This is a genomic window from Pseudomonas viridiflava, assembly GCF_900602065.1.
In the GTDB taxonomy this organism is placed as follows: Bacteria; Pseudomonadota; Gammaproteobacteria; order Pseudomonadales; family Pseudomonadaceae; genus Aquipseudomonas.
In genome coordinates, this window is the sequence record NZ_UWFN01000310.1 from 1 (window position 1) to 230,686 (window position 230,686).

197 protein-coding genes, 3 tRNA genes and 3 pseudogenes (1 of these 203 cut by a window edge) are annotated in these 230,686 nt (G+C 57.5%); 94 read left to right on the forward strand and 109 right to left on the reverse strand.

The window, feature by feature from the left end; translation table 11 throughout:
• Positions 1-233, reverse strand: a 233-nt coding sequence (locus EE949_RS29675; protein ID WP_206335715.1) for a hypothetical protein, incomplete at its 3' end; no start/stop codon positions are given.
• A 12-nt stretch (positions 234-245) separates the two neighbouring features.
• On the opposite strand from EE949_RS29675, the gene EE949_RS22475 reads away from it, so the two are divergent.
• On the forward strand, positions 246-1,280 hold the full coding sequence (locus tag EE949_RS22475; RefSeq protein ID WP_122666307.1) for an NADP-dependent oxidoreductase: 1,035 nt from the start codon (positions 246-248) through the stop codon (positions 1,278-1,280).
• A 74-nt stretch (positions 1,281-1,354) separates the two neighbouring features.
• The gene (gene recR / locus EE949_RS22480) at positions 1,355-1,957 is read left to right on the forward strand and encodes a recombination mediator RecR (RefSeq protein WP_122666308.1); all 603 of its coding nucleotides are present in this window, start codon (positions 1,355-1,357) and stop codon (positions 1,955-1,957) included.
• 270 nt (positions 1,958-2,227) lie between these two features.
• Here recR and EE949_RS22485 read toward each other — a convergent pair whose 3' ends face one another.
• The 16 genes from EE949_RS22485 to ccoN (EE949_RS22560) form a co-directional block, all read right to left on the reverse strand.
• Entirely contained in the window at positions 2,228-2,773 is a 546-nt protein-coding gene (locus EE949_RS22485; RefSeq protein ID WP_027900957.1) for an adenine phosphoribosyltransferase, read from the reverse strand.
• Positions 2,774-2,840: 67 nt separating this feature from the next.
• Positions 2,841-3,575 carry a fumarate/nitrate reduction transcriptional regulator Fnr gene (gene fnr, locus EE949_RS22490; protein WP_122666309.1) on the reverse strand — a complete coding sequence of 245 codons (735 nt, stop codon included), beginning with the start codon at positions 3,573-3,575 and terminating at the stop codon, positions 2,841-2,843.
• 184 nt (positions 3,576-3,759) lie between these two features.
• The gene (hemN, locus tag EE949_RS22495) at positions 3,760-5,142 is read right to left on the reverse strand and encodes an oxygen-independent coproporphyrinogen III oxidase (RefSeq protein ID WP_122666310.1); all 1,383 of its coding nucleotides are present in this window, start codon (positions 5,140-5,142) and stop codon (positions 3,760-3,762) included.
• A gap of 73 nt (positions 5,143-5,215) precedes the next feature.
• Positions 5,216-5,899 carry a sulfite exporter TauE/SafE family protein gene (locus EE949_RS22500; protein ID WP_122666311.1) on the reverse strand — a complete coding sequence of 228 codons (684 nt, stop codon included), beginning with the start codon at positions 5,897-5,899 and terminating at the stop codon, positions 5,216-5,218.
• A 41-nt stretch (positions 5,900-5,940) separates the two neighbouring features.
• Positions 5,941-6,138 (reverse strand): cbb3-type cytochrome oxidase assembly protein CcoS, encoded by a 198-nt coding sequence (ccoS, locus tag EE949_RS22505; RefSeq protein WP_122666312.1) that lies wholly within the window; start codon positions 6,136-6,138, stop codon positions 5,941-5,943.
• Positions 6,117-8,579, reverse strand: coding sequence for a heavy metal translocating P-type ATPase (locus EE949_RS22510; RefSeq protein WP_122666313.1), 2,463 nt, complete (start codon positions 8,577-8,579; stop codon positions 6,117-6,119). The genes ccoS and EE949_RS22510 overlap by 22 nt, the downstream gene beginning before the upstream one ends.
• A gap of 334 nt (positions 8,580-8,913) precedes the next feature.
• A complete protein-coding gene (locus tag EE949_RS22515) occupies positions 8,914-9,453 on the reverse strand; it encodes a FixH family protein (RefSeq protein WP_122666314.1) in 540 nt (179 codons plus the stop codon).
• Between the two features lie 12 nt (positions 9,454-9,465).
• A complete protein-coding gene (gene ccoG, locus EE949_RS22520; protein ID WP_122666315.1) occupies positions 9,466-10,878 on the reverse strand; it encodes a cytochrome c oxidase accessory protein CcoG in 1,413 nt (470 codons plus the stop codon).
• A 347-nt stretch (positions 10,879-11,225) separates the two neighbouring features.
• The gene (gene ccoP / locus EE949_RS22525; protein WP_122666316.1) at positions 11,226-12,194 is read right to left on the reverse strand and encodes a cytochrome-c oxidase, cbb3-type subunit III; all 969 of its coding nucleotides are present in this window, start codon (positions 12,192-12,194) and stop codon (positions 11,226-11,228) included.
• A complete protein-coding gene (locus EE949_RS22530) occupies positions 12,191-12,379 on the reverse strand; it encodes a cbb3-type cytochrome oxidase subunit 3 (protein ID WP_122666317.1) in 189 nt (62 codons plus the stop codon). The genes ccoP (EE949_RS22525) and EE949_RS22530 overlap by 4 nt, the downstream gene beginning before the upstream one ends.
• A gap of 5 nt (positions 12,380-12,384) precedes the next feature.
• Positions 12,385-12,993: a cytochrome-c oxidase, cbb3-type subunit II gene (ccoO, locus tag EE949_RS22535; RefSeq protein WP_122666318.1), complete on the reverse strand. Its 609-nt coding sequence runs from the start codon at positions 12,991-12,993 to the stop codon at positions 12,385-12,387.
• On the reverse strand, positions 12,993-14,435 hold the full coding sequence (gene ccoN / locus EE949_RS22540) for a cytochrome-c oxidase, cbb3-type subunit I (protein WP_122666319.1): 1,443 nt from the start codon (positions 14,433-14,435) through the stop codon (positions 12,993-12,995). Before ccoN (EE949_RS22540) ends, ccoO (EE949_RS22535) begins: the two co-directional genes overlap by 1 nt.
• A 593-nt stretch (positions 14,436-15,028) precedes the next feature.
• On the reverse strand, positions 15,029-15,979 hold the full coding sequence (ccoP, locus tag EE949_RS22545) for a cytochrome-c oxidase, cbb3-type subunit III (protein WP_122666320.1): 951 nt from the start codon (positions 15,977-15,979) through the stop codon (positions 15,029-15,031).
• Positions 15,976-16,179: a cbb3-type cytochrome oxidase subunit 3 gene (locus tag EE949_RS22550; RefSeq protein WP_122666321.1), complete on the reverse strand. Its 204-nt coding sequence runs from the start codon at positions 16,177-16,179 to the stop codon at positions 15,976-15,978. The genes ccoP (EE949_RS22545) and EE949_RS22550 overlap by 4 nt, the downstream gene beginning before the upstream one ends.
• Positions 16,180-16,182: 3 nt before the next feature.
• Positions 16,183-16,791 (reverse strand): cytochrome-c oxidase, cbb3-type subunit II, encoded by a 609-nt coding sequence (gene ccoO, locus EE949_RS22555; RefSeq protein WP_122666322.1) that lies wholly within the window; start codon positions 16,789-16,791, stop codon positions 16,183-16,185.
• A 10-nt stretch (positions 16,792-16,801) separates the two neighbouring features.
• Complete coding sequence (ccoN, locus tag EE949_RS22560) at positions 16,802-18,226, reverse strand: cytochrome-c oxidase, cbb3-type subunit I (RefSeq protein ID WP_122666323.1); 1,425 nt, start codon at positions 18,224-18,226, stop codon at positions 16,802-16,804.
• An 89-nt stretch (positions 18,227-18,315) separates the two neighbouring features.
• On the opposite strand from ccoN (EE949_RS22560), the gene EE949_RS22565 reads away from it, so the two are divergent.
• Entirely contained in the window at positions 18,316-19,005 is a 690-nt protein-coding gene (locus EE949_RS22565) for an alpha/beta family hydrolase (RefSeq protein ID WP_122666324.1), read from the forward strand.
• Here the strand turns inward: EE949_RS22565 and EE949_RS22570 are convergent.
• The 3 genes from EE949_RS22570 to EE949_RS22580 all read right to left on the reverse strand — a co-directional run bounded on the left by EE949_RS22570 (position 19,002) and on the right by EE949_RS22580 (position 23,438).
• Positions 19,002-19,466, reverse strand: coding sequence for a hypothetical protein (locus EE949_RS22570; RefSeq protein ID WP_122666325.1), 465 nt, complete (start codon positions 19,464-19,466; stop codon positions 19,002-19,004). The genes EE949_RS22565 and EE949_RS22570 overlap by 4 nt on opposite strands.
• A 108-nt stretch (positions 19,467-19,574) precedes the next feature.
• Entirely contained in the window at positions 19,575-21,503 is a 1,929-nt protein-coding gene (locus EE949_RS22575; protein WP_122666610.1) for an Ig-like domain-containing protein, read from the reverse strand.
• A gap of 69 nt (positions 21,504-21,572) precedes the next feature.
• Positions 21,573-23,438 (reverse strand): hypothetical protein, encoded by a 1,866-nt coding sequence (locus EE949_RS22580; protein WP_206335716.1) that lies wholly within the window; start codon positions 23,436-23,438, stop codon positions 21,573-21,575.
• A 783-nt stretch (positions 23,439-24,221) separates the two neighbouring features.
• Between EE949_RS22580 and EE949_RS22585 the strand changes: the two genes are divergently transcribed.
• Complete coding sequence (locus EE949_RS22585) at positions 24,222-26,120, forward strand: autotransporter outer membrane beta-barrel domain-containing protein (RefSeq protein WP_122666612.1); 1,899 nt, start codon at positions 24,222-24,224, stop codon at positions 26,118-26,120.
• Positions 26,121-26,226: 106 nt separating this feature from the next.
• Here EE949_RS22585 and EE949_RS22590 read toward each other — a convergent pair whose 3' ends face one another.
• The 5 genes from EE949_RS22590 to EE949_RS22610 form a co-directional block, all read right to left on the reverse strand.
• Positions 26,227-26,649, reverse strand: a complete 423-nt coding sequence (locus tag EE949_RS22590; RefSeq protein WP_240350422.1) for a hypothetical protein — start codon at positions 26,647-26,649, stop codon at positions 26,227-26,229.
• A 430-nt stretch (positions 26,650-27,079) separates the two neighbouring features.
• A complete protein-coding gene (locus EE949_RS22595; protein ID WP_206335717.1) occupies positions 27,080-27,745 on the reverse strand; it encodes a hypothetical protein in 666 nt (221 codons plus the stop codon).
• A gap of 322 nt (positions 27,746-28,067) precedes the next feature.
• Positions 28,068-29,633 carry a methyl-accepting chemotaxis protein gene (locus EE949_RS22600; RefSeq protein WP_122666615.1) on the reverse strand — a complete coding sequence of 522 codons (1,566 nt, stop codon included), beginning with the start codon at positions 29,631-29,633 and terminating at the stop codon, positions 28,068-28,070.
• A gap of 104 nt (positions 29,634-29,737) precedes the next feature.
• The gene (locus EE949_RS22605; protein ID WP_122666326.1) at positions 29,738-30,529 is read right to left on the reverse strand and encodes a CPBP family intramembrane glutamic endopeptidase; all 792 of its coding nucleotides are present in this window, start codon (positions 30,527-30,529) and stop codon (positions 29,738-29,740) included.
• A gap of 199 nt (positions 30,530-30,728) precedes the next feature.
• Positions 30,729-32,066 carry an MFS transporter gene (locus EE949_RS22610; protein ID WP_162873873.1) on the reverse strand — a complete coding sequence of 446 codons (1,338 nt, stop codon included), beginning with the start codon at positions 32,064-32,066 and terminating at the stop codon, positions 30,729-30,731.
• Positions 32,067-32,642: 576 nt separating this feature from the next.
• On the opposite strand from EE949_RS22610, the gene quiC reads away from it, so the two are divergent.
• Positions 32,643-34,550 (forward strand): 3-dehydroshikimate dehydratase QuiC, encoded by a 1,908-nt coding sequence (gene quiC / locus EE949_RS22615; RefSeq protein ID WP_122666327.1) that lies wholly within the window; start codon positions 32,643-32,645, stop codon positions 34,548-34,550.
• Positions 34,551-34,644: 94 nt separating this feature from the next.
• Positions 34,645-35,316, forward strand: a complete 672-nt coding sequence (locus tag EE949_RS22620; RefSeq protein ID WP_122666328.1) for a TetR/AcrR family transcriptional regulator — start codon at positions 34,645-34,647, stop codon at positions 35,314-35,316.
• A 106-nt stretch (positions 35,317-35,422) separates the two neighbouring features.
• Here EE949_RS22620 and EE949_RS22625 read toward each other — a convergent pair whose 3' ends face one another.
• On the reverse strand, positions 35,423-36,283 hold the full coding sequence (locus EE949_RS22625) for a shikimate dehydrogenase (RefSeq protein ID WP_122666329.1): 861 nt from the start codon (positions 36,281-36,283) through the stop codon (positions 35,423-35,425).
• A gap of 288 nt (positions 36,284-36,571) precedes the next feature.
• Entirely contained in the window at positions 36,572-39,316 is a 2,745-nt protein-coding gene (gene acnA, locus EE949_RS22630; RefSeq protein ID WP_122666330.1) for an aconitate hydratase AcnA, read from the reverse strand.
• Positions 39,317-39,534: 218 nt separating this feature from the next.
• Here acnA and rlmM point away from each other — a divergent pair, with 218 nt between their 5' ends.
• Positions 39,535-40,602 (forward strand): 23S rRNA (cytidine(2498)-2'-O)-methyltransferase RlmM, encoded by a 1,068-nt coding sequence (gene rlmM, locus EE949_RS22635; protein ID WP_122666331.1) that lies wholly within the window; start codon positions 39,535-39,537, stop codon positions 40,600-40,602.
• Between the two features lie 115 nt (positions 40,603-40,717).
• Here the strand turns inward: rlmM and EE949_RS22640 are convergent, their stop codons facing one another.
• On the reverse strand, positions 40,718-41,578 hold the full coding sequence (locus tag EE949_RS22640; protein WP_122666332.1) for a universal stress protein: 861 nt from the start codon (positions 41,576-41,578) through the stop codon (positions 40,718-40,720).
• A gap of 156 nt (positions 41,579-41,734) precedes the next feature.
• Between EE949_RS22640 and EE949_RS22645 the strand changes: the two genes are divergently transcribed.
• The 5 genes from EE949_RS22645 (at position 41,735) to EE949_RS22665 (ending at position 47,392) form a co-directional block, all read left to right on the forward strand.
• Complete coding sequence (locus tag EE949_RS22645; RefSeq protein WP_122666333.1) at positions 41,735-42,346, forward strand: tRNA-(ms[2]io[6]A)-hydroxylase; 612 nt, start codon at positions 41,735-41,737, stop codon at positions 42,344-42,346.
• A 262-nt stretch (positions 42,347-42,608) separates the two neighbouring features.
• The gene (locus tag EE949_RS22650; RefSeq protein WP_122666334.1) at positions 42,609-43,097 is read left to right on the forward strand and encodes a MarR family winged helix-turn-helix transcriptional regulator; all 489 of its coding nucleotides are present in this window, start codon (positions 42,609-42,611) and stop codon (positions 43,095-43,097) included.
• Positions 43,094-44,569: an efflux transporter outer membrane subunit gene (locus tag EE949_RS22655; protein ID WP_122666335.1), complete on the forward strand. Its 1,476-nt coding sequence runs from the start codon at positions 43,094-43,096 to the stop codon at positions 44,567-44,569. Before EE949_RS22650 ends, EE949_RS22655 begins: the two co-directional genes overlap by 4 nt.
• 5 nt (positions 44,570-44,574) lie before the next feature.
• Positions 44,575-45,789, forward strand: coding sequence for an HlyD family efflux transporter periplasmic adaptor subunit (locus EE949_RS22660; RefSeq protein ID WP_122666336.1), 1,215 nt, complete (start codon positions 44,575-44,577; stop codon positions 45,787-45,789).
• 64 nt (positions 45,790-45,853) lie between these two features.
• Positions 45,854-47,392, forward strand: coding sequence for a DHA2 family efflux MFS transporter permease subunit (locus EE949_RS22665; protein WP_122666337.1), 1,539 nt, complete (start codon positions 45,854-45,856; stop codon positions 47,390-47,392).
• Positions 47,393-47,474: 82 nt separating this feature from the next.
• Here EE949_RS22665 and lpxH read toward each other — a convergent pair whose 3' ends face one another.
• The gene (gene lpxH / locus EE949_RS22670; RefSeq protein WP_122666338.1) at positions 47,475-48,230 is read right to left on the reverse strand and encodes a UDP-2,3-diacylglucosamine diphosphatase; all 756 of its coding nucleotides are present in this window, start codon (positions 48,228-48,230) and stop codon (positions 47,475-47,477) included.
• On the reverse strand, positions 48,227-48,730 hold the full coding sequence (locus EE949_RS22675; RefSeq protein WP_099269824.1) for a peptidylprolyl isomerase: 504 nt from the start codon (positions 48,728-48,730) through the stop codon (positions 48,227-48,229). Before EE949_RS22675 ends, lpxH begins: the two co-directional genes overlap by 4 nt.
• 208 nt (positions 48,731-48,938) lie before the next feature.
• Here EE949_RS22675 and EE949_RS22680 point away from each other — a divergent pair, with 208 nt between their 5' ends.
• Positions 48,939-50,633 (forward strand): glutamine--tRNA ligase/YqeY domain fusion protein, encoded by a 1,695-nt coding sequence (locus tag EE949_RS22680; protein ID WP_122666339.1) that lies wholly within the window; start codon positions 48,939-48,941, stop codon positions 50,631-50,633.
• A gap of 9 nt (positions 50,634-50,642) precedes the next feature.
• Positions 50,643-52,025, forward strand: a complete 1,383-nt coding sequence (cysS, locus tag EE949_RS22685; RefSeq protein WP_122666340.1) for a cysteine--tRNA ligase — start codon at positions 50,643-50,645, stop codon at positions 52,023-52,025.
• Positions 52,026-52,175: 150 nt separating this feature from the next.
• Here cysS and EE949_RS22695 read toward each other — a convergent pair whose 3' ends face one another.
• Entirely contained in the window at positions 52,176-54,020 is a 1,845-nt protein-coding gene (locus tag EE949_RS22695; protein WP_122666341.1) for a sigma-54-dependent Fis family transcriptional regulator, read from the reverse strand.
• Positions 54,021-54,315: 295 nt separating this feature from the next.
• Between EE949_RS22695 and EE949_RS22700 the strand changes: the two genes are divergently transcribed.
• The 6 genes from EE949_RS22700 to EE949_RS22725 all read left to right on the forward strand — a co-directional run bounded on the left by EE949_RS22700 (position 54,316) and on the right by EE949_RS22725 (position 60,323).
• Positions 54,316-55,410: an ABC transporter ATP-binding protein gene (locus EE949_RS22700; protein WP_027898459.1), complete on the forward strand. Its 1,095-nt coding sequence runs from the start codon at positions 54,316-54,318 to the stop codon at positions 55,408-55,410.
• Positions 55,410-56,510 carry an ABC transporter ATP-binding protein gene (locus tag EE949_RS22705; RefSeq protein ID WP_027898460.1) on the forward strand — a complete coding sequence of 367 codons (1,101 nt, stop codon included), beginning with the start codon at positions 55,410-55,412 and terminating at the stop codon, positions 56,508-56,510. The genes EE949_RS22700 and EE949_RS22705 overlap by 1 nt, the downstream gene beginning before the upstream one ends.
• Positions 56,503-57,372: a carbohydrate ABC transporter permease gene (locus EE949_RS22710; protein ID WP_027898461.1), complete on the forward strand. Its 870-nt coding sequence runs from the start codon at positions 56,503-56,505 to the stop codon at positions 57,370-57,372. Before EE949_RS22705 ends, EE949_RS22710 begins: the two co-directional genes overlap by 8 nt.
• Positions 57,373-57,382: 10 nt before the next feature.
• Positions 57,383-58,183 (forward strand): carbohydrate ABC transporter permease, encoded by an 801-nt coding sequence (locus EE949_RS22715; RefSeq protein WP_122666342.1) that lies wholly within the window; start codon positions 57,383-57,385, stop codon positions 58,181-58,183.
• 11 nt (positions 58,184-58,194) lie between these two features.
• Positions 58,195-58,467, forward strand: coding sequence for a DUF2160 domain-containing protein (locus EE949_RS22720; RefSeq protein ID WP_122666343.1), 273 nt, complete (start codon positions 58,195-58,197; stop codon positions 58,465-58,467).
• Positions 58,468-58,550: 83 nt separating this feature from the next.
• Complete coding sequence (locus tag EE949_RS22725) at positions 58,551-60,323, forward strand: ABC transporter substrate-binding protein (protein ID WP_122666344.1); 1,773 nt, start codon at positions 58,551-58,553, stop codon at positions 60,321-60,323.
• Positions 60,324-60,385: 62 nt separating this feature from the next.
• Here EE949_RS22725 and folD read toward each other — a convergent pair whose 3' ends face one another.
• Positions 60,386-61,240 carry a bifunctional methylenetetrahydrofolate dehydrogenase/methenyltetrahydrofolate cyclohydrolase FolD gene (gene folD, locus EE949_RS22730; RefSeq protein ID WP_122666345.1) on the reverse strand — a complete coding sequence of 285 codons (855 nt, stop codon included), beginning with the start codon at positions 61,238-61,240 and terminating at the stop codon, positions 60,386-60,388.
• A 325-nt stretch (positions 61,241-61,565) separates the two neighbouring features.
• Here folD and EE949_RS22735 point away from each other — a divergent pair.
• The 9 genes from EE949_RS22735 (at position 61,566) to EE949_RS22780 (ending at position 70,784) form a co-directional block, all read left to right on the forward strand.
• Positions 61,566-61,642 (forward strand) — tRNA-Arg (locus EE949_RS22735).
• Positions 61,643-61,695: 53 nt separating this feature from the next.
• Positions 61,696-61,771: transfer RNA gene (locus tag EE949_RS22740), tRNA-His, on the forward strand.
• Positions 61,772-61,826: 55 nt separating this feature from the next.
• A tRNA-Leu gene (locus EE949_RS22745) sits at positions 61,827-61,911 on the forward strand.
• A 375-nt stretch (positions 61,912-62,286) separates the two neighbouring features.
• The gene (gene tig / locus EE949_RS22750) at positions 62,287-63,597 is read left to right on the forward strand and encodes a trigger factor (protein ID WP_122666346.1); all 1,311 of its coding nucleotides are present in this window, start codon (positions 62,287-62,289) and stop codon (positions 63,595-63,597) included.
• Positions 63,598-63,688: 91 nt separating this feature from the next.
• Positions 63,689-64,324 (forward strand): ATP-dependent Clp endopeptidase proteolytic subunit ClpP, encoded by a 636-nt coding sequence (clpP, locus tag EE949_RS22755; RefSeq protein WP_027897813.1) that lies wholly within the window; start codon positions 63,689-63,691, stop codon positions 64,322-64,324.
• A gap of 110 nt (positions 64,325-64,434) precedes the next feature.
• Entirely contained in the window at positions 64,435-65,718 is a 1,284-nt protein-coding gene (gene clpX, locus EE949_RS22760; RefSeq protein WP_027897814.1) for an ATP-dependent Clp protease ATP-binding subunit ClpX, read from the forward strand.
• 162 nt (positions 65,719-65,880) lie between these two features.
• Positions 65,881-68,277, forward strand: coding sequence for an endopeptidase La (lon, locus tag EE949_RS22765; protein ID WP_122666347.1), 2,397 nt, complete (start codon positions 65,881-65,883; stop codon positions 68,275-68,277).
• A 140-nt stretch (positions 68,278-68,417) separates the two neighbouring features.
• Complete coding sequence (locus EE949_RS22770; RefSeq protein ID WP_002552737.1) at positions 68,418-68,690, forward strand: HU family DNA-binding protein; 273 nt, start codon at positions 68,418-68,420, stop codon at positions 68,688-68,690.
• A 222-nt stretch (positions 68,691-68,912) separates the two neighbouring features.
• Complete coding sequence (locus tag EE949_RS22780) at positions 68,913-70,784, forward strand: SurA N-terminal domain-containing protein (RefSeq protein WP_122666348.1); 1,872 nt, start codon at positions 68,913-68,915, stop codon at positions 70,782-70,784.
• A 267-nt stretch (positions 70,785-71,051) separates the two neighbouring features.
• Here the strand turns inward: EE949_RS22780 and EE949_RS30360 are convergent, their stop codons facing one another.
• Both EE949_RS30360 and EE949_RS30365 read right to left on the reverse strand, forming a co-directional pair.
• The gene (locus EE949_RS30360) at positions 71,052-71,543 is read right to left on the reverse strand and encodes a methyl-accepting chemotaxis protein (RefSeq protein WP_430735897.1); all 492 of its coding nucleotides are present in this window, start codon (positions 71,541-71,543) and stop codon (positions 71,052-71,054) included.
• Between the two features lie 51 nt (positions 71,544-71,594).
• A pseudogene (locus EE949_RS30365) lies at positions 71,595-72,368 on the reverse strand (PAS domain-containing protein); the annotation flags it as partial.
• A 227-nt stretch (positions 72,369-72,595) separates the two neighbouring features.
• Between EE949_RS30365 and EE949_RS22790 the strand changes: the two are divergent.
• The 4 genes and pseudogenes from EE949_RS22790 to EE949_RS22805 all read left to right on the forward strand — a co-directional run bounded on the left by EE949_RS22790 (position 72,596) and on the right by EE949_RS22805 (position 78,058).
• A complete protein-coding gene (locus EE949_RS22790) occupies positions 72,596-73,627 on the forward strand; it encodes a Gfo/Idh/MocA family protein (RefSeq protein ID WP_122666350.1) in 1,032 nt (343 codons plus the stop codon).
• Between the two features lie 376 nt (positions 73,628-74,003).
• Complete coding sequence (locus EE949_RS22795) at positions 74,004-74,408, forward strand: TraR/DksA family transcriptional regulator (RefSeq protein WP_122666351.1); 405 nt, start codon at positions 74,004-74,006, stop codon at positions 74,406-74,408.
• A gap of 902 nt (positions 74,409-75,310) precedes the next feature.
• A pseudogene (locus tag EE949_RS30370) lies at positions 75,311-76,348 on the forward strand (methyl-accepting chemotaxis protein); the annotation flags it as partial.
• A gap of 237 nt (positions 76,349-76,585) precedes the next feature.
• Complete coding sequence (locus tag EE949_RS22805; protein WP_122666353.1) at positions 76,586-78,058, forward strand: T6SS phospholipase effector Tle1-like catalytic domain-containing protein; 1,473 nt, start codon at positions 76,586-76,588, stop codon at positions 78,056-78,058.
• A gap of 67 nt (positions 78,059-78,125) precedes the next feature.
• On the opposite strand, the gene EE949_RS22810 is transcribed toward EE949_RS22805, so the two are convergent.
• On the reverse strand, positions 78,126-78,362 hold the full coding sequence (locus EE949_RS22810) for a DUF2789 family protein (protein ID WP_122666354.1): 237 nt from the start codon (positions 78,360-78,362) through the stop codon (positions 78,126-78,128).
• A gap of 100 nt (positions 78,363-78,462) precedes the next feature.
• Entirely contained in the window at positions 78,463-78,693 is a 231-nt protein-coding gene (locus EE949_RS22815) for a hypothetical protein (protein ID WP_122666355.1), read from the reverse strand.
• A gap of 486 nt (positions 78,694-79,179) precedes the next feature.
• On the opposite strand from EE949_RS22815, the gene EE949_RS22820 reads away from it, so the two are divergent.
• The gene (locus EE949_RS22820; RefSeq protein WP_122666617.1) at positions 79,180-79,647 is read left to right on the forward strand and encodes a hypothetical protein; all 468 of its coding nucleotides are present in this window, start codon (positions 79,180-79,182) and stop codon (positions 79,645-79,647) included.
• Between the two features lie 15 nt (positions 79,648-79,662).
• Here EE949_RS22820 and EE949_RS22825 read toward each other — a convergent pair whose 3' ends face one another.
• The 7 genes from EE949_RS22825 to EE949_RS22855 all read right to left on the reverse strand — a co-directional run bounded on the left by EE949_RS22825 (position 79,663) and on the right by EE949_RS22855 (position 86,829).
• Positions 79,663-80,040 carry a Na+/H+ antiporter subunit G gene (locus tag EE949_RS22825; protein WP_122666356.1) on the reverse strand — a complete coding sequence of 126 codons (378 nt, stop codon included), beginning with the start codon at positions 80,038-80,040 and terminating at the stop codon, positions 79,663-79,665.
• Entirely contained in the window at positions 80,037-80,315 is a 279-nt protein-coding gene (locus EE949_RS22830) for a K+/H+ antiporter subunit F (RefSeq protein WP_122666357.1), read from the reverse strand. Before EE949_RS22830 ends, EE949_RS22825 begins: the two co-directional genes overlap by 4 nt.
• A complete protein-coding gene (locus tag EE949_RS22835) occupies positions 80,312-80,800 on the reverse strand; it encodes a Na+/H+ antiporter subunit E (protein WP_122666358.1) in 489 nt (162 codons plus the stop codon). Before EE949_RS22835 ends, EE949_RS22830 begins: the two co-directional genes overlap by 4 nt.
• The gene (locus tag EE949_RS22840; RefSeq protein WP_122666359.1) at positions 80,797-82,482 is read right to left on the reverse strand and encodes a monovalent cation/H+ antiporter subunit D; all 1,686 of its coding nucleotides are present in this window, start codon (positions 82,480-82,482) and stop codon (positions 80,797-80,799) included. Before EE949_RS22840 ends, EE949_RS22835 begins: the two co-directional genes overlap by 4 nt.
• Positions 82,479-82,823, reverse strand: coding sequence for a Na+/H+ antiporter subunit C (locus tag EE949_RS22845; RefSeq protein WP_032628821.1), 345 nt, complete (start codon positions 82,821-82,823; stop codon positions 82,479-82,481). The genes EE949_RS22840 and EE949_RS22845 overlap by 4 nt, the downstream gene beginning before the upstream one ends.
• The gene (locus EE949_RS22850) at positions 82,823-85,765 is read right to left on the reverse strand and encodes a monovalent cation/H+ antiporter subunit A (protein WP_122666360.1); all 2,943 of its coding nucleotides are present in this window, start codon (positions 85,763-85,765) and stop codon (positions 82,823-82,825) included. Before EE949_RS22850 ends, EE949_RS22845 begins: the two co-directional genes overlap by 1 nt.
• 140 nt (positions 85,766-85,905) lie before the next feature.
• Positions 85,906-86,829, reverse strand: a complete 924-nt coding sequence (locus tag EE949_RS22855) for a DMT family transporter (RefSeq protein ID WP_122666361.1) — start codon at positions 86,827-86,829, stop codon at positions 85,906-85,908.
• Between the two features lie 94 nt (positions 86,830-86,923).
• Between EE949_RS22855 and EE949_RS22860 the strand changes: the two genes are divergently transcribed.
• Positions 86,924-87,487: a helix-turn-helix domain-containing protein gene (locus EE949_RS22860; RefSeq protein WP_122666362.1), complete on the forward strand. Its 564-nt coding sequence runs from the start codon at positions 86,924-86,926 to the stop codon at positions 87,485-87,487.
• Between the two features lie 175 nt (positions 87,488-87,662).
• Positions 87,663-89,081: an FAD/NAD(P)-binding protein gene (locus EE949_RS22870; RefSeq protein ID WP_122666364.1), complete on the forward strand. Its 1,419-nt coding sequence runs from the start codon at positions 87,663-87,665 to the stop codon at positions 89,079-89,081.
• 209 nt (positions 89,082-89,290) lie between these two features.
• On the opposite strand, the gene soxR is transcribed toward EE949_RS22870, so the two are convergent.
• A complete protein-coding gene (soxR, locus tag EE949_RS22875; protein WP_122666365.1) occupies positions 89,291-89,755 on the reverse strand; it encodes a redox-sensitive transcriptional activator SoxR in 465 nt (154 codons plus the stop codon).
• Between the two features lie 365 nt (positions 89,756-90,120).
• On the opposite strand from soxR, the gene EE949_RS22880 reads away from it, so the two are divergent.
• Entirely contained in the window at positions 90,121-90,456 is a 336-nt protein-coding gene (locus EE949_RS22880; protein WP_122666366.1) for an antibiotic biosynthesis monooxygenase, read from the forward strand.
• A 27-nt stretch (positions 90,457-90,483) separates the two neighbouring features.
• Here the strand turns inward: EE949_RS22880 and EE949_RS22885 are convergent, their stop codons facing one another.
• Entirely contained in the window at positions 90,484-91,584 is a 1,101-nt protein-coding gene (locus tag EE949_RS22885; protein ID WP_122666367.1) for a sigma-54 interaction domain-containing protein, read from the reverse strand.
• A 127-nt stretch (positions 91,585-91,711) separates the two neighbouring features.
• The gene (ssuD, locus tag EE949_RS22890; protein ID WP_087266249.1) at positions 91,712-92,848 is read right to left on the reverse strand and encodes an FMNH2-dependent alkanesulfonate monooxygenase; all 1,137 of its coding nucleotides are present in this window, start codon (positions 92,846-92,848) and stop codon (positions 91,712-91,714) included.
• Positions 92,849-93,171: 323 nt separating this feature from the next.
• Between ssuD and EE949_RS22895 the strand changes: the two genes are divergently transcribed.
• From EE949_RS22895 to ligD, 3 genes are all read left to right on the forward strand, one after another.
• Positions 93,172-93,630: an REP-associated tyrosine transposase gene (locus EE949_RS22895; protein WP_122666368.1), complete on the forward strand. Its 459-nt coding sequence runs from the start codon at positions 93,172-93,174 to the stop codon at positions 93,628-93,630.
• 89 nt (positions 93,631-93,719) lie between these two features.
• Entirely contained in the window at positions 93,720-94,622 is a 903-nt protein-coding gene (locus EE949_RS22900) for a Ku protein (RefSeq protein WP_122666369.1), read from the forward strand.
• A 32-nt stretch (positions 94,623-94,654) separates the two neighbouring features.
• The gene (gene ligD, locus EE949_RS22905) at positions 94,655-97,222 is read left to right on the forward strand and encodes a DNA ligase D (RefSeq protein ID WP_122666370.1); all 2,568 of its coding nucleotides are present in this window, start codon (positions 94,655-94,657) and stop codon (positions 97,220-97,222) included.
• A gap of 193 nt (positions 97,223-97,415) precedes the next feature.
• Here ligD and EE949_RS22910 read toward each other — a convergent pair whose 3' ends face one another.
• Positions 97,416-97,712, reverse strand: a complete 297-nt coding sequence (locus EE949_RS22910; protein WP_122666371.1) for a hypothetical protein — start codon at positions 97,710-97,712, stop codon at positions 97,416-97,418.
• Positions 97,713-97,855: 143 nt separating this feature from the next.
• On the opposite strand from EE949_RS22910, the gene EE949_RS22915 reads away from it, so the two are divergent.
• On the forward strand, positions 97,856-98,827 hold the full coding sequence (locus tag EE949_RS22915; protein WP_122666372.1) for an aldo/keto reductase: 972 nt from the start codon (positions 97,856-97,858) through the stop codon (positions 98,825-98,827).
• A 224-nt stretch (positions 98,828-99,051) separates the two neighbouring features.
• On the opposite strand, the gene EE949_RS22920 is transcribed toward EE949_RS22915, so the two are convergent.
• The 6 genes from EE949_RS22920 to glcD form a co-directional block, all read right to left on the reverse strand.
• Positions 99,052-100,365, reverse strand: coding sequence for an MFS transporter (locus tag EE949_RS22920; protein ID WP_205504738.1), 1,314 nt, complete (start codon positions 100,363-100,365; stop codon positions 99,052-99,054).
• A gap of 81 nt (positions 100,366-100,446) precedes the next feature.
• Positions 100,447-101,790: a CDP-diacylglycerol--serine O-phosphatidyltransferase gene (gene pssA / locus EE949_RS22925; protein WP_122666373.1), complete on the reverse strand. Its 1,344-nt coding sequence runs from the start codon at positions 101,788-101,790 to the stop codon at positions 100,447-100,449.
• Between the two features lie 191 nt (positions 101,791-101,981).
• Positions 101,982-102,389: a heme-binding protein gene (locus tag EE949_RS22930; RefSeq protein WP_122666374.1), complete on the reverse strand. Its 408-nt coding sequence runs from the start codon at positions 102,387-102,389 to the stop codon at positions 101,982-101,984.
• 34 nt (positions 102,390-102,423) lie between these two features.
• Positions 102,424-103,650, reverse strand: a complete 1,227-nt coding sequence (gene glcF, locus EE949_RS22935; protein WP_122666375.1) for a glycolate oxidase subunit GlcF — start codon at positions 103,648-103,650, stop codon at positions 102,424-102,426.
• A gap of 2 nt (positions 103,651-103,652) precedes the next feature.
• A complete protein-coding gene (glcE, locus tag EE949_RS22940) occupies positions 103,653-104,729 on the reverse strand; it encodes a glycolate oxidase subunit GlcE (RefSeq protein WP_122666376.1) in 1,077 nt (358 codons plus the stop codon).
• Complete coding sequence (gene glcD / locus EE949_RS22945) at positions 104,729-106,228, reverse strand: glycolate oxidase subunit GlcD (RefSeq protein WP_122666377.1); 1,500 nt, start codon at positions 106,226-106,228, stop codon at positions 104,729-104,731. The genes glcE and glcD overlap by 1 nt, the downstream gene beginning before the upstream one ends.
• Before the next feature lie 200 nt (positions 106,229-106,428).
• On the opposite strand from glcD, the gene maiA reads away from it, so the two are divergent.
• Both maiA and hppD read left to right on the forward strand, forming a co-directional pair.
• Positions 106,429-107,067, forward strand: a complete 639-nt coding sequence (maiA, locus tag EE949_RS22950) for a maleylacetoacetate isomerase (protein ID WP_122666619.1) — start codon at positions 106,429-106,431, stop codon at positions 107,065-107,067.
• 142 nt (positions 107,068-107,209) lie between these two features.
• Positions 107,210-108,286 (forward strand): 4-hydroxyphenylpyruvate dioxygenase, encoded by a 1,077-nt coding sequence (gene hppD, locus EE949_RS22955; RefSeq protein WP_122666378.1) that lies wholly within the window; start codon positions 107,210-107,212, stop codon positions 108,284-108,286.
• Positions 108,287-108,521: 235 nt separating this feature from the next.
• On the opposite strand, the gene EE949_RS22960 is transcribed toward hppD, so the two are convergent.
• Positions 108,522-109,319, reverse strand: coding sequence for an IclR family transcriptional regulator (locus EE949_RS22960; RefSeq protein WP_122666379.1), 798 nt, complete (start codon positions 109,317-109,319; stop codon positions 108,522-108,524).
• A gap of 267 nt (positions 109,320-109,586) precedes the next feature.
• On the opposite strand from EE949_RS22960, the gene hmgA reads away from it, so the two are divergent.
• Positions 109,587-110,894, forward strand: a complete 1,308-nt coding sequence (hmgA, locus tag EE949_RS22965; RefSeq protein ID WP_122666380.1) for a homogentisate 1,2-dioxygenase — start codon at positions 109,587-109,589, stop codon at positions 110,892-110,894.
• Positions 110,891-112,189: a fumarylacetoacetase gene (gene fahA / locus EE949_RS22970; protein ID WP_122666381.1), complete on the forward strand. Its 1,299-nt coding sequence runs from the start codon at positions 110,891-110,893 to the stop codon at positions 112,187-112,189. The genes hmgA and fahA overlap by 4 nt, the downstream gene beginning before the upstream one ends.
• 91 nt (positions 112,190-112,280) lie before the next feature.
• Here fahA and EE949_RS22975 read toward each other — a convergent pair whose 3' ends face one another.
• The 4 genes from EE949_RS22975 to EE949_RS22990 all read right to left on the reverse strand — a co-directional run bounded on the left by EE949_RS22975 (position 112,281) and on the right by EE949_RS22990 (position 117,488).
• Positions 112,281-113,750 carry an N-acyl-D-amino-acid deacylase family protein gene (locus tag EE949_RS22975; protein ID WP_122666382.1) on the reverse strand — a complete coding sequence of 490 codons (1,470 nt, stop codon included), beginning with the start codon at positions 113,748-113,750 and terminating at the stop codon, positions 112,281-112,283.
• Positions 113,751-113,753: 3 nt separating this feature from the next.
• A complete protein-coding gene (locus EE949_RS22980; RefSeq protein ID WP_122666383.1) occupies positions 113,754-114,614 on the reverse strand; it encodes a MurR/RpiR family transcriptional regulator in 861 nt (286 codons plus the stop codon).
• Positions 114,615-115,964 carry a GntP family permease gene (locus EE949_RS22985; protein WP_122666384.1) on the reverse strand — a complete coding sequence of 450 codons (1,350 nt, stop codon included), beginning with the start codon at positions 115,962-115,964 and terminating at the stop codon, positions 114,615-114,617.
• A 540-nt stretch (positions 115,965-116,504) separates the two neighbouring features.
• On the reverse strand, positions 116,505-117,488 hold the full coding sequence (locus EE949_RS22990; RefSeq protein ID WP_122666620.1) for a GlxA family transcriptional regulator: 984 nt from the start codon (positions 117,486-117,488) through the stop codon (positions 116,505-116,507).
• A gap of 108 nt (positions 117,489-117,596) precedes the next feature.
• Here EE949_RS22990 and EE949_RS22995 point away from each other — a divergent pair, with 108 nt between their 5' ends.
• Positions 117,597-118,274 (forward strand): DJ-1/PfpI family protein, encoded by a 678-nt coding sequence (locus EE949_RS22995; RefSeq protein ID WP_122666385.1) that lies wholly within the window; start codon positions 117,597-117,599, stop codon positions 118,272-118,274.
• A 5-nt stretch (positions 118,275-118,279) separates the two neighbouring features.
• On the opposite strand, the gene EE949_RS23000 is transcribed toward EE949_RS22995, so the two are convergent.
• On the reverse strand, positions 118,280-118,894 hold the full coding sequence (locus EE949_RS23000) for a TetR/AcrR family transcriptional regulator (RefSeq protein WP_122666386.1): 615 nt from the start codon (positions 118,892-118,894) through the stop codon (positions 118,280-118,282).
• 186 nt (positions 118,895-119,080) lie between these two features.
• Here EE949_RS23000 and EE949_RS23005 point away from each other — a divergent pair, with 186 nt between their 5' ends.
• Positions 119,081-120,163 (forward strand): MBL fold metallo-hydrolase, encoded by a 1,083-nt coding sequence (locus tag EE949_RS23005; protein WP_122666621.1) that lies wholly within the window; start codon positions 119,081-119,083, stop codon positions 120,161-120,163.
• 411 nt (positions 120,164-120,574) lie between these two features.
• Here the strand turns inward: EE949_RS23005 and EE949_RS23010 are convergent, their stop codons facing one another.
• From EE949_RS23010 to EE949_RS23020, 3 genes are all read right to left on the reverse strand, one after another.
• The gene (locus EE949_RS23010) at positions 120,575-120,727 is read right to left on the reverse strand and encodes a hypothetical protein (RefSeq protein ID WP_122666387.1); all 153 of its coding nucleotides are present in this window, start codon (positions 120,725-120,727) and stop codon (positions 120,575-120,577) included.
• A 78-nt stretch (positions 120,728-120,805) separates the two neighbouring features.
• Complete coding sequence (locus tag EE949_RS23015; RefSeq protein ID WP_122666388.1) at positions 120,806-121,483, reverse strand: response regulator; 678 nt, start codon at positions 121,481-121,483, stop codon at positions 120,806-120,808.
• Positions 121,458-124,859 carry an ATP-binding protein gene (locus tag EE949_RS23020; protein ID WP_122666389.1) on the reverse strand — a complete coding sequence of 1,134 codons (3,402 nt, stop codon included), beginning with the start codon at positions 124,857-124,859 and terminating at the stop codon, positions 121,458-121,460. The genes EE949_RS23015 and EE949_RS23020 overlap by 26 nt, the downstream gene beginning before the upstream one ends.
• A gap of 341 nt (positions 124,860-125,200) precedes the next feature.
• Between EE949_RS23020 and urtA the strand changes: the two genes are divergently transcribed.
• From urtA to EE949_RS23055, 7 genes are all read left to right on the forward strand, one after another.
• Entirely contained in the window at positions 125,201-126,445 is a 1,245-nt protein-coding gene (urtA, locus tag EE949_RS23025; RefSeq protein WP_122666390.1) for an urea ABC transporter substrate-binding protein, read from the forward strand.
• Between the two features lie 183 nt (positions 126,446-126,628).
• On the forward strand, positions 126,629-127,546 hold the full coding sequence (gene urtB / locus EE949_RS23030) for an urea ABC transporter permease subunit UrtB (RefSeq protein WP_162873874.1): 918 nt from the start codon (positions 126,629-126,631) through the stop codon (positions 127,544-127,546).
• A 25-nt stretch (positions 127,547-127,571) separates the two neighbouring features.
• Positions 127,572-128,744 (forward strand): urea ABC transporter permease subunit UrtC, encoded by a 1,173-nt coding sequence (urtC, locus tag EE949_RS23035; protein WP_122666391.1) that lies wholly within the window; start codon positions 127,572-127,574, stop codon positions 128,742-128,744.
• Positions 128,741-129,502, forward strand: coding sequence for an urea ABC transporter ATP-binding protein UrtD (urtD, locus tag EE949_RS23040; protein WP_122666392.1), 762 nt, complete (start codon positions 128,741-128,743; stop codon positions 129,500-129,502). Before urtC ends, urtD begins: the two co-directional genes overlap by 4 nt.
• Positions 129,503-129,515: 13 nt before the next feature.
• On the forward strand, positions 129,516-130,205 hold the full coding sequence (gene urtE / locus EE949_RS23045; protein WP_122666393.1) for an urea ABC transporter ATP-binding subunit UrtE: 690 nt from the start codon (positions 129,516-129,518) through the stop codon (positions 130,203-130,205).
• Positions 130,206-130,329: 124 nt separating this feature from the next.
• Positions 130,330-131,559 (forward strand): formamidase, encoded by a 1,230-nt coding sequence (gene fmdA / locus EE949_RS23050; protein WP_122666394.1) that lies wholly within the window; start codon positions 130,330-130,332, stop codon positions 131,557-131,559.
• A gap of 113 nt (positions 131,560-131,672) precedes the next feature.
• Complete coding sequence (locus EE949_RS23055; protein ID WP_122666395.1) at positions 131,673-132,020, forward strand: FmdB family zinc ribbon protein; 348 nt, start codon at positions 131,673-131,675, stop codon at positions 132,018-132,020.
• Between the two features lie 135 nt (positions 132,021-132,155).
• On the opposite strand, the gene EE949_RS23060 is transcribed toward EE949_RS23055, so the two are convergent.
• From EE949_RS23060 to EE949_RS23110, 11 genes are all read right to left on the reverse strand, one after another.
• Entirely contained in the window at positions 132,156-133,562 is a 1,407-nt protein-coding gene (locus EE949_RS23060; protein ID WP_122666396.1) for a lipid II flippase MurJ, read from the reverse strand.
• Positions 133,563-133,571: 9 nt separating this feature from the next.
• Positions 133,572-134,393 (reverse strand): acyltransferase, encoded by an 822-nt coding sequence (locus tag EE949_RS23065; RefSeq protein WP_122666397.1) that lies wholly within the window; start codon positions 134,391-134,393, stop codon positions 133,572-133,574.
• Positions 134,390-135,796, reverse strand: a complete 1,407-nt coding sequence (locus tag EE949_RS23070; protein WP_122666398.1) for an O-antigen ligase family protein — start codon at positions 135,794-135,796, stop codon at positions 134,390-134,392. Before EE949_RS23070 ends, EE949_RS23065 begins: the two co-directional genes overlap by 4 nt.
• A complete protein-coding gene (locus EE949_RS23075; RefSeq protein ID WP_122666399.1) occupies positions 135,796-136,896 on the reverse strand; it encodes a glycosyltransferase family 4 protein in 1,101 nt (366 codons plus the stop codon). Before EE949_RS23075 ends, EE949_RS23070 begins: the two co-directional genes overlap by 1 nt.
• A complete protein-coding gene (locus EE949_RS23080; protein ID WP_122666400.1) occupies positions 136,887-138,110 on the reverse strand; it encodes a glycosyltransferase family 4 protein in 1,224 nt (407 codons plus the stop codon). The genes EE949_RS23075 and EE949_RS23080 overlap by 10 nt, the downstream gene beginning before the upstream one ends.
• Before the next feature lie 3 nt (positions 138,111-138,113).
• Complete coding sequence (locus EE949_RS23085; RefSeq protein ID WP_122666401.1) at positions 138,114-139,442, reverse strand: cellulase family glycosylhydrolase; 1,329 nt, start codon at positions 139,440-139,442, stop codon at positions 138,114-138,116.
• A gap of 1 nt (position 139,443) precedes the next feature.
• Positions 139,444-140,622: a glycosyltransferase gene (locus tag EE949_RS23090; RefSeq protein WP_122666402.1), complete on the reverse strand. Its 1,179-nt coding sequence runs from the start codon at positions 140,620-140,622 to the stop codon at positions 139,444-139,446.
• A 1-nt stretch (position 140,623) separates the two neighbouring features.
• A complete protein-coding gene (locus EE949_RS23095) occupies positions 140,624-142,618 on the reverse strand; it encodes an exopolysaccharide transport family protein (RefSeq protein ID WP_122666403.1) in 1,995 nt (664 codons plus the stop codon).
• A 14-nt stretch (positions 142,619-142,632) separates the two neighbouring features.
• Positions 142,633-143,433, reverse strand: a complete 801-nt coding sequence (locus EE949_RS23100) for a polysaccharide biosynthesis/export family protein (protein WP_122666404.1) — start codon at positions 143,431-143,433, stop codon at positions 142,633-142,635.
• A gap of 115 nt (positions 143,434-143,548) precedes the next feature.
• Positions 143,549-145,003 (reverse strand): mannose-1-phosphate guanylyltransferase/mannose-6-phosphate isomerase, encoded by a 1,455-nt coding sequence (locus EE949_RS23105; RefSeq protein WP_122666405.1) that lies wholly within the window; start codon positions 145,001-145,003, stop codon positions 143,549-143,551.
• Positions 145,003-146,439 carry an undecaprenyl-phosphate glucose phosphotransferase gene (locus EE949_RS23110; protein WP_122666406.1) on the reverse strand — a complete coding sequence of 479 codons (1,437 nt, stop codon included), beginning with the start codon at positions 146,437-146,439 and terminating at the stop codon, positions 145,003-145,005. The genes EE949_RS23105 and EE949_RS23110 overlap by 1 nt, the downstream gene beginning before the upstream one ends.
• Positions 146,440-146,923: 484 nt before the next feature.
• Between EE949_RS23110 and yegS the strand changes: the two genes are divergently transcribed.
• On the forward strand, positions 146,924-147,838 hold the full coding sequence (gene yegS, locus EE949_RS23115) for a lipid kinase YegS (protein ID WP_122666407.1): 915 nt from the start codon (positions 146,924-146,926) through the stop codon (positions 147,836-147,838).
• On the opposite strand, the gene EE949_RS23120 is transcribed toward yegS, so the two are convergent.
• The 3 genes from EE949_RS23120 to EE949_RS23130 form a co-directional block, all read right to left on the reverse strand.
• Positions 147,822-148,481 carry a response regulator gene (locus EE949_RS23120; RefSeq protein WP_122666408.1) on the reverse strand — a complete coding sequence of 220 codons (660 nt, stop codon included), beginning with the start codon at positions 148,479-148,481 and terminating at the stop codon, positions 147,822-147,824. The genes yegS and EE949_RS23120 overlap by 17 nt on opposite strands.
• Positions 148,478-149,371 carry a sensor histidine kinase gene (locus EE949_RS23125; RefSeq protein ID WP_122666409.1) on the reverse strand — a complete coding sequence of 298 codons (894 nt, stop codon included), beginning with the start codon at positions 149,369-149,371 and terminating at the stop codon, positions 148,478-148,480. Before EE949_RS23125 ends, EE949_RS23120 begins: the two co-directional genes overlap by 4 nt.
• 387 nt (positions 149,372-149,758) lie before the next feature.
• Entirely contained in the window at positions 149,759-150,250 is a 492-nt protein-coding gene (locus EE949_RS23130) for a hypothetical protein (RefSeq protein ID WP_240350424.1), read from the reverse strand.
• A gap of 566 nt (positions 150,251-150,816) precedes the next feature.
• Here EE949_RS23130 and EE949_RS23135 point away from each other — a divergent pair.
• The 5 genes from EE949_RS23135 to EE949_RS23155 all read left to right on the forward strand — a co-directional run bounded on the left by EE949_RS23135 (position 150,817) and on the right by EE949_RS23155 (position 155,042).
• Complete coding sequence (locus EE949_RS23135; protein ID WP_122666410.1) at positions 150,817-151,746, forward strand: chemotaxis protein CheV; 930 nt, start codon at positions 150,817-150,819, stop codon at positions 151,744-151,746.
• Between the two features lie 148 nt (positions 151,747-151,894).
• Complete coding sequence (locus EE949_RS23140; RefSeq protein ID WP_122666411.1) at positions 151,895-152,704, forward strand: MOSC domain-containing protein; 810 nt, start codon at positions 151,895-151,897, stop codon at positions 152,702-152,704.
• A 52-nt stretch (positions 152,705-152,756) separates the two neighbouring features.
• Positions 152,757-153,692 carry a 2-hydroxyacid dehydrogenase gene (locus EE949_RS23145; RefSeq protein ID WP_122666412.1) on the forward strand — a complete coding sequence of 312 codons (936 nt, stop codon included), beginning with the start codon at positions 152,757-152,759 and terminating at the stop codon, positions 153,690-153,692.
• 144 nt (positions 153,693-153,836) lie between these two features.
• Entirely contained in the window at positions 153,837-154,403 is a 567-nt protein-coding gene (locus EE949_RS23150; protein ID WP_122666413.1) for a YbhB/YbcL family Raf kinase inhibitor-like protein, read from the forward strand.
• A 96-nt stretch (positions 154,404-154,499) separates the two neighbouring features.
• Positions 154,500-155,042: a MarR family winged helix-turn-helix transcriptional regulator gene (locus EE949_RS23155; protein ID WP_122666414.1), complete on the forward strand. Its 543-nt coding sequence runs from the start codon at positions 154,500-154,502 to the stop codon at positions 155,040-155,042.
• 50 nt (positions 155,043-155,092) lie between these two features.
• On the opposite strand, the gene EE949_RS23160 is transcribed toward EE949_RS23155, so the two are convergent.
• The 3 genes from EE949_RS23160 to EE949_RS23170 form a co-directional block, all read right to left on the reverse strand.
• Positions 155,093-156,511 (reverse strand): short-chain fatty acid transporter, encoded by a 1,419-nt coding sequence (locus tag EE949_RS23160; RefSeq protein WP_122666415.1) that lies wholly within the window; start codon positions 156,509-156,511, stop codon positions 155,093-155,095.
• A gap of 158 nt (positions 156,512-156,669) precedes the next feature.
• On the reverse strand, positions 156,670-157,326 hold the full coding sequence (locus tag EE949_RS23165) for a CoA transferase subunit B (protein WP_122666416.1): 657 nt from the start codon (positions 157,324-157,326) through the stop codon (positions 156,670-156,672).
• A 67-nt stretch (positions 157,327-157,393) separates the two neighbouring features.
• Complete coding sequence (locus EE949_RS23170; protein ID WP_122666417.1) at positions 157,394-158,095, reverse strand: CoA transferase subunit A; 702 nt, start codon at positions 158,093-158,095, stop codon at positions 157,394-157,396.
• Positions 158,096-158,221: 126 nt separating this feature from the next.
• On the opposite strand from EE949_RS23170, the gene EE949_RS23175 reads away from it, so the two are divergent.
• The 5 genes from EE949_RS23175 to EE949_RS23190 all read left to right on the forward strand — a co-directional run bounded on the left by EE949_RS23175 (position 158,222) and on the right by EE949_RS23190 (position 162,006).
• Positions 158,222-159,130: a LysR family transcriptional regulator gene (locus EE949_RS23175; RefSeq protein ID WP_122666418.1), complete on the forward strand. Its 909-nt coding sequence runs from the start codon at positions 158,222-158,224 to the stop codon at positions 159,128-159,130.
• Between the two features lie 146 nt (positions 159,131-159,276).
• Positions 159,277-160,647 carry a gluconate:H+ symporter gene (locus EE949_RS23180; RefSeq protein ID WP_122666419.1) on the forward strand — a complete coding sequence of 457 codons (1,371 nt, stop codon included), beginning with the start codon at positions 159,277-159,279 and terminating at the stop codon, positions 160,645-160,647.
• A gap of 262 nt (positions 160,648-160,909) precedes the next feature.
• Positions 160,910-161,314: a RidA family protein gene (locus EE949_RS23185; protein ID WP_122666420.1), complete on the forward strand. Its 405-nt coding sequence runs from the start codon at positions 160,910-160,912 to the stop codon at positions 161,312-161,314.
• A gap of 76 nt (positions 161,315-161,390) precedes the next feature.
• Complete coding sequence (locus EE949_RS29550) at positions 161,391-161,564, forward strand: hypothetical protein (RefSeq protein WP_162873875.1); 174 nt, start codon at positions 161,391-161,393, stop codon at positions 161,562-161,564.
• Between the two features lie 10 nt (positions 161,565-161,574).
• The gene (locus tag EE949_RS23190; RefSeq protein WP_122666421.1) at positions 161,575-162,006 is read left to right on the forward strand and encodes a DNA methylase; all 432 of its coding nucleotides are present in this window, start codon (positions 161,575-161,577) and stop codon (positions 162,004-162,006) included.
• A 41-nt stretch (positions 162,007-162,047) separates the two neighbouring features.
• On the opposite strand, the gene EE949_RS23195 is transcribed toward EE949_RS23190, so the two are convergent.
• Positions 162,048-163,040 carry an alpha/beta hydrolase gene (locus EE949_RS23195; protein WP_162873876.1) on the reverse strand — a complete coding sequence of 331 codons (993 nt, stop codon included), beginning with the start codon at positions 163,038-163,040 and terminating at the stop codon, positions 162,048-162,050.
• 106 nt (positions 163,041-163,146) lie between these two features.
• Positions 163,147-164,013 carry a LysR substrate-binding domain-containing protein gene (locus tag EE949_RS23200; RefSeq protein ID WP_122666422.1) on the reverse strand — a complete coding sequence of 289 codons (867 nt, stop codon included), beginning with the start codon at positions 164,011-164,013 and terminating at the stop codon, positions 163,147-163,149.
• A 100-nt stretch (positions 164,014-164,113) separates the two neighbouring features.
• Between EE949_RS23200 and EE949_RS23205 the strand changes: the two genes are divergently transcribed.
• Positions 164,114-165,037 (forward strand): DMT family transporter, encoded by a 924-nt coding sequence (locus EE949_RS23205; RefSeq protein WP_241152864.1) that lies wholly within the window; start codon positions 164,114-164,116, stop codon positions 165,035-165,037.
• 145 nt (positions 165,038-165,182) lie between these two features.
• On the opposite strand, the gene EE949_RS23210 is transcribed toward EE949_RS23205, so the two are convergent.
• Entirely contained in the window at positions 165,183-166,124 is a 942-nt protein-coding gene (locus EE949_RS23210; RefSeq protein ID WP_122666423.1) for a hypothetical protein, read from the reverse strand.
• A gap of 402 nt (positions 166,125-166,526) precedes the next feature.
• Between EE949_RS23210 and EE949_RS23215 the strand changes: the two genes are divergently transcribed.
• Positions 166,527-167,009: a GNAT family N-acetyltransferase gene (locus EE949_RS23215; protein WP_122666424.1), complete on the forward strand. Its 483-nt coding sequence runs from the start codon at positions 166,527-166,529 to the stop codon at positions 167,007-167,009.
• Positions 167,010-167,339: 330 nt separating this feature from the next.
• Positions 167,340-167,609 carry a DUF1652 domain-containing protein gene (locus EE949_RS23220; RefSeq protein WP_122666625.1) on the forward strand — a complete coding sequence of 90 codons (270 nt, stop codon included), beginning with the start codon at positions 167,340-167,342 and terminating at the stop codon, positions 167,607-167,609.
• Positions 167,610-167,890: 281 nt separating this feature from the next.
• Here the strand turns inward: EE949_RS23220 and EE949_RS23225 are convergent, their stop codons facing one another.
• Positions 167,891-168,205 (reverse strand): hypothetical protein, encoded by a 315-nt coding sequence (locus tag EE949_RS23225; protein ID WP_122666425.1) that lies wholly within the window; start codon positions 168,203-168,205, stop codon positions 167,891-167,893.
• 652 nt (positions 168,206-168,857) lie between these two features.
• Between EE949_RS23225 and EE949_RS23230 the strand changes: the two genes are divergently transcribed.
• Entirely contained in the window at positions 168,858-170,273 is a 1,416-nt protein-coding gene (locus tag EE949_RS23230) for a pyridine nucleotide-disulfide oxidoreductase (protein ID WP_122666426.1), read from the forward strand.
• A 19-nt stretch (positions 170,274-170,292) separates the two neighbouring features.
• Here EE949_RS23230 and EE949_RS23235 read toward each other — a convergent pair whose 3' ends face one another.
• From EE949_RS23235 to EE949_RS23245, 3 genes are all read right to left on the reverse strand, one after another.
• Complete coding sequence (locus tag EE949_RS23235; protein WP_122666427.1) at positions 170,293-172,695, reverse strand: TonB-dependent siderophore receptor; 2,403 nt, start codon at positions 172,693-172,695, stop codon at positions 170,293-170,295.
• An 82-nt stretch (positions 172,696-172,777) separates the two neighbouring features.
• Positions 172,778-173,716, reverse strand: a complete 939-nt coding sequence (locus EE949_RS23240; RefSeq protein ID WP_122666428.1) for a FecR domain-containing protein — start codon at positions 173,714-173,716, stop codon at positions 172,778-172,780.
• Positions 173,713-174,243 (reverse strand): sigma-70 family RNA polymerase sigma factor, encoded by a 531-nt coding sequence (locus EE949_RS23245; RefSeq protein WP_122666429.1) that lies wholly within the window; start codon positions 174,241-174,243, stop codon positions 173,713-173,715. Before EE949_RS23245 ends, EE949_RS23240 begins: the two co-directional genes overlap by 4 nt.
• A 201-nt stretch (positions 174,244-174,444) precedes the next feature.
• Here EE949_RS23245 and EE949_RS23250 point away from each other — a divergent pair, with 201 nt between their 5' ends.
• Together EE949_RS23250 and EE949_RS23255 are read left to right on the forward strand one after the other, a co-directional pair.
• Positions 174,445-175,380, forward strand: a complete 936-nt coding sequence (locus EE949_RS23250) for a ketopantoate reductase family protein (protein ID WP_122666430.1) — start codon at positions 174,445-174,447, stop codon at positions 175,378-175,380.
• Between the two features lie 80 nt (positions 175,381-175,460).
• A complete protein-coding gene (locus EE949_RS23255) occupies positions 175,461-175,697 on the forward strand; it encodes a DUF465 domain-containing protein (RefSeq protein ID WP_122666431.1) in 237 nt (78 codons plus the stop codon).
• A gap of 332 nt (positions 175,698-176,029) precedes the next feature.
• Here the strand turns inward: EE949_RS23255 and EE949_RS23260 are convergent, their stop codons facing one another.
• The 6 genes from EE949_RS23260 to EE949_RS23285 all read right to left on the reverse strand — a co-directional run bounded on the left by EE949_RS23260 (position 176,030) and on the right by EE949_RS23285 (position 181,032).
• Positions 176,030-176,875 (reverse strand): DUF3618 domain-containing protein, encoded by an 846-nt coding sequence (locus EE949_RS23260; RefSeq protein ID WP_122666432.1) that lies wholly within the window; start codon positions 176,873-176,875, stop codon positions 176,030-176,032.
• A complete protein-coding gene (locus EE949_RS23265; protein WP_122666433.1) occupies positions 176,872-177,279 on the reverse strand; it encodes a phage holin family protein in 408 nt (135 codons plus the stop codon). Before EE949_RS23265 ends, EE949_RS23260 begins: the two co-directional genes overlap by 4 nt.
• On the reverse strand, positions 177,280-178,023 hold the full coding sequence (locus EE949_RS23270; protein WP_122666434.1) for a hypothetical protein: 744 nt from the start codon (positions 178,021-178,023) through the stop codon (positions 177,280-177,282).
• A 284-nt stretch (positions 178,024-178,307) separates the two neighbouring features.
• Positions 178,308-178,496 carry a carbon storage regulator CsrA gene (gene csrA, locus EE949_RS23275; protein ID WP_002554157.1) on the reverse strand — a complete coding sequence of 63 codons (189 nt, stop codon included), beginning with the start codon at positions 178,494-178,496 and terminating at the stop codon, positions 178,308-178,310.
• A gap of 576 nt (positions 178,497-179,072) precedes the next feature.
• Positions 179,073-180,425, reverse strand: coding sequence for a GntP family permease (locus EE949_RS23280; RefSeq protein WP_122666435.1), 1,353 nt, complete (start codon positions 180,423-180,425; stop codon positions 179,073-179,075).
• Positions 180,426-180,537: 112 nt separating this feature from the next.
• Positions 180,538-181,032, reverse strand: coding sequence for a gluconokinase (locus EE949_RS23285; RefSeq protein WP_122666626.1), 495 nt, complete (start codon positions 181,030-181,032; stop codon positions 180,538-180,540).
• Positions 181,033-181,304: 272 nt separating this feature from the next.
• Here EE949_RS23285 and EE949_RS23290 point away from each other — a divergent pair, with 272 nt between their 5' ends.
• Positions 181,305-182,321: a LacI family DNA-binding transcriptional regulator gene (locus EE949_RS23290; protein ID WP_122666436.1), complete on the forward strand. Its 1,017-nt coding sequence runs from the start codon at positions 181,305-181,307 to the stop codon at positions 182,319-182,321.
• 18 nt (positions 182,322-182,339) lie between these two features.
• Here EE949_RS23290 and EE949_RS23295 read toward each other — a convergent pair whose 3' ends face one another.
• Positions 182,340-183,494, reverse strand: a complete 1,155-nt coding sequence (locus EE949_RS23295; RefSeq protein WP_162873883.1) for a glycerophosphodiester phosphodiesterase — start codon at positions 183,492-183,494, stop codon at positions 182,340-182,342.
• 472 nt (positions 183,495-183,966) lie between these two features.
• Positions 183,967-185,895 (reverse strand): transglycosylase SLT domain-containing protein, encoded by a 1,929-nt coding sequence (locus EE949_RS23300; protein WP_122666438.1) that lies wholly within the window; start codon positions 185,893-185,895, stop codon positions 183,967-183,969.
• A gap of 215 nt (positions 185,896-186,110) precedes the next feature.
• On the opposite strand from EE949_RS23300, the gene EE949_RS23305 reads away from it, so the two are divergent.
• Positions 186,111-188,027 (forward strand): ATP-binding cassette domain-containing protein, encoded by a 1,917-nt coding sequence (locus EE949_RS23305; RefSeq protein WP_122666439.1) that lies wholly within the window; start codon positions 186,111-186,113, stop codon positions 188,025-188,027.
• 223 nt (positions 188,028-188,250) lie between these two features.
• Here the strand turns inward: EE949_RS23305 and EE949_RS23310 are convergent, their stop codons facing one another.
• The gene (locus EE949_RS23310) at positions 188,251-188,691 is read right to left on the reverse strand and encodes a universal stress protein (RefSeq protein WP_122666440.1); all 441 of its coding nucleotides are present in this window, start codon (positions 188,689-188,691) and stop codon (positions 188,251-188,253) included.
• A 110-nt stretch (positions 188,692-188,801) separates the two neighbouring features.
• Between EE949_RS23310 and EE949_RS23315 the strand changes: the two genes are divergently transcribed.
• From EE949_RS23315 to EE949_RS23345, 7 genes are all read left to right on the forward strand, one after another.
• Complete coding sequence (locus EE949_RS23315) at positions 188,802-189,239, forward strand: hypothetical protein (protein ID WP_122666441.1); 438 nt, start codon at positions 188,802-188,804, stop codon at positions 189,237-189,239.
• 587 nt (positions 189,240-189,826) lie between these two features.
• Positions 189,827-191,974, forward strand: coding sequence for a fatty acid oxidation complex subunit alpha FadB (gene fadB / locus EE949_RS23320; RefSeq protein ID WP_122666442.1), 2,148 nt, complete (start codon positions 189,827-189,829; stop codon positions 191,972-191,974).
• A 34-nt stretch (positions 191,975-192,008) separates the two neighbouring features.
• Positions 192,009-193,184 (forward strand): acetyl-CoA C-acyltransferase FadA, encoded by a 1,176-nt coding sequence (fadA, locus tag EE949_RS23325; RefSeq protein ID WP_122666443.1) that lies wholly within the window; start codon positions 192,009-192,011, stop codon positions 193,182-193,184.
• 103 nt (positions 193,185-193,287) lie between these two features.
• Positions 193,288-193,524: a DUF1653 domain-containing protein gene (locus EE949_RS23330; protein ID WP_122666444.1), complete on the forward strand. Its 237-nt coding sequence runs from the start codon at positions 193,288-193,290 to the stop codon at positions 193,522-193,524.
• 114 nt (positions 193,525-193,638) lie between these two features.
• Positions 193,639-196,248, forward strand: a complete 2,610-nt coding sequence (gene topA, locus EE949_RS23335; protein WP_122666445.1) for a type I DNA topoisomerase — start codon at positions 193,639-193,641, stop codon at positions 196,246-196,248.
• A 311-nt stretch (positions 196,249-196,559) separates the two neighbouring features.
• Positions 196,560-197,081, forward strand: a complete 522-nt coding sequence (locus tag EE949_RS23340; protein ID WP_122666627.1) for a DUF6586 family protein — start codon at positions 196,560-196,562, stop codon at positions 197,079-197,081.
• A 78-nt stretch (positions 197,082-197,159) separates the two neighbouring features.
• Positions 197,160-197,393, forward strand: coding sequence for a hypothetical protein (locus EE949_RS23345; protein ID WP_122666446.1), 234 nt, complete (start codon positions 197,160-197,162; stop codon positions 197,391-197,393).
• 18 nt (positions 197,394-197,411) lie between these two features.
• Here the strand turns inward: EE949_RS23345 and sulA are convergent, their stop codons facing one another.
• Both sulA and lexA read right to left on the reverse strand, forming a co-directional pair.
• A complete protein-coding gene (gene sulA, locus EE949_RS23350; RefSeq protein ID WP_122666447.1) occupies positions 197,412-197,882 on the reverse strand; it encodes an SOS-induced cell division inhibitor SulA in 471 nt (156 codons plus the stop codon).
• A gap of 9 nt (positions 197,883-197,891) precedes the next feature.
• Positions 197,892-198,500: a transcriptional repressor LexA gene (gene lexA, locus EE949_RS23355; RefSeq protein WP_122666448.1), complete on the reverse strand. Its 609-nt coding sequence runs from the start codon at positions 198,498-198,500 to the stop codon at positions 197,892-197,894.
• A 247-nt stretch (positions 198,501-198,747) separates the two neighbouring features.
• Here lexA and EE949_RS23360 point away from each other — a divergent pair, with 247 nt between their 5' ends.
• The 3 genes from EE949_RS23360 to EE949_RS23370 all read left to right on the forward strand — a co-directional run bounded on the left by EE949_RS23360 (position 198,748) and on the right by EE949_RS23370 (position 201,298).
• The gene (locus EE949_RS23360; RefSeq protein ID WP_122666449.1) at positions 198,748-199,464 is read left to right on the forward strand and encodes a TetR/AcrR family transcriptional regulator; all 717 of its coding nucleotides are present in this window, start codon (positions 198,748-198,750) and stop codon (positions 199,462-199,464) included.
• 86 nt (positions 199,465-199,550) lie between these two features.
• Entirely contained in the window at positions 199,551-200,549 is a 999-nt protein-coding gene (gene nagZ, locus EE949_RS23365; protein WP_205504742.1) for a beta-N-acetylhexosaminidase, read from the forward strand.
• Between the two features lie 8 nt (positions 200,550-200,557).
• Complete coding sequence (locus tag EE949_RS23370) at positions 200,558-201,298, forward strand: S-methyl-5'-thioinosine phosphorylase (RefSeq protein WP_122666451.1); 741 nt, start codon at positions 200,558-200,560, stop codon at positions 201,296-201,298.
• A gap of 188 nt (positions 201,299-201,486) precedes the next feature.
• Here the strand turns inward: EE949_RS23370 and EE949_RS23375 are convergent, their stop codons facing one another.
• The 3 genes from EE949_RS23375 to mfd form a co-directional block, all read right to left on the reverse strand.
• Positions 201,487-204,228: a DEAD/DEAH box helicase gene (locus EE949_RS23375; protein ID WP_122666452.1), complete on the reverse strand. Its 2,742-nt coding sequence runs from the start codon at positions 204,226-204,228 to the stop codon at positions 201,487-201,489.
• 71 nt (positions 204,229-204,299) lie between these two features.
• Entirely contained in the window at positions 204,300-204,824 is a 525-nt protein-coding gene (locus EE949_RS23380; protein ID WP_122666453.1) for a CsiV family protein, read from the reverse strand.
• Between the two features lie 11 nt (positions 204,825-204,835).
• A complete protein-coding gene (gene mfd / locus EE949_RS23385) occupies positions 204,836-208,285 on the reverse strand; it encodes a transcription-repair coupling factor (protein ID WP_122666454.1) in 3,450 nt (1,149 codons plus the stop codon).
• Positions 208,286-208,501: 216 nt separating this feature from the next.
• Between mfd and EE949_RS23390 the strand changes: the two genes are divergently transcribed.
• Positions 208,502-209,965, forward strand: coding sequence for a glyceraldehyde-3-phosphate dehydrogenase (locus tag EE949_RS23390; RefSeq protein WP_122666455.1), 1,464 nt, complete (start codon positions 208,502-208,504; stop codon positions 209,963-209,965).
• A gap of 210 nt (positions 209,966-210,175) precedes the next feature.
• Here EE949_RS23390 and EE949_RS23395 read toward each other — a convergent pair whose 3' ends face one another.
• The gene (locus EE949_RS23395) at positions 210,176-211,468 is read right to left on the reverse strand and encodes an MFS transporter (protein ID WP_122666456.1); all 1,293 of its coding nucleotides are present in this window, start codon (positions 211,466-211,468) and stop codon (positions 210,176-210,178) included.
• A 548-nt stretch (positions 211,469-212,016) separates the two neighbouring features.
• Here EE949_RS23395 and sthA point away from each other — a divergent pair.
• On the forward strand, positions 212,017-213,411 hold the full coding sequence (sthA, locus tag EE949_RS23400) for a Si-specific NAD(P)(+) transhydrogenase (protein WP_122666457.1): 1,395 nt from the start codon (positions 212,017-212,019) through the stop codon (positions 213,409-213,411).
• A 42-nt stretch (positions 213,412-213,453) separates the two neighbouring features.
• Here sthA and EE949_RS23405 read toward each other — a convergent pair whose 3' ends face one another.
• Together EE949_RS23405 and EE949_RS23410 are read right to left on the reverse strand one after the other, a co-directional pair.
• Positions 213,454-214,176: a glycerophosphodiester phosphodiesterase gene (locus tag EE949_RS23405; RefSeq protein WP_122666458.1), complete on the reverse strand. Its 723-nt coding sequence runs from the start codon at positions 214,174-214,176 to the stop codon at positions 213,454-213,456.
• A gap of 324 nt (positions 214,177-214,500) precedes the next feature.
• Positions 214,501-215,082 (reverse strand): PilZ domain-containing protein, encoded by a 582-nt coding sequence (locus EE949_RS23410; RefSeq protein WP_122666459.1) that lies wholly within the window; start codon positions 215,080-215,082, stop codon positions 214,501-214,503.
• Between the two features lie 125 nt (positions 215,083-215,207).
• Here EE949_RS23410 and EE949_RS23415 point away from each other — a divergent pair, with 125 nt between their 5' ends.
• The 5 genes from EE949_RS23415 to queF all read left to right on the forward strand — a co-directional run bounded on the left by EE949_RS23415 (position 215,208) and on the right by queF (position 219,976).
• On the forward strand, positions 215,208-216,458 hold the full coding sequence (locus EE949_RS23415) for a lipoprotein-releasing ABC transporter permease subunit (protein ID WP_122666460.1): 1,251 nt from the start codon (positions 215,208-215,210) through the stop codon (positions 216,456-216,458).
• Between the two features lie 7 nt (positions 216,459-216,465).
• On the forward strand, positions 216,466-217,149 hold the full coding sequence (gene lolD, locus EE949_RS23420) for a lipoprotein-releasing ABC transporter ATP-binding protein LolD (RefSeq protein ID WP_205504740.1): 684 nt from the start codon (positions 216,466-216,468) through the stop codon (positions 217,147-217,149).
• 72 nt (positions 217,150-217,221) lie between these two features.
• Positions 217,222-218,466 (forward strand): lipoprotein-releasing ABC transporter permease subunit, encoded by a 1,245-nt coding sequence (locus tag EE949_RS23425; protein WP_122666462.1) that lies wholly within the window; start codon positions 217,222-217,224, stop codon positions 218,464-218,466.
• Between the two features lie 92 nt (positions 218,467-218,558).
• Positions 218,559-219,071 (forward strand): cupredoxin domain-containing protein, encoded by a 513-nt coding sequence (locus EE949_RS23430; protein WP_122666463.1) that lies wholly within the window; start codon positions 218,559-218,561, stop codon positions 219,069-219,071.
• 74 nt (positions 219,072-219,145) lie between these two features.
• Complete coding sequence (queF, locus tag EE949_RS23435) at positions 219,146-219,976, forward strand: NADPH-dependent 7-cyano-7-deazaguanine reductase QueF (RefSeq protein ID WP_122666464.1); 831 nt, start codon at positions 219,146-219,148, stop codon at positions 219,974-219,976.
• Between the two features lie 60 nt (positions 219,977-220,036).
• On the opposite strand, the gene EE949_RS23440 is transcribed toward queF, so the two are convergent.
• Positions 220,037-220,300, reverse strand: a complete 264-nt coding sequence (locus tag EE949_RS23440; protein ID WP_122666465.1) for a DUF4404 family protein — start codon at positions 220,298-220,300, stop codon at positions 220,037-220,039.
• 196 nt (positions 220,301-220,496) lie between these two features.
• A complete protein-coding gene (locus EE949_RS23445) occupies positions 220,497-221,105 on the reverse strand; it encodes an HAD family phosphatase (RefSeq protein WP_122666466.1) in 609 nt (202 codons plus the stop codon).
• A 208-nt stretch (positions 221,106-221,313) separates the two neighbouring features.
• On the opposite strand from EE949_RS23445, the gene EE949_RS23450 reads away from it, so the two are divergent.
• Positions 221,314-222,015 carry an MlaA family lipoprotein gene (locus tag EE949_RS23450; protein WP_122666467.1) on the forward strand — a complete coding sequence of 234 codons (702 nt, stop codon included), beginning with the start codon at positions 221,314-221,316 and terminating at the stop codon, positions 222,013-222,015.
• Between the two features lie 78 nt (positions 222,016-222,093).
• On the opposite strand, the pseudogene EE949_RS23455 reads toward EE949_RS23450, so the two are convergent.
• A pseudogene (locus EE949_RS23455) lies at positions 222,094-222,389 on the reverse strand (PilZ domain-containing protein).
• Positions 222,390-222,653: 264 nt separating this feature from the next.
• On the opposite strand from EE949_RS23455, the gene rssB reads away from it, so the two are divergent.
• Together rssB and rssC are read left to right on the forward strand one after the other, a co-directional pair.
• Positions 222,654-223,838, forward strand: coding sequence for a two-component system response regulator RssB (rssB, locus tag EE949_RS23460; protein ID WP_122666468.1), 1,185 nt, complete (start codon positions 222,654-222,656; stop codon positions 223,836-223,838).
• Positions 223,835-224,317: an anti-sigma factor antagonist RssC gene (gene rssC, locus EE949_RS23465; protein ID WP_122666469.1), complete on the forward strand. Its 483-nt coding sequence runs from the start codon at positions 223,835-223,837 to the stop codon at positions 224,315-224,317. Before rssB ends, rssC begins: the two co-directional genes overlap by 4 nt.
• A gap of 106 nt (positions 224,318-224,423) precedes the next feature.
• On the opposite strand, the gene tal is transcribed toward rssC, so the two are convergent.
• The 3 genes from tal to EE949_RS29895 all read right to left on the reverse strand — a co-directional run bounded on the left by tal (position 224,424) and on the right by EE949_RS29895 (position 230,228).
• On the reverse strand, positions 224,424-225,350 hold the full coding sequence (gene tal, locus EE949_RS23470; RefSeq protein ID WP_122666470.1) for a transaldolase: 927 nt from the start codon (positions 225,348-225,350) through the stop codon (positions 224,424-224,426).
• 180 nt (positions 225,351-225,530) lie between these two features.
• Positions 225,531-226,541, reverse strand: a complete 1,011-nt coding sequence (gene dusA / locus EE949_RS23475; RefSeq protein WP_122666471.1) for a tRNA dihydrouridine(20/20a) synthase DusA — start codon at positions 226,539-226,541, stop codon at positions 225,531-225,533.
• A 324-nt stretch (positions 226,542-226,865) separates the two neighbouring features.
• Positions 226,866-230,228, reverse strand: coding sequence for an autotransporter outer membrane beta-barrel domain-containing protein (locus EE949_RS29895; RefSeq protein WP_240350426.1), 3,363 nt, complete (start codon positions 230,226-230,228; stop codon positions 226,866-226,868).
• Between the two features lie 240 nt (positions 230,229-230,468).
• Between EE949_RS29895 and EE949_RS23485 the strand changes: the two genes are divergently transcribed.
• Positions 230,469-230,686, forward strand: the 5' portion of a protein-coding gene (locus EE949_RS23485) for a TM2 domain-containing protein (protein ID WP_122666472.1). 94 nt of this gene lie beyond the right edge of the window; only the first 218 of its 312 coding nucleotides appear in the window; it begins with the start codon at positions 230,469-230,471; its stop codon lies beyond the right edge, outside the window.

Here is a 230,686-nt window from a genome sequence, read left to right on the forward strand (position 1 = left end):
TGCAGATGAACCGGGTTGCTTTCTTCGCGGGCAAGCCTCGCTCCAACAGGGAGGCGAGCTTTTGTGGGAGCGGTGCTTGCCCGCGATGCAGGCGCTGCGATCGTGCAGATGAACCCGGTTGCTTTCATCCCGAGCAAGCTAGGCTCCCTCAGGTAATGCTCATCAGCATCCAAACCGAACGCCCCTGCCTCAAGATGGTCTGCTTCTGCATACCCCATAGAATTCATTTCCAAGGAGCCGCTTTGATGACCCAAGAATTGATTCTTAACCAGCGAATTGTCCTGGCCTCTCGTCCGGCAGGTGCACCGACTCCCGAAAATTTCCGCCTGGAACGTGAAGCCTTGCCGGACCTTCAGGAAGGGCAAGTGCAATTGCGCACTCTGTATCTGTCCCTTGACCCCTACATGCGCGGGCGTATGAGTGACGCGCCGTCTTATGCCGATCCAGTCGAGATAGACGGTGTGATGGAAGGCGGCGCGGTCAGCATCGTTGAGCAGTCGCGCAACCCAAAGTACAAGGTCGGTGACCGCGTGGTTGGCCAGACCGGCTGGCAGACTCACAGCATCAGTGATGGTGCGGCGCTGCAGCTTATCCCGAAAGACTTGCCAAGCGATTCCATGGCCGTTGGTGTGCTCGGTATGCCGGGTATGACGGCCTACATGGGCTTGATGGACATCGGCAAGCCGCAGGAAGGCGAAACGCTGGTAGTTGCGGCGGCCTCGGGTGCGGTGGGCTCAGTGGTGGGGCAAGTGGCCAAATTGAACGGCTTGCGAGTTGTCGGCGTAGCGGGTGGTGCAGACAAGTGCCGTTATGTGGTTGATGAGCTGGGCTTCGACGCGTGTATTGATCACAAAGGCGAGAACTTCGCCGAAGAACTGGCGCAGGCTTGTGGCAAAGGCATCGATATCTACTTCGAGCTGGTTGGCGGCAAAGTCTTCGATGCGGTGTTGCCGCTACTCAATCCCAGAGCGCGGATTCCGGTGTGTGGCGTGATTGCGCAGTACAACGCTCAGGGCGTGCCTGAAGGTCCGAACGACTTGCCACTGCTGTTGCGCACGATACTGACCAAGCGCGCCCGTATGCAGGGTTTTATCGTGTTCGAAGAGTACGGCCATCGCCATGAAGAGTTCTTCCGCGAAATGACGCCACTGGTCACCGAAGGCAAGATCAAATTCCGTGAAGACGTGGTGCAAGGCCTTGAGCAAGCGCCAGAAGCCTTTATTGGGCTGCTGGAAGGCCGCAACTTTGGCAAGCTGGTGGTTCACGTCTCTGACGCATGACGTAACCCTTGATTGACGCTGCAGGCAGGGCGCGGGTATAAACCGCGTCTTGTGTTTTTGTCGGACCTTTCTCCATGAGCTTCAGCCCACTGATTCGCCAACTGATCGATGCCCTGCGTACCCTGCCAGGCGTAGGTCAAAAAACTGCGCAACGCATGGCGCTGCAACTGCTTGAGCGTGACCGCAGTGGTGGTTCGCGGCTGGCGCTGGCGTTGAGCCAGGCGATGGAAGGGGTAGGGCATTGTCGGCAGTGCCGGACCCTGACCGAAGACGATCTGTGTCCGCAGTGTTCGGACACGCGTCGGGATGACACCCTGCTGTGCGTGGTGGAGGGGCCGATGGATGTCTACGCGGTAGAACAGACTGGTTATCGGGGTCGCTACTTCGTACTCAAGGGGCACTTGTCGCCGCTGGACGGGCTTGGGCCGGATGCGATCGGCATTCCGCAACTGCTGGCGCGTATCAACGAACAGGGGACTTTCACTGAAGTCATTCTGGCAACCAATCCGACTGTCGAAGGCGAAGCCACCGCGCACTACATCGCACAACTGCTGACCAACAAAGGCCTGATCACTTCACGTATCGCCCACGGCGTACCGCTGGGTGGCGAACTGGAGCTGGTAGATGGCGGCACGTTGGCGCACTCGTTCGCGGGGCGTAAGCCGATTGCGTTGTAAACGCCTGATGCTTAATCAGGCCGCGCTGTCTCGTGGCAAACACAGGACCTGTAGGAGCTGCCGAAGGCTGCGATCGCGGTATGTCAGGATAAATGCTTCGCAGCCTTTGGCAGCTCCTACAGAAAATGCATTTCAATCCAGTAGTTTGTATGTTGTTTGATGAGCGAATTCATTCACGAATGGGGCGGCCCTTAACAATTTGGGGCTGACACACCGCATTCGCGAATAAAGTGGAGCGCCACCCGGTCGCTCCCACAGAGGGCGGTGGGCTTACTCCGTCAAACCAAAGCTGGTCAGGCAAAACGTCGGGATCTGCAGGTCTTGCAGGCGCTTTGAGCCGCCCAGTTCCGGCAGATCGATGATCGCAGCAGCTTCGTGGATCTTCGCGCCCATGCGGCGGATCAGGTTGGCGGCGGCGATCAGCGTTCCGCCTGTGGCGATCAGATCGTCGAACATCACCACCGAGTCGCCGTCGCACAGGCTGTCGGCGTGCACTTCAAGAAATGCCTCGCCGTATTCCGTCTGATACCCCTCTGACAGCACGTCCGCAGGCAGTTTGCCCTGCTTGCGAAACAGGATCAGCGGCTTGTTCAGTTCATAAGCCACAATCGAACCGATCAGAAAGCCCCGTGCGTCCATCACACCGATGTGGCTGAAATCAGCCTCGATGTAACGCTGCACGAAGCTGTCCATCACCAGCCGAGTGGCTTTAGGGGATTGGAACAGTGGGGTGATATCGCGAAAGATAACGCCCGGTTTGGGAAAGTCCACGACCGGGCGAATCAGGGATTTGAAGCTGGCTTCGTCGAAAATCATCAGGTGGTCCAGGGCTGGAGTTTAAATCGATGGCCTAGTCTAAAGGCGCCAGCTCCGGATCGCACCCTCAGCTTTCGATAGCACCGCCCGCCAGTGCGCATAGCTGGATCGGATCAAGGATCCTGATCTCTTTGCCTTCCGCAGCAATCAGTTCGTTCTGCTGGAAGCGGGTGAATACCCGGGACACTGTTTCCACCGCGAGGCCCAGGTGATTGCCAATCTCGTTGCGCGACATGCTCAGGCGGAACTGGTTGGCCGAAAAGCCCCGTGCACGGAAACGTGCCGACAGGTTGACCAGAAACGTAGCGATGCGCTCGTCTGCGGTTTTCTTCGACAGCAGCAACATCATTTGCTGATCGTCACGGATTTCCCGACTCATGACCCGCATCAACTGACGGCGCAGCTGCGGCAGTTGCACGGAAAGTTCGTCCAGACGCTCAAACGGGATTTCACAAACCGAGGTTGTTTCCAGTGCCTGAGCCGAAACCGGATACGCTTCAGCGTCCATGCCCGACAGGCCCACCAGTTCGCTGGGCAGGTGGAAACCGGTCAATTGCTCTTCGCCACCGTCACTGATGTTGAAGGTCTTCAGTGCGCCCGAACGTACCGCGTATACCGAGCCGAAAGTGTCACCCTGACGGAACAGGAACTCGCCCTTTTTCAGCGGGCGACCGCGTTTGACGATCTGGTCCAGAGCGTCCATGTCTTCAAGATTCAAGGAAAGTGGCAAGCACAGCGGAGCCAGACTGCAATCCTTGCAATGGGCCTGGGTATGAGCGCGTGCTTTGACTGGCTCGGACATCACTTTATTCCTTGTGGTAATCACACATAAGTCATAAGGGTAACTCACCAGTGACTATTCAAGCCAGCGCCGAACCGCCGCAGGGCTTTCCGGGTCGTGAAGCCTAGGCCAGCATGCTGATGCTGGCCAGGGTGTTGGCCCCCACGCGGCCTCCTAAGGTATCGGGGTTTCCCACAAAAAACGTTTAGATCACCCGGGAAAAACGCTGGCGATTCTGTTCGGTCAGGTACGCGTCGAAGATCATGCAGACCGAGCGCACCAGCAGCCGACCGGCGGGCAGTATTTCGATACCCGTCGCCTCCAGGGTGATCAGCCCGTCGCTGGCCATGGTCGTGAGCTGCGGCCATAACTCGCGGAAATAAGCCCGGAAGTCGATCTCGAACTCCGTTTCGATGTCGGCAAACCGCAACGTGAAATGACAGACCAGTTGTTGAATCACCGCTCGGCGAATGCGGTCGTCCTGATTGCACACCAGGCCGCGTTTGGTCGCCAGTTGGTCGCTGGCCAGCAGGCTTTGATAGTCAGCCAGATCGTTACTGTTCTGGCTGTACAGGTCGCCGATCTGGCTGATCGCTGAAACGCCCAGACCAATCAGGTCGCAGTGCCCATGAGTGGTGTAGCCCTGGAAGTTGCGGCGCAGGGTCAGCTCTTCCTGAGCGATCGCCAGTTCATCATCAGGCAGGGCAAAGTGATCCATACCGATGTAGCGATACCCGGCGGTGGTCAATTGCTCGATCGTGTGTTCGAGCATCTGCAGTTTGTTTTCGGGTGAGGGCAGGTCATTGCTGTTGATACGCCGCTGCGGCATGAAGCGCTCCGGCAGGTGTGCGTAGTTGAACACTGACAGCCGGTCGGGTTGCAGGGCGATGATTTCTTCCACTGTCCGCGCAAAAGCCTGGGCTGTCTGTTTGGGCAGCCCGTAAATCAGGTCGATGTTGACCGAACGGAACTGCAGGGTACGTGCGGCATCGATGATTGCCTGGGTTTCTTCCAGACTTTGCAGGCGATTCACCGCGCGCTGAACTTCAGGGTCCAGATCCTGCACGCCGAGGCTGACCCGGTTGAAGCCCAGTTCGCGCAACAGCCCCATGGTCGACCAGTCAGCTTCGCGCGGATCAATCTCGATGCCATAGTCACCGGAGTCATCGTCCAGCAGGTTGAAGTGCTGGCGCAGAAAACCCATCAGTTGGCGTAATTCATCGTGGCTCAGAAAGGTCGGCGTGCCGCCACCAAAGTGCAGTTGCTCGACTATTTGGCCCGGATCGAGGTGGCAGGCAATCATCTGGATTTCATGTTCAAGCCGTTGCAGATAGCTCTGGGCGCGACCGCGATCCTTGGTGATGACTTTGTTGCAGGCGCAGTAGTAGCAAATGTTGGCGCAGAACGGGATATGCACGTAAATCGATAGCGGGCGGACGGCTTTGCGGCTGTCGCGCAGTGCATGCAGCAGGTCGAAAGCGCCGACCTGTGTGTGGAATTGCACCGCTGTGGGGTAGGAGGTGTAACGTGGTCCCGCCAGATCGTAGCGGCGAATCAGATCAGAATCCCAACGGATGGCGTCGAGCATGTTGGCGTTCCCTGGGGCGGCTGGCAGTAACGGTCAGTCTAAGGAAACGCGCTTGCAGTTCTTTTGATATGGGTCAATGGCCCATCAACCAGTGCTGATGCGGGCCAGGCAGCGTCCAGAGTCCGAACACGATCACCAGCAGGCCGCCTGCCATCCGGACGCCGCGCTTGCGCAACAACGCGGTAGTCCGTTGCGCGGCAAGGCCGGTTGCCAGTAATACCGGGCAGGTGCCGATGCCGAAGGCCAGCATCAACAAAGCGCTGTTGATGGCATTACCCTGGCTCGCCGCCCAGAGCAGGGTGCTGTACACCAGCCCGCAAGGCAACCAGCCCCACAGTCCGCCCAGCAGCAACGCGCGCGGCAGGCTCGACACCGGCAGCAGTCGATTGGCGACCGGTTGAATGTAACGCCACAACCAGCGGCCCAGGCCTTCGATTCGGGTCAGACCGCTCCACCACCCGGCGAGATAAAGGCCCATGGCGATCAGCAGCAACGCGGCTACCACGCGCAACGCCAATGCGCCAGGGCTATTGGCTACTGCCCAGCCCGCCAGACCGGTTAATAACCCGGCGCACGCGTAGCTGAAAATTCGCCCGAGGTTGTAGGCCAGCAAGAGCCGAAAACGTCGGCTGCGTTGCTCCTTGGGTATGGCCAGTGTCAGCGCGCCCATCAGCCCGCCGCACATGCCCAGGCAATGCCCTCCGCCGAGCAGACCGAGGATCAGGGCGGAGGCCAGGAGGGGGAGGAGGTCAGTCATGAGTGCTGGCCTCCCACACAAGCACCACCCTGTAAATTCGCTCAAACATCGTCTTTTTTCTTTCCCGTGGCTTCGTCCACGGCCGCCTGATGTTTCGGGTCCTGGTCATCAAAGAGAATGCTGTGCGCCGGGCCTTCCATGTCGTCGTATTGGCCGCTGTCCACTGCCCAGAAGAAGATATAGATAGCCACGCCAACCAGCAGCAACGCCGCCGGGATCATGATGTAGAGCGCTGGCATAAAGCCTCCGAAGCAGGCTGCCGATGAGGTGCTGAGGTGGACGGCATGCGGGTCAGGCGCAACGCGTTGAGAACCACCGCCAATGAACTGATGGACATGCCCACCGCAGCCCAGATGGGGGTGATCCAGCCGAGGGCCGCGAAAGGCAGCATGAGGCCATTGTACAGCCCGGCCCAGAGCAAATTCTCAATGATCACCCTGCGTGTCCGGCGCGCCAGACCAAAGGCTTGAATCAGTGCTTGCAGCCGGTTGGACAGCAGGACCGCGTCGGCACTGGTTTTCGCCAGGTCAGTCGCCGAGCCCATGGCGACGCTGATGTCGGCAGCCGCCAGAATCGGTACATCATTGACCCCGTCGCCGAGCATCAGGACTTTACGCCCTTGCTGCTGAAGCTGTTGCAGGACGGCCAGTTTGGCATCGGGCTGCAGGCCGCCGCGGGCTTCGTCGATACCCAGTTCGGCGGCAACCTGAGTAACCATCGGCGAGCTGTCGCCTGACAGCAGCAAGGTTTTCCACCCACGCGCCTTGCAGTCCTGCAGCAGTGCGTGGGCATCTTCACGTAGTCGGTCATCGAGTACGAACCAGGCCAACGGCCCCTCACGGTCGCCCAGTAACAGATGCTGGCCGGTTTGATCCGGCGCTGGCGGAGTATCCCCGCGGCTCAAAGCGCAGACAAACTCCGGTTGCCCGATCCGTAGTATTTGTCCGTTGACGACACCTTCAAGCCCCAGCCCCGGTCGGCTGAAGACCTCTTCGGCAGCCACGGGTGCGCGGCCGAAGGCTTTTGCGATGGGGTGCTCCGAACGATTCTCGAGGGCGGCAGCGAGACGCAGGCAGCTGTCTGCATCCAGTTTGCCCAGCGGCTTGATACTGCGCAGCGCCAGCCGTCCTTCGGTCAGTGTTCCGGTTTTGTCGAAAATCACCGTGTCGATCTGATTCAAGCCTTCCAGCACATGGCCCCGTGTCAGTAAAAGTCCCAGTGTGTGCAGGGTTCCGGTGGCGGCCGTCAGCGCTGTCGGGGTGGCCAGAGACAGGGCGCAAGGGCACGTCGCGACCAGCATCGCCAGCACGATCCAGAACGCCCGTGACGAGTCGATCTGCCACCAGACAATGCCGATAATTGCCGCGGCAATCAGCGAGAACAGCAAGAACCACTGCGCTGCCCGATCAGCGATTTCCGCCAGTCGGGGTTTTTCCGCCTGGGCGCGCTCCAGTAATCGGACGATGGCCGACAGGCGGGTTTCATGGCCCAAAGCGAGCACTTCCACGGTGAGCGTGCTTTCGACGTTCAAGGTACCCGCCGTGACCGCATCGCCAGGGTTACGCTGCTGAGGCAGGTACTCACCGGTCAGCAACGATTCGTCGATGCTCGATTTACCTTCGAGGATTGTGCCGTCGGCGGGCAGCACCGCACCGGGCTGCACCAGTACCTGATCACCGAGCTTCAGTTCGCTGAGCAGGATGCGTTCGCTCTGCCCCTGTTTATCCAGACGCAGGCAGGACGCGGGCAGCAGATTGACCAGTTGTGCGGTGGCCGCTGCAGTGCGCTCGCGAGCGCGGCGCTCCAGGTAGCGACCGGCCAGCAGGAACAGGGCGAACATGCCCACCGCATCGAAGTACAACTCGCCGTTGCCGGTGATGGCGGTCCAGATACCCGCGACATAGGCACCGCCAATCGCCAGGGATACGGAAACGTCCATGGTCAGATGGCGGGTGCGCAGGTCCCGCATGGCCCCGCGAAAGAATGGCGCGCAGCTGTAGAAGACGATGGGTGTCGTTAGAAACATCGCCACCCAGCGCAGGATGGTGTGCATCTCCGGGCTGAGATCCATGTTGAATTCCGGCCAGGTGGCCATGGTCGCCATCATCGCCTGGAACCACAGCAGCCCGGCCACACCGAGCTGGCGCAGGGCCTGACGATTTTCATCAGCCAGTTTTGCTGCAGCCCGGTCAGCCTGATAAGGGTGCGCGACGTAGCCGATACTGCGCAATTGGCTCAGTAGCTGGCTCAACGGCATTTGGCCGTCGGACCAACTGACGTGGAGCCTGTGGTTCGACAGATTCAGACGTGCTTCAGCGACGGCGGGCAGGGTGCGCAGGTGGCGTTCGATGAGCCAGCCACACGCCGCACAACTGATGCCCTCTATCAACAGCGTCGTTTCTGCCTGTTCGCCTTGATGTCGTACGAACGGTGCCTGCACCTCAGCGCGGTCGTACAACGCCAGTTCGTCCAGCAACTGCGCAGGAAGTGTTTCCGGATTGGCGGACGCCTGGCTGCGATGGCGGTAATAACTTTCCAGGCCACCGGCAACGATCGATTCAGCCACCGCCTGACACCCCGGACAGCACATCGCCCGGGTTTCCCCGAGCACGACGGCGGTATAGCGACTGCCGGACGGAACGGGCAGGGCGCAGTGGTAGCAGGGGGTGGGTGTGGTCATTGGGTCTTCAGCGTGCAGGTCTGGAACGTGGTAATTGTGGGAGCGAATTCATTCGCGAAAGGGCCAGCACATTCGCAGCCTATGTATTGGCTGGAATACCGCCTTCCCGAATGAATTCGGTCCCACACAGACTGTGTGAAAACTACTGCAGGCTGGGCACCTTCGGTGCTACGCGCACAATACTGCGTTAAAAACAGGCGAAAAATGCTCATTTAGAACACTAGAGTCGGACGCGACCCCGGCCGTTTTTCGCCTGTTTTTGCCTTGTCTTGCCGTCGCTCGCTACGTTTTCACACAGTCTGCACAGGATCTATGCCATTCAGTGGAACCGGATTTACTTCCTTAAATCTTCCGCACCCTGAATCGCTTCATCACCCAGTGCAAGGTCTTTGTCGTGGCTGATCAGCTCTTCTTCGAACAGCCGCCAGGTCTGGCCATTTTCGCTGCCCAGCAGTTCGACAAAACGCCGGCCTTCGACTTTGTCGGTCAGTTGGCCGATGTAGCGATCCGGTTCGGTAGCGCTTTGGGTCAGGAAAATTCTGCGGTCTTTCTGCGGCTGGGTCGGGGAGATCAGGTTCAGCTCCAAGGTCTTCGGTTTGCTGTTGCCGCTCAGGCGCAAGTCGGCCTCACCCGTCAGCTCGTCCAGACGCACACTGGCCTTGAGCTTCAAGGTCTGGGCCAGCAGTTCGCGGTCCAGTGAGCGATTGATGCCTTTGCCGGCTTCGTAATAATTGTCGTTGACCAGGTTATCCGGGTTGTTCACCGCGATGGTCACCATGGTCAGCGACAGGGTGACCGAACAGGTCAGAATACCAATCAGGATCCATGGCCAGATGTGCTTGTACCAAGGGCTTTGCGCAGTTGCGACGGACATGGAGTGCTCTCTTTAACGAACTTGCGGGCCGATAAACCGGCTTTTGGTTTCTGCGTGAGCGTCGCCGTCTGCATCCTTGAGGATGAAGATCACCTCGTTGGTGCTCGATGGCAGTTTTTCAGGAGCGATGGACAGCTCGACCGGCATGCTGAAAATTTCTCCGGCAGGCACCCGGAACTCACGACGGCCCTGCAGTTTCAGGTCAGGCAAACCGGTGGCATCCAGCACGTAGGTGTGATCGATCTGGTCCTTGTTCATTACTTTCAGGCTGTAGACGTTCTCGATTCGGCCTTCGGCGTTCTCCCGGTACAGGACGCGGTCCTTGCTGACGTCAAAGCCGACCAGCGCGCGCATGAAGAATGCTGAAACCAGCAACCCGATCATGATCAGCAGCACCGCCGCATAGCCGAGCAGTCGCGGCCGCAATGTGTGGGTAACCTGACCGGAAAGGTTGTGCTCGGTGGTGTAGCTGATCAGGCCGCGCGGGTAGTCCATCTTGTCCATGATGGTGTCGCAGGCATCGATGCAGGCGGCGCAACCGATGCACTCGACTTGCAGGCCGTCACGGATGTCGATGCCAGTGGGGCAAACCTGCACGCACATTGTGCAGTCGATGCAGTCGCCCAGACCTTGTGCCTTGTAGTCCTGTTCTTTTTTGCGCGGGCCTCGTTTCTCTCCACGGCGTGGGTCGTAGGACACGATCAGGGTGTCCTTGTCGAACATCACACTCTGGAAGCGTGCATAGGGGCACATGTAAATGCACACTTGCTCACGCAGCCAGCCCGCGTTGCCGTAAGTGGCAAGGGTGAAGAACCCAATCCAGAAATACGCCCAGCCATCGGCCTGCCCGGTGAACAGCTCAGTGACCAGGTCGCGAATCGGCGAGAAGTAGCCGACAAAGGTCAGCCCGGTGGCGAAACCGATCAGCAGCCAGAGGCTGTGCTTGGACAGTTTGCGCACGAGCTTATTGGCGCTCATGGGGGCCTTGTCGAGCTTGATACGCTGGTTGCGGTCACCCTCGGTGACCTTTTCGCACCACATGAAAATCCACGTCCAGACGCTTTGCGGGCAGGTGTAGCCGCACCACACCCGGCCCGCGTAGACGGTGATGAAAAACAGGCCGAACGCGCTGACGATCAGGATGCCCGACAGGAGGATGAAATCCTGCGGCCAGAACGTCGCACCAAAAATGTAGAACTTGCGCTCCGGCAGGTTCCACCACACTGCCTGATGCCCACCCCAGTTCAACCAGACCGTGCCGAAGTAAATCAGAAACAGCAAAGCACCGCCGAGCATGCGCAGATTGCGGAACAGACCGGTGAAGGCGCGGGTGTAGATTTTTTCTCGTGAGGCGTAAAGGTCGACCGTCTGATTATCTTTTCTGGACGGCGGGGTGACGTTGACGACAGGAATGTTATTGCTCATCAGTGTGTCCCACGGCAGTGGAAAAATGCCTCAGCCAGTGCATGCCGACCGGGTCAGTAGCGTGCCGTTCATAGCGGCAATGATACGCCAGCAGTCCGGCGGTGGTGCGTATCAGGTGTGCCGGATCGCGGCGAATCATGATGCAAACAAATGTAGAACGTGCTGATCCGGATCAATTGACTTGTAAGTTAAGAGCATATTTTGTGTGGTATACGATCTCCTGTGGGAGCGGTGCTTGCCCGCGATAGGGCTGGACGCGGTTCACTTTAGATCGCATCGCGGGCAAGCCCGGCTCCCACACAGAGTGCATTTTAATTCAGAACCAAAGTTTGCAAAATGAACTGACGCTACTCAGCCTTCTCCCCCTGCGACAAGCTGTAAACATACGCCGCGAGGATGTGCACTTTGTCATTGCCCTGAATCGCTTCCTGAGCAGGCATCTGCCCCTGGCGACCGTAACGGATGGTCTGCTGCAATTGCGCGTAGCTTGAGCCGTAGATGAACGCCCCCGGATGAGTCAGGTCTGGCGCGCCCAGTGCCTGAGTGCCTTTGCCTTCCGGACCGTGGCAGGCGACGCAGGTGGTTGCATAGATTTTCTGGCCTGCGACCGGATCAGCTTTGGCGTCTTCCGGTAATTTTCGACTACCCAGTACGGTCAATACATAGGCCGAAACGTCACGTACGCCTTGTTCCTTGATTGCCTCGCCCCAGGCCGGCATCACCGCATGGCGGCCGCCCATGATCGTGGCTTTGATGGTTTGTGGCTCACCGCCCCAACGCCAGTCGTCGTCCGTGAGGTTGGGGAAGCCATAAGCGCCTTTGGCGTCTGAGCCGTGGCACACCGAACAGTTGGAGGCGAACAGGCGACCACCCATTTTCAGGGCCTGCGGATCCTTGGCGACTTCTTCTATCGGCATAGACGCAAATTTGGCGAAGATGGGACCAAATCGTGCCTCGGAGCGTGCCATTTCCTTTTCCCATTCGTGCACGCCCGTCCAGCCGGTCTGGCCGTCGGAGAATTCGATTTGCTTCTCGGTGTTCACGTAACCGTAGCCCGGCCAGAGGCCTTTCCAGTTACCCAACCCGGGATATAGCACCAGATAGCCCAAGGCAAAAATGATCGTGCCGATGAACAGCATGAACCACCATTTGGGTAGTGGGTTGTCGTACTCCTCAATGCCATCGAAGGAATGACCGACGGTCTCTTCCGTAGCCTCGTCGCGCTGACCCTTGCGGGTCGACAGCAACAACCACGTCAGGGCGAAGATGGTGCCCAGGGTCAGAACGGTGACGTAGAGACTCCAAAAGGTACTCATTGCTTGCTCCCGGAAGCTTTTTCCTGCTCGACCTTTTTGATCGCTTCGGGGTCGTCCGCGAAGGGCAGCAAGGTTGCGTCGTCAAACTCTGACTTGCGCCGCGGGCTGAACACCCAGAGCGCCAGACCGATAAAGGCCACCATCACCACCAGGGTGCCCAGGCCACGAATCATCCCGATATCCATCAAGATCACCGTTTGCTTTTGATGATGGTGCCGAGGCCTTGCAGATAGGCCACCAGTGCATCCATTTCGGTTTTGCCTTTCACGGCTTCCTGCGCTCCAGCGATGTCTTCATCGGTGTACGGCGTGCCGAGAGTGCGCAAGACCTGCATTTTTTTCGCGGTTTCCTTGCCGTCCAGACGCTTCTCTACCAGCCACGGGTATGCGGGCATTTTCGATTCCGGCACCACGTTGCGCGGGTTATACAAGTGCGCGCGATGCCAGTCATCGGAGTAGCGTCCGCCGACCCGCGCCAGATCCGGTCCGGTGCGTTTGGAGCCCCACAGGAAAGGGTGATCCCAGACGCTTTCGCCCGCTACCGAGTAGTGACCGTAGCGCTCGGTTTCTGCACGGAACGGACGGATCATCTGCGAGTGGCAGCCTACACAGCCGTTGGCGATGTACACGTCGCGGCCTTCGATCTCCAGCGCGGTGCGCGGCTTCATTCCCTCCACCGGCAGGTTGGTCACGTCCTGAAAAAACAGCGGGACGATTTGCGTCAGCCCGCCGATGCTGACGGCGATAACCATGAAGAAGGCCAGCAGGCCAATGTTCTTTTCGAGAACTTCGTGCTTCATCAGTGGGCTCCCACGACGGCGATCTGTGCCGCAGCTTCGGCCTCGGCTGGGTCTGAAGCACGCACGGTGCGCCAGACGTTGTACGCCATGAACAGCATGCCGCTGGCAAAGAACGCGCCGCCGACCATACGCACGATGTAACCAGGATGACTCGCCTGCAGGGCCTCGACGAATGAATAGGTCAGCGTGCCGTCATCGTTGATGGCCCGCCACATCAGCCCTTGGGTGATGCCGTTGACCCACATCGACGCGATGTACAGCACGGTGCCAATCGTGGCGAGCCAGAAGTGCGCGTTGATCAGGCCGATGCTGTGCATCTGCGGCCGACCGAAGACTTTGGGAATCATGTGGTAGGTCGCGCCGATGGAGATCATTGCCACCCAGCCCAATGCCCCCGCGTGCACGTGGCCGATGGTCCAGTCGGTGTAATGGGAGAGGGCATTGACCGTTTTGATGGCCATCATCGGGCCTTCAAACGTCGACATGCCGTAGAAGGCGAGGGACACCACCAGAAAGCGCAGGATCGGGTCGGTGCGCAATTTATGCCAGGCGCCCGAGAGCGTCATCATGCCGTTGATCATGCCGCCCCAGCTCGGCGCGAGCAGAATGATCGACATCACCATGCCCAGCGATTGTGCCCAGTCGGGCAGTGCGGTGTAGTGCAAGTGATGTGGACCCGCCCAGATGTACAGGGTGATCAGCGCCCAGAAGTGCACGATGGACAGGCGATACGAGTAGATCGGCCGCTCGGCCTGCTTGGGCACGAAGTAATACATCATGCCGAGGAAGCCGGTGGTCAGGAAGAACCCCACCGCGTTGTGGCCGTACCACCATTGAATCATGGCGTCGGTGGCACCCGCGTAGGCTGAATAGGATTTGAACAGGCTGACCGGCAGCGAGATGTGATTGACGATGTGCAACATGGCGGTGACGACGATAAATGCACCGTAAAACCAGTTGCCGACATAGATATGTTTGGTCTTGCGTTTGACGATGGTGCCGAAGAACACCGCGCCATAAACGATCCAGACAATCGCCAGTAAAATAGCGATCGGCCATTCCAGTTCGGCGTATTCCTTGGTCGTCGTATAGCCCATTGGCAAGGTGATGATGGCGCTGAGGATAACTGCTTGCCAGCCCCAGAACGAAAACGCCGCCATGCCATCGGAAATCAGTCGGGTCTGACACGTGCGTTGCACGACGTAATAAGAGGTGCCGAAAAGAGCGCAGCCGCCGAACGCGAAGATCACCAGGTTGGTATGAAGCGGTCGCAAGCGTCCGAAACTGGTCCATTCCAGTCCCAGGTTCAGTTCTGGCCAGACCAGCTGTGCGGCGATGAAAACGCCAAGCCCCATGCCCAGGATGCCCCAGACCACCGTCATGACGGCGAACTGGCGGACCACCTTATAGTTATAAGCGGTCGGACTGATTGCTGTGCTCATTATCAGGTTCCACGGTTTTGGCTATTTATTAGTATGAAATGACGGATGTGCTTAAACCAGACGCAAGCATGCTCTGCGGTCGTTCCAGGCGTATTCCGACGCGGAGCGTAAAGGAAAAACCTGTCCTGGTGGACAGAAAGTTACTGGAGGGTACAGGACGGGTGAAATCAGGTGCGTGAGTGGCGGACATTTGCAGCTTGCCGGGCAGCAAGCGAACAGCCCTGGTTCGTCAGGCCGTTGAGCATCTGCAGAGCACTAATGTCGGGCACGTTCCTTTCACTTGGCCTGTGGCCAGCCATCGCCAGTCCACTAACAGGCAAGCTTAGTCCCGAAAGACGGGAGAGGAAAGGGTGGAGGTCGCTTAGCTGGAATGCTATCCCCTGTGGGAGCGGTGCTTGCCCGCGATGCAGACACCGCGATTTTGCAGGTGAACCGAGTTGCTCTTATCGCGGGCAAGCACCGCTCCCACAGGGATAGCATTCCAGTTCAAGATATGTGTACTGCTGAATAAGGGAAAGACTGCTGAGTAAAGGGACCACCGCACCCTGTTGCAGGGTGCGGCGTTGAAGGGGTCCACAATGTTGCTCTATGTGCTACTGCGCCGCTTTAACCGTTTCGACGGGTTGATCAGGACCCTTCGACAGGCTGTAAACATAAGCGGCCAGCAGCTGTACTTTGTCATTGCCCAATAAATCGGCCTGAGCAGGCATATGACCTTGGCGACCAAGACGAATGGTCTGCTGCAACTGCGCCAGGCTGGTGCCGTAGATGAAACCGCCCGGCTGCGTGAGGTTTGGGGCGCCCATGACTTCGGTGCCTTTGCCTGTTGCGCCATGACAGGCTACACAGGTAGAGCTGAACACTTGCTGTCCGGCCGCCAGATCCGCCTTGTCATCGGCGGGCAACGGCAGGCCTGCCAGTGAGTGACGCACATAGGCCGCTACGTTCTTTACACCTTCTTCGCCGATGACCAGTCCCCACGCCGGCATGGCCGCGACCCGACCCGCCATGATGGTGGTCTTGATCGTGTCGGCATTGCCTCCCCAGCGCCAGTCGTTATCCGTCAGGTTCGGGAAGCCGTAAGCGCCTTTGGCGTCAGAGCCGTGGCAAACCGAGCAATTGGAGGCAAACAGACGGCCACCCATTTGCAGCGCTTGCGGATCCTTGGCGACCTCTTCCACTGGCATGGCCGCAAATCGGGCAAAGATCGGCCCGAAACGGGCATCGGCCTTGTCCATTTCCTTCTGCCATTCGTTGACACCGGTCCAGCCGTCGTCATAGCCGGGGGCAATGCCTTTCCAGTTGCCCAGCCCCGGATACAGGATCAGGTAACCGACCGCGAACACCAGCGTACCGGCGAACAGCATGAACCACCATTTGGGCAGCGGATTGTCATATTCCTCGATGCCATCGAAGCTGTGCCCCATGGTCTGGTCGGTACTGCCTTTGGTTTCGCCCTTGCGCGTGCCGATCAACAACCAGGTCAGGCCGATCAGGCTGCCAATGGTCAGCACGCAAATGTAGGTGCTCCAGAAGGTGGTCATGGCTGTTTACTCCGCACAACAGGCTGCTCTTTTGAAAGTTGCTCGATAACGGGTTTCGGCAAAGGCTCATCGGCGAACGGTGCGAGGCGGGCTTCGGCGAATTCAGCGTTGCGTCGACTGCTGAACACCCAGAGCGACAAACCGATGAATGCAATGGCCACGATCAGGGTGCCGAGGCCGCGTAGATCTTGAATATCCATGGCTCACCTCTTGCTCTTGATCGCAGTGCCGAGCACTTGCAGGTAGGAAACCAATGCATCCATCTCGGTCTTGCCCTTGAGGGAGGCAACCGCGCCGCTGACATCGTCATCGGTGTAAGGCACGCCCAGCGTGCGCATGGCCTTGATCTTGGCTTCGGTGTGGCTGCTGTCGACTTGCTGAGTGACCAGCCACGGGTACGCAGGCATTTTCGATTCCGGCACGACGTTGCGCGGGTTGTATAAATGCGCGCGGTGCCAGTCATCTGAATAGCGTGCGCCAACTCGGGCCAGGTCCGGACCGGTGCGCTTGGAACCCCACAGGAAGGGGTGATCCCAGACGCTTTCGCCCGCTACCGAATAGTGGCCGTAGCGTTCTGTCTCGGCGCGGAACGGCCGGATCATCTGCGAATGACAGCCCACGCAGCCTTCACGGATATAGATGTCGCGGCCTTCCAGTTGCAGGGCGGTGTAAGGCTTCATGCCCTCAACCGGTTTGTTGGTGACGTCCTGAAAGAACAGCGGGACGATTTGCGTCAAGCCGCCAATGCTGACGGCCAGCACCATCAGAATCATCAGCAGGCCGACGTTTTTCTCGATAGTTTCATGTTTCATGGCGAGCTCCTCAGGCCATCTGCGCAGCGGCGGCAGCTTCGACTGGGTTGGAGGCCCGGACGGTGCGCCAAGTGTTGTAGGCCATCAGCAACATACCCAGCAGGAAGATCGCACCGCCTGCCAGGCGCACGATGAATCCGGGATGGCTGGCCACCAGCGCTTCGACGAAGGAGTAGGTCAAGGTGCCGTCTTCGTTGATGGCGCGCCACATCAAACCTTGGGTAATGCCATTGACCCACATCGACGCGATGTACAGCACGGTGCCAATCGTGGCGAGCCAGAAGTGCGCGTTGATCAGGCCGATGCTGTGCATCTGCGGGCGGCCGAAGACTTTCGGGATCATGTGGTACAGCGCGCCAATGGAGATCATCGCCACCCAGCCCAGAGCACCGGCATGTACGTGGCCAATGGTCCAGTCGGTGTAGTGGGAGAGGGCGTTGACGGTCTTGATCGCCATCATCGGACCTTCAAAGGTCGACATGCCGTAGAACGCCAGTGAGACCACCAGAAAGCGCAGCACCGGATCGCTGCGCAACTTATGCCAGGCGCCGGAGAGGGTCATCATGCCGTTGATCATGCCGCCCCAGCTTGGCGCGAGCAGGATCAGCGACATCACCATACCGAGCGATTGCGCCCAGTCGGGCAGGGCGGTGTAATGCAAATGGTGCGGACCGGCCCAGATGTAGAGGGTGATCAGCGCCCAGAAATGCACGATGGAGAGGCGATAGGAGTACACCGGACGTTCGGCCTGTTTCGGCACGAAGTAGTACATCATCCCCAAAAAGCCCGCGGTCAGGAAAAAGCCCACCGCGTTGTGCCCGTACCACCATTGCACCATGGCATCGGTGGCGCCGGAGTACAGCGAGTAGGACTTGGTCAGGCTGACCGGCAGTTCCAGGTTGTTGACGATGTGCAGCACAGCAACAGTGAGGATGAACGCACCGAAGAACCAGTTACCGACATAGATATGTTTGGTCGTGCGCGTGGCCACGGTGCCGAAAAACACGATGGCATAAGCCACCCAGACAATCGTGATCAGGATGTCGATGGGCCATTCCAGCTCGGCGTATTCCTTGGAACTGGTGTAACCCAGCGGCAGGCTGATGGCCGCCAGCAGGATTACCAATTGCCAGCCCCAGAAGGTGAACGCCGCCAGTTTCGGCAGGAACAGCCGGGTCTGGCAGGTACGTTGTACCGAGTAATAGGAGCTGGCGAACAGCGCACAGCCGCCGAACGCGAAAATCACCGCGTTGGTGTGCAGTGGACGCAAACGACCGAAGCTCGTCCAGGGAAGATCGAAGTTCAGTTCAGGCCAGACCAGTTGGGCGGCGAGAAAGACGCCGAGGCCCATCCCGACAATTCCCCAGATCACCGTCATAATGACGAACTGGCGGACCACCTGATAGTTGTAGGCGGTACTGTTAGTTGTGTTCATTTAGTTATGTTTCCCATCCAGGCTAGGTCGGGGCGTTACGCGCAGGTTTAGCGCCGGTTATTGGCAGACTCATCAAAAGCGAGGCAAGCATGAGCATTGGGCAAAGTGCCGGTATTGACGAAGATCAATGCGCGCAACTGGCAAAAGACCACGGCTGGTTATGGAATCAGGCCGCTACAGACACACGAAGCGAGCCTTTGGCGACGCTGATCCTGGCTCACGGGGCAGGCGCACCGATGGACAGCGATTTCATGGACGACATGGCTGAGCGCCTTGCCGCGCAAGGCGTCAACGTGTTGCGCTTCGAGTTTCCCTATATGGCGCAGCGCCGCGTCGACGGACGTCGTCGGCCGCCCAATCCGCAGGCACAACTGCTCGAATGCTGGCGGCAGGTTTACGCCAGCGTGCGACCTCATGTCACTGGATGCCTGGCCATTGGTGGCAAGTCCATGGGGGGGCGTATGGCCAGCCTGATTGCCGATGAACTGGAGGTGGATGCACTGGTCTGTCTGGGCTATCCCTTCTACGCAGCGGGCAAACCGGAAAAACCCCGGGTCGCCCATCTCGCTGAGTTGAAAGCCAGAACGCTCATCGTTCAGGGCGAACGCGATGCATTGGGTAATAAAGAAACCGTCGAGGGGTATGCCTTGTCCCCGGCGATTGAATTGCTGTGGATCCCTGCCGGAAATCACGACCTCAAGCCATTGAAATCGGCGGGCGTCAGCTATGACCAGTGCCTGGCTGAGACGGCTCAGCGTATTGCCCAGGTGCTGACCTAGAACGTCTTGCAGTCCAGATCGAAGGCGCCATCAGTGACTGAAAAATTGATCGCCGAAATGCTGAAACTGAACTCACCCCGCAAACGTGGGGCGCAGCGGTCAGCTTCCAGCAGCGTCAAATGGCCGTCCTGAAAATGCGCTGAGTGGTAAATCAGGCTTTTGAAGTGCGGCGTCTGGTTGTAAATGAAGTTGATCCGCGAGTTGCCGACAATGTCATAGGTGCCCGGTAGCAAGTCACGGTCGAAAAACAGCCCGATGCTGACGCGCTTGCCACCGACCTTGCCATCAGCGATGACCTTCCAGATCCAGTGGTTGGGTCTGGTTCCCAGTTCCGGCCGTAAAGTCGACCCGGCCAGCACCGACTTCACAACCAGAGGCTGATGATTGACCGTAGCCCGAAATTCGCCAGGGCTTAATCGCGATGACGCGATAGACGTTGCGGAAAAACCGGAAGTGTTCATGAGTGTGCTCTGCGCAGGTTCAAGGGTTGTCGCAAAGGGAAAAGAGCGCCGCCGTCTCGACGACGCCCGAAGGTGAAATGGGGTCCATTAAACAGCCAGTACCCGGCTTCAGCGGATCGCTACCCCCAGCGAGGTGTTGTGGTACTTGAGCTTGTAGTTGGAGCCGGTCACCAGGTTTTTCACGAAATACCACTTCATACCGACCAGGTTTTGCGCCGCAACCGTCGATGACCAGTAATTGCCATTGCCTAGCGGCCACTGACTGCCGAACGTATTGAAGATTTGATTCAACTCGTCACTGGATGGAAGCCGTGCACCTTTGGCCGATGCCGCGTCATTCATCTGAGCAAAGCTTCCGCTGCCGAGGCCCAGACAATGAATCACCCCGGTCACCGAGACGTGATAACTGGCGGTCTGACCGCGGGCATCCGTCACCGAAATCGTCGCGGTGCCTTTGCCGCGCACAGACGTCATTCCGGTTGCGTCGACCTGTGCCACCTGGTTATCGCTCGAACGGTACGTGTAGGGCTCCAGTCCGCCACTGGCCGTGCGTCGCACCGTGGTATGAGGCGGGAATGAAGGAAGGAGCTCCGGTGAAGCGGGGATTAGATAGATCTTGCCGTTCAAGGTTACCGGCGAGGTATCGAACTGAATGCCTTGCTGGACTCGCATCCACAAAGGGGCTGACACCACCGCTGTGCCCGCTCGCGTCACGGTGTAAGTCGCACTCGCGGATCCGCCGATGCTTTGGACGATATAAGCCTTGGGGATATTGAACTGCAACTGCGCGTCAGCACCGATCACTTGCGCAGGCGTGTCGTAGTGGCTGGTCCCTTCCCAGCGAACAAACACACTGTCGCCGCTGCTCATCTCCGGGTAGCTGACCCGCACTGTCGCGCCTGATTCGGGGATATTCGACGGGGTGAGAAGGCCATCGGGGCCGACGGTGTCCATGGTTGGGGCTGGGAGGCGGGCAAGGCCTGCCTGGATTTTCAGTCGCAATATCCCGGAGGTTTGGGTGCTGCCATTGGCTCGTTTGATTGAATAGGAAATCAACACGGTCTGACCTTTGTTCGCTTCGACCAAGGCTGCCGAGAACGGAATTTCAAGGTCCCTGCCTGCTTCCCCATCGGTGATGGTTTTTTCCTTGCTGTCACTCGCATTAGGGCCGCGCCATGTGACCTCAATACGGTCACCGCTTCCTGACTGTGCGCTGGCGCCTACGACTACCGTCGCCCCGTTGCTCGCGTCCACCGGGTCAAGGGTATCGCCCTGTGCTTCCTTTACCACTGGCAACGGCAGTTCAGGCAAGACTTGAAGTTGCAACTTGACCCGCACCGCCTGAGCATCGTTCGAGAGGTTGCCCGCCAGATCGGTCACGGTGTAGTAAACCGGAGCTTCGATATCGCCAATGCTCTCCAGAAACTCCCGGGTGAAATCCACCATCACCCGCTGCAAGCCCATGTCATCTTTGCCAACAAACGCAATCGGTCCTTCGACAGTGCCCCAATAAGTGCGGATCACGTCGCCTTCCTTCATGTCGCTGTAGCCTGCGATCTTGCCGGGCAACACATTCCCCAGCGCTTGCAGTTCGGCTGAAGTCAGGCCGTTCTGAATGGCGGGTGGGAGGATGATCGGGGCGAGCAGGGGATTGCCTGGGGCGGTGCGGTCGATTTCGACAGGGGATACCTGCGAGTCCGTCTGTACGCTGTTTTCCAGATTGACCAGACGATAAGCCAGACTATGTTTTCCATCGGTCAACGCGGCGACTGGAATGTCCAGCGTGAGAATATCGCCCGGTTGATCATCCTCATTGATTAACTTGGTTACGCCAATAGGGGTTTTGTCCCATAGCAGCCTATAACTTGTGTTGGGAACGACAGCAGACCAGGCCGGGAAAGTAACAGTGACAGGGCTCGTCAGCGCACTAACAGGCAGCAAACCCTCGTTATTCAAACTGATGTCGACTGTGGGAGGTACAAGGTTGCTGTCTCCTGCCAAAGTGTCAGTAGTAGATACTTTGTTTGATTTATACATTTTAATTTCTTCCATGGTTGTTGTTTGGCCCACTCCTGCTTACGCAGGAATGGGTGAAAAAAGGATGTGTCAGTGCCGCCAGTTACACGCCGACGAAGGTTTACTCATGTTGATTCGAACCCGAGTGGTGCGAGAGGTGGCTGGGCTTTGATTGCTTTCTTCTGGCGGAATAACTTTAAAGTGAGCCTCACCATAACCTCGACAAATTAGTTTGAGGTGAGTCGCAGGCACTTTAAATGTATATCCGTTAATAACATCGTTAGCGTCAAGCTCTCGCTCGTCCTGATAATTGGCCGCTTCCAGAGGGTTGTTGTTATCATCAAAGGCAATAAAAGTAAATTGAATGATTTGATGCCGCAGAATGTTTACATAGGGTACGATCGTTACTGGCGCACCATCCGGGTTTTCAATGGGACCCACCACGCCACCGGCGTTAGTAATAAATGTCGGACCATCCAGCCCGTCTATTCCGCCAGGTGTTTCTTCTCGTGATCGAACAACAACATCTTGAGAGAGTGAGTTCGCCGGATTCGGGTTACCAAAGCGAGTCACGTTGTACCGCACTGGAATCGCTGGCCCTGTGCCTTGGTTTTTTACAATCCTGCTTGATATAGGGATATTCAGGTCGCGTTGAGCAGTCACATCAGTGTCTTTGATTTGATACCACTGAGGAATAAGCTCCTGACCCCAACTCAGGTTCAGGTCATCGCTTGTTCTGAAGTCTGACTTCCATTTTACGATGGCTCGAGCATTCAATTCATAGTCGTCCTCATCAATGAAGTTATCGTCAAGGTTCGGGTTGGTCACGCTGGTACCCTGAATAACGGGTGCATCCAGTTGCTCGGCGACCGGCAGCGTCAGAAAGACGTCAACATTACTGATTAACGAACTGCCGATACTTTGACCTGCGCGCAGTACTTCGTATGTAACGTTGGGGCGACCCTCCGGAGTGATAGCGATGGTTTCATAAGGGACCGTGATCGAGAGAACGATATCCTCATTTTCGTTGCCAGCGGGTAGTGGCAATGGCAGTGAGGAGTTTCCGTCTCCCCAATGGAGAACGATCAAGTCTAATGCTGCGGCGTCAGGGTAATGCGGGATGTCCACATTGACGCCAGCCTTGGCTTCCGCATAGTCGATGAGACCGCCCAGAGCAGGGTCGATAATCGGCGCTGGAAAATCATCCGGTATTTCCTCCAGCAGCAAGCGGACCAGCACGCCCAACGAGCGAGCTGAGGTGTTACCTGCGCGGTCGGTGACCGAGTAACTCACGATACCGTTGAAGCTGCCCAGGCCTTCCAGAAACTCCCTGCTATAGGTAATGATCACCCGTCGCAAGCCCATGTCGTCGGCGGTTACATCCGCGCCCGGCCCTTCGACATCACCCCAGAACGTGCGCACCACGTCATGCTTGGCCATTCCGGTGTAGCTGCCAATTTCAACATCAAGCTTGTCGCCCAATTGGGTCAGCTCTGCCGAGGTCAGTCCACCATCAACCTCAGGCGGTAGCTTGACCGGTCCCAACTGAGGGCGCCCCGGCGGCGTCAGGTCAACTTCTACACGAGTGTGCAGCGACTGCTCCTTTACACCGTTTTCGCTGTTGATCGTTTGGTACCTCAGGGAGTGCACTCCCTCAACCAGATCGGCTACTGGGATTTCCAGCACCAGTTCATCACCCGGTTGCTCGTCATCAATGGTTTTCGGCTCGCCCGTTACGGAACCATTCCAAAAAATCTGGTAGGTATCGCCGGGGTTTGCAGCATCCCAGACTTTAAATTCGACCCTGACCGGTAAGTCCAGCTTCTCAATCGGTAACAGGCCTTCATTGTCATCATCGTGGAATGCGTCTGGCACAAATGGAGCCGCCAAGTTCGGCGAAACAGCTCGAGAAGTTCGAGAGTAGTTAATTGTAGGAATTTTCTTTGAGTTAATCATGATTGTGGTCTCTTTTAAGGATGATACTTGCCAATACTCACGCCATCAGAAAGGACGAAAGTTGATGTCCGCTAGTGCGGGTATGTAGGTCACAGGTCTTCCCGTGGCGCTGTAAGATACGGCGTAAGCGCGTATCTCCATTTTTAACTAATCGGGTTTTTGGATTGCTGTCAATGGGGGTGGTACATATTTGTTGAATTATTTTTTCTTGTCAGTGTTCTCTGAAATAATTTGAAATCTGCTTCCTACAAATTTTTGTAGTCCGTAGTACATTTCATGCAAGTATTTAAGTCCTGTCCGACATTTTCTTGAATAGATAGTGGGGCGCTGGTTTGATTGCGCTGTTTGAGAATAGGCCTTTACTGATGTGAAGGTAGGTTTATGCAACAGGGTAAAAGGTCAATACCGGTTTGTGCGTTTGGCGCTTTGGCAATTTTTGTAGGCGGGAGCTCAGAGCTCTGCGCTGCAATTCCAGCACACTCGTCCATAAAGCAAGAGGGTGAGTTTCGGAAGGTTACTTCAATAAAAGAGGAGGTCATAGTCAATGGAGAGTCGGTGAAAGCCATCGTGATTGATTATCGAACTGAGAACGTCGTCGGGGGCGTGGTATCAGATGACTATCTTGTTAGACGAGGCGGAATATTGAATGTTTCCGGCGGTGCGATACTGAAATCGATAACTGTCAGCTTTGGTCTGACGAATATTAACGCCAGTGCTGTAATGAATGGCTTGTTTCTTACAAGTGGGCGTGCAACGGTGAACGACAGTACGGTCCGTAACGAAATGGGTACGGGATTAAGTGCCACCGCTAATAGAAGTCCGGACAATTGGGATGGTGGTTCAACGGTCAGCGTCTTGGGCAGTACCGTATCTGGGGCTGGTACCGGGATTTTGGTAGGGCCTGAAAGTGTCGTCACTGTGCACGCGTCAAAAGTGACAGGTATTGGCGAGAGGGTTCCTGGAAGTGATGCTTTCGGCGAGGGAATAAGGGTGACTGGAGGCACCCTTGCGATAAGCGGGGCCAGCTACGTTGAGGGTCTCCATCAAGGTCTTAAAATCAGGGATGATCGCCAAGAATCGTTAGATTTCGATAATGTGGTGACGATCGATGGTTCTGTTATCAGAGGTCTGGAAGGGCCTGCAATTGCTATCGACGCCGATGGCGGCACGACTGATCTTGCTATCCGCAATGGCTCTGAACTCATCTCTGGTAACGGCATTGTGCTGGATGTAAAAGGCACCGGGTTGACCAACTTCAGTGTCGACAACAGCGTCCTTAATGGCAATGTCGTTTCTGACACCACCAGCACCCTGAACATCACCCTGCAACGCAATGCCCAGCTCACCGGCAATATCATCAATAGCGACACGTTGGCAATCAACTCCGGTGCGAGCTGGACACTGGCGGATAGCAATCAGGTGAAGTCGCTGGCCATGAGGGGCGGGCGGGTGAGTTTCGGCGAGGGAGCGCACAAGACGCTGACCCTGGGCGAACTCTCCGGTCGTGGGACCTTTGATATGCGGGTCAATCTGGATGACCGTCAGGGTGATTTGTTGCGGGTTGAGGGCCAGGCCAGCGGTAGTCACGGTTTGCGCGTGAAAAATACAGGTGTTGAGGTAGTCGACCCTGACATGCAGCGCTTGCTGCTGGTGGACACCGACGGTGGCGATGCGCAGTTCAACCTTGTGGGCGGGCGTGCGGATCTGGGTGTTTATTCCTACGAGTTGGAGCAGCAGGGCGATGACTGGTTCATTGTCGGCTCGGGCCGGGGCATTAGCCCCTCGACTCAGAGTGTTTTGGCGCTGTTCAACGCGGCGCCGAACATCTGGAACAGTGAGTTGAACACGTTGCGTAGCCGTATCGGTGAGGTGCGCGGCCATGAACAGGGCGGCGGCTGGATGCGCGCTTATGGCAGCCGTTTCAATGCCAGCACCGGCGACGGAATTGATTATCGAAACAACCAGAGCGGCATGACCCTGGGTGCGGATGCTCCACTGCCGGTAAGCGTCGGGCAGTTGTCATTGGGCTTGATGGCCGGATACAGCAAAAACGATCTGGCGATCGGGCAAGGCACCAGTGGCAAAATCGGCAGCTACTACGTCGGTGGTTACGGCACGTGGTTGCTGGACGATGGTTACTATCTGGACGCGATGCTCAAGTTCAACCGCTTCCGCAACGAGTCAAAGGTGGCCATGAGTGACGGGGACAGGGCGAAGGGGAATTACCAGAGCACCGGCCTCGGTGGCTCGTTGGAGTTCGGCAGAAACATCCGCTTTGCCAACGGCTATTTCCTTGAGCCGTATGCACAGTTTTCCAGCGTGTGGATCAAGGGCGACAGCTACGCGCTGGATAACGGTATGCAGGCGCGTAATGACCAGACTCAATCGGTGTTGGCCAAGGTCGGAGCATCGGCTGGCCGCAGCATCATCCTCAAGGACGGCGCAGTGATGCGACCTTACGTGCGACTGGCAGCGGCTCAGGAGTTTGCAGGCGACAACGAGGTCAAGGTCAACTCGAGCCGCTTTGATAATGATTTGTCTGGATCACGGGCAGAAGTGGGCGCCGGGGTTTCGGTGTCCTTGTCTGAACGTCTGCAGTTGCATGCTGACTTTGATTATATGAAAGGTCGGCATGTCGACCAGCCATGGGGCGCGAATGTGGGGTTGAAGTTGGCGTTCTAAAGAGGCGGCGCCTGAGATGGGTTGACAGGACCTGATCCTCCTGTGCCATTACACATTTGCATCACCCCCGGCGAACCATCGTCGGGGGTTTTGTTTTTATAGCCCGTCAGGCGGTATCTATCGGACTGCCTGGGCCGCGACCCGTACGTCTCTGCTTGGGCGGCGCGGGGTCGCTGCTGACGGTAACGCGTACGGCGGGAGAGGTGCCAATCAACTGCTGATCGCGATGGACCTCGTAGTAAACATCCACCAGACCATAGTGCAGATGAGCGATGAAATCGTAGCTGATGCACAGGACGCGTACTGTGCTGTCCTTATCAATGGTACGTAAATGAATCTGGGTAGAGGATTTGTTCTGCCCCCAATAAAACACGAGGGTATCGCCCAGACGCATTTTCTCTGAGCCAGGAATATTGACATTGACTCCGGCATGAGCCTGTTCGTAGGTCACGGTATTAGGTTTGACGTGCGACAGCTTGGGGGCTTTCAAGTGTCTGGAGATGTTCAGTTCGGGATGCTGTATTGACACAGTGTCGTCCGTAACTTGTGGAAGTGGATTGATGGGCACGATTTTTTGTTTTGAGAGGTGCCCAGGTTCGGATGGCAATGTTCGAAGGTCGGCCGGACCCATAAGGGTGTTTATATTAAACGGTGCATTGACGGTGGGTGCGTCATTCATCTTTTTCGTCCTGGATCATAGATGGGTTGGAGTTGTTATCCGGCTGTGGAGGTGCCTCCATGGCATTCATGGGGCGTATTAGAGTGTGTTGTGTTTGCAAGGTCAAGTCGGACGATTCTGATTAATAGCTAATACCGTTCGTAGTAGTGGGAGCTGTTTTTATTTGTTTTATGAGGTGAGGCATAAGTTGCGGAAATTTCATGCAGCTTTACAATAAAAATCCCGCACGCAAATGCATGCAGGATTTTTTCTTTCGTATTCAAATGAATAGCTTTTGCTGCTAGCGTTGCAGGGTTAGTTCAACGGACTGCGCCAGGATAGACCGGTTACCCGCTCTGTCAGTTACGTGGTAAGTAATATTTACCCTGTCGCTGAACAGGCCTTCAAGAAATTCCTGGGTGAAAGAAATTTCTACGGGCGTGGTGGTGAGGTTTTCCGGCAGTACGCGATGAATGGGGCCCAAGGTGCCATTGCAGACCGTCTGGATCAGGTCGCCGATCTCCATGCCTGCGTAGCTTGGGATCTTCGCGTTCAGAAACTCTCCGAAGCTCACGTTTGCGAGCATTGCAGGTGCCAGCAGCGCTGCGCCAGGGGAGGTTCGATCGACGATCAGCGGTGTGGTCGCAGAGTCGTTACTCACGAGACTCTTGTCATTAGTAGCTCTCATACCCAAGCTGTAAATACCTTCGTTCAGCAAGTGTTCGGGATCGAGGGATATTGATATGACATCTCCTGGGGTATTGGCCTCAGCCATAGTCCATGTTGGGCCGATTAGCTCTTTATTCAGCATAAGCTGCATGTAATAGCCAGGACGCATGCCTTCCCAGATAGTGATCTCCACGTTAATAGGGTTGTTTAAATCACTGATCCGCAATAGTCCGTCAGTCGCGTCGGCAGCGGGTACGAACGGTGTGGGAAGTTCACTTTTGTTAATGTGGTTGCTCATTTTTGGTTCTCCAAGGTGCGCCTATATTCGGCGTAACTATAAGTTGATTAATTTTTTCAGAGCTCACCCCCTTTGAATACCCACTGGGTACCAGCTATCTAGGTGAGTTGAACTCTAAGAATCAACTAATCGGAACCCATTCCAGCTGTCAACGCTCACGACTATAAAAGCCAACCAAAAACACCCTATCTATTTATTTTCAGAAGTTGCCTACAAACTACTTCATTGACTTTGTAGTCCTGCGTCTTCGTTTACGCTGCAATAACCAATAAAAAACCCCGGCAGACCAAGTCTGCCGGGGTTTCAATTTCGCGGGCGACAATCAGCGGTTAAAACGCTCCACCAGCGAGTACTGCGAGTTGGCCGTATCGGTCAATTCGCCACTCAGTACAGCCGAGCGTTGCGCTTCGTCGGAGGTCTGGTCGGCGAGATCGGCGATGGTGGCGATATTGCGGCTGATCTCCTCGGCGACCGAACTTTGTTCATCGGTCGCTGCAGCTATCTGAGTCGCCATATCGGTGATGTTGGCGACCGCTTCGCTGATGCCGATCAATGCCTGGTCGGCCTCCAGCACTTTGGCGACGCCTTCTTCTGCCTGACGATGACCGCTGTTCATGGTCTGCACGGCGGCGTTGGCAGTGCTTTGCAGTTTGGCGATCAGGCCGTGGATTTGCCCGGTGGACTCGGTGGTGCGCTGGGCCAGTTGACGAACCTCATCCGCGACCACGGCAAAGCCGCGGCCCATTTCCCCGGCACGCGCCGCTTCGATGGCGGCGTTGAGGGCGAGCAGGTTGGTCTGGTCGGCAATGCCTTTGATCACGTCTACCACGCCGCCGATTTCATCGCTGTCGTGGGCCAGTTGGGTCACCGTCAGGCCGGTTTCGCCAACGGCTTTCGACAACCGTTGAATGGCTTCGCGGGTCTCCCCGGCAATATCACGACCGCGACGGGTCAACTGGTTGGCTTGCTGAGTCGCGTCAGCGGTGCGCTGCACGTGGCTGGCGACTTGCAGCGTGGTGGCGGCCATCTGGTTGATCGCCGTGGCGACTTGCTCGGTCTCGACACGCTGACGCTCCAGGCCGCTGGAGCTGGCGTTGGCCAGGCTATTGGACTGACGAGCCTGACCGGTGAGTTGCTCTGCCGTGTCCTGCAAGCGGGTCAGGCAGGTTTTCAAACGGGCTTCCTGGCTGAGGATCGACATTTCCAGGCGCGCTTGTGGGCCGCGGCTGTCGGTGTACATCTGCGCGATCAGCGGGTCGGATGTGGTCTGTTCCGCCAGACGCAGCAGGCGCTTGATGCCACGTTGCTGCCACGACAGGCCCAACAGGCCCAGCGGCACTGACAAACCTGCGGCCAGAGCAAAGCCCCAACTGGTGTTCAGCCATACGCCGATCAGGAAGCTGAGCTGGCTGACGAGAATAAACGGCAGCCAATCCTGCAACACGGGTAGCCACTTGTCGCGGCTCGGGATAGCTGATTTGCCGTTGTTCAGACGGTTATACAGCGCCTCGGCGCGCTTGATCTGCTCAGCGGTCGGTTTGACCCGCACGGATTCGAAACCCACTACTTTCTGGTTTTCGAACATCGGCGTCACATAGGCGTTGACCCAGTAGTGATCGCCGTTCTTGCTGCGGTTTTTAACGATGCCCATCCACGGCAGACCTTGCTTGAGCGTGGTCCACATATGCTCGAAAACCGCTGGCGGCACGTCGGGGTGGCGAACGGTATTGTGTGGGGCGTTGAGCAGTTCTTCCCGGCAGTAACCACTGATTTCGACGAAGGCGTCGTTGCAGTAAGTGATCACGCCACGGGCGTCGGTGGTGGAAATCAAACGCTGTTGTGCAGGAAATGTCCGTTCGCGTTGAGTGATGGGCTGGTTATTACGCATGAGCTGTCCGATCCGCTGGGGCTTTGTGACGTTATCGACAAAAATACTCATTTATTGAGCAAATTTGCGAAATGACCGGCAAGTCATTGACGCCAGTCATTGGCTTAGCGGTCGAACATCGGGTACGTGAAAAGGCTGAAGTGCACCAGATTGAGGCCGAAATGGGTGACCACAGCTGCCTGTAAACCGCCGAAACGGTAGGCAAGACCGTAGCCTATACCGGCGATTCCCGCGAGGAGCGCCCATTGCCATCCGCCGCCGAGGTGAGCCAGCCCGAACAGCAGAGACGCTACGCAGAGTGCCAGCGTCGGTGCATGGGGCAGGCGATGGAACATGCGCTGCAGGCCGCCTTGGAGATAGGCGCGGAAGAATAGCTCTTCAGTCAGCGTGACCAGCAACAGGTTATTCAGCAGCCATAGCCAGCCTTGCGCTGGCCATTTGGCTGACCAGCCGGTAACGCCCAGTGAAACAGCCAGTGTCATGCACACGACACAGGTGCCGAGCAGTGTCAGCACTGCAGTTTTCAATGCCTGCCTTGCAGGTATGGCCGGTAATAGCCACGGGCAGACCAACACGATCCAGAAGCCGATCAGCGGTTTATCCAGATTGAGGTACATCGAAAATGGCGCAGCTTCGGGGGAGAAGCGCTGTGCACCGATCACGCGTTCACTGAAGAATCCGGGTAACCAGTGCGTAGCCAGCGCAAGCGCGAGGATGATGAACAGCCCGTGACCGAGACCTGTCACCGCTTTCTGCTTGAATTGCGTCACGCACACGCCCGCCATCACCAGCAGGCCAAACGTCACCGCTGCTGGCAGGCTGAGGTAGCCATAGCTCAGGGCAATGCAATAACCGAGGGTGAGTAAGGTCAGACTGGTCCAGCGTATCGCCGGCATGATTGCTCCTGGAGTCCGTTCGCGCGTAGCTTCTTGCCACTGGAACAGGCTGTTCCAGGCGGGCGCCAAGCTTCACTGATCGGGCGGGAGAATTTCCAGTTCTTTTGTAAGTTTTGTCTGAGGGAAAGTTTTGTCGGATGTTTCCGCAGGGCAAAAAAAGGCCGCTTGCGAAAAGCGGCCTATCTGGACACGGGACTATTTAGTCCTTGAGCGATTCGACTTTGCGCGGTGCCATGAAGTACATCCAGGTCAGGGCAATGAAGTACATCGCCGGGATCATCGTGAACAACACGCTGTAATTGTTATTGGTTGCAGTCAATACCGCACCGACGATCTGGGTCATGAACATCCCGCCGATCGCCGCACACATGCCGCCGAAGCCGAACACGGTGCTCATCAGGTGCTTGGGGGTGTAGTCCATCACCAGGCTCCAGATATTTGCGGTCCAGGCCTGATGCGCGCCGACCGCAAGGGAGATCGCCAACACCGCTACCCAGAGTCCGCTGGCGTTGGCGGCAAATACCACGCTGCAGATCGTGATTGCGAACAGGAGCATCGACAGCAATCTTGCGGTAGTGGCGCGCATGCCCCGGCCAATCAGCCAGGACGAGAGAATGCCGCCGCCGATGCTGCCGAAGTCTGCGGTCAGCCAGATCAGGATCAACGGAATGCCCATCTGGGTCACGCTGATGCCAAGGTTGTATTGCTGATTAAGGAACGGTGGTAACCAATACAGGTAGAACCAGAACACCGGCGCGGTTAGCGAGTAGGCAATGGCGAAAGCCCAGGTGCCGCGCATCTTCAGAATATGCGAGAACGGCACCTTGACCGGTTCTGGCTCAGGATTCTGGTTGATGTAGTCCAGTTCGGTCTGGCTGACGCTTGGGTGTTCTTCGGGGTTGTAGTACTTCAACCGCCAGGTCACGACCCAGACCAGGCCGAGCAGACCCATGCTGACGAACGCGGCTTGCCAGCCCCAGATGGTCAGGATAAATGGCAGCAGTGCCGGTGTGAGCATCGCTCCCACGTTGGTCCCGGCATTGAAGATGCCGGTGGCGATGGCGCGTTCACCGGCAGGGAACCACAGCCGCGTTGTTTTCACGCATGCCGGGTAGTTGGCCGCTTCGGTCAGGCCCAGAATGAACCGGCAGATCATAAAGCCGGTGGCTGAGGTCGCCAGGCCGTGGGCGCCGGTAGCAACGCTCCACAGCAAGACGGCGAGGAAGAACGCGCGCTTCACGCCGACCCGGTCAATGAAGCGTCCTTGCAGCAGGAAACCAGCGGCGTAGCCGACCTGGAACCAGAAATTGATGTTGGCGTAATCCATCGCTGTCCAGCCCATTTCCTTGGCCAGGATGGGCTGCATGACGCCGAGGGCGGCGCGGTCGATGTAGTTCAGGGTGGTGGCAAAAAATACCAGCGCGAGCATGCCCCAGCGAACTTTACCGACGGCCATGGCGCCGCGGATTTTTTCGCCCATGCTGGCATGCGGGTGAACGACGTTAGCCGTCTTGGCAGCAGAGTGTGTGTGAATCATGGTTAAGCCGTCCGTTCCAGGACTCAGGGGTAAACCCCGAATCAAGCTGTAAAAGCGTCTCGAATCGTGGCCATCAGGGGCCGCAGTGCGCTAAAGCGACAGGCAAGCCGCAGGAGCCGATTTCGTGGGCGCTGGATTTTAATCAGGCTGAGGCCGATCCGATACGCGTTTCTAGCAATACCGCTGATAGAAGGGCGTTCATCGGCACACGACTCCGGGCGCAGGAGCCACCAGGGCTTGGACGGAGGAGGGGGAAAACAGTATATGAAGGCATGTGCATGACCCTGTTTTTGAAATTGTTATGGTGTGCTTGCAAGGTTGTTATCAACTTCGGGCGGTTGTCCTTGTCCGACAAAGTGAGGCTGATGTTGCGCATGCCCGACAAAAGCGTCAATCAGACAAACCTGCTTTTGGGCGATTATCGAACGATAAACTAACTGTCTGGTACATTATGAATTGCGATGGCCGATGGCCGGGAGAATAATTCAGTTACCCAGAATCCGTGCAGTGCCGCTCGGGGTACTGGGCAGCACCAGACATGCGATCCGCAGAGGTCGCACCTCACAGGAGTCAACCATGCAACGTTCGATTGCCACCGTTTCCTTGAGTGGAACCCTGCCGGAAAAACTCGAAGCCATCGCCGCTGCCGGCTTTGACGGTGTCGAGATTTTCGAAAACGACCTCCTTTACTACGACGGTAGCCCCCGCCATGTACGGCAGATCTGCGCTGATCTGGGCATTGCCATTACCTTGTTTCAGCCGTTCCGTGACTTTGAAGGCTGCCGTCGCGATCGCTTGTCCCGCAACCTTGACCGCGCCGAGCGCAAGTTTGATTTGATGCAGGAGCTGGGCACTGACCTGGTGTTGGTCTGCAGCAATGCCGCTGCCGATTCGGTGGGCGATGAAAGTATTCTCCGTGACGATCTGGCGATGCTGGCCGAGCGCGCCGGAGCCCGTCAGTTGCGGGTCGGTTACGAGGCGCTGGCGTGGGGCCGTCATGTGAATACCTGGGAACAGGTCTGGAATCTGGTCAGGCAGGTTGATCATCCGGCATTGGGCGTTCTGCTCGACAGCTTTCATACCTTGTCGCTCAAGGGCGATCCGAGTGCCATTGCACAGATTCCCGGCGACAAGATCTTTTTCGTGCAAATGGCCGACGCACCCATTCTGGCCATGGACGTCATGGAATGGAGCCGTCACTTCCGGTGCTTCCCGGGCCAGGGCGAGTTCGATCTGCCAGGCTTCCTCGCACCGATTCTGAAAAGCGGCTACACCGGGCCGCTGTCTCTGGAAATCTTCAACGACGGGTTCCGTGCCGCACCACCTCGCGCGAATGCGGCCGATGGCCTGCGCTCCTTGCTGTATCTGGAGGAGAAAACCCGTCTGCTGCTGGAGGAACAGAATCAGCCGGTAGCCAAAGACCTGCTGTTCAGCCCGCCGCCAGCGAGTACTTACAACGGCGTCGAGTTTCTAGAGTTTGCGGTGGACGATGCGCAAGGCGCGCGTTTGGCCGGTTGGCTGGGTAATCTCGGTTTTGCGAAACTCGGGCAGCACCGCTCCAAGGCCGTCAGCCTGATGGGGCAGGGCGATATCAAGATCGTGCTCAATGCCGAGCCCTATTCGTTTGCTCACAGTTTCTTTGAGGCCCATGGTCCGTCGCTGTGCGCCACCGCATTGCGGGTCGAGAACGGCTCGGCAGCGCTGGAACGTGCCCAGGCTTTCAAAGGTCAGCCGTATCGCGGGCTGGTCGGGCCTAATGAGCGGGAAGTGCCGTCGGTCCGTGCACCGGATGGCAGTCTGATTTATCTGGTTGAGCCTGCTGTGCCGGGTGAGTCGATCTACGACATCGACTTTGTCGTTAACCCGAACGCCCCGGCCGGTGGTGGCTTGCAGCGCATCGATCATATGGCCATGGCGTTGCCGGCCGACAGTCTCGACAGTTGGGTGCTGTTCTATAAAAGCCTGCTGGATTTCGAAGCCGACGACGAAGTGGTGCTGCCCGACCCTTACGGTCTGGTGAAAAGCCGTGCGTTGCGCAGCCGCTGCAGCACGGTCCGTTTACCGCTGAATATCTCGGAAAACCGCAACACCGCGATATCCCACGCGCTGTCCAGTTACCGAGGCTCAGGCGTACACCACATTGCTTTTGCCTGCGAGGATATCTTCGCCGAAGTCAGCCGGGCTAAAGAGGCTGGCTTGAAGCTGCTGGACATCCCGCTCAATTACTACGACGATCTGGCCGCGCGCTTTGATTTCGACGACGAATTCCTCAGCGAACTGGCTTACTACAATGTGCTCTATGACCGCGACGCCAATGGTGGCGAGCTGTTTCACGTGTACACCGAGCCGTTCGACGATCGCTTCTTCTTCGAAATCCTGCAACGCAAGAATGGCTATGTGGGTTACGGCGCCGCCAACGTTGCAGTACGTCTGGCCGCCATGGCCAAGACACGCAGCGGAGCCGCTCGTCAGGCCCGGCTTTGATCCATGTAGCGCAGTCATCTTGAGCTTCGAGGGCGGAACCAGGACTATGTGGAAACATAGCCCCGCCCCGATCTGACCGTGGTTACCGACCTGAATGAAAACTATCGACGACACCCCTGTGATTTCACCTTCGCGGGTATCACTGACGGGGCGCAAGAATAATCCGGAAAAAACCCGGGATGACATCCTGCAGGCGGCCATCGCCGAATTTGTCGCGCAGGGGTTATCGGGGGCGCGGGTCGATGCCATCGCAGAGCGTACCAAAACGTCCAAGCGAATGATCTATTACTACTTCAACAGTAAGGAGCAGTTGTACGCCGAGGTTCTGGAGAAGCTTTATGGCGATATTCGCCGCACTGAAAGCGGGCTCAATCTGGATGCACTGGAGCCGATGCAAGCCATCGAGCGACTGGTGGAATTCACGTTTGATCACCATGACCGCAACGTCGACTTCGTGCGGATCGTCTGCATCGAGAACATCCATAACGGCGAGAACGTCAAACAGTCACCGACGATTCGCGAGCTGAGCCAGAACATTGTCAGCATTCTCGACAAAATCCTGCGCCGCGGGGAACACGAAGGCGTGTTTCGCCAAGGCGTGAACGCTATTGACCTGCATCTGATGATCAGCTCGTTCTGTTTTTACCGGATTTCAAACCGCCACACCTTTTCCGAGATATTTCAGATTGAATTGGTCAACGACGAGATCAAACAGCGGCACAAGGCGATGCTGTGTGATTCGGTGAGCCGTTACCTGCGGCCTTGAATCGCCAAGTGCACCGAATCCTTGTAGGAGCTGCCGAAGGCTGCGAAAGCATTACTTGTTACGTCGCCATTCGCAGCCTGCGGCAGCTCCTACAAGTGTGTCGCTCTTAATCACCCATACCTGCGAAGTGCTCCTGCATGCGCCCGGCATCCGCAGTCTGACCGCTGAATAGCTCAAACGCCTTGACCGCCTGAAACACCGCCATGGTGCCACCATCCAGCGTGCGGCATCCCAGGGCGCGTGCATGCCTGAGCAGTTCGGTTTCCAGCGGGAAATAAATGATTTCTGCGACCCACAGGTCTTTGTGCAGCAGTTCGGGTGGCAACGGAGTACCGGGCAGTTTGGTCATGCCGACCGGGGTGGTGTTGACCAGGCCGTCAGCCGCCGCCATGGCTTCGCGCAAATCCCGCCCGACCAACGCCCGATTTTCGCCGAAATGGGCGTTGAGGTTGTCCACCAAACCCTGTGCTCGCGCCGGGTCCACCTCAAAAATACTCAATTGCTCGACACCTTCAGCCAGCAAGGCATGGGCCACCGCCGCGCCAGCACCGCCAGCGCCCATCTGCACCACGCGCCTGCGGCGCACATCATTGAGCCCGCGGCGGAAACCTTCGGCAAAACCCAGGCAGTCGGTGTTGTGGCCGATGCGCTGACCGTCCTTGAACAGCACCGTGTTCACCGCGCCGATGCCTCTGGCTTCAGGCGACAGGTCATCCAGTAACGGGATCACCGCTTGCTTGCAGGGGAAAGTGATATTCAGACCTGTGTAGCCCATGTGTTGAGCGCTGTTGAGCAGGTCGGGCAGGGCGGTGATGTCCAGTTTAAGGGCATCAAGGTCAAGCAATCGATAAAGGTAGCGAATGCCTTGGGCATCACCTTCATGTTCGTGCAGTGCGGGGGTGCGAGAAGCCTGGATACCGGAGCCGATAAGGCCCGCTAGAATGGACGGTTTACGGTTTACAGTCATGGCGATCGGCTCTTATTAGATGCCGCATCCCGGGATCGAAGGATGCGGTTTCAGCAAAATGTACCAGATGGTTAATTTTGCGGAAGAGCCAAGATGAAGGCAAGACGATAAATCTGTTCGGTTATCGCCCTTGTTGATGAACCTGAAATGGAATGGAATGAGATCCTGTGGGAGCCGAGCTTGCTCGCGATGCAGAAGACACAGCTAGAAGACATACCGCGTTATCGTTTATCGCAGGCAAGCACTGCTCCCACAGGATTGGGTCCTGTCAGTAGGTCCCTGAGCTACTCAAGAAGCAATCAACTGCCGCAACACATAGTGCAGAATCCCGCCCGCCTTGAAGTACTCAACCTCATTCAGCGTGTCGATGCGGCACAGCACATCTAGGACTTCCTGAGCGCCGTCTTCACGGGTGATCGTCAGCTTGAGGCTCATGCCCGGTCGAAGCTCGGCATGGGTCAGGCCGCTGATATCCAGCGTCTCCTTGCCGGTCAGGTTAAGTGTCTTGCGGCTCTGCCCATTCTTGAACTGCAGCGGCAGTACACCCATGCCCACCAGATTGGACCGGTGAATACGCTCGAAGCTCTCAGCAATGACCGCTTTCACACCCAGCAAGTTGGTGCCTTTCGCTGCCCAGTCACGGCTTGAGCCGGTGCCATACTCCTGACCGGCAATGACCACCAACGGCGTTTTTTCAGCCTGGTAACGCATGGCTGCATCGTAGATCGGCAGCTTCTCGTCGGTAGGCACGTGCAGGGTATAGCCGCCTTCCTCACCGCCAAGCATCTCGTTGCGGATACGAATATTGGCGAAGGTGCCGCGCATCATCACTTCATGGTTGCCACGACGTGAGCCGTACGAGTTGAAATCCCGAGGCTCGACGCCTTGTTGGCGCAGATAACGGCCCGCCGGGCTGTCGGTCTTGATATTGCCCGCCGGGGAAATATGGTCGGTGGTCACCGAGTCGCCCAGCATCGCCAGCACGCGTGCGCTGTGGACGTCTTCGATGACCGGCAGAGGACCGGCAATGTCTTCGAAAAAGGGCGGATGCTGGATATATGTGGAGTCGTCCTGCCAGACGTACGTCGCGGCCTGCGGCACTTCGATGGCCTGCCATTGCTCGTCACCGGCAAACACCTCGGCGTATTCCTTGTGGAACATCCCGGTATTGACCTGCTCGACGGCTTCGGCAATTTCCTTTTGGCTCGGCCAGATATCGCGCAGATACACCGGCTGCCCGTCTTTACCTTCGCCCAGTGATTCGCTGCTGATGTCGACACGCACGCTGCCCGCCAGGGCATAGGCTACGACCAGCGGCGGCGAGGCCAGCCAGTTGGTTTTGACGAGGGGATGTACGCGGCCTTCGAAATTACGGTTGCCGGACAGCACCGAAGCCACCGTCAGATCCGACTGCTGGATGGCTTTTTCAATCGGCTCGGGCAGCGGCCCGGAGTTGCCGATGCAGGTGGTGCAGCCGTAGCCCACCAGATCAAAGCCCAATGCGTCGAGGTATTGAGTCAGCCCCGCAGCCTTGTAGTAATCGGTCACTACCTTGGAGCCGGGAGCCAGAGAGGTTTTTACCCACGGCTTGGTTGTCAGACCTTTTTCCACGGCTTTTTTGGCCACCAACCCCGCGGCCATCATCACGCTGGGGTTGGAGGTGTTGGTGCAGGAGGTGATCGCTGCGATCACGACCGCGCCGTTTTTCAGGCGATACGTGCGGCCCTCGTATTCATAGTCAGCTTCGCCGGTCACCTGATCGGCATTGCCGACTGCGACGCCCCCACCGCCTTCGCTTTCCAGACGACCTTCATCTTTTTGAGCCGGTTTGAATTGCAGTCCGAGGAAGTCGCTGAACGCTTGGGCGACATTGGGCAGGGCGACACGATCCTGAGGCCGTTTCGGCCCGGCCAGGCTCGCCTCGACAGTGCCCATGTCGAGTTCCAGGCTGTCAGTGAACACCGGTTCCTGACCTGGCAGCCGCCACAGGCCCTGCGCTTTGCAATAGGCTTCGACCAGTTTCACCGTCTGGTCAGGCCTGCCGGAAAGACGCAGGTACTCCAGAGTGACTTCGTCAACCGGGAAGAAGCCGCAGGTGGCTCCGTATTCTGGTGCCATGTTGGCGATGGTCGCCCGATCCGCCAGCGGCAGGTCAGCCAGACCATCACCATAGAATTCGACGAATTTACCGACCACACCTTTCTTACGCAGCATTTGCGTGACGGTCAGCACCAGATCGGTAGCAGTGATGCCTTCCTTGAGTTTGCCATTGAGTTTGAAACCGATCACTTCCGGGATCAGCATCGACACTGGCTGGCCAAGCATCGCTGCTTCCGCTTCGATACCGCCCACGCCCCAGCCCAGCACACCGAGGCCATTGATCATGGTGGTGTGCGAATCGGTGCCCACCAGTGTGTCCGGGAACGCATACGTGCGGCCGTCCTCGTCCTTGGTCCAGACCGTGCGACCCAGGTACTCGAGATTCACCTGATGGCAGATCCCGGTGCCAGGCGGCACCACGCTGAAATTGTCGAAGGCGCTTTGGCCCCAGCGGAGAAAGGCATAACGCTCGCCGTTACGCTCCATTTCAATATCGACGTTTTGCGAAAACGAATCGGCATCGCCGAACTTGTCGACCATCACCGAGTGATCAATGACCAGATCCACTGGAGATAACGGGTTGATCCGTTGCGGATCGCCGCCGGCTTTGGCGACTGCGGCGCGCATGGCCGCCAGATCGACCACCGCCGGCACACCCGTGAAGTCCTGCATCAGCACCCGTGCAGGGCGGTATTGAATTTCCCGGTCGGAACGCCGTTCGCCCAGCCAGGCGGCCAGCGATTTGAGATCAGTCCCGGTCACGGTCTTGTTGTCTTCCCAGCGCAGCAGGTTCTCCAGTAACACCTTGAGAGACATTGGCAGCTTGTCCAGGTCGCCCAGGGTTTTGGCGGCCTCCGGCAAGCTGAAGTAGTGGTAGGTCTTGTTATCGATTTCGAGTGTTTTAAGGCTGTTCAGGCTATCGAGGGAGGGCATGAAATAACTCCTTTGACGCGTCCGCACGGTACGGACTGGACGATTGAAATCCTTTGCAAGCTGGCGTCGCTTCAGTTTTTGCGCCGCTTGTTATTGATGGCTTGTGTAGTACTGGACCAGCCGTTCGCTCCACTGGTTCCTGATTCAGCTATCATGCTCGCCTTTTGCGTCGCTGAGATTAACCCTCTCGTATAGGTCGACGTGTTCAGGAGCACCCCATGAACACCCTGTTTATGCACTGTCGCCCGGGCTTCGAAGGTGAAGTCTGTTCGGAAATCGCCGAGCATGCGGCGCGCCTCAATGTCTCAGGCTACGCCAAAGCCAAGCCGAATACGGCGTGCGCGGAATTCGTCTGCACGGAAGATGACGGCGCCGAGCGATTGATGAACGGCCAACGCTTCTCGAAACTGATCTTCCCCCGTCAGTGGGCCAGAGGTGTGTTTCTGGAGTTGCCGGAAACCGACCGCATTAGCGTGATCCTGTCGCACATGGCTGATTTCGCGACGTGCGGCAGTTTGTGGCTGGAAGTGGTGGATACGAATGATGGCAAGGAGCTGTCGACTTTTTGCCGCAAGTTCGAAGCCCCTTTACGCAAAGCGCTGACCCTGGCTGGCAAGTTGGTAGAGGACCCGCGCAAGCCGCGTTTGCTGCTGACATTCAAGAGTGGTCGCGAGGTGTTTCTTGGTCTTGCAGACGCCGACAACTCGGCGATGTGGCCCATGGGCATTCCGCGCCTGAAGTTCCCCCGCGAAGCGCCAAGCCGTTCGACCCTCAAGCTGGAAGAGGCCTGGCATCACTTCATCCCGCGTGATCAGTGGGATGAGCGTCTGTCCGGGGATATGACCGGTGTCGATCTTGGCGCAGCGCCAGGTGGCTGGACGTACCAGTTGGTGCGCCGTGGCATGCTGGTGGCTGCAATCGATAACGGGCCAATGGCCGAAAGCCTGATGGACACCGGTCTGGTTCAGCACTTGATGGCCGACGGTTTTACCTACAAGCCACGTCAACCGGTGGACTGGATGGTCTGCGACATCGTCGAAAAGCCTGCGCGTAATGCCGCTTTGCTGGAAACCTGGCTGGGCGAAGGCTTGTGCCGCGAAGCCGTGGTCAACCTCAAGTTGCCGATGAAGCAGCGATACGCCGAAGTCAGCCGTCTGTTGCAACGTATTGAAGAAGGCTTCGAGGCACGGGGCATTCGTGTCGAAATCGGCTGCAAGCAGCTGTACCACGACCGCGAAGAAGTGACCTGTCATCTGCGTCGGCTGGATGGTAAGCGCAAGGGGTAATCATCTTGCCCCTGTAGGAGTGAGCTTGCTCGCGATAGCTACCTGACAATCAAAAAAGCGTTGCCTGATCAGACGCTATCGCGAGCAAGCTCACTCCTGCGGTGTATTCGGCAGGCTACACCAGCAGCTGTTCCAGATGCTTGATGATCTCCTCGGTCTTCAATACCAGCACATCGCTCTCCAGTGAATCGAGCACCACTTCGGCCGTGTTGCCGATCAGCGCCGCTGGAATGCCGGTGCGCGCCACGGTACCGATGATGGTCACTGCGGCATCCAGTTGCCGAGCTGTGAAAGGGATCAAAACATCCGCCGGCCCTTCGGCAATGTGCAGGTGCGCATCATCGATATCGAATTCGGTCTGGAATGCCTGACATTGCTCGCGATAGCGCGCTTCAATGCTTTCCTTGAGCTGAAACACCGGATCGGCTGCTGACAGCATGGGGGAAGGGTGAGCCGCGATCACGTGCAAACGGCCCTTGGCCAGCGCGGCAATGTCATAACCGTGATCGACGATGGAGTAGTGCAGGGCGCGGTGCTCGCCGTCGTGGTTACCCACATCAACAGCCGCCAGGATCACGCCTTCTGTCCATGGCCTGTCGGTTTTCACCATCAGAACCGGACTTGGGCATAAACGCAGCAGCTTCCAGTCCTCAGGTGTGAGCAAGGCTTTTTTCAATGGGTTGTCGGGGAAATGCTGTTTTATCACCAGCCCACAGCCTTCGGCCTGTTGCACCTGAATAATCGTGTGATGCTGGCTGCTGTCCCAGGTTTGTTCGGTGGTGGCTGAGAACCCTTCATCAAGCAGACGCCGCTTCACCTCCGCGAGCACCGCCGTGTGCGGATGTTTTTCCTTGTCGCAGATCAGCAAGTGCAGGTGTGCGCCAGTGACCCCGGCGATGAGCCGCGCTCGCTTGAGGGCCAGGCTGTCTGGGTGTTCGGGCTCTATGACTACCAGAATGCTGCGTATCGATTGCATGACGTTCTCTCCCGGGTGCGTTATCCCTGATGCACTCCACAACTATAGTTGCACTGCTCGCGGTGTAGCGTTGATGCACGTCAGCTCATTTCTATCGCCGGACGCGGGTCGCCCTCGTATAATGCCCGGCCTTGTCGTTCGGCCTTCTGTGAGCCTATGTACCCGATTCCCGAAATTGAAGCCTTCCTGCTTTGCCGCACACCCGACAGCTGGGTTCAGGCTGCATTGCGCAATCTGGACATCTTGTTGATCGATCACGCGAACAACGAAAAGAAGGCGGCCGGGGCGGCGTTCCAGTTCATGTTCCAGTACAACGACAAGTTTGATCTGCTGAGCAAGATGTCGCGCCTGGCCCGCGAAGAGTTACGGCACTTCGAGCAAGTGCTGAGCATTATCCGCAAACGCGAAATCCCCATGGCCAACGTCAGTTCGGCGCGTTACGCCGGAGCGTTGCGTAAGCTCGTCCGTAATCACAACCCCTACAGACTGACCGATGCGTTGATCGTCGGCGCCATCGTCGAGGCCCGCTCCTGCGAGCGTTTTGCCTGTCTGGTACCGCACCTGGATGAAGAACTGGGCAAGTTCTACGCCGGTTTATTAAAGTCCGAAGCGCGGCATTTTCAGGACTACCTGAAGCTGGCCTATACCTATGGCGACAAGGCTGATGTCGACGCCAAAATCGAAGAAATCCGCTTCGCCGAGCGCGAATTGATTGAAAGCCCGGACGAAGAGTTCCGGTTTCACAGCGGTGTGCCCGCGTTAGTTTGAGGCCCTGATTTTTTGAGACTGATGCAGTACCTGTGGGAGCGGTGCTTGCCCGCGATAAACGATAACGCGGTGTGTCTTATGAACGCGTCTCATGCATCGCGGGCAAGCACCGCTCCCACAGGTACTGCATCTCTGCACGATTGTGCATGCAGCCAAAACACTTTTCCTTAAATACCAAGCAAGCTAATAAAAGCTTTGCCATTTGCTGCCTAAGCAGTAATATCGCCACATTCTCTGCCTAGGCAGCTAATTTGGTGGATTCATGAAACATTTCACTCCTGATAATCAGCAGTCGACGATCATGGGCATGCTGATCGGCCGCACCAATTCGCTGAAGGATCGCATCCTCGACAAGCAATTAGTGCCCTATGGCATCACTTTCTCGCAGTTCAAGGTGTTGATCATCGTGGCCCAGTTCCGCGCGGATACCCCCGCCGAATTGTGTCGGCACCTGTCGCTGGACAGCGGTTCCATGACCCGAATGCTGGACCGGCTTGAACAGAAGCAACTGATCGAGCGCACCCGATCGGCCACTGACCGGCGTCAGGTTCAGTTGGTCCTGACAGAGCAGGGACGAATCATCACCGACCAATTGCCGCAGATTGGCGCTGAAGCCATGAATGAATTGCTTGGCGTGCTGGATGCGGAAGAAGTGGCAAGTCTGGAGAGAATTCTCAGCAAGGTGCTGATCGATGCCAACGATCACATCGCCATTACCCGCCTTAGTTTCAAAGACAGAGGTGCAGAATGAGCCTTTCTGTATCGCGGGCGCGCTATAGCCTGTTGCTGATCGCCCTGAGTGTCGCCGGTTGCGCCAACTACAGCGGCCTGACCACCCAAGGTAAAAGCCTTGACGCTAATAACCTGCAAGCCGAACACAGCCTGCAAGGTATTAGCCTGTCGCCTGCGACCTGGCCTAAACGTGACTGGTGGACAAATCTCGGCGATCCTCAACTGAACGCCCTGATCAACGAAGCCCTGCGCGACAGCCCCGACATGCAGGTCGCCAATGCGCGCACTCATCAAGCCATGGCCTCGGCTTACGCTGCCGATGCGGCACGTATGCCGACGGTCGACGCCGACGCCAGTGTCAGTCGCTCGCGCCTGGCCCGGGATCAGGACCCAAGTGGCATGGGCGGGCGCTACAGCACGTTGCGCAGCCTGGCGGTCAACTTCAATTACAACTTCGATTTGTGGGGCGGCCAGCGCGCTGCCTGGGAAGCCGCCTTGGGTCAGGCTCGCGCAGCTGAAGTCGATGAGCAAGCTGCACGCCTGACCTTAGCCGCCGATGTGGCGCGGGCCTACAGCGATGTGGGTCAGGCTTACATCGTTCATGATCTGGCGACTGAGGACCTCAAGCGCACGCAGCAATTGCTCAACCTGGGCAATCAACGTCTGCAGTCCGGGATCGACAGCCAGTATCAGTATCAGCAGACCGAAAGCCTGGAGGCTAACTCACAGGAGGCGCTGATCGCCGCGGAGAAAAGCCTGGGCAGCGCAAAAATCGCCTTGGCGGTGTTGCTCGGTAAAGGCCCGGATCGCGGTCAGGAAATCGCCCGTCCCAACGTACTCAAGCCTGCGGTCGTTGCCTTGCCGACTTCATTGCCCGCCGAGTTGCTGGGACGTCGGCCGGACATCGTCGCGGCCCGCTGGCGCGTTGAAGCCGCGAGCAAGAACATCGTGGCGGGCAAGACCAATTTCTATCCGAACCTGAACCTCAGTGCCGCTGCCGGGGCTGAGTCGTTGCTGGGTGACGCGATGTTTGGTTCGGCCAGCCGCTTCTTCAATGTTGCTCCGACCATCTCCTTGCCGTTGTTCGATGGCGGCCGTTTGCGTGCTGATCTGGATGCTCGTGATGCCGATTACGACCTCGCCGTGGCGCAATACAACAAGAGCCTGGTGCGGGCCTTGGGGGACGTCAGCGACAACATCGGTCAGTTGCGTGCCATTGATGGCCAGATTCAGGCTCGCCAGCACGCCACTGACGTGGTCCAGCAATCATTCAATACCGTGACCCAGCGCTATGGCTCGGGGATCGGCAACTACCTGGACGTGCTGACTACCGAGCAGCAATTACTCCAGTCACAACGCCAACTGGCTGATCTCAACGCCGAACGAATCGATTTATCGATCCAGTTGATGCAAGCCCTGGGCGGTGGTTTCGAGGGCGAAAGTCTTTCCGACGCCACTTCATCAACTGCTTCGCTGACTAACTCAAGGTAATCGTCATGGCCACTGCCTCTAGCGAAAACACTTCCGGGAATGCTCCGGATAACAGCAAAAAAGACACTAATCCACGTAAGCGCAAGCTGCTTCTGATTGGCCTGGCGCTAGTGGTCATTCTCGGCGGACTGGGCGTCTGGGCCTGGCATGAACTGTATGGCCGCTGGAATGAAAACACCGATGACGCTTATGTGAACGGCAACGTGGTGGAAATCACCCCGTTGGTCACCGGCACCGTTACCAGCATTGGTGCGGATGATGGTGATCTGGTCCGCGCCGGGCAGGTATTGCTGCAATTTGACCCTGCGGATGCCGAAGTCGGTCTGCAAAGTGCCGAGGCCAATCTGGGCAAAACCGTGCGTCAAGTGCGTGGCCTGTACAGCAATGTCGACGGCATGAAGGCGCAACTGGCAGCCCAGCGCGCTGAAGTGAAGAAGGCTCAGGACAACTACACCCGACGCAAGAGTCTGGCAGCCGGCGGGGCAATCTCACAGGAAGAACTGTCCCACGCACATGACGACCTGATCAGTGCGCAAAGCGCCTTGAGCAATGTCCAGCAGCAACTGGCCAGCAGCGTCGCGTTGGTGGACGACACCGAAGTGTCGTCACATCCGGATGTGAAGGCCGCGGCGGCGCAGTTGCGTCAGGCTTATCTGGCCAATGCTCGCAGCACCTTGATTGCACCTGTCACCGGTTACGTCGCCAAACGCACCGTGCAACTGGGCCAGCGCGTACAGCCGGGCACCGCGTTGATGGCAGTGATTCCGCTGGATCAACTGTGGATCGATGCCAACTTCAAGGAAACCCAACTGGGCAAAATGCGCATTGGTCAGCCGGTGGAAATCGAGTCGGATCTTTACGGCAGCGACGTGAAGTACAGCGGCACCATCGACAGTCTGGGTGCCGGTACCGGCAGTGCATTCGCTCTGCTGCCTGCACAGAACGCCACCGGTAACTGGATCAAGATCGTTCAGCGTGTTCCCGTTCGTGTCCACATCAACGCAGAAGAACTGGCGAAGCATCCGCTGCGCATCGGTCTGTCCACGACGGTCAATGTCGATCTGCATGATCAGAGCGGTCCGGTATTGGCGCAGCAGCCGCCGAAGCAGGCTTCGTTCAGCACCAACGTCTATGAGCAGCAACTGGCCGAGGCCGATGCCTTGATCAATCGCCTGATTCATGAAAACAGCGCACTGACCGGCAAGACTGCTCAGCGCTGATCCGCCAATCCGCATGCCCCGGTCGTGATCGGCCGGGGCAGCGTCAAGTTTTCAGGGATTCGCGATGAGCGCCAACGCCCCCGCATCATTTACGCCGCCCAGCCTGCTGCTGTGTACCATCGGCCTGTCGCTGGCGACCTTCATGCAGGTTCTCGATACGACGATTGCCAACGTTGCCTTGCCGACCATTTCCGGCAATCTGGGCGTCAGCTCGGAGCAGGGCACTTGGGTCATTACCTCGTTCGCAGTCAGCAACGCGATTGCCTTGCCATTGACCGGCTGGTTAAGCCGCCGCTTTGGTGAAGTGAAGTTGTTCCTGTGGGCGACGATTCTGTTCGTTCTGGCCTCTTTCCTGTGCGGGATTTCCCAGTCAATGCCGGAGCTGGTGGGCTTTCGTGTGTTGCAGGGTGTAGTGGCGGGGCCGCTGTACCCGATGACGCAAACTTTGCTGATCGCTGTGTATCCTCCGGCGAAAAGGGGGATGGCACTGGCACTGCTGGCAATGGTGACCGTCGTCGCGCCTATTGCGGGGCCGATCCTCGGCGGCTGGATCACTGACAGTTATAGTTGGCCGTGGATCTTCTTCATCAATATTCCGATTGGCCTTTTTGCGGTGCTGGTCGTGCGCATGCAAATGGCCAAGCGCCCGGTCGTCACCAGTTACCAGCCCATGGACTATGTCGGGCTTATCACCCTGATCATTGGCGTGGGTGCGTTGCAGATCGTGCTCGACAAGGGCAACGACCTGGACTGGTTCGAGTCGAATTTCATTGTCATCGGTGCGCTGATTTCAGCCGTGGCGTTGTCGGTTTTCGTGATCTGGGAAATGACTGACAAGCATCCGATCGTCAATCTGCGCTTGTTTGCCTTCCGTAACTTCCGCATCGGCACCATGGTGTTGGTCGGCGGTTATGCCGGGTTTTTCGGGATCAACCTGCTGCTGCCGCAGTGGTTGCAGACACAAATGGGCTATACCGCGACGTGGGCAGGGCTGGCCGTGGCACCCATCGGTATCTTGCCGGTACTGATGTCGCCGTTTGTCGGTAAGTACGCGCACAAATTCGATCTGCGCCTGTTGGCGGGGCTGGCATTCCTGGCGATTGGGACCAGTTGCTTCATGCGTGCGGGGTTCACCAATGAAGTGGACTTTGAACATATTGCGTTGGTGCAATTGTTCATGGGGGCGGGCGTGGCGTTGTTCTTCATGCCGACGTTGAGCATCCTGTTGTCGGACCTGCCGCCCAACCAGATTGCCGATGGTTCAGGCCTGGCGACCTTCCTGCGCACGCTGGGCGGTAGCTTCGCGGCATCGCTGACCACCTGGATCTGGATCCGCCGTGCCGATCAGCATCATGCTTATCTGAGTGAAAATATCAGCACCTACGAGCCCGCGACCCGGGATGCGCTGAACGCACTGGGTGGTGCGAGCCCTTCGGCTTATGCGCAACTTGAGCAGACCCTCAATAGCCAGGCGTACATGATGTCCACGGTGGATTATTTCTATCTGTTGGGCTGGATATTCATGGGCCTGATTCTGCTGGTCTGGCTGGCCAAACCGCCGTTCACCGCCAAGGCCGGGCCTGCGGCAGGCGGGGGACATTGATGTAGCAACTTTTCCTGTAGGAGCTGCCGAAGGCTGCGAAGCGGTGTGTCAGGGAAACCGCTTTCGCAGCCTTCGGCAGCTCCTACAAGGGATGAGGCAGGGCGGCCATCTGCTCCGGCACAAAATCAAACGCCGCCAGCTGAAACCCTTGCTCGTCCACCTGCACAGCCCAGCCTTGTTTGTCCCAGTCACCCAGCACAATGCGTCGCGCCGCCTGATCACCGATCTGTAGCTTATGGATCGCAGGGCGGTGGGTGTGGCCGTGGATCAGGGTGCGCACACCAAAGTGCTCCATGATTTTGGGCACTTCTTCGGGCGTAACATCGACGATGTCGTTGGCTTTCATGCGAGTTTGCGAGCGGCTTTCATTGCGCAGTTTGCGCGCCAGCTTGTATCGGGTGCTCTTGGGCAGGTTGCGCAGCACAAACAACGTCAGTGGGTTGCGCAGGTAGCGGCGCATGCGAATGTAACCTTCGTCCCGGGTGCACAGGCTGTCGCCATGCATGAGCAGGACGGGTTCATCATTCAACTGGACCACGCTCGGGTCGGGCAGCAGCGTGCAACCAGCTGCTTTGCAGAAGGCACGGCCAATCATGAAATCACGATTGCCATGCATCAGGAATATTTGGGTACCGCTGTCGCTCAGTTCTCGTAACGCCTGGCAGATCGAGCGCTGGAAGGGCGACATCGCATCGTCGCCAATCCAGACCTCGAAAAAATCACCGAGGATATACAGGGCCTGAGCATCGCGGGCGCGGCCCGCGATCAGATCCAGAAACGCCCGGGTAATGTCCGGGCGTTCTTCCTGCAAATGCAGATCGGAGATCAGCAATATCACTCAACGATCTCGGCTTTCTCGATGATCACGTCTTCAGTCGGTACGTCCTGGTGGCCGGATTTGCTGCCGGTGGACACGCCTTTGATCTTGTCGACAACGTCAGTGCCTTCGATCACTTCGGCAAACACCGCGTAACCCCAGCCCTGAGTGGTCTTGGCGCTGTGGTTGAGGAAGCTGTTGTCGGCAACGTTGATGAAGAACTGTGCGGAGGCCGAATGCGGTTCCATGGTACGGGCCATGGCAACGCTGTACTTCTTGTTCGGCAGGCCGTTGTCAGCTTCGTTCTGGATGCTTGGGCGCTTGTCTTTCTTTTCTTTCATGCCTGGCTCGAAACCGCCGCCCTGGATCATGAAGTTACCGATGACACGGTGGAAAACGGTGTTTTCGTAGTGGCCGGCGTTGACGTATTCGATGAAGTTGGCAACGGTCAGCGGTGCTTTTTCAGCGTTCAGTTGCAGAACGATGTCGCCATGGTTGGTGGTCAATTTTACTTTGGACATATCTGAATTCGCTCTTTTGGCAGTTCGTGAATGGACGCGTTATAACCCTGACGCGCAGTTTACAGAGGTCGTTACATAATTCTTTCGAGTTTTTAACTCGACGGTTTTCTTACAGGGCGCTGTTAGCCTATTGACAGCTTCGGCTATGATAAGCGCTTTGATTTAGTCGGCCTACCCTGGCCGCGCACTTGTATTGTCCAAGGATCCTATGAGCAAGCCCACTCAAGACCCCGCTGCGAATTCAAAGGCAGGCCCTGCAATTCCTACCAATTTCCTGCGCCCGATTGTCCAGGCTGACCTCGATTCAGGTAAGCACAGCAAGATTGTGACCCGTTTCCCGCCTGAGCCAAACGGCTATCTGCACATCGGTCACGCCAAGTCGATCTGCGTGAACTTCGGTCTGGCTCAGGAATTCGGTGGCGTCACGCACCTGCGTTTCGACGACACCAACCCGGCCAAGGAAGACCAGGAATACATCGACGCCATTGAGAGCGACGTCAAGTGGCTGGGTTTCCAGTGGGATGGCGAAGTGCGTTACGCCTCGCAGTATTTCGATCAATTGCACGACTGGGCTGTCGAGCTGATCAAGGCTGGCAAGGCTTATGTGGACGATCTGACCCCGGAACAGGCACGTGAATATCGCGGCACCCTGACCGAGCCGGGCAAGAACAGTCCGTTCCGTGAGCGCAGCGTTGAGGAAAACCTTGACCTGTTCGCCCGCATGAAAGCCGGTGAGTTCGAAGATGGTGCCCGCGTACTGCGCGCCAAAATCGACATGGCTTCGCCGAACATGAACCTGCGCGACCCGATCCTTTATCGCATTCGTCATGCTCACCACCACCAGACCGGCGACAAGTGGTGCATCTACCCGATCTACGACTTCACCCACGGTCAGTCGGATGCCATCGAAGGCATCACACACTCGATCTGCACCCTGGAGTTTGAAAGCCACCGTCCGCTGTATGACTGGTTCCTCGACAACCTGCCGGTGCCAAGCAAGCCGCGCCAGTACGAGTTCTCGCGCCTGAACCTGAACTACACCATCACCAGCAAACGCAAGCTCAAGCAACTGGTCGATGAGAAGCACGTTCACGGTTGGGATGACCCGCGCATGTCGACCCTGTCGGGCTTCCGTCGTCGTGGCTACACGCCGAAGTCGATCCGTAACTTCTGCGAAATGATCGGCACCAACCGCTCTGACGGCGTGGTAGATTTCGGCATGCTGGAATTCAGCATCCGCGACGATCTGGACCACAGCGCTCCGCGTGCCATGTGCGTGCTGCGTCCGTTGAAAGTAGTGATCACTAATTATCCGGAAGGTCAGGTCGAGAAGCTTGAGCTGCCGCGCCACCCGAAAGAAGACCTCGGCGTTCGCGAGCTGCCGTTCTCCCGCGAGATCTACATCGACCGCGACGACTACATGGAAGAGCCGCCAAAAGGCTACAAGCGTCTGGAGCCGAATGGCGAAGTGCGCCTGCGCGGCAGCTATGTGATCCGTGCCGACGAAGCGATCAAGGATGCCGACGGCAACATCGTCGAGCTGCGTTGCTCCTACGACCCGGACACCCTGGGCAAGAACCCTGAAGGCCGCAAGGTCAAAGGCGTTGTGCACTGGGTGCCAGCGGCTGAAAGCGTCGAATGCGAAGTGCGTCTGTACGATCGGCTGTTCCGTTCGCCAAATCCTGAAAAAGCTGAAGACGGTGCGACCTTCCTGGACAACATCAATCCGGATTCCCTGCAAGTGCTGACCGGTTGTCGTGCTGAACCTTCATTGGGGCAAGCGCAACCGGAAGACCGTTTCCAGTTCGAACGCGAAGGTTATTTCTGCGCGGACATCAAGGACTCGAAACCTGGTCAACCAGTCTTCAACCGGACTGTAACGCTACGAGATTCGTGGTCTTAAGGAGCCTCAGTGCTTTCTATCTACAACACGCTCACCAAGAGCAAAGAAGTCTTCAAACCGCTGGATGGCAACAAGGTGCGCATGTACGTCTGCGGGATGACCGTGTACGACTACTGCCACCTGGGCCACGGCCGCAGCATGGTGGCGTTCGACCTCGTGACCCGCTGGCTGCGATTCAGCGGTTACGACCTGACGTATGTGCGCAACATCACCGACATTGACGACAAGATCATCAATCGTGCTCGTGAAAACGGCGAGTCGTTCGATGCGCTGACGGCGCGTATGATTGATGCGATGCATGAGGACGAAGCACGGCTGAACATCCTCAAGCCGGATATGGAGCCGCGTGCCACTGATTACATCGACGGCATGCACGCCATGATCCAGACCCTGATCGACAAGGGTTATGCCTATGCACCGGGTAATGGCGACGTGTACTACCGCGTCGGCAAGTTCCTCGGTTACGGCAAGCTGTCGCGCAAGAAGATCGAAGACCTGCGCATTGGCGCACGTATCGAAGTGGACGAGTCCAAGGACGATCCGCTGGACTTCGTGCTCTGGAAAGGCGTCAAGCCGGGCGAACCAAGCTGGGAGTCGCCATGGGGCGCCGGGCGTCCGGGCTGGCACATCGAGTGCTCGGTGATGTCCACCTGCTGCCTGGGTGAGACGTTCGATATTCATGGCGGCGGCAGCGACCTTGAGTTCCCGCACCACGAAAACGAAATTGCCCAGAGCGAAGCGGCCACCGGCAAGACTTACGCCAATGCCTGGTTGCACTGCGGCATGATTCGCATCAATGGCGAGAAGATGTCCAAGTCCTTGAACAACTTCTTCACTATCCGTGACGTGCTGGAAAAATACTCGCCGGAAGTGGTGCGGTATCTGCTGGTGTCCAGCCATTACCGCAGCGCGATCAACTATTCCGAAGACAGTCTCAGGGAATCCAAAAGCGCGCTGGAGCGTTTCTATCACGCCCTTCGTGGCTTGCCGGTTTCCGAGCCGCTGGGTGGCGAGGCATTCGTGGAGCGTTTCTCGGCAGCCATGAACGACGACTTCGGCACGCCTGAGGCTTGTGCGGTGCTGTTCGAGATGGTTCGTGAGATTAACCGTCTGCGGGAAACCGACCTGACGGCGGCGTCGGGCCTGGCGGCTCGTTTGAAACAATTGGCCAGTGTGCTGGGTGTTCTGCAGCTTGAAGCCGATGATTTCTTGCGCGCCGGTGCGGAAGGTCGGGTCGATGCGGCAGAAGTCGAAGCGCTGATCCAGGCGCGTCTGGCTGCTCGTGCGGCCAAGGACTGGGCCGAATCCGACCGCATCCGCGACCAGATCACCGCCATGGGCGTGGTGCTGGAAGACGGCAAAGGCGGCACGACCTGGCGGTTGGCGGATTGATTCGCTAACGGCTGGCGGTGATTCCCTGTGGGAGCGGTGCTTGCCCGCGATACAGGTACCTCGGTGTTTGATCTGAAACCGAGGCGCCTGTATCGCGGGCAAGCACCGCTCCCACAGGTATTGCATTCCAGTTCAACTGTCGGTCGTGGCTCAACCCTGCCTTTCCCGCAACCGCTTATAAAGCGTATTCCTGCTCACACCCAGGCGTTTTGCCAGCTGGGAAATATTTCCGCCCGCCGCCCGCAACAGCTCATCCAGATCCTCTGCCTCGCGCACCTGTGCTTTATCGCTGAGGACCGGCTGCATATCCTGTAAAGCCATCTCCATGTCCGCAAAAAAATCATCCGGTAAATGCTCGGTGCCGATAGCCTCGTCGTCTGCCAGCGCCAACGCCACCTGAATCACATTGCTGAGCTGACGCAAGTTGCCCGGCCACGGGTGACGCTCAAACAGCTCCAGTACTTTTGGATCGAACCCGTGAGTCTGTTGTACGTCTCGATGCTGATTCCAGAGGCGCTGAACCAGCGCTGCTTTATCGGTGCGTTCACGCAGCGGAGGCAGTTCCAGATTCAGCCCACTGATTCGGTAGTACAAATCCTGACGGAAGTGCCCGGCCAAGACCTCATCGCGTAGATGGCGGTTGGTCGCAGAGATCAAGTGCACATCCACGGGATGTAGCTCGCTGCTGCCCAGCGGTTGCACGCATCGTTCCTGAAGAACCCGAAGCAGGCGCGCCTGAACTGGCAATGGCATATCACCGATTTCATCCAGAAAAAGCGTGCCTTTGTCTGCCTTGCGAATCAGACCAATGCTGCCTTTATGGTGCGCGCCGGTGAATGCGCCTTTCTCATAGCCGAACAATTCCGCTTCGACCAACTCCGCCGGAATTGCCGCGCAATTGACGGCGATTAATGGTCGCGAAGCTCTGGAGCTTGCGTTGTGCAGGGCTTTTACAAGCACCTCTTTACCGACCCCTGTTTCGCCGTGAATCAGCAGAGCAATGTTCTTCTCAAGCAGCCGCTCAGCCTGACGCAAGACTTTGTCGACCTTGGCATCCCCCAGGCTGATTGCCGACAAGGGCACGCTATCGGGCAATACCGGTTTCGGCGCGGGCTGGAGAACATGCAGGTGCAACGGTTTGCGTTTGGGCCGTCTCAAGACGCCGTGGAAGCGGTTGTTTCCCGAGGCCAGCAGTGAGAAGGGCAGGCCTTCCGGTTGATTGAGCAGAAAAGCGGTCGGGTTATTGAACAGCGCCTCGATGTTCGTCCGCATCAGGCTGACCCCCAACAGATTGTCGGCGCGACGGTTGGCGCTGATGATCCGACCGCTTTCATCAAATATCAGCAAGCCTGCCCACTGGCTGTCGAGGTTGTTCAGCCCGGTGTTGAAGGTTAGCTGGAAGTGGCTGTCCTGAAACTGGTCGAGGATCAGTCGGTTCTCCACCGACTGACTCATCATTTTCACCATGCCCAGCGTGTGGGAAGGCGGCAGGAAGCTGTCGCTGGAAACATCCAGTACCGCAATCAATCGTCGCGCCGCATCGTAAATCGGTGCCGCCGAGCCGGTCATGAAGCGGTTGGCTTTGAGAAAGTGTTCGTTGTGCTCGATATGCACCGCCTGTTCGCAGACCAGTGCGGTACCGATGGCGTTGGTCCCTGTGGCGCTTTCAATCCAGCTGGCTCCAGCCATGAAGCCATGTGCGTGGGAGGGTTCGACAAAACGCTGGGTGCCCCACGACTTGAGCAACTGACCGCGATCATCGGCCAGCATGATCAGGCAGTTGGAGTTACTGAGGATGTTTTCGTAAAACGGCAGGACTTCCTGGTGGGTGGTGTGCACCAGCGCCTGATGGCGCTCCAGTAACTGTGATACCTGATCGGTCGGCAATTGGCCGAAAGAGGGTCTGGACTGATGACTCAGACCGAAGTCCCGACAGCGGGACCATGAGTCTCGGATGATGGCGTCATGAGCAACGGATGCACGGTGTATGGCCATGGTGGATCCTGCAGGTATTTTTATTTTTCTTATTGATCTGGCACGGACGTCCAATCCCATGCGTGCGTCCAGTGTCGCTCAGGATTGTTCAAAGTCAATGTTCAGTTTGTTCAAGTGTTCAGTTTTTACTGTTCACTTTTGTTCAGCACTGAACGCTCGTCAGGCCCGTGATATCGGGCCGAGGCTCTATCTCGGGCCTGTGTGCAGCAATGCCCGGTTTGGCACGATTGTCGCTATCTCCTGACAAGAATTCTCGCGCACACCCTGAATAAGAACTGACAAAAAAGGGCAAGCCATGTCTCTAACGCTGGAGCACGTCAGCCGTGTGGTCGACGGCCAAACCTGGATCGACGACGCTTCGTTGAGTTTCGAACCCGGTTCTTTCAATGTCTTGCTGGGCCGTACACTGTCCGGCAAGACCAGTCTGATGCGGCTGATGGCCGGGCTGGACAAGCCTGATCGTGGTCGCATCCTGATGAACGGCAAGGACGTCACCCAGACAGCCGTTCGCCATCGCAACGTGTCGATGGTTTATCAGCAGTTCATCAATTACCCGAGCATGACCGTTTTCGAGAACATTGCCTCGCCATTGCGTCAGGCCGGTGTCGCCGCTGACGTGATCCAGAGCAAGGTGCTGGAAACCGCGAAGATGCTGCGCATCGAGAAGTTTCTGACCCGCTATCCACTGGAGCTGTCTGGTGGCCAGCAGCAGCGCACGGCCATGGCTCGGGCGCTGGTCAAGGATGCCGACCTGATTCTGTTCGATGAGCCGCTGGTCAACCTCGACTACAAGCTGCGCGAAGAGCTGCGTCAGGAAATGCGCGAGCTGTTCGAAGCACGCCACACTATCGCCATCTACGCCACCACCGAGCCGAATGAAGCCTTGGCCCTGGGCGGCACGACTACGGTGCTGCATGAAGGGCGGGTGATTCAGAGTGGTCGCACGCCGGAGGTTTACCACCAGCCGCAAACCGTTCTGGCAGCAGAACTGTTCTCCGAGCCTCCCATCAATTTGATGCCTGGCCGCATTCAGGGCAGCGAAGTCAGCTTTGCCAATTTCGTGCATTTCCCCCTCAACGTTGACCTGCGCAAGATCGGCGATGGCGAGTACCGCTTTGGCGTGCGCCCCAGCCACCTGAGTCTGGTGCCATCCAACGATGATGATCTTGAGCTGGCAGTGACGGTAGAGCTGGCGGAAATCAGCGGCTCTGAGACGTTTCTGCATGTGCGTAACGAGCATTTTCCGCTGGTGCTGCACTTGCCGGGGGTACATGCCTACGACGTTGATGCGTCGATTCGGGTGTACATCCCGACCCATAAATTGTTCGTGTTCGATGAGCAGGGTCGCCTGATTCAGGCACCCGGCTTGCGTATGGCGAGGGTTGCCTGATGGCCGAGATCCGACTGCAAAACCTCGCTCACAGCTATAGCAAACATCCCAACGGGCCAGAGGATTACGCGATTCGTGAGATGAGTCATATCTGGGAGCAGGGCGGGGCGTACGCACTGCTAGGGCCTTCCGGGTGTGGTAAATCGACTTTGCTGAACGTCATTTCCGGGTTGCTCAGCCCTTCGGAAGGCCAGGTGATGTTTGACTCCAAAGTGGTCAACGACCTGTCGCCAGAGCAGCGCAACATCGCGCAGGTTTTCCAGTTTCCGGTGGTCTACGACACCATGACGGTGTACGACAACCTCGCCTTTCCCCTGCGCAATCAGGGCATGGACGAGAAAAGGATTCAAACCAAGGTTCATGAAATTGCCGATGTGCTGGACCTGCAGCCTTTACTGAAGAAAAAGGCCCGTAACCTCACCGCTGACGAAAAGCAGAAAGTCTCCATGGGTCGTGGTTTGGTGCGTGATGACGTGTCGGCGATTCTGTTCGACGAGCCGCTGACCGTGATCGACCCGCATTTGAAGTGGAAGCTGCGGCGCAAGCTCAAGCAGATTCACGAGCAGTTCAACATCACCATGGTTTACGTCACCCATGATCAGCTCGAAGCTTCGACCTTCGCTGACAAGATCGCGGTGATGTACGGCGGTGCGATTGTCCAGTTCGGTACCCCACGAGAGTTGTTCGAAAAGCCACGTCACACGTTCGTTGGTTATTTCATCGGTAGCCCGGGGATGAATCTCATTGAAGTCACCCCGCAAGCCGGCGGTGTCGGCTTTGGTGATGCTCATCTGCCGCTGTCCGAATCCATGCAGCAGCTCATCGCCGAAAAAAAATGGACCAGCCTGAAAGTCGGCATCCGGCCCGAGTTTGTGCATGTCTGGGACGGACCGGTGGACGATGCGTTATGCGCTGAGGTCAGTCACGTTGAAGACCTTGGCACTTACAAGATTCTAACCCTGCGTCTCGCCGGGCAAGCCTTGAAAGTGCGGCTGCAGGAAGACAAGCCGGTGCCCGTGGGCCAGGCCTGGATCAGCTTCCCGAGCCAGTGGCTGATGGTCTATGCGGACGATTACTTGCTGGAGTCAGGCCATGAATAATAAGGTTCAGAACAACAAGGCGTGGTGGTTGGTATTGCCGGTTTTCCTGCTGGTGGCGTTCAGCGCCATTATTCCGATGATGACCGTCGTCAACTACTCGGTGCAGGACATCTTCGACCAATCCAGCCGCTACTTTGTCGGCACTGACTGGTTCAGACAGGTGTTGCAGGACCCGCGTCTGCACGACTCATTGCTACGCCAGTTCATCTATTCCGCTTGCGTTCTGTTGATTGAGATTCCGCTGGGGATCGCCATCGCGCTGTGCATGCCGAGCAAGGGGCGCTGGTCCACGGTGTGCCTGATCGTGATGACCATTCCGCTGCTGATCCCGTTCAACGTCGTCGGCACTATCTGGCAGATCTTTGGCCGCGGCGATATCGGGTTGCTGGGCTACACGCTGAATAACGTTCTCGGCATCAATTACAACTATGCGGCCAACGCATCGGACGCCTGGGTGACGGTGTTGATCATTGATGTCTGGCACTGGACATCGCTGGTTGCGCTGCTTTGCTATTCCGGCTTGCGAGCGATCCCGGATGTTTACTACCAGGCAGCACGTATTGATCGGGCCTCCAGTTGGGCGGTGTTCCGACATATCCAGTTGCCGAAGATGAAGAGCGTGCTGCTGATTGCTGTGATGTTGCGCTTCATGGACAGCTTCATGATCTACACCGAACCGTTCGTGCTGACCGGCGGCGGGCCGGGCAACTCCACCACCTTCCTCAGTCAGACCCTGACGACCATGGCGCTGGGCCAATTCGACCTGGGGCCTGCGGCGGCATTCTCGCTGGTGTATTTCCTGATCATCCTGCTGGTGTCGTGGGTGTTCTACACCGCCATGACCCATAGCGAAAAGAACTGAGGAGGCGGACATGAACCTGCGCAAAGTCATACCGCTGTGGATTTACCTGCTGTTTCTGCTGGTGCCGATCTACTGGCTGGTGAACATGTCGTTCAAGACCAACACTGAAATCCTCGGCGGCCTGACGCTGTGGCCGCAAGATTTCACCCTGGCCAACTACAAGGTGATTTTCACCGACGAGAGTTGGTACAGCGGCTACATTAATTCCCTGTACTACGTTTGCCTCAATACCGTGATCTCGCTAAGCGTCGCCTTGCCCGCCGCTTATGCGTTTTCCCGCTATCGTTTTCTGGGCGACAAGCACCTGTTCTTCTGGCTGTTGACCAATCGCATGGCACCGCCTGCGGTTTTCCTGCTGCCATTCTTCCAGCTGTATTCGTCCATCGGCCTGTTCGATACCCACATCGCGGTGGCGTTGGCCCACTGTCTGTTCAACGTACCGTTGGCGGTGTGGATTCTGGAGGGCTTCATGTCCGGCGTACCCAAGGAGATAGACGAAACTGCTTATATCGACGGTTACAGCTTTCCCAAATTCTTCGCGAAGATATTTGTGCCGCTGATTGGCTCGGGCATAGGCGTGACGGCGTTCTTCTGTTTCATGTTCTCCTGGGTCGAGTTGCTGCTGGCTCGTACCTTGACGTCGGTCAACGCCAAGCCGATTGCTGCGGTGATGACCCGCACGGTATCGGCCTCCGGTATTGACTGGGGCGTGCTGGCGGCGGCGGGGGTGTTGACCATCCTGCCGGGCATGCTGGTGATCTGGTTTGTTCGTAACCATGTGGTCAAGGGCTTTGCTCTTGGTCGAGTCTGAGGAGTCGAAAAATGGAGTGGATGTCCTGGACACTGCCCACCGCGATCTTCTTCGGCAGCATTGCTTTGCTGTTGGCAGGGATGACGGTGTGGGAATTGCGCTCGGCCAGTATTGAGCGACGTGGTTTTCTTCCGATTGCCACCACGCGTGGCGACCGACTGTTCATTGGGTTGCTGGGGAGTGCCTATCTGCACCTGCTGGTGATTGGTGCGACCAGCTGGAGTATCTGGGTCGCCTCGGGCATATCCCTGGTGTGGCTGCTGGTAGTGATGCGGTGGGGTTAGAAAGCGGATGCGCCCGGTCGCGGGCTGATCCGGTAAGCGGTATTCGAAGCGGGACTACATAAGAAACAACACTGGAGGTGTCTATGTTCAATAAGAAAAACAAGCTGCGACATAGCGTGACGTTGGCGACAATGGTGATGCTCAGTGGATTGAGCGTGTCGGCATGGGCGGATCAATACGAAGATGCGGCCAAGAAGTGGGCAGCCAGCGAGTTCAAACCGAGCACGCTGTCCGATGCCGAGCAACTGAAGGAGCTGGAGTGGTTCATCAAGGCTGCCGAGCCGTTCCGCGGCATGGACATCAAGGTGGTTTCCGAAACCTTGACCACCCACGAGTACGAATCGAAAACCCTGGCCAAAGCCTTCACTGAGATCACCGGCATCAAAGTCACCCATGACTTGCTGCAGGAAGGTGACGTGATTGAAAAGCTGCAGACCGCCATGCAGTCGGACAAAAGTATTTATGACGGCTGGGTGAATGACTCCGACCTGATCGGTACCCATTTCCGTTACGGTAAGGCGATGTCCCTGACCGATCTGATGGCAAGTCCCGAAGGCAGCAAAGTCACTTCGCCGACCCTGGACCTGAAGGATTTTATCGGTACCTCGTTCACCACCGCACCGGACGGCAAGCTGTATCAACTGCCCGATCAGCAGTTCGCCAACCTGTACTGGTTCCGTGCTGACTGGTTTGATCGTGCAGACCTGAAAGAGAAATTCAAGGCCAAGTACGGCTACGAGCTGGGTGTTCCGGTCAACTGGTCGGCGTATGAAGATATCGCCAAGTTCTTCAGCGAAGACGTGAAGGAAATCGACGGCAAGAAAGTCTATGGCCACATGGACTACGGCAAGAAAGACCCGTCCCTGGGCTGGCGCTTTACCGATGCCTGGTTCTCTATGGCGGGCAGCGGCGACAAAGGACTTCCTAATGGTCTGCCGGTAGATGAATGGGGTATCCGCGTAGAGGACTGCCGTCCGGTGGGTTCGAGCATTACCCGCGGCGGCGATACCAACGGGCCGGCTGCGGTGTTTGCGACCCAGAAATACATCGACTGGCTGAAAGCCTACGCACCGCCTGAAGCTGCGGGCATGACGTTTTCCGAGTCCGGGCCGGTGCCTTCGCAGGGTAACGTGGCTCAGCAGATTTTCTGGTACACCGCTTTCACCGCAGACATGACCAAAGCGGGTCTGCCTGTCATGAATGCCGATGGCACGCCTAAATGGCGTATGGCGCCTTCGCCAAAAGGCCCGTACTGGAAGGAAGGCATGAAGCTCGGCTATCAGGACGTGGGTTCCTGGACCTTCCTCAAGTCTTCCGATGAGAAAAAACGTCTGGCTGCCTGGCTCTACGCGCAGTTTGTAACGTCGAAAAGCGTCTCTCTGAAGAAAACCATCGTGGGCCTGACGCCGATTCGTGAGTCGGACATCAACTCCAAGGAAATGACCGCACTGGCACCCAAACTCGGTGGTCTCGTAGAGTTCTACCGCAGCCCGGCCCGCGTTCAGTGGTCGCCTACGGGCACCAACGTGCCGGATTATCCGAAACTTGCGCAGCTGTGGTGGAGTCATGTTGCCGAGGCGGTAACCGGCGAGAAAACCGCACAGCAGGCGCTGGACGGTCTGGCCAAGGATCAGGACGCGATCATGACGCGCATCGAGCGCTCCAAGGTTCAGGACGCCAGCAAGTGTGCGCCTAAAATGAACCCGGAAACCTCGGCAGAAGAGTGGTACACCAAAGCCGAGCAGAGTGGCGGCAAGTTCCTGGCCCCGCAACGCAAGTTGGCCAACGAGAAGCCAAAGGGCGAGACCATCGCCTACTCTGACCTGTTGAAGAGCTGGGAGGCGGCCAAGAAGTAAGGCTGTCGAAGAATGAAAAACGGCACCCTTGGGTGCCGTTTTCTATTGCATGACGCGGTGTATCAAACGTGCAGGGTTTCTGCTGCGTACAGGGTATTTTCAAGCAGGCAGGCGCGAGTCATCGGGCCTACGCCACCCGGTACTGGCGTGATCCAGCCAGCGCGGGGCAGGGCGGTTTCGTACACCACATCGCCGACCAGCTTGCCGTCGTCCTGACGGTTGATGCCAACGTCGATGACGATCGCGCCTTCCTTGATCCACTCACCCTTGACCAGGCCTGGTTTGCCAGCGGCAACTACCACCAGATCGGCACGGCCAACGTGGCCCGCCAGATCCTTGGTGAAGCGATGGGTGACGGTCACAGTGCAACCTGCCAGCAGCAGTTCCATGGCCATAGGCCGGCCAACGATGTTGGAAGCGCCCACTACCACGGCGTCCAGCCCATAAAGGTCGACGCCGGTGCTTTCCAGCAGGGTCATGATGCCTTTAGGGGTGCAGGGGCGTAGCAGCGGAATGCGCTGGGCCAGGCGGCCGACGTTATAAGGATGGAAACCATCCACGTCTTTATCCGGGCGAATGCGCTCCAGCAGCAGGGAGGCGTCGAGGTGTTCAGGCAGCGGCAGTTGCAGCAGCACGCCGTCGATGTTCGCATCGTCATTCAGACGATCGATCAGTTCGGTGAGCTCTGCCTGGGACGTCTGCGCAGGCAGGTCATAAGCCTGGGAGATGAAGCCGACTTCTTCACAGTCTTTACGCTTGTGCGAGACATAGACCTGAGAGGCGGGATCGCTGCCCACCAGAATCACTGCCAGGCCGGGTGTACGCAGGCCTTGCTCGCGACGTTCGGCGACCCGTTTGGCGATCTGCTGGCGCAGGCTGGCTGCGATCGCTTTGCCGTCGATTAGTTTTGCAGTCATTACGCGTGATTAACCATCGAGAGGGATCGGAAAAGAGCGTGCATTCTCGCATGTCGTGGCGCGTGGGCAAAGGCGCTTGGTCTGCATATTCTCCTAACTCCTTTATCTAACTGAATTTTTTTCTAAAAAAGAGTTGACGACCTTTAGGCTCGTCTATAAGATTCGTCGCACTTGCCGGGTACAACCCAGCACTGGTTAAGCTAGCGCTGATAACCAAGTCGATGTTAGATGAGGTTCGGTGTTAAATCAGGCAGAGCTGTTACTTGGCTCGGTGTGATTAAAAAGCCTTTTAATTTGTAATCGTTAAAGAGTACAGATTATATAAGTGCCCGTAGCTCAGCTGGATAGAGCATCCGCCTTCTAAGCGGATGGTCGCAGGTTCGAGTCCTGCCGGGTGCGCCATTAAGGCTGCTTTGGCAAGTGCAAGTAAGATGTCACGGTTACAACGCAATATGGTGGGCGTAGCTCAGTTGGTAGAGCACGGGATTGTGACTCCCGTTGTCGAGGGTTCGATCCCCTTCGTCCACCCCATATTCAGGAAGGCGCCAGACTTATAATCTGGCGCCTTTGCTTTAAAAGCTTGTACGCGGATGTGGTGGAATTGGTAGACACACTGGATTTAGGTTCCAGCGCCGCAAGGTGTGAGAGTTCGAGTCTCTCCGTCCGCACCAAGATTAGAACGCGTCATAGCTGCTATGCGGTCATGACGTTATAGAAAAGCCGCCTAGTGCGGCTTTTTTTGTTTCAGCATTATTGTTTTTCGTCTCGCTGATCGGCCAGCCTGGCTGCCGTCGGTCGTGCGGGGTGTGCTTCGCGGAATGGAATCGACGCTGAGGCCGAGTGCGTGATGCCTTGTACAAGGCCGTGCCAGACGCGTTTCGGTCAGTCGAGAGTAGCTGCGGTTGCCAGTCGCTGATCGTCTGATTCCTTCCTTTATATGCGCCCTGTTTCAGTAGGGTGACTTCTTGAGTTTGACCCACTAGAATGCATGCCCTTGATTCTGGGGTCGGAAACGCCGGCTAACGTCTGTGCAACGAGGAATATCCATGCAAGTTTCTGTTGAAAATACTTCCGCTCTTGAGCGCCGCATGACCATTGGCGTGCCTGCCGAACGCATCGAGACTGAAGTCAACAAGCGTCTGCAGCAGACCGCACGTAAAGCCAAGATCCCTGGCTTCCGTCCAGGCAAAGTGCCTATGAGCGTGATCCGTCAGCGTTATGAAGACGGCGCGCGTCAGGAAGCGCTGGGTGATTTGATCCAGGCTACTTTCTACGAGGCAGTGGTTGAGCAGAAGCTTAATCCGGCGGGTGCACCTGCTGTAGAGCCAAAGACCTTTGAAAAAGGCAAGGATCTGGAATACATCGCTACTTTCGAAGTATTCCCTGAATTTACCGTTGCCGGTTTCGAGTCCATCGCCGTTGAGCGTCTGTCTGCAGACGTTGCTGACGCCGATCTGGACAATATGCTGGAAATTCTGCGCAAGCAGAACGTTCGTTTCGAAGTGGCTGAGCGTGCCGCCCAGAACGAAGACCAACTGAACATCGATTTCGTTGGCAAGGTTGATGGCGAAGCATTCGCTGGCGGTTCCGCCGCTGGCACTCAGTTGGTACTGGGTTCCGGTCGTATGATCCCTGGCTTCGAAGACGGTCTGGTTGGCGCCAAAGCTGGCGAAGAGCGCGTTCTGAACCTGACTTTCCCGGAAGACTATCAGAACCTTGAGCTGGCTGGTAAAGCTGCTGAGTTCACCGTAACCGTCAACACTGTTTCCGAGCCTAAGCTGCCTGAGCTGAACGAAGAGTTCTTCAAGCAGTTCGGTATCAAGGAAACCGGTATCGAAGGCTTCCGCACCGAAGTTCGCAAGAACATGGAGCGCGAGCTGCGTCAGGCCATCAAGTCCAAGGTCAAGAATCAGGTAATGGACGGCTTGCTGGCCGCCAACCCGATCGAAGTGCCTAAAGCGCTGCTTGAAAACGAAGTGAATCGTCTGCGCGTTCAGGCTGTTCAGCAGTTCGGTGGCAACATCAAGCCTGATCAACTGCCAGCCGAGCTGTTCGAAGAGCAAGCCAAACGTCGCGTTGAGCTGGGTCTGATCGTTGCTGAAGTGGTCAAGCAATTCGGCCTCAAGCCTGATGACACCCGCGTTCGCGAGCTGATTCAGGAAATGGCTTCTGCTTATCAAGAGCCAGAGCAGGTCGTGGCCTGGTACTACAAGAACGACCAGCAAATGAACGAAGTTCGTTCGGTTGTGCTTGAAGAGCAAGTTGTGGATACTGTTTTGCAGAAAGCTAGCGTGACCGAGAAGTCGGTCTCCTACGAAGAAGCTGTCAAGCCGGTGGAAGCTCCACAAGCCGACTGATTTGTTTTCTCGTTCGAAAACACCTACAAGCCAGCCTTCGCGCTGGCTTGTGCGTATTCAAGAAATGACTATTTGGGAGTGAATGCGAGACATGTCCCGCAATTCTTATATTCAGCAGCACTCTGACATCCAGGCCGCAGGCGGCCTGGTCCCGATGGTTATCGAGCAGTCCGCCCGTGGCGAACGCGCCTATGACATCTATTCGCGCCTTCTCAAGGAGCGAGTGATCTTTCTGGTAGGTCCGGTAGAAGACTACATGGCCAACCTGATTTGCGCGCAACTGCTGTTCCTTGAAGCGGAAAACCCGGACAAGGATATCCATCTTTACATCAACTCGCCGGGCGGTTCGGTGACGGCTGGTATGTCGATCTACGACACCATGCAGTTCATCAAGCCTAACGTGTCGACTACCTGCATCGGTCAGGCGTGCAGCATGGGCGCGTTTCTGTTGACTGCCGGTGCGCCGGGCAAGCGTTTCTGTCTGCCAAACTCCCGCGTGATGATTCACCAGCCATTGGGTGGTTTCCAGGGTCAGGCTTCGGATATCGAAATCCACGCCAAGGAAATCCTCTTCATTCGTGAGCGTCTCAACACGCTGATGGCCAAGCACAGCGGGCATACTCTGGAAGAGATCGAGCGTGACACCAACCGCGATAACTTCATGAGCGCAGAAGCCGCGCGTGAGTACGGCTTGATCGACGAAGTCATCAGTCAGCGTCCCGCTTAAATAAGCAGCTCAAATAAGGTTGGTCGGTTGCTCTGATCACCTGCGGGCTTGAAAAAGCCCGCAATAGCCTTCATCTTGTGTTGCAAGCCTATCGGATTTGGATCGAACGAATGACTGACACCCGCAACGGCGAGGACAACGGCAAGCTGCTCTATTGCTCCTTCTGTGGCAAAAGCCAGCATGAAGTACGCAAATTGATTGCCGGTCCCTCGGTCTTTATCTGCGACGAGTGCGTCGACCTGTGCAATGACATCATCCGTGAGGAGGTGCAAGAAGCTCAGGCCGAAAGCAGCGCGCATAAATTGCCTTCGCCTAAAGAAATCAGCGGCATCCTTGACCAGTACGTTATTGGTCAGGAGCGTGCCAAAAAGGTTTTGGCCGTAGCGGTGTACAACCACTACAAGCGCCTGAACCAGCGTGACAAAAAGAATGACGACGTCGAGCTCGGCAAGAGCAACATCTTGCTGATCGGTCCGACAGGCTCGGGTAAAACCCTGCTTGCCGAGACACTGGCTCGTTTACTGAACGTTCCGTTCACTATTGCCGACGCAACCACCCTTACCGAGGCGGGTTACGTGGGTGAAGATGTCGAGAACATCATTCAGAAATTGCTGCAGAAGTGTGATTACGATGTAGAAAAAGCCCAGATGGGCATCGTCTATATCGATGAGATCGACAAGATCTCGCGCAAGTCTGATAACCCTTCCATCACCCGGGACGTTTCCGGTGAGGGCGTACAGCAGGCTCTGCTCAAGTTGATCGAAGGCACGGTCGCTTCCGTTCCGCCTCAAGGTGGTCGCAAGCATCCGCAGCAGGAATTCCTTCAGGTTGACACGCGCAACATCCTGTTCATCTGCGGCGGTGCGTTCTCTGGCCTGGAAAAGGTTATTCAAAACCGTTCCACCAAAGGCGGCATCGGTTTCAACGCAGAAGTACGCAGCAAGGAAGAGGGCAAGAAGGTTGGCGAATCCCTGCGTGAAGTCGAGCCTGACGATCTGGTCAAGTTCGGTTTGATTCCGGAGTTCGTGGGTCGTCTGCCGGTTCTGGCAACGCTGGACGAGCTGGACGAAGCTGCGCTGATGCAGATTCTGACCGAGCCGAAGAATGCGCTGACCAAGCAGTACGCCAAGCTGTTCGAAATGGAAGGTGTGGACCTCGAGTTCCGTACTGACGCTCTGAAGTCCGTCGCTCGTCGTGCGCTTGAGCGCAAGACCGGCGCACGTGGCCTGCGCTCCATTCTCGAAGGTGTTCTGCTCGACACCATGTACGAGATTCCGTCGCAGACTGATGTGAGCAAAGTGGTGATCGACGAAAGCGTAATTGAAGGCACGTCCAAGCCGCTGCTGATCTACGAAAACAGCGAGCCACCTGCCAAGGTTGCGCCCGACGCGTGAGTGATACTGCTGCATGAATAAAATGCTGCACAAATAGAGAGGGGCCTTCGGGCCCCTTTTTGCATTTCCTGCTTAAAGGCTTGTTTTTTCAGGTGTCTACCCCCATCTTGGACTCAAGCTCATTCCAGTCCACGGCCACATGGCCGCCGTAGAGGCGAAATCATGAAAACGACCATTGAATTGCCTCTCTTGCCATTGCGCGATGTTGTGGTGTATCCGCACATGGTTATCCCGCTGTTCGTGGGGCGCGAGAAGTCTATCGAAGCCCTTGAGGCGGCGATGACAGGCGACAAGCAAATACTGCTGCTCGCGCAAAGAAATCCTGCCGATGATGATCCGGGTGAAGACGCTCTTTATAACGTCGGCACCATTGCAACCGTATTGCAATTGCTCAAACTGCCCGACGGCACTGTAAAAGTGCTGGTAGAAGGTGAGCAGCGCGGGTCTGTTGACCGCTTTATCGAAGTTGATGGTCACTGCCGCGCTGAAGTGACCTTGATTGATGAGGTCGATGCGCCTGATCGTGAATCTGAAGTGTTCGTGCGTAGCCTTCTGGCGCAGTTCGAACAGTATGTCCAGTTGGGCAAGAAAGTCCCTGCTGAAGTGCTGTCTTCACTCAACAGCATTGATGAGCCTGGTCGTCTGGTCGACACCATGGCAGCGCACATGGCGCTGAAAATCGAGCAGAAGCAGGAAATTCTCGAAATCATTGATCTGCCAGCCCGTGTCGAGCATGTGCTGGCCTTGCTGGATGCAGAAATCGACCTGTTGCAGGTCGAGAAGCGTATTCGCGGTCGTGTCAAAAAACAGATGGAGCGCAGTCAGCGCGAGTACTACCTGAATGAGCAGATGAAGGCCATTCAGAAGGAGCTCGGCGACAGCGAAGAGGGCCACAACGAGATCGAAGAGCTGAAAAAGCGCATCGATGCCGCCGGTTTGCCCAAGGACGCTTTGGCCAAGGCCACCGCTGAGCTGAATAAACTCAAGCAGATGTCGCCGATGTCCGCTGAGGCAACCGTTGTACGCTCTTACATCGACTGGCTGGTTCAGGTGCCTTGGAAGGCACAGAGCAAGGTTCGCCTGGATCTGGCTCGTGCGGAAGATATTCTCGACGCGGACCATTACGGCCTTGAAGAAGTCAAAGAGCGCATTCTCGAATACCTCGCCGTGCAAAAGCGCGTGAAGAAAATTCGCGGGCCGGTTCTTTGCCTTGTCGGTCCACCAGGTGTGGGTAAAACCTCCCTTGCCGAGTCGATTGCGAGCGCGACTAACCGTAAATTTGTTCGTATGGCCCTTGGTGGTGTGCGTGATGAAGCGGAAATTCGCGGTCACCGCCGGACTTACATCGGTTCGATGCCGGGAAGATTGATACAAAAGATGACAAAGGTGGGTGTCCGCAACCCTCTGTTCCTGCTCGATGAAATCGACAAGATGGGCAGTGACATGCGTGGCGATCCAGCTTCGGCGTTGCTTGAAGTGCTCGATCCAGAGCAGAACCACAACTTCAACGATCATTACCTGGAAGTCGATTACGATCTTTCCGATGTGATGTTCCTGTGCACCGCGAACTCGATGAACATCCCGGCGGCGCTGCTGGACCGGATGGAAGTCATTCGTCTGCCTGGCTACACCGAAGACGAAAAGATCAATATTGCCGTCAAATACCTCTCGCCAAAACAGCTGCAGGCCAACGGCCTGAAGAAGGGTGAGATTGAGTTTGACGAGGAAGCCATTCGCGACATCGTCCGTTATTACACCCGTGAGGCGGGTGTGCGTAGCCTTGAGCGGCAGATCGCCAAGGTGTGCCGCAAGGCGGTCAAAGAGCACGCACAGGAAAAACGTTTCTCGATCCGCGTTACCGCAGAAATGCTTGAGCATTTCCTCGGCGTTCGCAAGTTCCGCTATGGTCTGGCCGAGCAACAGGATCAGATCGGTCAGGTGACGGGTCTGGCGTGGACGCAGGTGGGCGGCGAATTGCTGACGATCGAAGCCGCAGTAGTGCCGGGTAAAGGGCAGCTCATCAAAACCGGTTCGCTGGGCGATGTGATGGTCGAATCGATTACTGCTGCGCTGACGGTTGTTCGCAGTCGTGCGAAGAGCCTGGGAATCCCTCTGGACTTCCATGAGAAGCGTGACACTCACATCCACATGCCGGAAGGGGCCACCCCTAAAGATGGCCCTAGCGCAGGCGTAGGCATGTGCACGGCCCTTGTTTCAGCCCTGACACAGATTCCGGTGCGCGCTGATGTGGCAATGACCGGTGAAATCACTCTTCGCGGGCAGGTTCTGGCGATCGGTGGTCTCAAGGAAAAACTCCTGGCTGCACACCGTGGTGGTATCAAAACGGTGATCATTCCAGAGGAAAACGTGCGCGATCTGAAGGAGATTCCGGACAACATCAAGCAGGACCTGCAGATCAAGCCGGTTAAATGGATTGACGAAGTCCTGCAAATTGCGCTGCAATACGCGCCGGAGCCCTTGCCGGATGTGGCTCCGGAGATGGTTGCGAAGGATGAAAAGCGCGAGTCTGACTCTAAGGAAAGAATTAGCACGCATTAGTCTGGACGGCCTTCCTTGACAGCTTTTTAGAGCCCTTGTTATAAAGCGGCTCTTCTAAGCGTCTGTAGGCCATTCAGCGCTCGTTTTTGCTACACCAAAAAAACTTAGAAACATACTCAATAGAGATAAGGGGACTTAGAGTGAACAAGTCGGAACTGATTGATGCTATCGCCGCATCCGCTGATATCCCGAAAGCTGCTGCTGGCCGTGCGCTGGACGCAGTAATCGAATCCGTCACTGGCGCTCTGAAGGCCGGCGACTCCGTTGTACTGGTTGGTTTCGGCACTTTCTCCGTGACTGATCGTCCAGCGCGTATCGGTCGTAACCCTCAGACGGGTAAGACGCTTGAAATCGCTGCTGCTAAAAAACCAGGTTTCAAAGCCGGTAAAGCACTGAAAGAAGCTGTCAACTAAGTTCTCAAAGCCTTTGCCCAACCGATCAGGGTTCAACCTGTGTCGGCAGCGAAGCGGTAGTGCGGCTGGTCTGAATCCGGCCTGACACACCCGGGTCGTGGGTTTCAGCCCCGTCCGCTTCGCCAGTTACGAGAAGGCGCATCCTCGGATGCGCCTTTCTTCTATCCGCTTTCTACCCACGCTCCGCGGTTGGTTAGTCAGTACAACCGTTTTGGGGGACGCATGCTGCAGAACATCAGGGACAATTCACAAGGCTGGATTGCCAAGACCATCATCGGAATCATCATCGCATTGATGGCGTTGACCGGATTCGATGCGATTTTTACCGCAACCAGTACCGCTCAGGATGCTGCCAAGGTCAACGGTGACGAGATCACCAAGACCGAGCTGAGCCAGGCGATCGATATGCAACGGCGTCAGCTGGTGCAGCAGCTGGGCAAGGATTTCGATCCTGCTCTGCTCGATGAAAAAATGCTTCATGATTCGGCATTGAAAGGCCTCGTCGATCGCAAGCTGTTGCTTCAAGGTGCTGACAAGGCGAAGTTCTCCTTCTCGGAAGCTGCTCTGGATCAGCAGATTTTGCAGACGCCTGAATTCCAGGTTGACGGCAAGTTCAATGCTGACCGTTTTGACCAGGTCATCCGTCAGTTGGGCTTCACCCGGTTGCAGTTCCGCCAGATGCTGGCCCAGGAAATGCTGATTGGTCAGGTTCGTGCCGGTGTTGCCGGTAGCGCATTTGTTACCGATGCTCAGGTTGACGCATTTGCCCGTCTGGAAAAGCAGACCCGTGATTTTGCTTCGATCACCCTGACCGCTGATACCTCGGCCGTCAAAGTGACTGACGATGAAGTCAAGGCGCACTACGACGAGCACGCCAAAGAGTTCATGAGCCCAGAGCAAGTGGTACTTGATTACATCGAGCTGAAGAAGTCTGACTTCTTCGACAAGGTGCAGGTCAAGGACGAAGATTTGCAGGCGGCTTACCAGAAGGAAATCGCTAATCTTGCCGAGCAGCGCCGTGGCGCGCACATCCTGATTGATGTGAACGACAAGATGACTGACGAGCAGGCCAAGGCGAAGATTGAAGAAATTCAACAGCGTCTGGCCAAGGGCGAAGACTTCGCCGCGCTGGCCAAGGAGTTCTCGCAGGACCCGGGTTCGGCGTCCAAAGGCGGTGATCTGGGTTATGCAGGCAAGGGTGTCTACGACCCGGCCTTTGAAGATGCGCTGTATGCGCTGAACAAAGACCAGGTGTCGGCGCCGGTTCGCAGTGATTTCGGTTGGCATTTGATCAAGCTGCTGGGTGTTGAAGCACCATCGGTGCCGAGCTTCGCCAGTCTCAAAGGCAAGCTGACCAACGATCTGAAATCTCAGCAGGTCGAGCAGCGTTTCGTCGAGGCTACCAAGCAGCTCGAAGATTCGGCGTTCGAAGCCTCCGATCTGGCTCAGCCTGCGCAGGATCTGGGTCTGAAAGTGCAGACGACTGCGCCATTTGGTCGTGAAGGCGGCGAAGGTCTGACTGCCAACCGTGCAGTCATTCAGGCGGCTTTCAGTCCTGAGGTGCTTGAAGAGGGCTCCAACAGCAACGCGCTGGAACTGGATCCTGAAACCGTGCTGGTGGTTCGCTCCAAAGAGCATCGCATGCCGGAACAACTGCCTCTGGAGGCTGTTGCTACCGCCATTCGCGCCAAGCTGGTCAGGGATCACGCTGCTGAAGCAGTCAAGGCCAAAGGCGAAGCGCTTTTGGCTGGCCTGCGCGACGGCAAGACGCCTCTCGCTGCCAAGCAGGATGGCCATAGCTGGAAGGTGATGGAAGCGGTCACTCGTGGTCAGGAAGGCGTTGATCCAACCGTGCTACAAGCGCTGTTCCGCATGCCCAAGCCTGAAGGTAAGGACAAGCCTGAGTTCACCAGCCTTTCGCTGGCAGATGGCAGCTTCGTGATTGTGCGCCTCAATGGCGTCAATGAGGCTGCTCCGGCGACGGATGCGGAGAAATCCCAGTACCGTCGCTTCCTGGCTTCGCGTGCCGGTCAGCAGGATTTCGCTGCTTATCGTGCGCAGCTGGAAAGCAAGGCGAAGATCGAACGCTTCTGATGGTTTGATCGTGTGCTAATAAAAAGGCCGCTCATTGAGCGGCCTTTTTTTATCTGGAGGATTTTCTGTAAGGGCTGCCCATTTACCTGTGGCGCCGATCTGTCTTGCGGCAGGCATCTGACGTGAAGGAGCTGCCGAAGGCTGCGATGGCGGCAAGTCAGGATAAATGCTTCGCAGCCTTCGGCAGCTCCTACAGAAAGCGCGTTTAATATCAGTAACCGTTATTTTGTTTGATAGAAACCGCCACCCACCGCGAATAGTGGGATGTCAGCGCTTGGCATCCTGCGCAAAAGCCCTCACAGCATCTACAGCGTTACTCGTGCCTTCGCTGATCCGCACAATCACGGCGCCAGCCTGATCTGCGAGCTCCACGCCTTTGATGGCGTTGTTGCGGGTGTGGTCCATGCTGGTAATGGCTTGCTGGGTTTCAGTCTGAATCATGCCGATCATTTCTGAAATCTCGGCGGTGGAGCGGCTGGTGCGTCCTGCCAGTTGCCGAACCTCATCTGCTACCACCGCGAAGCCCCGACCCTGATCACCGGCACGGGCGGCCTCAATGGCTGCGTTGAGCGCCAGCAGATTGGTTTGCTCGGCAATGCTGCGAATCGTATTGACGATGGTCGTGATCTGCTCGGAGCGCTCTCCCAGTTGAGAGATGATTCGCGACGACGCTTCGATACTCGACGATATCTGGCGCATCTCGCTGGCGGCCTGATGAATGACCTGAGTCCCTTGCTCAGTGACGGTCTGCGTTTCCACGGACAGGTGGTACGCCTGTGCGGCACTGCTGGCGTCGCGTTCGTGCTGTTCAACACGGGACGTGATATCCGAAGCAAACTTGACCACCTTGAACAGCTTGCCATTGGCGTCATAGACCGGGTTATAGCTGGCCTCAAGCCATATAACATTGCCGTGTCGACCGACTCGTTTGAATTGTCCGTTGAAAAACTCACCGCGGTTTAACTGCTGCCAGAAATCACGGTATTCACTGCTATTGATCAGCTCGGGCGGGCATAGCATGCGGTGATTCTTACCGATGAGATCGGCCGCTTTGTAGCCGAGCAGGCGCGTCAGATTATCGTTTGCGCACAGGATCTGACCGTTCAGGTCGAACTCGATAACGCCCATGGCTCGGTCCAGCGCAGAGAGTTTGCTTCTGGTCTCGCTTTCAGCCTCTACTTTTTCTGTGACATCCATAGCGTACTTGACGATCTTCGTGACGTTGCCTGCTTCGTCCCTGATCGGGTTGTAGCTGGCCTCTAACCAGATCTGCAAGCCATCACCCGATACCCGGAGGAAGGTGCCCGAAACGAACTCACCAGCACGTAGCCGCGACCAGAGCAGCTGGTATTCGGCACTCTGTGCGTAGATGGGGGTGCAAAAGCGCTTGTGCTCCTGGCCAATCACGTCATCGGCCCGGCAGTGCATGGTCTTCAGGAAGTTGTCGTTGGCATTTAGCACCCTGCCGCTGGTATCAAATTCAATAACTGCCATTGAGCGATCGATGGCCTTGAGCAGGCTCGCTTGGCGATCGATGATTTGCTGAAGGGCTAACAATTCTTTCTTGGCAGTATTGAATAGCATGGGGGCAGCCTCGGTAAGGACATTCTATTTATGATCCTTATCCGTGGTCAGAAGGGCGCTGTTGTGCCCCCCATGCTCATCCATTCGCGTCAACGCCATCATAAATGGCATTCGGCATATTTGTACAAATAATTATACGAAAACTGTTTTTTGTATAAGTATTTGCCCGGTTGACCACGAGTCTCATTCGTTTAAGGTGGTCGCACCGCAATTAGAAGGAGATCCGTATGCGTATCGGTTTGGTTGGCTATGGCAAGGGTGGCCGTTACTTCCATGCGCCGCTCATCGCCAGTCTGCCGGATGCAATGTTCGTGGGAGTGGTCACTCGTTCCCCCGAGCGCCGACAAGAGCTTGCTCAGGATCATCCCGAGGTGCGGGCCTTTAATAGCTTGGCTGATCTGGTCGCCGCAGGCGTGGATGCGGTGGCGATTTCTACCCCTATGGCCTCCAGGCCAGCGCTGATTCGGGAGGCGATCGAGCTGGGCGTGGCGGTGGTCAGCGACAAGCCCTTCGCCGCTGATGCTGCGCAGGCTTGTGCGTTGGTCGAGGCTGCGGAGCATAAGGGGGTCATGCTCAGCGTTTATCAGAACCGGCGCTGGGATTCGGATTTTCTGACCGTGCGCAAGTTAATCGCCGACGGGGTGCTAGGCGAGGTTTCCCGTTTCGAGTCTCGCGTTGAACGCTATTCGCCTAAATCCGTGGGCAAGGCTGCGGGTGGCGGCATGCTGCGTGATCTGGGCAGTCATCTGGTGGATCAGGCGCTGGTGCTGTTCGGGCCAGTGGCGAGGGTTTATGCCGAGCTGAATTTCTCAGCGCCTGATCAGCCTTTCGATCACCAGTTTTTCGTTTCCCTGACGCATGAAAATGGCGTTGTTTCACATCTCTGGGGCAGTTGTTTGCAGAACGCTGCGGGGCCCAGGTTCCGGGTTAGCGGCTCCCAAGGCTGCTACACCGTTGAAGGGCTTGACTGTCAGGAAGACGCCGCGCTTGCGGGACTGACACCACGGTCGGAAGGCGAGCAGTGGGGCGTTGAGGAAAAGCATCGCTGGGGTTGGCTGACACAGGGTGAGCAGCGTCAGCAGGTGCCCACTGAGCGCGGGTGCTGGCCAGAATTTTATCGCCACTTGCAGTCCGCTTTGGCGGGTGATGGCGATAATCCGGTCAACCCGCATGATGCGATTGACTCGACGAGAGTGCTCGATGCCGCACGGTTGAGCGCCCTTGAGGGTCGGGTCGTGAAGTTGCAACACTCAGCCTGATCCCTGCTTATATGGCGAATGGCTTTACCTTTGGGGGCTTTGGCGCTTATATTCGGAAAACATTTGGGCTGTGGCATCCATTCAGGGCGCCGCCGCTCGCACGAGATGGGTACAACGCTGTCGAAACGCTGCTAAAGGGCCAATCCGGGCCCTTTTTGCTGTGCCGGATTAATGATAGGCGGTGATGGCTGACGTTTATTTGTCGGCTAATTGGTGCTTGTTTAGCAAATGAGTTGCCGACTGCCCAAGGCGGCCTTAGACTGCCGCCCCTCGTAAATTGAGTGCCAGGTGGCGCTTGGAGACTATGGCGCTTTTACGGCAACGCAGAGCCGCTCCTTAATTCGCCTTAATGCACGTTTTTTTTATAGAGAAATCAATGACAAAGGAAAAGTTGCTGGCCATGCCGGCCGATGACTACATGAATGCCGAACAGCATGCTTTCTTCGTCGAGCTGTTGCAGGGTATGAAGGTTGAAATCCACGAGCGCATCGAGCAGAGTCGCATTGCTATCGAGAGCCTGGATACGCCTGCCGATCCTGCCGATGCCGCTTCAGTTGAAGAAGAGCGTCACTGGCTGGTGAATGTGATCGATCGTGATCAACGTATGCTTCCACAGCTGGAAATGGCTTTGACGCGCATTGCCGACGACAGCTTTGGCTGGTGTGACGACAGCGGTGAGCCTATCGGCCTCAAACGTCTGTTGATCAGCCCGACCACCAAGTATTGCATCGAAGCGCAAGAGCGCCACGAGCAGATCGACAAGCATCAGCGTCAAGCCTGATCAAGCAGGGCAGGCGGGGCCCGCACACGGTCCCGCCGCCTGTTTCTCCCTCTCTGATTCCCACCCTTCCTGGCTAGCTCTGGAAATCAACGGATCTTGAGCGTTAAATCCTCCAGATAATTCTGATCCTGCCCGCATTCGGTTTGACGCCCCCTTGTCTTTGTTCCTTGCGCGATTCGCAGCCTTGTATCGGTTGCTGATCCGGCATTAGCGTGCTTGTTGCATTACAACTAACGATTCATGGCGAAAAGCCTTTATCTGGCGTCTAATGCAAACAAAATAATGATAAGCATGACGGGGTATCGCACATGGTCGCAAATGGAGCTGTGGTCACTACAACGCGTGAGATCCCGCCCGGGAAAGCGAAGGGCGTCTCACGACGTGCATGGTGGGTGCCTGTCTTGCAGAGTGTCGCGTTGGCATGCCTGTTGATCGCCATGGGTTTTGTAGATATTTCCGTGTACCTGGCGGTCCCTCTCGCCCTGCTGTTCATTTGGCTACCGCGCTTTTTCTCTGGCGCCTCCGTGGCTGATGTCGAGCAAGACCCGCGTGCTGAAATCAACCGCCTGACGCGTGACTTGTCGCGCTCGACCAGTCATAACGCGTTGTCGGCCGCGGGCGTTGCGTTTTCCGTTAAACAACTGGCCAGCAAACTGCAGTCGCAGTTGGGCGCTGCGGAAAAGATTGTTTCCAGTGCTGACGTCATGATTGCGACCGAGCAGCAAACGGCTCAACTCAGCCAGTTGGCGCTTTCTGCGTCCATTGAGACCCGACAGAGCAGCGAGGCAGGGCGAAGCGTACTGGGTGAGTCCATTACGCGTATGCACTCGCTCAGCAAGCGAGCGGTGGGCAGCCGCCAGCTAATTGAGGAGCTAAGCCAGCGCAGTGAGGATATTCAGCGCGTTACGCTGGTTATTCAGTCAATCGCCAGCCAGACCAATCTGCTCGCGCTTAACGCCGCCATTGAGGCGGCCCGGGCTGGCGAGCACGGGCGGGGGTTTGCCGTAGTCGCTGATGAAGTACGTGGGCTGGCCGGGCGAACCGCGAGCGCGACCGAGGAGGTCGGGCAGATGGTCGCCGACATCCAGCAGCGCACCGATCAGGTCGTTGAGCAGATTCGCCAGTTGTCATCTGACCTGGACAGTGGCGTCGATCAGGTCGAGCTCACCGGACAGCATCTGGAAAACATTGCCCGGTTGGCTGCGGGAGTCGAATCTCAGGTGGGCGAGATCGCTCAGGGCGCAGAAACCAACCAGCAGCAGTTATCCAGCTTGTTCGTTGCGGTACAGCAGATGCGCAGCGATCTGGCGGTGAGTGACGAGCAGACGCGCAACCTGGCTGAAGCCGCTGTGCAGATGGAGGGGCAGGCCGAGACTATCAGTGAGCGGCTGGCTGAGGTCGGTCTGGATGACTATCACCAGCGGATCTATGACCTGGCTCGCGAGGGGGCGAGTCAGATCGCGGCCAGGTTCGAGGCCGATATCGACGAAAACCGGATCACACTGGAAGATTTGTTCGACCGCAATTATCAGCCGGTCCCCAATACTCGGCCCGCCAAGTTTCAGACGCGTTTCGACCGCTACACCGATCAGGTTCTGCCTGGGATCCAGGAACCCATCCTGGCGCGCCATGATGGCCTGGTATTTGTCATTGCGTGTACGCCTCAGGGCTATGTGCCCACTCACAACAAGGCCTTCAGCCAGCCGATGACCGGTGACGTACTGGTGGATACCGTACATAGCCGCAGCAAGCGCAAATTCGATGATCGCACGGGCATCCGCTGTGGCAGTCACCAACAGGCGGTATTGCTGCAGACCTACACCCGGGATACAGGCGAGCTGATGCATGACCTGTCGGTACCGGTCATGGTCAAGGGGCGTCACTGGGGTGGACTGCGCTTGGGTTACAAACCGCAAGGTGTCCTGGCCACGCGTTCCTGATCAGGACGAGTCAAAACTTAGCGCCGATAATAAGAGGGCGACAAGGTATCTATCGGCTATCGAATCAAGATTTATTGTAAGGCTTTATTGTTTTCTGCCTTAAAGTATGTAGGGCGTTTCTGAAAGTTATGTAACTGAGTTGACTAAAACCTATCCATCAGCAAGCTGTTTATATCAAGAGGATCAATTGATTGAAACGCAGCTTGACTATCGGCTGCGCCAACAGGTGGATAGGAAATGAAAAATACAAGGAATGTATTAACTACGCAGGATGCGTCCGGTGTCTCGACATTAGGCGTGACGGTGCGTGTGGGGCTTTTCTTCGACGGAACAGGAAACAACCGCAGCAATAGCCAGATCGGCGCTGATTGCCGGTCAATGAATGAAATTCAAGGGGGAAAACATATTGCAGAGTGTGGCGGTCGGCACAGTGATCCGGCCAGTAGTTACAGTAATGATTTAAGTAATATTGCCAAATTGGCTGACCTCTACAGCAGTCGTCCTGTCGCGAGCAATCTTGGGGATGGCCTGAAAGTGTATTGGCCGATTTATGTAAGTGGCATAGGCACTCTGTCAGGCGGGCGTGATTCAGTTTGGCCTGGTCAGAGTTTCGGTCGCGGCAGGACTGGAGTTATCGCTAAAGTTGCGCGAGGTGTCGAGAAACTGAGTGCGCTTCTGTCGTCATTCTCGCAGCACAACCCTGGTTGCTCCATCAGTGCGCTGGAACTGGATGTCTTTGGTTTCAGTCGGGGAGCTGCCGCAGCCCGGCATTTTGCCAACGAAGTGCTCAAGCGGGATAAGGGGGCGCTGGAGCCTGTGCTCAACCGCCGTAGCGTGCCATTGGTTCCTGGCTTTTCCTGGCACAGCGGCAGTATCAGGATGAAAGTGATCGGCCTCTTTGACACGGTCGCGGCTGTCGGCAGCATTCGGGATATGGGAAATCTGGGAGATGCGCACAACGACAAAGTAAACCTCTATCTACCGCCTGGCTGTGCCGAGCAGGTGTTGCATCTGGTGGCTCGCGACGAAGAAAGGCGTAACTTCGCACTTAATAGCGTCATGCCTGATTGGCCGAAGGAGATTGTGCTGCCAGGTGCCCACTCGGATATTGGCGGCGGCTATCATCCGCAAATGCTTGAGCGTGTGCTGTTGACGCGTCCACTCTGGAGTTTTGTGGGCAGCGACACCCCAAAGGAATCGACTCAGGCCTGGCAGCAGGCACATGCAGACATGAAGGGAATGGATCGAGCGCTATTGGTCGACCCCCGCGACCCCGATGCCATGTTGTCGATAACCTGCAAGGAGCGCCCAACCAAAGCCGGATACAACAAAGGCGGGGGCAAGGCGGTAATGGCTGCGGTGTGCCTGCAGCGACAGGTATTCGGACATCTCGCCAGGGTCCATCTCCGTATCATGCACGCTCTGGCCTGTGATCACGGCGTTCCGTTCAATCCGGTTCCGGCTTCTCTGGACTTCATGATTCTTCCAGAGCTGCAGGGCATCGCACACAAGCTGATTGCCTATGCGCGTGGGGCTGCCTACTCGCTCGATGCCAGTGAGGAGCAAATGTTGCGTTATCGCTACATACACCGCTCTGCGCATTGGGATGCGTTGATCGATAGCCGCCACAAGTTCAACGATGCACTTTTCGTGCATGCGCCGCAGAGTGGTGGTCGAGTGCGTTATCCAAATCAGGAGGGACGAGGCTAGTCACATGAATTGAGATCTGTGATGTACAGCGGCTCCGGATTCCCGGAGCCGCTGTACCTGGACACTATTACTTGGTGTGAAGCAGGGCGTTCAACTCATCGACAATCGGAGCCCAATCGTCATCCCGCAACAATTTTTCCTTGAGGAAATCACCTTGTTGACGGGTCCAGAAGTCCGCTTCAGAGACCTTCACGTCGTCAGGCAGCGGACCATGTTCATCAACAAAGGCGTCGATGCTTTCCTGATCCGAATCCAGTCCCAGTTGTTCGAACAGGGTGGCTAGCGTAGGTGTATCCAGTTCCATGTCATCTCCTCGGCGGGCTTGACCCGATCTACGGTTGCACGCTTGATGCTGCGTAAAGCATCTGAGCGCATCCATGACCCAAGAGTTCGAAGCAATAGCGTTAAGCGTTCAGCGCGCCGGCATCAACCGCGCTTTTCAGCTCTCGGGCTGATTCCTGAGCTGCCGTCGCCGCGAGGTCTGCAGTTTTGAACCAGCGGTCTTTTTCCACCTGGTGGTAAGAGATAACGTTCGAAGCCTGTTTGGCGCGCATGACAATCACGGCTTGAAACTCACCTTCTACTTCTCTGGATTCGCCCCAGATGAAAAACTCGCCAATATCAAATTCAGTCACTTATTACCTTCCCATGGATGACGACTCGCTTCTGGCTGGACACATACATGTCGGGCCAGATGTCTTGATGTGACCGAGTATGGCATTTGTTGACGTTCGCGGCGGCATTTAGTCGCCAAGAGCAGGAAACGACTGTCAGCCAGGCATAAGACAAGAGTAGGAAATTGCATTGGCAGGCGGTACATGATGCTCTTCATGTTGTACGAATTGACTGCATCTGCCGATATGCATAAAACGGATATAGGCGGCAGGCGTCTGCACCCGGTAGAATCACCCGAATGCCAGCGCTTCTCGCGCTTTCGGTATCGTCGACGTTCTCTGCACAGGCACCCCGGGCTTCGGGTTGGCGGTGTGATGTGGCTGTAATTGCTGCAAGAAAACGCAAGGGAACTGCCCGTCTGATGCGCTACATCCAGGTAGCGGTAGCTTTTTCTGATCGTCCGATTGTGTTCGGGCGGGATCATTTTCAAGTTGGGGGTTTTAACTTTGGCAGTAAGTAATCTGGAGACACACGCGCTGTTCGTGCTTGGTGATCTGCGGGCGCAGTTGGTAAAACAGTTCCAGTCCCGTTTTGTTTATGTCTGCGAGCAGTCGGCTGAAGGCATTTACATTGCTGAAATCGATACTGAGACGGCACTGGTAGTCGACGACAAGCCGCGGCTTGAGCTGAAGGTCGGGGATCACTTTCGCGCGGCTGTATTGCCTAGCCGTGAAGGCGGCAAGTTTGAGATCAAATTTCGCGAGATCAAACTGACGGTTTACGGCCTGGGCGAATATGCCTATGTCGACATCCCTGAAGGGCACGGCATCGTGTTCAAGGAAGGTCAGGGTGTATTGATGGTGTTTGCAGCCCATGAGCAATTGCAGGGCGGACTGACCAAGACCCTGAAGGCTGCGACCACCAAAGCGGCTAAGTGGCGCAAAGGCGAACTGACGTTCAAAGCCAGCGAGTAAAGCACCGGCAGCTATTCAGCTGCCGCTGGAGTCACCCTGTCGACCACCACTGCTGACTTCCGGAGGCACGTCGTCCCCTGCCATTCGCTTGCGAAAAAGGCCGGTGCGGGCGAGCAGCAGGGTGGTGACCGGGACGGTAATCGCCAGTAGCACCGGGATTAGCCAGGCATGGATGACCGGTTCTGATTTGAGCGCCGAAAAGTACACGATCGAGGCCAGTGCCACGCACCATGCGCCCAGCGTTGAAGCCAGCGCAGGGGGATGCATGCGCTGAAAAAAGTCTTTCATGCGAAGCAGCCCCATTGCTCCGGTCAGCGCGAACAGGCTGCTGGCAATCAGTAGCAGAGCAGTGAGAATCTCGACCCAGAAGGGCAATACCACTGTCGAGTTCATTCGATGACTTCTCCACGCAGCAGGAATTTGGCCAGGGCAAACGAGCCGACAAAGCCAAACAGCGCAATCAGCAGTGCGGCTTCGAAGTAAGTGTCACTGGCATAGCGGATGCCCAGGACCAGCATCATCAACATGGCAATGATGTACAGATAATCCAGCGCCAGCACCCGGTCCTGGGCTGAAGGGCCCTTGAACAGGCGCAGGAGCGTCAGGACCATGGCCAGGGCAAAGATGAACAAACTGACCAGAATGGCGTTGCCGAGCAAGGCACTCATTGGAAAATCTCCATCAACGGGCGCTCGTAAGTGGTTTTGAAGTGCTCGATAAACTGCGCTTCATCCTCCAGATCGAACACATGCATGAGCAGTACGCTGCGATCCAGTGCGAGTTCAGACCAGACTGTCCCGGGAACCACCGTGGTGATCATGGCCAGTGCGGCCAGCCCGTTCGCGTCATGCAGGTCCAGCGGGACTTTTACAAAAGCTGAGCGTGGCGGGTTTCGACGGGCATTCCAGACGGTCCAGCCGACTGCGAGGTTAGAGACAATGACATCACGTCCCACCAGGAGAAACAGCTTGAAGATAGTGCCCGGCCGCTTGATGCTCACCGGCAGCGGGCGAAGCGGGGACATCAGCAAGGGCGCGAGGAAACCCAGCACGACCGCGAGAATCAGGTTGCCGGGGCTGATCGACAGGTTCATTACCAGCCACAGGATAGCCAGTGCCAGGGACAACCACGGGGCAGGGAAGTAGCGCTTCATGGCTGCACCGCCGATATTCCAGTGTCGCTGACCGGCCCTGGCAGCGGCCGCGTGGCCATTACCGATTGGATGTACTGTTTGGGCTCATGCAGCGCCGCGGCTGTGTCCTGGGTGTAGCGCAGTAACGGCTCGGCCTGGAACGTCAGCGTAATGCACAAACCCAGCAGGATCACGATTGGCAGGCACTCATAGCGACGCAACAGCGGCGAAGGGCGCTCCTGAGGTGTCCAGAAACGCTGAATGCCGACCCGGGAAAAGGCCAGCAGCGAAGCAAGGCCAGAGAAAATCAGCAAGCTCACCAGCAGCCAGCCTTGATTAGAGATCGTCTCGTCCTGTGCGACATCCAGTCCCAGAGGGTTGAGCAGCGCGCTGAGCAGGGTGAGTTTACCGATGAACCCCGAAAGCGGTGGCATGCCGATGATTAGCAAGGCGCAAGCAATGAAACTCAAACCGATAAAGGCCACTGTCATCGGAATAACCTGACCGACCACGGCTTTCTGCTGGTCATCAAGGTTGGTGCCTGGCGGTGGGTTCAATGACTCCACGGTGCGCGGCAACTGATCGGCATCGTCTTCCAGCGGCAGCTCATTGGCTGAGCGCGAGCGTTCGATGAGTTCGGCGAGCAGGAACATGGCGCTCAGTGCCAGAGTCGAGCTGACCATGTAGAACAGCGCGCCAGCGGTCAGGCTGGGTTGAGCGAAGCCAATGGCCGAGAGCAGAATCCCGGCCGACACGAGGATGCTCAGCGCGGCCATGCGCTCAAGGCGTTGTGCGGCAATGATCGCAACGGCTGCGGTAAGGATCGTCGCCATGCCGCCATAAATCAGCCAGTCGCCGCCAAAGAATGCAGAAGGCCCCGCCTGCACCGAAAACAGCAAGGTCCAGAGCCGCAACAGCGTGTAGATGCCCACCTTGGTCATGATCGCGAAGATCGCCGCCACGGGAGCGCTGGCGGAGGAGTAGGCGGGCACCAGCCAGAAGTTCAGCGGCCACATGCCAGCCTTGGTCAGGAACGCCACCGCGAGAATGGCAGCACCGGCGTGCAGCAGCCCTAGATCGGCTTCTGGCACCTGGGGGATCTTGATGGCCAGGTCAGCCATGTTCAGGGTACCGGTGACGCCATAGATCAACGCCGCACCAATCAGGAACAGCGAAGAGGCGAGCAAGTTGATTGCAATGTAATGCAGGCCCGCGGAGACACGGGCCCGGCCCGAGCCGTGCAGCATCAAACCGTAGGAAGCCGCCAGCATCACCTCAAAGAACACGAAGAGATTGAACAGGTCGGCGGTGAGGAACGCGCCGTACAGGCCCATCAATTGAATCTGGAACAAGGCGTGGAAACTGGCGCCCGCCCGATCCCAGCGAGCGAGGGCGAAGAGCAGGGCGCAAACCCCGACAATCCCGGTCAGTACCAGCATCATTGCCGACAGGTGATCGACTACCAGCACAATGCCGAACGGCACTTCCCAGTTACCGGGCAGATAAACACCGATTGAACCGGTGGTCCCGGTTTTCTGTACCCACATGAACAAGGTGACAGAAATGGCCAGGCCCAGCATGCTCGAAAACAGATTGATGCGCGCCTTGAGCGGGCGGTGCTTCTCGCCAAGCCAGAGCATGATCGCAGCAGTCAGCAACGGCAGCAGAATCGGTGCAACGATCAGTTGATTCATCAACGTCATTCTTTGGGCTCCCGGCCGTCTACGTGGTCGGTACCGGTCAACCCTCTGGACGCCAGCAACAACACCAGGAACAGCGCGGTCATCGCGAAGCTGATCACGATGGCAGTGAGCACCAGCGCCTGAGGCAGCGGGTCGGTGTAATGCAGCAGGTCCTGAGGCACGCCATCCTTGATGATGGGCTCACGCCCGATGAACAGGCTACCCATGCTGAAGATGAACAGATTGACGCCATAGGACAGCAGGCAAAGGCCCATGACGACCTGAAAAGTCCGTGGGCGCAGGATCAGCCAGACGCCCGAGGCGGCCAGCACACCAATGGCAATGGCGATGACTTCTTCCATCAGGACGCTCCTTGTGTGGCCACTATATCGGCGATGGGGGTAGGCACAGGTTTTGGCAACGAGGTCGGACGATGACTACGTACCGACTGGTGCGCCAGTGCAGTGAGAATCAGCAGGGTCGAACCGACGACGACCGCATAGACCCCAACATCGAAAAACAGCGCGCTCGCGACGTGGATGTCGCCCAGCAACGGTAAGTCCAGATGCGCGGTGTGAGTGGTCATGAACGGGTAGCCGAAGAACATCGACCCCAGCCCGGTGCAGATCGCGAACAGCAGCCCGGTACCCATCCAGCGTAACGGCCGCAGGCTCATTTGCGCCTCGACCCACTGTGTACCGGCGACCATGTATTGCAGGATGAACGCCACGGACATCACCAGCCCCGCGACAAAACCGCCGCCCGGCTGGTTGTGCCCTCTCATGAACAGGTACATCGATACCAATACCGCAATCGGCAGCAGCAAGCGTACGAGCACCGCTGGCACCATCATGAAGCCCAGAGCGGTATCACTGGCACTGCGCGGGTTGACCAGATCAGTCGCCACATCCGGTGCCAGCAAACGTTGCTGAGCGGGTAGAGGGATACTCTCCTTGGGTGGGCGGAAGCGCCGCAGCAAGGCAAATACGGTCAATGCGACCGCCGCCAGAACGGTAATTTCGCCGAAGGTATCGAAGCCGCGGAAGTCCACCAGCATGACGTTGACGACGTTACTGCCGCCGCCCTCGGGAATGGCCCGGCTCAGGTAAAACGAGGAAATGGTGTTGGGCGTTGCACGGGTCAGCATGGCGTAAGACAACAAGGCCATGCCGCCGCCGACCAGTACCGAAAGAATCAGGTCGCGAACCCGGCGTGTTCTGGCCCGGACGCGGCTGCTGACCGACGGCGCAACGTTCTCATTACGTCGTGGCAGCCAGCGCAGGCCTAGCAGGATCAGCACCGAGGTGACCACTTCAACCACCAGTTGGGTCAGGGCCAGATCGGGTGCCGAGAACCAGACGAAGGTGACACAGGTCATCAGTCCGCAGACGCTGACCATGATGACCGCTGCAAGACGGTGATATTTACCTTGCCAGGCTGCGCCCAGGGCACAGGCAATAGCGATAAGCCAAAGCGTGACGAATACGCCGGAACCTGGAATTTTCGGCCGGTCGCCCCAGGTCAAACCGCTGAAATACATCGGGATGAAGCCGCCGATCAGTGCTGCCAATACCACCATAAACAACTGCGGTTGCAGGCGGCGGGTGCTGATGCGGCCTTCGAAACGCCGCGCCCAGCGAGTCATGATCACCAGCGAGCGCTCGAAGAAGCGCTTGCCGTTCATGCGCTGCACAAGCGGCGGGCCAGTGAAACGGTTCTGTTTGAATGGCTTACGCAGCAGCAGGTACAGGAGAACGCCGCCAGCCATGGCGATCAGGCTCATGATCATCGGCGCATTCCAGCCATGCCAGATAGCCAGGCTGTACTCAGGCAGCGTACCGCCCACGACCGGTTGTGCAGCGGCAGCCAGTAATGGCGCTACGGATTGAGCGGGGAAGATCCCGACGATCACGCAGGCGATTACCAGAAACTCTACAGGCGCACGCATCCAGCGGGGTGGCTCATGGGGGGTGTGAGGCAGGTCGGTGGCTTTCGGGCCGAAGAACACATCCACGGTGAAGCGCAGTGAATAGGCGACGCTGAAAGCCCCGGCGATGGTTGCAATCACCGGTAATGCCATCTCCACCCAGGCGGAAGAGCTGACGAATACCGTTTCAGCGAAAAACATTTCCTTGGACAGGAAGCCGTTCAGCAGCGGCACGCCTGCCATGGAGGCGCTGGCTACCATCGCCAGCGTCGCGGTGTAAGGGATCAGGGTGATCAGGCCGCTCAGCTTGCGGATGTCCCGCGTCCCGCTCTCGTGGTCGATGATGCCTGCGGCCATGAACAGCGAGGCTTTGAACGTGGCGTGGTTGAGGATGTGGAAGACCGCTGCCACTGCCGCCAATGGACTGTTAAGGCCCAGCAGCAGAGTGATCAGCCCGAGATGGCTGATGGTGGAATACGCCAGCAGGCCTTTGAGGTCATTCTGGAAAATTGCCGAGTAGGCGCCAATGATCAAGGTGCACGCGCCAGCGCCGCTGACTATCCAGAACCACTGCTCGCTCCCTGAAAGGGCGGGCCAGAAACGTGCCAGCAAAAATACTCCGGCTTTGACCATGGTTGCCGAGTGCAGGTAAGCGGAGACCGGCGTCGGTGCGGCCATTGCATGGGGCAGCCAGAAATGGAACGGGAACTGCGCACTTTTGCTCAGCGCGCCAATCAGGATCAGCGTGAGCAGCACCGGATACAGCGCGTGGGCACGAATGGCGTCGCCAGAGGCCAGCACGCGGTCCAGATCATAACTGCCGACCACGTGGCCGAGCAGCATGACGCCTACCAGCAAAGCCAGTCCGCCTGCGCCAGTGACCATCAATGCCATATAGGCGCCGCGTCGCGCGTCTGCCCGGTGGTGCCAGTAACCAATCAACAGGAATGAGAAGAGGCTGGTCAGTTCCCAGAAAAATACGATCTGAATCAGATTGCCGGAAATCACCAGGCCGAGCATCGCGCCCATGAAGGCCAGGAAGAACGCGAAAAAGCGCGGTACCGGATCATCCGGTGACATGTAGTAACGGGCGTACAGGGAAACCAGGGTGCCGATGCCAAGGACCAGCATCGAGAACATCCAAGCGAAGCCGTCCATACGCAGGACGAAATTCAATCCCAGGCTGGGTAACCAGAAATATTCTTCGCGTATCACCCCGCCGTCGACGATCTGCGGGTACCACAAGGCAACCTGAATCGCACCGGTAACGGCCACCAGGCCGGCAAGAATGGATTCAGCATTACGCGCGTTATGCGGCAAAAACGCCGCCAGACAGCTGCCGATGAAAGGCAGAAGCAGTAGAACTATCAGGGACATAGGCTTCTAATCTGCAGGGAAATGTCAAGGATCATACGTGCTGGACTGTGTAACACCAAACGCCAAGGTGTCGCAGAATCCTACAGACCTTGTAGGCAGAAGCTGAGTTCGCTTTATTTATAGACGGGTTTGCCGGGTGTTCAATCTGTTTCTTTAAACGTTTGCCCGGCCTCTTGCTGCTCTTCCTCGGGTCTACTTCGGCGTTTCATTTCGCTGACGATCACCGCTGCCACGATCAGTGCTGCGCCAAGCAGGGCGACCCCCGGCAACCGTTCACCGGCCAGACGGCCGAAAATACCGGCCCACACCGGCTCACCGGCGTAGATCACAGTTGCACGGGTGGGAGAAACGGTTTTCTGTGCCCAATTCATCGCCACCTGAATGACCGCGCTCATCGCTCCCAGGCCCACAGCGCTGATGATCAGCATCCAGGAAAAGTCCGGCAAGGCTTCGCCAGTCGGCACGATCATCAGGAACGACAGCAGAGAGGCGGTTGCCAGTTGCACGACGGTGACCCGGCGTACATCAACCTTGCCACCGTAAGCGCTGATCATGATGATTTCAGCTGCCACCGCTATGGCGCAGATAATCGTCGCGATTTCCCCCGGGCTGAATTGCAGGGTTGCACCCGAAGGACCGGACAAAAGCACCAGACCAGTAAATGCCAGCACAATGCCTACGCTGGGCATCAATCCCGGCCGACGCCCCAGCACCAACCATTGCAACAGCGGTACGAAAGGTACATAAAGCGCGGTAATAAAGGCTGACTGGCTGCTGGGAATGGTTTGCAGACCGATAGTCTGCAAACCATAGCCAAGCATGATCGCCGCTCCGATAGCGACCCCTGCTTTTACTTCAAGCAGGGTCAGGCCGCGCAATACGCTTAATGAGCACAACGCCACGATGATTGCGGCCGCTGCAAAGCGCAGCCCTACAAAAAACATCGGGCCGCTGACGGTCATGGCGTGCTGTACGATCAGAAACGTGCCGCCCCATAACAGGGTGATCAGGATCAACACGATTTCTGCTTTGCTGATGCGCGGCGTGATAGAGGTAGACTTCATGCTTCTCACTGGCGTTGACAGGCTTGCTTGATACATCGACCTGAGTTTTAAAGTTGGGCAGTATACTGCGCAATGGTTTCGAGAGAATAAAATATTGAGCAACGATAATTCGCAACGTGCCCCGGTCCTGCAGCACGTCAGCCAGAACGTTCGACGGCTGCGTAACGGGCAGGACATGAGTCAGAACGCGCTGGCCGAGAAGTCCGGGGTCAGCCGCCGCATGCTGGTGGCCATTGAGGCTGGCGAGAAAAACGTCAGCCTTGCGACGCTGGATCGTGTCGCGGAAGCGTTGAATGTGGCGTTCAGCGATTTGATTCAGGCTCCTGAGCACCGTGATCCCAGTCGTATCAACGAAGTGGCCTGGGCGGGTTCGATACCCGGCAGCCGCGCTATCCTGTTGGCCAAGGCCACTGCCAGGCGCGAGGTGGAACTCTGGGAGTTTTGCCTGGAGCCGGGGGAGGCTTATCAGTCTGAAGCCGATCCCGATGGCTGGAGCGAACAGGTCTATGTCGTTGAGGGCCAACTGACCGTCAGCCTGCTTGAATGCAGTCAGGCGGTAGGGCCAGGTGAGTTTTTCATGTTTGCCAGCAACCAGGCTCACAGTTATCGCAATGACGGTCAGGTCAGGGTGCGCTTTGTGCGTAACGTGGTGTTATGAGCTGTTGCCTGAGAAACAGTCAATCAACAGCTGTGTTGCCTGTTGCAAATTATCGGCGTCGGCCGCGGGGCTGATCTTCCGTAAATACGCGGTGCTGGCGGCGGGCACGGGCTGTGCATTGTCTGTCTGTTGATATTGACTCAAGTGCGGCATTTTCGAAGGGCGACCCGGATCCATGAGCTTCACTGACAAACAACCTGCTGAGATTCTGATCATTGGCGGTGGCTTGAGCGGCAGCATGCTTGCCGTCCAGTTACTGCGCCTGCCGGGCAGTCGACGTATTTCGATTATCGAAACGCGTCACGAACTTGGCAGGGGCGAGGCTTACAGCGCCACAGAGTTGGGGCATACCCTTAACGGTAACGCGGCACGCATGAGCGTTGACCCTGACAACGCCGATGACCTGACCCAGTGGCTGACGCAATTCATCGCTGACGGTGGCTGGCCTGAGTCCCGTGAGCAGGATGTGTCGGTGGCTGAGCTGTTTCCGCCTCGGGGGATCTTTGGCTTGTATGTGCAGCAGCGACTGGCTGAGGCTCGGGTGGTGGGCGCACCTCACGGTTCAAGTGTCGAGCATGTGCGCGGTGAAGTGGTCGATCTGGAAGTGAATGAGCGGGACGTGAGTGTGAGCCTTGCCGACGGGCAGTCCTTGCGCGGGCATTTTGCCGTGCTGGCTACGGGCATGTACGCCGCCGCCCGCACCCCGCAACGGGAGTCCAGCGGGCTGAATGCTGCGGCTGTCGATCCGTGGGATGTCAGTGCCATGCAGCAACTCGATCCGCAGGCCAGGGTGCTGATTATTGGCTCAGGCCTGACCATGGTGGATGCCGTGGTCTCGTTGCAACAATCGGGGCATCGCGGGCCTGTCGAGATATTTTCCCGGCATGGATTGCTGCCCCATGTGCGGCGACAGCCTCCCGCCTGGACGGATTTTCTCGCAGCCGATCATGCCATCCGCAGCCCCCGGCAGCTGCTGCGCAAAGTGCGTGAACAATGCGCGCTGGCGTTGCAAAGCGGGATCGACTGGCAAGCGCCTCTGGATACCGTGCGGGCGAACATTGGCCGTTTGTGGAACCAGGCCACGGATGTTCAGCGTCGTCAGTTTGTCCGTCACGTAAGGCCGTGGTGGGAAAGCCATCACCATCGATCGCCGCCGCTGAGCGCTGCGCTGCTGGCGCAATTGGTCGACGAAGGGCGGGTGAAGATTCAGGCTGCTTCGCTGCAAGGGTTTGAGGTCTTGCCGACAGGTCAGTTGCAGATTCGTATCCGGCGCCGTGGTCAGGCTGATTTTTCAACGGTCGTGGGGGATGCGCTGATCAATTCCACGGGCATCGAATACGACTGGCGACGTGTGGACCGGCCGTTGCCACGACAGCTGCTGTTGCGAGGCTTGATCCAGCCCGGTCCGCTAGCACTGGGGATTGCTGCTGACCATGGCGGGGCAGTGCTGGATGCGCAGGGGCGGGTTTCAGAACGACTGTTCGCCATGGGGCCGCCATTGCGGGGGTTATGGTGGGAGAGTACGGCTGTGACCGATGTGGCGCTGCAGGCCAAGGCGTTGGCGGTGCGATTGGCTGGAATCGGCTCGGCTTAAAATCTGGTCGCCTAAATCGTCCGGATGCGGCCCAGACCAAGCCCGGCTCCCACATGAAACTTCATGACCCGGAGCGAGGCTTGCCCGCGAAGAACGATGACGCTGGTTTCTGAAATACCGTGCTGACTGATTCGCGGGCAAGCCTCGCTTCAACAGAGGAAGTCTGTTGCAGCGGTGTCAGGTCGGGGCGGTACAAGCGCTGAAGCTCTTCAATCCTGATCCAGTAAAACCGGTCCATTCCCTTGCTCGCCCAACTTGTCCCCCCAGTTGCGCAACGGGCAGGCTTGCATCGACAGGCACCCGCAGCCAATGCAACCGGTGAGCTGGTCGCGCAGGTCTGTCAGGCGGGCGATGCGTTCGTCGAGTTCGGTTTTCCATTGCGCTGACAGCTTGTTCCAGTCAGCGGCGGTGGGGGTGCGTTTTTCGGGAAGGGTTTGCAGCGCGGCATGGATGCTGGCCAGCGGGATGCCTAACCGCTGGGCGACTTTGATCAGCGCCACCCGACGGAGCATTTCCCTGGGATAACGACGTTGATTGCCCGCATTGCGCTGGCTGCTGATCAAACCTTTGGTTTCATAAAAATGCAGAGCCGTGACGGCGACACCGCTACGTGCCGCTAACTGGCCGACGGTTAGTTGTTTGCTGGCAGGTCCGGATTTTTTGCTGGTTGTCATAAGTGACTGCTTGACCTCTAGTTAAGTAGAGGTTTTACCCTTCGAGGCCTCGGTTTGCAACACCCCGTAGTCTTACAGCAAACACAATCCCCTGCAGGAGCCAACTTGTTGGCGAGACGATCTGCCTGATGAACGCATGTCCATGCGTCTCGCGAACAAGTTCATCCTGCTGGACTGCGCATCGTATCTGACACGGTGCTGTCGCACAGCCAATATGGGGTTCTGTAGGAGTGAGCTTGCTCGCGATAGCGGTAGATCGGTTGAGAAATTATCGCCTGCCCCGACGCTATCGCGAGCAAGCTCACTCCTACAGTAAAAGCATTTAAAAATCAGGTAGTTATATTTTTGTTTGACGGGAGGCAGTCATGCAGTCAGCAGAAGAGAATCTTCGCTTTAATCAGCTTATTGAATTCACCATAAATCCCGCTCAACAGTCCGGTCTGGTAACGGCCCTGACCGAGCAAGTCGAGCGCTATACCTGCACTTATCCGGGCTTTATCAGTGCCACCGTTCAGGTCAGCGATGATGGCTGCAGAGTGCTTGGTCAGACGCTTTGGCAATCGCGGCGAGCCAGTGAAGAGGCGCTGCTCAATGCTGAGGCGAACGAGCAGGATTTCATGGCAATGCTGCGTCGGTATCAGGTCAGCGCAGTAACCTTCACTACTTGGCAGGTGACCCGAACCCTTGAAGCCAGGCGTTGACAGCACGGGAGCTGTTCGAACTGAAACTCAGACTGAAACCTGCATCACCCGGTCACCCTGCAAGTTTTCTCCTGCACGACGTTTGTTCACCGCCAGTTCACCGATTTTGATCAGCCGGGTGCGGGTAACGTTGCGGGTCAGGCCCAGCAGGGCTGCGGTGTGGACCTGGTTGCAGTGGCTGAAGCGGTAAGCCGCCCGCAGCAACGCGTCTTCGACTTTTTCATGCAGCGCGCCAGCCTGTTCCTCGAACAGTTTATGGAAGGCACGCTCCAGTAACGCGTCGACAGATTCGTCATGCGCAGGTTGATCGTCCTGGCGTTCGATACGCAGATTTGACAGGCGCAGGTCATCACGTTGAATCAGCCCGTCACGGCAGATCAGCAGGGTGTGATGAATGACGTTTTCCAGCTCGCGAATATTCCCGGGCCAGCTGTAGCTTTGCAGCTTGCGCTCGGCGTCGGCGGTAATGCGGATCGGTCCATATCCCAGGCGCAGGCTGTAGGCGTCGATGAAGTGCCGGACTAGCGGCAGGATATCACCGGGACGTTCGCGTAACGGCTGCAGTTCGATGTTGACCACATCCAGCCTGTAATACAGGTCCTCGCGGAAATGTCCGGCATTGATCGCTTTTTCCAGCTGCACGTTGGTCGCTGCGAGCACCCTGACGTTGATGGGGATGCTTTTGCGTGAACCCAGCCTGACGACTTCGCGCTCTTGCAGCACACGCAGCAGTTTGACCTGGATGGGCATCGGCAGATCGCCGATTTCATCAAGAAACAGCGTGCCGCCATTGGCCTCTTCAAACCATCCAGCCTTGGCGTTCAAGGCACCGGTAAACGCCCCTTTTTCGTGGCCGAACAACTCGGCTTCTACCAGTGATTCAGCGAATGCGCCGCAATTGACGGCGACGAACGGCTGATTACGACGTTCGCTCAGGCTATGGATATGCCGCGCAACCAACTCCTTGCCGGTGCCGGTTTCGCCAATGATCAACACGCTGGCATCGCTGGGTGCCACCTGCTTGAGGTGGGCCAGCAACGCTTTTGATTTCGGGTCTTCGAACACCTGGGCCGTGGCGCGGATTGAAGTAGCCAGTGCGGGGTTCGGCGGTAGGGTCAGTAGCTGCATAGTGGTAATCACTTCTTTTTTTGAATCGACATTGACCTGTAGGAGCCAACTTGTTGGCGAGGCATTGGACCTGAGTGCTCAGAAGCTCCGTCTCTCTAATAAGTTGGTGCCTACCGAAACTCGACTCCTATTTCTGCGGCGGCAAATCGTTGGCAATCATTTCCCCGAACGGTCCGGTCAGGTTAGTGATGCCACGTCCGGCCAGGCTGCGATACGGCTCGGGCAGCAACGGGAAAACCAGTTCGGCGAAACGGTAGGCTTCTTCCAGATGCGGGTAGCCGGAGAAGATGAAACTCTCGATGCCCAGATCGGCGTATTCCTTGATGCGTGCCGCAACCTCCTGCGGATTACCGACCAGTGCGGTACCGGCGCCGCCGCGCACCAGGCCCACGCCAGCCCACAGGTTTGGCGCGATTTCCAGGTTGTCCCGACGGCCATCGTGCAGGGCCGCCATACGACGCTGGCCTTCGGAGTCAAAGCGCGAGAAGGATTTCTGTGCGGCAGCGATAGTCTCGTCGCTGATGTGCTCAATGAGGGTACTGGCTGCTTTCCAGGCCTCTTCGCTGGTCTCGCGGACAATCACGTGCAAGCGAATGCCGAACTTCACCGTGCGGCCTTTGCGGGCTGCGCGTTCGCGGACATCGGCGAGTTTTTCCGCTACGGCGGCTGGCGGCTCGCCCCAAGTCAGGTAAACGTCCACCTGGTCGGCAGCCAGTTCATGGGCGGCTTCCGATGATCCACCAAAGTAAAGCGGCGGATAAGGCTTCTGAATCGGCGGGTAAAGTGCCTTGGCGTTCTGTACTCGCAGGTGCTTGCCTTCGAAATCCACGGCTTCTCCTTGCAGTACACGACGCCAGATCTGCAGGAATTCATCGCTGACTTCGTAGCGTTCGCTGTGATCAAGGAAGCTGCCGTCACCGCGGTTTTCATCAGGGTCGCCGCCGGTCACCACGTTGATCAACAGGCGTCCGCCAGATAAGCGGTCCAGGGTCGCTGCCATCCGCGCCGAGACGGTCGGTGAAATGATGCCGGGACGGATCGCCACCAGATATTTCAATTTCTCGGTCAGGGGGACCAGTGCCGAGGCGATCACCCAGGAGTCTTCACAGGAGCGGCCTGTGGGGATCAATACGCCGTGGTAGCCCAGATCGTCCGCTGCCTGAGCGACCTGCTTGAGGTAGTTCAGGGTTACCGGGCGCGCACCTTTGGTAGTGCCCAGAAAATGACCGTCGCCGTGAGTCGGAAGAAACCAGAAAACATCCATGACAAAGCCCTTGAGCCGCAAGCGGCGCTGATGTGTTGATTGGCTGTTGCTCAGCCAGCAATAGGTCACTCGTTATAAGGCTTTGGGTTTATTCCTCAAAAGAACGGATATCCATATTTTTATATCTTTATTGAATATGCCTGACTGGAGAACCTTTCGCAGCCTTCGGCAGCTCCTACAGATATTGAGTCAAACCCAATCTTGTAGGAGCTGCCGAAGGCTGCGAAGCAGAGTTAAGGACACACCCCGAAAATCAATTGGCATCGATTTCTGGAAGCGCCTTCTGAGCTTCGACCATCGCTCAAAAAACAGGAAGTCATCGAATGGCGACAGGAATTCGAGGCCACCATCTACGGAAGGGCCGCGTGTCACAAATTGGCTACTTTTATATTTTGACTGCGGTAGTAGCGAACCGTCGGCCTGCTTTTCAGGATTGGCGTGCAGGGCGCCTCGTTGTAGAGCAATTCCGCTCTGCAGAAGAGTCCGGTCTGGTTCGCTCAATTGCTTGGGTTGTCATGCCGGATCACTTTCACTGGCTCGTAGAACTGCGCCATAAAACCTTGTCAGAGCTGATGTGCCGGGTTAAATCCAGAAGCAGCCGATCAATGAACCGCTCTCAACAATGGGGTGGTCCGCTTTGGCAGCGGGGCTACTACGATCGCGCTCTGCGCCAGGATGACGACCTGCGAAAGGCTGCCCGTTACATCGTCGCGAATCCATTGCGAGCAGGACTGGTACAAAGAGTGGGTGATTACCCTCTTTGGGATGCTCTCTGGATTTGAACGACTGAACCAACACCCCGTCACTCCCTTCGAAACTTTTGCCGTATCGCCCCGGTCACTTTTAAACACCTCATAAAGGGAATCAGGCGATGGCTAGGGCAATCTGGAAGGGCGCGATCAGTTTCGGGCTGGTGCATATCCCTGTCGCGCTGGTTTCAGCGACCTCTTCACAAGGGGTGGATTTTGACTGGCTGGACAAGCGCAGCATGGATCCCGTGGGTTACAAGCGCATCAACAAGGTCACCGGCAAGGAGATGACCAAGGAAAATATCGTCAAAGGGGTGCAGTACGAAAAGGGCCGCTATGTGGTCCTTAGCGAAGAAGAGATTCGCGCTGCACACCCGAAGTCGACCCAGACCATCGAGATCTTCGGTTTCGTTGCCGGTGATCAGATCCCCCTGCAGAACATCGAGACACCTTATTACCTGGCGCCGGACAAACGCGGTGAGAAGGTCTATGCCTTGCTGCGCGAAACCCTCGTGCAAACCAAAAAAGTCGCCTTGGCCAACGTGGTCCTGCACACCCGTCAACATCTGGCCGCGGTCATGCCGCTTGAGTCGGCGATGGTGCTGGTCCTGTTGCGCTGGCCTTCGGAGGTTCGCGGTCTGGACACACTGGAACTGACGGATGCAGTGACCGATGTGAAGCTCAATAAAAGTGAGCTGACCATGGCCAAACGCCTGGTTGAAGACATGAGTGCCAACTGGACGCCGGAAGATTACCGCGACACCTTCCAGGATCAGATCATGGAATTGGTAGAAACCAAGGCCCGGGAAGGCAAGCTTGAGAATGTCGAGACGGAGACTGAAGACACCGAGCGCAAAAGTGCCGATGTCATTGACCTTACCGAGTTGCTTAAACGCAGCCTGGCGGGCAAAGGCTCGGTCAGCAAAAAACCGGCAAAGCCTGCTGCCAGCAAATCCGAGCCAGCAGAAAAAGCTCCGGCCAAACGCCGTGCACCCGCGCGAAAGAAAGCCACCAAGGCATCCTGAGGAGTATTGCCTGACGCCGTAGAGGATCAATCATGGCCAAGCCGCTTAGTGAATATGCCCGCAAACGTAATTTCGATATCACCAGCGAACCGGCTGAAGCGTCGACAAAGGCCAAAGGGAAGGCGCACGCCTTGAGTTTTGTGATTCACAAGCACGACGCGCGCAACCTGCATTACGACTTCCGCCTTGAACTGGACGGCACGCTCAAGAGCTGGGCGGTGCCCAAAGGGCCGAGTCTGGATCCGGCTCATAAACGTCTTGCGGTCCATGTCGAAGATCATCCACTCGGGTATGCCGGCTTTGAAGGCAGCATTCCGGAAGGCCAGTACGGCGCCGGGGATGTGATTGTCTGGGACCGCGGTATCTGGCAGCCCCATGGTGATCCGCAGAAAACGTACAAGGACGGCAAACTCAAGTTCACCCTCGTCGGGGAAAAACTCACCGGTGAATGGGCGCTGGTCCGAACCCGGCTGAAGGGCAGCGGCGACAAGGAACAGTGGTTGCTGATCAAGGAAAAGGACGAGATTGCCAGGCCCGGCGCTGATTACGACATCGTCTCGGATCAACCGCAAAGTGTGATCAGCGGCAAGCTGGTGGGTAAGTCGACCGCGAGTAAAAAAGCGCCCCCGGCCAAAGCCGCGGCGTCTAAAGCCAGGCCTGCGAAGGCCAGGGCGGCAGTCCCTGAAACGCTCGCCCCGCAACTGGCCACGCTGGTTGACGCGCCTCCCAATGGCGACTGGCTTTATGAAATCAAGTTCGACGGCTACCGGATCATGACCCGTATTCTCGACGGCGAGGTGCGGCTATTCAGCCGCAACGGCAATGACTGGACGGACCGTCTCCCGCTGCAGGCCAAAGCGCTGCAGGCAATGGGCCTCAAGGACAGCTGGCTGGATGGCGAAATGGTCATGCTCAATGAGGACGGTTTGCCGGACTTTCAGGCTTTACAGAACGCTTTTGAAATTGGCCGCAGCAAAGAGGTGGTTTATTTTCTGTTCGATGCGCCTTTCATCGAAGGGCGAGACCTGCGTGAAACACCCCTGGAAGAGCGCCGCGCCGCGCTGAAAAAACTTCTCGGCAAGAGCCGCAGCAAGTTGCTGCGTTTCTCGGATGCGTTCATGTCCCGGCATCAGGACATTGTTGAAAGTGCCAGCGCCATGGGCCTCGAAGGGGTGATTGGCAAGCGGGCCGGAAGCCTCTATCTCAGCAAGCGCAACCCGGACTGGATCAAACTCAAGTGTCGCTTGCGTCAGGAGTTTGTGATCGTCGGCTTTACCCAGCCCCAAGGCTCGCGCAGCGGGTTTGGTGCCTTGCTGCTGGCGGTTAACGGCGATGATGAGGGCTCGGGGCTGGTGTACGCGGGGCGAGTGGGCACCGGCTTTTCCGAGCGCACGCTCAAGCAGATAAGCGAACGTCTGAAAAAAATGCAGCGCGATTCGTCGCCGCTGGCCAAAAAACTCACCAGCGCTCAAGCGCGTGGCGTTCACTGGATTGAGCCGGAACTGGTCTGCGAAGCGGAGTTTGCTGAATGGACCCGTGAAGGCATCGTTCGGCAGGCGGCCTTTATTGCACTGCGCAGTGATAAGCCCGCAAGCCAGGTGGTTCATGAATACCCGCAAGCGGCCAAAAACCTTAAAAAAACATCTCGATCCAGCCCGGTAAATACGGAACAAACCGGCAAAACCGCGGTGGCCAGCAAAGGCCGAATGATCATTGCCGACGTCAGTATCAGCCATCCAGACCGCGTGATCGACGCCGAGAGTGGTACGCAGAAAGCCGACCTTGCGCATTATTACGAAGAGATTGCCGACTGGATCCTGCCGTATCTGAAAAGTCGTCCGGTGTCCTTGTTGCGTTGCCCGGAGGGCGTCGCCGGTGAGCAGTTCTTTCAGAAGCATTCTGAAAAACTGGCCATTCCCAATATCAAGCAACTTGAGCCCGAGCTGGATCCCGGGCATGCGCGCCTGATGGAAATCGATACTGTGCAAGCGCTGGTGGGGGCCGCGCAAATGGGCACTATCGAGCTGCACACCTGGGGCGCGACCAGTGACCGTATCGAGACGCCTGACCACTTCGTGCTCGACCTTGACCCGGATGATGCGCTGCCTTGGCGCAGCATGATCGAGGCGACCCAGATGACGCTGGCGGTGCTGGATGAGTTGGGCCTGAATGCCTTTATCAAGACCAGCGGCGGGAAGGGCATGCACATCATCGTGCCTCTGCAGCGTCAGGCGGATTGGGAATCGGTGAAGGCCTTCGCCAAGGCCATCGCTGAATTTATCGCGCGACAACTGCCTGAGCGGTTCACCGCGACAATGGGGCCGAAAAACCGGGTCGGGAAAATCTTTATCGATTATCTGCGCAACAGCCGTGGAGCCAGCACCGTGACGGCTTATTCGGTGCGAGCCAGACCGGGCTTGCCGGTGTCGGTACCCGTGGCCCGCGACGAGCTGGAAGGCCTGAAGTCAGCGCAGCAATGGAACGTCGGTAACCTGCAGCAGCGCTTGCGTAAGCTCAAGGCTGACCCGTGGAAGGGCTATGCCAATCGCCAGCGGATAACCAAAAAGATGTGGAAGCAGTTGGGGGTTGAAGGGCGCTGAGCTCGCTGATTTGAAATGCGGCTACCGGTGTGGGAACCATAAAAAAGGATCACGATACTTGATTTGAAATGTATTCCCCTGTGGGAGCGGTGCTTGCCCGCGATCGGGTTTACAGATCATCGCGGGCAAGCACCGCTCCCACAGCGGATCGCATTCCAGTTTGCTCATTTATGGGCCTGATAACGCAGCCCTGTTACCCGCGCGTATTCCCTTGTTCCGCCGGATAAAAACGACCCTCCATGCCCATGTCTTTCAACAATTCCCGGACTATGGCCTCAATTTCGAACACGCCTGTCTGATCCCCGATGCCGCCCATGTTGACCACCAGGCGGCTGCTGTTCTGATCGTGAGTGCCTTCGCTGAGCATGTCGTGAGTGAACACTTGTTCGGCGCGCCATAAACACAGATCAGTGGCTCCACGCAGCCAGATTTCGTTGATTGTTCTAAGGTCAGTGGTAGCCAGTTGATCCGTAGTGATCATCTTGTCCATGGTCGTGTACCTTTCAGTGGGTCGATACAAATCTGACGTGCTGCTGTCGCTCGTCGTTCAACCTTTCGAAACAGTTGCTGTTGAACGGGCATCGATCATTCAACGTCGCAAGGACAGGCACCTGTCAACAAAGGGGAACCCCCATGACGCATCCTGCTGGTTTTTCTCGCAGAAAAATACTCACGCTGGCCGCCGGGGCTTCAGCGGTGTTCACCTTCGATTCGGCTGCTGCACAGTCAAGACCCCCGACTATCCCGTCGCCGACGTCGCCTTCTACGCTGGATACAGGAGTAAAGACCATGCTGACCCGAGCTATCCCGTCGAGTAACGAACCACTTCCAATGGTGGGGTTGGGCACCTACCGCGGTTTTGATGTCGCTACTTCAAGTCCTGCGTACAAGAGTTTGTCTGCAGTGCTTGATGCACTGTTTGAAAAGGGCGGAACCCTGATCGACAGTTCGCCCATGTATGGCCGCGCCGAGCAGACCACTGGTGAGCTGTTGTCGATCCACAAGCCTCGCTCTCCGGCCTTTCTGGCCACCAAGGTGTGGACTCGCGGTCGGCAGGAAGGCATTGAGCAGATGGAGCAGTCGTTCAAGCTGTTGCAGACTGACCGTATTGATCTGATGCAGATCCATAACCTGCTGGACTGGAAAACCCACTTGCCCACGCTGCGTAAGTGGAAGGAAGAAGGGCGGATCCGTTACGTCGGCATCACCCATTACACCTCGTCGGCATATGACGATGTAGAAGCGGTGCTCAAGGCTGAGCAGATGGATTTTCTGCAGATCAACTATGCGCTGGATGATCGCGCGGTCGAGAAACGCATTTTACCGCTGTGTCGCGAAAAGGGTGTGGCAGTGATCTGCAACCGGCCATTCGGGGGTGGCGGGCTACTGGGGCGTTTGCAGGGTAAGCCTTTGCCTGGCTGGGCAGCGCAGGTCGGTGTCACCAGTTGGGCGCAGCTGGCGTTGAAATTTCTTCTGGCGCATCCAGCGGTGACGTGCGTGATTCCCGGCACCGGTAATCCAAAGTACATGCTGGATAACGCCGGTGCGGGGTTTGGACCGATGCTGACCGGTGCGCAGCGAGAGCAGTTGATTGATCTGGTTTGAAAATGGCAGGTGCAGGCTCTGGGGTTTCCCTTTGAAAACTCTACGTTGGCCTGCAAATACAATTTCCGTGGGAGCGAATTCATTCGCGAAGGGGCCGCTACAGGCATTGCCTATTCGGCGTCGGGCAATCAGTCTTCCCGAATGAATTCGGTCCCACAGGTCGTCATGAGCTTGAGATCGCGTCCAGGCTTATCGCGGGCAAGCACGGATCCAAATCAATTACTTCAGCGATTCACCAGTTTGGCCGGTAACGCAATCACCAGAAAGCTGCTCAGAATCAGGCAGCCGGCGAAGAACCACATGGCCCCGGCGCTGCTGCCGGTGATATCGATGGCCATGCCCATCAGGGAGTTGCTGACCAGCCCGGCAATGTTCGCCAGCGAGCATGCCAAGGCGAAGCCGGTGGCGGCGGCGCGACCTTTGAGGAAGGTCGCGGGCAGGCTGAAAAATACGGGTACCGCGCCGATGATCGCGGCAGAAGCGATCGCAAACAGCACCACGGTTGCCACCAGATCATGGGTGAAGAAGGTACTGCTGGCCATCGCCACCGAACCGATCAGGAACGGCACGATGATGTGCCAGCGCCGTTCGCGATGACGGTCAGAGCTGGCGCCGATCAGTAGCATGCCCAGTAGCGCCGCGACGCTGGGTAAAGCGGTCAGCACACCGATATGGAAGGTGTCGACCACGCCCGCGTTGCGAATGAACGTCGGCATCCAGAATCCCATGGCATAGGCGCTGAGCAGGATCGAGAAATCGATACCGCCCAGCATCCATACTTTCAGGTTGAAAAAACCATCGCGGAAGCTTTCCTTGCTGTGGCCGTCACCTGTCTCATCGAGACGTAGCTCGCTCTCCAGCAAAGTCTTTTCTTCGCTGTTCATCCACTTTGCCTGCTGGTAGTTGTTCGGCAGGGCCCAGAAGGTCAGAACGCCCAAGACTACGCTCGGGATTGCCTCAAGGATGAACAGCCATTGCCAGCCGCGCAGCCCGGCGGTCTGGTCGAAATGGCCCATAATCCAGCCGGACAATGGGCCGCCGATCACGCTCGACAACGGCAGGCCGATCATGAACAGGGCAATCACGCGCCCACGTCGATAAGTCGGAAACCAGCTGGTCAGGTAAAACAGGACTCCGGGTAGAAAACCGGCTTCCGCGGCGCCCAGCAGGAAGCGCACTGCGTAGAACTGCATCGGCGTGGTGACAAGCATGGTGCATGCCGAGAGCAGCCCCCAGGTAATCATGATCCGCGCGATCCAGATCCGTGCGCCGACCTTCTCCAGGATCAGGTTGCTGGGAACTTCGAACAGGATGTAGCCGACGAAAAACAGTCCGGCACCCAGGCCGAACGCCGTTTCGCTGAACTGCAATTGATCAAGCATCTGCAGTTTGGCGAAGCCGACATTGATCCGGTCCAGATACGCGGCCAGATAGCAGAAGCACAGGAACGGAATCAGCTTCCAGGTGATCTTGCGATACAGCGCCTTGACCGGGTCGGCACCGTCGGTCGCCATGGTGTTCATGTTTGCAGAGGGCATGGTGGTCTCATGACAGAACCTGTGTTTTTTGTTTCAACGCTTGCAGGCTGGGCGCATGAGCCTGCTCAGGCAAGTGTTGTATCAGAGGATGCGATACAGCAGCCGCTCTGCACGGACCCGGCTGACCCGTCTCAGAAAAGTCCGGACGGCAGACGGATATTCGGTGAGGGTATCCAGTTCGTCGTATTTGCCGACCCGCTGAGTGTTGCGCATCAATTGCTCGACTTCTGCTTCCCGGGGTGCAGTCCATTGGCCTTTGGGGTCATCAATCAGCAGGCCGTTTTCCAGGTCCAGATTGAATGCACGTGGGTTCAGGTTGTTGCCGGTCAGCAGCGTGTAGCGATCATCGACCCACATACCTTTGAGATGGAATGTGTTATCGCCGTCTTTCCACAAATGCAGGTTGAGTTTGTGGCGGGCAATAGCATTCTGATGCTTCTGGGCAAAGCGGCGCAGGCTGATTTCGTAAAGATAGGGCAGTGCGGAAATGACTTTGAACGGTTCTTCCGCCGGGATGAAAAAGTCATTGGCGGTCTTGTCGCCAATGATGATGTCGACCTTCACCCCACGCTTGAGCGCGCGGTTAATTTCCCGCTTGATCGACAGCGGTACGTTGAAATAGGGCGTACAGATGGTCAGGCGATGTTTGGCTGCTGCGATCAACTCCACGATGGTACGGTTGAGCGCATTGCGCGGACCAACTCCCAGTAGCGGAATCACCCGTAGCTCGCCGTTTTCAGGCTCACCTTGATGCGTATCGTAAGCCGCGCGCTTGAGATGGTTGCGAAAGGTACGGATTTCGCTGCGCAGGCTGCGCGATGTCGGCGGCGACGGCAGGTCCAGGCGGTGGACTGCACGGGACGGTAAAATCTCGCGCTGCACCATTTCCTGAAAAGAGTCTGCCAGGTCTTTGCTGTCCAGAACGTGGTAGCGGTCCAGTCGGTACTTTTCGAGCTTGTGCAGGTAGACATTGTTAATGCTGGCACCGCTGTAGATCACGCAGTCATCAATCACGCTGCCTTTCAAATGCAGTACGCCGAACAACTCACGGGTCTGCACGGGAACGCCATACACGGGCACTTCCTGGTCGTATTCCAGATGCTGAGCCTGATACCACGCAGCATTCCCCAACTGACGTCCGGCACCGATCAGGCCGCGCTGGGCTCTGAACCAGTCCACCAGCACCACGACTTCAAGTTCCGGCCTTGCAGCTTTGGCGGCATACAGGGCGTCGAGGATTTCCTGACCGGCTTCGTCCTGCTGCAGGTACAGGGCGATCACGTAGATACGCCGGGTCGCTGAAGCGATCTTCTCCAGCAGGCAACGACGGTAGTCGGCGGCTGAGGGCAGAATGGTGATTGCTGTGTCAGGCAGGGTAAACCCGCGCAGTGCGGCAAGGGTGGAGCGACGGAAGTTGGACCGCATAAGCCTCTCGAAAGGTTAAACCAACAGGTTGTGAGCTTACACGAGCGAGAAGGGTTGGTCGTGGTCCGCAATTTAAGCGCTCAGCCGCTTTAAACTGTAGGAGCCAACTTGTTGGCGAGGCAGCGGACCTGCGTCGTCAGACATTGCGCCTCGCGAACAAGTTCGCTCCTACACAGTTTGTTTCGCCGGTTTTACCCCGCATTCACCGCCGCAACCCCGGCTTTGGCTACTTGCGCGTCCTGTGCAGCCTGAACGCCTGATACGCCCACCGCGCCAATCACCTGACCATCGACGACCACGGGTACGCCGCCTTCCAGGGAGGTGACCACCGGCGCGGACAAGAACGACGTACGGCCGCCGTTGACCATTTCTTCGTAACTTTTTGATTCACGGCGGCCAAGGGCCGCGGTGCGAGCCTTTTCAATACCGATGTAGCCGCTGATAGGCGAGGCACCGTCAAGACGCTCAAAGGCCAGCAGATGACCTCCGTCATCGACGATTGCGATGGAGACGGGCCAGTTGTTGCTGATGGCGTCCTGGCGAGCCGCAGCAAGAATCCGAGTCACTTCAGTTTGGGTCAGCACAGCTTTGGTTTTCATCGTTTACTCCAGATAGTTGTTGTAAGCGGGAGGGTTAATCGGTGCCCTGCAAAGCCTCTTCTAATAGTTCGATCCAGTGCCGCACCGGCGTGCGACCGGTACCGGACAAATGAGTCTGGCAACCAATGTTCGCCGTAGCGATAACATCCGGATTGCCACTTTCCAAGGCGTTCATTTTGTTGTCGCGCAACTGGCGTGACAACACCGGTTGCGTGATCGAATAAGTCCCTGCCGATCCACAGCATAGATGGCTGTCGGGTACGGCCGTCAGATTGAAGCCCAGACGCAACAATACACTTTCCACTGCGCCACCGAGTTTCTGAGCGTGCTGCAACGTACAGGGGCAATGGAAGGCCAGGCGCAGATCGCTGCGGATTCCGAGACGTTCAAGGGGCTCGTCGCGTAATACCTCCACCAGATCTTTTGCCAGCTCACTGACCCGTCGTGCCTTGGCCGCGTAGGCCGGATCGTTGCTGAGCAGATGTCCGTAATCCTTGACGAAGGCCCCACAGCCGCTGGCCGTCTGGACAATGGCCAGCGCGCCGTTCTCGATGTCTGGCCACCAGGCGTCGATGTTACGTCGGGCGCGATCAAGGCCAGCGTCCTGAGCATTCAAATGGTAGTCCACCGCGCCACAGCAACCGGCCTGCGCAGCGGGCGTGACGCTGATCCCCAGACGGTCCAGTACCCTGGCGGTGGCTGCATTGGTATTGGGTGACAAACCGGGTTGTACGCAACCTTCGAGCAATAGAACGTTGCGCGCATGTCGCACGCCCGGGCGGGCTTTGGCGGGCGTAATGGTCGTTGGCAGTTTTATCCTCAAGCCTTCAGGCAGCATGGGGCGGAACGTGGTGCCCAATTGCGTCAGCGATTTGAACAGGCCGGCGTTGGGCAGCACATTACGCAAGCCTTCCCGCAGCACACGCTGCCCCAGCGAACGCGGGACTGCCGCGTCGACAACCGCCCGGCCGATATCCAGCAGGTTGTGGTAATCAACGCCGGAAGGGCAGGTGGTTTCGCAATTGCGGCATGACAGGCAGCGATCCAGATGCAACTGGGTTTTCTCGGTGACTTCGTTGCCTTCGAGTACCTGTTTGATCAGGTAAATGCGTCCGCGTGGGCCGTCGAGTTCGTCGCCCAGTAGCTGATACGTCGGGCAGGTCGCATTACAGAATCCGCAGTGCACACAGCTGCGCAGGATGCTTTCGGCCTCCTCGGCGCGGGGCAGTTGTCGGGCCTGGTTGCTCAGGGTGGTCTGCATGGTCAGATCTCCGCGTACATCCGCCCCGGATTGAATATTCCGTGGGGGTCGAGTTGAGCCTTGAGCTGGCGGTGATAGCGCAACAGGGTTGCAGGCAGCGGATGGAAAGGGCTGTCCTGCAGGCCTTGGCTGTAACACTGGGCGTGACCGCCTGCCGCACTGACCGTGGCGCGAATCGTCGCGCCGTCGGCATCGGATTTCAGCCAGCGTTGCGCTCCAGCCCAGTCGATCAGTTGCTCGCCGGGTACATCCAGAACGTCGGTGTTATTCGGCAGTGACAGGCGCCATAGTGGTGAGCCACTGGAGAAAAAATCCAGCTGGTGTTCGTTGAGCTCCTGCCAGTACGCGGGGTCGATGCGCTCGCCGCCAAGCCGCTCATGGGCGGCTGCCACCGAGCCTTCGCCGCCTTCAAGGCGCAGGCGCAGCACGCCGTTTTCAAAACTTGCCGCGCTGATGGGCAGCGGTTGCTGGCCCCATTCCGCCAGGCGTGCCAGAGCGCGACTACTGTCCATTTCCAGGGCAATGCTGCTGCACAAGCGGGGTTTGGGCAGGACCTTCAGAGAGACCTCTGTCAGTACACCCAGACAGCCAAAGCTACCCGCCATCAAGCGGGAAAGGTCGTAACCGGCGACGTTTTTCATGACTTCGCCGCCAAAGCGCAAATGCTTGCCCAGCCCGGTGATCACTCGGGTGCCCAGTACGAAATCGCGCACAGAACCGGCCCACGGGCGGCGAGGCCCGGACAGGCCGCTCGCGACCATGCCGCCGACGGTGGCTTCGCCAAAATGCGGAGGCTCGCACGGCAGCATTTGCCCGGCGGCATCCAGCGCCGCACACAACTCCTGCAGGGGCGTTCCGGCGCGAGCAGTGATGACCAACTCGGTGGGGTCATAGCTGACGATGCCGCTGTGCGTGCGGGTATCGAGTATTTCTCCTGCTACTTCGCGGCCGAGAAACGCTTTGCTGTTGCCCCCCTGAATACGCAGCGGTGTCGCCGTTTGCAGCGCCTGATTGACTTGCTCCAGCAGCGCGGCGCTGGTGTCAGCGTCTGGGTTATGAAGAAGCGGATCAGCAATCATCAGAAGCGCTCCAGTTCAGGGAAGGGCAACTTGCCCATGTGCACATGCATCGCGCCGAATTCGGCACAGCGGTGCAGGGTCGGGATGTTCTTGCCGGGATTGAGCATGCCACCGGGGTCGAAGGCGGCTTTCACTGAATGGAACAAGGTCAGCTCGTCACTGTTGAACTGGGCGCACATCTGATTGATCTTCTCGCGCCCCACGCCATGCTCGCCGGTGATGCTGCCGCCGACTTTCACACAGAGTTCGAGAATCTTGCCGCCCAGCGCTTCGGCACGATCCAGTTCACCCGGTTGATTGGCGTCAAACAGGATCAACGGGTGCATGTTGCCGTCACCGGCATGGAACACGTTGGCAACCCGCAGGCCGTATTCCCCGGACAGCGCGGCGATGCCTTGCAGAACGCCGGGTAACTCCCGACGCGGTATGGTGCCGTCCATGCAGTAATAGTCCGGAGACAAGCGACCGACGGCTGGGAAGGCGTTTTTACGACCGGCCCAGAAACGGACGCGTTCGGCTTCATCCCTGGCCTGGCGAAGCTCCGTGGCACCGGCCCGGGTCAACACCTCACGAACCCGTTCGCAGTCGTCGTGGACGTCGGCCTCAACCCCGTCCAGCTCACACAGCAGTATCGCTTCAGCGTCCACCGGATAACCGGCATGGATGAAGTCTTCTGCGGCGCGAATCGCCAGGTTGTCCATCATCTCCAGACCGCCAGGGATGATCCCGGCAGCAATAATGTCTGCCACGGCCCGGCCGGCTTTTTCCACTGAGTCGAACGCGGCCAGCAGTACTTTCGCGACTTGCGGCTTGGGCAACAGTTTGACGGTCACCTCAGTGATGATGCCGAGCATGCCTTCGGAACCGGTGAAAAGTGCGAGCAGGTCGAAGCCCGGTGAGTCCAGTGCCTCCGACCCTAGCGTCAGGTGTTCGCCCTCGACGGTGAGGATGTCCACCTTGAGCAGGTTGTGCACGGTCAGTCCGTACTTCAGGCAATGCACGCCGCCTGCGTTTTCCGCAACGTTGCCACCGATTGAACAGGCGATCTGCGAAGACGGGTCCGGCGCGTAATACAGTTCATAAGGTGCTGCGGCCTGGGAGATCGCCAGATTACGCACGCCAGGCTGGACGCGGGCAGTGCGTGCGGCGCGGTCTATTTCGAGGATTTTGTTGAAGCGTGCCATCACCAGCAGCAGGCCTTGTTCCAGCGGCAGTGCGCCACCGGACAAGCCAGTGCCGGCCCCTCTGGCGACCACCGGCACCTGCAGGCGGTGGCAGATCTTCAGCAGGGTCTGCACTTCTTCAAGATGGCGTGGCAGGGCCACCAGCATGGGCGTGGTGCGATAGGCCGACAACCCGTCGCACTCGTATGGGCGCAGTTCCTCCGCGCGATGGAGGATGTCCAGGTCCGGCAATTGGCGTTGCAGCTCAGCCAGTAGCAGTTGTTTGTCGACAACCGGCAGCACGCCATCGACGCGCTCGTCGTAGAGAATATTCATGATGCGTCGTGACCCTGTGTTGTTTTTATAGGGCAGTCCTGGAACATCAGGCAACTTGCATCATTAGGGGTTCCAGGCGGATCTGTCCATGTTTTCGATTCGCCCTTTAGTCTGAGCCGCGATTGACAGCGGACCGGCAATCGCGCAATTTACGTATTGCGTAAATAAATTACGAAGAATAATAAGAAATGACTCAGCCCTTGGACCTCTTCACTTATTACCGCTCGACCTCCAGTTACCGGGTTCGCATTGCCCTGGCACTCAAAGGCCTGGATTACAACGCGATCCCGATCAATCTGATTCGCGATGGCGGTGAGCATCTCAAACCTGAATACCGGGCGATAAACCCGCAAGGCCGTGTGCCCGCGCTGCGCGTCGAAGACGGTGTGGTGATCACTCAATCCACGGCAATCATCGAATACCTCGAAGAGCGTTATCCCGAACGGCCACTGCTGTCGGCAAGTATCGAAGTACGAGCCCGACAGCGCGCAGTGGCATCCTTGATCGCCTGCGATATTCATCCGTTGCACAACGTCTCGGTGCAGAATCGTTTGCGAGCGCTGGGTCATGGCGAAGATGAAGTGATGCAGTGGATTGGCCACTGGATTCGTGAGGGTTTTGCGGCGGTCGAGCAGATGATTGGTGCCGAGGGGTACTGTTTTGATGAAACAGTCCCGAGCATCGCCGATGTTTATCTGCTGCCGCAAATTTACGCAGCCCGCCGCTTCAACGTCGACATGACCGCATGCCCACGCATTCTGAGGGTTGAAAAACTCGCGCTGGACCATTGGGCATTTCAGGTTGCGCATCCCGATGCGCAACCGGACAAGCCGGAGTAGTCTGTCCTTATGAAAATTCTTGGCCTGCAACTGATTTTTGGTGATTTCCTCGCTCGCAGCGTGCGAGGTATCCCGTGTGCGCCGCCCGCTGGAAAGTGACGTTCAAACCGCGTTAATCCACTTTCCAGCAAGGAGCCAGACCATGGCTGATTTATACGAGAACCCGATGGGCCTGATGGGTTTTGAGTTCATCGAGTTCGCTTCGCCAACGCCTAATACCCTTGAACCTGTATTTGAAATCATGGGTTTCACCAAGGTGGCGGTGCACCGCTCCAAGGACGTCGTGCTGTATCGCCAGGGCGACATCAACATCATCCTCAACAACGAACCGAATAGCCCCGCCTCCTATTTTGCCGCCGAGCACGGCCCTTCAGTGTGCGGCATGGCGTTTCGCGTCAAGGATTCCCACAAGGCTTACCAACGTGCTCTGGATCTGGGCGCGCAGCCGGTGGAAATCGCCACAGGGCCGATGGAGCTAAGGCTGCCAGCCATCAAGGGCATTGGCGGCGCACCGCTGTACCTGATCGACCGTTTTGGCGAAGGCACCTCAATCTACGACATCGATTTCAACTTCATCGAAGGTGTGGATCGTCATCCGGTAGGCGCGGGGCTGAAGTTCATCGATCACCTGACCCATAACGTGTATCGCGGGCGCATGGCCTATTGGGCGAACTTCTACGAGAAGCTGTTCAACTTTCGCGAGATTCGCTACTTCGACATCAAAGGCGAGTACACCGGCCTGACCTCCAAGGCCATGACGGCGCCGGACGGCATGATCCGTATTCCGCTGAACGAGGAGTCATCCAAAGGGGCAGGGCAGATTGAAGAGTTCCTGATGAAGTTCAACGGTGAAGGCATCCAGCACGTGGCGTTCTTCACCGATGACCTGATCAAGAGCTGGGATGCGCTTAAAGCGATTGGCATGCGCTTCATGACTGCGCCGCCAGAGACCTATTACGAAATGCTCGAAGGCCGTTTGCCGAACCACGGCGAACCGGAAGCCGAATTGAAAAGCCGCGGCATTCTGCTGGATGGCTCATCTGATGGCGGCGAGCGGCGCCTGTTGCTGCAGATATTCTCGGAAACCCTGATGGGCCCGGTGTTCTTCGAATTCATCCAGCGCAAGGGTGATGACGGGTTTGGCGAGGGCAACTTCAAGGCGCTGTTCGAGTCGATCGAGCGCGATCAGATCAAGCGTGGGGTATTGGCAGTGGAATAAACAGGCTCGGATACTGACCTGGAGCGCGTTTTAACTGTGGAAGCTATGCTTGTCCGGGATTGGGTTAACACCCGATCGCGAGCAAGCTCTGCTCCCACAAGTAGAGCGCGTTCACACACCTCTAGAGTTGGAAATAAAGGCCTGTGGGAGCTGAGCTTGCTCGCGATGGGTTGTTAACCGGGTCTCAGGCACACACTGCCTTCCCGGTTAAAACCGATTAAAGATATGCCCTGCATCAACCCTCAAATATCGCGACATCGCCACCCATCCGCGCGCTGATCACTTGCGCCGTTGCTCTTAGCCGTTGCGCTGCTTCGGCCTGGCGCTCGTCAGTGAATACCGACGCCGAGCCGACCATGGTGATCACCCCGGCCAGTTTGTTGCCAACGCTGAAGACCGGCGATGAAACCGCATTCACTCCGGCCATCAACAAACCGCGAATCTGATGCACGCCGCTGCTGCGAATGTCATTCAGGTGCTGCTCGATTTCGAGCAACTGCGCAGCCTTGAGACGCGCCGACTCTGCACTGCGCAGTTCGCTGGTTTCGCTCGCGCCGAGGAAGCTTTCGAACACCAGCCCTGTCGAGGAGCCGAGTAACGGCAGCACCGAACCGACCTGAGTCACCAGCGTCACCGCGCCACTTGAAGGCTCGACGTAAACCACGGTCGGCCCCTTGTTGCCCCAGACCGCCAGGAAGCAGGTTTCATTGAGTTCATCACGCAGGTTTGCCAGATGGGGTGCCGTGATTTTCAGCACGTCCAGATTGCCGACCGCCGCCAGGCCGACATACAGCGCTTCGCGGCCTAAGGCGTAATGGTTGGTGACCGAGTCCTGCTCCGCAAAACCGCTGGCAATCAGTGCCTGCAAATAGCGATGCACCTTGCTGGCGGGCATGTCCACATGCTCAGCGAGCTTTGACAGGGAGGTAGCAGGGGCCAGTTCTGCCAGAGCCTTGAGGATGCCCATGCCCACTTCGGCGGCCTGCACCTTTTGCTGACGCCCGCCTGTGGGGCTTTCGATATCTGCAGTCATTTCGGTGGGGGCTACGCTGGTCTGAGAAGGCTGCTTTTATAGCTTGACCGGCCTACAAACTCAAATTACGTTATGCGTAATCGTTTTCTGTCAGGTGTAATTTTTTAGCTTAAACAAAACACGATCTTCGAATTTGAAACGCATTTTTCTGTAGGAGCTGCCGAAGGCTGCGAAGCATTTATCCAGACACATCGCCATCGCAGCCTTCGGCAGCTCCTACAGGTGACTTGTTTGGGCGATCTCTTATAAAAACAAGAAGAGGTTCCGATGGTTACTCATCCGTCTCCGGAGTCGCTGATCTATCAGCCTGGCTTCGGTAACCAGTTCAGCAGTGAAGCGCTGCCTGGCGCATTACCAGTGGGTCAGAACTCGCCGCAGAAACATCCCTTGGGTCTGTATGCCGAATTGCTTTCGGGCACCGCGTTTACCGTCCCGCGCGCAGACGCTCGCCGAACCTGGCTCTATCGCATAAAACCATCGGCCAGCCATCCGCAGTACCAGCGCCTGGATCGACAGATTGTCGGTCAGCAAATGGGGCCGATCACCCCCAATCGGCTGCGCTGGAATGCCTTTGATATTCCGGATGATCCGACTGACTTCATCGATGGCCTGCACGTCATGGCCAGCACCCACACTGCCGATCAGACCGAAGGCGTCACGCTTTATAACTACTGCGCCACGGCCTCGATGCAGCGGATTTTTTTCAATGCCGACGGTGAATGGCTGATCGTTCCGCAACTGGGGCGCTTGCGCATCGTTACTGAGTTGGGGCTGCTGGATATTGCTCCGCAAGAAATCGCCGTGCTGCCTCGCGGCATGCGCTTCAGTGTGCAGTTGCTGGACTCCACCGCCCGGGGATACGTCTGTGAAAACCATGGCGGTGCGTTGCGCTTGCCAGAGTTGGGGCCGATTGGCAGCAATGGCCTGGCCAACCCCCGGGATTTTCTCGCGCCCTGCGCATGGTTTGAGGAGCGCGATGAGCCTGTCACGCTGGTGCAGAAGTTCCTTGGCGAACTGTGGGCCACGCAACTGGATCACTCACCGTTCGACGTAGTGGGCTGGCATGGCAATAACGTGCCTTACAAATATGACCTGCGTCGTTTCAACACCATCGGCACGGTCAGTTTCGATCACCCGGACCCCTCGATTTTTACCGTGCTGACATCGCCAGGTGCCGTACACGGTCAGGCCAATATCGACTTTGTGATCTTCCCGCCGCGCTGGATGGTCGCCGAAAACACCTTCAGGCCGCCCTGGTTTCACCGCAACCTGATGAATGAATTCATGGGCCTTATCGAAGGGGCGTACGACGCCAAGGCAGAAGGCTTCATGCCTGGCGGCGCGTCGCTGCACAACTGCATGAGTGCCCATGGGCCGGACAATGCCACATCGGAAAAAGCCATTGCCGCACAACTGCAACCGCACAAGATCGATAACACCATGGCCTTTATGTTCGAGACCGGCAAGGTGCTGCGTCCTAGCCTGCACGCGCTGCAATCGCCGCAACTGCAAACCGGTTACGACGCCTGCTGGACGGGCATGGCCAGGACGTTCAATAAGGAACTACCGAAATGAATACGCCCGCTTACAGCCGCAGTTGGGTGGTATCTGCCAACGGCCATGCTGACTTCCCATTACAGAATCTGCCGTTGGGCATCTTCAGTCGTGGCGCCTCCGCCAGACGAGGCGGTGTTGCCATAGGCGACTCTATTTTCGACCTGCAGGCAGCGTTGCAGGCAGGGTTCTTCACCGGTGCCGCACGGGACGCCGCGCAGGCTGCCAGTCGCGATCAGTTGAATGATTTTTTCGCTCTGGGGGCGCACGGGCGCAAAGCGTTGCGCAAGGAATTGCTGCACTTGCTGGACGAACACAGCCCGCAGCGTTCGCGCCTTCAGGCGTCCAGCGAGTTGCTGTTGCACCCGATGAGCGAATGTCAGCTGCACATGCCGGCACGCGTGGGTGATTACACTGATTTCTACGTCGGCATTCATCACGCCATGAACGTCGGCAAGCTGTTCCGGCCGGACAATCCGCTGTTGCCGAACTACAAGTACGTGCCCATTGCCTATCACGGACGCGCTTCGACGCTCGGTGTGTCCGGCGCTTCGATCAAGCGGCCCAATGGCCAGACCCTGCCGCCAGGCGCGGAGGCCCCGCAGTTCGGTCCGAGCAAGCGCCTGGATTATGAGCTGGAAATGGGTGTCTGGGTCGGTCCGGGCAACAGCGATGGTGAGCCCATCGGGATCAGTGACGCGGCGCAGCATATTGCCGGTCTTTGCCTGCTCAATGACTGGTCTGCCAGGGATCTGCAGGCCTGGGAATACCAGCCGTTGGGGCCGTTCCTGTCAAAGAGCTTCGCGACGACGATTTCCCCTTGGGTAGTGACCGCTGAAGCACTGGCGCCGTTTCGCAGTGCCCAGCCTGCGCGCCCCGAGGGTGATCCGCAGCCGCTGCCGTATCTGTTCGATGAAACGGACCAGCAGGCGGGCGCGCTGGATATCGAACTGGAGGTTTTGCTGCTGACTCGACAGATGAAAGAGCAGGGACTGCCAGCGCAGCTTTTAGCCTGCAGCAACACCCTGAACATGTACTGGACCGTGGCGCAGATGCTGACTCACCACACTGTGAATGGCTGCACGTTGCAACCCGGCGATCTACTCGGCACCGGAACCCTGTCCGGACCGCAACCGGGGCAATTCGGCAGCCTGCTGGAAATGACCGATGGCGGTAAGCACGCCATTGATTTGCCTGGCGGTGAAGTACGGCGTTTTCTCGAAGATGGCGATGAAGTCATCTTGCGCGCCCGGTGTAAGCGGGAAGGGCAGGTGTCGATCGGGTTTGGTGAGTGTCGGGGGACTGTTATCGGTTAGGTTCTGCCAGCGAGCGGCGTTTGCAAGAGGTTGCCCAGTTCCCCGATGTAACGCTTTCGCTCGGCAAGCATTGGACCTGTAGGAGCTGCGGTCAGGTGGATGATTGCGCAAACCCCGCCACCAACGAGCCACTCCTTGGCAAGAACTTCCCTTGCCGCTCACCCTGCGCCTTCCCGTCCGCGTAGCTCAATTGGCCATTCACCCAGACCCCGTCGATGCCTTCGGCGGCGCGTTTCGGGTCCTTGAAATCTGCCACGTCGCGCACGGTGTCCGGGTTGAACAACACCAGGTCGGCCCAGTAGCCCTCGCGGATCAGCCCGCGCTCATGCAAGCCAAAGCGCGCTGCTGACAGGCCCGTCATTTTGTGCACCGCGGTATGCAGCGGGAACAGGCCCAGATCCCGACTGAAGTGGCCAAGCACGCGGGGGAATGCTCCCCATAGCCGTGGGTGTGGAAACGGGTCTTCGGGCAATCCATCCGAGCCGATCATCGACAGCGGGTGGCTCATGATTCGCTCGACGTCTTTCTCGTCCATGCCGTAGTACACAGCGCCCGCGGGTTGCAGCTTGCGGGCGGTGTCCAGCAGCGACAGTTGCCAGTCGGCGGCGATGTCTTTCAGGTCGCGGCCACTCTGATCCGGGTGCGGTGTTGACCAGGTAATGGTGATGCGAAAGGCATCGGTGACTTGTTTAAGGTCCAGCGTCGACGAGCTGGCGGCGTAGGGATAACAGTCACAGCCCACCGGATGATCCAGAGCTGCCTTTTCCAGTGAGGCGAGTAATTGCGGGCTGCGTCCCCAGTTACCGGCGCCGGCGCATTTCATGTGGGAAATCACCACCGGCGATTTGGCGTGACGACCAATGTCGAATGCCTCATCCATGGCTTCCAGCACAGGCTCGAATTCGCTACGCAGGTGGGTGGTGTATACCGCGCCAAAGGCCGTCAACTCCTCGGCCAGTTGCTTCACTTCAGTGGTTTCCGCCGAGAACGCCGAGGCGTACGCCAGACCGGTAGACAAGCCCAATGCACCGGCCTCAAGGCTGTCGCGCAACTGGGCGCGCATGGCACTTATTTCTTCCGGGCTGGCGCTGCGCTGCAGGTCATCCATATGGTTGCTGCGCAGCGCCGTATGGCCGATCAGCGCGGCGACATTGACCGCTGGATGGGCCGCGTCCACGGCATTGCGATAGTCGCTGAAGCGCGGGTAAACGAATGCGGCGGCAGTGCCCAGCAAGTTCATCGGGTCCGGCGGGTCTCCAGCCAGTGAGACAGGCGCAGCACTGATCCCGCAGTTGCCGACAATCACGGTGGTGACGCCCTGACTGATCTTGGGCAGCATCGCCGGATGGCGAATCACCACGGTGTCGTCGTGGGTGTGTACGTCAATGAACCCGGGGGCCAGAACACGGCCAGCAGCATTGATCTCTTGTTTCGCCGAGACGCCATCGAGGCTGCCGATGCGCTGGATGCGGCCTTCTCGTATCGCCACATCAGTACGCACGCCAGGGGTATTGCTGCCATCGATCACCAGCGCGTCGCGAATGATCAGGTCATAAAGCATGGTTCAGTCTCCAAGCGGCAAGCCGTCTTCACCGCCGCGGTAGTCATCGAGGGCGAGCTTGATGCGTCGCAACCGTTCCTGATTGTCTTCCGGGGCGAGCAGGGCGAGTTCGGTCGCCAGCACATCAATGGTCAGCAGCATGCCGTAGCGTGCTGCTGTGGGTTTGTAGATGAAATTGGTTTCGGCAATCTGTAGCGGCAACACCACGTCGGCGAGCTGGCCCAGCGGCGAGTCGGGCAGGGTAATCGCGAGGATTTTCGTGCCGTAGCTGCGGGCCAGTCGGGCCGCTTCCAGCAGTTCCGGGGTTCGACCACTGAGGGAGCAGGTAATCACGCTGTGTTCCGGGCCGAGCGTTGCTGCGATCAGGCGCATCATCACCGGGTCACGGCAGGCGGCAATGGGATAACCCAGGCGCACCAGACGTGTCTGCAATTCTTCACTGCACAGGCTGGAGCAGCCGCCCATGCCGAATGCATGAATCATCCGCGCCTCGCTCAACAGCTTGATGGCTGTGGCGAAGCGCGACTCATCAAACCCTGCCAGATGCTGGCGCAGGGTTGCTTCGATATCGCCGACGATCTGCGTGAAAAATGCCGATTGTTCCGGGGCCTGCTCAGGATTGAGGAAGCGATTGCCGACCGTACTGGCTTGCGCCAATTGCAGGCGCAAGTCGCGCAGGTCCCGGCAACCAATATTGCGGGCAAAGCGCGAGAGTGTTGCGCTGCTGACTTCCGCCCGGCTGGCCAGCTCATCAAGGCTGGCGCTGGCGGCAAATGCCACGTCGCTGAGGATCAGTCTGGCAATCCGGCTTTCGCCAGCGCTGAGTGAATCCTGACGCGCGCGGATCTGGTAAAGGATGTCCACTCAGAGCACCTGCGCCAGACCCAGGGTCAGGGCGAATGCCACGATGGAAATCAACGTCTCCAGCACCGTCCAGGTTTTGAAGGTTTGCGCGACTGTCATGTTGAAGTACTCCTTGATAAGCCAGAAACCACCGTCGTTCACGTGGGAAAAAATCACCGACCCCGCGCCTGTCGCCAGCACCAGCAATTCCGGATGCGGATAGCCAAGGCCCAAGGCAACCGGCGCAACAATCCCGGAGGCGGTGGTCATGGCGACCGTCGCCGAGCCGGTGGCGACGCGCATGAGTGCGGCGAACAGCCAGCCCATCAGCAGCGGTGACAGGTGAAACTCTTGCGCCAGACCGACAATTTCGTTGGTCACGCCACTGTCGATCAGGATTCGGTTCAAACCGCCGCCCGCGCCGACCAGCAGCGTGATACTGGCCGTGGGGGCCAGGCATTCGTTGGTGAATTTCAGAATCGAATCGCGATTGAAGCCCTGCGCGATGCCCAGCGTCCAGAAGCTTAGCAAGGTGGCCAGCAGCAGGGCGATGACCGAGTTGCCGATGAACAGCAGGAAGCTGTTGAAGCCACTGCCTGGCGTACTGATCAGGTTAGCCCAGCCACCCAGCAGCATGAGGAAGACTGGCAGCAGAATAGTGGTCATGGTCATGCCGAAACTTGGCAGCTTTTCACGCGGTTCACGGTCCAGAAACTGTTTACCCAAAGGGTTCTCGGCGGGTAACTGAATACGTGGCACGATGAATTTTGCATACAGCGGACCCGCGATAATCGCGGTCGGAATGCCGATCAGAATCGCATAGAACAAGGTTTGTCCGACCGATGCCTGATAGGCCTGAACCGCCAGCATCGCTGCCGGATGGGGAGGGACCAGCGCATGGACCACCGACAGCCCCGCGACCATCGGCAGCCCGACCATCAGGATCGAAACGCCGACCCGGCGTGCGACGGTGAAAGCGATCGGCACCAGCAGTACGAAGCCGACCTCAAAGAACAACGGCAGCCCGACCAGAAAGGCAATGCAGACCATGGCCCAATGGGCATTACGCTCGCCGAAACGATCAATCAGGGTGCGCGCGACCTGCTCGGCGCCTCCGGACTCGGCCATCATTTTGCCAAGCATGGTACCCAGTGCTACCACCAGCGCGATGTGTCCCAGCGTCTTGCCGACACCGGCCTCATAAGAGGCGACCACGCCACTGGCAGGCATCCCGGCGACCAGCGCCAGACCGACAGAAACCAGGGTGATGACAATGAACGGATTGAGGCGATAGCGGGCTATCAGAACGATCAATGCAATGATCGCGACAGCGGCGTAAACCAACAGCGAAAGACCAGCGGACGGCGGCATAGAGCGGTTCCTTGCAGAGAATGGAAGTCGAATGGCTCAGCACGGACTGAATCGTCAGTGAGGAGGCGTTTCGGAAGAACTCGGCAGAGGTATCGCTAAAGGTTTGTACGCTGGAGTAAGGGAAGGGCAACGGCGATCACAGGTCATCATTATTTTTATCTCTGTTTTCGTGATGAAAATAAATTACACGAATACAAAAACAAAAATCAATATATGAAAATAGTTTTCTGGCTGGGCTGTTTTGATGATGAGTATGTGGGAGCAGAGCTTGCTCGCGATAAGGCTGGAAACGATTAGCCTGAAACCTGCGGCGTCCTTGGCAAGCTCTGCTCCTGTCAAACCAAATGCAATTAGCTGATTTGGAATGCTTGTTGTAGGAGTGAGCTTGCTCGCGATAGCGTCAGGTCAGACGGTAATTCCTCAACAGGTCTACCGTTATCGCGAGCAAGCTCACTCCTACAGGTCCGTGTTTATTGCGCGACGGGGGCGCTCCTGCAGGATTGCGCCACCTAAAATTCATGAGGCAGACAAATACTTTGTCTACCCGCTAAACCGCTCCCGGTAAGCCATTGGTGTCACTCCCAATCCGCGCAAGAAGCTGCGCCGCATCGTCTCTTCACTGCCAAACCCGCACCTGGATGCGACACGTTTGACGGGCTGCGAACTGGCCGCTAACAAACGTCGGGCCGCTTCGACGCGCAGTTGCTCAATGGCTTTGGCCGGGGTGATGCCGGTTTGCGCGCGGTAATGGCGGACAAAGCTGCGCTCACTCATGCCCATCCGTGCGGCCAGCGAGGTGACGCTGAGGTCGCTGGTCAGGTTTTCGATAATCCAGCCATGCAGATCGGCAAAGCGTGCGTCGTCCGTAGCGTTTGCCTGCTGCATCGACAGGGTTGCGCTAAATTGCGACTGGCCACCCGGTCGTTTGAGGAACACCACCAGATGGCGAGCGACCGCCAGCGCCAGGGCGTGGCCCAGATCCTCCTCGACCAGTGCCAGCGCCAGATCGATACCCGCAGTAACGCCGGCCGAGGTCCAGAAGCCATCGTCGTTGATGAAGATGGGATCGGGATCGACCTTTAATGCGGGGAACCGCCGGGCCAGTGCCTCGCAACTGTCCCAGTGAGTCACCACCCGACGACCGTCCAGCAAGCCGGTTGCGGCGAGCAGAAAGGCGCCGCTGCACACCGAGGCAACCCGTCTGCTTGCACCGGCTCGCTCGTGCAGCCACTGCATCAACTCAGCATCGCTGGCAGCCAGTTGCACGCCACGGCCACCGGCCACGATCAATGTGTCGCTGTGCTCACTGGCAGGTGGCAGTGGCCAGGTCAACAAACCCAGCCCCGCCGAAGACTCAACGGCCTGCTCCTGCGTGGCGATGACTTTAATCTGATAAGGCGTCGGCAAGCCTTGCTGTTGGGCCTGAAGATTGGCTGAGGCAAAAACCTGCAGGGGGCCGCAGACGTCCAGAATCTGAACATCGGGAAACGCCAGGATATGTACGGCTCTGGGTTGTTCAGTCATGAACGTCATCTGCAAATGTTTGGCGTGAAAGGTGGGGTATATGGCGTATCCGCCAAAGCCTAAATGGCTACAGTGATTGCGTCTACCCAAACTTCAGGCGAATTTCAGATGACGTTACATATTGGCTTGCTCGTATTTCCCAAGGTGCAACAGCTGGACCTGACCGGTCCTTACGATGTGTTTGCCACCGTGCCTGACGTAACGGTGCATTTGATCTGGAAGGACCGCGATCCTCTGCTCTCCAGCACCGGCTTGCAACTCAGGCCCACCCAGACTTTCGCTGAGTGTCCGCCGCTGGACGTACTCTGTATTCCGGGCGGGCAGGGTATTGATGTGCTGCTGGAAGATGAGGAGACTCTGGCGTTCATCCGCAAACAAGCGCAGACCGTGAGCTACCTGACCTCGGTGTGCACGGGCGCCTTGGTGCTTGGCGCTGCCGGCCTTCTGAAAGGCAGGCGCGCAACGACTCACTGGGCGTCGCATGACTTGCTAATGAGTTTTGGTGCTATCCCCGTGCATGAGCGAGTGGTGCGCGACGGCAATCTGTTGACCGGTGGGGGAGTAACCGCAGGGATTGATTTCGCCCTGACGCTGGTTAGCGAATTGTTCGGAGAGGTACAGGCTCAGACGGTGCAGTTGCAATTGGAGTACGCGCCAGCACCGCCTTTTGATGCCGGGCATCCGCTGACCGCCCCGTCTGAAGTATTGGCCCTGGCGACCGAGCGAGCCCGGAACTCCATGGCGCAACGTCGTGCAATCGTGGCGCGTATAACAACGAAACCTTGAACGCCCTATTCGGTGATTTCGTACCAGCCGAGGAACATGTCCAGCGTCGACTCGATGACATTGGTTTGCTCTTCGGCGCTGAGCACGGGTTTGTTGAAGGTGACTTGCGGCCAGAACACAAACCCCTTGAGCAGCCCGTGCATCTGAGTGGCGGCGAACGTCGGGTTTGCAGGCTTGAGACGGCCATCGGTCTGGGCGTCTCGGATCCACACGGCGAAAGTTTCTTCACGTTCATCCAGCCGCGCGAGCCAGATCTGGGCGCGTTCGGGGGAGTGAATGGTAGCGCCCAGCGCAACTCGGGCGAGGTCGAGGCAATTAGGATCAGAGAGGGTCTGCATCTTCGCCTGCAACATGCCGCGCAATTGATCTCGCAAGGGCACACCGGGCCGGTAGATCGAATCCGGGATTTCACCGATACGGCACCACAGCCGCTGGAGGATTTCAGCGAACAACTCTTCCTTGCTGGGGAAATGGTTGTAGACCGTACGCTTTGACACCTCGGCTCGTGCCGCGATGCGATCCATGCTGGTCACTTCGAACCCGGTATCGCGAAACTCGGCAATGGCTGCCAGCACGATAGCTTCGCGTTTTCGGTCAGTGAGTCGCAGGGGAGCAGTCATAGGTCTCGCTTCAAACAAGTGTTTTGATAAAAAGTACACCCGGCAGTTTACTTGTCATCGCTGATGATGCAAGCTTAAAACTACACTGTGTAGTGTAAAACTAGGTTACACATTATCTTCCTTTTCCGCTATTGCAAAGCGGAGGCGATGATGAGCAGCGCGGCAAACTCCCGGAGTCAGCAGACCATGTCAAAGATCACAGAGAATTCGTCAGCTCAGCCTTTACCGACCCTGAAGAAGCACGAGGGGCGGTATCGCAACCCCGTGCCCATGAGTCGCATGGGCTTTTTCAAAACGCTGGGGATTTTCTGGAACATGACCTTCAAGAAACCATCGGTCACACGTCCTTCGGGGGAAATTCCAGTGCAACCATTATCGCGTCAGCAGCTCCTGGCTGCTCCGGACTACACGGTCTACCGCCTTGGGCATTCCACCGTGTTGCTGAAAATGCGTGGGGTATTCTGGCTGACAGATCCTGTTTTTGCCGAACGTGCTTCACCCGTGCAATGGGCGGGGCCACAGCGTTTCCATCAGCCACCGATCAGCATTGAAGAACTGCCGCCCATCAAGGCAGTGATCCTGTCGCACAATCACTACGATCATCTTGACCATATGGCTATCAAAGCACTGGAGGCCAAGACCGAGCACTTCCTGACGCCTCTGGGTGTTGGCGATACTTTGATGGAGTGGGGCGTGCCTGCGCACAAGATCACTCAACTGGACTGGTGGCAATCCACGGAAGTGCATGGCATGCAGTTTGTGGCGACGCCTTCCCAGCACTTTTCCGGGCGCACGCTGCTGGATGGCAACCGCAGCCTGTGGGCATCGTGGGTGATGCACGATGAACATCAGCGAATTTTCTTCAGCGGCGATACCGGTTATTTCGATGGCTTCAAAACCATCGGCGAGCAGTACGGCCCGTTCGACCTGACCTTGATGGAAACCGGCGCCTACAACGTCGACTGGCCAGATGTGCACATGCAGCCCGAAGAAACCCTGCAGGCGCATATCGACCTGCGCGGGCGTTGGTTGCTACCGATTCATAACGGCACCTTTGACCTGGCGATGCACGCCTGGCATGAGCCGTTTGATCGCATCATTGCCCTGGCATGGGAAAAGAACGTCTCAATCACCACGCCACAAATGGGCCAGCCGTTTTACGTGCAATACCCGTGTCGCGGCAACGCGTGGTGGCTGGGTATGGAAGGTGTGCGGGAAGTGCCGCTGGAAGATAACCGCGGTTTTCAGTACGTGCGGCGCGATGCTTGAGGTCTGTCTGTACAGGCGAACTTGCTGTCACTGACTCGCTGTCACAGAAATACGCGGAACCCTGTGGGAGATTCTATGTTTGCTTGCAATCCCGTAGGACCGGCCGGGCGGCGCTCCGCTTTAGCCGGGAGAGCTATTTCTGACGAGGAATATGTAGTGAATGTCCCGACGCCCTCCCGGCTAAAGCGGAGCGCCGCCCGGCCAGTCCTACGGAATAGCGCGGTCTATGTGGGAGCGGTGCTTGCCCGCGAAGAACGATAACGCGGTTATACCTGCCCCACCGCAGTGCCTGAATCGCAGGCAAGCGCGCTCCTACAGATTCGGTGATCGTCTGTGGGGTGCTTGCCCGCGATCGAGCTTGAAATTATCGCGGGCAAGTACCGCTCCCACATGAGATCACTAGCATCACCCTCAGCCCTGCTTCGGATCCGGCGGCGTAGCCGGTCTTGGCTGTTCGCCTTTTTCATTCATCTGCTTGTTCTTCTCGCCCACCTTGCCGGCGTTTTCCGGCTTGTGATCAAGGTCTTCGCGGTCCGATTCCTGGTCTTTCGGTTGTTCAGTCATCACGGCGTCTCTCTTGTTTGTTGTCGGTAGAGATTGGGCAACGCCGGGTCGACAAGATTCGTATTATTTTTCAGCCCATCACACCCGTTCCGTCATCGCCGCCAACGCCACCGAAGTCGCCGCCGTCCGCGTTTCCACACCCAGCTTGATGTAGATATGTTCAAGGTGCTTGTTCACCGTGCGTGGGCTGAGTTGCAGGATGTCGCCGATGTCTTTGTTGGTCTTGCCGCAGGAGACCCAGCGCAGTACTTCGATTTCTCGTTCGGTGAGCTGGAAGCGGCTGGAGAGTTTGCCGTAGGCAGGTTTGTCGTCGAAGCCCAGGCTGGCGGATTGCGAGGCGCTGCGGGCTGATTGCAGGATGCGCGCGGTGCGTAGGTGAGAGGCAACGCGGGCCAGGACTTCGTCGCAGACGATGGGTTTGGTCACGTAGTCGATGGCACCCGCTTCGAAGCCTTTGACCACGTGCTCGCTGTCGGTCAGGGCCGTCATGAACAATACCGGGATGTTGGCGCTGTCCGGTTGCGCCTTGATCCTGCGACAGGTCTCGAAACCATCCAGGCCGGGCATCATCGCGTCCAGCAGAATCAGGTCAGGGCGTCTGCGCTGAATCCGGTTAAGCGCGCTGCTGCCGTCCAGGGCCACCAGCACCATGTAACCCGCTTCATCCAGCGCGTCCGAAAGCAGCGCCAGATTATCCGGGGTGTCGTCGACGATCAGGATCACGCCGTTATCAGCGGGTTGGGTCAGGGCGTTCATTGAGGGCCTCCTTCAGTTGCAGGCTGAGTTCATCCAGGCGAAAGCCCTTGGCAAGGGTTCGCAGGTCGGCGATGAAGCTGGCGCTGTTGATGCTGTCGCGTTCGATGGCGTCGAGTTTGGCCTGAATACCTCGCACATAGCCCAGGCCGCATAACTCGTATAAATCAAGCAGGTCTTGCCGAGGAGGCAGAGTCCACGGCACTTTGACCACCGACACGGCGCGCAAACGACGCAACCACTGCAGTTGCAAGTGGTGCTGAATCCGGTCCAGCAGTTGCTGGATGTGCACGGGCTTGGCCAGGTAGTCATCGCAGACCTGGGGCACGCTGCGCTCCTTGTCGTCGGTGAACGGGTTAGCGTTGGCGGAAATGATGATGATCGGTGCCAGCGACAGCGCGTTGCGGCGGATCAGGCGGCTGGTTTCCCAACCGTCCATGTCCGGCATCGACAGGTCCATGAGGATCAGGTCCGGGTGCAGCAGTGATACCTGACGAATCGCTTCCTGACCGTTCGCAGCCTGGGCCACTTCAAAACCCAATGGCGCGAGCATGCCGCTGATCACCTTGCGATGTTCGATGTGGTCGTCCACCACCAGAATCAGCCGTCGCTCACCCTCATAACCCATGACGTCGTGGTCGACGTGGATTACCGCCTTGGGCACGCGTACTTCGGACAGAAACAGGCGGACCTGAAAGCGCGTGCCTTCGTCCGGCTGGCTGGTGACGGACAAGGCGCCGCCCATCAACGAGGTGAGCATGCGCGTGATGGTCAACCCCAGGCCGACGCCGTTGTCCTGACGCACCAGGCCGCCGCGTTCGAAGGGCTGGAAGATCCGTTCGATCTGCTCGGGTGCAATGCCGATACCGGTGTCGATGATGTCGAATATGGCGGTTTCCCGGCGATAGCTGACCCGCAGACAGACTTCGCCGCTGTCGGTGAAATTCACCGCGTTGCCCAGCAGATTGATCAGGATCTGCCGCACGCGCTTTTCGTCGCCGCGGACCACAGCAGGCATGCGGCCCACTACGTCCAGGCGAAACGTCAGGCCCTTTTCTCGCGCTGTCGGGGCAAACATTTGCTCCAGATCGTGGAGGAATTCCTGAAAGAGGATTTCCGACGGCTCAAGGCGTAGCTTGCCGGCTTCGATTTTGGCGACATCCAGCAAGCCGTCGATCAGCGAGAGCAGATGCGAGCTGCTGCGCAGGATGGTCGCCAGCGGGTCTTGTTGATGAGACGGTGTAGTGGGATCACGCTGCAAAATCTGGGTGAAACCGAGAATGCTGTTCAGCGGCGTACGCAACTCATGGGAAAGGCCGGTGACGTAGCGGCTCTTGGCCGCGTTAGCCGCTTCCGAGGCTTCCTTGGCAGCCTGCAACGCCTGATCGGTCCTGTCATGGGCGTCGATTTCCTGCATCAGCAGTGACGTCTGACGATCCGATTCTTCCAGTGCGACGCGTCGACTTTCCCGCGTTAGCACCACCCACCAGGCGAGGATCCCGGCAAACACGCACAGGGTGAAAAACGCTTTGAGAAAAGCCAGGAATAGCGTGTGGTGCACGGCGGGAGATTGATCGATCAGGCTGTGGGACACCTGGCCGTAGATCACCGCCAACGCCCCGGAAATGGTCAGCAGCAGGACGGTCAGCAAACCCAGGTATTGCGCCAGCCGGGTATGCAGGTAGTGCAGAGGCAGTTTCGGCCACAGCGTGCTGACCATGTCTTCGAACTGCATCGACAGCCTTGCGCGACGTTTGCACTGGTCGGCGCAGCGCGCATCCAGCGAGCAGCACAGCGAACAGATCGGTGAGCTATAGGCCGGACAGTAGGCCATGTCCGGCGTCTCGAATTCATTGCTGCACAGGCCGCAACGCAAGCTGGTCTGTGGCCCGGCAGGGAAGAGTTGCAACGGGTCACTGGTGCGCGCGATGTAGTACTTGCCTTGGGTCCACCAGGCGATCAACGGTGCGGCGATCAGCGCGGTCGTCAGGGAAATCAGCGGCGGGGCGGCTTGGGCCAGCTCACCAAATGCCCCGAAATGGGCACTGATCGACAGCAATGACGCAATCGACATGGCCCCCACGCCAACGGGGTTGATGTCATACAGATGCGCGCGTTTGAACTCGATGTGTTTCGGGGAAAAGCCCAACGGCTTGTTGATCACCAGATCAGCCACCAGCGTGCCTATCCAGGCAATCGCGACGTTGGCGTATAGCCCCAACACTTGTTCGATTGCATCGAATACCCCCAACTCCATCAGGATCAGTGCGATGGCGACGTTGAACACCAGCCACACCACGCGGCCCGGATGACTGTGAGTGACGCGGGCAAAGAAGTTCGACCAGGCCAGCGAACCGGCGTAGGCATTGGTCAGGTTGATTTTGATCTGGGAAATGATCACGAACAGCACCATGGCTGCCAGCGCCCATTCAGGTGAGCTGAACACGTAACGGAAGGCGACCAGATACATCTGCGTCGGTTCTGCTGCGCGCTCGATGGGTACTTCGTGCTGCAGAGCGAGAAAAGCCAGGAAGGCACCGGCCATGATTTTCAGCGCGCCGGGGATGATCCAGCCGGGACCTGCCATCAGCAGTGCGGCCCACCAGCGTTTGCGGTTCTTTCGGGTTTTTTCCGGGAGAAAGCGTAAATAGTCGACCTGTTCGCCGATTTGCGTCACCAATGACAGCGCGACGCTGAAGGCTGCACCAAAGAACAGCAGATTGAAGGTGCCGCCTTCGCCTTCACGCCCGGCAAAGGTCGTCAGGTCGGTGAGGGCTTCGGGGTTTTTCCAGATCACGAAGATATACGGGACCAGCAACAAGGTCAGCCATAACGGTTGCGACCACATCTGTAAACGGCTGATCAGGGTGATGCCATAGGCGACCAGCGGGATGACGATGATCGAGCAGATCACGTAGGCCATGGCCAGCGGGATCTGGAAATACAGCTCGATGGCCAATGCCATGATTGCCGCTTCCAGGGCAAAAAACAGGAAGGTGAAACTGGCGTAGATCAGCGACGTGATAGTCGAGCCGATGTAGCCGAAACCCGCGCCACGGGTCAGCAAGTCCATGTCTACGCCGTAGCGGGCCGCGTAATAGCTGATGGGCAGGCCGGTCAGGAAAATCACCAACGCCGTGGCCAGAATCGCCCACAAAGTGTTGGTGAAGCCGTAACTCATCACCAGCGCACCGCCGATGGCTTCCAGTGCCAGAAACGAAACAGCACCGACGGCGGTGTTGGCGATGCGGAACTCCGACCATTTGCGGAATGATTTGGGCGTGAAGCGTAAGGCGTAGTCCTCCATGGTCTCGTCAGCGACCAGGCTGTTGTAATCGCGACGTACCTTGACGATGCGTTGGGAGCCGGAGCGTCGCACTTGGCGTGTTCCTGAAAAGGATATTTATGGTTATGGGTTGCCAACAGCAACTTTCGTGCCTCCCTGGCGCCTATTTCTGTAGGAGCTGCCGCAGGCTGCGAAGCGGTGTGTCATGAAAAAACATTCGCAGCCTTCGGCAGCTCCTACAGGTAAAGGGTATTTCTGCGCGCAATCATCCACTTTTTTACGCAATCCGGCCCTACGTCAAATGACGTAGCCCGGTACGTCATGGTGCGTATACCCGGTTTTGCTCCTCGACCTCATGCTTGCCGCAGTCTCACCACAGGGCCTTTGCGGACCGTGGCGCATTTAAAAAAACAGGCAAGCACAGGAGCGGGAACATGAATTCACGACTGACAGGTGCCAAAAGGTTTTTGCCACGTCGATTGGCGCTGGGCGCTGCTGCGCTTTCGCTGATTGCGGCAGGGGTGTTCGGGCAAGTGGCGCTGGCCGATGACGCCAATACCACCGGGCTGGCCGTGACCGCGACCGAAGTGACGGTCGGCCAGTTGCACTCGGCTACCGGCACCATGGCCATCTCTGAGACAGGTTCGATCCAGGCCGAGCGTCTGGCCATCGACCAGATCAACGCCTCGGGCGGGATTCTCGGACGGCAGATTAAAGTCGTGCAGGAAGACGGCGCGTCTGACTGGCCGACCTTCGCCGAAAAAGCCAGGAAGCTGCTGGTAGGCGACAAGGTCGCGGCGGTATTCGGCTGCTGGACCTCCGCCTCACGTAAAGCCGTGTTGCCGGTGTTCGAGAAGGAAAACGGCCTGCTGTACTACCCGACTTTTTATGAAGGCCTGGAACAGTCGAAAAACGTGATTTATACCGGCCAGGAAGCCACCCAGCAGATTATTGCCAGCCTCGACTGGATCGCCAAAACCAAAGGCGCCAAAACCTTTTACCTGATTGGCTCGGATTACATCTGGCCGCGCACCTCCATGAAGATCGCCCGCAAGCACATTGAAAACGTGCTCAAAGGTACCGTGGTTGGCGAGGACTACTACCCGTTGGGCAACACTCAATTCGGCTCGCTGATCAACAAGGTCAAGCTGAAAAAACCTGACGTGGTGTTCGCCGCCGTGGTCGGTGGTTCCAACGTTGCCTTCTACAAACAGCTCAAAGCCGCTGGCGTTGACTCCACCAAACAGACCTTGTTGACCTTGTCGGTGACCGAAGACGAATTGCTGGGCATCGGCGGCGAAAACATGAAGGGCTTCTACGCCTCCATGAAGTACTTCCAGAGCCTTGATAACCCCAACAACAAAGCATTTGTCGACGCCTTCAAGGCCAAGTACGGCAAGGATTCGGTGATGGGCGACGTGACCCAGGCCGCCTATCTCGGCCCATGGTTGTGGAAAGCAGCAGTCGAGAAGGCCGGTAGCTTCGACATCGACAAAGTGGTCGCCGCATCACCTGGCATCGAGTTGAAAACCGCACCTGAAGGCTACGTCAAGGTTCACGAAAACCACCACCTGTGGAGCAAGACCCGCATCGGTGAAGTGCAGAGCGATGGTCAGTTCAAGGTGATCTACGAGTCGGATCTGATCGAGCCGAATCCGTTTCCGAAGGGTTACCAGTAACCGCTGAATCCACCATCCCTGTAGGAGTGAGCTTGCTCGCGATCGGCTGCGAAGCAGTCGTAAAAAATGGCGAATCCAACATTGTTTGAAGGCCGTGCCGGCCTTATCGCGAGCAAGCTCACTCCTACAGTTGAATTGAGGTGGCGTTTTCGCGCACCTCTTTCCACCTCGGAGACCATCATCATGGAATGGCTATCGGAATTTGGTGCCATCGCGGTCATGCAGGGGTTCAACGGGTTATCCGTCTTCTGCGTACTGCTGCTGATGGCCCTGGGGCTGGCGATTATTTTCGGCCAGATGGGCGTGATCAACATGGCCCACGGTGAGTTCCTCACCATTGGCGCGTATACCACCTACGTGATGTCCAGCCTGACGCTGCAGTACCTGCCGTCCATGCAGCCGTACTACTTTTTCTTCGCCATTGCGTTGTCGTTCGTGGTGGCCGGGGCCATTGGCTGGGTTGTCGAATCGGTGATGATCAGCCGTTTGTACCATCGCCCTCTGGATACCTTGCTCGCCACCTGGGGTTTGTCACTGGTCATGCAGCAAGCCTTTCGCTCGATCTTCGGCGCCCGCGAAGTCAGCGCCACCCCGCCTGAATGGCTGATGGGCTCAGTGAGCCTCAGCGATACCATCGAGATCCCTCGTAACGGCCTGTTTGTCATGGGCCTGACCATTCTGCTGACTGCGACGATCTTCCTGATGCTGTACCGCACCCGCTGGGGGCTGCATGTGCGCGCCACGGTGCAGAACCGGGTCATGAGCCGTGCGGTGGGCATCAATACCCGCAAGGTTGACCGCATGACGTTTGCCCTGGGCTGCGGTGTTGCCGGTGTCGCGGGCGCTGCGTTCACCACCATAGGCTCCACCGGGCCAACCGCGGGCTCGCTGTACATCGTCGACACCTTTCTGGTGGTGGTTTTCGGCGGTGCGCAAAGCCTGTTTGGCACTATCGCCTCTGCGTTTGCCATTGCTCAGACCCAGTCGATTTCCGAATTCTTCATGAGTGGTTCCATGGCCAAGGTGCTGACCCTGTCAGCCGTGATCCTGATTCTGCTGATGCGCCCGCAAGGGTTGTTCTCCAGCAAGGTCCGTAAATGAACGTGTACGAAAATAAGGCGGCCCTATGAATGCTCTGAACAAAATGCTCGGCGGCAAGCAAGGCGTGGTTGGCCTGTTGATCCTGGCGATGCTGATTCTGGTGATCTTTCCGCTGACGCTGGATGCGTTCCGCCTGAACATGGTCGGCAAATACCTGACCTACGCCTTCGTCGCCGTCGGCCTGGTGCTGTGCTGGGGCTATGGCGGGATTCTCAGCCTGGGACAGGGCGTGTTTTTTGGCCTTGGCGGTTACTGCATGGCGATGTTCCTCAAGCTTGAGGCATCGGACCCGGAAAGCACCAAGATCCAGTCGACTCCCGGTATCCCGGATTTCATGGACTGGAACCAGATCACTGAACTGCCGTGGTTGTGGGTGCCGTTTCACAGCTTCACGTTCACCGTCATTGCAGTGATCGCCGTGCCAGTGATTCTCGCCCTGGTGATCGGTCTGTCGATGTTCAAGCGCCGGGTCGGTGACGTCTACTTTTCCATCGTGACCCAAGCCATCGCGCTGATTCTCACGGTGCTGATCATCGGCCAACAAGGGCTGACCGGTGGCGTCAACGGCATCACTGACCTGAAGACGCTACTGGGTTGGGACATTCGCAGCGACGGGGCAAAACTCGCCTTGTACTTCATCAATGCGGCGCTGCTGTTCGCGTGCATCCTGATCGGCAAATTCATCCTCGCCTCCAAGCTGGGCCGACTGCTGATGGCCATGCGCGACAAGGAAGAGCGGGTCCGTTTTTCCGGCTATGACGTGGCCAGTTTCAAGATATTCGTGTTTTGCGTAGCGGCAGCGTTTTCGGCCATTGGCGGGGCGATGTTCGCCTTGCAGGTGGGCTTCATGTCGCCGTCGTTCGTGGGCATCGTGCCCTCCATCGAAATGGTGATCTTCGCCGCCGTGGGCGGGCGCATGTCGCTGCTCGGCGCGGTGTACGGCTCGCTGCTGGTCAACTACGGCAAGACCTACTTTTCCGAATCCTTCCCTGAGTTGTGGTTGTACCTGATGGGCGGCCTGTTCATCGCGGTGGTCATGTACTTCCCCAACGGTCTGGCCGGTTTGTGGGAAAGCCACGGGCGCAAATGGCTTGCCGGTTTGCGCGGTAAACCTGCGCCGGTCCTTGAAAAGCCGCACATCACACCGGTACAGGCGATGCCCAAATCCAGCGTCACGCCATTGGAGACTCAGCCATGAGCAGCCCGACAGGCTTTCAGATGCACAAGCCGGTGTTGGCCATTGAAGGGCTGACGGTGTCTTTCGACGGTTTCAAGGCGGTGGACGATCTCAATCTGTACATCGACCGCAACGAGGTGCGGGTGGTCATCGGTCCTAACGGTGCGGGCAAGACCACGGTCCTTGATTTGATCTGCGGCAAGACCCGCGCAACAGGCGGCAGCATCCAGTTCGAGGGACGGGAACTGACCAAAATGCACGAGTACGACATCGTGCGTGCCGGGGTGGGTCGCAAGTTTCAGACCCCGTCGATCTACGACAACCTGAGCGTTTTCGAAAACCTGGAAATGTCCTTTCCGGCAGGGCGCTCGGTGTTCGGCGCACTGTTTTTCAAGCGTTCCGATGAAGTGGTCAAGCGGGTCAGGGACGTCGCGGCTGACATCTTCCTTGGTGATCTGCTTGAACAGCAGGCGGGTCTGCTCTCCCACGGGCAGAAGCAGTGGCTGGAAATCGGCATGTTGCTCATGCAGGACCCGCAACTGTTGATGCTCGACGAGCCCGTCGCGGGGATGAGCGTCAGTGAGCGTTCGCAGACTGCCGAGTTGCTCAATCGCATCAGTCAGGGGCGCTCGGTGCTGGTTATCGAGCACGACATGGAGTTCGTCAAAAGCATTGCCCACAAGGTCACCGTTTTGCATCAGGGCAAGGTGCTTGCCGAGGGCAGCATGGAGTCGGTGCAGACCAACCCGAAAGTCATTGAAGTCTATCTGGGCCACTAATCAGGAGCGCGGCATGTTCAAGATCAATCAGCTGGCGTGTGGTTATGGCCAGAGCCAGATCCTTCATGGCCTGGACCTCAGCGTCGAGAAGCAGGAAATCGTGGCGGTCATGGGCCGCAACGGCATGGGCAAAACCACGCTGTTCAAGAGCCTGATGGGCATCCTGCCGCAGTGGGGCGGCCAGGTGCAGGTCGAGGGCGTTGACGTGTCGGCCATGGAAACCCATTCCCGGGTCGCACACGGCATGGCTTACGTGCCGCAGGGGCGGATGATTTTTCCGGCCATGAGCGTGCTGGAAAACATCCAGACCGGCTTGCCGGCATCGGCTCGCGGCATCGTGCCGGAAGACTTGTACGCGTTGTTCCCGGTGCTTTACGACATGCGTGGCCGACGCGGCGGCAACCTCTCTGGAGGTCAGCAGCAGCAACTGGCGATTGCCCGTGCGCTGGCGACCAACCCCAAGGTGTTGCTGCTCGATGAACCCACTGAAGGCATCCAGCCTTCGATCATCAAGGACATCGCCCGCACCCTGAAAGAGATCCGCACGTTGCGCAACCTGACCATTGTGGTTTCCGAGCAGGTGCTGTCGTTCACCCTGGAAATCGCTGACCGGTTTCTGGTGATCGAGAAGGGCCGCTTCGTGATTGAAGAGACCCGGGCCAATGTCGATGAAGCGACGATCAGTCGGTATTTGTCGGTTTAGTTCGCTGTGAATTTTTGTCCGGCCTTATCGCGGGCAAGCACCGCTCCCACATTTACACCCCATTCCCATGTGGGAGCGGTGCTTGCCCGCGATGCAGGCGCCACCTAGCCTAAGGAGAAACGCCATGACCGAAACGCTGATCAAAGTCGACCTCAACCAGCCCGCTACTGAAAACGAGAACATTCACAACCGCTGGCACCCGGATATTCCGATGGCGGCGTGGGTCAAGCCGGGGGATGACTTTATCCTCGAAACCTATGACTGGACCGCAGGCGCGATCAAGAACAATGATGACGCGAGCGATGTGCGTGACGTGGACCTGTCCACCGTGCATTACCTGTCCGGGCCGATTGGTGTGCATGGTGCCGAACCGGGTGACTTGCTGATCGTAGACCTGTTGGACATCGGCGCGCGGGCCGATTCCCAGTGGGGGTTCAACGGGTTTTTCTCGCGGCAGAACGGCGGTGGTTTTCTCACCGATCATTTCCCGTCGGCACAGAAAGCCATCTGGGACTTCAAGGGCATGATGACCAGCTCCCGGCACATTCCCGGTGTTGAGTTCGCGGGTCTGATTCATCCGGGGCTGATCGGCTGCCTGCCGGATCACAAGATGCTCGCCGAATGGAACAAGCGCGAACAGGAACTGATCGACACCAACCCGACCCGCGTGCCGCCACTGGCCAATCCGCCTTATGCGAAAACTGCGCATCTGGGCAAACTCAAAGGGCCTGCTCGCGACATGGCGGCAGCCACTGGCGCAAGGACTGTGCCGCCCCGTGAACATGGCGGCAACTGCGACATCAAGGATTTGTCCCGTGGTTCGAAAGTGTTCTTCCCGGTCTATGTCGACGGTGCAGGACTGTCAGTAGGCGATCTGCATTTCAGCCAGGGCGACGGTGAAATCACCTTCTGCGGCGCGATCGAAATGGCCGGCTGGGTGCACATGCGCGTCGAGTTGATCAAGGGCGGCATGGAGAAGTACGGCATCAAGAACCCGGTGTTCAAGCCCAGCCCGATTGTGCCCACGTACAACAAATACCTGATCTTCGAAGGTATCTCGGTGGACGAGTCAGGCAAGCAGCATTATCTGGACGTCAACATTGCCTATCGCCAGGCGTGCCTGAACGCCATCAACTACATGACCAAGTTCGGCTACTCACCGGCTCAGGGTTACGCGTTGCTCGGTTCAGCACCGGTGCAGGGCCATATCAGCGGCATTGTCGACATTCCCAACGCCTGCGCGACGCTGTGGCTGCCGACGGAGATCTTCCAGTTCGACATCAACCCGAACGCCAACGGCCCGACCAAATTCATTGATGGGCTGGTTGATTTGCCGATTGCTTACGATTTGTAGATTGTCGTCACCTCTCTGTAGGAGCTGCCGAAGGCTGCGAAGCGGCGGGTCAGTCGAACCCATTCGCAGCCTTCGGCAGCTCCTACAGGAGATCACTATCAGGAATCTGGCCCATGCCCATGTACGAATTCGATTGCCCCAGCTGTGGGGATTTCTCCGCCCTCAAGCCGATGGCCGAAAGCGGTGCGCCGTGCGCCTGCCCGCAATGCGGCGAGTCAAGCATGCGGGTGATTTTGTCTGCGCCGGGTTTGAGTACGGTGTCAGGCAATAAACGCCGCGCCATCGAGACCAACGAACGTAGCGCCCATGCGCCCAAGACCGTTGCCGAGTATCAGGACAGCAAACGCCACCCGAGCGGCTGCAGTTGTTGCGGGCCGAGCAAACCCGTGGTGCCCACCAAAACCAACCCCCATGCACTGAAAGGCAAGGCGACGGGACGGCCGTGGATGATCAGTCATTGAGGCTAAGTACTGGCTGGCTGCAGTCCTGTGGGAGCCGGGCTTGCCCGCGATATAGGCACCGCATATCTCAGGTCAATCGCATACAGCCTTATCGCGGGCAAGCCCGGCTCCCACATAAGCATCGTGTCAGAAGGATCAGTTTCGCCAAGGCCTCAGCCACAACGCCAGGCCTGCTAACAACACCGCCCCATACGCACAACTCAGCCCCAGTTGCAGCCAGGTGTCGCTGATCGGATGCAGCACCAGCGCTGCCACTAGCATGGCGGCGGCACCCAGTGCCCATTGGCTTTGCCACTGCACAAAAGTCAGCAATTGCTGGCGGCGCATCAACAGCAGGCCGGTGATAATCGCTCCGGCCAGCGCGGCAATGGCAATGCCGATCAGGCCAAGGAAAAACGGCAGCACCCCCAGCAGCAAGGCGTTGCACAGGTTGCCGATCAATTCGCAATTCAGCGGCATGCGGGTATCGCCCGCCGCGTAGGCATAGCGTGCCAACAAGGCATTCCATGCACCAAACATCAGTGGCACGGCAAACCAGGCGAGTAATTCCGGCAGCGGCCCGTCATGAGCCAGGCTGGGCAATAGCAAGACCACCAGCGCTCCGGAGGCGCCGATCAAACCGGCAATCGCGGGCAGGGTCAGCAAGGTGGCGCTGCTCAGTCCCTTGCGCAACAGTACAAGGCGCTGATCGGCCGCACTGCCGCTCATCAAGCCCAGCAGCACCTGATTGAGACTCATCAGGGCAATCAAGGGCAGATTGATCAGCTTGCGGGCCAGGTTGATCCAGGTCACTGCGCCTTCGCCCAGTAACGAAGCAACCATACGCTCCAGTAACGCCAAACCCTGGCTGGCAAGGTTGCTGCTCAACAGCGGCCCGATGCGTTGCAGCAGCTCCCGGCCAGCGCCGGGTTCGGCTTGCCATCGCCAAGGTTTCCAGCCCATCCGGTGTAACGTCGGCAGCAACGTGCCAGGCATCAGCAAACTGCCCAGTACGCAGGACAGCGCCAGGCCGACGGGTGTGGCGCCATGACTGGCAACGGCGAGGTAAATCACGGGCGGCAGGTTGAACAACAACGAGCCAAGCCCGGCCGTGACGAATCGTTGTTGGGCCTGCAGCGGCACGCACAACAATGCATGCAGCAAGAAGCCCGGTGCGCACCATGCCAGCCATTGCAGGCTGCTGCCTGCCAACGCGTAACCGCTGTCGTCCAGCCCCGGCCCGACGCCGCGTACCCACAATGGCGCGCCAAGGCTCAGCACCAGGCTCAGCGCCAGACCACACAGCAACAGGCGTGGCGCCAATGCATCCAGCCAGCGTTGTTGTGCAGGCAGATCGCGCTGTTGGTACAAGGGCAGCGCCGCTGCGCTCAACAAGCCCGCCGCCAGCGCCATACGCAGTGCTTCAGGGAGGAACATCGAGACCAGAAACGCGTCGCTTTGCGCCCCGGCACCCCACGCAGCCACCAGCAGCCATTCACGGGCAAACCCCGCGGCCAGGCCGGTCAGCGTGGCGAGGGTCAGCCACAGGGTTGAGCCGAGCATGCGTCAGCCTTAATGAAACAAAGTGAACAGGCCTTTGCCGCCCACTTTGTAGTTGAGACCGCGTGCCCGTTCGCCTTTGATCTCGGCGTTCGGCCCACCGACGATGGCATAGGGCGGGACAGGTTTGGAGACCACGGCCGCGCCGCCGACCACCGCACCTTCGCCGATTTCGGCGCCAAAAGAGAGCAGGGCGCGGCTGCATATCCAGGCGTAGTCATGGATATACACCGGCCCGCCGACGGCCCAGAACTCCGGTGCCTGCAGGTCGTGACCGCCTGCGATGATCAAGACGTGGGAAGCGACGGTCACATGGTCGCCAATGATCAGGCCGCCGCGGGCATCCAGCTGGCAGTGCCAGCCGATGGTGGTGTCGTCCCCGATACGCAAGCTGTCGACGCCGAGGATTTCGGTGTTGCGCCACACGCTGGAGCCTTTGCCGATTTTAGCCCCGCCGATGCGCAGCCACGTCAGGCGCACAGTGTGGCTGGGGATCTTGCAGATCAGAATGTTGTACGCCTGTTCCCAGGTGCGCAGCATGCGGTCGCGCAGCGTGGGCCAGTTGATCCCGTAGAGGGGGATCAGCGCACCTTTCATTTCGCTGGACAGCAAGCGATAGAAACGCCGCGCCAGCGGATGTTCGATACGCGGTTCGATGTTCAGGTAGCTGATGAACGACAGCGTACGGCCCTTGATGGGCGTTTCGAACAGCACCTCGTTATCGAGCATCCACTGATAAGCGCTTTGCAGTTCTTCAAGTTCCACGCCCATCTTGCGTGCGTATTCAGGCAAGGCCAGGCGCAGGTCATGGGAGTGCATCAGACGGTGTTTCATGATTTCGATTCCTGCTCCGGTAATGGGTGTCGAACGAGGGCCGCCTGGGTTTTCAAGCGTTTTGCCTCATGCAGATTAATCCCCAGCATCAGCCAGAACACGGCGATCAGCACGCTGGTAAAACTGAAATAGTGGTCGAACAGGCCGCTGGCCAAGGCCGCGAGCAAGCCGGTGGTGGTGCCGAGCCAGATGGCGTTGTCGTGGGTCAGGGTAATGAAGCCGTCCTCGGGGCGGGTTTCACGCCACCAACTGACAGTGACGGCAATGAACAGCAGCATCCCGGGGATACCCAGCTTGTAAATGAAGTTCAGCCACAGGTTGGAGATACCGAACAGCGTCGCACCGGGCACCGGCGGATCGATCTTGAAACCAATGCCCATGGGGAATTTGGCCATGGCGTCCGGGAAGTGGCTGTATTCCAGAAAGCGAATCGCTGTACTGGTGTCGTCGTTGGTGAACAAGCCCACTATCCGTTCTTGTAGCGGCGGGTAAAACATCAGCAGCAGTGCACCGGCAATACCGCCGCCCATGAGCACCCGGCCCATTAACGGCACGCGCTTGCGGGCCATCCACATCATCACCAGCATCAGGCTGACCAGCGCGCCGCGGGAACCGGTCAACAGCAGACCGATACCGCCCAGTATGGCGACCGCAAAGCCCAGTGATCTCGGCCAGCCGACTCGCGTCATGCCTATGCAGAATGCCAAGGGTACGATCATGGCCATGGCGCCACCCGCTACGTTGGGGTGCATCCAGGGTGTGCCCATACGGCTGGCCAACGACAGAAGGCTTTCATCCAGTACGTCGGTGCCGCCGTAACCGAACATGCCGAGAATCGGGATAATGTCGGCAGCCGTGCGGTTTTTTAGAAACACCGGAATCGACAACAGCAGCAATAGCAGGGTGCCGAGCAACAGTGCGCAGATCATCTGCTCCCGGTACTTCTGCTGATCCAGCAAACGCGGTACCAGAAACAATGCCGACAGGTTGAACAACCAGCGCACCCAGTTGATAGGGCCGTTACCCAGCGCAGTGATGGTCAGTTGCCCGACGATGAACGGCAAAGCGCTATAAAGCATCAGCGCGATCAGCAAGCGTTCCGTTCGCATCAGCGCGGGCAATGGCGCTGGGTTGGTGAACATCCGGTGTGCCAGGTACGCAGCCCAGACCAGCATCAGCAGGGCCTCGGACACCGTGGTACGAATCCCGACATTGACTGTCGAGTAGGGCAGAAATGTGGCCAGCACGCCAAACAACAGCAGGCCGCGCAACGGTCGCCGAATCACCGTGGCAATGGCCACCACTCCGATCATTGCCGCCAGCACCTTGAACGCTGGCAGCAACCAGAACATTGCACCGAACAACAGGCCGAAGAGCAAGCCAACGGGCATTGCCAATGGCATCAGCGCAACTCCTCGATCAGCTCGTCAAAGCGCTGGTTGAATGCTTTGGGACCGTACCCGGCAGCCCAGGTTTTCAGCGTTTCAGGGTCTTCTTTTTCCGCACTGGCCAGCTCGCCCATGAGCGTGATCAACGCGCCGGTGTCGTTCGGTGAAAAGCGTGGGCTGCCGGGCGGGGTGATTTCATCCAGGGATGAACCACTGGCGACGGCGACCGGCGTGCCCACGCCCAGTGCTTCAACCACTGGCAGGCCGAAACCTTCTGCATAGGACGGCTGCCACATGCGGTCGGCCCGGGCGTAAACGGCGTGTAGCTCCGAATCGCTGATGTCGCTCAGGAAGTGCAGGCCGGGCAGGGCTTGCTGAGCCGGTGGCAGGTGTTCCGGCGCGCCGATCAGGATCAGGTCCGGTACATTTTCGAATTGCGTTCGCGCGCGTTGCCAGGCATCGATGAACCACGCCATGTTTTTGCGCGGCTCACGGGTGCCTACGCACAACCAGTAACGCTCGGGCAGTGTCCAGCCCAGCAGTTCGGAAGGCTCATCACTCCAGCCGCTGACCAGCGCGGGCAGTACGCGCAGTTTGTCGCGGGTTTCGGGGAACAGGCGCATGCATTCATCGGCGGTGAACTGTGACGGGGTCCAGATGCGATCAGCGACCCGCAGCGAGTGAGCAATGGACAGCCGATCGGTGACGCCGTAAATACGTGCCTTCAGCTGTGAGCCGTGACTGTTTTTAAGGGTCAGCTGGAACAGGTCCTGCAACTGCAGCACGTAACGCATGCCTTCCGGCTTGCGACCCAGAGGCAAACCCATGTTCATGTTGCAGATATACACCTGTACTTCTGCATCGCGCAGGGCTTTGGGCAGAAACAAGCCTTCAAAACGCAGCCGCTCGGGCAGCCGGTGGATGCCATTGAGAGGCGTGGCCCAGCGCGGACAGTGCGCCACACGGCGGATCGGATGCTCGAAAGGCGCCACGCTGAACAGTTGCACCTGGGTGTCGGGGTTGGCTCGCGCGGCTTCTTCCAGCGCAATGTTTTGCCGGCCGATGCCGCTGTTCGGGTAGCCGGTGGCCGGACGGTAATCAAGTCCTACACGCATGGGCGCGGCTCCTGTTTGGCTTTTACGGGGGACAGTCGAGTGTAGATTCGCTCCAGTTGAGCGGCGGACACCGACCAGTCGTGGTGGGTTTGCACGTACTTGCGTCCGGCCTCTCCGATCTGAGCCAGGCGTGCGGGTTGCTCAATGACTTCGGTGATGATTCGCGCCAGCTCCTGTGGGTCTTCGCTGCCCAGATAATGCTCGCCGTTGACCACGGCGAGTCCCGAACTGCCTTGCTCAGTGGTGACCACCGGTAAACCGGCCGCCATGGCTTCCAGTACTTTGAGCTTGGAGCCGCCGCCTTGACGCAGCGGGGCGAAAAATATCGCCGTGTTGTTCTGCAAGGCACGCAGGTCCGGTACGAACCCTTGAAACTCGATGCGCGGATCAGGCCAGCGTTCGCGCCACGAGTCGGGCAGGGCGAAGCCGCACACCACAAAACGCAGCGTGGGCGCGTGTTGCCAGACTTTCGGCATGATCTCGGTCAGTGCCCATTCGATGGCATCCACATTAGGCCCGTACTCGTAGTTGCCTATGAACAACAAGCGATTGCTGTAGGGATCAGGCTTGACCTGGGCGTAGTACCCGCAATCGACGCTGTTGACGACCACAGCAGTCGCCTTGCCACTGAGCCGGGAAATTTCCTTGGCGTCGTCTTCGGTTACCGCGATCAACTGATCGGCCTGACGAAAGACCCGGCTTTCCCAGTGGCGATAGCGCCAGCGATCAAATCTGGCGAACAGGCCAGCCCAACGCGGCAGCCGGTCGTAGCTGGTAGCACCCATGGCTGACTCGACATTGTGTTCAGTCATCACAAACGGTTTGCCCGATTGTTGCAGCGGCTTTTCAAACGGCTCGAAGCCATACGTGTGCTGAAGCTGGATCACGTCCCAGGGTTCTTCAAGCAGGCCTTCGAACACTTCGCTCAGACGTGGTGCATAGCCGTTGATACAGGCCAGCATCGGCGCCGGGGCCACAGCGATGGCCATCAGCGTCTTGGCACTTTTGAGCGGGCGGCGCGGCAACACGATCAGCCGCTCCAGCCACGGTTCCAGGGCGTCGCGGGTGCTTTGGTCGACATCGGTTTTGGACTGCACCAGCAAGGTGATCTGATGACCACGGGCGGCAAGGTTGCGCAGCAGGTGGTATTCCCGGGTTTTGCCGCCGCTGGTGGTTGGCCATGGCAGATAGGGTAGTGTCCAGAGAATTCGCATTGCTCAGGGTTTCCATTCCAGAATTTGCAGGGTCGGCTTGAGGGCCACGCTGATGCCTTGGGTATTGCTGTTACTGCCCAGTTCGGTGCGGACGCCGCTCAATGGATCGTGAAGTACCGCTGATTTGATCGCTGGAAAACTCAGGGTAGACCCCGTGGCACTCCAGAACATCAGCAGCCGTTTGCCGTCACCGCGGGTCCAGGGCACGGCATACAGATCGTTGGGCACCGCGCTCACGCCCGGCGGATCGGCTGGCTCAAGCCGCGGACCGGTAATCGTCAGAAAATTCTTCAGCGCGGTGTAGACCGGTTTCGGATTGCCTTGCAGGTCAAGCAGACCGTAGGCCTGATCCCGGGCGCTGGCGCGTTCGTCCAGGTCGCTGAGGTTGAACAGGAAGATCCGTTGATAGTCCAGCGCACTCATCAGTGCCAGGCGCCGCAACGTGTAGTCGGCCTGGCCTTGCAGGCCAATAATGGCCTGCATTTCCACCGGGCCGTTGTAGCTCGACCAGCCCCATTCGGTCGCCCAGACCTGTTGTACGCCATTGCTGTGCAGCAGGTTGTTCATGGCGTTCGCTTTGACCAGAAAATCGCGGTCGGGCGGGGAGTCACCTTCAGGGTATTCGGAATACGGGTGGTAGGCGGCCACGATGTTTCGGGTGCCCAGACCACGGTCCAGCAACGTCTGCAGCATGTAACCCGACGTACTGTGCATCTGGCTGTAATAAGCCATGCCAGCGGTGACGATGGTCTTGTCCGGTTCGGCGGCACGGATGGCGTTGGCGGCGGTGGTCAACAGGTTGTCATAGGCCACCGGGTCCTCTTTGGGGAGCCAGATAATGTTGGGCTCGTTCCAGACTTGCCAGTTGTTGACCTGCGGATAGCGTTTGGCCAACGCCGCCATGCGCGCGGCGAACAGATTGAAGTCCCTCGGCGGGTACTGATCGCGGCTGGCGACGCCTTCCGGAGCGCTGCTGGCGTAAGGCGCAGACCCGACCAGATAGGCGAGGATGTTGTAGTGATGGGTATTCATGGTCGCCATCGCGCCGTCCAGGTCACCCAGATCGAACTGGTTCTGCTCGGGCTCGATGATCGGCCAGTGGATGGTCAGACGTACCCAGTTCAGGCCCAGCGCGTCCAGATGGTCCATCTGCTGCTGATACATGGCAGGTGAAAAATACTGGAACTGCGCGTTGACCCCCAGGAAGTCCTGCCAGGCCACCGCGCGAGGGGCGCGCAGAATGGTTGCCGCCTCGGCATCAGGTATCAGATCAGACACCAGTGCTGAACACGCCAGAATACTTGCCAACCACAAACCCGCTGCTGATTTCATCTCAATCGGCCTCGCATGCCTGTTGGAACAACAAACGGAAGCGTTCGGCGGTCTGGCTCCAGACTCGCTGCTGCCCCAGAACACTGGCCTGTGCGGCCCATTGCGCAGCCCGTTCCGGCACCGCGCAGACTTCGTTCAATGCAGTACTCAGGGCTGCAACATTGCCTTGAGGGAAAATCATGCCGTTGCCGTGGGAAACCTCTTCGGCAAAGGAACGGGCATCTGATGTGATGACCCCGCGTCCGCAAGCCACCGCCCAGGAGAGCGCGCCGCTGGTGCCGCGCAATTTCCCGAGCAGCTTCAATTTGCTGGATTCACGATAGGGTAGAACCATCACGTGGTGGGCCTGAATGACCTCTGCAATGGCATTCGCAGGCAGGTCCAGATCCCAGTCGATCAGGTCGCTCAGTTCGAGTTGGTTGATGCGCAGGCGTAACTGATCCAGATAGCTGCCGGACGGACCGAAGGCCATTTCAGGCTCGCTGCCGCCTGCCAGCGTCAATCGCACCCGTGTGCGCAGTTGCGGCTGACGGGTGAGCAGGTTGGCGAGGGCATCCAGCAAGTCTTCAATGCCTTTGCCGCGATAAATAAAACCGAAATACAGCAAGCGCATGGGTTGTAACGGCGGCAGCGGGGCCGGAGGAATCGGCAGGTTGCCGTGGGCAATGACTGCCATTTGTTCTTCGCGCAACCCCATCCGCTGGCGCAGTGCAACGCTGCCCGCCTGTGTCAGCGTCACCAGGCGGGTCATGCTGCGCGCCAGTTGCCGCTCTTCGTACAGACAAAGAGGGTCGGCAATGACTGTGGCAATTTCCGGGAAGGGCGAGGGCAGCGAACTGGCTGCAGATAACGGCCACGGCAGCCTGGCCCGACGCCATACCAGACGCTCCGGATCATGCACGGTTGCGGTGAGTGGCAGTTGCGGGAAGCGCTGACGCAAGGTGCGCAAGGCATGAAATTCAGCCAGGCGTCCGCCACCGATTTCGGCATGGACCAGATCAATCCCTTGCCAGTCGGTCTCGGCCACCCGCTGTACTGCGCGGACCTGATCGTTACCGATGCCCGCAAGCGGCGTGCTGACGCGCACGCCGAGGCTCTCAAGCGCGTTCTTGAGATGCCCGGCGTAGTCGGCAATGCCATTCTGTTCGGGCGGCAGTGGTGCGAGGAGGGCAATGTGCATATCAGCCTCGCGTCTGGAAGCGCTTGAGAAAATCCATCACGCGTTTTGGCACTTTGTAACGGCGACGGTTGATGATGATGCCGTCGACTTTTTTGAACGCGGTATGCAGGGTCGCCAGCACGTTTTCCAGCATCGGTACGGTGGTTTCCTCTGCTTTGACGATCAGCAGAATCAGGTCGGCATCGCGTAACAGGGCGAAGGCATTCTGGTTGGTGAAGATACTGGAGGCATCGATCAGCAATATTTCCCCCGGTACAGCCGGGCCGGGGCCTTCGGTGCGTACGGTGTAGCCGTGCTCATGAAGCAGGCTGGCCAGCTGACTGATGACGAAGCTGACGCCTTCGCCTTCATGAGACGAGGTGAAGCCGAGCGCCAGGCCCTTTTCCGTGACCTGCCGCAACGGCAAGGTGCCGTACAGCCTGTGCAGGCTGGCCGTGAATGCCGTGTTGTGCGTGTCCTGAACGCTGCTCAATTCCTGAAGGCTGGTCCAGACCGGTACCCCAAAACGGGTTTCGATCTTGTCGCCGTCGTGGATCCGCTGATCCAGCAGGTAGAAGAAGTACAGGGCAACCAGGCCGACGCCAACACTCAGCGGGAACGCCAGAAGCAGCATCAACAGGCTTTTTGGGAAGACCCGGCTGGGGTTGTAAGTCGCCTGCTCGATGATCGCGATGTTGCTGATCTGGCTGCGGTCCAGTTCACGGTCGATGCGTGCTTTCTCAAGGCTGCTGCTGTAGAGCGCAAAGCTCTTTTCGCTGGCGTCGAGTTCGCCCTGCAAGCGAGACATTTCAGGTTCCAGATTCAACGCCAGTTGCCGGCTTTTTTCCCATTGCGCCAATTGCAGGTTTTGTTGCGTCAATTGCGTTTGCAGTCGCGCATAGCTGGCCTGCTGGTCGGCCAGCACGTTTTGCATCCGGTTGTAGATCGGGTTGGGTGTAATGCTTTCCGAGCGCTGGATGGTCGCATCCTGCTCACTCAGAAGCTGCTTCAGATTGGTGATTTCCTGGTTCAGCGCGCGAACCGGTGGCGCGGTCTCTTTGAAGGAGCGCAGCAGTTCCTGGCGCTCGACTTCCTTGCCGTTGATACGGTTTTGCAGGTCCTGACGGTTGGGGTTGAGGCTCAACTCACGACCGGCACTGACTGTCTTCGACTGCTGCTTTAGTTGCTCTTGCAGCTTGTCGAGCCCGGCCTTGGTCGAGGCAATGGAGCGCAAGGTGTTGTTACGTTCGGTGGTCAGGTCGTTGAGGCCCTGAGACGTATCCGCCAGCCGCTGGGCAATGCTGACCGCGCCGAGTTGATTGAGGTACGTCTGAATCTGTTTCTTGTAGCTGAGAATCCGCGCCTGAGTGTCTTTGACTTCGGTTTCATAGAACTGATAAAGGCTGACGCGACCCAGCACCCGGGTACGTTGTTGTTCGTATTCGGAGATCCACGTTTCGAGTACTTCCTTTGCAACTTGCGGATCATTCCAGGAAAACGTCAGTTCCATCACCGCGGAACCCGGGTCGTGGCTGACTTTGAAGTTCTTGGACAGGTCTTCAGCGAGACGCTCTTCCGGAGAGCGTTTCTCTACCAGCCCAATCAGTTGCAGTGCGCCGCGGAATACACCGATGACCGAACTCACCGTGTCCTTGAGCAGGTTCTTCACCGAGGCCAGAAAGCCTTGTTCCTGTTCGGCATTGGAGAGCTCGGCCAGGTACTTCTCCGCGACCGTACGCATGATCGGCCGGCCGGTCAGCATGCGTTCTTCGTCGAGGATCGGGTCGCGCTGGGCGCTGGGAATCACGATCGCCTGCCGGTCTGCGAACTCGATCGGCACGGTGCTGCTGTCGCGGCCCGGTTTGACCAGCAACAGGGCGGTGGATTCATAGCGGTTGGGCAGCAGGAACGCGCCGAGCACGATGATGATGAACGTCACCATGACCGTGAGTCGGACTTCCTGCTTGAAAATGAAGAACAGGCGCAACAAGTCGCGCAATGAACGAATATTGATCATGTCGTTTCCCTGACTTAGTTTTCGCTGCGCAAGTTGTAATTCACGCCGAAACCCAGCGACTTGGCGAAGGGTATCAACTGGTTGAAATACAGATTCACGCCGTCGGCTTTGTCACCTGCTGATGACTTGGGCACGAACACCACATCGCCGCGCTGGAGCAATACCGGGCCACGTGGCCCCGAACTGTCTGCCCAGAGCAGCTTGCTGTAGTCGAAAAAGTAAGTTTTGTAGAAACCGTTGTCTTCCTGGCGGAGCAGGGCAACCATCGTCGCGTCTCCGTCGTTGGCCACGCCACCTGCGCCGACAATCGCCTGCACCAGCGTGGTGGCGACCGTGGCGGACAGGGCCGTCGAATTGCGCACTGCGCCGCCAACGAACACGGTATTACCGGGTGATTGCGAGATGTTGATGGTCATCGCGGTTTCACGGTAAACGTCCTGCAATTTGCTCTGCAGGTGTTCGGTGAGCTCGGGCAAGGTCATGCCTGCGGCTTGTACCGAGCCGATATACGGATAGCTGAACGTGCCATCGTTGAGCACCTGGAACAGTGTCAACTCGTAGATGGAGTTAGCGGTGAAAGCGGAAATGGACGGCGCTTCACCGGTGTTTCGCACGATGCGCAGCGTATCGCCCGGGCGTACCCGTTGCGGTGGCAAAGGCTTGCCGGCAAGCGCACGGCCCGCCGCCTTGCCCGCTTCGATCTGTGCGGTATCGTCAGGCAAACCGACGCGTGCCGGGGTACTGCAGGCGCTGACCATTAACAGGCTCAGCACCAGCAGCGTGCTTGCGACCACCCCCAAACTCCTGTCTTGCATGAACTACTACTCCCGTATCGGGTAAAACCATCATGTAGGCGGGTTACCGCTGTCATCCGTGTTGCGTGTTTGTTTGCAAGCAGGTTGATCGTTGGGCCTTTTGTCACAGGCCAGGTCAGGACGCCGGAATCGGCGCCGCGACACGGCCGTAGACATCGGTGAAACGTACGATGTCGTCTTCACCCAGGTACTCGCCGCTCTGCACCTCGATCATGACCAGGTCGATCACGCCCGGGTTGACCAGGCGGTGCGTGTGGCCAGGCTTGATGAACGTCGATTCGTTGGTGTCGAGCATGAATTCACGCTCGCCGTTGGTTACCCGCGCCATGCCGCTGACCACAATCCAGTGTTCACTGCGGTGATGGTGCATTTGCAGGGACAGCGACGCTTGCGGGCGAACCACGATGCGCTTGATCTTGAAGCGCTTGCCTTCTTCGAGCACGGTGTAGGTGCCCCACGGACGCGTGACTGTACGGTGCAGGCGATAGGCATCGTGACCCTGGCGTTTGAGTTCCTGGGCGATGTACTTCACGTCCTGGCTACGGGTGCCATCTGCGATCAACAGCGCATCCGGTGTATCGATGATGATCAGGTCGTTCAGACCGACACCACCCACCATGCGCTTGGAGTCGATATAGCAGTTGCTCACGTCATGCAGCACCGTCGGACCGTTGCACTGGTTGCCATGCTCGTCAGCAGGCACGAGTTCACGGACAGCCTGCCAGGAACCGATGTCGTTCCAGCCAAGCTCGCAGGGGACAACGGCGACTTTGCTGGAGCGCTCCATCAACGCGTAGTCGACAGAAATGTCCGGTGCGGTGGCGAACGATTCGCTGTCCAGTTCGATTTGCAGTTCGTTATTGCCTTCTTTACTGACGCTCAGCTCCAGGCAGGTTTTGACGGTCGCCAGGACCTCAGGCGCGTGTTCGGCAAACTGATTGAGTAAACTGTCGGCGCGCATGCAGAACATGCCGGCGTTCCACAGGTGCAGGCCGCCGTCCAGGTATGCCTGCGCCGTTGCGGCGTCCGGCTTTTCGACAAAGCGCGCGACCTGATAGCCATCGCTGTTCAGCGACTGGCCCTTTTCGATGTAGCCAAAACCCGTTTCTGCTTTGCTCGGCAGGATCCCGAAGGTGACCAGCCAGCCGTCGTCGGCCAACAGCCGTGCCGCCTGGACTGCCTTGGAAAAGGCCGCCACATCGGCAATCAGGTGATCGGCCGGCAGCACCAGCAACTGCGCATCCTCGCCATACAGACGTGAGACGTGTAGCGCTGCAGCGGCCAGGGCAGGTGCGGTGTTGCGACCGAAAGGCTCAAGGATGAAATCCAGCTTGACCTTGGTTTTGTTGAGCTGGCGATAGTCATCGACCGTGCGGAAATAGACTTCCCGATTGGTCACGGTCAACAGGCGTCCAACGTCGGGCAAGCCAACGGCCCGATTGAAGGTTTTCTGCAGGAGGCTTTCGCCGTCGCGAAGACGCATGAAAGGCTTGGGCATGGCTTCGCGGGAGACTGGCCACAGTCGGGTGCCGGCACCGCCGGCGATGATGCAGGGGATGAGGATGCTCATCAATAAGCCTCTCGAGTGAAGAGCACTGCCGGAACAGTGCGCAGAAGGATGTAAATGTCGAACCAGACGGACCAGTTTTCGATGTACTCCAGATCGAATTCCACGCGCTTTTCGATCTTTTCCACGGTGTCTGTCTCACCACGGTAGCCATTGATTTGCGCCAGACCGGTGATTCCCGGCTTGACCCGATGGCGTGACGTGTACTCCTTCACCGCTTGCTCGAAGAGGATCCCGGCCGCCTTGGTGGCCGTTGCATGGGGGCGCGGCCCTACCATGGACATGCTGCCTGCAATCACGTTGAACAGCTGAGGCAGTTCGTCCAGGCTGGTTTTGCGGATGAAACGTCCGACCCGGGTAACCCTGGCATCACCTCGGGTGGTTTGCTGCTCTGCGGTCGCGTCGCTCTGGTGATGGTGCATCGAGCGGAACTTGCAGACCTTGATCATGCGGTTGTTGTAGCCATAACGGTTTTGCCAGAAAAACACCGGTCCACGGGAGTCCAGCTTGATGGCAATGGCGATGGCCAGCATCACCGGGGACAGCAGCAGCAAGGCCAGGCTTGACAGCAGCATGTCTTCAACCCGCTTGAAAAAAGGCGACCAACCGGAAAGCGGAACGTCGGACGCATTAAACATGGGCAGGTTGGCGACTTCGGTGATTCGGTTGTGCGCGTGGCGAAAGGCAACCATGTCGGGCACGAGCAGTACATTGACTGGCAGGCGACGTAATTCGCGAATGATGTAATCCATGCGGTTTTCCGCCGACCAGGGCAACGCCACCAACACTTGAGTGACTTTTTCTTCGCGAATTAGACGTTCCAGGTCATTGCTGTTACCCAACAGCGGCAGGCCTGCCATGGTTTTCGGCAAGCGCCCGATCCGGTCGTCGATGAAACCACTGACACCCGAACGGATGTCCTGATTGTCCAGCAGGTATTCAGCCAGCCGCTGGCCGTTTTCAGTGGCCCCCAGAATGATTGCGTTCTGCAGGAAAAAGCCTTTTTGCATGAAGTGCTTGAACAGCACCAGCATGAACAGCCGCTCAATGCAGAACAGCGCCAGACTGGTGATGTACCAGATCACCAGATGCTCGTTGGAGATGTAATCGAAAAACGCCAGCGTCTGGTGCATGAACAGCAACAGGCAGAACGCAGCAGACCAGGCGACGATGATCAGTCGAAAGCGCAGTGCGTTACTGAACATGGCTTCGGAGTAAACGCCCAGAGCCTGAAAGATGAGCACGCACAGCAGCCCGAAAAATACCTGCACGGCAAAATAACTTTGTGGCACCCCGGAAAAGCTGTCCGTGGAGAAGATCAGAATCAGCAGGCCTGGCAGGATGCAGGTGATCCCGTGGGTCAGGCGAATGCCGAACAGGAAATAAACGATCAAACTGGTTCTGGTTTGCAGGAGGCTGTTAACAGGCTGCAGACGCATAACGCTTCCTCACTTCTTCGGTCCGTGACAACTCAACTGCGATCCCAATACGAGGCGCGTTCAAGTAGAAGTCAATAAAATGTCCTTTCCTGACTTGCTTGGTGAATATAGCCATTAATTTGGCTTTTGCACGTCAGGTGAATCTAATTGTTACCAGCTATCCAGCGCGAAAATAGGCTTAATACTTTAGTTATGTAGGCGTTATCCGCGATTTTCGCAGGCATTCCCTCAAATGAGGGCATGAGGCCAGTAAAGCTCAAGACACAACTAAAGTCATCGCACGCGCTTGATTTCTCTTTCGAAATTGCCCCGGTAGACGCCTTTTCTGCAGCGTCTTTTTGTCAGGCTACGGCCCCGGAGGTAATGTTTTCGGGTGGATTGTTGTGGAATTGAGCATGCTAAAAATTTATCGGCCGCGAACGGGTTTTTTTCAATCCTTTGAGGTCAACATCTCCAGCGCATCAACTCTGGGGAGCACGCAGCAATGACACGACGGGCAATTTTGATTTTGCATGGCAAACAGGCACTCAACGAAGACGTGCGTGAGGCGGTGACTCGCAAGCGTCGCGAGGGCTGGGAGCTTGATGTTCGTCTGACGTGGGAGGGCGGTGATGCTCAACGTCTGGTCAGTGAGGCGCTGGCGGCCGGGCATTCGCAAATCATCGCGGGTGGTGGCGACGGAACGCTGCGTGACATCGCCGAAGCGCTTGCCAATGCCGAGACTGACGCTGAGCTGACGATCATGCCGCTGGGCACCGCCAATGACTTCGCTCGTGCTGCCGGGGTTCCGCTTGAGCCGGATGCGGCATTGGACCTGCTGGATGCCCCCGCGCGGCCTGTGGACCTGGGCGAGGTCAATGGCAAGGTGTTCATGAACATGGCAACAGGGGGCTTTGGCAGCCAGGTCACCGCCAATACGTCCGAGGACTTGAAAAAAGTGTTGGGCGGCGCAGCGTACCTGTTTACCGGCTTGTCGCGTTTCAGCGAGCTGAGTGCGGCCTACGGCGAGTTGAGCGGTCCGGACTTCCACTGGAGCGGCGAGCTGCTTGCACTGGGTATCGGCAATGGTCGCCAGGCGGGGGGCGGGCATGTGTTATGCCCGTCGGCACTGGTCGATGATGGTTTGCTGGATATCAGTATTCTGCCAGCACCGCAGGAAGTGGTCGGGACCCTCAGAGGCTTGCTGGAGGGTGGGCTGGGTATCGACAACATGTTTATCCGTGCCAGGCTGCCGTGGGTCGAACTCAAGTCTGCGCAAGGGCTGGACATCAATCTCGATGGCGAGCCTCTGTCCGGAGAGAATTTGCGGTTTTCGGCACGCAGCGCCGCGTTGAAGGTGCATCTGCCAGCTGGTTCGGAACTGTTCGGGCAAACCCCGCAGATCAATCGTCCAGACTGATGATGCCTTCACGTACACAAAACAGCACCAGCCCTGCCACGTCATGAATCTGCAGACGCTTCATGACTTGAGCACGGTGGGTCTCTACTGTTTTGATGCTCAGGCCAAGACCGCTGGCAATTTCCCGGGTGGATTTGCCGCGAACGATCAGCCGCAGGATTTCCATTTGTCGGGCCGTCAGGTTGTGAGTGTGCACAGTTTCTGACTTATCGGCCTGAACGCGGGTCAGGGCCTGATTGATGACGGTATGGGCGATCGCCGGGCTCAAGTAGCGTTCGCCGCTGCTCAGCGCTTGCAGGGCCTGTTCCAGTTCAGTGGCCGCAGCGTCTTTGAGCAAGTACCCGTGAGCGCCAGCTTCGAGCGCGCGCATGACCCGTGTCGGGTCGCTGTGCATGGACAGTATCAGTACTTTGCTGTCGGGCAAAACGTCATTCAGCGCCTTCAGAGCATCCAGGCCATCCATATCCTTCATGGAGATATCCAGCAGGATGATGTCGGGATTCAGTTCGGTGGCCAGGGCGCTCAATTGAGCACCATCGCAGGCTTCACCAATCACTGAATAACCGGGAATGTCAGCCACCAGAGCGCGAACGCCAGCCCTTATCAGGGAATGATCGTCAATCAACAGCAATGTGCAGGTCATCTCACCTTCTTGTCTATGCTTGCTCGTTCATGGGTGCGCGGGGTCCAGGGCAATAGCACGTCAATACGCGTCCCTTCGCCGGGTTCGCTGTGTATCGCCCATGTACCGTTCAGTAACCGAACCCGTTCAGCCATGCCGGACATGCCACGCTGCCCTTCAAGGGCCGGGTCTGCGGCCGGGGAAAATCCAAGTCCGTCATCGCTGATATGCAGTTCCAGACCCTGCGGCAGACGTCGCAAGCGTACCAGCAGATTTTTCGCCTGAGCGTGACGCAGCATGTTTGTGACCGCTTCCTGAATGATGCGAAAAGCAGTCACCGACATTTCTTCCGGGATACCGGCCAACGGTTGCTTGCACTCAAGACTCCAATGCACCTGACTGTCAGCCAGTGTGCGCAGCAGATGACCGCGAAGGCTTGCTTCGAGCCCAAGGCTGGTCAGTTGTCGGGGGTGCAGGATGGCCGACACATCGCGGACTTTGGCCAGGGTTTCGTCAAGTGTGTTGTTCAACTGCGCGCTGTGTTCGAGTAACTCGGAAGGCAGGCGGCGGCGTAACCATTCGGACTGGAGCTTGGCGGCGGTCAGCATCTGGCCAATATCGTCATGCAGTTCGCGGCTCAGGCGATGCCGTTCGGTTTCCTGAACCTGAAGCATATGCTCGGCCAGTTCTTGTGGCTGAAAGCGAATCGATTGGCCGTAACGAAGTTGCGCCTGCCAGACGCTGGCAAAGGTCGCGAGATTGAGCAACAGCAGGGCGACGGGGAATTCGTCAGAAGTCAGGTAGAGCGCGGTATTACCGATGGCTGCCCCAATGCATAGAACGGCATTTAGCCAGAGAGCATTCTTGGTACTGAGTGGCCGAAATCTGAAAACATTGGTACGGACATGCATAGCGATGGAGCCATCGTGTGGTCACTGCGAACAACCTGCCGTGCAGCATGCAGGTCAATATCAGGCGAGTCATTGACGGACCGCCTTGATCTCTAATTTCAGTCTCTTCCTGGAGATTTACCCGTGCGTCCTGCACGGTGGCCCGCATCTGGATAATGCTGGCGGTCGTGATCTTACCTCAATGTTTAAAGTTTGAACGAGTCGCCTTGATTCTGCGAAGGATCGCCGGCCTCGGTGGGCGGTCTGCGATAAACGCGCAGGCGCCAGACCTGGGGCGTTGCGAGCGCGGGGAACGTGTTGTTTATAGTGAAGCCGCAGAAGTTTTTTTGGGATCAGTGTGCTGTTTTTCAGGGCTGTTTTTCAGACCGTACGGTGCTCACAGAATATTCAGCGATTGCAATGCCTGTGTTGGGAATCGGGCCGGGCTCTTGGCGAGGACGTTTCCTGACCTGGTTCACAGGTTTCCAGGCCACAGCCTTCCAGTCCACAGACGTAGGCCAGCTTATCCAGCAGTTCCTTTTGCTCAGCGTCGTCCAGTGATAGCTGGCCGGTGCGTGGGTCGATCAGCTCCAGTTGCCAGGCCATCAGGGTCAGGCAGTGCTCCAGTGTCTGAAGGGCTTCGTCTGTCAGGCGCAGGTCGGGATAGGCGGCGCTCAGCATGTGACGCAGCTGACGTGCAAAATCGGCAGTGCCGGGGATCAGTGCGTCGTCCGCGGTTTGCGCCAGTCTGGACAGAGTGCCGAGCAGGCACTCGATGGCGTCCTGATCATCGCTGATCATTTCCAGATGTGCGATGCACTCCTGGCAAGTGCTCAGTAAAAGCTGCGATTGATCAAAAAAATCGGGATGAACCTGTTGCCACTCTTTGTCGTTCAGCATGGGGTATCTCCATGGACCATGGATCGCTCCAGTGTAGTATCCGGCGCGCATTGCGGAACGTTAATGTGGATAGGAAAGGGAAGTCTGTAGGGCGCTTCCGATAGTTGCAAAAAGGAAGAGTAATCAGTGAATGTTTCAGGTGCAGGATTGCGGTCTGGACAAGATCCGAACAGAGTTTTTCCGGCGTGCACGACAATGCGTGCGCCACCTGCGGCGAAAAGGGACGGCAGGACTGTTCGGGATGGCGACAACGCAAACACGACTCTGACTCCATTCAAATATGAGAATGGTGTCACAATAATGGCTATTACTTGGCGCGAATATCAGGTTGGCCCTGATGGCTGCTAGGGGCAACCCTTAGCGTATAGAACGCACGGCGCGTGAGACGGCGCTGGCGGGAGGCGGTTGTTGGTCGGAATGACTAAAGCTCATTCGCCCATGAGTAAAGCATGATGTTAAAGTGATATCAATGTTGTATTTAACATTTCATCGTCATTAAGGTCCCGCTGTTTTCAGCCGATAACAACTTCGCAGACTCACTGTGACCCACGCTTCAGGAGCAATAAATGGCTGGCATCCTCGACTCGGTAGATCAACGCACACAACTGGTGGGCGAGAACCGCCTTGAAATCCTCATGTTTCGCCTGGCGGGCCGACAGCTGTTTGCTATTAACGTGTTCAAGGTTCAGGAAGTTCTGCAACTGCCTAAACTGACGTTGATGCCGCAACGCCATTCTTTTGTCTGTGGTGTGGTCAATCTGCGCGGTCAGACCTTGCCGGTGATCGATCTGTCCCAGGCGATCGGGATGAAGCCACTGGTTCCGGGGCCGGGCAGCACCATTATCGTGACTGAGTACAATCGTTCGGTTCAGGCCTTTTTGGTGGGCGGTGTTGATCGCATCGTCAACATGAACTGGGATGCGATCATGCCACCGCCTACCAGCGCTGGCCGTCAGCATTACCTGACAGCGATCAGCAAGGTCGACGATCAGTTGGTTGAAGTCATTGACGTTGAAAAAGTGCTCGCTGAAATCGTGCCTTACAACGCCAAGGTGTCCAGTGAAAAACTCGAAGACCCTGTCCTCGCCGGTGCAGTAGGCCGTGAAATTCTTCTGGTGGATGATTCCAAGGTTGCCCTGAGTCAGTTGCGCGACACCTTGTCCCAGCTCGGTTTGAAGCTGCACGTGGCCAGTGATGGTCTCAAGGCGCTGAACATGCTCAAGGCCTGGGCTGACAGCGGTGAGGTCATGACCGAGAAGCTGTTGATGGTGTTTACCGACGCCGAAATGCCGGAAATGGATGGCTATCGCCTGACCACTGAGATTCGTAACGATCCTCGCCTGCGCGAACTGTACGTGGTGCTGCACACGTCGCTCTCGGGGAGCTTCAACGAGTCCATGGTCAAAAAAGTAGGCTGCGACAACTTCCTTTCCAAGTTCCAGCCCGACAAGCTGGTCGACGTGGTTCGTGAACGCCTGATCATGGTTCAGGGCTGACCGGAGCGTCGAATGTGCCAGGCGCAGGCTTGATCTGCGCGCTGGTGCGTTTGTCCTGCATCGCATCGATCAAGTTCGTATAAGCTTGTCGCCTTCACGATTCCGGCGGTCACGACTCCAGTGATCTCAGTCGAACAAGGAACAGGCCATGTTGCACCTCAGCGCGCTTTATCGTTTTCCGCTCAAATCCTGCAAGGCTGAAGTCTTGCAGCAGGCGTCGTTTGACGAATTGGGCATGACCGGTGATCGACGCTGGATGCTGGTTGATGAAGCCAGCGGCCGTTTTCTGACCCAGCGTGCCTTGCCGCACATGTCGCAATTGTCGGTGCTGTGGAACGCTCAGGGTGGTGTAACACTGGCGGCACCTGGCTTTGCAGCACTAGATATTCCTCTTCCTGAAAATCTCGAACAGACCATGCGCGGCGTTACCGTGTGGCGCGATACATTGCGCGTGCCGGATGCCGGCGACGAGGCGGCTCGTTGGGTCAGCGAATTCATTGGCAAGCCAACGCGCATGGTGCATGTGCCAGCAGATCGTGCGCGGAGCATGCCGAGTGGCTATGGCCGCAACGAAGACCGGGTCGGCTTTGCCGATGGCTTTCCGCTGCTGCTGATTGGTCAGGCGTCCCTGGACGATCTGTCGGCGAAGATTGGCCGCCCTCAGGAGATGCTGCGTTTCCGGCCGAATCTGGTCGTTGAGGGGGCTGACGCTTTCGCCGAGGACGGCTGGAAGCGTATTCGTATCGGTGATATCGAATTCCGTCTGCTCAAAGGCTGCTCGCGTTGCATCCTGACGACCATCGACCCGGCTACCGGAGAGCGCAACGCCGATCGCGAGCCTCTGACCACCCTCAAGACCTATCGCGAGCGCGAGGGTGACGTCTGGTTCGGGCAGAACATGGTCAATGATGGTCCGGGCATTCTCGAAGTCGGCATGCCGGTGACGGTGCTGGAGTAGGGCACCCGGTCGCGTTATTGTCCGTTTTTTCATGGTTTTTTCGGAGCCCTGCATGACAACTACAGTTTTGGTGCTGGTCGAAAGCGTCAACGAATATCTACCGATTCTTGAAAACAGTGGCTATCGACTGATTCTGGCGCCGACGCCTGCTAGCCGTGCAGATGCCATCGCGACCCACAGCGAGGAAATCACCGCGGTGCTGACCCGTGGGCCGCTGGGGTTGTATGCAGAAGAAATCGCCGCGTTGCCCCATTTGCAAATCATCTGCGTGCTCGGCGCGGGTTACGAGCATGTTGACCTTGCTGCGGCCCAAGCGCGGGGCATCACCGTCACCAACGGCGCAGGAGTCAACGCACCGACAGTGGCAGATCACGCTATGTCGTTGCTCTTGTCCATCGTGCGGGACATTCCTCAGGCCGACGCTTCAGTGCGTCGTGGTGAATGGCGCAAAGTGACGCGTCCTTCATTCGAGGGCAAGCGTCTTGGGATTCTGGGCCTTGGTGCCGTTGGTTTGGCTATCGCCCGGCGTGCCGCAGGTTTTGGCATCTCCATCAGCTATCACAATCGCAAGCCGCGTACCGATGTGGATTTCGACTATTGCGCAACGCCTCTTGAACTTGCCAGTGTTTCGGATTTTTTGATTATTGCCACGCCAGGCGGTGGCGGTACGCGGCACTTGATCGACAGCAAGGCGCTGGACGCGCTGGGGCCGCAGGGCTTTGTGGTCAACATCGCGCGTGCCAGTGTAATTGATACCGCAGCGCTGGTTGACGCGTTACAGCAGCAGCGAATTGCCGGTGCTGCGCTGGATGTCTTCGACGACGAGCCTTCGGTGCCTGACGCATTGAAAGCCCTCGACAACGTTGTGCTGACGCCCCATGTGGGTGGCCTGTCGCCGGAGGCATCCGAGGCGACGGTGCAAATGGTCGCGAACAATTTGCTGGCGTTCTTCGCAGGTGAGCCGGTGTTGACGCCGGTGCGTGGGTGAGCCATTGAGATGTAGTTCCAGTTGAGAGGTTCATCGCCCACATCGTCTTGATGCGGCTCAGTCCAGGCACCCTTGTATGTCTAGACTTGAAAGGGTGGGGCGGGACTGGTGAGTCAAACGCGACTACAGGGGAGGATCTTTAAGATGCTGAGCCGTTTGTTGGGGCGACTATTGCGCGGGCGTGGCGCCACCGAGAACAAGCTGATCTGGAATCACAAGGCAGTGGCGTTTTCGCCGGTGGTCATTGACGTGCGCAGCCCTGCGTTTGCCTCGATGGCACAGATCCCGCTGTCCCATGTCGGTTCAGCCAAGGGTGGTAACCTGTCGCCGCCACTGGAGTGGCAAGGGGTGCCAAGCGGCACCCGAGAGCTGGTGCTGGTCATCGAAGATGCTGATGCGCCGTTGCCTTTCGCGTTCGTGCATGCAATTGCGGTGGGGATCTCGCCGGACCTTACAGGTTTACCGGTCGGGGCCTTGAGCAGTGCTTCACGCGGTCTGCTCACCTTGGGCCTTACCACCTTCGGCAGTGCGACTTATATCGGACCGCAACCCTTGACCGGTCATGGCCCGCATCGCTATAGCTTCCAGTTGCTGGCGCTGGATCGACAACTGCAACTGGACAGCCCGCCCAGTCGCAGCCAGTTGCTCAAGGCCATCGACGGCGCAGTGATCGGCCGCGGTCGACTCGACGGGATTCATGAGCGCGCCTGATGCCGTGTGCCTGAGAGCGTCTGTTGCCGGAAGCGCGAATATGCCAGCATTGTCCGCTTGCAGTTACTTGATTGACGCATTCGCGCAGGAATCCTTATGAGCCACAGCCCGCCGCCAATAGTCGCGCTGCAGATACCCGAAAGCCTCCGGATTGCCCCGCGGGTGCTGTGTCATGCCACCAGCCTGCGCAAGGCCACGCGACGCATATCACAGCTTTACGACGCCGTCCTGGCGCCCTGTGGTCTGCGTTCGACACAACGCTCGATTCTGATTCAGGTGGCGCGCAATCAGGCGCCTGCGGTGACCGAACTGGCAGCGATCCTGGTCATTGACCGTTCTGCGCTGGCGCAGAATCTCAAACCGCTGGAGCGCGAGGGGCTGATTTCGGTGGAAGTCGATCCGCAAGACAAGCGCAGCCGAAGGGTGTGTCTGACCCAGGCCGGGCTGGACAAATTACTCGAGTCCCAAGCGTTATGGGAGCAGGCCCAGCAGTGCTTCGAATCCTCTCTTGGCCAGCAACAGGCGTGTGAGTTGCGCGAGCTGTTGGCGAAAGTCGCCGCGCTGGATTATGGCGACGGCGCGCCAGATACACGACCTGTAGGAGCTGCCGAAGGCTACGATCGCGGTATACCGGGATGAATGCTTCGCAGCCTTCGGCAGCTCCTACAGAACATGCGAAATGGACCGTGCTACGGATGCATCGGCGGGATGTACGCCAGAGTTGTGCCCAGAATCCACAGCAGGAATAGCACCAGCGGTGTGTGCACCAGCAATTGCACGAACGAGAACCCGATCAGGTCGCGCGCCTTCAGGCCCAACACGCCGAGCAGCGGCAGCATGTAAAACGGGTTGATCAGGTTCGGCAACGCTTCAGCGGCGTTGTAGATCTGTACCGCCCAGCCTAGATGGTATTCAAGGTCGTTGGCGACCTGCATCACATAGGGCGCTTCGATGATCCATTTGCCACCGCCCGAAGGAATGAAGAAACCCAGTACCGCCGAGTACACGCCCATCAACAGCGCGTAGGTGTCATGGGAGGCAATGCTGGTGAAGAAGGTGGAAATATGGTGCGCCAGGGTCTGCGCGTCGGTGCCTTTGACGGTGGTCATCAGGGCTGCAATCGAGCCGTACAGCGGGAACTGGATCAGCACGCCGGTGGTGGTCGGTACTGCCCGCGTCACTGCATCGAGGAAGCTGCGCGGGCGCCAGTGCAGCAATGCGCCGACCATGATGAACAGGAAGTTGTAAGTATTCAGACCTGAAATCGCGGTAATCGCCGGCTTGGTGGAAAACTCGTTGAAGATCCAGCCGGAGGCAAGTACCACCATCAGAATGATCAGCAACGGGCTGTATTCCAGCCATTCGCCCGGACGGGTGCGAGCAGGCAACTCTGGCATGCTGAACGACGGATCGACGCCGCAGGCCTGTGCATCCTTGGCGCTGTTCGGGCCCGGTGCCGTGGCGTAGGCAACGACCAGGGAAACCACGACCAGTGCTGCCAGCAGAACGCCGGACTGCCAAAGGAAAATAGTTTCGGTGAAGGGAATCACACCGGTAATCGCCAGAATCGAAGGCGGCAGGCTTCCGGGGTTGGCTTGCAATTGCGCGGCCGAGGATGAGAGCCCCAGCGCCCATACTGCACCTAGTCCGAGATACGCCGCGGCACCTGCGGCGCGGTAGTCCATGCGCAGATCGGTACGGCGGGCGAGGGCGCGAACCAGCAAGCCGCCGAACACCAGCGACAGCCCCCAGTTGAGCAGTGACGCGACCATGGAAATCAGCGCGACCCAGGCCACTGCCGAGCGACCGTTTTTAGGGATGCGTGCCAGGCGGTCGATGAGTTTTACGGCGGGTGGTGAACTGGCCACTACATAGCCGCCAATGACCACGAACGCCATTTGCATGGTGAACGGGATCAGACTCCAGAATCCATCACCGAAGGCCTTCGCTGCGTCGGCAGGCTTGGCGCCCATGGCCAGAGTGGCAACCGTGACGATGACCACCGCGAGTGCGGCGAACACCCAGGAATCGGGAAACCAGCGTTCCGCCCATTTGGCGCAACGCAGGGCGAAACGGGCAGAGCGGCTATCTTCGATATCAGCGGCCACAGGGATGTCCTCTTGTATTTATTATTGGGAGTTGAGTCGTTGCCACATACCCACTGTAGGAGCTGCCGAAGGCTGCGATGCGGTGTGTCAGTCACTCCGCGATCGCAGCCTTCGGCAGTTCCTACAGTGGGTATGCGGTTCAAACGCTTGGCTACAGATCAGAAACTCATCTCAACCACATCATCCGGCACGATCAATTTACCGGCGGTCTTGGCGATGATCTCTTCGACGGTCACACCCGGTGCGCGCTCGCGCAGGATGAACGCGCCATTTTCGATTTCCAGATAAGCAAGATCAGTGAGTACCTTGCGGATGCAGCCAGCGCCGGTCAGTGGCAGGCTGCAGCGGGGCAACAGTTTGGACTCGCCGTCCTTGGAAGCATGGGTCATGGTCACGATGATGTTGTCGGCTCCGGCCACCAGGTCCATGGCGCCGCCCATGCCTTTGACCAGTTTGCCGGGGATCATCCAGGACGCGATGTTGCCTTCCACATCGACTTCGAAAGCGCCGAGAACGGTGAGGTCCACATGGCCGCCGCGAATCATTGCGAAAGACTGCGAGGAATCAAAAATCGATGCGCCGATCCGCGCAGTCACGGTTTGCTTGCCTGCGTTGATCATGTCGGCATCGATGGTTTCCTCAGTGGGGAATTCACCCATGCCCAACAGGCCGTTTTCCGACTGGAGCATGACATCGATGTCGGTTGGGACGTAGTTGGCCACAAGGGTCGGAATGCCGATCCCGAGGTTCACGTAGTAGCCGTCCTTGAGTTCGCGTGCAACGCGCTGAGCCATTTGTTCGCGGGAAAGTGCCATGGTCTGAAGTCTCTTTGTTGTTTTTGTGCCGCTGCCTGTGCGAGGCAGCATCCGGAGCCGGCTTGTGTCAGGCTTTTCTGACGGTGCGCTGTTCGATGCGCTTCTCGAAAGTACCGAGAATGACCCGGTCAACATAAATGCCTGGCGTATGGATTTGCGAAGGCAGCAGCACACCAGGCTCAACAATCTCTTCGACTTCGACCACGGTGATCTTGCCCGCTGTGGCCACGACCGGGTTGAAGTTCTGTGCGGTATGACGATAGATCACATTACCGAAATGGTCGGCTTTCCAGCCTTTGACGATGGCGAAGTCGCCAGTAATGGCTTCTTCAAGGATCACGTTGCGCCCATTGAACTGGCGGGTTTCCTTGCCTTCTGCCACGGGTGTGCCGTAGCCGGTGGCGGTGTAAAAGGCTGGAATGCCTGCACCGCCTGCGCGCATTTTTTCCGCGAGGGTGCCTTGGGGGGTGAGTTCGACCTCCAGTTCGCCACTGAGCAACTGACGTTCGAACAAGGCGTTTTCGCCGACGTAGGAGGAGACCATCTTACGAATCTGCCGGTCTTCGAGCAGGATGCCCAGGCCAAAGCCATCGACGCCGCAGTTGTTGGAAACCACCGTCAGGCCTCTGACGCCCATACGTTTGATTTCAGCGATGAGATTTTCCGGGATGCCACACAGGCCGAAGCCGCCGCACAGCACCGTCATGTCGTCGGTCAGCCCGGCGAGGGCTTCCTGATAAGTCGCCACTCGCTTGTCGAGTCCAGCCATGATTGATCCGCCTTTTATAGTTGTGATCGACGGTCTGGCCGTCGGGAGAGCGTTGGCTCATCTTCTCTCGGAGGCAGTGATTTGTTAATTTTGTTTTTCTGATCGATTAATAAGAAAAGCAAATATATGAATGTCAAACAGCTAAGGGCGTTTCTGGCCGTGGCCCAGCATTTGAGCTTCGCCCAGGCAGGCGAGCGGCTGCATGTGTCGCAACCTGCGTTGAGTCTGACCATCAAGAGTCTGGAGGATGATCTGGGTGGGCAGTTGCTCAGCCGTACCACGCGCACGGTCAGCCTGACGCCGGAGGGTGAAACCCTGCTGCCGTTGGCCAGGCAACTGCTGGCTGACTGGGACAACGCTGAAGAACTGCTGCGTCAGCGTTTTACTCTGCAGCTGGGCAAAGTGTCGGTGGCCGCCATGCCGTCGTTCGCCGGCAACTTGCTGCCCGGTGCTCTGAAGGTCTTTCGCAGCCGCTACCCACGCGTCAACGTGGCTGTTCATGACCTGATCAACGAGGAAGTGCTGGAGATGGTGCGTCATCGCCGGGTCGAACTGGGCATCGGCTTCGAGCCCGAGTCCAGCAACTCCCTGGTGTTCACGCCTTTTTATACCGATCGCTTTGTCGCCGTGGTGCCGTTGGACTCGCCCATGGCACAGCGTAAGCAAGTGACATGGCAAGAGTTGCTGCAAGAGGACTTCATCGCCTTGCAGCGCCCATCGGCAGTGCGCTTGCTGCTGGAGCATCATCTACAGGCCCGGCACGGCAAGCTTTCAGTTGCGTTTGAAAGCCACCAGCTATCAACGATAGGTCGCATGGTTGCCAGCGGGCTGGGGGTCAGTGCGGTGCCCTCGCTCTGTATCCAGCAAATGCACGAACTGGGTGCTCACTGCGTCGCTTTGGCAGAACCGACGATAGAGCGCCCGATTGGCCTGATGATGCTCGCTGATCACAAGCTGTCTGCCGCTGCGCAGGCCCTGCGCGAGGTGTTGATCGAGCACGCACAGTCGCAGGTGCCCAGCCTGGCGAGCGTTTAGCTCAAGGTTCGTGACAAGGACTCAGGTGCCGAAACTGTCACAAACTTCACATTTGTAAGCAGAGCGTTACGGTATCGTGTCGGGTAATTACAACTAAATGTTTCTGTGGTGATGCGACTGCGGAACCGACGATAAGGAAGAGCGCCTTGGATGTATCTTCTGCTGCCTGGCTTGTGCACGATACCCGCCTGATTATTTGTTGCCTGGTGGCGATAGCCACGATTATCGTGCTGATCAGTGCCACTAAACTTCCTCCTTTTCTCTCGATTCTGATCGGCACATTCATTGCCGGTATCGGTGCGGGCCTGCCTGCTGAAGAAGTCGCCAAGGCCTTCAGCAAAGGGGCGGGTGGCATTCTGGGCGAGGCAGGCCTGATCATCGCCCTGGGTGCCATGCTTGGTGCGCTGATGGCGGAGTCGGGCGCAGCTGACCGGATTGCCACGACGCTATTGGGGTTTGGCAAAGGGCGTTCATTGCCCTGGGTGATGGCGTTGGTGGCGATGGTCATTGGCCTGCCCTTGTTCTTCGAAGTCGGTTTGGTGCTGATGGTGCCGATCATTTTCGTCATGGCCCGACGTTCTGATCAGCCTTTACTGAAAATCGCGATTCCGGCCCTCGCGGGCATGACGACCTTGCATGCGCTAATGCCGCCGCATCCGGGGCCATTGATCGCGGTCAGTGCATTGCATGCCGACCTTGGGCTGACCATGTTGCTGGGCTTTTGCATTGCAATCCCTGCAGTGATTCTGGCCGGTCCGCTTTACGGCAACTGGTTGTCCAGGCGCATGGTCATCAAAGAGCCGGCTGAGCTGGGCGAATTGTTTTCGGCTAAGCCTGACGTAACCCGCCAACCGGGATTCGGCATTTCGTTGCTGATTATCCTGCTGCCGGTGATCTTGATGCTGGGCAGTACGCTGGCCAAGATATTGATGGACCCGCACAGCTCGCTGGCGTTGACCCTGAAGTTTCTCGGTGAACCACTGGTCGCGTTAAGCATTGCGGTGATTGCCGCAGTGATTTGTCTTGGCTGGGCCAATGGCCTGACGCGTGAGCATGTGAACGGCACACTGCGCAAAAGCCTCGCACCGATTGCCGTGCTGCTGTTGACCATCGGCGCCGGAGGCGGCCTCAAGCAGACCTTGCTGGACGCAGGCGTGAGTCAGACCATCAGCAAAGTCGCGGAGGGTGCACATATCCCGTATCTGCTGCTCGCTTGGCTGATCGCCGTGGCGTTGCGTCAGGCCACGGGTTCGGCGACCGTCGCAACCACTACGACCGCTGGCATTCTTGCGCCGATGATGGCGGGCCTGGCGGCGACGCAGAGTTCATTGGTGGCGCTGGCGATTGGCGCAGGCTCAGTGTTCTTCTGTCACGTCAATGACGCAGGTTTCTGGATGGTCCGCGAGTATTTTGGTCTTCAGTTGAAGCAGACTATTTGGGTCTGGTCGGTGCTGCAGACCATTGTTTCGGTAGTCGGGCTGGTGGGCACATTGCTGTTGTGGTGGTGGTTGACGTAGGGCAATGGCATTACATTCCCATGTTCGCTGCCGAGTGCTGCCCCTATCAAACAATATACAAATTATGGATTGAAATGCATCTTCTGTAGGAGCTGCCGAAGGCTGCGAAGCATTTATGCTGACCCACCGCAATCGCAGCCTTCGTCAGCTCCTACAGGTCCAATGTTTGCCACGAAACAGCACGGTGCCATGGGGAAAGCGCCGCTCCTGGTTAAATATGCGTTGATCGGATATTCAATTTTTTATAAAGGCGAGATAACCCATGCCAGACCGCGAAATCATCGTTCCGCCCTCCATGCGCAATATCGTTGAGCGTGCGGGGTATGTTCCAGCGGTCAAGGTGCAAGGCACGCTGTATTGTGCGGGCCAGATTGGGCGCACGCCGGAACTGGAGGTCATTCATGACCCTGAACAGCAATTCATTGCTTGCTGGGAAAACCTGCGCACGGTGCTCGCCGAGGGCGGCTGCAGCTTCGAGGATGTGGTGGAGATGACCACCTATCACGTGGCGATGAGCGAGCACATGGACGTTTTTCGTGACGTCAAAGAGCGTCTGTTTCCCCGTGGGCTTTGTGCCTGGACGGCCATCGGCGTTTCGGAGCTGGCGGTTCCGGGCCTGCTGCTTGAGATCAAGTGCATCGCCGTTCAACGCGATCAGAACCAATGATCCAATAAACCGAACTCTCGGGACAAAGCTGCTGCCGAAACAGGGTCAATTATCAAAATGATCCTGTGAGGAAGTCATGAGCACACACCCTGTAGATGGTCACTCAGCGCAAGGTCCTGGTCTCAAACCCGGTGAGTCCGACGGGAAATCCAGCGCCGACGATAACGACGTTCGCGATGCTGATATCAACGAAGTCGAGCCCGACGACCCTGATGTAGCGGGCGATGATGCCTCAGACAAACCGAGCTGAGCCAAGCGCTATGGGCAAAGTGGTTACCGCTCGTGATCTGGCGGTTGATCTGAAGCAGGGCGATGACGTTGCCCTGTTCAAATGGTTTATCGCCAGTTTTCTGATGGGTAAGCGTATTCAGGCCGACATTGCTGCGCAGGCGTACCGGGTGATTGTCGATCAACATGGATGTGATACGCCCCGCAAGCTTGCGAGCAAGACCCACCGTCAATTGGTGACAATGCTCGGCGAAGCGCGTTATGTGCGCTACGACGAATCCACAGCCATGCGCCTTGCAGCGTTGGCGACAAAGCTCACCGAGGAATATGCCGGGAAGATTGCGCAAGTCGCTGCTCGCAGTGACGGTCGGGCAGATTTCGAAAAACGTCTTGGCGAATTTGACGGCGTAGGCCCCAAAACCATCGAGATATTCATGCGCGAAGCCGGTGAGGTTTTGTATTGATTTGGGTGCATCTTCGACAATAAGGCCAGTGGGCACGCGACTCACGACGCATTGTTACTGCGCAGGCTGCTGTCCTGACTGGCCGCTGGTTCTTTCGCGGGTAGAGTGTGCTGCATCGCCGCGTTTGCAGGGACCGCGCCGGACTTCAGCAGCGCCTGAATCGCCTGGCTGTAAGCCTGGCGGCCGATCCGCATGCTGTTGTTGTGAGTCCCGCCGGGCACCAGCAACAATTTTTTCGGCTCTTGGGCGGCGGCAAACAATTCTTCGCTGAAGCGAGGAGGGACATAACGGTCTTCCGTGCCGTGCACAATCAGCAGCGGCATGTGAATGTCGGCGATCTTGTCGATGGAGTCGAATTTCTGCGACAGCAGCCAGCGTACCGGCAATGAGGTGTAATTATTGGCGACTGCGGTCGCGACATCGGCCAGGGTGGTAAAGGTAGATTCGATAATAAGCCCGCGAGCCTCTGCCGGTTGCGTGCCGTCCTGCGTATCGCGGCCCAGTTCGGCGGCCAGATCCACGGCTACCGCACCACCCAGTGAATGGCCGTAGATCAGGCGGCGACTGGCGTCGGGCTGTAGAAGTTTGAGGCGCTCCCAAGCAATTCGCGCATCTTCATACACGGTGCTTTCTGAAGGCAAGGAACCACGACTTTCGCCAAAACCGCGGTAATCGATGGCCAGCACCGAGAAACCCAAAGCGTGCAGTTCTTCGATGCGAAACAGCTGACCGGTCAGGTTCCAGCGCGATCCATGCAGATAAAGCACGGCTGGAGCATCTTTGCGGTTGGCGGGCCACCACCAGCCGTGAATGCTTTGCGATAAACCAAATTGCGGGGCTTTGAGCTCCAGCTCTTGCACGTTGGCCGGCAGCCCGCTGTACCAGCTGGCAGTACCAGGCTCGATGCGAAATACCAGTTCGCGCTCGGTGTGTTGCAATACGGAGCACCCGACGGGCAAGCCAATGATGAACATCAGCATGCAGGTCCAGGTCAGCCAGCGCGCCCTGATACGAGCCAGAGAAAAAATGGCCATGGATTACTTCCCCCGACTTTCAAGCTAAATGCTGACTGTAACGACGTTGTCATGATACCGATTGTTTGATCGGTTACAGGATATTGCGGACTCGGCCGGTCATATTTCAAGGGCGGAAGTGATCGCTGATCAAACCTATCAATATGTCGCAGGCGGCGCTTGAGTCTCCCGCAGCCTTGACCAGTTGCAGGCGATGCAGTGGCAGTGGCGGCAGGCCTTCTTCGGCACCGAGGATGCGCATCTGTGCACTGACCCGGTTGCGGTCGATGATACCGACCGCCATGCCTGCGCAAATGGTTGCCTCCAGTGCGCTGGAGCCTGCCGACATGACCACCGTGCGCCACGCGCGGCCGATTCGGCTCAGGGCGTCGACCGCGACGCTGCGATAAGGGCAGCCTTCGCCATGCAGCGCCAGTGGCATGGCCTTGTCGGCACGTAGCTGATAGCCAGGAGCAGCTACCCACACCGGCTCAGTAGTGCCAAAAGTTTTTAGCGGTTGATCCGGGCTGCTCGCATCAATGGGGACTACCAGCAGGGCCAGGTCCAGTTGACCCCGTTGCAGTTGATCAATAAGTCGGCCGCTGGACGCGGTTTCAACTTCGAGTTCGATCTGCGGATAGCCGCTGGTCAGTGGCGCCAGAGTGCTATGGAGCAAGGCTGCCGCATACTCTTCGGAAATACCCAGTCGTACCCGGCCGCTGATCATCGGCGAGCGGAAACCTGCGATCAGTTGATCGTGTGCCTGCAACAGTTCGGCGCTTTGCAAGGCGAAACGCCGACCCAGAGGCGTCAGCGTAACGTTCTGATTGTCCCGTTCCAGCAATCGCCCACCGGTAATCTCTTCCAGACGCCGTATGTGCAGGCTTACCGCCGAAGGGCTGCGGTTGAGAAAGGTGGCTGCCGCAAGGAACTGTTCGAAACGGACTACGGCCTGGAAGGTGCGCAGCAGGTCAATATCCAGCGTGCTTTGCATGATTTAAAAATCCTGCATCAGTGATGCTGATCATTTCGTTTGATTGAAGTACCTGTCCATTCTTACCATCAGGCTCATTCAGTGCAACAGGGGATGCTCAATGAATGGCCAGACGGTAGAAATGTCCACTCAGACGAGTCAGCAGCAAGTGAGACCGGTTTCGGGATCCAGATGGGTAAGCGTTTTGCTGTTAGCCGCGATGGTGCTCAGCTGGAGCTCCGGGTTTATCGGCTACCGTTATGCCTCCGAACACAGCGGCGTCATGCTGGTGACATTCTGGAGGTTTGTGCTGATGGCGTTGTTACTGTGCCCGCTGGTGCTGGGTTCGTTGCGCCAGCTCAACTGGCACGTAGTGCGCCAGCAGATGCTGGTAGGGCTGTTCGGTATTGCCGGTTTTATCTCAGCGATTGCACTGTCCATTGAACTGGGCGTGGCCCCTGGTACCAGTTCGCTGATTGCCAACTTGCTGCCCTTGAGCATTGTGTTGTCAGCAGGCTTGATTCCGGGGCAACGCACCCGCGGCAGGCAATGGGTGGGAGTTGCGTTGTGCATTGCCGGGATGTTGATTGCCAGTGCTGCAAGTATCGAACTGTCCAGCGCTCCGGCCTGGGCGTACGGCTTGCCAGCGCTGGCGGTGCTGTCTTTGACGGCTGCGACGATTTATCAGAAAAAGTCCGCTGCAGTCCCGGTTCCTGCGTTCACTGCATTGTTTATCCAGGCAGTGGCAACCTTGCCCGTTTTCGCCGCGCTGGCGATGTGGGAGGGCAGCATCGTACCGGTGATGGTCAGCGATTTCGGCCTGGCCGTGTTGTGGTTGGTCATATTCGCTACCTTGGGCGGCTACGGCTTTTATTGGCTGTGCGTGCAGCGTTTCAATGTCCAGACCGTCAGCGGTGCGTTGTTTCTAACACCGCCAGCAACGATGCTGTGGGCTTTTCTGCAGTTTGACGATCCTCTGCATGGCGCTGCCCTGTTGGGCGTAGCCCTGACCTTGATCGGTCTGCCGTTCTTGCGCAGACGCTGATGTGCGCGCATAAAAAAGCCGCCTGCCCTTGAGGGGAGGCGGCTTGCATCTGATCCGTTACATCAGGATCGCAATCAGAATGATGACCGGGATAGGGACACCGAGTAACCACAGCAGGATGGAAGGCATAGTCGTTCTCCTTGGCTTAAAGAGCCGTTGTTCTAGTAGTGGTGTAAGTGTTGTCGTCCAGGTAGGTCACAGCGTCGCGACGGCGGCCGCCGTAAATCGCAGCAAAGCTGGCGAAGAACGCACCGCACAGCAGGGAGACGAAAGTCCACAGTGCAGTCATTGCGGCGACTTTGGCGGCGGTATCAGCAGCTTCCTGTGCAGCTTTCTTGGCATCTTCAAGCGCCTGACGAGCCTGGCCATAGACCTGATCGACACGACGTTCGGCATCCGCCTGGCTGAGGTTGGTACGCTGAGCAATCATCTGCGCCAGATAGGTACGATCTTCGGCGCTCATTTGCCCATCGTTGCTCAAGGTACGGCTGAAGATGCGCAGCACTACGCCATGCGCGGCGTCATCACTGACTGCAGCGGGGCGATCATCGCGGAACAGGCTGTCAATGTAATAGCCGTAGTCCTGACCACTGGCGTTGCTGTTACTGGCAGCGCTGCCTGCGACCTGAGTCACGGCACCTGCGGCACCGGAAGCCACGCTGGCACCCGCCTGAACGCCTCCCCCGATAATGCTGCTGACCGAGCTGGCGATCAGCGTTGCAGCTACCAGAGTCGCAATGGCCCACGACAGGAAGCCGTGAGCGGTATCGCGAAAATACACTTCATCGCCATGCAGGTTGGCCCATTTCACCCGCAACCTGCCAGCGAGGTATCCACCCAGCCCTGAGGCGATGATCTGGGTAAGCGCCAGCCAGACGACCGTCGAGATGCCCAGGCTCTTGGCGCTGATGCCTTCATTGGCCCACGGCGACACCGCCGAAAAGCCCAAGCCGAAGCCCAGCAGTATAAGGATTAGGGAAAGCGCAGCGGCACCGGCGGCACCAGCAAAGATCGCCCCCCAGGACACACCTGAGTGATTGGAGGATTCTTGCGCGGCAGAGGGAAAGGTATCAGCGGATGAAATCATTATTTTTCTGCTCCATGAAGGATTTTGTTACAGCGTCCCTCAAGCAGTTGCAGTGCTTATGCCAGAAGCTGAATTAATTAAATCTTATTTGATTCATGGGGTTAGAGAAAAACAATGTTTTCTGATTCATGCATTTTGCAAGGCGCGAGCTTTTATTACAGGCGTTCTGCATGAAGCAGGAAGTATTGATGCATCAAGGAGTTGCGTTATTTTCTTGAAGTGCAGCAAGCGTAATAAGCGATTCAGCCCCCTATTGTTCGTCCGCTGACGCTTTTTCGTTACAGGTGTATGGGCAGGTGAGTTAAGTGACGGGTTTTTGTCAGTGCCAGTCGTGCAGGGATGGATAGTTCGCATATAGTATTCAAGCGCTTGTTATTTTTATCTTCAAGAGGTCACTGCCCCATGTTCTTGAACCGCCCCCTGGAAGAAAAAGACATTCTTACCGTGTGTGCCTTGCCACAAAACGTCGATGAGCTGTTTTACATGTTCCCCCGTGCGACCTGGCCACTGACGCCTGCGCAATTGATCGATGCCCTGCATAACCATTCTGATTCGACAGTCATCGAAATGGACGGCGAGGTGGTGGGGTATGCCAATTTCTCACGCAGTGATTTCCGCGGTCGTTGTTCTTTGGGCAACGTCATCATTTCATCCAAGGCGCGTTCGCGAGGGGTGGGGCGCTACCTGATCAGTTGCATGATGGAATTGGCTTTTGACAAGCATGAGGCTAGCGAAATGACAGCATCGTGCTACAACCATAATGTACCTGGCTTGTTGTTCTATCCAAAGCTTGGCTTTCGGCCCTACGCGATCGATGAGCGGCGTGACAAGCATGGCGGAAGAGTGGCGCTGATCCATTTGCGATTGCCGCGTAATGATGACTGAAGACGCTGTACTTCCCGTCAGTCCTCAAACCGACTGACGGGCATCGACGGTAGGCGATGAAGCTTTTATTGATACACGTCATGTAAACAGTGTGACGAATGTAGTTAAGTGAAACGTTTCTTCTGATTGTTTACATAGGGTTTGTTTATAGGCAGGCCAAAAAAGGGCATTGAAATCTTTATTGCTTCGTCGTGGTGCGAAGCGTATAAATAATCTGACCCTCAATTAATTGACGACAGTTGTCTGGCGGTAGTGAAGACCCGTGTCGTCTTTATGTGTATGTCCATCGTGGCCGGATTTAGCCACGCGCAAGATCAAAAGGAGAAGGACATGAACGCGTACAGACTTTCCACCCTCGAACTAAGAAGTATTGTCGAGAGTGCTTTTCTACCCCTGCGCTGCACCTGCAGCGTGTCGCCTGATTCTTCGATGACCGTACAGATCGTCGACCCTCATTCTGAGCGCGTGGAGCTGTTAGTCACGGGGATTTCCCTGGACCGCCTCAATACCACACGTGACATCTCTGAGCTGGTAGCAGAACTTCGCTACGATCTGGCACATACCCGCCACCATCACGCCAAGGCCCGTATTGCTGTCTGAACGCTGTAGATGAGTGTAGTGATGGTTTCAACCGGCCAAGCCGCCCTGTCGGACTTTCTCAACGTCCTGAACGGCGGCTTTTATATGCCTGAAAGATAAATGCCTGAAGTGAACGTAGCCATTGGGTGAACGTTCATGCACCTTGAAAAAATAAATGTGTTTTATGTCTTTTTCATAATGCAAATTTAATGTTTTTCAAATTATTAACAGTTTTGACGTTTCAGTTATATCGATATAGGCGCGCATGGCGAGGCCTGGAAACAGATATGTCGTACGATAACTTAATGCAGGGATCGGCGGTGTTCGTTTTCGAACAGTAATCTGAAAGGCTGTTCGCCGCTGCTTTTGGTTTCAAAGTAATCCCGTATCGGCCCCGCCTCGATGTTCCCTTCCAGGGCCACCCTGATCACTGCCGACTTTAGCAAGTAGTCAGGCACTTCTCCCAGAATCGTCAGCTCTCGCAACGTTTGCCCATTCTGCTCCACAGTCGCCAATCTGACGCGGCAGGTTGCCTGCATCGGAACCGGACCAAACAGGGTTTCGCGTGAGTAGTCGATCTCGGCAATGCCCGAGCGGTGGTTTTTTCCGGCGTTCATATCTACCTCTGCATCCATGAGATTTGTTGGCTTATGTAGGCATTGATACCTGCAGCGACGGATTAGTTCTGCCGCTGCAGATCAAGGCGTGCACCGCTCATCGGACATCTGCTAACAGAGGGTCAAGAGGTAGGGGCACCAACCCTCGCCGGAATGCTGGCGCTGTACTTTTGTGGGTTAGAAAAGGGAGGTCATTGATATTTAAATGAATGTAAATTCTCATGGCCCGTTTAAATACTGGCCGGTTAACGTCGTCAAAAAATAATTATATTTAAAATCAACAGGTTGTATTTGTCATTTGTTGATTATGATAAATAATCGGAAAATTGACACATTGTCTGATGTTTGAAATTATTCTTTTGCCTTTTCGGTGCTCATTCAGGGCATCCAACTCCCTCGCTTTCCGGTCACCGTCAGGGTTGAACCTCTGCGGTAGCGTGGTCTTCGTCTTTGGACGACTTCGCCTCCAGCGCCGATCACGCTTACTCGCGCCCACTTAAAAGTTAAGTCCCGGTTTTCAGCCAGGGGCTCCGGTTCTGTGCAGCTTGAAAGTCGTGCTGCAAAACGCTGGTTATGACCCGTTTGAATCGACCCACTGCCCAGTCTTTGTTGAATGCGACTTCACGCATCGATTAATTAAAGGAGCCTCACTATGCTTAGAGACTATCTGGAGACCAGCTGCGGCTGTGTTGTGGCGGGGGCAGGGCCTGCCGGTATGGGGCTGTTGTTCAATGCTCTGAAGAGCGGAACGCTGCCGGATCTGGCGCGTGACGGGCTGATTATCGTCGACTCCAGTGCCAGCCCGGGCACAGGGAGCCTGGGTGATTATCGAATTACTGCCAACTCGGTGGGCGATGTCTTTCTCGACTGCCTGCGTGACCCTGCGCTGCGAGATGTCTTCGGCCCGCTGGAGCATTCGCCCACCTACTGGCGTATTCGTCGTCAGGCGCATAGCGCGCCGCAGTTGTCAGACGTCGGTGAGTTGCTGGCCGAGGCGTCAAAGCTGATGCTGGATTTCATCGTCCAGCGCTACGGAGTGAAGCTTTGGCACAGCACTACGGTGACCGAGGTGGTCCGGGAGGGTGATGAGTTCGTGGTCTGGGTCGAGAACGAAGGGCGTACGCGCCGCATCCGCAGCCGAACCCTGGTATTGAACTTCGGTGGCCAGCAGAATCCTGACTACTTGCGCGAAGGCCTGGCTGATCAAGGGCTGACGCTGCCTGCGTCGACCCCCATCATGAGCTCTGATGTTTTGCTGCGCATGAATGCGGTGCAGTTACGTGAAGCGTTCGCCCCGGCTCTGGCTGCATCTGGCAGGATTACCGTGGTCGGAGGGTCTCACAGCGCTTTTTCGATGCTGGAAAATCTGGCCGATGCTTTGGAGTTTGCAGGCCTCAAAGAGGTCACGCTGGTGCATCGGTCTGCCATCCGCCTGTTCTTCGAGAGTGCTGAGCTGGCGCTGGCCGCCGGTTATGCCTTTCATCCGGTACGTGATGTGTGTCCTGTATCGGGCCGGGTCAATCGCTCCAGCGGTTTGCGTTACAGAGCCCTCGATGTAGGGCGCGAGGTGCTGACTCGCGGCTGGGTGGGAAAAACCGGAGTCCGGGTCCGCGCTTATCAGGCGCAAGGAGGGGCGCCGGGGGACCATGAGCAAGCGGCTCAGGCGCTGATCGAATCCAGCGTCGTCGTGCAATGCACCGGGTACCAGCCTCGTTTGCCGCTCTTCAGCGACCCGGATGGTACGGCAATCACGTTGCGCCAGGTGAAAGGTGGTATTGACTCGGATCTTTCGGGTTGCCCCCTTGATGCGACGGGGCAGCGGATGCATGGCCTGCACCTGTTCGGGATCGGGGCAGGACTGGCGGCAGATGAACGCATCGGCAGCGAGCCTTCATTTGATGGGCGGATTTACGGCGTCTGGCAGTTTCACAACGATGCGTCCCGCTCGGTGATCGAGGCGCTCATGACGCGCTTGCATCAAGCCCCAGCGGAAACGGCGAGCCATGATCGCAGCCTTGCGCAGCGCCTGCCGTTTCTGTTTCCGGAGCTGGTCGCTGCGCAGAGCTGACAGTGCTATCCGCAAAAAACTACCACTTGTAACTCACTGAACTGACCACACTGCGCTCGTCACCGTAGCGGCAGGAGTTGGCGCAGTAGATGTAGCGCTCATTGCTGAGGTTCTGCGCTCTTACGCTGACTTGCCAATTGGCGTCCACTTCGTAACTGACTCTGGCATCGAACAATGTGTAAGCAGGGATCTTGCGGTCGCTGATGCTGGGCGTGGTGTGTGTGGTGCCGTTGTAGCGGGCGCCAGAGCCGACTGTCACTTTGGGCAGGCCGAGTGCGGCGAGACGGTAATCGAGCCAGAGTGCCGCGCTGTGATAAGGCGTGCCTTCAATACGCGAGCCCTCCAGGCTTTGATCGTTGTCGGCAATGATATGGGCGTCGGTGTAAGCATAAGACGCGTTCAGGGCCAGCATCGGTGTCAGTTGGGCCTTGGCTTCAAGCTCGAAACCTTTACTGCGCTCTTTGCCGGTTTGCTCATCGAAGTCCGAGCCGGGAATGGAGGTGATGACGTTTTTTTGCGTCAACTGATAAACAGCGGCGCTGATCATAATTTCGCGACCGGGAGGCTGGTAGCGGATGCCGATTTCGTACTGCTCGCCTTCGGTGGGCAAGAATGCCTTGCCTTCGCTATCGGTTCCGGCTGAAGGCAGGAAGGACTGGCTGTAGCTTATATAGGGCGCCAGACCGTTGTCAGCCAGGTAAACGAAGCCGAGTCGGCCGGTCGTCTTGTTGTCGCGAACCCTGGCCCGGGACTGATTGCTGTAGTTCAGCGTGTTATTTTCGGCCCAGTCCTGCCGTATCCCGAACAGCCCGACCCAATGCTCGTCAAACTTGACCTGCTCTTGCAGATAGATCCCGAACTGCTCGCTGTGCAGATCCGAGCCGCGATCGGTGGCGGTGTTGACTTGCGGCAAATTGCCGTAAACCGGGTTGGCCAGGTTCAAGGCCGGGGCATCGCCGCTGAAGCGATGACTGTCATAAGTCTTGCGGTAAAGGTCCACGCCACCCAGCAGTGTGTGCTGCCAACGACCGCTATCGATATTCCATTGCACGCTGGTGTCGCTGGTCCAGCCGGTGGATACATCCTCGCGAGAGTTGTAGGTGCGTGACAGACTGGAAAGGTTCGGTCCGGTGATGCGGCTACTGTTCAGGGTGATGTAGTCGTAGTCGGCGCGTGATTCGTAATAGCGCAAGGCATGACGCAACTGCAGATCGTCGTTCAGATGGCGCTCGAACAGATAACCGAAGGTTTGCAGCGTGCCATCGTAGTCGTCGTACCCCGGCTCGCCAGGGAACAGGTCGTAGGGCACTTTGTAGCCCGGCGTGGCGCTGAACGTGGTCAGGTTGTACTGGATGGGCGGCGTCAGGGTCGTCTGTGTGCGCTGATGAGTGGCGAGCAGCGTCAGGCGAGTGTCGTCGTCGATTTGCCAGGTCAGGGCCGGAGCGATGTATTGCTTGTCGTCATCAATTTCGTCGAACTGCGTACCGCTGTCACGCCACAGTCCTGTCAGGCGATAGCTGAAGCGTCCTTCAGTATCGAGCTGACCGCTATGGTCGGTGGAAATCTGCTTGCGGTTGTTGTTGCCGTACTCCACGTTGATTTCGTGCAAGGGCTCCAGCGTCGGTCGTTTGCTGGTGGTATTGACCATGCCGCCAGGCGCGAGCTGGCCATATAGCACGGAAGACGCGCCCTTGAGTACTTCTACACGTTCAAGTCCGTAAGGTTCCTGCCCACCCTCAAACTGGGTGCTCTGCATCTTCATCCCGTCGCGCAGCACGCTGCCGGTGCGTGGACCAATATCGAAACCCCGCAGCCGATAGTCGTCGGCAACCCGGCTGTAACCATTGGGTTGACTGACCAGGCCTGCGGTGTAGTTGAGGACATCAGCCAGACTGTCGTGTTGGCGTGATGTGAGCTCTTCGCGCGTAATGACCGAGATGGACTGAGGCGTTTCCCGCAACGGCGTATCGGTCTTGCTCATGGTGGCGCTGTTGGTCGCCACTTTGCTATGGGCCGGACCCCATGCATCCTGGCCATAGCCTTGGCCATTGACGTTGATGTCCGCCAGCTCCACAGCCTGACTGGCCACGACCGGCTCTATGCTGAAAGTCCCGCTCGCGGTGGTGTGCAGGCGCAAGGGCAAACCTTGCAGGACCTGACTCAACGCTTGCTCGGTGCTGTATCGGCCATTGAGCGCGGGAGCGCGCAGGTCGCGGGTCAGTTGTGCATTGAACGCGATGCCACGGCCACTCTGCCGGGCAATGGCGGTCAAGCTTGCATCAAGTGGCCCCGTCGGCAGTGCGAAGTCGATGAGTTGCTGTTGTGCCGCCGGGCTTTGTGCGGGCTCTGCCATGCTGTGCAAGGCAGTCAGGCTCAGGGCTAGTGTCAGCGGCGTCAGGGTCAGGCGAAGTGGGCGGTGCATGACAGCAATTTCCCCTCTGGGATAGTCGATGTCAGCTATGTGACGCGAGCGGGGTCGATATTAAGGGGCGGTTAAAATATTTTTAACGCAGGCTCAGCTGTGTCCACCATTTGAAATGCTGCTCGACCTTGATGGGCAGCACCTCTTGCAGTGAACGCAATGCCTGATCGCTATTGTCCAGCGGGAAAACGCCACTGACCCGCAAGGCCGCAGCGTCGCTGCTAATGCGCAAAACGCCCCGTCGGTAAGGGCGCAATGCTTCGATTATTTCGCCAAGCGGCTGATCATGAACTTCCAGCAGACCGTCTTCCCAGACCCCTTCGCCAGCCTGGCGCGGGTCAAGCTGCCGCACGCCTGAGTGGTCGAGCAACGCGCCCTGAGCCGCGGCAAGTTCCAGGCGAGCACCTCCAGGTGCGGTGAGCAGCACGCGGGACTCCTGAACCCACACGTGAACGTTCTGTTCACGCTGCGTGACGCTGAAGCGTGTGCCCAATGCACGGATTTCCCCGAAGGTTGTCTGCACAATCAAGGGGCGCAACGGGTCGGCTGCCACCTGCACGCTTAAGGCGCCTTCACGGAGAATCAGCCTTCGCTCGCGAGCACTCAGGGCCAGATCGACACGGCTCTGTGCGTTGAGGACCACCCGGCTGCCATCCTCCAGTGCGAATGGGCGGCGCTCAGCGAAGCCGCTCTGTAGATCACTGCCCATCCCCGGGAGCAGTCCGGCCCGCTGCAACCACCAGCCACCCAGTCCGATCCCTGTCACGGCCAAGGCTCCCCGCAGCAGGTGACGGCGACTGCTGCCTGCGTTGCTCAGTACCTGATGCGACACTTCAGGCAAATCGGTAAAAATCGTCCCCAATCGCTGCTCCAGCCTGTGCCAGGCATCACGGTTTGCCTCGCTGTGCAGTAACCATTGCTGGAAATGTTGCTGGTCAGCTTCGCTCATATGCCCTGAGCGTTGCAGTGCAACCCATTCAATGGCCTGTTTGACAGCGGGGGGCAAAGCGCCGCTGCTCATCGGCTTTCCAGCGCGAGATAGCACAGGCCCAGCGCTTTAACGATGTACTGGTGCACACGCGGTGCAGAAATGCCCAGGCGCTGGCCAATTTCGGCATAGGTCAGGTTGTCGAGCTGGCTGTACAAAAAAGCACTTCGCCCGATCGGCGAGAGTCCTTGCAGAATCTGATCCAGCGTACTGAGTGCCTCCAGTGCCTGAGCCTGCTCTTCTGCAGAGGGCTCATAGGCGAACGGTTGCCTGGCCAGGCTTTCCAGATACGCACGTTCCAGATCCCTGCGACGCCAGCTGGCGAACACCAGCCGTTTGGCGATGGTCGTCAGCAGTGCGCGGGGTTCGTTGATACCGGCTGGATCGCGCAACGCCACGACTTGGGCGAAAGTCTCTGCGGCCATGTCATCGGCATCATGACGGCAGCCCAGGCGCGCGCGAAGGCGGCACAGCAACCAACTGTGGTGTTCGCCGAACAATTGGCGCAGGACACGATTACGCATCGTCTGTTGCTGGGCGTCGAGAGAGGGGAGAGTCATGGTTTAAAGGTGCTAATGACAATTATTATCAAATGATGACGATTAGCTATCCTCATTGCAACCTGCATGCACGCTGTGCGCCGTGCACCTCGCATTGAGACTCCCGTTAACATCTTCTACGCTGAATGTTTCTGGTGCCGTGAACCCACTGACGCGTGCAGTTTTGCAAGCGTGCATTTGCATCACAGGAGGTCGATATCAATGCGTATCCTGATTGTGGGAGCCGGGGCAATTGGCGGCTATTTTGGCGGACGTTTGCTGGAAGCGGGACGCGATGTCAACTTCCTGGTGCGTGCCGCCCGGGCCGATGAGTTACAACGCGATGGCCTGGTCATCCGCAGCCCGCAGGGCAATGTCGTCTATCCCTCACCGCCTTGCGTGCTGGCCCCTATGCTTGACGGGCCTTATGACCTGATTGTGCTGAGCTGCAAGGCCTACAACCTCGATGACGCCATGGAGGATTTTGCGGCAGCGGTCGGCCCCGACACCTTGATTCTGCCGTTGCTTAACGGTATGGCGCACCTCACACGCCTTGCTGAACGCTTCGAGGCGGTCAATGTGTTGGGTGGTCAGTGCCTGATTTCCGTAGACCGCGATGCATCGGGTGCCATTTTGCATCTGAACGACAAGCATCAGTTGTCGTTCGGCGAGCTGAGTGGCGAATCCACTACGCGTATTCTGCGAGTGGCCGAAGCCCTTGCCGATGCAGGGTTTGAAGCCAGCCTCAGTCAGCATATTGCTCAGGACATGTGGGACAAGTGGTGCTTCATTGCAACCCTCGCCGGGATTACGGCTTCGATGCGCGCCAGCCTTGGAGACGTGCTGGACGCTCAGGGTTTGCCACTGATAGTGAAGTTGTTCGCTGAGTGCTGTGCCATTGCCAGTGCTCAGGGTTATCCGTTGCAAGAGTCGATTCGTCAGCGTTACCTGGCGATGTTGACGGCGGCGGGGTCACCGTTAAGTGCCTCCATGCTGCGCGATATGGAGCGCAGCATGCCGATTGAAGTCGAGCATGTACTGGGTGAGCTGGTGGCCCGTCGCGATGCTGAAGATCCGACGGTGCAGTTGTCGGTATTGGGCTTTGTCTATACGAATTTAAAAGCGTACGAAGCACGGCGTCTGCGTGAGCAATCATGATGGGCAGCGTAAAAACTGCGAACCTTCGGCATTGCCCGGCTTCATAAATCTACAAGTCATTGCCGTCAGAGAGGTGTTCCATGCCGGTCAAGCACGATTTATACGCAGATCTCAAACTCACCCGTGAGCAGGTTACGGAGCGCAGTAGCAAAGACAAAAAGCTCACTCAGCTGCTGAGCGACTACGGTCAGATTGATAGCGAGGTGCTCGCTGCCGAGTCCGGTTCCGGTATCAATGACGATGATTTGAAGAAACTTAAGGAAAAGCGGCTGCTGATCAAGGACAAGATTGTGCAGCGCGTTGAGTCTTCGGAGTAAGCCAGAGTTTTGTCCTGTGAGAGCAAAATCAGCCGGTGCTTTGAATGGGGGTCGTGTTGCCTGTATCGCGGCGCGACGTAGTCTGGTTTCGCCACTATGCTTTTCCTGCCGAGATAGTGCGAACACCGCGGTGCCGGAACGAGGGAACCTCTGCGAAGCAGGGGCCCTACGTCAGCGATAAATGGTTTCCCCCCTTTGCCGAAACAAAGGGGGTTGACCGTTAGGGCAAAACTGATCTGTGCCGCGCCGTTGATCTACCTGTGGCTAGCGTTCAGTGTCGCGCATCATGTTGTGGGAGGCTGACAAAGCTCACGTCTGCCGCATATCTCGACCTAACCCAACCCGGAGGACATATCCACGCCCGGTTGAGCAGGGCTGTTGCTCGGGCCTGCACCCGGTGGAGACTGCACTGCCGATTTTACCTCTCCAACAGCAGCCTTCGCCTCCTGCGCGACCTTCTCATACCCCTCGCTTGCGGTCTGTTTTACCTTCTCGGTCAATGAATCACTCGCCTGTCCCATCATCTGGTTTTCACGCTCAGTCGACGGCAGTGCCGCGCCTAATGCCGCACCCAATGCAATCCCGATAGCGGCTAAAGCCAAGGGTTGCTCGCGCAGCATGTAGCTGAGACCCGACTGCACGTTACGGGTTTGTTCATGCAACACATCACGGGCGTCGTGACTGCTTCTATTCAAGCGATCGCCTGTGGACGAAAGCTTCTCGCTGACCCCCTCAGAAACCTCACCGGCTTTTTCTTTCATGCGCTGCGCGGTTTCCTCGATCCTCGATTTGGCACTGTCAAACGTGTCCGTCACGCTGTGCGCCATTGTGCTGATGCGGTTGCCCAAGTGATCAAGCCCTGATGACCCCGCAGAGACAGAAGGACCGCGGTGTTGTCCCATCATCAGCCATAACAGCCCAACCGACGTCAGTACCGTGGGTAAAGGATTGGTCTTGACCGTATTGCCCAGATTGCTGAAAAACTCACCGCCGGTACCTTTGCCATAGCTCAGTGCCTGATCAAGCAACTGCCCGGGGGAGAATTTGCCTTCAAGCGCATCGACGATATTGCCAATGCTGGAGCGTTGCGCGTCGATTTCCCGCTCAAGGGTTTCAGGGCTTTTATGTGAGTCACTGTCGAAGCTTTCCGGCGTTTCGAATGTGCTGTCGATGCTCATGATACTTTCCTCTGGATAGCGTCCTTGTCCTTTTGCAGGGAGCTGACGGTGCGTTCCGGGGTCATGTTTGATGCGTCGAACTGCTTCTTGCCTGACTGGATCATGATGAAGCCGATGACCATGGCAACGACGCCGACGATGAGTGCGGCAAGCCACGGCTGCATGATATTGGCCAATGCATAAACAGCAGCGAGTAGCACGATGACCAGCCCCGCGAACATGACCACAGCTCCGCCACCAACGGCCGCAACTCCGGCTTTGGCGGCTTGAATAGACTCTCGGACCTCGGCTTTGGCCAGGGCGAGTTCTTTGCTGAGCAGCGCGGGCACTTCGTGGGCCAGCTGGCGGATCAGGCCAAGTGCCGAGGTATCGCCTTCGGGGGGCGTATTGGGAGTGGTGCTCATTTACACATCTCCTCTGGAAGGATCATCTTTGCGCTGGGTTTCTGCGTGCAGGCCCTCACCATAAGGATCACTGCCCGGCTCGCGGGGCACCGGCGTAGTTGCCGCTGCATCCGGCGTCGAGCTGCGGTCTACTACGCCAGGCCTGCCACTGTGGTAAACGTCGCCCATATGGGGATGGCTGACGGGAGGCACGTGATCCGCTGCAACCACCGGACTCGACTCTGTCTGGTAATTGCTCCCCAGTTCATCGTCGGGCCTGACTGATCCCGTGCTTGCCGGCGGACGGCTGGCCGTGGCTGGAGGGGCATCGTCATCGGGGCTCTGATCGACGCTGGACGCCTTGAGAAACCGCGACAGGCCAAAGCCCAACGCCACGCTGCCGGTGACAAACAGGGCCGGATTGTCCCGTGCCAGTTTGCCTGCCTGCTGCAGCAGTTCATCAATGCTTTTGCCACGCAGGCTGCCTGCCAGGGTCGTCATGTTCTGGGCAAGGTCAGTGACGTAATGTGAAAGCCCCAGCGTGTCGCCGTCCTGCATCTGCTCGGCGGCTGATTGAGCGGTGTTGGCAAGGTTTTCAATTTGATCGACGGCCGTGTCGCGATACTGTTCAAAGTGAGCCGAGCCGTGTTCTTTGGCGCTGGCAATGGCTGCCACTGCGTCGTCTTGCAGCTGGTGCAGGTGGTCCTGCGGCGTATCGTTATTTTGGTCAGTCCTGCTGGCCGGGTTTTGTGACGTTGTGTCCATTGTTGTCACCGCTTTTGCTGTTCATAAAAATGAAGAGCGTGCTGGGCTCACAACTGACTACGGGCTTCGCATCGATCCTGTGTTCAAAGGGGTGGAGTGGGGATTTTTTGCAAGAGTTCTAGGTGACTGACAGGCGGTCTTCAGCGGCTAATCGCCATCTTTTAACCGGGCTAAGCCTGGCGGGCAGATATCGACGGGCATAAAAAACGGCGTCCGAAGACGCCGTGGCCGATCTGCCTGCTGTGAGGCAGCCCGGTTTGAATACGGGGGAGGGAACGATCAGATCATTGTGGGTCTTGGTTTGGAGCGAGTTCTGCCTGAATGCGTTTGTAGATTTCTTCGCGGTGCACAGAAACATTTTTTGGCGCGTTGATGCCCAGGCGTACCTGAAGGCCCTGAACGCCCAAAATGGTGACGGTAATCTCGTCACCAATGTTTATGCTTTCGCCTACTTTGCGGGTGAGTATCAACATAATCGTTTCCTTGATGGCCTCTCAGCAGGAGGCTGGCGTTTGCCTTTGCGTGGTAATAGTTGCCGAGTACATCCAAATGCGTCCATCAATATGACGTTACAGGTGTGAATTTAATTCCCTCGGTACATTTTTCTGTCATCAAGAGCGGTTACCGACCCGATGAGCGCGCCAATTCTGCCTGTTTTTGTTGGCAAAAGCCCGTATTTAGCTGCACCGACGGACACCTTTCTTTGCAGAGCGTGAAGCACGTACCTCACTGGCAGCGTTTTCACGCAACACATTGCAGGTCACCACGGTTCATCCCTGAGCAAATATCAGCGTAGGCGCAACTTCAGGGATACGCTGGGGACTTCTGAAAATATTGATGGAAATCGTGACAAAACACGTAGGACCGCGGTGTTGATCGGGTCAGATGCGTCTGGATTTTGGAGGGGAGTTGCGTCGGACAACACGGCTGGAGTTCACGAAAACTAAACGTGGCCAGAACGGGCAGAGCGGGAGAACAGCGCAGACGTTGCATGGCGCATCGCTGTTGGGCCGGCTGCATGAGCCGGCCCAACAGCAAGTAGTGCCAGGTTAAATCACCATCGACAACAGCATGATGAAGATCAAACCGACCACCGACAGAATGGTTTCCATCACCGTCCAGGTCTTGAACGTCTCGGCCACTGTCATATTGAAATACTGCTTCACCAGCCAGAAGCCGGCATCGTTCACGTGAGACAGAATCAACGAACCTGCGCCCGTCGCCAACACCAGCAACTCACGGTTAACGCCCGGGATCAGACCAATCACTGGTGCCACGATGCCCGCACCGGTAATAGTCGCCACCGTCGCCGAACCTGTTGCAACACGAATCACCGCCGCTACGAGCCAGGCCAGCATGATCGGGTTGATCTGCGCCTGCACGGCCATGTTACCGATCAGGTCGCCCACGCCGCTGGCTACCAGCATCTGCTTGAAGCCACCGCCCGCACCCACGATCAGTACGATAGCGGCGACCGGCGTCAGGCTCTGATCGAGCAATTTCATGATTTTGGTGCGATCAAAACCACGAGCTGAACCGAAGGTGTAGAACGCTAGCAGCAAAGCAGCGAGCAGGGCGGTGATCGGGTGGCCGATGAAGTCCATCCAGATGCGGAAGGTATTGCCTTCAGGCAGCACCACATCAGCGAAGGTCTTGAGCAGCATCAGGAATACTGGCAGCAGGATGGTCACCAGGGTGATACCAAAACTTGGCAAGTTGGTCGCGCTCGACTCTTTGCCAATCTGCTCCATCAACTCCTGCGAAGGCGTGCCCGGTACGTATTTGGAAATCCACTTGCCGTAGATAGGGCCCGCGATGATTGCAGTCGGCAGTGCCACCAACAGCCCGTAAAAAATAGTCTTGCCGATATCAGCACCGAAGATCCCGATGGCCAGCAGCGGACCCGGGTGTGGCGGAACCAGACCGTGAACGGCGGACAGACCGGCCAGCAACGGGATGCCGATTTTGACGATGGACACGCCAGTGCGACGAGCGACGATGTACACCAGCGGGATCAGCAGAACAAAGCCGATCTCGAAGAACAAAGGAATGCCTACCAGAAAGGCGGCAAACATCATTGCCCAATGCACACGCTGTTTACCGAACGAGCGGATCAGCGTTTGTGCGATCTGGTCAGCACCACCTGAATCCGCCATCAGCTTGCCGAGCATGGTGCCCAGGCCAAGGATAATGCCGACGAAGCCCAGTACGCCGCCAAAGCCGTCCTGGAAGGCTTTCATGACTTTTTCCACCGGCATGCCGGAGGTCAGGCCAAGGAAGCCGGCGGCAATCGTCAGAGCAACGAAAGGGTGGACCTTGAATTTGGTGATCAGCAGAATCAGGCCGATGATCGTAACCACCGCATCGACCAACAGGTACGTCTCGTGTGTCATACCGAACATGGATGTTTCTCCGGTTATCTTTATTGTTTATGGAGCTTCGGCTAAACGCTGTCGTTCCACATTTCCAGCACGTTTTCTGTGCAAGACAGCGCTGTCTTTCGCGCTCACGCCTTTAGCTGGCTTTAGACGCTTTCCACCAGTTCGCTGCTTGAGTGCTGATTTCATCAATAGATGCATTGCCTGCATCCACGACCAACGTACGATCTTCGCCATAAGGTGGCTCAAGCGTTGCGAACTGGCTGTCAACCAGGCTGGCTGGCATGAAGTGGCCGGGGCGATGGGAGCAGCGATCAACCGCCACCTCCTTGGTCAGTTCCAGAAACACAAAGCCTAGACCAGGCACAGCTTTGCGCAGGCGTTCGCGATAAATGAGTTTGAGGGAAGAGCAGGTCAGTACCGGACGTTCGCCATTACTCAACGCTGCGGCCATTTCTTTACCCAGCGTCTCGAGCCAACCCGCGCGATCTTCGTCGTTGAGAGGGTGGCCTTCGCTCATCTTCTTGATGTTGGCGGGGGGGTGGAAGGCGTCACCTTCGATCAGGCGGCCTCCGCTCTTGGCGGCAATCTCGGCACCGACGGCGCTCTTGCCGCAGCCCGAAACGCCCATGATCACGAGGGCGGTAATAGCAGAGTTCGCAGTTGTCACAATAGGCCACCTTGGCTGGAGACAGCGCTGTCTTCGTCGGCGTGGACATCAGAGCAGCAAGAGCTGGTTCCAGTTCTTGTCATTGTTTTGAATGAATCGGTCTTCATTGGACGTTACTCCAAGTCAATAAAATGACTGAAAGCATTGGCAGGGTCCACGAGACAGCGCTACCTTAGAGCCCATCCACTGCCTTTGGCAACCCCCGCTGTTTATCCCTGTGTAGTTGGCAACGCATGACACGCATTGGTTCCCGCTCTACTGGCCGCCCGACCCTCAATGAAGTTGCACGTCAGGCTGGCGTTTCTCCCATCACCGCCTCCCGCGCCTTACGGGGCGTCAGTACCGTTACGCCCGAGTCGGTAGAGAGAGTCCGCGCGGCGGCACTTGCCTTGGGCTATGTCGCCAACCCGGCAGCGCGGGCCCTGGCGTCTTCGCAAAGCCAGACGGTCGTGGTGCTGGTGCCTTCACTGTCTAACCAGTTGTTCATCGAGACGCTTGAAGCGATTCAGAATGTGCTGCGCACCCGCGGTCTGGATGTGGTGATCGGTAACTATCACTATTCGCCCGAAGAAGAAGAAAACCTGCTGCGTAATCATTTAGTGAACCGCCCGCGAGGGTTGCTGCTCACGGGGTTCGATCACACTCCGGCTCTGCGCCAGCTGTTAGCCGCGAGCGGTGTACCGTGTGTACACATGATGGAGCTGGACACCGTGCGCGGTTCATATTGCGTGGGGTTCTCGCAGATTCAGGCCGGTGCCGAGGCGGCTCGCCATTTGCTGGGGCGCGGGCGCAAGCGTCTGGCGTACATCGCCGCGCAACTCGACCCGCGCGTGATGCAGCGCGGTGAAGGGTTTCGCCAGGTGCTGGAAGAGCAGGGGCTGTACGATCCAGCCCTGCAAGTGATGACGCCGCAACCATCTTCCATCGGTCTGGGAGGTGAGTTGTTCATGCAATTGATAACGCAGCATCCTGATGTGGATGGCGTGTTCTTCTGCAACGACGACCTTGCCCAAGGTGCGGCGCTGGAGGCGTTGCGTCATGGCATCGAAATCCCGCAGCGGGTTTCTCTGGTGGGTTTCAATGATCTGCCCGGGTCGGCGCATATGGTTCCGCGGTTGACCTCGATCCGCACTCCGCGTGAAGAGGTCGGGCAGCGTGCTGCTCAATTGCTGTTGGGGCTGATCGATGGAGTCGCGCAGAAACCCCAGGTGGACCTGGGGTTTGAGCTGGTCGTACGGGAGAGCTCTTGAGCAAGGGCTCCGGGCGGATCAGTAACCGTTGCGCTTGAGGATGGTATCCAGGCTTTCTTTGGCAGGACGCCCGTAGAACTTCAGCAGTTCAGATGTACGGTTGGTGAAGAAGCCATCAACACCGTCATGGCTGATCTGTTTGAAGTCCACTTCCTCATCCACGGTGTAGGGATGCACGACCATGCCTCGTTCATGAGCCACGTTGTTCATCCATGGTTTGACCAGGTCCATGTAGCTCTGGTCGCCACCGTTGGTGAGTTTTGCCGACGGGCCGGTGCCGATCGCGCCATGCGCCTTGGCCCAGTCGACCCAGGCGACAAATTCTTCCTGGGTTTTCGGCTTCTGAGCACCGTAGTAAGTGGCTTTGTCTTTAGCGCCTGAATCGGCGAAGGCGACATCGGACTCAGGTTCAATGGAGCCTTTGCCAATCCACAGCAACAATACTTTCGGCACTTGCGGCATTTCTTTCTGCAGCAGCACCAGGCTTGGCTTCTCGAACGTTTGCAGAACAACCCGACCCGGCATCTGCGCGACGCTTACATAACCGGCGGCAGCGGCGGGGCGGCTGCTGAGCCAGCCACGTTTGGCGAGTACTTTCTTGAGGTCTGCTTCGATACCGGGGAATTGGCTCGGCGCTTTGGTTTCGATGTACAGCCCAGGCTTGTTCTTGCCGCCTTCAGCGATATCGATCACTTCTTCCAGCGTCAGGATCTGCAGGCCGACGTAGGCATCGCGCGCGCGCTCGGGGTGAGCCTTGTTGAACCAGCTGCCTGCATCCAGCTGTTTGATTTCATCGAGGGTGAAGGTGTTCAGCGGGTCTTTGATTCGCTTGGGGAAGACTTGCGCGATGTTGGTCGTGCGCTCCAGCGTGTCATCGTGCAGGGCGATCAACACGCCGTCTTTTGTGCGCTGAATATCCATTTCGAGATAGTCCGCACCCTGATCCCGGGCCACTGTATAGGCGGGGATAGTCTCTTCAGGTGCGTCATAAGAAGCACCGCGATGGGCGATCACGGCGGGCCACGGCAAGCCGATTTTTGCACTCAGTGCCTTGCCAGGCGGTTCGGCCGAGACAGCTGGCGCCGAGGCCATCATCAGGCCCGCCAGCACGCTGCCGGTCAGAAGGCTGCTCAAGGGCGTCTTGAAGAGCAGCGTTTTTGAAATTCCTTTCAGCATGGTCTCGATAATCCTTCTTTTTGTGATCGTTGACGATCAGGTCGTTCATTGCCGACAAACCTGAGGCAGAGCTTTAGCAGCCTCTGGTTGACCCGGCAAGCGATGCGTCGTTCTGTGATCGTTAATGTCGTTACCCAACACATCAATGACGGGGTTGAAATGCATACCCTGTAGGAACTGCCGAAGGCTGCGAGGCATTCATCCTGACACACCGTCATGGCGGCCTTAGGTTTTTCTGTTGGAGCGAGGCTTGTCCGCGAACCAGTCAACTCGATAGGTCAGACTAACGACGTTATCGTTCTTCGCGGGCAAGCCTCGCTCCCACAGACACGCGGATCGTGCAGGTAAAGGGGCTTCAAATAACAGGCACCAGTTGAGCAGCCTTTTGTTGCAACGCAATGAAGTCCGGTTCCACAAACAAAAATGCCAGTCAGGGTCGCTGACTGGCATTGGCTATTGCACGGGCTAATTACAGATCATCAAAGAACCGCTCATGCCAGTCCACGAGCGGTTGTGGCGAGTTGAGCTTCTGGCCGTAGATCACCGAGTAGGACAGCACGTTCTGTACGTACTGACGGGTTTCGTCGAACGGAATGCTTTCTACCCACACATCAAAGGCCAGGTGATTGGCACCCTTGAGCCACTGTCTGACGCGGCCGGGGCCTGCGTTATAAGCAGCGGAGGCGAGTACCCGGTTGCCATTGAACTGGGCGTGGACCTGGCTCAGATAGGCTGCGCCCAACTGAATGTTTTTATCCGGATCCAGTACTTGCTGAGGGGACGCCAGCGGGATGCTGAATTTGCGCGCGGTTTCCTTGGCGGTCGCCGGCATCAACTGCATCAGGCCGCTCGCACCGACACCCGAGCGGGCGTCGTCCATGAAGGCACTTTCCTGACGGGTAATCGCAAATACCCAGCTTGAATGCAGGCCGCGAACCTTGGCCTCACGAACCAGCGTATCGCGGTGCGCCATCGGGAAGCGGATATCCAGATCGTCCCAGTACTGCGCCTGGCTGATGGTTCGAATGGCCGGGAAGTACCATTTCAGGTCGTAGGCCAGCTTGGCCTGGGCAACCATTTCATCGCGGTTGAAATGGCGGCTGACGTGGTACCACTCGCGACGCCCATCGACGATCTGCCCGCGAGCATGGAACTCCAGTGCGCGACGCACGCCCGGGGTATTACGAACCTTGTTGATCAGGGCCTGGCTAAGGACCAACGGCTTGTTGTTGAGTTGATAAGCGCTCTGCGTCCGGTCTGCTGCCAGGAAGCCGTAGAAATCACGCTCCTTGGCAACATCTTTGTACAGCGCCGGGATCAGCGGGCTATGGGGTTGAGCCAGCTCCAGAGAGCGGGCTTCCCAGTAGCGCCAGCGATTGGTGTCAGCAAGATCCTTAGGCAGGCGACGACTCAGCTCGTAGGCATCTTCCCAGCGGCCCAGGCGCAGCAACAGGCGCAGGCGCCATTCGGTGACTGTGTTGTCGCGCAGGTCCGGGTCGTATTTGGTCATGACCTCCAGTGCGCGTCCGTCATAGCGGCGGGCCAGGGTCAGGCCAATCTCTTTGGCGATCTGTACTTGCTCTTCATGAGAGAAATGCATCTTGGCCGAGTAGCCGTCGAGCATGTCCATGGCTTTCTGCGGATCTTGCTTGGCGAGTCGGCGCAGGCCAAGGCCGACTACGTCAGACATCGCCTCATCGACAGGAGCGAACTGTGCCGGGTTGTTGAGCATCTCCGGTTTTTTGGCGATTTCCAGGAGCAACTTGCCTTGTGGTGCAAGGCTGTTGAGGCTGTTAACCAGTGTAGTTGCCAGAGGATAGTTGCCAGCCTGTGCGGCGAGCTTGGCCCGCTGCCAGCGTTTCTGTTCCGGCAACTGGCCGTCAGCGGCCCACTGGGCGAAGAAGCCATCGCAGGAACCTGGCAAGCTCTTGCCCGTCATCCACAACTTCTCGGCGCTGGCATAACCCTCGGCTTTTTTGCCGTGGCCCAGCAGGTACTGACCGTAAAGGCAGTCGAGTTCCACGAAGTTCATCTTCGGGTCGTAATACTTGACGAATGTTGCCCAGTCGCCCCGTTCGGCAAGCCAGCGCAACCAGCGCAGCTTCATCCAGTTGGCCTGAGGCAGATCACCATGCTCGGCCAGGAATTTTTCGATTTCCGGATTGCTCGCAGTCTTCAGGCGGGCGGTCAGCTCGTCGTAGGCCAGATAAGGCTCCAGCGGATAATCCGCGAGTGCCGCGGCATAGGCTCGATAAGGCCCCGTATCGCCCTTGGCCAATGCGCTTTTGGCCACATCGTAATATTGACGCTGTTGATTGAGATCTGCGGCGTAAACAGTTTGAGCCGCAGTAGCAGAGAGGAGCATGCAGGAAAAAAGGCTGAACAAGCGACTGCGCATGAGACTTCCGAGCAGATGAATCGTGAAAAGTGTCGCTAGCTTAGCCTTTTGCCAGCTCCGGTTGAAAGCGTTGCGGACCGAGGGTTCGCAACTGGAAACAAATGAGGACGACTCAAGGCGCGTCGTTGCGCATTCCAGACAGCGCGCTTGTCATTGAAACCCGACATATGGCTTCTATCTCAGGTAGAATGCGCCCCCGGTTTTTGGAGAAGCTCATGACCCTGCTCAAATTCAGCGATGTGTCCCTTGCGTTCGGCGCTATGCCGTTGTTGGACAAGGTATCCTGGCAGATCGCCCGTGGTGAGCGGGTGTGCATCATCGGTCGTAACGGTACTGGCAAGTCCAGCATGTTGAAGCTGGTCAAAGGCGTACAGAAGCCCGATGACGGTGCAGTCTGGCGTGCGCCAGGCCTGAAAATCGGCGAATTGCCCCAGGAATTGCCAGTAGCCGACGACCGGACAGTGTTCGACGTGGTCGCTGAAGGCCTGGACGGTGTGGGCGCCTTGCTGGCCGAGTATCACCATCTTGCGCAGAACTGCGTCACTGAAGAGGACCTGAACAAGCTGATGCACGTTCAGCAAGACCTCGAAGCCCGTGATGGCTGGCGCTTGCAGCAACTCGTTGACAGCACGCTGAGTCGCCTGCAATTGCCCGCCGACAAGACTCTGGCCGAGTTGTCCGGTGGCTGGCGTCGTCGTGTGTTGCTGGCCCAGGCGCTGGTATCCGAGCCGGATCTGCTGCTGCTCGACGAACCAACCAACCACCTGGACATCGGCGCGATTGCCTGGCTGGAAGACGCGCTCAAGGAATTCCAGGGCGCCGTGCTGTTCATCACGCACGACCGTTCTTTCCTGCAAAACCTCGCGACCCGCATCCTTGAACTGGACCGTGGCGGTCTGATCGACTGGAACGGCGACTACGCCAGTTTCCTCGTTCACAAGGAAGCGGTGCTGGCTGCCGAAGAAACGGCCAATGCGCTGTTCGATAAGCGTCTGGCTCAGGAAGAAGTCTGGATCCGTCAAGGCATCAAGGCCCGTCGCACTCGTAACGAAGGCCGTGTGCGTGCCCTCAAGGCATTGCGCGTTGAGCGTGGCGAGCGTCGTGAGCGTACCGGCAAGGCGAATATCCAGCTGGATACGGCCGACAAGTCCGGCAAACAGGTCATGGTCCTGGACAACGTCAGCTTCGCTCACCCGGGTGGGCCGATGCTGATCAAGGACTTCTCCATGGTCCTGCAGCGCGAAGACCGTATCGGCCTCTTGGGCGCCAACGGCACCGGCAAGACTACGTTGCTCAAGCTGATGCTCGACAACCTGCAGCCAACCAGCGGCTCGGTAGATGTCGGCACGCGTCTGGACGTGGCTTACTTCGACCAGTTGCGTCACCAGCTGGATCTGGAAAAAACAGTTATCGATAACGTCGCCGAAGGTCGCGACTTCATCGACATTGATGGTCAGAGTCGTCACGTACTCAGCTATCTGGGCGACTTCCTGTTCAGTCCGCAGCGTGCACGTACCCCCGTCAAGGCGTTGTCCGGCGGCGAGCGGGCGCGTCTGTTGCTGGCCAAGTTGTTCAGCAAGCCAGCCAACCTGCTGGTTCTCGACGAACCTACCAACGACCTCGACGTGGAAACCCTCGAGTTGCTGGAGGAGGTGCTACTGACCTTCAAAGGCACCGTGTTGATGGTCAGCCACGACCGGGCATTCCTTGACAACGTGGTCACCAGTACGCTGGTCTTCGAGGGTGAAGGCAAGGTTCGTGAGTACGTCGGTGGTTATCAGGACTGGTTGCGTCAGGGTGGTTCGCCAAAACTGCTGGGCGTCACCGACTCCAAGTCGGGTAAAGCCGAGCTGGCCACTGCCGTGGTGGAGGCCGCTCCGGTAGAGGCTGAAGAAATGCCAGTAGCGAGCGCCAAGAAGAAGCTCAGCTACAAGTTGCAGCGTGAGCTTGAAGCGCTGCCTGAGCAGATCGACGAAGTAGAAGCACAGATTGCCGCATTGACCGCTGAAATGGCCGAGCCTGGCTTCTATCAGCGTCCTGCGGAGCAAACGGCCGCAGTACTGGCGCAACTGGAAAACCGTCAGGCTGAGCTGGACGGTTTGCTGGAGCGCTGGGCCGAGCTGGACGCCTGATACTCAAGGTCAATAAAAAGCCCGGATCAGTGATCCGGGCTTTTTATTGTGTGGCGAGCCACTGAATTGAAATGCACTTCCTGTAGGAGCTGCCGAAGGCTGCGAAGCGTTCATCCTGACGCACCGCCATCGCAGCCTTCGGCAGCTCCTACAGGTCCAATGTCCGCCAAAAGGCAGCGCTGTGCCACGGACAGGGAGTGCGCTTGTTAATCCTGTTGTTGGATCACTCCGCCTTTTTCAGGCGTACGGCGAGTACATCACAAGGCGCGCCATGCAGTACGTCGTTAGCCGTTGAGCCCAGCAACAGAGCCAGACCATGACGGCCATGACTGCCGACAACAATCAAATCGCACTTTTCCTTGATAGCCAGCTCATGAATCTCCTGACGAGGCTGACCGTAAACCAAATGCGCTTCACCAATATTCGTATCCGGGTACTGGGCCTTCAATGCCGCGAGCTTGTCCTTGGCCTGATCGAACTGCTGTTGCTGAAGCTGCGAAAGGTCCATCGGAACATCACCGCCAAAAGCCATGGCCATCGGCTCGACGATATGAACCAGCGACAGCTTGGCCCCGTTGCGCTCGGCAATTTCGCGACCGCGGGAAAGGACAGGGTTGCACTCGTCAGTCAGGTCAACGGCGACCAGAACGTGTTCATACTTCATGAGGAAGTCCTCCGTAAGGTTGCGATATATTCAGTATGGCTCTTTAACGCCCATCTGGGCAGGCCATTGTTTTCAGCTATAGGTAAACGGACAAAAAGGCAGCAAGCAATATGACGTTCTGGATAATTCTGTCAATCGTTGGAGTGATGCTGAGCCCTCTGGTATGGCTGCGGCCCTCTCGGCAGCAGGGCGGCAGAATGGCGCTGCGTCTGGAGGCGCGTCGCATGGGGCTTGCGATGCAGTTGGTGGCTCAGGACTGGCCGCACTGGCTTGCCAAGGAACCGCCGAGTCCCTGCGCGCAATATCATCGTCCGCGGCGTAGCAGCAAACCGTCGGTGTGGGCGTATTGGCAGGCAGAGCCGGGGATTTGGCTCAATCAGTGGCGCGAGCCTTGTGATGATGCAGTGCTGCTGGCGCATTTCAGTACGCTGCCAGCGGACGTTTACAAGATCGAGGCGGATCAGCAAATGGTCACGCTGTATTGGGGCGAGAAGGGCGAAGCAGATGTATTGCAACGCATTGCTGTCGTCCTGAAGGCGTTGGCCTAAGGTCTGTGCGGTCAAATCGCAGGCATTAAAAAGCCCGATAACAACATCGGGCTGGGGTTGGCCAGGCAGGCCGATAATTCTGTGGCGCTTTGCGGTGCAATGCCCAAAGCGTCTGATGCGTGCGTTCGACGAAAACCTTACGTTATGCCTCGTGCCGTCGTGCGCTGAATGTAGACCCTTTGCTCTCATTTGTCGCGCTTTCTTGCATTTATTTTCCTGCGTGACCATCTATGGTGCAAAAAAGCGGCTGGGTATTTACGCGCAGGCTGCCTATAAACACAGTGAATAGAGTCTGATCATGCTGAACTTGATCGGTCCAGAGCATGCGATGCTTTCGAGACGGGGCCGCTTTTGTTGGTGATTCGTCGAATTGACAAATTCCGGGTTTTGCATGAAGGTAGGCGCACCCAAATCAAACGGGCGTATGAATTGAGCGTTTGGTAGTAAGACAGTTCTTACAGCTCCCGGCTACCGCATCGACGGGTGTGCCTGAAGGTTTAGCGTTTCATCGACGATAACGTCGTAGTCGCGCCAGATTTCAGCGTCCGGTGTGTATTGTTCAGCTTCCATATCGTGGAGATCAGTTGATGATTTACGAAGGTAAAGCCATCACGGTTAAGGCTCTTGAGAGCGGCATCGTCGAATTGAATTTCGACCTCAAGGGTGAGTCCGTCAACAAGTTCAACCGTCTCACCCTCAACGACCTGCGTCAGGCGGTGGATACCATCAAAGCCGATGGCTCCATCAAGGGCGTGATTGTTACCAGCGGCAAGGACGTGTTTATCGTCGGCGCTGATATCACTGAGTTCGTCGACAACTTCAAGTTGCCGGACGCAGAGCTGCTGGCCGGCAATCTGGAAGCCAACCGGATTTTCAGTGATTTCGAAGATCTTGGCGTACCCACCGTGGTAGCCATCAACGGTATCGCGCTGGGTGGCGGACTGGAAATGTGCCTGGCCGCAGACTACCGAGTGATGTCCAGCAGCGCCAAAATCGGCCTGCCAGAAGTCAAACTGGGTCTCTATCCAGGTTTCGGCGGTACTGTTCGCTTGCCGCGTATCGTCGGTGCCGACAACGCGATCGAATGGATTGCTTCCGGCAAGGAAAACCGCGCTGAAGACGCTCTGAAAGTGGGCGCGGTCGACGCTGTAGTCGCTCCGGAAAAACTTCAGGAAGCTGCGTTGGACCTGATCAAACGCGCCATTTCCGGTGAGTTCGATTACAAGGCCAAGCGCCAGCCGAAACTGGAAAAGCTCAAGCTCAACGCCATCGAACAAATGATGGCCTTCGAAACTGCCAAGGGTTTCGTCGCCGGTCAGGCGGGTCCTAACTATCCTGCTCCGGTTGAAGCCATCAAGACCATTCAGAAGGCTGCGAACTTCGGTCGCGACAAGGCGCTGGAAGTCGAAGCCGCGGGCTTCGTCAAAATGGCCAAGACTTCTGCTGCGCAAAGTCTGATTGGCCTGTTCCTGAATGATCAGGAACTGAAGCGCAAAGCCAAGGTTTATGATGAAGTCGCCAAAGACGTGAAGCAGGCTGCGGTATTGGGCGCTGGCATCATGGGCGGCGGCATTGCCTATCAGTCGGCTGTCAAAGGCACGCCGATTCTGATGAAAGACATTCGTGAGGACGCCATTCAGTTGGGCCTGAACGAAGCCTCGAAACTGCTGGGCAATCGTGTAGAAAAAGGCCGCCTGACTGCGGGCAAAATGGCTGAAGCACTGAATGCGATTCGTCCGACGCTGTCCTACGGCGATTTCGGCAATGTCGATCTGGTGGTCGAAGCGGTTGTCGAGAATCCGAAGGTCAAGCAGGCGGTATTGGCTGAAGTCGAAGCCCAGGTAGGCGAAGACACGATTCTGGCTTCCAATACCTCCACGATTTCCATCAGCTTGCTGGCGAAAGCCCTCAAGCGTCCGGAAAACTTCGTCGGTATGCACTTCTTCAACCCGGTGCACATGATGCCTCTGGTGGAAGTGATTCGCGGCGAGAAGTCCAGTGAGCTAGCTGTTGCGACCACCGTGGCCTATGCCAAGAAAATGGGCAAGAACCCGATCGTGGTCAACGATTGCCCGGGCTTCCTGGTTAACCGGGTACTGTTCCCGTATTTCGGCGGCTTCGCCAAATTAGTCAGCGCCGGTGTTGATTTCGTGCGTATCGACAAAGTCATGGAGAAGTTCGGCTGGCCCATGGGCCCGGCGTACCTGATGGATGTGGTTGGTATCGACACAGGTCACCACGGTCGTGATGTCATGGCCGAAGGTTTCCCTGATCGCATGAAGGACGACCGCCGTTCGGCTATCGATGCCCTTTACGAGGCGAAACGCCTGGGTCAGAAAAACGGTAAGGGTTTCTACGCTTACGAGACTGACAAAAAGGGCAAGCCGAAGAAGGTTACCGACTCTGCGGTGCTCGAAGTCCTTAAGCCGATCATCTACGAACAGCGTGAAGTATCCGACGAAGACATCATCAACTGGATGATGATCCCGTTGTGTCTGGAAACCGTGCGCTGCCTGGAAGACGGCATTGTCGAAACAGCCGCTGAAGCTGATATGGGCCTGATTTACGGCATCGGTTTCCCTCCGTTCCGTGGCGGTGCGTTGCGCTACATCGACTCTATTGGTGTCGCTGAATTCGTTGCCCTGGCCGATCAATATGCTGATTTGGGCGCTTTGTACCACCCGACCGCGAAGCTGCGTGAGATGGCCAAAAACGGCCAGAGTTTCTTCGGTTGAGAGCTTCGGTTAAGCGCCTTTCAGGAGTGAATGTATGAGTTTGAATCCAAGAGACGTGGTGATTGTCGACTTCGGTCGCACACCCATGGGCCGCTCTAAGGGCGGCATGCACCGCAATACCCGTGCTGAAGACATGTCCGCGCACCTGATCAGCAAGCTGCTGGAACGCAATAACAAAGTCGATCCGGCGGAAGTTGAGGACGTGATCTGGGGCTGCGTTAACCAGACTCTGGAGCAGGGCTGGAACATCGCCCGTATGGCTTCGTTGTTGACGCAGATTCCGCACACCTCGGCAGCGCAGACGGTCAGCCGTCTGTGTGGTTCCTCGATGAGTGCGCTGCACACTGCGGCGCAAGCGATCATGACCGGTAACGGGGATGTGTTCGTGGTCGGCGGCGTCGAGCACATGGGGCACGTGGGCATGATGCACGGTGTTGATCCTAACCCGCACATGTCCCTGTACGCCGCCAAGGCGTCGGGCATGATGGGCCTGACGGCAGAAATGCTCGGCAAAATGCACGGCATCACTCGCGAGCAACAGGATGCCTTTGGCGTGCGCTCCCACCAGCTTGCTCACAAGGCGACGGTGGAAGGCAAGTTCAAGGACGAGATCATCCCGATGCAAGGGTATGACGAGAACGGCTTCCTCAAGGTCTTTGACTACGATGAAACCATCCGTCCCGAGACCACTCTGGAAAGCCTCGCAGCCCTGAAACCAGCCTTCAATCCGAAAGGCGGCACTGTGACAGCCGGGACGTCCTCGCAAATTACCGACGGTGCTTCGTGCATGATCGTGATGTCTGCCCAGCGCGCTCAGGATCTGGGTATTCAGCCGCTGGCGGTGATCCGTTCAATGGCGGTAGCAGGTGTGGACCCGGCCATTATGGGTTATGGTCCGGTTCCGGCGACCCAGAAAGCCTTGAAGCGTGCAGGTCTGAGCATCGCGGATATCAACGTCTTCGAGCTTAACGAAGCGTTCGCCGCACAGGCCCTGCCAGTGCTGAAAGATTTGAAAGTGCTCGACAAGATGGATGAGAAGGTTAACCTGCACGGCGGTGCCATTGCCCTGGGTCATCCATTTGGTTGCTCTGGAGCACGTATCTCTGGCACCTTGCTTAACGTCATGAAACAAAATGGCGCCAATCTTGGTGTTGCAACGATGTGCATCGGGTTGGGGCAAGGTATTGCTACCGTCTTCGAACGCGTCTGACGCGTTTGTTTGATGCGAGCCGGGGCCAGGTGCCCCGGCTTTTGTATTTTTGTAAAAGCCATTCCAGAAAAGTTTTTCAGTTTTTTTTCGCGAGGACAGCAGCATGAATTTACAGCCAGGGCTCTATCGCCATTACAAAGGCCCCGAGTACCGTGTATTCAGTGTTGCCAGGCACTCCGAAACCGAAGAAGAAGTAGTGTTCTATCAAGCCCTGTACGGCGATTACGGGATGTGGGTGCGGCCATTGAGCATGTTTCTGGAGTCCGTCGAGGTTGACGGCGAGCAGGTCCCGCGCTTTGCTTTGGTTCAAGCCGAACCGAGCCTCTTTTCCAGGCCGTGAGGCGAGATCGATCACTATCCCGTGCTTGACCTCCTCTTGTAGCCACTATATATAGCGGGGCCTTGACAGGTTCCAACCGTCTTTCATTTTCAGTATTCAGGAATTTTCTGATCCATGGGCAAATCGCTGGTCATCGTGGAATCCCCGGCTAAGGCCAAGACCATCAACAAGTACTTGGGCAACCAATACGTGGTGAAGTCGAGTATCGGCCATATCCGAGACCTGCCCACCAGCGGTTCGGCTAGCGCCAATAAAGAACCCGTCAAGCGTGGCAAGGCTGCTGCTGGCGAAGGTCCGGTGCTCACGCCGAAAGAAAAGGCGAAGAAGCAGCTGGTAGCGCGCATGGGCGTCGATCCGGATCACGGCTGGAAAGCCAAGTACGAAATCCTTCCCGGTAAAGAGAAGGTGATCGAAGAGCTGCGTCGCCTCGCCAAAGATGCTGACACCATCTATCTCGCGACGGACTTGGACCGCGAGGGGGAAGCCATTGCCTGGCACCTGCGCGAAGCCATTGGTGGGGATGACAGCCGCTACAAGCGCGTGGTGTTTAACGAAATCACCAAGAAAGCCATTCAGGAAGCGTTCTCCAAACCGGGCGAGCTGGACATCGACCGCGTCAACGCCCAGCAGGCGCGTCGTTTCCTCGATCGCGTCGTGGGTTATATGGTTTCGCCGCTGCTGTGGCAGAAGATTGCTCGTGGCTTGTCCGCCGGGCGTGTGCAGTCGGTTGCCGTGAAGCTGGTCGTAGAGCGTGAGCGCGAGATCCGTGCGTTCAATCCTGAAGAGTATTGGGAAGTGCACGCTGACCTGGGCACTGCTAAGGGCGCCAACGTGCGTTTCGAAGTTGCCCGGGAGAACGGCGAAGCGTTCAAGCCGCTGAACGAAGCCCAGGCGATGGCTGCTCTGGAGAAGCTCAAAGCTTCCAGCTACAGCATCGCCAAGCGCGAAGACAAACCGACCAGCAGCAAGCCTTCGGCTCCGTTCATCACGTCTACTCTGCAACAGGCTGCCAGTAACCGCCTGGGCTTCGGCGTGAAGAAAACCATGATGATGGCCCAGCGTCTGTATGAGGCGGGTTACATCACGTATATGCGTACCGATTCGACCAATCTTTCCGCTGATGCGGTGAGCATGGCCCGCGATTACATCGAAGCCGAGTTCGGCAAGAAGTACCTGCCGGAATCGCCGAACGTCTACAGCAGCAAGGAAGGCGCACAAGAGGCTCACGAAGCGATTCGTCCTTCCGACGTCAACACGCATCCGAGCAAGCTGAGTGGCATGGAACGCGATGCTGAGCGCCTGTACGAGCTGATTTGGCGCCAATTCGTAGCCTGCCAGATGCCTCCGGCGCAATACCTGTCGACCACCGTCAGCGTAGCGGCCGGGACCTTCGAACTGCGCGCCAAGGGCCGTATCCTGAAGTTCGACGGTTATACCCGTGCCTTGCCGCAAATGACCAAGCCGGGCGATGACGACGTGCTGCCAGACATGGCTCAGGGCGAAACCCTCAAGCTGATCAAACTGGACCCCAGTCAACATTTCACCAAGCCGCCTGCGCGTTACTCCGAGGCGAGCCTGGTGAAGGAAATGGAAAAACGCGGTATTGGTCGTCCTTCGACCTATGCGGCGATCATCTCGACCATCCAGGATCGTGGCTACGTAGCGCTGCACAACCGCCGTTTCTATTCAGAAAAAATGGGCGACATCGTTACCGAGCGCCTGTCCGAGAGCTTCTCCAACCTGATGGACTACGGCTTTACCGCAGGCATGGAAGAGAATCTCGATGACGTGGCTCAAGGTGAGCGCGACTGGAAGAACGTGCTCGACGAGTTCTATGGCGACTTCCGCAAAAAACTGGAAGTGGCTGAGGCTCCAGACAGTGGCATGCGTGCCAACGAGCCGGTAATGACTGACATTCCGTGCAAGGTATGCGGCCGTCCGATGCAGATACGTACTGCGTCCACCGGTGTATTCCTTGGCTGCTCGGGTTACAGCCTGCCGCCGAAAGAACGCTGCAAAGCCACTGTTAATCTGACGCCTGGCGATGAAATCGCTGAAGATGACGAAGGCGAGTCCGAGTCGCGGGTACTGCTTGGCAAGCATCGCTGCCACATTTGCAGTACGGCAATGGACGCTTACCTGCTGGATGAGAAGCACAAGCTGCACATCTGCGGTAATAACCCGGACTGCGTTGGCTTTGAGGTGGAAGAGGGTAACTACCGCATCAAGGGTTACGAAGGTCCGAGCCTTGAGTGCGACAAGTGCGGCAGCGAGATGCAGCTCAAGACGGGCCGCTTCGGCAAGTTCTTTGGTTGCACCAACCCGGAGTGCAAGAACACCCGCAAGCTGCTCAAGAGCGGTGATGCAGCTCCACCGAAGATGGATCCGGTGAAGATGCCTGAGCTCAAGTGCGACAAGGTCGATGACACGTACATTTTGCGTGACGGCGCATCCGGGTTGTTCCTCGCGGCCAGTCAGTTCCCTAAAAACCGTGAGACACGCGCGCCACTGGTTCTGGAAATTGCCCCGCACAAGGACGAGATCGATCCGAAGTATCACTTCCTCTGTGAAGCACCGCAGAAAGATCCTGACGGTCGCCCGACGGTAATCCGTTACAGCCGCAAGACCAAAGAGCAATATGTTCAGACTGAAGTGGAAGGCAAGCCAACCGGCTGGAAAGCGTTCTTCGACGGTAAAGCATGGAAGGTTGAAGACAAGCGTTGATTTAACGCCTGACTGAACCCGAAGCCCTCGGTATGCTGGTCGTACCGGGGGCTTTGTTGTTAAAGCGCAAGCGCGCTTGAGCTTTTGTCAGAATATGCATAACTATCTGCATTCATAAGACACTTGTGGGGCCGGATTCATCCGGGAAGAAGCCATTACGGCCACCACGTTATCGTCTTCAGGAATGCCGCCTTCCCGGATGAAACCGGTCCCACAGGTTCGATGTTTGCCGCGAGACAGCGATACATGGGGCAAAGGGTTTGTTTCTACAGGAAATGCATTCAATGTTCATCGCTACGGAGGATGCCGCCATGGCCCACGAGCTTTATACCCGCACCAACCAGAAGATTTATTTCGCCGGGCTTGCCCTGGAGTCCATGGGTAAGGCGCAGGAAGGCCGGGCCATGAATGCGCAGGCGTTGTTACAAGCGGAGCGCGAGTCGGCGTTGTTCCATCTATATGGTGCCTTGCTGGGCTTGTGCCATGAGATTGCCGGCTACTACCGTCTGCCGCAGGCCAACGCGCCGCGCGCGGAAATGCTCCTGACGCAGGAGGTGCTGGAGGCATTGGCGATCCCGGAAATGGCCGAGCTGGTCGAGTTGGCTCAACACCGTGAAACCTGGCTGGCTCGGTTGCTTGCAGCCTATAACGCCTTGTTCGAGCCGCCTCGTGCGCCGAAAAAAGTTAAAGGCGATGTAACACAGCCGCTCATCGTGGCGGTCAATCTCGATGAAGAACCTGAGCCCGAATTGACCCGCGAGGAGCTGGAAAGCTGGCGTCAGCAACTCAAGGGGCTGGCGATTCGCTTCCGCGAAGGGCTGAGTGAGTGCTGATGAAATGCGTTGATGGATGGGCTAGGGACTGAGTCGACAGGCTGCTACAATGCCGGCCTTTCGTGGAGTATTGCCCTGATGCCAACATCGTTTCTTGAAATTGTGGAACTGCCTGACGGCCGTATCGAGCTGCGTCGTGCTGACGATGAAGGATCATTGGTAACGCTGGATTTCTCGGCAGATGCCAAAGAGTTCCTGCAAGGGCAGCACGTAGAGATCGCCAAGGCAATGTTGAGTGTTGGCGTGCAGATGGCGGGTCGACTGGCTGAAGGCGAGCTGGAAAAAGATGCCGGCCCGCGAGTTCTTCACTGAGTCGCCAGTCCAGGCAACCTAGCCCAGACGAATGTTCAGGCTCTGCGCATCCCCAAGTTTCGCCGCGCTGATCAGCTGTTGACGCAATCCTGTACTGATCGGGTTGATCCAGCTGACGACGGTATGACTGCGACCCAGTCGCAGCGCCTCACGCGTTAGCTCAAATGCACTCTGAGTTCCGCGTGGCTGTAGCAACAGAATGCGCTCACGATTGAGCCCCGCATCACGTAACCAGCTTTGCGTCAGGCTGGAAGGTGGTGCAATCAGTGTCAGCCAGCGAGCATCGGAGTCCTGGCTCAACTCGCGAAGAATCGGCGCAAGCAGGTTCAAGCAGTTGCCCGCTGCGCCCCGCAATGACAGCTCACTGAAAACCTCAGGTTCATTGTTCCATGACGGTTCTGCTGCTTCTTTCAGCATTGGCGCAATAGGCTGCGCCAGGAATGCTTCGAACAGCGGTAGTTGTGATTGCGGAGCCTGGACGAACTGCATGATGTCTCCTCAGCGGCGGATAACGCCGACGCTCAAACCTTCGATAACCAGTTCCTGATCCTTCAGATTCACCTCGATAGGTGCGAAGTCCGGGTTTTCAGCAATCAACCAGACTTTGCTGCCTTCGCGCTTGAAGCGCTTGACCGTCACTTCATCGCCGATACGCGCTACCACGATCTGGCCATTGCGGGCCTCACGGGTGGTATGCACGGCGAGCAGATCGCCGTCGAGGATGCCGACATCTTTCATGCTCATGCCATGCACCCTTAACAGGTAATCGGCACTCGGATGGAAAAATGCAGGGTTGATGTTGCAGGACTCTTCAATGTGTTGCTGCGCCAGAATCGGTGCGCCAGCAGCCACTCGACCGATGACCGGCAGGCCGGTTTCTTCTGGCTTGGCTTCGAAGCCTGGAATACGAATGCCCCGTGACGCGCCGGGAGTCATCTCGATTGCGCCTTTACGCGCAAGTGCCTTCAGATGTTCTTCTGCGGCGTTAGGCGATTTGAAACCCAGTTCCTGAGCGATTTCGGCGCGGGTAGGCGGGTAGCCGTTGTCTTCAAGGCAGCGCTTGATGAATCCCAGAATTTCAGCTTGGCGTGGCGTCAGTTTAATCATGTTGATCGCTCTGTCTTTTTATACAGTGACTGGGATTATATACAGTACGCAGCGCTTGGCAATCGTCCTTTTGACCGACGGCGCCAGGGCGTCCGGCAGCAGCTGTGGAGCGATCACTACATGAATGGCTACAGCCCACGGTTTATATGGTTAAATACGCCGCTGTCAGGCTATACAGCGTCATGGGCTTGACAGATACATAGTCTGAAACGTATGTTTCAAACAAGTGTTTGTCAGGCAGAGAACCATGGCCCAGTCGGAAACAGTTGAACGCATTCTTGATGCTGCCGAGCAGTTGTTCGCGGAGAAAGGCTTCGCGGAAACCTCTTTGCGGCTGATTACCAGCAAGGCGTCGGTCAATCTTGCGGCAGTCAACTATCACTTCGGTTCCAAGAAGGCGTTGATCCAGGCTGTATTCTCCCGGTTCCTCGGGCCGTTCTGTATCAGCCTTGATCGTGAGCTGGAGAGGCGCCAGGCCAAGCCCGATCAGAAGCCGACTCTGGAAGAGCTGCTGGAGATGCTTGTTGAACAAGCTCTCGTTGTGCAGCCGCGCAGCAATAACGACCTGTCGATCTTCATGCGCCTGCTAGGTCTGGCGTTCAGTCAGAGCCAGGGTCATTTGCGCCGCTATCTGGAAGACATGTACGGCAAGGTGTTCCGCCGCTACATGGTGCTGGTCAATGAAGCTGCACCTCGGATTCCGCCTATCGAGCTGTTCTGGCGCGTGCATTTCATGCTGGGTGCTGCCGCGTTCAGCATGTCCGGCATCAAGGCACTGCGTGCAATCGCCGAAACAGACTTCGGCGTCAACACCTCGATTGAGCAGGTCATGCGCCTGATGGTGCCGTTTCTGGCCGCCGGCATGCGGGCGGAAACCGGTGTTACCGACACTGCGATGATTGCCGCGCAGCTCAAGCCGCGCACTAAAAGCAGCGCCACTGCGCCTGTTACCGCCAAGGCCTGACCGTTCGCGCATTGCGCCTGGCTCAATGATCAAGCACCATTGCCCGGATTGGTTATCGGCAATGGTGTTTTTTTATGAGTTCTGGCCTGCAAGGCTCTTTGATGGTGGATGTCGCGGGCACTTGGTTGACCGCCGAAGATCGCCAGTTTCTGCGTCAGCCCGAAGTGGGCGGCCTGATCATTTTCGCCCGCAATATCGAGCATCCTCGTCAGGTCCGTGAGTTAAGCGCGTCGATCCGCGCGGTGCGACCTGATTTGCTTCTGGCCGTGGACCAGGAGGGCGGTCGTGTTCAACGTTTACGGCAGGGGTTTGTGCGACTCCCAGCCATGCGTTCCATCGCTCACCACCCGCATGCCGAGGTACTGGCCGAGCATTGCGGTTGGCTGATGGCAACCGAGGTGTTGGCGGTTGGGCTGGACCTGAGTTTTGCTCCGGTACTCGATCTGGACTACCAGCGTAGCGCGGTCGTCGGTACGCGCTCTTTCGAAGGTGATCCGGAGCGCGCCGCGTTGCTGGCCGGTGCGTTCATTCGAGGCATGAACGCCGCGGGCATGGCTGCCACGGGCAAGCATTTTCCCGGTCATGGCTGGGCTGAGGCCGATTCTCATGTGGCGATACCCAATGATGAGCGAAGCCTGGAGCAGATTCGCGCCAATGATCTGGTGCCCTTTGCGCGGTTGAGTCAGCAACTGGCGGCTGTGATGCCCGCCCATGTGATTTATCCGCAAGTCGATCCACAGCCCGCAGGATTTTCCCGGCGCTGGCTGCAGGATATTTTGCGTGGCGAGCTCAAGTTCGACGGCGTGATTTTCAGCGATGACCTGTCCATGGCTGGTGCCCACGTGGTCGGCGATGCTGCCAGTCGTATTGAAGCAGCGTTGAGCGCTGGCTGCGACATGGGCCTTGTCTGTAATGATCGGGCGGCTGCGGAGCTGGCGTTGAGCGCAGCCCAGCGACTGAAGGTCAAGCCGTCACCGCGTATCGCCAAAATGCGCGGTCAGGCTTTTGCCAGCACCGAGTATCGTCAACACCCGCGCTGGCTTGCCGCGCTTCAAGCACTGCGCAACGCGCAACTGATCGATTAAGGATTTCCATGACTGTTTACGCGATTATCGGTGGTACGGGCCTGACTCAGCTTGAGGGCTTGAACATTCGTCAGTCCCTGCCGGTGAATACGCCCTATGGCGTTCCGTCTGGTGAGATTCAGATCGGTGACTATGCCGGTCGCGAGGTCATGTTCCTGGCTCGCCATGGCCATCCGCATCGCTTTCCGCCGCATCAGGTGAATTACCGGGCCAATATCTGGGCCCTGAAGCACGCTGGCGCCGAGGCAATTCTGGCGGTCAACGCGGTGGGCGGGATTCATCCTGCCATGGGCACAGGCCACTTCTGTGTGCCTCATGATCTGATTGACTACACCAGCGGCCGTCAGCATACGTTTTTCGCTGATGACCTTGAGCAGGTGACCCATATCGACTTCAGCTATCCCTATAGTGAAGCGTTACGCGGGCGATTGATTGACGCATTGGCGGCAGAGGGCTGTGAGTTCAGCGAGCGCGGTGTTTATGCCTGCACTCAAGGGCCGCGTCTTGAAACCGTAGCCGAGATCATCCGCCTTGAGCGTGATGGCTGCGACATCGTGGGCATGACCGGTATGCCGGAGGCTGCACTGGCTCGTGAGCTGGAGCTGGAATATGCCTGTCTGGCGCTGGTGGTGAATCCGGCAGCGGGCAAGTCGTCGGCGGTTATCACCATGGCCGAAATTGAACAGGCGCTGCATGACGGAATGGGGAAAGTGAAGGCGACCCTGGCGCGGGTGCTCGGCGCCGTTTGACAGGTTTCACTCTGTGGGAGCCGAGCTTGCTCGCGATGGCCTGATACACCGCAGCGTCTGAATCGCGGGCAAGCCCGGCTCCCACAGATATCGGCGATCCCTGTAGGAGCTGCCGAAGGCTGCGAAGGCGGTCTTTCTGACATACCGCCTTCGCAGCCTTCGGCAACTCCTACAGGGGCGTTATGTCCTTACTTCTTGCCCTTCTTCGCTTGTGCCGGTAACGGCGCGAACAATGCGGCAATGTCTTCGCTTCCCAGCTTCCAGTCACCCGTGACTCTGCCGTCCAGTACCCCAGACGCCAGCGCCGACTTCTCTTGCTGCAAACGCTGGATTTTTTCTTCCACCGTGCCGCGGGCAATCATCTTGTAGACGAATACCGGTTTGTCCTGACCGATGCGATAAGCGCGGTCAGTGGCCTGATTTTCGGCTGCCGGATTCCACCACGGATCGTAGTGGATCACGGTATCTGCTGCGGTCAGGTTCAGGCCGGTGCCGCCTGCCTTCAGACTGATCAGGAAAATCGGCAGCTTGCCCGCCTGGAACGCCTGCACCGGCGTGCGGCGATCGCGTGTCGAGCCGGTGAGCAAGGCGTACTCGATACCGCGCTGTTTCAATTCGGCTTCGATCAGGGTCAGCATCGAGGTGAATTGAGAGAACAGCAGGATCTTGCGTCCTTCCGAGAGCAGTTCTTCGAACATCTCCATCAGGCTTTGCAGTTTGGCCGAATTGCCCTGGCGCGGGTTGGCCGGGGCGCTGTTGACCAGGCGCAAGTCGCAACAGACCTGGCGCAGCTTGAGCAACGCCTCAAGGATGATGATCTGGCTGCGGGCTACGCCTTTGCGGGTGATCTCGTCGCGGACCTTCTTGTCCATGGCCAGACGCACGGTTTCGTATACATCCCGCTGAGCTTCATTGAGCTCGACCCAATGGATGATCTCGGTCTTGGGTGGCAGCTCGGTGGCGACCTGTTCCTTGGTGCGACGCAGCAGGAACGGTTTGATCCGCGCGTTCAAATGCTGAAGGCGCTCCATGTTGCCGTGCTTCTCGATGGGGTTACGGTAGTTGCTGTTGAATTCCTTGCTGCTCCCCAGCCAGCCCGGCATCAGGAAGTGAAACAGCGACCACAGTTCGCCCAGATGATTTTCCAGCGGCGTACCGCTAAGGCACAGGCGTTGTCGGGCATTCAGGCTGCGAGCAGCCTGTGCGGCTTTGCTGTTGGGATTCTTGATGTATTGCGCTTCATCGAGGATCAGCGTGTGCAGTTGCAGCTTCGCAAGCACTTCTTCGTCCCGAGGTAGGAGGGCATAAGTCGTCAGAATCAGGTCGTACTGGTTCAGATTGTCGAAGTCGGCGTGGCGATTGGCACCATACAGCGCCAGTACCCGCAATTGCGGCGTGAAGTTCTCGGCCTCGTCCAGCCAGTTGGGAATCAGGCTGGTAGGCATCACCGCCAGTGCGGGACGATCCAGACGTCCTGCCTGTTTCTCCATGAGCAGGTGCGCCAGGGTCTGCAGGGTTTTGCCCAGCCCCATGTCATCGGCCAATACGCCGCCGACTTCCAGCTCGCGCAGCGACTGCATCCAGCTCAGGCCTTCATGCTGATAGCCCCGCAAGGTAGCGTTGAGGCCCTCGGGCACGATGACCGGGGCGTCCTTGATGTTGGCAAGCCGGTCCCCGAACTGGCGCAGACGATCGCCGCCTTGCCAACTCAGGGGCAAGTCATCGAGCTGCCCGAGGCGCGTCGCGTCGGCGGTGTTCAAGCGCAACGAGTTGCTGCCTTCTTCGCGCCAATAGAAATCGCCCAAGGTGGCCAGCACCGGTTTCAGGCGACCATAGGGCAGGGCAATCTGCACCGGGCTGCCGCCATTTTGAGTGAAGTGGTTGAGCTGCACGAGCAATTGTTCGTCGTCACCGCGCTTGGCAATTCCAGCCGCACTCATCAATTCGGGGTGGCTGCGCAAAAGGTTGATCAGTATTGGCAACAGGCTCAGGCGTTCGCCGTTGACGATGATGCCCAGTTCCAGATCAAACCAGTCACGCTCGGCCTCTTCATCGATGACCGCGTACCAATCGTCCACGGGCGTCACGTCGAAGGCAAAGTCGTCAGTGATAACGATTTCCCAGCCTTGCTCTTCAAGGTGCGGCAGGTCGTTGAGCACGAAGTGCAGCCATGCCTTGTCGTTGGGCAGGTCGAACATGTCGCCAGCGGTGTCCGGCAGTGCTTTGCTCTGACGGGTTGCGACCCTGAAGCCCATATCCTGCAAGATCTGGCGTTGCTGTCGTTCCAGTTCGCCCTGGCGACGAATACGCAGGGTCTCGGTTTCCAGGTGTTCAATGATGTCGCTTTTCTGGTTAACCAGATCGCTGCCCAGCGAACTGACCAGAATGCTGACATTGGCCGTGCCGGTGGCGTAATGCTTACCGTAGCCAAAGGCAAGGGCGGCACGGTGCTGAATGTGGCGCTGCATACGGCCGTTGCGTGGCTCGTAAGCGCTGAACTCGACACTCGCCAGCATCAGGCGCGGATGCGGCTTGATGTCATCGACCAGTCGTTCAGGCAGGGCGGGCGCTTTTTCGACGCGAGGCGGTTGTATCGAAGGTGTCGTGTCCAACGCAGCCTGCAAGGCGTTGCGGTTCTGCGGCGCATGAAGGTAAAACAAGGCCGCCACACAATGCTTGCAGTTCTCGCGCACGGGGCACGTGCATTTGCAGCTCAGAGCATTGGCAAAACGTTGCGGATCCCTGAATTTCAGGGTCTGTGTATAGACCTCCGAACCTGAACCCCTGCACGTGGTGCGTGCCGAGTCGGGGTTGAGCTCCTCAAGCTGAATACGGCCTTCATGGGCATAGTCAAACCCCCGCTCAACGGTTCTACTGGTAAATAAATCTGTCCACGACCAAGCGAGGACCTTTTCAAGATTGGACGACACAGTTCAGGACAGCCCTACGCCGTAGCGATGCTCGAATGGGAAAAGAAGCACGTGTTGCGCTACTTGAATAATTACAGGGGCGATACTTTCACCAGCATGGCCAGACTTCCGTGGTCCATGTAGATCAGTTCGCCGTTTTTGACCCGGGTGGTCTGTTTCAGGCGTTCGCTGCTGGTCAGCACACCGTGGGCATCCAGTTGATTGACCCAGAAGTCTGCCGCGATATCAGTAAAGCGCGCAATGCCTATGCTCAAGGTGCCTTCAATCGGGAAGTGTGCCCACTGTTCTTCACCGCTGGTGACTGCAACCTTGCCCGGCTCGGCGCTCAGGTTCTGTTGCCAGGCGCGGTGCAGCAAAACTTGATACGTGCCGCTGGCGTTCAGCTTGTCGGCCAGGTCTTTCAAGGCAATGCCGCGCTCACTCTGCGCATCAATTTTCTGCGCGTTGGCAGCCCAGTGCTCAGGCGCGATCTGCCGCGTCGCAGCTGGCTCGCCTTGCTGGCGGAACAGGATCATTTCGACCTGAAAATTGCCATCGGCAAAGGCTGCTGGCGCGATCAGCGTCAGCAGCAGGATGAGTGAGTGAAGCACGCGCATTGATGAATCCTTCAAGTTTTCGGGGTCAGGCGCTCGAACAGCGCCTCAATGGTGTTAAAGCGTTCTTCCGGGCGCTCCATAGGCACCATGAATTTGAACAGCGTGGCACCTTCGAACTTATAACGGTTGGGTTGGCCCTGAATCAATTTAATCAGGGTCAGTGGATCAACCGGCGTGTCCGCAGCAAATTCGATACGCCCGCCCTGAGGACCTGCGTCGACCTTCTTGATGCCCAACTGCTCAGCCTGCAATTTGAGCAGGGTAATACGCACCAGGTGCTTGGTCGGCTCGGGTAACAGGCCGAAGCGATCGATCATCTCGACTTGCAGGTCTTTGAGGCTGTCCTCGTCAGCAGCATTAGCAATGCGCTTGTAGAGAATCAGGCGTGTATGTACATCCGGCAAATAGGCTTCCGGGATCAACGCAGGTACGCGCAGATTGATTTCCGGACCGCCGCCCAGAGGTTGGTCGAGGTTTGGCTGTTCGCCCTTGCGGATCGACTTCACTGCGCGCTCAAGCATCTCCATGTAGAGCGTGAAACCGACCGCCTGAATCTGCCCGCTCTGACCGTCGCCCAGCAGCTCACCCGCGCCGCGAATTTCCAGGTCGTTGGTGGCCAGGACGAACCCGGCACCCAGATCCTGAGTATTCGCGATCGCCTCCAGACGCTTTTCTGCATCCGGGGTGATTTGCTTGCGTGGCGGTGTCAGCAGATAGGCATAAGCCTGGTGGTGACTGCGTCCGACCCGGCCGCGCAACTGGTGCAATTGCGCCAGACCGAATTTGTCGGCGCGCTCGATGATGATGGTGTTGGCGCTCGGTACGTCGATACCGGTTTCGATAATGGTCGACGCGATCAGCACGTTGAAGCGTTTGTGATAGAAGTCGCTCATCACCTGTTCAAGTTCGCGCTCACGCATTTGCCCGTGGCCGATACCGATACGCGCTTCAGGCACCAGTTCGGCCAGATCTGCCGCGCATTTTTCGATGGTCTTCACATCGTTGTGCAGGTAGTAAACCTGTCCACCGCGCAGCAACTCGCGCAGCAAGGCTTCTTTGACCGTCGGCTTGTTCTGTTCCATGACAAAGGTGCGCACCGACAGGCGTCGAGCCGGTGGCGTGGCGATGATCGACAGGTCGCGCATGCCCGATACGGCCATGTTCAGCGTGCGCGGGATCGGCGTCGCTGTCAGGGTCAGAATATCGACTTCGCTGCGCAGCGCTTTGAGCTGTTCTTTCTGACGCACACCAAAGCGGTGTTCTTCGTCGATGATGACCAGCCCCAGATTCTTGATCTTGACGTCATCCTGCAGCAGCTTGTGGGTGCCGATGACGATGTCGATCTTGCCTTCTGCCAGGTCGGCAACCGCTGCGTTGACTTCCTTGGCCGATTTGAAGCGACTCATTACTTCGACGCTCACCGGCCAATCGGCAAAGCGGTCGCGGAAGCTGTTGTAGTGCTGTTGAGCGAGCAGGGTGGTCGGCACCAGAATCGCGACCTGACGACCGCCGTGCACGGCGATGAATGCGGCACGCATGGCCACTTCGGTCTTGCCGAAACCCACGTCGCCACAGACCAGGCGGTCCATGGGTTTTGGCGCGAGCATGTCGGCGCGCACGGCGTCGATGGTGGTTTGCTGGTCTGGCGTTTCTTCGAACGGAAAGCCCGCGCTGAACGTGGCGTAGTCGGCTTTGGGGTCGGCAAACGCGTAACCTTCGCGGGCGGCGCGGCGGGCATAAATATCAAGCAGCTCGGCGGCGACGTCGCGCACTTGTTCGGCGGCTTTGCGTTTGGCTTTCTGCCAGGTTTCCGAGCCCAGTCGGTGCAGCGGCGCCAGCGCGTCATCGCTGCCGGTGTAGCGCGCAATCAGATGCAGGTTGGCCACCGGGACGTACAGCTTGGCGTCCTCGGCGTAAGCCAGCATCAGAAACTCGGCGACCTGATTTTCAACTTCCAGCGTCGCCAGGCCCAGATAACGCCCCACGCCATGGTCGATGTGCACCACCGGTGCGCCTTCGCGCAGCTCGGTAAGGTTTTTGATCACTGCATCGTTATTGCCGCCGTCGGTGCGTTTCTCCCTGCGTCGACGCTGCATGACGCGCTGGCCAAACAACGGGCTTTCAGCGATCAGGGCGATAGCAGGCTTTTCGAGCAGCAGGCCGTCGTCAAGCGGCGCGATGGTGATCGACAGGCGATCCTTGCCCTCAACGAAATCATTCCAGCTGTCGACGGTTTTGGGTCGCAGCTTCAGGCGTTCGAGCAGCTCCAGCAACACTTCGCGGCGACCGGCCGATTCCGCGGTGAACAGAATGCGGCCGTCAAACTCTTCAATGAACTTCGACAGTGCTGCCAGCGGCTGATTGGCCTTGGCCTCAATGGCCAGCTCCGGCAGCAGGTGTGCCGGGAAACGCTCGCGGCCAACGCCGGTTTCGACGTCCTGCTGGCTCGCGACGACCCTTGGCCAGCTTTTAAGGCGGGCAAAGCAGTCTTCCACGGGCAGGAAAAGTTCAGCGGGAGGTAATAGAGGGCGTTCCGGGTCGACGCGGCGCTCTTCATAGCGGTTGCGTACGTCGTTCCAGAAGTTTTCGGCGGCCTGTTCAATGCCCGGCAGGGAGAAAACCTGTGTGTCCTGAGGCAGATAGTCGAACAGGGTCGAGGTTTCTTCAAAGAACAACGGCAGGTAATACTCGATACCGGCCGGTGTAATGCCACTGCTCAGGTCCTGAAAGATCGGGCTGCGGCGGAAATCTACATCGAAGCGTTCGCGAAAGCGCGCCTTGAAACGGGTGACTTCTTCCTTCTGCAGCGGGAATTCCCGTGCAGGCAACAGGCGCACCGACTCGACTTTATCGATGGAGCGCTGGTTTTCAGGATCGAAAGTGCGCAGCGTTTCAATTTCATCATCGAACAGGTCGATCCGGTACGGCAGTTTGCTGCCCATCGGGAACAGGTCGATGAGGTTGCCGCGTACAGTGAATTCGCCGTGCTCATAAACCGTATCGACGTAGCGATAACCGCTGGCTTCCAGGCGCGTGCGCATCGCTTCGATATCGAGTTTCTGGCCGATATCCAGCACCAGACTGCTGCCGAGCAGGAATTTGGTCGGTGCCAGTCTATGTAGGGCCGTGGTGATCGGCACTACCAGAACGCCATGGTCGAGCTCTGGCAAGCGATAGAGGCTCGCAATCCGCTGGGAAATGATGTCCTGGTGCGGCGAGAACAAATCGTAGGGCAGGGTTTCCCAGTCCGGGAAATGCAGCACCGGCAAGCTGGGCGCGAAGAACTTCAGCTCTTGCTCGAGTCGCTCGGCACTTTGGCTGTCGGCGGTCAAAAGCAGGGTGAAGCGCTTGGCTGCACTGGCTGCTTCGGCAATCGCCAGGCTCAGCGCGGCACCGGGAAGGTTGCCCCAGTGTTGTTTGCCTGCAGCGGCAGGGAGTAGCGGTAGGCGCAGAACAGGCACGGAAGATTGAGCTCCAAGCGTTGCGACGAGGGCCGCGATTGTACCGGGGGACAGGTGCAAATGTCAGGTCTAAGACTACGCTGTGATGCAGAAGTGCACGCCCGGACATTTTCTGAAGTGCAGCGGAACAAAATGTAGTGCTCGCTGATCTGACAACGGCGCATTGCCCTTAAACAAAGGCGGCGGCATAATGTAGCCCCTTTTTTCAGCCCCTACATGTGGAAGGTTCCCGTGACTCAGAAGCCCGACCAGTGTCTTGGTGAATGGATCGATCGTGAAGCCCTCGCCGAGGCGATGATCCCGCTTATCGGTCAGCTCTACCGCAACAACAATGTGGTGAGTTCGATCTATGGCCGCAGCCTGATCAACCGTTCGGTTATCGCGATTCTCAAAGCTCACCGCTTTGCGCGTCACCGTCAGTCCGATGCAAGCGAGTTGTCCGTACACGAGACTTTCCCGCTCGTTAAAGCCATGAGCGAGCTGAAACTGGGCGCCGCCTCGGTGGATCTCGGCAAGCTGGCTGTCAAGTTCAAGACTGAAGGCAATGGCCGTACCGCCGAAGAGTTCGTCCGTGAAGAACTGGCCGAACTGGTGGGTCAACAAAACGCTTCGCCACGTAAAGGCACCGACGTTGTGCTGTACGGTTTTGGCCGGATCGGTCGCCTGCTGGCGCGCATCCTGATCGAAAAAACCGGCGGCGGCGATGGTCTGCGTCTGCGTGCAATCGTCGTCCGTAAAGGCGCCGAGAACGATCTGGTCAAGCGTGCGAGCCTGCTGCGTCGTGACTCGGTGCACGGTCCTTTCGATGGCACCATCACCATTGATGAAGCCAACAGCACCATTACTGCCAACGGCAACCTGATTCAGGTGATCTACGCCAAGAACCCGACCGAGGTGGATTACACCCAGTACGGTATCAAGGACGCACTGCTGGTGGATAACACCGGTGTATGGCGTGATGCCGATGGTCTGGGTCAGCACCTTTCGTGCCCGGGCATCGATCGTGTGGTCCTGACTGCACCTGGCAAAGGCAAGCTGAAGAACATCGTGCACGGTATCAATCACGGTGAAATCACAGCTGACGACAAGATTGTTTCTGCGGCTTCCTGCACCACCAACGCCATTGTGCCGGTGCTCAAGGCAGTCAACGACAAGTTCGGCATCGTCAATGGTCACGTTGAAACCGTTCACTCGTACACCAACGACCAGAACCTGATCGACAACTTCCATAAAGGCGATCGTCGTGGCCGTAGCGCCGCGTTGAACATGGTGATTACCGAGACCGGTGCTGCCACTGCTGCTGCCAAGGCGCTGCCTGAACTGGCTGGCAAACTGACCGGCAACGCGATCCGTGTCCCTACGCCGAACGTTTCCATGGCGATTCTCAACCTGAACCTTGAGAAGGCGACCACTCGCGAAGAAATGAACGAGTACCTGCGTTACATGGCGCTGCACTCGGACCTGCACAAGCAGATCGACTTCGTGAACTCTCAGGAAGTGGTTTCCACTGACTTCGTGGGTTCGCGCCACGCTGGTGTAGTGGATGCTGAAGCAACCATCGCCAACGATAACCGCGTTGTTCTGTACGTCTGGTACGACAACGAATTCGGTTACAGCTGCCAGGTAGTTCGTGTGATGGAAGACATGGCGGGCGTTAACCCACCAGCGTTTCCGCGCTAAGAGTAGCTACAAGCTTTAAGCGGCAAGCTACAAGCAGCAACAAAAACGCCCCGACCGGGTAACTGGTCGGGGCGTTTTTTGTTGTGCTGGCGGGTTGCGACTATCCCCTGTGGGAGCGGTGCTTGCCCGCGATAAGGACGACTTGATCTAAAGTGAACCGCGTCCAGCCTTATCGCGGGCAAGCACCGCTCCCACATGTACGGGGCTTACTCAGCCAGCAGTCACGGCCTCGGGCGCTTGCAGCTTCTGGCCGCCTTTGCGGAACAGCACCAATGTAGCCACCAGACCCAGCACCGCGGCGCCCGTCAGCCAGATCCCCGGCGCTGCCTTGTTATCCAGGGCGTGAATCAGGTAAGTACAAGCAGCCGGGGTGAAGCCGCCGAAGGTCGCAGTTGCCAGGCTGTAGGCCAGGGAGAAGCCGGTCGTGCGCACTTCCACTGGCATGATTTCGGTCAGGGCAACCACCATTGCGCCGTTGTACGAGCCGTACAGGAAGGACAGCCACAGTTCGACCATCAGCAGGTTGCCGAAACTTGGGTTGGCCACCAGCCAGGACAGGGCAGGGTAGGCTGTCGCAATGGCGAGCACGGTCGCCCCCAGCAATAGCGGTTTGCGACCGATACGGTCGGACAGCGCGCCCATCACCGGCAGCCAGATGAAGTTCGATATCCCGACAAAAACCGTCACGATCAGGCTGTCGAGATCGGACAGGTGCAGCTCGTTTTTACCAAACGTCGGCGTGTAGGCGGTAATCAGGTAGAAAGACACGGTGGTCATGATTACCAGTGCCATACCGCCGATCACCAGACCGAAATTCTGACCAATCGAGCGCACCACTTCTTTAAGCGTGGGGCGATGAGTGCGGGCCTGGAATTCCGGTGTTTCTTCCATGGAGCGACGAATCACGAAGATCACCGGTACGATCAGGCAGCCGATCAGGAACGGCACGCGCCAGCCCCATTCACCCATTTCTTCCGGGCTCAACCAGTGATTCAGGCCTACACCCAGCAGGCCAGCGAAGACCACGGCTGCCTGCTGGCTGGCGGACTGCCAACTGACGAAGAAGCCCTTACGGCCCGGCGTGGAGATTTCAGCCAGATAAACCGATACACCACCCAGTTCAACGCCAGCCGAGAAGCCTTGCAGCAAACGACCCAGCAGCACCAGCAGCGGTGCGGCGACGCCTAGCGTTGCATAACCCGGCACGCAGGCAATCAGCACCGTACCCATTGCCATCATCGCCAAGGTCACGACCAGGCCTTTTTTACGGCCGTGACGGTCGATGTAAGCGCCGAGAAAGATCGCACCCAGTGGGCGCATGAGAAAACCGGCACCAAAGGTGGCCAACGAAAGCATCAGGGACGCAAACGCGCTGTCGGAAGGGAAGAAGGTTTTGGCGATGGCAGTGGCGTAAAAGCCGTAGACCATGAAGTCAAACATTTCAAGGAAGTTGCCGCTGACAACGCGAAAAATCGCTTTGCCTTTGCCGGTGTTTGAGGCCATTGAAAATTACTCGCTTGGGCTATCTGGTCGAGGTCCTGCAGTTCATCAACATTAGCCAGATGGCTCTGGCCCGGTCGTGCTGACGTGGCAGTGACCCCAAAGGATCCGTTGTATTTTTATGTCCTGCTGCATCGGTCAAGGCTCCTGCCTGCACGCAACGCACAATTGTAACCATATGTGTAAAGGACTCTAAAAACAACTCTTGCTAGTTAATGTCCGCGCGATGGCGCGTGATTTCATCTGCGATTTGCAGACTCGCTAACTTCATCAGGGCGATGCCATGGAAGGGTGGTTGACGAAGATTTCAGGAATGTCGTGTTTTTGATGTGAATCGTTACGCCAAGCGCTTTATCATGCGCAGCCTTGACTGGTCGCAGCGTCATTTGGTCGCAGACAAAAGTGGCTTGCGACGCTACCAACGGTTAATGTTCCACCGATTGGCGCAGGTTTAGACTGCGCGCCAGGTTTCGATCCTTCATGTCGCCGGCCGCGATGTGATTTAGCCGGAGATGCCAGAGTGGCACCTCGGCCTGTTCTAAGGAGTACGCATGGCTGTCTACAACTACGACGTAGTGGTATTGGGTTCCGGCCCTGCCGGGGAAGGCGCGGCAATGAACGCCGCCAAGGCGGGGCGTAAAGTAGCGATGGTCGACAGCCGTCGGCAGGTCGGCGGTAACTGCACACACTTGGGCACCATCCCGTCCAAGGCTTTGCGTCATTCGGTCAAGCAAATCATTCACTTCAATACCAACCCGATGTTCCGGGCCATTGGCGAGCCGCGCTGGTTTTCGTTCCCGGACGTGTTGAAGAACGCTGAAATCGTAATTTCGAAGCAGGTGTCTTCGCGCACCGGCTACTACGCTCGTAACCGTGTCGACGTATTTTTCGGCACCGGCAGCTTTGCCGACGAGAACAGTATCGATGTGGTGTGCGGCAACGGTGTAGTAGAGAAACTGGTCGCCAATCAGATCATTATCGCCACTGGATCGCGGCCTTATCGTCCCGCAGATATCGACTTTTCCCACAAGCGTATCTACGACAGCGACACCATCCTCAGCCTCGGTCACACGCCGCGCAAACTGATCATTTATGGCGCTGGTGTGATTGGCTGTGAATACGCTTCGATCTTCAGCGGTCTGGGCGTAATGGTCGAGCTGGTCGATAACCGCGACCAATTGCTGAGCTTCCTCGACTCGGAAATCTCTCAGGCGCTGAGTTACCACTTCAGTAATAACAACGTCATGGTTCGCCATAACGAAGAGTATGAAAAGGTTGAAGGCCTGGATAACGGTGTGATCCTGCACCTCAAGTCCGGCAAGAAGATCAAGGCAGACGCATTGCTCTGGTGCAACGGCCGTACGGGCAACACCGATAAGCTGGGTCTGGAGAACGTTGGCATCAAGGCGAACGGTCGCGGGCAAATTGAAGTTGATGACAGCTATCGCACCAACGTGCCCAACATCTATGGCGCGGGTGACGTGATTGGCTGGCCAAGCCTGGCGAGTGCCGCTTACGATCAGGGGCGTTCGGCGGCGGGCGTAGTTGTCGATAATGGCAGCTGGCGTTACGTCAATGACGTGCCAACGGGCATCTACACGATTCCGGAAATCAGCTCGATTGGCAAAAACGAACACGAATTGACCCAAGCCAAAGTGCCGTATGAAGTGGGCAAGGCTTTCTTCAAAGGCATGGCGCGTGCGCAGATTTCCGGCGAGCGCGTAGGGATGCTGAAGATCCTGTTCCACCGCGAAACCCTCGAGGTTCTGGGTGTCCATTGCTTCGGCGACCAGGCATCAGAGATTGTGCACATCGGGCAGGCGATCATGAACCAGCCGGGTGAAGCCAATACCCTGAAGTACTTCGTCAACACTACGTTCAACTACCCGACCATGGCCGAAGCCTATCGGGTAGCTGCTTATGATGGTCTGAACCGGCTTTTTTAAGCGACTCCGGCCGGTGGCCTGAGCCGGCCGGGGAGACCGATTTCAGCGATTCTCGAGGGTGGCGCTGGCCAAACCGGGAAAGTCTGTAATCAGGCTGTCTACGCCGAAGTCGGCGAGCCTGCGCATCAGCGCGGGTTCGTTGACCGTCCACACCGACACATGCAAACCCTGACGTTGAGCTTTCTGTTGGCGTTCAGGGGTGCAGAGTGTCCAGTTCAATGCCAGATACTCACAGCCGTAGCTTTGGGCGACCTTTAGCGGGTCCAGCCAGGCGTATTCGGCCACCAGGCCTCGTGAGATATCAGGCGTCAGCTCCAGTGCCGCTTTAAGCACTTCTCGAGAGCTTGAGGTAATCGTGATCTTGTCCAGCAAGCCGTGGCGCTGAGCCATTTCGCGGATTGCCAGCACGGTTGATGCGGCCCGCGTGCGCGAAGCGCTTTTGACCTCCAGTTGCCAGTGCTCGAAATCGCACTTTTCGAACAGCTCTTCAAGACGAGGGATCGTGCAGGGATTGATCCAGCCGGGGCCGCCTTTGCGTGCGTCATAAGTCACCAGATCCGCGGCGCTGTGTTCAATAACCTTGCCGCGCCTGTCCGTGGTGCGCTTCAGGGTTGGGTCATGGATCACCATCAGTTCCCCGTCACGAGAAAGATGCAGGTCAAGCTCACAGCGGCGTACGCCGTGTTTGAGGCATTCCTGAAAGCTGGTCAGGGTGTTTTCCGGTGCTTCGCCTTTGGCGCCGCGGTGGCCATAAATAAGGGTCACGTTTACTCCTGGTGGCCTTCAAGGCGTTGGTCTTGGTGTGATGGTCATTTCTGTGCTGTTATCAAATGCACCCTCTGGATGGAATACATTCCCTGTAGGAGCTGCCGAAGGCTGCGAAGCATTTAGCCTGACACTCCGCCATCGCAGCCTTAGGCAGCTCCTACACAGACTGTGTGAAAACTACTGCGCTCGGCAATACTGCGTTAAAAACAGCCGAAAAATGCTCATTTAGAACACCTAGACTCCGCTTTTTCGGCTGTTTTTGCCTTGTCTTGCCGTCGCTCGCTACGTTTTCACACAGTCTGTACAGGACCAGCGTGTCGTTTATGCAGGCTTTTCCTGCTCCAGCGCCTGGCGTCGCAGTGCAGCTTGTCGTTGCAAAATGTATCGGGCCAGCAGTTGGCGCTGAGAGTCGGGCAGATCGATGAACTCGGTGCCGATCTCGAACTGGCCATCCGGCAGCATGTCGCAATGCGTCACTTTGGCGTGCAGCATCAAGGCCGAAGCTTGCGGCATCAGGACCATTTTGATCGACAGTTGGGCATCAACGGCGAAGCTCGCAGGGTTGTGAAATTGCACGCCACCTTCAGAAATAATCACTGGCTGCGGGGCTCCGAGCTTGCCCAGAGTGGTTTGCGCTACCACGCGGCCGAGCAATTCAATGCGTTTGCCGAAGGACTGCAGCAAGCTGCTCACCACTCGGTCCCGCTCATCCAGCTGACGCAAAAGGTGCTGGGATTCGAACTCGCTGATGTGCAGTTCGCTGAGCAGTTCAAAGAGTGCCGAGGTCTCACGCATGGACTGGTGCCCGGCGTGGTCGGTGCTGGACAAGAGGTTAATTTCCAGTGCGACACTGTCCTCGATACGGTAGTATTCGCGGCGTTCTTCTTCATCTAATGTCGACATGGCGAACCCATGGTAGCGGCGATGGTCATAGTGGTTGCTCGCAGTGCTTAGAGTGTTTTCGAGTGTAAAGCTGCACGCTTAGGCCCGCCACAAGGACGTCCCCATTCCTCCGAACAAGTCCCTAAATGTTCAGACCTCTTTTTGTATTCATAGGCACGCGTTACACCCGTGCCAAACGCCGTAATCATTTTGTCTCCTTCATTTCCCTGACTTCCATGATTGGTCTCGCCCTGGGCGTAGTGGTCATGATAGTCGTCTTATCGGTCATGAATGGTTTCGATCATGAAATGCGTACTCGCGTGCTTGGCATGGTCCCGCACGCCACCATTGAAGCCGGTGAACCGATCGGCAACTGGCAGGCTCTGGCTGACAAGGTCAGGCAAAATCCGCAGGTTGTCGCTGTCGCGCCGTTCACCCAGATGCAAGGTCTGCTGACCAATAATGGCAGCGTGCAGAAAGTCCTGCTCAATGGCATCGACCCGGCGCAAGAGCGGAAAGTTTCGATCATCGATGACTTCATGAAGCAGGGGAAGCTCGATGATCTGTCGGCCGGTGACTTCGGCATCGTGATCGGCGACAAGGCAGCCACCAAGCTCGGTGTCGGGGTGGGTGACAAGGTGACCTTTGTTGCTCCTGAGGTGACGGTCACGCCCGCTGGCATGTTCCCGCGCATGAAGCGTTTTACCGTGACCGGCATTTTTCATGTGGGGGCCGGTGAGCTGGATGGTTACCTGGGGCTGACCAATCTTGACGATCTGGGCCGTCTGCATCGCTGGAAATCCAATGAGGTCCAGGGTTTGCGTCTCAAGTTCGAAGACCTGTTCGAAGCGCCGCGCACCTCTTATCAAATCGCCCAGACCCTCGGCGAACATAATTACTACTCCCGTGACTGGACGCGCACCCACGGCAATCTGTATCAGGCGATCCGCATGGAAAAAGCCATGATCGGTTTGTTGTTGTTGCTGATCGTGGCGGTTGCAGCGTTCAACATCATTTCTACGTTGGTCATGGTGGTCAACGACAAGAAAGGCGACATCGCGATCCTGCGCACGCTGGGTTCCACGCCTGGGCAGATCATGGCGATTTTCATGGTCCAGGGCACGGTGATTGGCGTCGTCGGAACCTTTATAGGCGCGGTCGTAGGCATCATCGCCGCGCTCAACGTCAGCGCCGCGATTTCCGCTCTGGAAGGCCTGATCGGCCACAAGTTTCTCAACGCTGACGTGTACTTTATCGACTACCTGCCGTCGCAATTGATGGCCGAAGACGTGTTGATGGTATGCGGTGCGGCATTGGTTCTGAGTTTCCTCGCCACCTTGTATCCGGCCTGGCGCGCAGCGCGCACCCAACCGGCGGAGGCGTTACGTTATGAGTGAGTCGGGCATGAGTGATAAAGCAGTCTTGAGTTGCCGCAACCTGGGCAAATCCTACGAGGAAGGCCCAGAGTCGGTTGTAGTCCTGTCCGGGCTGCAGCTGGAATTGTTCCCAGGCGAGCGCGTGGCGATTGTCGGCAGTTCGGGTTCGGGCAAAAGTACCTTGCTCAACCTTCTGGGCGGCCTCGATACGCCTTCCGAGGGCAGTGTCTGGCTGGCGGGTGAAGAGCTCTCCGCATTGGGTGAGAAGGCTCGCGGCCTGTTGCGCAACCGGGCACTGGGTTTCGTGTACCAGTTCCACCATTTGCTGCCGGAATTCACTGCGCTGGAGAACGTCTGCATGCCGCTGCTGATCGGCAAGACGGCGATCCCCGAAGCCCGTCAGCGTGCGACAGCGTTGCTGGAGCGGGTAGGCCTGGGACACCGTCTGGCGCACAAACCTTCAGAGTTGTCTGGCGGTGAGCGTCAGCGTGTGGCCATTGCCCGAGCACTGGTCAACCAGCCGGGGCTGGTGATGCTCGATGAGCCGACCGGTAACCTGGACCACCACACCGGGCAGGGTATTCAGGACTTGATGCTGGAGCTGAGCACATCGTCGCGAACAGCGTTTCTGGTGGTGACTCACGACATGAATCTGGCCAGACAGATGGATCGTGTGTGGCGTCTGGAAGATGGGCGTCTGGTAGAAGCGTGACCCCGTTGCCCCGGCGCAATTGATCGCGCCGGGTGTCATTTTTGCGGTAATTTTTTCTACGGTGCACTGCGAATGTTTCGACCGTTATCCATTTTTATTGGCACGCGCTACACCCGCGCCAAGCGCCGCAACCATTTCATCTCGTTCATTTCCATGACTTCGATGATCGGCCTGGCGCTTGGTGTGCTGGCGATGATTGTCGTGCTGTCTGTAATGAACGGTTTCCAGCGGGAAATGAGTTCGCGCATCCTGGGCATGGTCCCCCACGCGGTGATCGCAGGCGTCCAGCCGCTGGATGACTGGAAGCCGGCCGCCGCCGCTGCGCTGAAGAATCCTGAAGTCACCGCCGCTGTACCGTTCACTGAGATGGACGGCATGCTGTCTTACAAGGGGGCGATGCAGCCAATCCAGATCAGCGGTGTCGATCCTGCGCTGGAGCATGAGGTATCGATCGTTGCCAAGCATATCGTGCAGGGCAAACTGCAAGACTTGAAAGCCGGTGAGTTCGGTGTGGTGCTGGGCGAGCTGAGTGCTCGTCGCTTTCGTCTGAACGTCGGCGACAAGTTGACCTTGATCGTGCCTGAAGTCAGCAGTGCGCCGGGTGGCATCACGCCGCGTCTGCAACGGTTGACCGTGGTCGGTATCTTCAAGGTTGGCGCCGAGCTTGATGGCTCCATGGCCTTGATCAATGTCGCCGACGCCGCGCAGATTCAACGCTGGCAGCCTGATCAGGTGCAGGGCGTGCGACTGGCCTTGAAAGATCTGTATAAAGCGCCTGAGGTCTCGAAGGTGATCGCTGGCGGTCTGGGTGCTGATTACCGCGCCGACGACTGGACCCACACTCAAGGCAGTCTGTTCAGTGCGATGAAAATGGAAAAAACCATGATCGGCCTGTTGCTGCTGATGATCGTCGCCGTGGCGGCGTTCAATATCATCGCCACGCTGATCATGGTGGTGAATGACAAGGGCGCGGACATTGCGATCCTGCGCACGATTGGCGCGACGCCCCGGCAGATCATGACCATCTTCATGGTCCAGGGAACGGTCATCGGTATCGTCGGCACTATTATTGGCGGCGTGCTGGGGATCATCGCAGCAATCAACGTCAGCAGTCTTGTTGGTTGGGTGGAGCGGGTCAGTGGCCAGCACATCTTTAGCTCCGATGTGTACTTCATCAGCAACCTGCCTTCCGAGCTGCAAGCGGGCGACGTGGTGCTGATCTGTAGCGCCGGCTTCATTCTCAGCTTCCTCGCCACACTTTACCCAGCCTGGCGCGCGGCGCAGATTCAGCCAGCGCACGCATTGCGATACGAGTAATTGATGGGGCGGGCCTACAGTTTCCTGTTGTCAGGCCCGCCCGCCAGTACCGCCCACTTCAGCCTCTGTTTTCGCCACTTTTGGAGAACACCATGCCCTCTATCGCTCGCCTCTCACTGGTTGCCGCGCTGTTGACACTCAGTCAGCCATTGCTCGCATCGCCTACCCCCGCACTTGCGTTCGGGCACGCTGCGCCAGCCACGCAGGCCTCCCGCACAATCGAACTGGTTTTGGGTGACATGTATTTCGATCCCAAAGCGGTACAGGTCAAGGCGGGTGAGACTGTGCGTTTTGTGCTGATCAACAAGGGCCAGTTACTGCATGAGTTCAATCTGGGTGATGCAGCGATGCACGCCAGTCATCAGCAGGAAATGATCAAGATGCAGCAGAGCGGCATGCTCACGCCGACCGGCATGAATCATCACGCAATGGATCACGGCTCGATGGAAATGAAGCACGATGATCCCAACAGCGTGCTGGTTGAACCCGGGAAGACCACTGAGCTGACGTGGACGTTTGCCAAGGCCGGCAATCTCGAATTCGCCTGCAATCTCCCTGGGCATTATCAGGCTGGCATGGTCGGCAAACTGACAATTACCGAGTAGCCGCTGAAAGGGCGGCGTAAACCCTATAAACTTGTCGGCTTACTCCGATAGCTTCAAGTGATCCAGGTACCGTCATGCATCCTGCAGCCGAACACTCGCCGCTGGGCAAGTCCAGTGAATACATTGCCACTTACACACCGTCTTTGTTGTTTCCGATCCCGCGTGCCGCGAAATGGGCCGAGCTGGGTCTGACTGCACAGACGTTGCCCTATCAGGGGGTGGACTTCTGGAATTGCTATGAGTTGTCCTGGCTGTTGCCATCCGGCAAGCCAGTCGTGGCCATTGCGGAGTTCAGCATCCCGGCTGATTCGCCGAATATCATCGAGTCCAAATCGTTCAAGCTGTACCTGAACTCGCTGAATCAGACGGCCTTTGTTGATCGTGCAGAGCTGATCGCGACGCTGGTAAAGGACTTGTCAGCCGCAGCGGGTAAGCCGGTAGGCGTGCGTATCCGCAGTCTTGCGGACATTGAAGGCGAAGGCGTGGCGACGATGCCGGGCCTATGCATCGACGAGCTTGATGTGAGCATCAATAGTTACGACCGGCCGCAGCCTGAGCTGCTGCGTTGCGATGAATCCCGTGTTGTCGAACAAAGCCTGCACAGTCATCTGCTCAAGTCCAACTGCCCGGTGACCAGTCAGCCGGACTGGGGCAGCGTAGCGGTGGAGTATCGCGGTGCCGAGCTGGACCCGGCGAGCCTGCTGGCGTACATCGTCAGCTTTCGTCAGCATTCGGATTTTCATGAGCAATGCGTCGAACGTATCTTTCTCGACCTGCAACGTTTGCTCAAACCAGAGAAGCTGACGGTTTATGCACGTTATGTGCGTCGCGGTGGGCTGGATATCAATCCGTATCGCAGCACGGAGTCGATCACTCCGGATAATCGCCGTCTGGCTCGACAGTAGGCAGCAAAAAGCCCGTCACTGACGGGCTTTTTATGGGCTGCGGTTTGACTTCTCAAGACGTCAAATACCAATGTTTCCCAAGGTCACGACGATATTGCGCAGTGTGCCTGCGATGCCCGGGTGTTCGAGTTCAAAGCGCTCAACGGCAAGATTGACGCCATCGGCCAGGCTAGGATCCTGAGTTACGGACTCCAGCTCGATTTGTGACTGGATCTGCTGCGCCAGGGCTTCCAGATCGGCGCGCTCTGCTTCATTCAGGGGTGGATTCTGCTCCAGTTGCTCGCGCAGGGTATTGAGTTGTTCTTGCAGTTCGCGGGCAGGCATGACGTGCTCCTTCATTGATAAGTCTGTCCCATGGACCCCGGCGCAGGGCCAAAGGTTCGTCATGGGTATGTGACAAGACTAATCCACTCTGGTGCGGCTTGCCTGCAGATTGCGCGTCCAGTCCGGCGCCCTCGCGGCTAAAGCCAGTCCTGCGGGTCTGCGTTTACAGTCCGGGAGTGCACCCAAAAATTCTATGTCAGGGCTTCTCGCCCTTGGTCCGGCGCAGCGCGATGTCAGCCAGGCACGACTCCAGTTCGCCCAGATGATCAATCGCCGAATGCACGCCCAGCGCGTAAAGCTGCAATGTCGCCTGGCCCCGTCGGTATTCGCGCTCGGCATCGGTCAGTGCCTGCCACTGCGAGGGGGATAGGCCGCACAGTGATCCGCACGATGCGAGTCCCACCGTCCAAAGCCCTGCATTGAGGCCGGCTTGCAGGAGCCTTGGCTCGCCGCTGACCAGTACGCAACCGTCCAGCTGGCTGACATTCAATTCCATCAAAGCCTGCCAGCAGGCATCGGGAGCCGGCCAGCGAGCCTTTGTCGTCGGAGTGGCTCTGATCAGATGGCTTAATGGCTGAGCCAGCCTGGCGGTCAGGTTGCCTGGCAATTCATCCACCCAGGCGCAAGGGATATCCTGCTGATGCAGCCTCTGTAACGCTTTGAAGGCGCCTGGCGTGGTCAGCGAGTGCTCGTCGCTCAGTTCGGACACACTGCGCGCTTGCGCACCAAAATCCACCAGACAGCCGCTCAGGCCAAAAAGAATGGCGGTAAACGCGGGCAGGGGAGCGGTCACGGGCGCGAGCATGGCGATATCTCTGAAATAACGCTGAACGCTACGGGGCATTTGTGACAGTAAGATGAATATCTGGTGATGGCGTTTAAAGTGTTTTATCGGTCTTACAGACTCGAATAGCCAAGGTGCTGCCTAATTCCTGTCATATGGCCTTATACTCCCCGCCTTGACGTGTGGGGGCGTAGCGCCCGCTTCATTACTTTTGCCAGGAGTTTCAGCTATGCCCGTGACCGGTGCTGGTGTGTTCAATCGTCTTGCTCAGCTGTGTGTTTGTGCCGGTATGGCGCTGGTGCCAATGGTTGCACAGGCCGCCGAAGAAGATCCGTGGGAAGGTGTTAACCGGGTCGTGTTCCGTTTCAATGACACCATTGATACCTACGCACTGAAGCCTATCGCGCAGGGCTATCAATTCATTGCTCCGCAGTTCGTTGAAGATGGCGTGCATAACTTCTTCAACAACATCGGTGATGTCGGAAACCTGGCCAACAACGTGCTGCAGGCCAAACCTGCTGCTGCCGGTGTCGATACCGCTCGCTTGATCTTCAACACCACATTCGGTCTGCTGGGCTTCATTGATGTGGGCACCAAAATGGGCCTTCAGCGCAGTGACGAAGACTTTGGTCAGACACTGGGTTACTGGGGTGTGCAGAGCGGTCCGTATGTAGTGCTGCCATTGTTTGGTCCAAGCACTGTGCGTGACGCCATCGCCAAGTATCCGGATACCTACACTTCGCCATACCGCTATATCGATCACGTGCCTACGCGCAACACTGCGCTGGGCATAAACCTGGTTGATACCCGTGCCAGCCTGTTGTCGGCCGAACGCCTGATCAATGGCGACAAGTACATCTTCATTCGTAACGCGTATCTGCAGAACCGCGAGTTCCGCGTCAAGGACGGCCAGGTCACTGACGACTTCTGATTGATGCGTCGGGAATAAATAAAGGCGACCTGTGGTCGCCTTTATTTTTTACTATTTGTGAACCAGTTCCGCAGCGTCTCAGTGCATCTTGACGATAGTCAGGCCCAGTTTTTGCCGTCGGCCTCGTCAGTCACCCACACAACCTCTGTTTCTGCCTCAAGGCCCTTGAGGGCCGCATGGTCTGAATCGATTCGCACGCTCAGTTTGTCGCCCACTTTGAAAGTTCTGGGCGCCTGTACCTGCATCCCGGAGCTCGATAAATCAATGCACACAGCCGGGATGACCTGGCCTGCGTAGATCAAACTGATGTCGGCTTCCACGCGCATCCGGATGTAGTCTCTTTTCTCCTCGTAGCTTCGATCATTTAGACTCATATTTAGTCCTTCGTTTTCGTTGCTGAATTCATGGTTCTTATAACTCTGAGCGATTTGCCGTGTAAAGACGCAAAGTGGGCGCTGGCGCGTGCTTGAAACGCCCGTCGGATGGGAGTACCGTCTGCGCCTTGAAGGGCACCTCTGAAACGCCACTTACAGGATCAAAAGTCCGGTCGTGCGGTCAGAGAGGCTAGAAGCGAATCCAGTACGCAGACCCGTGAACCGGGTTGCCTACGCCAACCTAATCTGGCGCCGTTTGCCCACATGCAGAAAACCAGTGCCACGCTGCTGATAATCGATGACGACGAAGTAGTGCGAGCGAGCCTCGCCGCCTACTTGGAAGACAGTGGCTTCAGCGTCCTGCAAGCTAACAATGGCTTGCAGGGCATACAGATATTCGAGCAGGACAAGCCCGATCTGGTGATCTGCGACTTGCGCATGCCGCAGATGGGCGGGCTAGAGCTTATCCGGCAGGTGACGGCTATTGCGCCGGAAACTCCTGTTATCGTGGTGTCTGGTGCGGGCGTCATGAACGATGCCGTCGAGGCGCTACGCCTGGGCGCTGCCGATTACCTGATCAAACCTCTTGAAGACCTGGCAGTGCTGGAGCACTCGGTTCGTCGGGCGCTGGATCGCGCGCGCCTGCTTCAGGAAAACCAGCTTTACCGCAAGAAGCTTGAAGCCGCCAACCGCGAACTGGAGGCCAGCCTGCATCTTCTTCAGGAAGACCAGGATGCCGGTCGCCAGGTGCAGATGAACATGCTGCCGATCAGTCCGTGGTCGATCGACCAGTTCAACTTCGCCCATGAAATCATCCCGTCGCTTTACCTGTCGGGTGACTTCGTCGATTACTTCCGAGTAGACGAGCGCCGGGTGGCGTTCTATCTGGCAGATGTTTCCGGGCATGGTGCTTCGTCGGCATTTATTACCGTGCTGCTGAAGTTCATGACCACGCGCCTGCTGTTCGAATCCAAGCGAGGCGGTACACTACCGGAGTTCAAGCCTTCGGATGTTCTCGGCCACATCAACCGCGGTCTGATCAGTTGCAAGCTGGGTAAGCATGTGACGATGGTGGGTGGCGTGATTGACGAGGGTTCGGGGAAAATGACTTATGCAGTCGGCGGTCATTTGCCACTGCCTGTGTTGTATACGCCGGGTGAAGCACGCTATCTGGAAGGCCGTGGTTTCCCGGTGGGTCTGTTTAACGAAGCCACCTATCAGGATCATGTGATCGACTTGCCAGAGTCGTTTAGTCTGACCCTGTTGTCTGATGGCATTCTGGATCTACTTCCCGGTGATACACTCAAAGAGAAAGAAGCCGCGCTACCTGAACTGGTAAAAGCGGCGGGCGGCAGCCTGGATGGCTTGCGTCAGACTTTTGGATTGGCCACGCTAGGGGAGATGCCGGATGATATCGCCTTGTTAGTGTTGAGCAGGAACCTTGAATGAGTACCGGTAGAATCCAGTTCGCCGAGCAAGAAGGCACCTTCGTTCTCAAGTTTGTTGGGGAAGTGCGCCTGACCTTATGTTCGGCTTTGGATGCGACTATTGAGCGAATCTTCACCGCTCTGAATTTTTCGGCGGTGGTTATCGACCTCACCGAAACCCGCAGCATCGACAGCACGACGCTTGGCTTGCTGGCCAAACTGTCGATTTTGTCGCGTCAAAAAGTCGGGCTTTTGCCTACGCTGGTCACCACCCATGAAGACATCACCCGGCTTTTGCAGTCGATGGGTTTCGACCAGGTGTTCAACATTGTTGACCGGCCAATCCCGTGTCCTGAATGCCTGACGGACCTGCCGTCCCAGGATCAGTGCGAAGAAGTGGTCAAGGCCAAGGTGCTGGAAGCGCACAAGATTCTCATGGGACTCAACGACTCCAATCGCGAAGCGTTCCATGATCTTGTCAACGCGCTTGAGCGTCACTGATCCTTCAAGACTTTTGATTCGTAACTGAATGACGATCAGCAAAAAGGGCGGCATCCGCGAGGATGTCGCCCTTTTAGTATTTCAGCCTGGTCTTTCAGTGCATTGATCAGACCTTGGCGCTGAGCAATGCTTCGAGTTTTTCCTGGTCGCGAGCGAACTGACGAATACCTTCGGCCAGCTTCTCGGTTGCCATGGCATCTTCGTTGGACGCCCAACGGAACTGGCTTTCGTTCAACGTTACACGCGGCTCACCGGCGTTGCCCGGGTTCAGCTTGCGCTCCAGCGTGCCGGTGTCTTCCGCCAGTTTTTGCAGCAGGTCCGGGCTGATGGTCAGGCGATCACAGCCCGCCAATTGCTCGATCTGGCTCAGGTTGCGGAAGCTGGCACCCATGACCACGGTCTTGTAGTCATTGGCCTTGTAGTAGTTGTAGATGCGGGTCACGGACTTCACGCCCGGATCTTCGGCGCCGACGTAATCCTTGCCTTCAGCCTTTTTGTACCAGTCGTAGATCCGGCCCACGAACGGCGAAATCAGGAACACGCCTGCATCGGCACACGCTTGGGCCTGTGCGAAGGAAAACAGCAGAGTCAGGTTGCACTGGATGCCTTTCTTTTCCAGTACTTCGGCAGCACGAATACCTTCCCAGGTCGACGCCAGCTTGATCAGGATACGATCCTTGCTGATACCCGCCTGGTCATACATGTCGATCAGGCGTTGGGCGCGGTCGATACAGGCATTGGTATCAAAAGAGAGGCGGGCATCGACTTCGGTGGAAACCCGGCCTGGTATGACCTTGAGGATTTCCTGGCAGATAGCGACGGCAAAGCGATCAGACGCCAGGCCGATATCGCCATTAGCGCCGCTGAAGGCTGCTTTGAGGCGGTCAGCATTGCTGTCGCTGGAACCGGCCTTGAGCAGCAGGGAAGGGTTGGTGGTCGCGTCGACCGGCTTGAGTTTCTCGATGGCAGCGAAATCGCCGGTGTCGGCAACAACGGTGGTGAATGCTTTGAGTTGATCCAGCTTGGAAGTCATGAGCGTGCTCTGTCCTGTGCGGTTAGGTGACATTACCCGAGCGTTGCCGCCCACTCAAGGGCGCAAAGCATAACGCCGCGCCAGAACAGGGCGGCCTGCTGCCCGGGTGGGCGAAAACTCGATCCAGACTGGTTGGAGCACGATCTGCGGCACTTGTTCCGTGGGTTCAACTCTGTGGCTTCAGCGACCTTCCAGCAGGCCAGCCGCCTGATCCAGAAGCGCCAATGGATCCTGAGTCTTGTGGATGTCCACCGAAAGTAGTTGCCGGAAGCGGCGTGCCCCTGGGAAACCGGTGCCCAGGCCCAACACGTGACGTGTGACATGGTGCATCGAGCCACCGCTCTGGATGTGCGCTGCAATGTACGGACGCATCGCCGCCAGCGCCTCGGCGCGGGAAATCACCGGAACATCGCTACCGAACAACTGCTGATCGACTTCAGCCAGCAGATAAGGGTTGTGATACGCCTCCCGACCCAGCATCACGCCGTCGAACACCTGTAAATGCTCCTGGCATTGTTCAAGGGTCTTGATCCCGCCATTGAGGATGATTTCCAGGTCAGGGAAGTCGCGCTTCAACTGCGCAGCAACGTCATAGCGCAGCGGCGGGATATCGCGGTTTTCCTTGGGAGACAGCCCCTCAAGAATCGCAATTCGCGCATGCACGGTAAAACTGGTGCAGCCCGCTTCGCGCACAGTCCCGACGAAATCGCACAATTGCTCGTAACTGTCGCGACCATTGATCCCGATCCGGTGCTTGACCGTCACCGGTATCGACACCGCGTCACGCATCGCCTTGACGCAATCAGCCACCAACTGCGGATGCGCCATCAGCACCGCACCAATCATATTGTTTTGCACCCGGTCACTCGGGCAGCCGACATTCAGATTGACCTCGTCATAGCCCACGGCCTCAGCCATCCGCGCGCACGCCGCCAGATCCGCCGGAACGCTACCGCCCAACTGCAACGCCAGCGGATGCTCCGCCTCGTCGTGCTGGAGGAAGCGATGTGGATCAGCGTTGAGCAAAGCGCCAGTGGTGACCATTTCGGTGTAGAGCAGGGCGTTCTTCGAGAGGAGGCGCAGGAAGAAGCGGCAGTGGCGGTCTGTCCAGTCCATCATCGGCGCTACGGAGAAGCGTCTGGATACCGTAGCGCTTGTGTTTACTGGGCTGGAGTGGGCGTTCTGTACCATTATGCTCTACGTATTTTCGGGTTTTTTGGGGTGTCGATGGTGCGCTGTACCGCTTGAAGTGGACGCGCACCACTTTCGATATGGCGACTATCCAGGCAAGAAAACTGGCGGGTGCTGCTGCGGGCCAAGTGGCCCAGGATTCTTGTCGGCGACCTTGGGGTTGCAAGTCTATCAATACCGCCAGACCTTCGCCCGAAAACCAGTAGTGCCGCCGTGGGAGGGCTGCATGAATCGGAGCTCTTGTTCGGATGTGAAGAGCTCCGGTCAAAAAATCGGGGGCGACGAGTGCTCTGCGACAGACCTATTCGCCTCAAGCATCGTGTGTCAGAACGAGTAGCTGACCTTGAATGAACCCGTCACGCCCTGACGATCACCAAGATAACTCTGCACACCCACATCGACGCTCAGAGCCTCGACGGCAGCCAGTGGATTCATCGTCGCACCCACTTCAACAATACCTGTATTGCCACTTAGCGAAGGCTTTTCGATGGAAAGGTCATAGGCACTTCCTGAGGCGTCGCCTTTAAACTCATGCTCATAGGCTACACCTGCGTAAGGCTTGATCCGGCGGGTGTAGGCATAGCTGTAGCGCGTGCCCACACGAACCCGAGAGCTTTGGGAGGCGCCGAAAGTCAGTTGGTCATTGCCGATATTCACCTTGTCGGCATTTTGCTTGCCCCAAGTGTAGCGACCATAAACATCCAGCGACTGCTTCTCGTCGAGGTTCAGGATGTAACCCACACCCGCCAGGGCGCCGTAGTACCTGGATTTAGTATCGTATTGACCCCGTACACCTTCGGCGTCGGTCAGGTCATTACTATCAAAACTCATTTTTGCAGTACCCGTACGCACAGAGGCGTCGAGGTACAGGCCATCTTTGGCGCCGGTATCAGATCCTGGTTTTTTATTCAGCCCCGTGTCGGCCACATCCATATGGAACAAGACTCCGCCACCGGTGTAACGGAAATCACCACCGCCGCGGACCGGGTCGTAACCGGTGAAGCTGTTGTAGCTGTCGTAATTACCGCTGCCATGCTCTGCAAAAACACCCAGGGTGATTGCACTCTGATCTTGCAGCTCAAAGCCTGTAGCGACGCCCAATGCCACGCTAAAACCGCGCACATCGATGTGTGAACCGGTTTTGTAACGGCTGGAACCACCGCTTACAGCAGTAAATGGTGCCAGGTTGACACCGCTGCCATTTTTGCTGGTTTGTTGCAGGCTGGAACGGGCCGCGCTAATACCGTTATCACTGATCAGATCTGCGCCTTGATTGGTAACAGCCAGGGACGCGGCGCGGCCTTCCAGAAAGGCTTTGGATGTCGGGTTGAGTCGGCCAGCAGGGGTGGGAGAGCTCGCGGCCTTTTTGCCATCAATGCTCAGAACCAATTCATCATTTACGACGCTTAAGTTCGCGTCGTAAATAATGAAATGGCCCTGTGTGATCTGTGTCGTCGTGAGCGTGGGTGTGCCTTGGGCTTTGTCGATCAACGTCACGGTGTCACCGGCATTGAGAACGTTGCCGTCGTTTTCTATCGCCATCGTGTGTGTGGTGCCGGTGAGCTGAACCTTGTCAGATCCTGTGATAGTGATCAGCGTGTCGTTGTTAATGACGTCTTTGGGCAGCACCCAGTTGTACTTCTCAAAGTTGTAGATGCCGGTCAGCGAGCCTCGGTAACCGTTCAGGTTCAAGGTGTTGCCAGTGAATGCTTTGCTATTGTTAACCGTTCCATCGCCATTAACGCTGTAACCCCCGTAGACCGATCCTCCAATGATTAAGCTGGCGCCTTCCAGTGTCACGATATTGTTCTCGACCCGGCCTCCCTCGCCGGTAGTTCCAGTATTGCCTCCTGCGCCGCCCTGGCTGTAGCCTCCATAGATATCTCCGGAAAGGGAGGACGTTCCTGAGATCGTCACCTTGTTACCGGAGACATGGCCGCCATCGCCGCCATCGCCGTCATTGGAGGAAAAGGAGGTTCCTCCCGCGCCGCCGGCGCTGAATCCGCCGAATACTGATCCACCTCTCTGACCATCAGCCCCCCCTGCAGAAGAGGAACTATTTCCGCCGTCTCCTCCGATGGCCCCGGTTAGCGTGACATTGGTCAGCGTGACCGAATTGCCGGAGACCTCGCCGCCGTTGCCGCCATTTGCGAACGCAGGGGAAGAGGGGGTGGAAGGCGAAGATGAAGAAGAGGAAGAGAATCCACCGCCGCCGCCTGCACTGAATCCACCGTATACCGAGCCCCCACCCTGACCACCAGCACCACCAGCAGAAAAGGAACTATTTCCGCCGTCACCTCCATTGGCTCCCGTCAGCGTGACATTGGTCAGCGTGACCGTATTGCCGGAGACCTCGCCTCCGTTGCCGCCCATAGCGGATGAAGAGGAGGAAGATAAGAATGAGGATGAGGATGAAGAGTGCCCCCCGCTGCCGCCGGCACTGAATCCGCCATATACCGACCCCCCTCCCTGACCACCAGCACCACCAGCACCCGTGAGAGTGATATTACCGGAGGAGGAAGCATCGCCACCGTCGCCACCGTCTGCCCCCGTTATCGTGACATCGGTCAGTGTGACCGTGTTGTCGGAGACCTGGCCTCCGTCGCCTCCATTGGCGGAGGAAGGGTAGGCGGAAGGTGAGGTTGAAGATGAGGAAGAGGAGTGCCCCCCCGCGCCACCGGAGCTAAATCCGCCGAATACCGATCCCCCACCCTGGCCTCCAGCGCCACCAGCACCCGTGCTAGCAATGGTGGCAGAAGCGGAAGTATCACCGCCGTCGCCTCCATTGGCTCCCGTAAGCGTGACATTGGTCAGCGTGACCGTGTTGCCGGAGGCCTCGCCGCCGTCGCCGCCATTTGCGGTGTCGGAGGCGGTGGCTGAGGAGTGCCCCCCGCTGCCGCCGGCACTGAATCCGCCGTATACAGACCCCCCACCCTGACCACCAGCACCACTAGCGCCGGAGCTGACAATAGTTCCGGAAGAGGAAGTATCACCACCGGTGCCCCCGTTGGCTCCCGTTAGCGTGACGTCGGTCAGTGTGACGGTATTGCCGGAAACCTCTCCGCCTTCGCCACCATTGGCGGAAGAGGGGCTGGAGGAGGGAAAGGGCCCGGAGGATGAGGATGAAGAGTCTCCGCCTGCACTGCCGGTGCTGAATCCGCCGTAGACTGACCCACCCCCTTGACCGCCAGCATCGCCAGAAGCACTTACAGCAAAAGTACCAGAAGACGATGTATCACCACCGTCGCCTCCGTCCGCTCCCGTTAGCGTGACATTGGTCAGCGTGACCGTATTGTTGGAGACCTTGCCGCCCCCGCCGCCATTCGCGGACGAGGCGGAGGATGAAGAGGCGTTTCCACCCGTGCCGCCAGCGCTAAGTCCGCCGAAAACCGACCCGCCACCAGCACCGCCGGCACCACCAGAGCCAGAAGCGCTCCCACCAATACCGCCTGGCGTAGAGGGTTGCGTATTAATATCGGAGTTGCCCACGTTTTGTGAGGTGACAGGCGCGCCGTTGCCACCATCACCGTTCGTGCCCGCCGAACCCTGGCTGGATCCACCGTATGTAACGTTGTCGCCATCGCTGCCGACTGCGCCACCATTTGCGAACGCAGGCGAGAGGAATAGCGCGCTTGATATCGCAATGCCCAGGGTAGTGAGATGAAATACGGTATTTAGTGGCTTCATGGGGCGCTATACATACTGGGCGGGGAGGGATGTCTATCGGATGTCCAGACTATCGGCAACACCGTCGGTTTCTAAAGCGTGTGTGCAACGACTTGTGAGCCATTTTTGCAGGCGGGATTTTTTGTCAGAACTCATCGATTTTTCTCAAGAACTAGATGATTTCAAAATGATACCATTCCCGCTTGAAATCAGATCGTGTCAGTTCGACACATGGAATCCCGATTGGGAAAGGAAACCTGAATGTCCTCGTTGCAAGCCGAAATGCTGGTTGAACAGAAAGTCGCGAATGCCAAGAAATCCACTGGTGTCGCTTATCTGCTGTGGTTCTTTTTGGGCGGGTTCGGCGGTCACCGTTTTTATCTCGGCAAAACGGGCACTGCAGTTGTTCAGCTGATCATTACCTTGATCGGTTGCTTCACCATCTTCCCTCTTATCATTACCGGCATCTGGCTGTTGAT

Excerpts from the sequence above, each read along its gene's own strand:
- EE949_RS22855 (WP_122666361.1), bottom strand. The coding sequence starts at position 86,829 with ATGAAGTCTACCTCTATCACGCCGCGCATCAGCAAAGCAGAAATCGTG.
- ccoN (WP_122666323.1), bottom strand. The coding sequence starts at position 18,226 with ATGAACACAACTAACAGTACCGCCTACAACTATCAGGTGGTCCGCCAG.
- EE949_RS22795 (WP_122666351.1), top strand. The coding sequence starts at position 74,004 with ATGACAAAGGAAAAGTTGCTGGCCATGCCGGCCGATGACTACATGAAT.
- EE949_RS23210 (WP_122666423.1), bottom strand. The coding sequence starts at position 166,124 with ATGATTTCATCCGCTGATACCTTTCCCTCTGCCGCGCAAGAATCCTCC.
- EE949_RS22580 (WP_206335716.1), bottom strand. The coding sequence starts at position 23,438 with ATGATTAACTCAAAGAAAATTCCTACAATTAACTACTCTCGAACTTCT.
- clpX (WP_027897814.1), top strand. The coding sequence starts at position 64,435 with ATGACTGACACCCGCAACGGCGAGGACAACGGCAAGCTGCTCTATTGC.
- EE949_RS23060 (WP_122666396.1), bottom strand. The coding sequence starts at position 133,562 with ATGCTCGGCTCAACCCTGTGGCTGACCCTCGCCACGCTGACCGGCCTG.
- EE949_RS22930 (WP_122666374.1), bottom strand. The coding sequence starts at position 102,389 with ATGAAAACCAAAGCTGTGCTGACCCAAACTGAAGTGACTCGGATTCTT.
- ccoO (WP_122666318.1), bottom strand. The coding sequence starts at position 12,993 with ATGAAGCACGAAGTTCTCGAAAAGAACATTGGCCTGCTGGCCTTCTTC.
- EE949_RS22650 (WP_122666334.1), top strand. The coding sequence starts at position 42,609 with ATGAAACATTTCACTCCTGATAATCAGCAGTCGACGATCATGGGCATG.
- EE949_RS22725 (WP_122666344.1), top strand. The coding sequence starts at position 58,551 with ATGTTCAATAAGAAAAACAAGCTGCGACATAGCGTGACGTTGGCGACA.
- dusA (WP_122666471.1), bottom strand. The coding sequence starts at position 226,541 with ATGGTACAGAACGCCCACTCCAGCCCAGTAAACACAAGCGCTACGGTA.
- EE949_RS23100 (WP_122666404.1), bottom strand. The coding sequence starts at position 143,433 with ATGCAAGACAGGAGTTTGGGGGTGGTCGCAAGCACGCTGCTGGTGCTG.
- EE949_RS22830 (WP_122666357.1), bottom strand. The coding sequence starts at position 80,315 with ATGAGTGCCTTGCTCGGCAACGCCATTCTGGTCAGTTTGTTCATCTTT.
- EE949_RS23195 (WP_162873876.1), bottom strand. The coding sequence starts at position 163,040 with ATGGCCATTTTTTCTCTGGCTCGTATCAGGGCGCGCTGGCTGACCTGG.
- EE949_RS22515 (WP_122666314.1), bottom strand. The coding sequence starts at position 9,453 with ATGTCCGTCGCAACTGCGCAAAGCCCTTGGTACAAGCACATCTGGCCA.
- EE949_RS22985 (WP_122666384.1), bottom strand. The coding sequence starts at position 115,964 with ATGCCGCCGTCCGCTGGTCTTTCGCTGTTGGTTTACGCCGCTGTCGCG.
- glcD (WP_122666377.1), bottom strand. The coding sequence starts at position 106,228 with ATGAATATTCTCTACGACGAGCGCGTCGATGGCGTGCTGCCGGTTGTC.
- EE949_RS23260 (WP_122666432.1), bottom strand. The coding sequence starts at position 176,875 with ATGAGCATCGACAGCACATTCGAAACGCCGGAAAGCTTCGACAGTGAC.
- EE949_RS22645 (WP_122666333.1), top strand. The coding sequence starts at position 41,735 with ATGTACCCGATTCCCGAAATTGAAGCCTTCCTGCTTTGCCGCACACCC.
- EE949_RS22810 (WP_122666354.1), bottom strand. The coding sequence starts at position 78,362 with ATGGAACTGGATACACCTACGCTAGCCACCCTGTTCGAACAACTGGGA.
- EE949_RS22835 (WP_122666358.1), bottom strand. The coding sequence starts at position 80,800 with ATGAAGCGCTACTTCCCTGCCCCGTGGTTGTCCCTGGCACTGGCTATC.
- EE949_RS23090 (WP_122666402.1), bottom strand. The coding sequence starts at position 140,622 with ATGCACATTGCCCTCCTCGCACCACTGCCGCCCGAACAGAATGGCATT.
- EE949_RS22990 (WP_122666620.1), bottom strand. The coding sequence starts at position 117,488 with ATGACTGAACAACCCAGAGCCGTACATATCCTGGCGTTTCCCGATGTT.
- EE949_RS23285 (WP_122666626.1), bottom strand. The coding sequence starts at position 181,032 with ATGGGCGTTTCGGGCTGCGGCAAGAGCGCCGTCGGTGCCGAGATTGCC.
- EE949_RS29550 (WP_162873875.1), top strand. The coding sequence starts at position 161,391 with ATGAGCACACACCCTGTAGATGGTCACTCAGCGCAAGGTCCTGGTCTC.
- EE949_RS22710 (WP_027898461.1), top strand. The coding sequence starts at position 56,503 with ATGAATAATAAGGTTCAGAACAACAAGGCGTGGTGGTTGGTATTGCCG.
- EE949_RS22825 (WP_122666356.1), bottom strand. The coding sequence starts at position 80,040 with ATGAACTCGACAGTGGTATTGCCCTTCTGGGTCGAGATTCTCACTGCT.
- quiC (WP_122666327.1), top strand. The coding sequence starts at position 32,643 with ATGCAACGTTCGATTGCCACCGTTTCCTTGAGTGGAACCCTGCCGGAA.
- EE949_RS29895 (WP_240350426.1), bottom strand. The coding sequence starts at position 230,228 with ATGAAGCCACTAAATACCGTATTTCATCTCACTACCCTGGGCATTGCG.
- hmgA (WP_122666380.1), top strand. The coding sequence starts at position 109,587 with ATGGTTACTCATCCGTCTCCGGAGTCGCTGATCTATCAGCCTGGCTTC.
- topA (WP_122666445.1), top strand. The coding sequence starts at position 193,639 with ATGGGCAAATCGCTGGTCATCGTGGAATCCCCGGCTAAGGCCAAGACC.
- EE949_RS22840 (WP_122666359.1), bottom strand. The coding sequence starts at position 82,482 with ATGACGTTGATGAATCAACTGATCGTTGCACCGATTCTGCTGCCGTTG.
- EE949_RS23055 (WP_122666395.1), top strand. The coding sequence starts at position 131,673 with ATGCCCATGTACGAATTCGATTGCCCCAGCTGTGGGGATTTCTCCGCC.
- EE949_RS22975 (WP_122666382.1), bottom strand. The coding sequence starts at position 113,750 with ATGCTTTATGACCTGATCATTCGCGACGCGCTGGTGATCGATGGCAGC.
- EE949_RS23005 (WP_122666621.1), top strand. The coding sequence starts at position 119,081 with ATGTCAAAGATCACAGAGAATTCGTCAGCTCAGCCTTTACCGACCCTG.
- EE949_RS23085 (WP_122666401.1), bottom strand. The coding sequence starts at position 139,442 with ATGAAATCAGCAGCGGGTTTGTGGTTGGCAAGTATTCTGGCGTGTTCA.
- EE949_RS23080 (WP_122666400.1), bottom strand. The coding sequence starts at position 138,110 with ATGCGAATTCTCTGGACACTACCCTATCTGCCATGGCCAACCACCAGC.
- EE949_RS22680 (WP_122666339.1), top strand. The coding sequence starts at position 48,939 with ATGAGCAAGCCCACTCAAGACCCCGCTGCGAATTCAAAGGCAGGCCCT.
- EE949_RS23000 (WP_122666386.1), bottom strand. The coding sequence starts at position 118,894 with ATGACTGCTCCCCTGCGACTCACTGACCGAAAACGCGAAGCTATCGTG.
- EE949_RS23305 (WP_122666439.1), top strand. The coding sequence starts at position 186,111 with ATGACCCTGCTCAAATTCAGCGATGTGTCCCTTGCGTTCGGCGCTATG.
- EE949_RS23135 (WP_122666410.1), top strand. The coding sequence starts at position 150,817 with ATGGCTGGCATCCTCGACTCGGTAGATCAACGCACACAACTGGTGGGC.
- EE949_RS23140 (WP_122666411.1), top strand. The coding sequence starts at position 151,895 with ATGTTGCACCTCAGCGCGCTTTATCGTTTTCCGCTCAAATCCTGCAAG.
- ccoS (WP_122666312.1), bottom strand. The coding sequence starts at position 6,138 with ATGCCAGCGCTCTACATCATGATCCCGGCGGCGTTGCTGCTGGTTGGC.
- EE949_RS22960 (WP_122666379.1), bottom strand. The coding sequence starts at position 109,319 with ATGACTGCAGATATCGAAAGCCCCACAGGCGGGCGTCAGCAAAAGGTG.
- EE949_RS23105 (WP_122666405.1), bottom strand. The coding sequence starts at position 145,003 with ATGAGCATCCTCATCCCCTGCATCATCGCCGGCGGTGCCGGCACCCGA.
- EE949_RS23150 (WP_122666413.1), top strand. The coding sequence starts at position 153,837 with ATGCTGAGCCGTTTGTTGGGGCGACTATTGCGCGGGCGTGGCGCCACC.
- EE949_RS22660 (WP_122666336.1), top strand. The coding sequence starts at position 44,575 with ATGGCCACTGCCTCTAGCGAAAACACTTCCGGGAATGCTCCGGATAAC.
- EE949_RS22600 (WP_122666615.1), bottom strand. The coding sequence starts at position 29,633 with ATGCGTAATAACCAGCCCATCACTCAACGCGAACGGACATTTCCTGCA.
- EE949_RS22550 (WP_122666321.1), bottom strand. The coding sequence starts at position 16,179 with ATGGATATTCAAGATCTACGCGGCCTCGGCACCCTGATCGTGGCCATT.
- EE949_RS22780 (WP_122666348.1), top strand. The coding sequence starts at position 68,913 with ATGCTGCAGAACATCAGGGACAATTCACAAGGCTGGATTGCCAAGACC.
- ccoN (WP_122666319.1), bottom strand. The coding sequence starts at position 14,435 with ATGAGCACAGCAATCAGTCCGACCGCTTATAACTATAAGGTGGTCCGC.
- soxR (WP_122666365.1), bottom strand. The coding sequence starts at position 89,755 with ATGACAACCAGCAAAAAATCCGGACCTGCCAGCAAACAACTAACCGTC.
- recR (WP_122666308.1), top strand. The coding sequence starts at position 1,355 with ATGAGCTTCAGCCCACTGATTCGCCAACTGATCGATGCCCTGCGTACC.
- EE949_RS23015 (WP_122666388.1), bottom strand. The coding sequence starts at position 121,483 with ATGAACGCCCTGACCCAACCCGCTGATAACGGCGTGATCCTGATCGTC.
- EE949_RS23310 (WP_122666440.1), bottom strand. The coding sequence starts at position 188,691 with ATGAAGTATGAACACGTTCTGGTCGCCGTTGACCTGACTGACGAGTGC.
- EE949_RS22570 (WP_122666325.1), bottom strand. The coding sequence starts at position 19,466 with ATGAACACTTCCGGTTTTTCCGCAACGTCTATCGCGTCATCGCGATTA.
- EE949_RS23155 (WP_122666414.1), top strand. The coding sequence starts at position 154,500 with ATGAGCCACAGCCCGCCGCCAATAGTCGCGCTGCAGATACCCGAAAGC.
- tig (WP_122666346.1), top strand. The coding sequence starts at position 62,287 with ATGCAAGTTTCTGTTGAAAATACTTCCGCTCTTGAGCGCCGCATGACC.
- sulA (WP_122666447.1), bottom strand. The coding sequence starts at position 197,882 with ATGCAGTTCGTCCAGGCTCCGCAATCACAACTACCGCTGTTCGAAGCA.
- EE949_RS23340 (WP_122666627.1), top strand. The coding sequence starts at position 196,560 with ATGGCCCACGAGCTTTATACCCGCACCAACCAGAAGATTTATTTCGCC.
- EE949_RS23430 (WP_122666463.1), top strand. The coding sequence starts at position 218,559 with ATGCCCTCTATCGCTCGCCTCTCACTGGTTGCCGCGCTGTTGACACTC.
- folD (WP_122666345.1), bottom strand. The coding sequence starts at position 61,240 with ATGACTGCAAAACTAATCGACGGCAAAGCGATCGCAGCCAGCCTGCGC.
- EE949_RS23440 (WP_122666465.1), bottom strand. The coding sequence starts at position 220,300 with ATGCCTGCCCGCGAACTGCAAGAACAACTCAATACCCTGCGCGAGCAA.
- EE949_RS23165 (WP_122666416.1), bottom strand. The coding sequence starts at position 157,326 with ATGGCACTTTCCCGCGAACAAATGGCTCAGCGCGTTGCACGCGAACTC.
- fadA (WP_122666443.1), top strand. The coding sequence starts at position 192,009 with ATGAGTTTGAATCCAAGAGACGTGGTGATTGTCGACTTCGGTCGCACA.
- EE949_RS22845 (WP_032628821.1), bottom strand. The coding sequence starts at position 82,823 with ATGGAAGAAGTCATCGCCATTGCCATTGGTGTGCTGGCCGCCTCGGGC.
- EE949_RS23070 (WP_122666398.1), bottom strand. The coding sequence starts at position 135,796 with ATGCCATTGGCAATGCCCGTTGGCTTGCTCTTCGGCCTGTTGTTCGGT.
- fahA (WP_122666381.1), top strand. The coding sequence starts at position 110,891 with ATGAATACGCCCGCTTACAGCCGCAGTTGGGTGGTATCTGCCAACGGC.
- ccoG (WP_122666315.1), bottom strand. The coding sequence starts at position 10,878 with ATGAGCAATAACATTCCTGTCGTCAACGTCACCCCGCCGTCCAGAAAA.
- ccoP (WP_122666320.1), bottom strand. The coding sequence starts at position 15,979 with ATGACCACCTTCTGGAGCACCTACATTTGCGTGCTGACCATTGGCAGC.
- lolD (WP_205504740.1), top strand. The coding sequence starts at position 216,466 with ATGAGTGATAAAGCAGTCTTGAGTTGCCGCAACCTGGGCAAATCCTAC.
- EE949_RS23065 (WP_122666397.1), bottom strand. The coding sequence starts at position 134,393 with ATGAAACACCGTCTGATGCACTCCCATGACCTGCGCCTGGCCTTGCCT.
- tal (WP_122666470.1), bottom strand. The coding sequence starts at position 225,350 with ATGACTTCCAAGCTGGATCAACTCAAAGCATTCACCACCGTTGTTGCC.
- EE949_RS22625 (WP_122666329.1), bottom strand. The coding sequence starts at position 36,283 with ATGACTGTAAACCGTAAACCGTCCATTCTAGCGGGCCTTATCGGCTCC.
- EE949_RS23425 (WP_122666462.1), top strand. The coding sequence starts at position 217,222 with ATGTTTCGACCGTTATCCATTTTTATTGGCACGCGCTACACCCGCGCC.
- EE949_RS22695 (WP_122666341.1), bottom strand. The coding sequence starts at position 54,020 with ATGGCCATACACCGTGCATCCGTTGCTCATGACGCCATCATCCGAGAC.
- EE949_RS23445 (WP_122666466.1), bottom strand. The coding sequence starts at position 221,105 with ATGCTCGCGCCCGTGACCGCTCCCCTGCCCGCGTTTACCGCCATTCTT.
- EE949_RS23215 (WP_122666424.1), top strand. The coding sequence starts at position 166,527 with ATGTTCTTGAACCGCCCCCTGGAAGAAAAAGACATTCTTACCGTGTGT.
- EE949_RS23345 (WP_122666446.1), top strand. The coding sequence starts at position 197,160 with ATGCCAACATCGTTTCTTGAAATTGTGGAACTGCCTGACGGCCGTATC.
- EE949_RS22665 (WP_122666337.1), top strand. The coding sequence starts at position 45,854 with ATGAGCGCCAACGCCCCCGCATCATTTACGCCGCCCAGCCTGCTGCTG.
- EE949_RS22705 (WP_027898460.1), top strand. The coding sequence starts at position 55,410 with ATGGCCGAGATCCGACTGCAAAACCTCGCTCACAGCTATAGCAAACAT.
- fadB (WP_122666442.1), top strand. The coding sequence starts at position 189,827 with ATGATTTACGAAGGTAAAGCCATCACGGTTAAGGCTCTTGAGAGCGGC.
- EE949_RS23170 (WP_122666417.1), bottom strand. The coding sequence starts at position 158,095 with ATGGCTGGACTCGACAAGCGAGTGGCGACTTATCAGGAAGCCCTCGCC.
- glcF (WP_122666375.1), bottom strand. The coding sequence starts at position 103,650 with ATGCAGACCACCCTGAGCAACCAGGCCCGACAACTGCCCCGCGCCGAG.
- EE949_RS23450 (WP_122666467.1), top strand. The coding sequence starts at position 221,314 with ATGCCCGTGACCGGTGCTGGTGTGTTCAATCGTCTTGCTCAGCTGTGT.
- EE949_RS23250 (WP_122666430.1), top strand. The coding sequence starts at position 174,445 with ATGCGTATCCTGATTGTGGGAGCCGGGGCAATTGGCGGCTATTTTGGC.
- EE949_RS23265 (WP_122666433.1), bottom strand. The coding sequence starts at position 177,279 with ATGAGCACCACTCCCAATACGCCCCCCGAAGGCGATACCTCGGCACTT.
- EE949_RS22620 (WP_122666328.1), top strand. The coding sequence starts at position 34,645 with ATGAAAACTATCGACGACACCCCTGTGATTTCACCTTCGCGGGTATCA.
- EE949_RS22900 (WP_122666369.1), top strand. The coding sequence starts at position 93,720 with ATGGCTAGGGCAATCTGGAAGGGCGCGATCAGTTTCGGGCTGGTGCAT.
- clpP (WP_027897813.1), top strand. The coding sequence starts at position 63,689 with ATGTCCCGCAATTCTTATATTCAGCAGCACTCTGACATCCAGGCCGCA.
- ccoP (WP_122666316.1), bottom strand. The coding sequence starts at position 12,194 with ATGAGTACCTTTTGGAGTCTCTACGTCACCGTTCTGACCCTGGGCACC.
- EE949_RS23410 (WP_122666459.1), bottom strand. The coding sequence starts at position 215,082 with ATGTCGACATTAGATGAAGAAGAACGCCGCGAATACTACCGTATCGAG.
- EE949_RS22485 (WP_027900957.1), bottom strand. The coding sequence starts at position 2,773 with ATGATTTTCGACGAAGCCAGCTTCAAATCCCTGATTCGCCCGGTCGTG.
- glcE (WP_122666376.1), bottom strand. The coding sequence starts at position 104,729 with ATGATTGCTGATCCGCTTCTTCATAACCCAGACGCTGACACCAGCGCC.
- EE949_RS22995 (WP_122666385.1), top strand. The coding sequence starts at position 117,597 with ATGACGTTACATATTGGCTTGCTCGTATTTCCCAAGGTGCAACAGCTG.
- urtB (WP_162873874.1), top strand. The coding sequence starts at position 126,629 with ATGGAATGGCTATCGGAATTTGGTGCCATCGCGGTCATGCAGGGGTTC.
- EE949_RS22915 (WP_122666372.1), top strand. The coding sequence starts at position 97,856 with ATGACGCATCCTGCTGGTTTTTCTCGCAGAAAAATACTCACGCTGGCC.
- EE949_RS23380 (WP_122666453.1), bottom strand. The coding sequence starts at position 204,824 with ATGCGCGTGCTTCACTCACTCATCCTGCTGCTGACGCTGATCGCGCCA.
- EE949_RS22675 (WP_099269824.1), bottom strand. The coding sequence starts at position 48,730 with ATGTCCAAAGTAAAATTGACCACCAACCATGGCGACATCGTTCTGCAA.
- ligD (WP_122666370.1), top strand. The coding sequence starts at position 94,655 with ATGGCCAAGCCGCTTAGTGAATATGCCCGCAAACGTAATTTCGATATC.
- rssB (WP_122666468.1), top strand. The coding sequence starts at position 222,654 with ATGCAGAAAACCAGTGCCACGCTGCTGATAATCGATGACGACGAAGTA.
- urtE (WP_122666393.1), top strand. The coding sequence starts at position 129,516 with ATGTTCAAGATCAATCAGCTGGCGTGTGGTTATGGCCAGAGCCAGATC.
- lexA (WP_122666448.1), bottom strand. The coding sequence starts at position 198,500 with ATGATTAAACTGACGCCACGCCAAGCTGAAATTCTGGGATTCATCAAG.
- lon (WP_122666347.1), top strand. The coding sequence starts at position 65,881 with ATGAAAACGACCATTGAATTGCCTCTCTTGCCATTGCGCGATGTTGTG.
- EE949_RS22510 (WP_122666313.1), bottom strand. The coding sequence starts at position 8,579 with ATGACCACACCCACCCCCTGCTACCACTGCGCCCTGCCCGTTCCGTCC.
- EE949_RS23205 (WP_241152864.1), top strand. The coding sequence starts at position 164,114 with ATGAATGGCCAGACGGTAGAAATGTCCACTCAGACGAGTCAGCAGCAA.
- EE949_RS22885 (WP_122666367.1), bottom strand. The coding sequence starts at position 91,584 with ATGCAGCTACTGACCCTACCGCCGAACCCCGCACTGGCTACTTCAATC.
- EE949_RS22475 (WP_122666307.1), top strand. The coding sequence starts at position 246 with ATGACCCAAGAATTGATTCTTAACCAGCGAATTGTCCTGGCCTCTCGT.
- EE949_RS22595 (WP_206335717.1), bottom strand. The coding sequence starts at position 27,745 with ATGAGCAACCACATTAACAAAAGTGAACTTCCCACACCGTTCGTACCC.
- EE949_RS23300 (WP_122666438.1), bottom strand. The coding sequence starts at position 185,895 with ATGCGCAGTCGCTTGTTCAGCCTTTTTTCCTGCATGCTCCTCTCTGCT.
- EE949_RS23395 (WP_122666456.1), bottom strand. The coding sequence starts at position 211,468 with ATGGCCTCAAACACCGGCAAAGGCAAAGCGATTTTTCGCGTTGTCAGC.
- EE949_RS22850 (WP_122666360.1), bottom strand. The coding sequence starts at position 85,765 with ATGTCCCTGATAGTTCTACTGCTTCTGCCTTTCATCGGCAGCTGTCTG.
- hemN (WP_122666310.1), bottom strand. The coding sequence starts at position 5,142 with ATGCTCGACGCCATCCGTTGGGATTCTGATCTGATTCGCCGCTACGAT.
- EE949_RS23175 (WP_122666418.1), top strand. The coding sequence starts at position 158,222 with ATGAATGTCAAACAGCTAAGGGCGTTTCTGGCCGTGGCCCAGCATTTG.
- EE949_RS23290 (WP_122666436.1), top strand. The coding sequence starts at position 181,305 with ATGACACGCATTGGTTCCCGCTCTACTGGCCGCCCGACCCTCAATGAA.
- yegS (WP_122666407.1), top strand. The coding sequence starts at position 146,924 with ATGACACGACGGGCAATTTTGATTTTGCATGGCAAACAGGCACTCAAC.
- EE949_RS22805 (WP_122666353.1), top strand. The coding sequence starts at position 76,586 with ATGAAAAATACAAGGAATGTATTAACTACGCAGGATGCGTCCGGTGTC.
- EE949_RS23235 (WP_122666427.1), bottom strand. The coding sequence starts at position 172,695 with ATGCACCGCCCACTTCGCCTGACCCTGACGCCGCTGACACTAGCCCTG.
- EE949_RS22720 (WP_122666343.1), top strand. The coding sequence starts at position 58,195 with ATGGAGTGGATGTCCTGGACACTGCCCACCGCGATCTTCTTCGGCAGC.
- rssC (WP_122666469.1), top strand. The coding sequence starts at position 223,835 with ATGAGTACCGGTAGAATCCAGTTCGCCGAGCAAGAAGGCACCTTCGTT.
- EE949_RS23230 (WP_122666426.1), top strand. The coding sequence starts at position 168,858 with ATGCTTAGAGACTATCTGGAGACCAGCTGCGGCTGTGTTGTGGCGGGG.
- EE949_RS23240 (WP_122666428.1), bottom strand. The coding sequence starts at position 173,716 with ATGAGCAGCGGCGCTTTGCCCCCCGCTGTCAAACAGGCCATTGAATGG.
- EE949_RS23220 (WP_122666625.1), top strand. The coding sequence starts at position 167,340 with ATGAACGCGTACAGACTTTCCACCCTCGAACTAAGAAGTATTGTCGAG.
- rlmM (WP_122666331.1), top strand. The coding sequence starts at position 39,535 with ATGAACACCCTGTTTATGCACTGTCGCCCGGGCTTCGAAGGTGAAGTC.
- csrA (WP_002554157.1), bottom strand. The coding sequence starts at position 178,496 with ATGTTGATACTCACCCGCAAAGTAGGCGAAAGCATAAACATTGGTGAC.
- EE949_RS23120 (WP_122666408.1), bottom strand. The coding sequence starts at position 148,481 with ATGACCTGCACATTGCTGTTGATTGACGATCATTCCCTGATAAGGGCT.
- urtC (WP_122666391.1), top strand. The coding sequence starts at position 127,572 with ATGAATGCTCTGAACAAAATGCTCGGCGGCAAGCAAGGCGTGGTTGGC.
- hppD (WP_122666378.1), top strand. The coding sequence starts at position 107,210 with ATGGCTGATTTATACGAGAACCCGATGGGCCTGATGGGTTTTGAGTTC.
- EE949_RS22655 (WP_122666335.1), top strand. The coding sequence starts at position 43,094 with ATGAGCCTTTCTGTATCGCGGGCGCGCTATAGCCTGTTGCTGATCGCC.
- EE949_RS22610 (WP_162873873.1), bottom strand. The coding sequence starts at position 32,066 with ATGATTCACACACACTCTGCTGCCAAGACGGCTAACGTCGTTCACCCG.
- EE949_RS22715 (WP_122666342.1), top strand. The coding sequence starts at position 57,383 with ATGAACCTGCGCAAAGTCATACCGCTGTGGATTTACCTGCTGTTTCTG.
- EE949_RS22605 (WP_122666326.1), bottom strand. The coding sequence starts at position 30,529 with ATGCCGGCGATACGCTGGACCAGTCTGACCTTACTCACCCTCGGTTAT.
- EE949_RS23330 (WP_122666444.1), top strand. The coding sequence starts at position 193,288 with ATGAATTTACAGCCAGGGCTCTATCGCCATTACAAAGGCCCCGAGTAC.
- ccoO (WP_122666322.1), bottom strand. The coding sequence starts at position 16,791 with ATGAAACATGAAACTATCGAGAAAAACGTCGGCCTGCTGATGATTCTG.
- EE949_RS22565 (WP_122666324.1), top strand. The coding sequence starts at position 18,316 with ATGAGCATTGGGCAAAGTGCCGGTATTGACGAAGATCAATGCGCGCAA.
- EE949_RS22530 (WP_122666317.1), bottom strand. The coding sequence starts at position 12,379 with ATGGATATCGGGATGATTCGTGGCCTGGGCACCCTGGTGGTGATGGTG.
- ssuD (WP_087266249.1), bottom strand. The coding sequence starts at position 92,848 with ATGGATGTTTTCTGGTTTCTTCCGACTCACGGCGACGGTCATTTTCTG.
- EE949_RS22910 (WP_122666371.1), bottom strand. The coding sequence starts at position 97,712 with ATGGACAAGATGATCACTACGGATCAACTGGCTACCACTGACCTTAGA.
- EE949_RS23245 (WP_122666429.1), bottom strand. The coding sequence starts at position 174,243 with ATGACTCTCCCCTCTCTCGACGCCCAGCAACAGACGATGCGTAATCGT.
- EE949_RS22790 (WP_122666350.1), top strand. The coding sequence starts at position 72,596 with ATGCGTATCGGTTTGGTTGGCTATGGCAAGGGTGGCCGTTACTTCCAT.
- fmdA (WP_122666394.1), top strand. The coding sequence starts at position 130,330 with ATGACCGAAACGCTGATCAAAGTCGACCTCAACCAGCCCGCTACTGAA.
- EE949_RS23200 (WP_122666422.1), bottom strand. The coding sequence starts at position 164,013 with ATGCAAAGCACGCTGGATATTGACCTGCTGCGCACCTTCCAGGCCGTA.
- EE949_RS23075 (WP_122666399.1), bottom strand. The coding sequence starts at position 136,896 with ATGCGTGTAGGACTTGATTACCGTCCGGCCACCGGCTACCCGAACAGC.
- EE949_RS23110 (WP_122666406.1), bottom strand. The coding sequence starts at position 146,439 with ATGCGTCTGCAGCCTGTTAACAGCCTCCTGCAAACCAGAACCAGTTTG.
- EE949_RS23185 (WP_122666420.1), top strand. The coding sequence starts at position 160,910 with ATGCCAGACCGCGAAATCATCGTTCCGCCCTCCATGCGCAATATCGTT.
- EE949_RS22920 (WP_205504738.1), bottom strand. The coding sequence starts at position 100,365 with ATGCCCTCTGCAAACATGAACACCATGGCGACCGACGGTGCCGACCCG.
- EE949_RS23225 (WP_122666425.1), bottom strand. The coding sequence starts at position 168,205 with ATGAACGCCGGAAAAAACCACCGCTCGGGCATTGCCGAGATCGACTAC.
- EE949_RS23095 (WP_122666403.1), bottom strand. The coding sequence starts at position 142,618 with ATGATCAATATTCGTTCATTGCGCGACTTGTTGCGCCTGTTCTTCATT.
- EE949_RS23145 (WP_122666412.1), top strand. The coding sequence starts at position 152,757 with ATGACAACTACAGTTTTGGTGCTGGTCGAAAGCGTCAACGAATATCTA.
- EE949_RS23010 (WP_122666387.1), bottom strand. The coding sequence starts at position 120,727 with ATGACTGAACAACCGAAAGACCAGGAATCGGACCGCGAAGACCTTGAT.
- acnA (WP_122666330.1), bottom strand. The coding sequence starts at position 39,316 with ATGCCCTCCCTCGATAGCCTGAACAGCCTTAAAACACTCGAAATCGAT.
- pssA (WP_122666373.1), bottom strand. The coding sequence starts at position 101,790 with ATGCGGTCCAACTTCCGTCGCTCCACCCTTGCCGCACTGCGCGGGTTT.
- EE949_RS23390 (WP_122666455.1), top strand. The coding sequence starts at position 208,502 with ATGTGGAAGGTTCCCGTGACTCAGAAGCCCGACCAGTGTCTTGGTGAA.
- EE949_RS23130 (WP_240350424.1), bottom strand. The coding sequence starts at position 150,250 with ATGCTGAACGACAAAGAGTGGCAACAGGTTCATCCCGATTTTTTTGAT.
- EE949_RS23360 (WP_122666449.1), top strand. The coding sequence starts at position 198,748 with ATGGCCCAGTCGGAAACAGTTGAACGCATTCTTGATGCTGCCGAGCAG.
- EE949_RS23255 (WP_122666431.1), top strand. The coding sequence starts at position 175,461 with ATGCCGGTCAAGCACGATTTATACGCAGATCTCAAACTCACCCGTGAG.
- EE949_RS22575 (WP_122666610.1), bottom strand. The coding sequence starts at position 21,503 with ATGTATAAATCAAACAAAGTATCTACTACTGACACTTTGGCAGGAGAC.
- EE949_RS22870 (WP_122666364.1), top strand. The coding sequence starts at position 87,663 with ATGAGCTTCACTGACAAACAACCTGCTGAGATTCTGATCATTGGCGGT.
- EE949_RS22640 (WP_122666332.1), bottom strand. The coding sequence starts at position 41,578 with ATGCAATCGATACGCAGCATTCTGGTAGTCATAGAGCCCGAACACCCA.
- EE949_RS23125 (WP_122666409.1), bottom strand. The coding sequence starts at position 149,371 with ATGCATGTCCGTACCAATGTTTTCAGATTTCGGCCACTCAGTACCAAG.
- EE949_RS23370 (WP_122666451.1), top strand. The coding sequence starts at position 200,558 with ATGACTGTTTACGCGATTATCGGTGGTACGGGCCTGACTCAGCTTGAG.
- urtD (WP_122666392.1), top strand. The coding sequence starts at position 128,741 with ATGAGCAGCCCGACAGGCTTTCAGATGCACAAGCCGGTGTTGGCCATT.
- fnr (WP_122666309.1), bottom strand. The coding sequence starts at position 3,575 with ATGTCCGAGCCAGTCAAAGCACGCGCTCATACCCAGGCCCATTGCAAG.
- urtA (WP_122666390.1), top strand. The coding sequence starts at position 125,201 with ATGAATTCACGACTGACAGGTGCCAAAAGGTTTTTGCCACGTCGATTG.
- EE949_RS22700 (WP_027898459.1), top strand. The coding sequence starts at position 54,316 with ATGTCTCTAACGCTGGAGCACGTCAGCCGTGTGGTCGACGGCCAAACC.
- EE949_RS23280 (WP_122666435.1), bottom strand. The coding sequence starts at position 180,425 with ATGTTCGGTATGACACACGAGACGTACCTGTTGGTCGATGCGGTGGTT.
- EE949_RS23315 (WP_122666441.1), top strand. The coding sequence starts at position 188,802 with ATGACGTTCTGGATAATTCTGTCAATCGTTGGAGTGATGCTGAGCCCT.
- EE949_RS23415 (WP_122666460.1), top strand. The coding sequence starts at position 215,208 with ATGTTCAGACCTCTTTTTGTATTCATAGGCACGCGTTACACCCGTGCC.
- EE949_RS23190 (WP_122666421.1), top strand. The coding sequence starts at position 161,575 with ATGGGCAAAGTGGTTACCGCTCGTGATCTGGCGGTTGATCTGAAGCAG.
- queF (WP_122666464.1), top strand. The coding sequence starts at position 219,146 with ATGCATCCTGCAGCCGAACACTCGCCGCTGGGCAAGTCCAGTGAATAC.
- sthA (WP_122666457.1), top strand. The coding sequence starts at position 212,017 with ATGGCTGTCTACAACTACGACGTAGTGGTATTGGGTTCCGGCCCTGCC.
- EE949_RS22500 (WP_122666311.1), bottom strand. The coding sequence starts at position 5,899 with ATGACTGACCTCCTCCCCCTCCTGGCCTCCGCCCTGATCCTCGGTCTG.
- EE949_RS22880 (WP_122666366.1), top strand. The coding sequence starts at position 90,121 with ATGCAGTCAGCAGAAGAGAATCTTCGCTTTAATCAGCTTATTGAATTC.
- EE949_RS23270 (WP_122666434.1), bottom strand. The coding sequence starts at position 178,023 with ATGGACACAACGTCACAAAACCCGGCCAGCAGGACTGACCAAAATAAC.
- EE949_RS22895 (WP_122666368.1), top strand. The coding sequence starts at position 93,172 with ATGGCGACAGGAATTCGAGGCCACCATCTACGGAAGGGCCGCGTGTCA.
- EE949_RS22585 (WP_122666612.1), top strand. The coding sequence starts at position 24,222 with ATGGGTACGGGATTAAGTGCCACCGCTAATAGAAGTCCGGACAATTGG.